This window comes from Myxococcus xanthus (assembly GCF_006402735.1).
Classification (GTDB): Bacteria; Myxococcota; Myxococcia; order Myxococcales; family Myxococcaceae; genus Myxococcus; species Myxococcus xanthus_A.
Map to the genome: position 1 here is coordinate 2,481,481 of NZ_CP017174.1, position 230,686 is coordinate 2,712,166.

182 protein-coding genes and 6 pseudogenes (2 of these 188 running past the window's edge) are annotated in these 230,686 nt (G+C 68.8%); 92 read left to right on the forward strand and 96 right to left on the reverse strand.

What is annotated here, in order from left to right; translation table 11 throughout:
• Nucleotides 1–266 carry the 5' end (the start) of a lipoprotein TP_1001-related protein gene (locus BHS09_RS10605; RefSeq protein WP_140789377.1) on the reverse strand. 655 nt of this gene lie to the left of the window's left edge, so only the first 266 of its 921 coding nucleotides appear in the window; it begins with the start codon at nt 264–266; its stop codon lies off the left edge, out of view.
• A gap of 110 nt (nt 267–376) precedes the next feature.
• Nucleotides 377–1,363, reverse strand: a complete 987-nt coding sequence (locus BHS09_RS10610; protein WP_140797801.1) for an alpha/beta hydrolase — start codon at nt 1,361–1,363, stop codon at nt 377–379.
• 651 nt (nt 1,364–2,014) lie between these two features.
• On the opposite strand from BHS09_RS10610, the gene BHS09_RS10620 reads away from it, so the two are divergent.
• The 6 genes from BHS09_RS10620 (at nt 2,015) to BHS09_RS10650 (ending at nt 11,342) form a co-directional block, all read left to right on the forward strand.
• Nucleotides 2,015–3,475 carry a hypothetical protein gene (locus BHS09_RS10620; protein WP_237078201.1) on the forward strand — a complete coding sequence of 487 codons (1,461 nt, stop codon included), beginning with the start codon at nt 2,015–2,017 and terminating at the stop codon, nt 3,473–3,475.
• A gap of 366 nt (nt 3,476–3,841) precedes the next feature.
• Nucleotides 3,842–6,091, forward strand: coding sequence for a WD40/YVTN/BNR-like repeat-containing protein (locus tag BHS09_RS10625; RefSeq protein WP_140789385.1), 2,250 nt, complete (start codon nt 3,842–3,844; stop codon nt 6,089–6,091).
• A gap of 471 nt (nt 6,092–6,562) precedes the next feature.
• On the forward strand, nt 6,563–7,084 hold the full coding sequence (locus tag BHS09_RS10635) for an RNA polymerase sigma factor (RefSeq protein ID WP_140789387.1): 522 nt from the start codon (nt 6,563–6,565) through the stop codon (nt 7,082–7,084).
• Complete coding sequence (locus tag BHS09_RS10640) at nt 7,081–7,815, forward strand: hypothetical protein (RefSeq protein WP_237078202.1); 735 nt, start codon at nt 7,081–7,083, stop codon at nt 7,813–7,815. The genes BHS09_RS10635 and BHS09_RS10640 overlap by 4 nt, the downstream gene beginning before the upstream one ends.
• Before the next feature lie 31 nt (nt 7,816–7,846).
• Nucleotides 7,847–8,386, forward strand: coding sequence for a hypothetical protein (locus BHS09_RS10645; protein WP_237078203.1), 540 nt, complete (start codon nt 7,847–7,849; stop codon nt 8,384–8,386).
• Between the two features lie 58 nt (nt 8,387–8,444).
• Complete coding sequence (locus tag BHS09_RS10650; protein ID WP_237078204.1) at nt 8,445–11,342, forward strand: CHAT domain-containing protein; 2,898 nt, start codon at nt 8,445–8,447, stop codon at nt 11,340–11,342.
• Nucleotides 11,343–11,404: 62 nt separating this feature from the next.
• Here BHS09_RS10650 and BHS09_RS10655 read toward each other — a convergent pair whose 3' ends face one another.
• Nucleotides 11,405–11,926 (reverse strand): biotin transporter BioY, encoded by a 522-nt coding sequence (locus tag BHS09_RS10655; protein WP_237078205.1) that lies wholly within the window; start codon nt 11,924–11,926, stop codon nt 11,405–11,407.
• A 375-nt stretch (nt 11,927–12,301) separates the two neighbouring features.
• Here BHS09_RS10655 and BHS09_RS10660 point away from each other — a divergent pair, with 375 nt between their 5' ends.
• Complete coding sequence (locus BHS09_RS10660) at nt 12,302–12,769, forward strand: DUF2147 domain-containing protein (RefSeq protein WP_140789395.1); 468 nt, start codon at nt 12,302–12,304, stop codon at nt 12,767–12,769.
• Between the two features lie 51 nt (nt 12,770–12,820).
• On the opposite strand, the gene BHS09_RS10665 is transcribed toward BHS09_RS10660, so the two are convergent.
• The 3 genes from BHS09_RS10665 to BHS09_RS10675 all read right to left on the reverse strand — a co-directional run bounded on the left by BHS09_RS10665 (nt 12,821) and on the right by BHS09_RS10675 (nt 15,241).
• The gene (locus tag BHS09_RS10665) at nt 12,821–14,299 is read right to left on the reverse strand and encodes an ammonia-forming cytochrome c nitrite reductase subunit c552 (RefSeq protein WP_140789397.1); all 1,479 of its coding nucleotides are present in this window, start codon (nt 14,297–14,299) and stop codon (nt 12,821–12,823) included.
• Nucleotides 14,296–14,799 carry a cytochrome c nitrite reductase small subunit gene (nrfH, locus tag BHS09_RS10670; protein WP_140796408.1) on the reverse strand — a complete coding sequence of 168 codons (504 nt, stop codon included), beginning with the start codon at nt 14,797–14,799 and terminating at the stop codon, nt 14,296–14,298. The genes BHS09_RS10665 and nrfH overlap by 4 nt, the downstream gene beginning before the upstream one ends.
• Nucleotides 14,800–15,004: 205 nt before the next feature.
• Nucleotides 15,005–15,241: a hypothetical protein gene (locus BHS09_RS10675; protein WP_140797803.1), complete on the reverse strand. Its 237-nt coding sequence runs from the start codon at nt 15,239–15,241 to the stop codon at nt 15,005–15,007.
• Nucleotides 15,242–15,932: 691 nt separating this feature from the next.
• On the opposite strand from BHS09_RS10675, the gene BHS09_RS10680 reads away from it, so the two are divergent.
• Nucleotides 15,933–17,390 carry a hypothetical protein gene (locus BHS09_RS10680; RefSeq protein WP_140789399.1) on the forward strand — a complete coding sequence of 486 codons (1,458 nt, stop codon included), beginning with the start codon at nt 15,933–15,935 and terminating at the stop codon, nt 17,388–17,390.
• A gap of 94 nt (nt 17,391–17,484) precedes the next feature.
• Here BHS09_RS10680 and BHS09_RS10685 read toward each other — a convergent pair whose 3' ends face one another.
• Entirely contained in the window at nt 17,485–18,270 is a 786-nt protein-coding gene (locus BHS09_RS10685) for an AraC family transcriptional regulator (protein ID WP_140789401.1), read from the reverse strand.
• A gap of 70 nt (nt 18,271–18,340) precedes the next feature.
• On the opposite strand from BHS09_RS10685, the gene BHS09_RS10690 reads away from it, so the two are divergent.
• Complete coding sequence (locus BHS09_RS10690) at nt 18,341–19,276, forward strand: DMT family transporter (protein ID WP_140797804.1); 936 nt, start codon at nt 18,341–18,343, stop codon at nt 19,274–19,276.
• Between the two features lie 427 nt (nt 19,277–19,703).
• Nucleotides 19,704–19,859 carry a hypothetical protein gene (locus BHS09_RS38575; protein WP_161604878.1) on the forward strand — a complete coding sequence of 52 codons (156 nt, stop codon included), beginning with the start codon at nt 19,704–19,706 and terminating at the stop codon, nt 19,857–19,859.
• Between the two features lie 314 nt (nt 19,860–20,173).
• Here the strand turns inward: BHS09_RS38575 and BHS09_RS10695 are convergent, their stop codons facing one another.
• Nucleotides 20,174–20,764: a 2OG-Fe(II) oxygenase gene (locus BHS09_RS10695; protein WP_237078206.1), complete on the reverse strand. Its 591-nt coding sequence runs from the start codon at nt 20,762–20,764 to the stop codon at nt 20,174–20,176.
• A 170-nt stretch (nt 20,765–20,934) separates the two neighbouring features.
• On the opposite strand from BHS09_RS10695, the gene BHS09_RS10700 reads away from it, so the two are divergent.
• Nucleotides 20,935–21,834 carry an alpha/beta fold hydrolase gene (locus tag BHS09_RS10700; protein WP_140797805.1) on the forward strand — a complete coding sequence of 300 codons (900 nt, stop codon included), beginning with the start codon at nt 20,935–20,937 and terminating at the stop codon, nt 21,832–21,834.
• A 49-nt stretch (nt 21,835–21,883) separates the two neighbouring features.
• The gene (locus BHS09_RS10705; protein WP_140789409.1) at nt 21,884–22,438 is read left to right on the forward strand and encodes an AAA family ATPase; all 555 of its coding nucleotides are present in this window, start codon (nt 21,884–21,886) and stop codon (nt 22,436–22,438) included.
• Between the two features lie 13 nt (nt 22,439–22,451).
• Here BHS09_RS10705 and BHS09_RS10710 read toward each other — a convergent pair whose 3' ends face one another.
• Nucleotides 22,452–22,859: an SRPBCC family protein gene (locus tag BHS09_RS10710; RefSeq protein WP_140789411.1), complete on the reverse strand. Its 408-nt coding sequence runs from the start codon at nt 22,857–22,859 to the stop codon at nt 22,452–22,454.
• 102 nt (nt 22,860–22,961) lie between these two features.
• Entirely contained in the window at nt 22,962–23,738 is a 777-nt protein-coding gene (locus tag BHS09_RS10715; RefSeq protein ID WP_140797806.1) for a M57 family metalloprotease, read from the reverse strand.
• Between the two features lie 207 nt (nt 23,739–23,945).
• Between BHS09_RS10715 and BHS09_RS10720 the strand changes: the two genes are divergently transcribed.
• Both BHS09_RS10720 and BHS09_RS10725 read left to right on the forward strand, forming a co-directional pair.
• On the forward strand, nt 23,946–24,323 hold the full coding sequence (locus tag BHS09_RS10720) for a hypothetical protein (RefSeq protein WP_201800555.1): 378 nt from the start codon (nt 23,946–23,948) through the stop codon (nt 24,321–24,323).
• 27 nt (nt 24,324–24,350) lie between these two features.
• The gene (locus BHS09_RS10725; RefSeq protein WP_237080289.1) at nt 24,351–25,118 is read left to right on the forward strand and encodes an endonuclease/exonuclease/phosphatase family protein; all 768 of its coding nucleotides are present in this window, start codon (nt 24,351–24,353) and stop codon (nt 25,116–25,118) included.
• A gap of 84 nt (nt 25,119–25,202) precedes the next feature.
• Here the strand turns inward: BHS09_RS10725 and BHS09_RS10730 are convergent, their stop codons facing one another.
• Nucleotides 25,203–26,945, reverse strand: coding sequence for an N-acyl-D-amino-acid deacylase family protein (locus tag BHS09_RS10730; protein ID WP_140789416.1), 1,743 nt, complete (start codon nt 26,943–26,945; stop codon nt 25,203–25,205).
• 198 nt (nt 26,946–27,143) lie between these two features.
• On the opposite strand from BHS09_RS10730, the gene BHS09_RS10735 reads away from it, so the two are divergent.
• The gene (locus BHS09_RS10735; RefSeq protein ID WP_140797807.1) at nt 27,144–27,404 is read left to right on the forward strand and encodes a hypothetical protein; all 261 of its coding nucleotides are present in this window, start codon (nt 27,144–27,146) and stop codon (nt 27,402–27,404) included.
• 36 nt (nt 27,405–27,440) lie between these two features.
• Here BHS09_RS10735 and BHS09_RS10740 read toward each other — a convergent pair whose 3' ends face one another.
• From BHS09_RS10740 to folD, 7 genes are all read right to left on the reverse strand, one after another.
• Nucleotides 27,441–28,247 (reverse strand): VOC family protein, encoded by an 807-nt coding sequence (locus BHS09_RS10740; protein WP_140797808.1) that lies wholly within the window; start codon nt 28,245–28,247, stop codon nt 27,441–27,443.
• Nucleotides 28,248–28,360: 113 nt separating this feature from the next.
• Nucleotides 28,361–28,984: a TetR/AcrR family transcriptional regulator gene (locus tag BHS09_RS10745; RefSeq protein WP_140789422.1), complete on the reverse strand. Its 624-nt coding sequence runs from the start codon at nt 28,982–28,984 to the stop codon at nt 28,361–28,363.
• Nucleotides 28,984–30,399 carry an amidase family protein gene (locus tag BHS09_RS10750; RefSeq protein WP_140797809.1) on the reverse strand — a complete coding sequence of 472 codons (1,416 nt, stop codon included), beginning with the start codon at nt 30,397–30,399 and terminating at the stop codon, nt 28,984–28,986. Before BHS09_RS10750 ends, BHS09_RS10745 begins: the two co-directional genes overlap by 1 nt.
• A 102-nt stretch (nt 30,400–30,501) precedes the next feature.
• Nucleotides 30,502–30,906, reverse strand: coding sequence for an SGNH/GDSL hydrolase family protein (locus BHS09_RS39295; protein ID WP_335929565.1), 405 nt, complete (start codon nt 30,904–30,906; stop codon nt 30,502–30,504).
• Nucleotides 30,903–31,454: an SGNH/GDSL hydrolase family protein gene (locus tag BHS09_RS40110; protein WP_335929015.1), complete on the reverse strand. Its 552-nt coding sequence runs from the start codon at nt 31,452–31,454 to the stop codon at nt 30,903–30,905. The genes BHS09_RS39295 and BHS09_RS40110 overlap by 4 nt, the downstream gene beginning before the upstream one ends.
• Before the next feature lie 440 nt (nt 31,455–31,894).
• Nucleotides 31,895–34,039, reverse strand: a complete 2,145-nt coding sequence (locus BHS09_RS10760; protein ID WP_140797810.1) for a S8 family peptidase — start codon at nt 34,037–34,039, stop codon at nt 31,895–31,897.
• 348 nt (nt 34,040–34,387) lie between these two features.
• Nucleotides 34,388–35,260, reverse strand: coding sequence for a bifunctional methylenetetrahydrofolate dehydrogenase/methenyltetrahydrofolate cyclohydrolase FolD (gene folD / locus BHS09_RS10765; RefSeq protein WP_140797811.1), 873 nt, complete (start codon nt 35,258–35,260; stop codon nt 34,388–34,390).
• 218 nt (nt 35,261–35,478) lie between these two features.
• Between folD and BHS09_RS10770 the strand changes: the two genes are divergently transcribed.
• From BHS09_RS10770 to BHS09_RS10780, 3 genes are all read left to right on the forward strand, one after another.
• Nucleotides 35,479–36,288 carry a GNAT family N-acyltransferase gene (locus BHS09_RS10770; RefSeq protein ID WP_140797812.1) on the forward strand — a complete coding sequence of 270 codons (810 nt, stop codon included), beginning with the start codon at nt 35,479–35,481 and terminating at the stop codon, nt 36,286–36,288.
• Nucleotides 36,289–36,369: 81 nt separating this feature from the next.
• Nucleotides 36,370–37,053 carry an iron-containing redox enzyme family protein gene (locus BHS09_RS10775; protein ID WP_140789429.1) on the forward strand — a complete coding sequence of 228 codons (684 nt, stop codon included), beginning with the start codon at nt 36,370–36,372 and terminating at the stop codon, nt 37,051–37,053.
• Between the two features lie 92 nt (nt 37,054–37,145).
• Entirely contained in the window at nt 37,146–37,406 is a 261-nt protein-coding gene (locus BHS09_RS10780) for a DUF3892 domain-containing protein (RefSeq protein ID WP_174258717.1), read from the forward strand.
• A 7-nt stretch (nt 37,407–37,413) separates the two neighbouring features.
• Here BHS09_RS10780 and BHS09_RS10785 read toward each other — a convergent pair whose 3' ends face one another.
• Nucleotides 37,414–38,496, reverse strand: coding sequence for a helix-turn-helix transcriptional regulator (locus tag BHS09_RS10785; protein ID WP_237080290.1), 1,083 nt, complete (start codon nt 38,494–38,496; stop codon nt 37,414–37,416).
• Nucleotides 38,497–38,906: 410 nt separating this feature from the next.
• On the opposite strand from BHS09_RS10785, the gene BHS09_RS10790 reads away from it, so the two are divergent.
• Together BHS09_RS10790 and BHS09_RS10795 are read left to right on the forward strand one after the other, a co-directional pair.
• Nucleotides 38,907–40,286 (forward strand): ferritin-like domain-containing protein, encoded by a 1,380-nt coding sequence (locus BHS09_RS10790; protein ID WP_140797814.1) that lies wholly within the window; start codon nt 38,907–38,909, stop codon nt 40,284–40,286.
• 189 nt (nt 40,287–40,475) lie between these two features.
• Complete coding sequence (locus BHS09_RS10795; RefSeq protein WP_140789436.1) at nt 40,476–41,501, forward strand: pirin family protein; 1,026 nt, start codon at nt 40,476–40,478, stop codon at nt 41,499–41,501.
• A 23-nt stretch (nt 41,502–41,524) separates the two neighbouring features.
• On the opposite strand, the gene BHS09_RS10800 is transcribed toward BHS09_RS10795, so the two are convergent.
• On the reverse strand, nt 41,525–42,790 hold the full coding sequence (locus tag BHS09_RS10800; protein WP_140797815.1) for an MFS transporter: 1,266 nt from the start codon (nt 42,788–42,790) through the stop codon (nt 41,525–41,527).
• A 6-nt stretch (nt 42,791–42,796) separates the two neighbouring features.
• A complete protein-coding gene (locus BHS09_RS10805; protein ID WP_140789440.1) occupies nt 42,797–43,345 on the reverse strand; it encodes a TetR/AcrR family transcriptional regulator in 549 nt (182 codons plus the stop codon).
• 291 nt (nt 43,346–43,636) lie between these two features.
• Between BHS09_RS10805 and BHS09_RS10810 the strand changes: the two genes are divergently transcribed.
• Complete coding sequence (locus BHS09_RS10810) at nt 43,637–44,386, forward strand: sulfite exporter TauE/SafE family protein (RefSeq protein ID WP_140789442.1); 750 nt, start codon at nt 43,637–43,639, stop codon at nt 44,384–44,386.
• A 126-nt stretch (nt 44,387–44,512) separates the two neighbouring features.
• The gene (locus BHS09_RS10815; RefSeq protein WP_237080297.1) at nt 44,513–46,444 is read left to right on the forward strand and encodes a bifunctional metallophosphatase/5'-nucleotidase; all 1,932 of its coding nucleotides are present in this window, start codon (nt 44,513–44,515) and stop codon (nt 46,442–46,444) included.
• Nucleotides 46,445–46,529: 85 nt separating this feature from the next.
• Here BHS09_RS10815 and BHS09_RS39010 read toward each other — a convergent pair whose 3' ends face one another.
• Nucleotides 46,530–46,724, reverse strand: coding sequence for a rhodanese-like domain-containing protein (locus BHS09_RS39010; RefSeq protein ID WP_201800556.1), 195 nt, complete (start codon nt 46,722–46,724; stop codon nt 46,530–46,532).
• 486 nt (nt 46,725–47,210) lie between these two features.
• On the opposite strand from BHS09_RS39010, the gene BHS09_RS10825 reads away from it, so the two are divergent.
• Nucleotides 47,211–48,188, forward strand: coding sequence for an NADP-dependent oxidoreductase (locus tag BHS09_RS10825; protein WP_174260516.1), 978 nt, complete (start codon nt 47,211–47,213; stop codon nt 48,186–48,188).
• A gap of 122 nt (nt 48,189–48,310) precedes the next feature.
• On the opposite strand, the gene BHS09_RS10830 is transcribed toward BHS09_RS10825, so the two are convergent.
• Nucleotides 48,311–49,351 carry a linear amide C-N hydrolase gene (locus tag BHS09_RS10830; protein WP_140797816.1) on the reverse strand — a complete coding sequence of 347 codons (1,041 nt, stop codon included), beginning with the start codon at nt 49,349–49,351 and terminating at the stop codon, nt 48,311–48,313.
• A gap of 172 nt (nt 49,352–49,523) precedes the next feature.
• Here BHS09_RS10830 and BHS09_RS10835 point away from each other — a divergent pair, with 172 nt between their 5' ends.
• Both BHS09_RS10835 and BHS09_RS10840 read left to right on the forward strand, forming a co-directional pair.
• Nucleotides 49,524–49,772, forward strand: coding sequence for a hypothetical protein (locus BHS09_RS10835; RefSeq protein WP_140797817.1), 249 nt, complete (start codon nt 49,524–49,526; stop codon nt 49,770–49,772).
• A gap of 76 nt (nt 49,773–49,848) precedes the next feature.
• Nucleotides 49,849–52,317 (forward strand): helicase-related protein, encoded by a 2,469-nt coding sequence (locus BHS09_RS10840; protein ID WP_140797818.1) that lies wholly within the window; start codon nt 49,849–49,851, stop codon nt 52,315–52,317.
• Between the two features lie 138 nt (nt 52,318–52,455).
• Here BHS09_RS10840 and BHS09_RS10845 read toward each other — a convergent pair whose 3' ends face one another.
• The 5 genes from BHS09_RS10845 to BHS09_RS10865 all read right to left on the reverse strand — a co-directional run bounded on the left by BHS09_RS10845 (nt 52,456) and on the right by BHS09_RS10865 (nt 60,370).
• Complete coding sequence (locus BHS09_RS10845; protein ID WP_237080298.1) at nt 52,456–53,976, reverse strand: Vgb family protein; 1,521 nt, start codon at nt 53,974–53,976, stop codon at nt 52,456–52,458.
• Between the two features lie 498 nt (nt 53,977–54,474).
• A complete protein-coding gene (locus BHS09_RS10850) occupies nt 54,475–55,203 on the reverse strand; it encodes a class I SAM-dependent methyltransferase (protein ID WP_140797820.1) in 729 nt (242 codons plus the stop codon).
• Between the two features lie 81 nt (nt 55,204–55,284).
• On the reverse strand, nt 55,285–57,459 hold the full coding sequence (locus BHS09_RS10855; RefSeq protein WP_140789453.1) for a methyl-accepting chemotaxis protein: 2,175 nt from the start codon (nt 57,457–57,459) through the stop codon (nt 55,285–55,287).
• Nucleotides 57,460–57,688: 229 nt separating this feature from the next.
• Nucleotides 57,689–58,915: a methyltransferase gene (locus tag BHS09_RS10860; RefSeq protein ID WP_140797821.1), complete on the reverse strand. Its 1,227-nt coding sequence runs from the start codon at nt 58,913–58,915 to the stop codon at nt 57,689–57,691.
• A gap of 99 nt (nt 58,916–59,014) precedes the next feature.
• Nucleotides 59,015–60,370, reverse strand: coding sequence for an FAD-binding oxidoreductase (locus BHS09_RS10865; RefSeq protein WP_237080300.1), 1,356 nt, complete (start codon nt 60,368–60,370; stop codon nt 59,015–59,017).
• A 501-nt stretch (nt 60,371–60,871) separates the two neighbouring features.
• Between BHS09_RS10865 and BHS09_RS40255 the strand changes: the two are divergent.
• From BHS09_RS40255 to BHS09_RS10880, 4 genes and pseudogenes are all read left to right on the forward strand, one after another.
• Nucleotides 60,872–61,144: pseudogene (locus BHS09_RS40255) on the forward strand (carboxypeptidase-like regulatory domain-containing protein); the annotation flags it as partial.
• A 105-nt stretch (nt 61,145–61,249) separates the two neighbouring features.
• On the forward strand, nt 61,250–61,525 hold the full coding sequence (locus tag BHS09_RS39305) for a hypothetical protein (protein ID WP_237080301.1): 276 nt from the start codon (nt 61,250–61,252) through the stop codon (nt 61,523–61,525).
• Between the two features lie 393 nt (nt 61,526–61,918).
• Nucleotides 61,919–63,151, forward strand: coding sequence for a TonB-dependent receptor domain-containing protein (locus BHS09_RS38580; RefSeq protein WP_237080302.1), 1,233 nt, complete (start codon nt 61,919–61,921; stop codon nt 63,149–63,151).
• Between the two features lie 287 nt (nt 63,152–63,438).
• Nucleotides 63,439–65,520 (forward strand): WD40 repeat domain-containing protein, encoded by a 2,082-nt coding sequence (locus BHS09_RS10880; protein WP_237080303.1) that lies wholly within the window; start codon nt 63,439–63,441, stop codon nt 65,518–65,520.
• Nucleotides 65,521–65,621: 101 nt separating this feature from the next.
• Here the strand turns inward: BHS09_RS10880 and BHS09_RS10885 are convergent, their stop codons facing one another.
• Entirely contained in the window at nt 65,622–66,098 is a 477-nt protein-coding gene (locus tag BHS09_RS10885) for a hypothetical protein (RefSeq protein ID WP_140789461.1), read from the reverse strand.
• A 1,092-nt stretch (nt 66,099–67,190) separates the two neighbouring features.
• On the opposite strand from BHS09_RS10885, the gene BHS09_RS10890 reads away from it, so the two are divergent.
• The 4 genes from BHS09_RS10890 to BHS09_RS10905 are packed head-to-tail and all read left to right on the forward strand — an operon-like array spanning nt 67,191 to nt 71,239.
• The gene (locus BHS09_RS10890) at nt 67,191–68,285 is read left to right on the forward strand and encodes a hypothetical protein (RefSeq protein WP_174260149.1); all 1,095 of its coding nucleotides are present in this window, start codon (nt 67,191–67,193) and stop codon (nt 68,283–68,285) included.
• An 8-nt stretch (nt 68,286–68,293) separates the two neighbouring features.
• Complete coding sequence (locus BHS09_RS10895; RefSeq protein WP_140797825.1) at nt 68,294–69,478, forward strand: quaternary amine ABC transporter ATP-binding protein; 1,185 nt, start codon at nt 68,294–68,296, stop codon at nt 69,476–69,478.
• Nucleotide 69,479: 1 nt separating this feature from the next.
• Nucleotides 69,480–70,313 (forward strand): ABC transporter permease, encoded by an 834-nt coding sequence (locus BHS09_RS10900; RefSeq protein WP_140789467.1) that lies wholly within the window; start codon nt 69,480–69,482, stop codon nt 70,311–70,313.
• 14 nt (nt 70,314–70,327) lie between these two features.
• Nucleotides 70,328–71,239 (forward strand): glycine betaine ABC transporter substrate-binding protein, encoded by a 912-nt coding sequence (locus BHS09_RS10905; RefSeq protein WP_237078218.1) that lies wholly within the window; start codon nt 70,328–70,330, stop codon nt 71,237–71,239.
• Between the two features lie 27 nt (nt 71,240–71,266).
• On the opposite strand, the gene BHS09_RS10910 is transcribed toward BHS09_RS10905, so the two are convergent.
• Complete coding sequence (locus BHS09_RS10910) at nt 71,267–72,292, reverse strand: phosphagen kinase (protein ID WP_140797826.1); 1,026 nt, start codon at nt 72,290–72,292, stop codon at nt 71,267–71,269.
• Between the two features lie 235 nt (nt 72,293–72,527).
• On the reverse strand, nt 72,528–74,417 hold the full coding sequence (locus BHS09_RS10915) for a S28 family serine protease (RefSeq protein WP_237080304.1): 1,890 nt from the start codon (nt 74,415–74,417) through the stop codon (nt 72,528–72,530).
• A 218-nt stretch (nt 74,418–74,635) separates the two neighbouring features.
• Here BHS09_RS10915 and BHS09_RS10920 point away from each other — a divergent pair, with 218 nt between their 5' ends.
• Nucleotides 74,636–76,210: a DUF4419 domain-containing protein gene (locus BHS09_RS10920; protein WP_140797828.1), complete on the forward strand. Its 1,575-nt coding sequence runs from the start codon at nt 74,636–74,638 to the stop codon at nt 76,208–76,210.
• 15 nt (nt 76,211–76,225) lie between these two features.
• Here BHS09_RS10920 and BHS09_RS10925 read toward each other — a convergent pair whose 3' ends face one another.
• Entirely contained in the window at nt 76,226–77,713 is a 1,488-nt protein-coding gene (locus BHS09_RS10925) for a serine/threonine-protein kinase (RefSeq protein ID WP_140797829.1), read from the reverse strand.
• Between the two features lie 512 nt (nt 77,714–78,225).
• On the opposite strand from BHS09_RS10925, the gene trxA reads away from it, so the two are divergent.
• Together trxA and BHS09_RS10935 are read left to right on the forward strand one after the other, a co-directional pair.
• Nucleotides 78,226–80,523, forward strand: a complete 2,298-nt coding sequence (gene trxA, locus BHS09_RS10930; protein ID WP_140797830.1) for a thioredoxin — start codon at nt 78,226–78,228, stop codon at nt 80,521–80,523.
• 2 nt (nt 80,524–80,525) lie between these two features.
• Nucleotides 80,526–81,884 carry an FHA domain-containing protein gene (locus tag BHS09_RS10935; RefSeq protein ID WP_140797831.1) on the forward strand — a complete coding sequence of 453 codons (1,359 nt, stop codon included), beginning with the start codon at nt 80,526–80,528 and terminating at the stop codon, nt 81,882–81,884.
• A gap of 178 nt (nt 81,885–82,062) precedes the next feature.
• On the opposite strand, the gene BHS09_RS10940 is transcribed toward BHS09_RS10935, so the two are convergent.
• Together BHS09_RS10940 and BHS09_RS10945 are read right to left on the reverse strand one after the other, a co-directional pair.
• Nucleotides 82,063–85,083, reverse strand: coding sequence for a DEAD/DEAH box helicase (locus BHS09_RS10940; protein WP_140797832.1), 3,021 nt, complete (start codon nt 85,081–85,083; stop codon nt 82,063–82,065).
• A 91-nt stretch (nt 85,084–85,174) separates the two neighbouring features.
• Entirely contained in the window at nt 85,175–86,836 is a 1,662-nt protein-coding gene (locus tag BHS09_RS10945; protein WP_237080305.1) for a tetratricopeptide repeat protein, read from the reverse strand.
• Nucleotides 86,837–87,151: 315 nt separating this feature from the next.
• On the opposite strand from BHS09_RS10945, the gene ybaL reads away from it, so the two are divergent.
• Both ybaL and BHS09_RS10955 read left to right on the forward strand, forming a co-directional pair.
• Nucleotides 87,152–88,903, forward strand: coding sequence for a YbaL family putative K(+) efflux transporter (gene ybaL / locus BHS09_RS10950; protein ID WP_140789484.1), 1,752 nt, complete (start codon nt 87,152–87,154; stop codon nt 88,901–88,903).
• Between the two features lie 169 nt (nt 88,904–89,072).
• On the forward strand, nt 89,073–90,926 hold the full coding sequence (locus tag BHS09_RS10955) for a DUF4215 domain-containing protein (protein WP_237080306.1): 1,854 nt from the start codon (nt 89,073–89,075) through the stop codon (nt 90,924–90,926).
• 94 nt (nt 90,927–91,020) lie between these two features.
• Here the strand turns inward: BHS09_RS10955 and BHS09_RS10960 are convergent, their stop codons facing one another.
• The 7 genes from BHS09_RS10960 to BHS09_RS10990 all read right to left on the reverse strand — a co-directional run bounded on the left by BHS09_RS10960 (nt 91,021) and on the right by BHS09_RS10990 (nt 102,496).
• Entirely contained in the window at nt 91,021–94,488 is a 3,468-nt protein-coding gene (locus tag BHS09_RS10960) for a methylmalonyl-CoA mutase family protein (protein WP_140797834.1), read from the reverse strand.
• 76 nt (nt 94,489–94,564) lie between these two features.
• Entirely contained in the window at nt 94,565–95,548 is a 984-nt protein-coding gene (gene meaB, locus BHS09_RS10965) for a methylmalonyl Co-A mutase-associated GTPase MeaB (RefSeq protein ID WP_140797835.1), read from the reverse strand.
• Nucleotides 95,545–97,737, reverse strand: a complete 2,193-nt coding sequence (scpA, locus tag BHS09_RS10970; RefSeq protein ID WP_140789492.1) for a methylmalonyl-CoA mutase — start codon at nt 97,735–97,737, stop codon at nt 95,545–95,547. The genes meaB and scpA overlap by 4 nt, the downstream gene beginning before the upstream one ends.
• Nucleotides 97,737–99,626, reverse strand: coding sequence for a methylmalonyl-CoA mutase subunit beta (locus tag BHS09_RS10975; protein ID WP_140797836.1), 1,890 nt, complete (start codon nt 99,624–99,626; stop codon nt 97,737–97,739). Before BHS09_RS10975 ends, scpA begins: the two co-directional genes overlap by 1 nt.
• 80 nt (nt 99,627–99,706) lie before the next feature.
• Nucleotides 99,707–100,474, reverse strand: coding sequence for an RNase H family protein (locus BHS09_RS10980; RefSeq protein ID WP_140789496.1), 768 nt, complete (start codon nt 100,472–100,474; stop codon nt 99,707–99,709).
• Between the two features lie 55 nt (nt 100,475–100,529).
• Complete coding sequence (locus tag BHS09_RS10985; protein WP_140789498.1) at nt 100,530–101,171, reverse strand: DsbA family oxidoreductase; 642 nt, start codon at nt 101,169–101,171, stop codon at nt 100,530–100,532.
• Between the two features lie 251 nt (nt 101,172–101,422).
• The gene (locus BHS09_RS10990; RefSeq protein ID WP_140789500.1) at nt 101,423–102,496 is read right to left on the reverse strand and encodes an NAD(P)H-dependent flavin oxidoreductase; all 1,074 of its coding nucleotides are present in this window, start codon (nt 102,494–102,496) and stop codon (nt 101,423–101,425) included.
• 194 nt (nt 102,497–102,690) lie between these two features.
• Here BHS09_RS10990 and BHS09_RS10995 point away from each other — a divergent pair, with 194 nt between their 5' ends.
• From BHS09_RS10995 to BHS09_RS11005, 3 genes are all read left to right on the forward strand, one after another.
• Nucleotides 102,691–105,126: an ABC transporter permease gene (locus BHS09_RS10995; RefSeq protein WP_237080307.1), complete on the forward strand. Its 2,436-nt coding sequence runs from the start codon at nt 102,691–102,693 to the stop codon at nt 105,124–105,126.
• A gap of 188 nt (nt 105,127–105,314) precedes the next feature.
• On the forward strand, nt 105,315–105,767 hold the full coding sequence (locus tag BHS09_RS11000) for a hypothetical protein (RefSeq protein WP_140797837.1): 453 nt from the start codon (nt 105,315–105,317) through the stop codon (nt 105,765–105,767).
• A gap of 114 nt (nt 105,768–105,881) precedes the next feature.
• Nucleotides 105,882–106,547, forward strand: coding sequence for a Gfo/Idh/MocA family protein (locus tag BHS09_RS11005; RefSeq protein WP_140797838.1), 666 nt, complete (start codon nt 105,882–105,884; stop codon nt 106,545–106,547).
• On the opposite strand, the gene BHS09_RS11010 is transcribed toward BHS09_RS11005, so the two are convergent.
• From BHS09_RS11010 to BHS09_RS11020, 3 genes are all read right to left on the reverse strand, one after another.
• Nucleotides 106,544–106,924, reverse strand: coding sequence for a DUF488 domain-containing protein (locus BHS09_RS11010; RefSeq protein ID WP_140797839.1), 381 nt, complete (start codon nt 106,922–106,924; stop codon nt 106,544–106,546). The genes BHS09_RS11005 and BHS09_RS11010 overlap by 4 nt on opposite strands.
• A gap of 812 nt (nt 106,925–107,736) precedes the next feature.
• Nucleotides 107,737–110,043, reverse strand: coding sequence for a hypothetical protein (locus tag BHS09_RS11015; protein WP_140789508.1), 2,307 nt, complete (start codon nt 110,041–110,043; stop codon nt 107,737–107,739).
• 56 nt (nt 110,044–110,099) lie between these two features.
• The gene (locus tag BHS09_RS11020; protein WP_140789510.1) at nt 110,100–110,570 is read right to left on the reverse strand and encodes an FBP domain-containing protein; all 471 of its coding nucleotides are present in this window, start codon (nt 110,568–110,570) and stop codon (nt 110,100–110,102) included.
• Between the two features lie 405 nt (nt 110,571–110,975).
• On the opposite strand from BHS09_RS11020, the gene rsgA reads away from it, so the two are divergent.
• Both rsgA and BHS09_RS11035 read left to right on the forward strand, forming a co-directional pair.
• Complete coding sequence (rsgA, locus tag BHS09_RS11030) at nt 110,976–112,061, forward strand: ribosome small subunit-dependent GTPase A (protein WP_140789514.1); 1,086 nt, start codon at nt 110,976–110,978, stop codon at nt 112,059–112,061.
• A gap of 113 nt (nt 112,062–112,174) precedes the next feature.
• Entirely contained in the window at nt 112,175–113,542 is a 1,368-nt protein-coding gene (locus BHS09_RS11035) for a TAXI family TRAP transporter solute-binding subunit (RefSeq protein ID WP_140797840.1), read from the forward strand.
• Nucleotides 113,543–113,599: 57 nt separating this feature from the next.
• Here BHS09_RS11035 and BHS09_RS11040 read toward each other — a convergent pair whose 3' ends face one another.
• From BHS09_RS11040 to BHS09_RS11070, 8 genes are all read right to left on the reverse strand, one after another.
• Nucleotides 113,600–115,699 carry a spermidine synthase gene (locus BHS09_RS11040; protein WP_140797841.1) on the reverse strand — a complete coding sequence of 700 codons (2,100 nt, stop codon included), beginning with the start codon at nt 115,697–115,699 and terminating at the stop codon, nt 113,600–113,602.
• A 381-nt stretch (nt 115,700–116,080) separates the two neighbouring features.
• Nucleotides 116,081–116,581, reverse strand: coding sequence for a hypothetical protein (locus tag BHS09_RS11045; protein ID WP_140797842.1), 501 nt, complete (start codon nt 116,579–116,581; stop codon nt 116,081–116,083).
• Nucleotides 116,582–116,594: 13 nt separating this feature from the next.
• Entirely contained in the window at nt 116,595–118,205 is a 1,611-nt protein-coding gene (locus tag BHS09_RS11050; protein ID WP_237080309.1) for a hypothetical protein, read from the reverse strand.
• Nucleotides 118,206–118,320: 115 nt separating this feature from the next.
• The gene (thrA, locus tag BHS09_RS11055) at nt 118,321–120,780 is read right to left on the reverse strand and encodes a bifunctional aspartate kinase/homoserine dehydrogenase I (protein ID WP_140797844.1); all 2,460 of its coding nucleotides are present in this window, start codon (nt 120,778–120,780) and stop codon (nt 118,321–118,323) included.
• 159 nt (nt 120,781–120,939) lie between these two features.
• Nucleotides 120,940–121,074, reverse strand: a complete 135-nt coding sequence (locus BHS09_RS39900; protein ID WP_257792139.1) for a hypothetical protein — start codon at nt 121,072–121,074, stop codon at nt 120,940–120,942.
• 108 nt (nt 121,075–121,182) lie between these two features.
• On the reverse strand, nt 121,183–122,208 hold the full coding sequence (locus BHS09_RS11060; protein WP_140789526.1) for an inorganic phosphate transporter: 1,026 nt from the start codon (nt 122,206–122,208) through the stop codon (nt 121,183–121,185).
• Nucleotides 122,209–122,835, reverse strand: a complete 627-nt coding sequence (locus BHS09_RS11065; protein WP_140789528.1) for a DUF47 domain-containing protein — start codon at nt 122,833–122,835, stop codon at nt 122,209–122,211. It lies immediately after the preceding gene.
• 214 nt (nt 122,836–123,049) lie between these two features.
• Nucleotides 123,050–124,060, reverse strand: a complete 1,011-nt coding sequence (locus BHS09_RS11070) for a zinc-dependent alcohol dehydrogenase family protein (RefSeq protein WP_140797845.1) — start codon at nt 124,058–124,060, stop codon at nt 123,050–123,052.
• A gap of 230 nt (nt 124,061–124,290) precedes the next feature.
• Here BHS09_RS11070 and dusA point away from each other — a divergent pair, with 230 nt between their 5' ends.
• Complete coding sequence (gene dusA, locus BHS09_RS11075; RefSeq protein ID WP_140797846.1) at nt 124,291–125,289, forward strand: tRNA dihydrouridine(20/20a) synthase DusA; 999 nt, start codon at nt 124,291–124,293, stop codon at nt 125,287–125,289.
• Nucleotides 125,290–125,605: 316 nt separating this feature from the next.
• On the opposite strand, the gene BHS09_RS11080 is transcribed toward dusA, so the two are convergent.
• Both BHS09_RS11080 and BHS09_RS11085 read right to left on the reverse strand, forming a co-directional pair.
• Nucleotides 125,606–126,322 (reverse strand): tetratricopeptide repeat protein, encoded by a 717-nt coding sequence (locus tag BHS09_RS11080; RefSeq protein ID WP_140800653.1) that lies wholly within the window; start codon nt 126,320–126,322, stop codon nt 125,606–125,608.
• A gap of 10 nt (nt 126,323–126,332) precedes the next feature.
• Complete coding sequence (locus BHS09_RS11085) at nt 126,333–127,862, reverse strand: acetyl-CoA hydrolase/transferase C-terminal domain-containing protein (RefSeq protein ID WP_140789532.1); 1,530 nt, start codon at nt 127,860–127,862, stop codon at nt 126,333–126,335.
• A 211-nt stretch (nt 127,863–128,073) separates the two neighbouring features.
• On the opposite strand from BHS09_RS11085, the gene BHS09_RS11090 reads away from it, so the two are divergent.
• Entirely contained in the window at nt 128,074–130,287 is a 2,214-nt protein-coding gene (locus tag BHS09_RS11090) for a M3 family metallopeptidase (protein ID WP_140797847.1), read from the forward strand.
• Nucleotides 130,288–130,308: 21 nt separating this feature from the next.
• Here the strand turns inward: BHS09_RS11090 and thiD are convergent, their stop codons facing one another.
• Nucleotides 130,309–131,127 (reverse strand): bifunctional hydroxymethylpyrimidine kinase/phosphomethylpyrimidine kinase, encoded by an 819-nt coding sequence (thiD, locus tag BHS09_RS11095; protein WP_140789535.1) that lies wholly within the window; start codon nt 131,125–131,127, stop codon nt 130,309–130,311.
• A gap of 40 nt (nt 131,128–131,167) precedes the next feature.
• Nucleotides 131,168–132,958, reverse strand: coding sequence for a glycosyl hydrolase family 18 protein (locus BHS09_RS11100; RefSeq protein WP_140797848.1), 1,791 nt, complete (start codon nt 132,956–132,958; stop codon nt 131,168–131,170).
• A 190-nt stretch (nt 132,959–133,148) separates the two neighbouring features.
• Between BHS09_RS11100 and BHS09_RS11105 the strand changes: the two genes are divergently transcribed.
• The 3 genes from BHS09_RS11105 (at nt 133,149) to BHS09_RS11115 (ending at nt 138,209) form a co-directional block, all read left to right on the forward strand.
• Nucleotides 133,149–134,609 carry a M20 family peptidase gene (locus tag BHS09_RS11105; protein WP_174258720.1) on the forward strand — a complete coding sequence of 487 codons (1,461 nt, stop codon included), beginning with the start codon at nt 133,149–133,151 and terminating at the stop codon, nt 134,607–134,609.
• 244 nt (nt 134,610–134,853) lie between these two features.
• On the forward strand, nt 134,854–136,608 hold the full coding sequence (locus BHS09_RS11110) for a DUF4215 domain-containing protein (protein WP_140789541.1): 1,755 nt from the start codon (nt 134,854–134,856) through the stop codon (nt 136,606–136,608).
• Nucleotides 136,609–136,754: 146 nt separating this feature from the next.
• Nucleotides 136,755–138,209 (forward strand): tetratricopeptide repeat protein, encoded by a 1,455-nt coding sequence (locus tag BHS09_RS11115; protein WP_237080311.1) that lies wholly within the window; start codon nt 136,755–136,757, stop codon nt 138,207–138,209.
• A gap of 55 nt (nt 138,210–138,264) precedes the next feature.
• Here BHS09_RS11115 and BHS09_RS11120 read toward each other — a convergent pair whose 3' ends face one another.
• The 3 genes from BHS09_RS11120 to BHS09_RS11130 form a co-directional block, all read right to left on the reverse strand.
• Nucleotides 138,265–138,915, reverse strand: coding sequence for a hypothetical protein (locus BHS09_RS11120; RefSeq protein ID WP_237078226.1), 651 nt, complete (start codon nt 138,913–138,915; stop codon nt 138,265–138,267).
• A 214-nt stretch (nt 138,916–139,129) separates the two neighbouring features.
• Nucleotides 139,130–139,939: an SAM-dependent methyltransferase gene (locus tag BHS09_RS11125; protein ID WP_140797850.1), complete on the reverse strand. Its 810-nt coding sequence runs from the start codon at nt 139,937–139,939 to the stop codon at nt 139,130–139,132.
• A 4-nt stretch (nt 139,940–139,943) separates the two neighbouring features.
• Complete coding sequence (locus BHS09_RS11130) at nt 139,944–141,041, reverse strand: Kelch repeat-containing protein (protein ID WP_140789548.1); 1,098 nt, start codon at nt 141,039–141,041, stop codon at nt 139,944–139,946.
• A gap of 101 nt (nt 141,042–141,142) precedes the next feature.
• On the opposite strand from BHS09_RS11130, the gene BHS09_RS11135 reads away from it, so the two are divergent.
• Entirely contained in the window at nt 141,143–143,368 is a 2,226-nt protein-coding gene (locus tag BHS09_RS11135) for a fused MFS/spermidine synthase (protein WP_174260518.1), read from the forward strand.
• 1 nt (nt 143,369) lies between these two features.
• Here BHS09_RS11135 and BHS09_RS11140 read toward each other — a convergent pair whose 3' ends face one another.
• On the reverse strand, nt 143,370–144,395 hold the full coding sequence (locus BHS09_RS11140; protein WP_140797851.1) for a methyltransferase: 1,026 nt from the start codon (nt 144,393–144,395) through the stop codon (nt 143,370–143,372).
• A 121-nt stretch (nt 144,396–144,516) separates the two neighbouring features.
• Entirely contained in the window at nt 144,517–145,545 is a 1,029-nt protein-coding gene (locus BHS09_RS11145; protein ID WP_140797852.1) for a coiled-coil domain-containing protein, read from the reverse strand.
• 274 nt (nt 145,546–145,819) lie between these two features.
• Here BHS09_RS11145 and asnS point away from each other — a divergent pair, with 274 nt between their 5' ends.
• On the forward strand, nt 145,820–147,220 hold the full coding sequence (asnS, locus tag BHS09_RS11150; RefSeq protein WP_140797853.1) for an asparagine--tRNA ligase: 1,401 nt from the start codon (nt 145,820–145,822) through the stop codon (nt 147,218–147,220).
• Nucleotides 147,221–147,267: 47 nt separating this feature from the next.
• Here the strand turns inward: asnS and BHS09_RS11155 are convergent, their stop codons facing one another.
• The 5 genes and pseudogenes from BHS09_RS11155 to BHS09_RS39310 all read right to left on the reverse strand — a co-directional run.
• Nucleotides 147,268–148,983 (reverse strand): CotH kinase family protein, encoded by a 1,716-nt coding sequence (locus BHS09_RS11155; RefSeq protein ID WP_237080312.1) that lies wholly within the window; start codon nt 148,981–148,983, stop codon nt 147,268–147,270.
• A 68-nt stretch (nt 148,984–149,051) separates the two neighbouring features.
• Nucleotides 149,052–149,552, reverse strand: a complete 501-nt coding sequence (locus tag BHS09_RS11160) for a MerR family transcriptional regulator (protein WP_237080313.1) — start codon at nt 149,550–149,552, stop codon at nt 149,052–149,054.
• On the reverse strand, nt 149,521–149,961 hold the full coding sequence (locus BHS09_RS11165; RefSeq protein ID WP_140789557.1) for a hypothetical protein: 441 nt from the start codon (nt 149,959–149,961) through the stop codon (nt 149,521–149,523). The genes BHS09_RS11160 and BHS09_RS11165 overlap by 32 nt, the downstream gene beginning before the upstream one ends.
• Before the next feature lie 60 nt (nt 149,962–150,021).
• Nucleotides 150,022–150,693, reverse strand: coding sequence for an abortive infection system antitoxin AbiGi family protein (locus BHS09_RS11170; protein ID WP_237080314.1), 672 nt, complete (start codon nt 150,691–150,693; stop codon nt 150,022–150,024).
• 382 nt (nt 150,694–151,075) lie between these two features.
• A pseudogene (locus BHS09_RS39310) lies at nt 151,076–151,228 on the reverse strand (tyrosine-type recombinase/integrase); the annotation flags it as partial.
• A gap of 56 nt (nt 151,229–151,284) precedes the next feature.
• Here BHS09_RS39310 and BHS09_RS11180 point away from each other — a divergent pair.
• From BHS09_RS11180 to BHS09_RS11190, 3 genes are all read left to right on the forward strand, one after another.
• Nucleotides 151,285–151,545 (forward strand): hypothetical protein, encoded by a 261-nt coding sequence (locus BHS09_RS11180; protein ID WP_140789562.1) that lies wholly within the window; start codon nt 151,285–151,287, stop codon nt 151,543–151,545.
• A gap of 181 nt (nt 151,546–151,726) precedes the next feature.
• Complete coding sequence (locus BHS09_RS11185) at nt 151,727–152,350, forward strand: hypothetical protein (RefSeq protein WP_237080315.1); 624 nt, start codon at nt 151,727–151,729, stop codon at nt 152,348–152,350.
• Between the two features lie 300 nt (nt 152,351–152,650).
• Nucleotides 152,651–152,947, forward strand: a complete 297-nt coding sequence (locus tag BHS09_RS11190) for a hypothetical protein (RefSeq protein ID WP_140789566.1) — start codon at nt 152,651–152,653, stop codon at nt 152,945–152,947.
• Between the two features lie 3 nt (nt 152,948–152,950).
• Here BHS09_RS11190 and BHS09_RS11195 read toward each other — a convergent pair whose 3' ends face one another.
• Nucleotides 152,951–154,327 (reverse strand): cytochrome P450, encoded by a 1,377-nt coding sequence (locus tag BHS09_RS11195; protein ID WP_140789568.1) that lies wholly within the window; start codon nt 154,325–154,327, stop codon nt 152,951–152,953.
• 149 nt (nt 154,328–154,476) lie between these two features.
• On the opposite strand from BHS09_RS11195, the gene BHS09_RS11200 reads away from it, so the two are divergent.
• The 4 genes from BHS09_RS11200 to BHS09_RS11215 all read left to right on the forward strand — a co-directional run bounded on the left by BHS09_RS11200 (nt 154,477) and on the right by BHS09_RS11215 (nt 158,513).
• Nucleotides 154,477–154,890: an energy transducer TonB gene (locus BHS09_RS11200; protein WP_237080316.1), complete on the forward strand. Its 414-nt coding sequence runs from the start codon at nt 154,477–154,479 to the stop codon at nt 154,888–154,890.
• Nucleotides 154,891–154,959: 69 nt separating this feature from the next.
• Entirely contained in the window at nt 154,960–155,679 is a 720-nt protein-coding gene (deoD, locus tag BHS09_RS11205) for a purine-nucleoside phosphorylase (RefSeq protein ID WP_140789570.1), read from the forward strand.
• Between the two features lie 260 nt (nt 155,680–155,939).
• A complete protein-coding gene (locus BHS09_RS11210; protein ID WP_237080317.1) occupies nt 155,940–157,535 on the forward strand; it encodes a penicillin-insensitive murein endopeptidase in 1,596 nt (531 codons plus the stop codon).
• A gap of 96 nt (nt 157,536–157,631) precedes the next feature.
• Nucleotides 157,632–158,513 carry an alpha-ketoglutarate-dependent dioxygenase AlkB gene (locus BHS09_RS11215; protein WP_140789574.1) on the forward strand — a complete coding sequence of 294 codons (882 nt, stop codon included), beginning with the start codon at nt 157,632–157,634 and terminating at the stop codon, nt 158,511–158,513.
• Nucleotides 158,514–158,531: 18 nt separating this feature from the next.
• On the opposite strand, the gene BHS09_RS11220 is transcribed toward BHS09_RS11215, so the two are convergent.
• Nucleotides 158,532–159,788, reverse strand: a complete 1,257-nt coding sequence (locus BHS09_RS11220) for a DEAD/DEAH box helicase (RefSeq protein WP_140797858.1) — start codon at nt 159,786–159,788, stop codon at nt 158,532–158,534.
• 82 nt (nt 159,789–159,870) lie between these two features.
• Between BHS09_RS11220 and BHS09_RS11225 the strand changes: the two genes are divergently transcribed.
• Both BHS09_RS11225 and BHS09_RS11230 read left to right on the forward strand, forming a co-directional pair.
• A complete protein-coding gene (locus tag BHS09_RS11225; protein WP_237080318.1) occupies nt 159,871–160,347 on the forward strand; it encodes a putative toxin-antitoxin system toxin component, PIN family in 477 nt (158 codons plus the stop codon).
• A gap of 71 nt (nt 160,348–160,418) precedes the next feature.
• On the forward strand, nt 160,419–161,045 hold the full coding sequence (locus BHS09_RS11230) for a hypothetical protein (RefSeq protein ID WP_140797860.1): 627 nt from the start codon (nt 160,419–160,421) through the stop codon (nt 161,043–161,045).
• A gap of 78 nt (nt 161,046–161,123) precedes the next feature.
• Here BHS09_RS11230 and BHS09_RS11235 read toward each other — a convergent pair whose 3' ends face one another.
• Together BHS09_RS11235 and BHS09_RS11240 are read right to left on the reverse strand one after the other, a co-directional pair.
• Nucleotides 161,124–162,650: an NADase-type glycan-binding domain-containing protein gene (locus BHS09_RS11235; RefSeq protein ID WP_140797861.1), complete on the reverse strand. Its 1,527-nt coding sequence runs from the start codon at nt 162,648–162,650 to the stop codon at nt 161,124–161,126.
• A complete protein-coding gene (locus tag BHS09_RS11240; protein ID WP_140797862.1) occupies nt 162,647–163,651 on the reverse strand; it encodes a multiheme c-type cytochrome in 1,005 nt (334 codons plus the stop codon). The genes BHS09_RS11235 and BHS09_RS11240 overlap by 4 nt, the downstream gene beginning before the upstream one ends.
• Nucleotides 163,652–163,705: 54 nt before the next feature.
• Between BHS09_RS11240 and BHS09_RS11245 the strand changes: the two genes are divergently transcribed.
• Nucleotides 163,706–164,719, forward strand: coding sequence for a zinc-dependent alcohol dehydrogenase family protein (locus tag BHS09_RS11245; protein WP_140797863.1), 1,014 nt, complete (start codon nt 163,706–163,708; stop codon nt 164,717–164,719).
• Nucleotides 164,720–164,829: 110 nt separating this feature from the next.
• Nucleotides 164,830–165,054 (forward strand): hypothetical protein, encoded by a 225-nt coding sequence (locus BHS09_RS11250; RefSeq protein WP_140797864.1) that lies wholly within the window; start codon nt 164,830–164,832, stop codon nt 165,052–165,054.
• 100 nt (nt 165,055–165,154) lie between these two features.
• Here the strand turns inward: BHS09_RS11250 and BHS09_RS11255 are convergent, their stop codons facing one another.
• Nucleotides 165,155–167,245, reverse strand: coding sequence for an RIO1 family regulatory kinase/ATPase domain-containing protein (locus BHS09_RS11255; protein ID WP_140797865.1), 2,091 nt, complete (start codon nt 167,243–167,245; stop codon nt 165,155–165,157).
• Nucleotides 167,246–167,629: 384 nt separating this feature from the next.
• On the opposite strand from BHS09_RS11255, the gene BHS09_RS11260 reads away from it, so the two are divergent.
• The 5 genes from BHS09_RS11260 to BHS09_RS11280 all read left to right on the forward strand — a co-directional run bounded on the left by BHS09_RS11260 (nt 167,630) and on the right by BHS09_RS11280 (nt 174,801).
• Nucleotides 167,630–168,223, forward strand: a complete 594-nt coding sequence (locus tag BHS09_RS11260; RefSeq protein ID WP_140797866.1) for an EF-hand domain-containing protein — start codon at nt 167,630–167,632, stop codon at nt 168,221–168,223.
• Between the two features lie 42 nt (nt 168,224–168,265).
• Nucleotides 168,266–171,100, forward strand: coding sequence for a response regulator (locus BHS09_RS11265; RefSeq protein WP_140797867.1), 2,835 nt, complete (start codon nt 168,266–168,268; stop codon nt 171,098–171,100).
• Between the two features lie 123 nt (nt 171,101–171,223).
• Nucleotides 171,224–172,642, forward strand: a complete 1,419-nt coding sequence (gor, locus tag BHS09_RS11270) for a glutathione-disulfide reductase (RefSeq protein WP_140797868.1) — start codon at nt 171,224–171,226, stop codon at nt 172,640–172,642.
• Between the two features lie 78 nt (nt 172,643–172,720).
• Nucleotides 172,721–174,016, forward strand: coding sequence for a DNA polymerase beta superfamily protein (locus tag BHS09_RS11275; RefSeq protein ID WP_140797869.1), 1,296 nt, complete (start codon nt 172,721–172,723; stop codon nt 174,014–174,016).
• Nucleotides 174,013–174,801, forward strand: a complete 789-nt coding sequence (locus BHS09_RS11280) for a nucleotidyltransferase domain-containing protein (RefSeq protein ID WP_174260519.1) — start codon at nt 174,013–174,015, stop codon at nt 174,799–174,801. Before BHS09_RS11275 ends, BHS09_RS11280 begins: the two co-directional genes overlap by 4 nt.
• Nucleotides 174,802–174,809: 8 nt before the next feature.
• On the opposite strand, the gene BHS09_RS39315 is transcribed toward BHS09_RS11280, so the two are convergent.
• From BHS09_RS39315 to BHS09_RS11295, 3 genes are all read right to left on the reverse strand, one after another.
• Entirely contained in the window at nt 174,810–175,316 is a 507-nt protein-coding gene (locus tag BHS09_RS39315) for a hypothetical protein (RefSeq protein WP_237080320.1), read from the reverse strand.
• Between the two features lie 35 nt (nt 175,317–175,351).
• The gene (locus tag BHS09_RS11290) at nt 175,352–175,609 is read right to left on the reverse strand and encodes a DUF504 domain-containing protein (RefSeq protein WP_171440814.1); all 258 of its coding nucleotides are present in this window, start codon (nt 175,607–175,609) and stop codon (nt 175,352–175,354) included.
• A gap of 107 nt (nt 175,610–175,716) precedes the next feature.
• Complete coding sequence (locus BHS09_RS11295) at nt 175,717–177,087, reverse strand: BamA/TamA family outer membrane protein (protein ID WP_140797870.1); 1,371 nt, start codon at nt 177,085–177,087, stop codon at nt 175,717–175,719.
• Between the two features lie 117 nt (nt 177,088–177,204).
• On the opposite strand from BHS09_RS11295, the gene BHS09_RS11300 reads away from it, so the two are divergent.
• Both BHS09_RS11300 and coaA read left to right on the forward strand, forming a co-directional pair.
• A complete protein-coding gene (locus BHS09_RS11300) occupies nt 177,205–177,936 on the forward strand; it encodes a M90 family metallopeptidase (RefSeq protein ID WP_174258724.1) in 732 nt (243 codons plus the stop codon).
• A gap of 69 nt (nt 177,937–178,005) precedes the next feature.
• A complete protein-coding gene (gene coaA / locus BHS09_RS11305; protein ID WP_140789600.1) occupies nt 178,006–178,959 on the forward strand; it encodes a type I pantothenate kinase in 954 nt (317 codons plus the stop codon).
• A gap of 7 nt (nt 178,960–178,966) precedes the next feature.
• On the opposite strand, the gene BHS09_RS11310 is transcribed toward coaA, so the two are convergent.
• Together BHS09_RS11310 and BHS09_RS11315 are read right to left on the reverse strand one after the other, a co-directional pair.
• Nucleotides 178,967–180,358 (reverse strand): aldehyde dehydrogenase family protein, encoded by a 1,392-nt coding sequence (locus BHS09_RS11310; protein ID WP_140797871.1) that lies wholly within the window; start codon nt 180,356–180,358, stop codon nt 178,967–178,969.
• Nucleotides 180,359–180,589: 231 nt separating this feature from the next.
• Nucleotides 180,590–181,063, reverse strand: a complete 474-nt coding sequence (locus BHS09_RS11315) for a GNAT family N-acetyltransferase (RefSeq protein ID WP_174258725.1) — start codon at nt 181,061–181,063, stop codon at nt 180,590–180,592.
• 89 nt (nt 181,064–181,152) lie between these two features.
• On the opposite strand from BHS09_RS11315, the gene BHS09_RS11320 reads away from it, so the two are divergent.
• Entirely contained in the window at nt 181,153–182,226 is a 1,074-nt protein-coding gene (locus tag BHS09_RS11320) for an AbrB family transcriptional regulator (protein WP_140797873.1), read from the forward strand.
• A gap of 128 nt (nt 182,227–182,354) precedes the next feature.
• Nucleotides 182,355–183,218, forward strand: a complete 864-nt coding sequence (locus BHS09_RS11325; RefSeq protein ID WP_140789608.1) for an NAD-dependent protein deacetylase — start codon at nt 182,355–182,357, stop codon at nt 183,216–183,218.
• 15 nt (nt 183,219–183,233) lie between these two features.
• Here the strand turns inward: BHS09_RS11325 and gspC are convergent, their stop codons facing one another.
• Nucleotides 183,234–184,103: a type II secretion system protein GspC gene (gspC, locus tag BHS09_RS11330; RefSeq protein ID WP_140797874.1), complete on the reverse strand. Its 870-nt coding sequence runs from the start codon at nt 184,101–184,103 to the stop codon at nt 183,234–183,236.
• A gap of 377 nt (nt 184,104–184,480) precedes the next feature.
• On the opposite strand from gspC, the gene BHS09_RS11335 reads away from it, so the two are divergent.
• A complete protein-coding gene (locus BHS09_RS11335; RefSeq protein ID WP_237078236.1) occupies nt 184,481–186,127 on the forward strand; it encodes a transglycosylase SLT domain-containing protein in 1,647 nt (548 codons plus the stop codon).
• Nucleotides 186,128–186,196: 69 nt separating this feature from the next.
• Here the strand turns inward: BHS09_RS11335 and BHS09_RS11340 are convergent, their stop codons facing one another.
• On the reverse strand, nt 186,197–187,300 hold the full coding sequence (locus BHS09_RS11340; protein ID WP_140797875.1) for a hypothetical protein: 1,104 nt from the start codon (nt 187,298–187,300) through the stop codon (nt 186,197–186,199).
• A 97-nt stretch (nt 187,301–187,397) separates the two neighbouring features.
• Between BHS09_RS11340 and BHS09_RS11345 the strand changes: the two genes are divergently transcribed.
• Nucleotides 187,398–188,360 carry a class I SAM-dependent methyltransferase gene (locus BHS09_RS11345; RefSeq protein WP_174260520.1) on the forward strand — a complete coding sequence of 321 codons (963 nt, stop codon included), beginning with the start codon at nt 187,398–187,400 and terminating at the stop codon, nt 188,358–188,360.
• Between the two features lie 42 nt (nt 188,361–188,402).
• On the opposite strand, the gene cysI is transcribed toward BHS09_RS11345, so the two are convergent.
• Genes cysI through BHS09_RS11380 form a run of 7 tightly spaced genes read right to left on the reverse strand, consistent with a single transcriptional unit; the run spans nt 188,403 to nt 196,739 of the window.
• Nucleotides 188,403–190,091 carry an assimilatory sulfite reductase (NADPH) hemoprotein subunit gene (gene cysI / locus BHS09_RS11350; protein WP_140797876.1) on the reverse strand — a complete coding sequence of 563 codons (1,689 nt, stop codon included), beginning with the start codon at nt 190,089–190,091 and terminating at the stop codon, nt 188,403–188,405.
• Between the two features lie 24 nt (nt 190,092–190,115).
• Nucleotides 190,116–191,942: an assimilatory sulfite reductase (NADPH) flavoprotein subunit gene (locus tag BHS09_RS11355; protein WP_140797877.1), complete on the reverse strand. Its 1,827-nt coding sequence runs from the start codon at nt 191,940–191,942 to the stop codon at nt 190,116–190,118.
• Nucleotides 191,939–193,648: a sulfate adenylyltransferase subunit 1 gene (locus BHS09_RS11360; protein ID WP_140797878.1), complete on the reverse strand. Its 1,710-nt coding sequence runs from the start codon at nt 193,646–193,648 to the stop codon at nt 191,939–191,941. Before BHS09_RS11360 ends, BHS09_RS11355 begins: the two co-directional genes overlap by 4 nt.
• A complete protein-coding gene (gene cysD, locus BHS09_RS11365) occupies nt 193,648–194,565 on the reverse strand; it encodes a sulfate adenylyltransferase subunit CysD (protein ID WP_140797879.1) in 918 nt (305 codons plus the stop codon). The genes BHS09_RS11360 and cysD overlap by 1 nt, the downstream gene beginning before the upstream one ends.
• Nucleotides 194,558–195,358: a uroporphyrinogen-III C-methyltransferase gene (gene cobA / locus BHS09_RS11370; RefSeq protein WP_140797880.1), complete on the reverse strand. Its 801-nt coding sequence runs from the start codon at nt 195,356–195,358 to the stop codon at nt 194,558–194,560. Before cobA ends, cysD begins: the two co-directional genes overlap by 8 nt.
• Nucleotides 195,355–196,020: a precorrin-2 dehydrogenase/sirohydrochlorin ferrochelatase family protein gene (locus tag BHS09_RS11375; RefSeq protein WP_140800659.1), complete on the reverse strand. Its 666-nt coding sequence runs from the start codon at nt 196,018–196,020 to the stop codon at nt 195,355–195,357. Before BHS09_RS11375 ends, cobA begins: the two co-directional genes overlap by 4 nt.
• Nucleotides 196,017–196,739 (reverse strand): phosphoadenylyl-sulfate reductase, encoded by a 723-nt coding sequence (locus BHS09_RS11380; RefSeq protein WP_140797881.1) that lies wholly within the window; start codon nt 196,737–196,739, stop codon nt 196,017–196,019. Before BHS09_RS11380 ends, BHS09_RS11375 begins: the two co-directional genes overlap by 4 nt.
• A 687-nt stretch (nt 196,740–197,426) precedes the next feature.
• On the opposite strand from BHS09_RS11380, the gene BHS09_RS11385 reads away from it, so the two are divergent.
• Both BHS09_RS11385 and BHS09_RS11390 read left to right on the forward strand, forming a co-directional pair.
• Nucleotides 197,427–197,864, forward strand: a complete 438-nt coding sequence (locus tag BHS09_RS11385) for a DUF2383 domain-containing protein (protein ID WP_140789628.1) — start codon at nt 197,427–197,429, stop codon at nt 197,862–197,864.
• Between the two features lie 290 nt (nt 197,865–198,154).
• Nucleotides 198,155–198,856: a hypothetical protein gene (locus BHS09_RS11390; protein WP_237078237.1), complete on the forward strand. Its 702-nt coding sequence runs from the start codon at nt 198,155–198,157 to the stop codon at nt 198,854–198,856.
• 13 nt (nt 198,857–198,869) lie between these two features.
• Here the strand turns inward: BHS09_RS11390 and BHS09_RS11395 are convergent, their stop codons facing one another.
• Nucleotides 198,870–199,964 (reverse strand): hypothetical protein, encoded by a 1,095-nt coding sequence (locus BHS09_RS11395; protein WP_140797882.1) that lies wholly within the window; start codon nt 199,962–199,964, stop codon nt 198,870–198,872.
• A gap of 93 nt (nt 199,965–200,057) precedes the next feature.
• Nucleotides 200,058–200,426: a hypothetical protein gene (locus BHS09_RS11400; protein WP_237080322.1), complete on the reverse strand. Its 369-nt coding sequence runs from the start codon at nt 200,424–200,426 to the stop codon at nt 200,058–200,060.
• Between the two features lie 378 nt (nt 200,427–200,804).
• Here BHS09_RS11400 and BHS09_RS11405 point away from each other — a divergent pair, with 378 nt between their 5' ends.
• The 4 genes from BHS09_RS11405 (at nt 200,805) to purL (ending at nt 207,514) form a co-directional block, all read left to right on the forward strand.
• Entirely contained in the window at nt 200,805–202,322 is a 1,518-nt protein-coding gene (locus BHS09_RS11405; RefSeq protein ID WP_237080323.1) for a hypothetical protein, read from the forward strand.
• Between the two features lie 32 nt (nt 202,323–202,354).
• Complete coding sequence (locus BHS09_RS11410) at nt 202,355–203,209, forward strand: metal-dependent hydrolase (protein ID WP_140797885.1); 855 nt, start codon at nt 202,355–202,357, stop codon at nt 203,207–203,209.
• An 82-nt stretch (nt 203,210–203,291) separates the two neighbouring features.
• Nucleotides 203,292–203,423: a hypothetical protein gene (locus tag BHS09_RS39905; protein ID WP_257792140.1), complete on the forward strand. Its 132-nt coding sequence runs from the start codon at nt 203,292–203,294 to the stop codon at nt 203,421–203,423.
• A 182-nt stretch (nt 203,424–203,605) separates the two neighbouring features.
• The gene (gene purL, locus BHS09_RS11415; RefSeq protein WP_140797886.1) at nt 203,606–207,514 is read left to right on the forward strand and encodes a phosphoribosylformylglycinamidine synthase; all 3,909 of its coding nucleotides are present in this window, start codon (nt 203,606–203,608) and stop codon (nt 207,512–207,514) included.
• A 51-nt stretch (nt 207,515–207,565) separates the two neighbouring features.
• Here the strand turns inward: purL and BHS09_RS11420 are convergent, their stop codons facing one another.
• The 4 genes and pseudogenes from BHS09_RS11420 to BHS09_RS11435 form a co-directional block, all read right to left on the reverse strand.
• A complete protein-coding gene (locus BHS09_RS11420) occupies nt 207,566–208,072 on the reverse strand; it encodes a hypothetical protein (RefSeq protein ID WP_140797887.1) in 507 nt (168 codons plus the stop codon).
• On the reverse strand, nt 208,069–208,650 hold the full coding sequence (locus BHS09_RS11425; RefSeq protein ID WP_140797888.1) for an IS630 family transposase: 582 nt from the start codon (nt 208,648–208,650) through the stop codon (nt 208,069–208,071). Before BHS09_RS11425 ends, BHS09_RS11420 begins: the two co-directional genes overlap by 4 nt.
• Before the next feature lie 32 nt (nt 208,651–208,682).
• A protein-coding gene (locus BHS09_RS11430) for a transposase (protein WP_237080324.1) occupies nt 208,683–210,163 on the reverse strand; the annotation gives its coding sequence in 2 pieces (ribosomal slippage) (nt 208,683–209,314 and nt 209,314–210,163; 1,482 coding nt in all).
• A gap of 175 nt (nt 210,164–210,338) precedes the next feature.
• Nucleotides 210,339–210,629 (reverse strand): annotated as a pseudogene (locus BHS09_RS11435) (transposase); the annotation flags it as partial.
• Nucleotides 210,630–210,698: 69 nt separating this feature from the next.
• Between BHS09_RS11435 and BHS09_RS39835 the strand changes: the two are divergent.
• The 7 genes from BHS09_RS39835 to drmB all read left to right on the forward strand — a co-directional run bounded on the left by BHS09_RS39835 (nt 210,699) and on the right by drmB (nt 219,733).
• A complete protein-coding gene (locus BHS09_RS39835; RefSeq protein WP_250645651.1) occupies nt 210,699–211,022 on the forward strand; it encodes a transposase in 324 nt (107 codons plus the stop codon).
• Nucleotides 210,964–211,182 (forward strand): transposase, encoded by a 219-nt coding sequence (locus tag BHS09_RS39840; protein WP_250645652.1) that lies wholly within the window; start codon nt 210,964–210,966, stop codon nt 211,180–211,182. The genes BHS09_RS39835 and BHS09_RS39840 overlap by 59 nt, the downstream gene beginning before the upstream one ends.
• 525 nt (nt 211,183–211,707) lie before the next feature.
• On the forward strand, nt 211,708–212,271 hold the full coding sequence (locus BHS09_RS11445; protein ID WP_140797889.1) for a sigma factor: 564 nt from the start codon (nt 211,708–211,710) through the stop codon (nt 212,269–212,271).
• The gene (locus BHS09_RS11450; protein ID WP_140797890.1) at nt 212,261–212,785 is read left to right on the forward strand and encodes a hypothetical protein; all 525 of its coding nucleotides are present in this window, start codon (nt 212,261–212,263) and stop codon (nt 212,783–212,785) included. The genes BHS09_RS11445 and BHS09_RS11450 overlap by 11 nt, the downstream gene beginning before the upstream one ends.
• 43 nt (nt 212,786–212,828) lie before the next feature.
• Nucleotides 212,829–214,676: a UvrD-helicase domain-containing protein gene (locus tag BHS09_RS11455; RefSeq protein WP_140797891.1), complete on the forward strand. Its 1,848-nt coding sequence runs from the start codon at nt 212,829–212,831 to the stop codon at nt 214,674–214,676.
• 4 nt (nt 214,677–214,680) lie between these two features.
• Nucleotides 214,681–217,842 (forward strand): helicase-related protein, encoded by a 3,162-nt coding sequence (locus tag BHS09_RS11460; RefSeq protein ID WP_140797892.1) that lies wholly within the window; start codon nt 214,681–214,683, stop codon nt 217,840–217,842.
• 28 nt (nt 217,843–217,870) lie between these two features.
• Nucleotides 217,871–219,733, forward strand: coding sequence for a DUF1998 domain-containing protein (gene drmB / locus BHS09_RS39320; RefSeq protein WP_237080325.1), 1,863 nt, complete (start codon nt 217,871–217,873; stop codon nt 219,731–219,733).
• Nucleotides 219,734–219,822: 89 nt separating this feature from the next.
• Here the strand turns inward: drmB and BHS09_RS11470 are convergent.
• A pseudogene (locus tag BHS09_RS11470) lies at nt 219,823–219,987 on the reverse strand (ISKra4-like element ISMfu2 family transposase); the annotation flags it as partial.
• A gap of 149 nt (nt 219,988–220,136) precedes the next feature.
• Between BHS09_RS11470 and BHS09_RS39325 the strand changes: the two are divergent.
• The 5 genes and pseudogenes from BHS09_RS39325 to BHS09_RS11500 form a co-directional block, all read left to right on the forward strand.
• Nucleotides 220,137–220,816: pseudogene (locus tag BHS09_RS39325) on the forward strand (IS3 family transposase); the annotation flags it as partial.
• A gap of 422 nt (nt 220,817–221,238) precedes the next feature.
• Nucleotides 221,239–221,682: a hypothetical protein gene (locus BHS09_RS11485; protein WP_316564164.1), complete on the forward strand. Its 444-nt coding sequence runs from the start codon at nt 221,239–221,241 to the stop codon at nt 221,680–221,682.
• 157 nt (nt 221,683–221,839) lie between these two features.
• Nucleotides 221,840–223,201 (forward strand): DDE-type integrase/transposase/recombinase, encoded by a 1,362-nt coding sequence (locus BHS09_RS11490; protein WP_237080326.1) that lies wholly within the window; start codon nt 221,840–221,842, stop codon nt 223,199–223,201.
• Nucleotides 223,198–224,010 carry an ExeA family protein gene (locus BHS09_RS11495; protein ID WP_140797898.1) on the forward strand — a complete coding sequence of 271 codons (813 nt, stop codon included), beginning with the start codon at nt 223,198–223,200 and terminating at the stop codon, nt 224,008–224,010. Before BHS09_RS11490 ends, BHS09_RS11495 begins: the two co-directional genes overlap by 4 nt.
• A 100-nt stretch (nt 224,011–224,110) precedes the next feature.
• Nucleotides 224,111–224,611 (forward strand): annotated as a pseudogene (locus BHS09_RS11500) (IS3 family transposase); the annotation flags it as partial.
• 185 nt (nt 224,612–224,796) lie between these two features.
• Here BHS09_RS11500 and BHS09_RS11505 read toward each other — a convergent pair.
• Together BHS09_RS11505 and msrB are read right to left on the reverse strand one after the other, a co-directional pair.
• Nucleotides 224,797–225,063 (reverse strand): hypothetical protein, encoded by a 267-nt coding sequence (locus BHS09_RS11505; RefSeq protein ID WP_140797899.1) that lies wholly within the window; start codon nt 225,061–225,063, stop codon nt 224,797–224,799.
• 242 nt (nt 225,064–225,305) lie between these two features.
• Nucleotides 225,306–225,728 carry a peptide-methionine (R)-S-oxide reductase MsrB gene (msrB, locus tag BHS09_RS11510; protein WP_140789643.1) on the reverse strand — a complete coding sequence of 141 codons (423 nt, stop codon included), beginning with the start codon at nt 225,726–225,728 and terminating at the stop codon, nt 225,306–225,308.
• Nucleotides 225,729–225,916: 188 nt separating this feature from the next.
• On the opposite strand from msrB, the gene BHS09_RS11515 reads away from it, so the two are divergent.
• Nucleotides 225,917–226,354: a CBS domain-containing protein gene (locus BHS09_RS11515; protein WP_237080327.1), complete on the forward strand. Its 438-nt coding sequence runs from the start codon at nt 225,917–225,919 to the stop codon at nt 226,352–226,354.
• 51 nt (nt 226,355–226,405) lie between these two features.
• On the opposite strand, the gene thrS is transcribed toward BHS09_RS11515, so the two are convergent.
• Together thrS and BHS09_RS11525 are read right to left on the reverse strand one after the other, a co-directional pair.
• Nucleotides 226,406–227,608 carry a threonine--tRNA ligase gene (thrS, locus tag BHS09_RS11520; protein WP_140797900.1) on the reverse strand — a complete coding sequence of 401 codons (1,203 nt, stop codon included), beginning with the start codon at nt 227,606–227,608 and terminating at the stop codon, nt 226,406–226,408.
• Nucleotides 227,609–227,856: 248 nt separating this feature from the next.
• Nucleotides 227,857–229,617, reverse strand: coding sequence for an OPT/YSL family transporter (locus BHS09_RS11525; protein ID WP_174258727.1), 1,761 nt, complete (start codon nt 229,615–229,617; stop codon nt 227,857–227,859).
• Between the two features lie 236 nt (nt 229,618–229,853).
• On the opposite strand from BHS09_RS11525, the gene BHS09_RS11530 reads away from it, so the two are divergent.
• Nucleotides 229,854–230,686 carry the 5' portion of an MBL fold metallo-hydrolase gene (locus tag BHS09_RS11530; RefSeq protein ID WP_174260521.1) on the forward strand. 703 nt of this gene lie beyond the right edge of the window, so only the first 833 of its 1,536 coding nucleotides appear in the window; the start codon lies at nt 229,854–229,856; its stop codon lies off the right edge, out of view.

Here is a 230,686-nt window from a genome sequence, read left to right on the forward strand (position 1 = left end):
CCGGCATCGCCCGAGCCTGCGTCCACGCCACCGTCATCCGAGCCCGGCTCCGTCGAACCCGCGTCCACCCCGGCGTCTTCCATGCCTGCGTCGACGGTTCCCGAGTCGGGCAAGGAGGCCTGAACGCAGGTCTCCTCCACACAGACGATGTCCGGTCCACGGGACGCGCAGTCGCGGCTCTCCGTGCATTCGGAAGAGGAACAGGCGGAGAGGAGTGGGAGCAGGGCGAAGGCCAGGACTCGTGGGACGCGGTGTGTAAGGAGCATGGGGGGAATTCCTGGAAGCAAGAGGGGGAGACGGAGGGCGGTGATGACGGAGTGGCAGGGGCCGCAGATACACGGCCCGCCAGCAGCCCGTTGAGCCCACTTCATTTTTACTACGGAGGACACGGGCTCATGGCGCCGCGGGCGAACATCCGTGCGAGCCACGCGTCGCGTGTCGCGATGCATGCGCGCGCCAGGTCGGACTGCGGGGCGATGTCATAGAAGCCATGGAAGGCTCCGCCCCAGACGTGCAGCTCGCACTCACCACCCGCTGCCAGGATTCCGCGGGCATAGGCGACCGCTTCATCTCGAAACGTCTCCGCTCCTCCGACGTCGATGAAGGTGGGCGGCAGCCCGCTCAAGTCCGATGCTCGCGCGGGCGCGGAGTACGGAGACACCTCGGGGCCTCCACAGCGGTCTCCCAGCACGGCTCTCCAGGCGGTCAGATTGCTGGTGCGGTCCCAGACGCCGACGCCATCGTATCGGTGTGCAGATTCCGTCTCGTTCCGGTCGTCCAGCATCGGGCATTGCAGAAGTTGGCCCAGCAGCCGAGGGCCCTGCCGGTCCCGAGCCAGAAGCGTGGTGCCCGCCGCGAGCCCTCCGCCGCCGCTCCCGCCGAAGATGACCAACTGATTCGGATCAAACCGGAGCATGTCCGCATGCGCCGCCATCCACGCCAGCCCGGCGTAGCAGTCCTCCACCAGGGTGGGAGCTGGATGCTCGGGTGCCAGCCGGTACTCGACGGTGACACAGACCGCATCATGGCGGAGCACCCACTCCACGAGCGGCTTCGCCCCCGCGAAGCGGGTGCCCATCACCATGCCGCCGCCATGGATGTGATAGATGGCGGGACCGGGAACCGAGTGGCCTTGCCGGGATATGACCGAGACCACGATTTCGGCGCCCTGGTATCCGGGGATGCTGTAGTCAACGCAGCTGACCTGCGCGTCGCCAATCAGCGTTTCCCGGGTCACGTGGCTCAACCGGCGGAAGTGATCGAGCTGCTCCAACGTCATCTGTAAGGGCACATACCCCTTCAGCGGCGGGAGGAGGGGGGCCAGTTGTGGATCGAAGTCCGTCGATGAGGTCGGGCGAGTCATGCGCGTTCCATACCGGATGGGTGTGACACCCGCAAAGCGGCTGTCAGGCAACTGGCGGATGGGCACGCCCGCGTGGTTCTCCCTATTGTCCACACATGCGTGCGTTGCGAGTGCTACTGGCGTTCACGGTGGGGTGTAACGCACCAATGCCTCACCCCATTACGGCACAGGGCGCTCCGCCCGATGTCGGCGATACGTATGAAGCCTGTGGCTGCGGCTGTTGCCCGATGGCGGGGCCGGTGTACGAGTGCCTCTACTGGACCCAGGGAGACAGCCTGCAGGCTGTCATCGCCAAGGACAAGGCAATGAAGGACGGGCCGTTCTGCAAGGGGACCGGCAAGCGCCTGGGATGCTCATTGGGGACGATGTACAGGTACTGTGACTGAAGGCACCTGTCCGTCGGCTCGATGCGCTCAACCCGCTGAGCGCTTCCGAACCAGGTCCTGGCGCCTGAACGTCTTCACCAGGAAGTCCACGAGGGAGGGGCCCGCGCCGGCAGATGCCATTTCTTGAGAGGGGGCCTATCGTCCCCCGGCTAGGCCACTTAATCCACCCGAGGCAATGAGAGCGCATTCGCCTGGGGGATTCATGACGAGGATTGGTGAGCGTCTACCTTCTGTCTCCGCGCCCAAGGTCCGGACCTTGGCGGACATGAGCTCCGCCCGCGCGTTCGTGGACCTGCTCGGCTCGGTGATTCCGGCCCAGCATGCCGCGCCGGTCGCGGCTGCCCGCCACTACAACATCGAGTCCCTGGGCCCTTCCAACGCCATGCAGCAGGCGGCCCATGCGAGGGAGGTTCTCCCCTCCCTGCTGGGCCTGTTGACCGATGAGCGCATGGCGCGCTGCGTCGACGAGGCCTACCGGGAAATCTTTCAGGGCGACCGGTGGCCGCGCGGACCGGAGCGGTCCAAGTGGCTGGGCTTCGCGCGTGAGCTTCGCGCCAGCAACCCCCAAATCACCGCCGAGCAGGTCCGCGCCGCCATCGCGAACGAACTGCGGCTCGAGCGGGACGGGCTGGATGTCGCGACGGTCGAGAACATCGACCTGTACATCTCCGGAGCCATCGGCTGGGTGACCTGGTGCTACGAGGGGGAGTCGCGTAACGCCACCGAAGAAGACATGCACCATTGGCGCGCCTTCGCCGCCGAGAAGAAGCGGGAGAACCCCGATATCCAGCCGGACGAACTCAAGTACGCCATCATCGACGCGGTGCGGGCGAAGGTGATGAAGATGGACTCGACGTCACCGGAGAACGTCGACAAGTTCATCGAAGACGCCGTGAAGTGGGTCACGCTCTGCTACCAGGGCAAGGAGCGTCATGCCTCCCCAGCGGAGATGACGTACTGGCGCGCCTTCGCGGCGGAGAAGCTGCGGGAGGACCCGGAGATGTCTCCAGTGGCGCTCAAGTACGCCATCACCGATACCCTCCGCGCGAAGATGACAGGCACGGACTCCGCGTCGCCCGCGAACATCGATCGGTTCATCGAAGACGCCATCGGGTGGGTCTCGATGTGCTACGAGAGCAAGACGCGCCACGCCTCCCCGGCGGAGATGGCGCACTGGCGTGCCTTCGCCACCGCGAAGCTCGCGGAGAATCCGAAGATGACGCCGGAGGAACTCAGACACGCCATCACCGACGCCATTCGGGCGCAGGCACTGGGGATGGACACCCTGTCCCCCGCGAACATCGATGGCTTCATCATGGAGGCCATCGGCTGGGTGTCGCTGTGCTACCTGGGAGCGTCCCGCGCCCCCACGCCCGAGGAGATGCAGTCCTGGCGCGCCTTCGCGGTGGAGAAGCGGCGGGAGAACCCGGACATCACCCCGGAGGAGCTCAAATTTACCATCCGCGATGCGGTACGTAACGAACTGACGGGCATGAGCAAGCCTGCGGAGCTCAACATCGAGCGCTTCATCCGGGAGGCCTACGAATTCATGTTCCACGCCTACCGGGGCATGCCCGCGAACATGAAGCGCGAGCCGACGCCGCGAGAGCTGCACGAGTGGCAGCAGTTCGCCCGGGCCCGACTCCGGGAGGAGCCGAAGCTGTCGAGCGAGGAACTCAACTCCTACCTGCTCGACAGCCTGCGAACGGCGCTGGCCAACCAGTGACGGAGGCTGCTGCCTCGCGACCAGCGGTAGTCCAACGGCCATCGCCCCTCGCGTCTGTAAACGCGCTCTGTCCCGAGTCCTCGCCGAGTGTTCAGCGGCTCGCAGGGGGGCGCGTTGCTGGTGATGGGCGGTAGTGAGGATGCCCTCCAAACACAGGGGAGAATTCGTCAACCGGTACTTCGTCCTGCTCTCCGGGCTGTCCGCGTCAGAAGTCCCTGTTGGTGCTGGTGCGCATGGATGGCGAGTGCCTCCGCGGGCAGGGGGCCGTTCACTCCTTCCGGTGGAATCGTCTCAGATGCGTGGGCCTCCTTCCTTTCGTGCGCTCCCGCGCTCAGTTTCCCGGCGAGACGTTCGAGGAGGGGACATATGACGGGGTTGGCTGGTTCCATGCTCGCCGTGGTGATGGCGGCGGCGAGTGGCTCGGCGTTGGTGCCAGTGAGCGGGGGCAATGCCCTGACGCTCCCGGCGCAGCGCCACATTGTTCGCATCGAAACCGGAAGCAATCGTCCGCCGACGTGGCTGGTGGCCATCCAGCACGGGGGCGTGGACGGCAAGGGGCTGGTGCTCTACCGCTCCGAGGACGCACTGCGAACACTGCGGCGGGTGGGGGACATCCAGCCCAACGCAGCGCACACGGACCGGGCAGAACTCCTGGCCGTGGGCATGGATGTGGCACTTGTCTACTCCTACGAGGGGCCACAACTGGCGGCATCCAGTCAGCACGACGTCTACTTCCAGTGGTGGCGCTATCAGCCCGGGGCGAATACCTGGGCGCCGGAGCCCGCGGTGCGGGTGTTCGACGCGGACGCCAGCACGGCCTACTCACGGGCCTTGCTGGCGCGAGACTCGCAGGGACGGCTGTGGGTGCAGGCCTTCCGTCTGGAGCTCGACGGCGGCGCCACGGCGATGGTGTCCGTGTCCTCGAATGGGGGGCAGGGCTTCGGTTCGGCTCAGGCGCTAGACAAGGTCCGCCGGCGGGGTGGGGGACGGCTGCTCAGCCTGGGGACGAAGCTCGTCTTCTTGTACGGAATGCATGACGGCTGGGAGCCCGCGCGCATGCGCATCCGCTCCGACTCGGACCCGGAGGGCACGTGGGCGCCGGTGCGCCAGGCTTTCTTTGACGGCATCTACCATGGCGCGGCGTTGAGCGCGGTGGCGGATGGGAAGGAGGGCATGCACCTCGTCTACAAGGACGAGCTGGAGAAGCTCTACTACCGGCACTTCGACGGGAGCAGCTTTGGTCCCCGCGTGTTGGTGGAGGGCAGCTCGGACTGGGCGACCCAGCCTGCAATCACCCGCATCGGCGACACGTTGTATGTCTTCTACAACCAGGTGCGGGCGCTCAATATGAGCTACGAGCTGCGCGTGCGTACGGTGGACGAGGATGGAACGCTTGGGCGCGTGGTGGCGCTCGACGGGGATGCGACGTTCAAGGGCTACCTCAACGCGGTGGATGTCCTGCCGGAGGGCAGCGGCGAGGTGCCCTGCCTCTATGGTGAGGCGGTGGACGCGGGCTCGCGGGGCTCGGTGTCGCGGGTGTCGCTGGTGCTCGATGAAGCGCCTCCGCCGGAACCGGAACCGGAGCCGGGGCCGGGACAGGGACCTTTCGTCCTGGAGCTCGTGCGCTCCCTTTCCACGCACGAGCTGCTCGCGGTGGACGGGGCCGGCACGCTGTACGGCATTCCCGCTGAGGGCCCGCGTTCGCGGTTGATGGCGAGCACGGACGGTGGGCGCACCTTTTCGGCTCGGGGGCAGCGGGGTGGCAACCTGTGGACGGTGGCGGCGATGGAGGGAGGGGCGCTCCTGGCAGTGGCCAGTCACAGCGGGGAGTACTTCCTCCAGCGCTCCACGGACGGGGGGATGACGTGGGGGAACCAGCTGCGCCTGGGCACGTATCGTGCGCGGGGGCCCCAGAGCTTCGCGCGCTTGGGGAGCACGTGGTTCTTCCTCGAGTACCAGTCTTTTACCTCGGCCGCCGTGCCGATTCGGCTATGGGCCACCACGGACGGCGGGGCCACGTGGTCCGTGCGCTCCATGTTCACGGCGCACCGGCACGGCTCTGCCCTGGTGGCGGACCCGGCGACGGGCACGCTGTGGGCGACCATGGGGAGCAGCGAGGCACAGGCCGCAGTGCTTCGTTCCACGGATGGCGGGTGGACCTGGACGCCGCTGTTGCGTGGCTACAAGGCCAATGCCCAGGCGGGGGTGGTGCACACGGGCGGGGCACTGCTCTTCGGCCAGTCAACGTTGTTCGAGCCCGAGCACCCGAAGCTCCTGAGCCTGTCTCCGGAGGGGACCGTGAGTTCGCTGATGGAGCTGCCGGGGCCGGCGTACTCGCTCGCCGCGGTGCCCGGGGGCGGGTGGGTGATGGGCACGGCCTGGTCCCGCGATGGGGACGTGCATGCGTCCGGTGACGTGTCCGCGCGACTCTTCATCAGCGAAGACGGCGTGACGTGGCAGGAGTCACACCGGTACGAGCGGATGAGCGGTGCGGACCTGACGCGCGCGGACGCCTGGGGCACGTTGCCATCCGGAGAGCTGGTGGTGCGCGTGGAGGATGCAAGCGGCTTCGGGAGCGCGGGCGTGGGCTTCCAGGTGCTTCGCGTCAAGCGCTGAGGCTGGCCGCGCCGAAATGGGGCGGGCTGCGTCCCTGTGGTGACAGCCCGCATGGCGGGGCCGCGGCCCGGTGGGTTTGCCACTCCAGGCGATACCACCGGGCCTTGTCGTAGCGCCCGACCCAGAAGCCCTCGCCGGAAATCGTACGGGTGAAGTGAGGGGAAAAAATCCCGCCCTCCGTTCGGGTGGCAAGCCGCCCACGACGGCCCGTTCCAATGCCACGCTCACTTGGGGAATCGACTCCGCCAGGCGCCGGATGCGCCTCTCCGTCGCCGACACGCGGCTGCGCATCGTCGTCTGGGATGCAGCCCTGCCGTAGTCGTCCGGCCTCCCGGAATCGCGGAGCGCATCGCCTTCCAGGGGGCGCCTCACGTCCGCCATCACACTTGCCGCGGGAGGGACCTTTCGATGACCATGAATGCACCTCGGAGGAACTTCCACGTGGAGCCACGACACAGGCCGGCACAGGCCATGGTCTCTCTCCCCTCGGACGTGCTGGAGCAACTGCGAGAGGACCTGGCCCGTGCGGTGGCCCGGGTGTGTCCGCCCCGGATGGCCGATCGCCGCGATGACCTGGTGCAGACGGCCATGATGCGCGTCATGGAGTTGCAGCGGCGAGAGCCGGACTGCAGCCGGTTGACCTCCGCCTACCTGTACCGCGTCGCCTACACGGCGCTGGTGGATGAGTTGCGCAATGTGTCACGCCGCCGTGAGGTCCAACTGGAAGAGGTGGAGTCGCTGCCCGAGCCGCCGGTGGCATCGGGCGACCCGGAGAAGGCAGCGGGCGGCTCCCAGATTGCCCAGGCCGTGCGCGACTGTCTGCGCAAGCTGGTCCAGGACCGCCGGCTGGCGGTGACGCTGTACCTGCAGGGCCACAGCGTGCCGGAGTCCGCGCGGTTGTTGGGCTGGGACGACAAGCGCACCGAGAACCTCATCTACCGGGGCCTGGCCGCGCTGCGCCTGTGCCTCTCCACGAAGGGATTCGAGCCATGAGCGAGCGAGAACGCGGCGAGACGAAGCCCGATGATGCGGCCGTCGAGCGTCTGCGCGCCGCCGTGCGTTCCGAGGACCCGGTGGAGCGCGCGGATGCGCCGGTGGATGCGGACCTTGTATGGCGCGCGGTGAGCGGCGAGCTGCCCGCCGAGGAGCGCCGCGCGGTCGTCGAGCGTGTGGCGGCGGACCCGGCCTGGGCGGCGGCCTGGCGGCTCGCGAACGAACTGACGCGCTCCGCCGCGGAGGCCGCGCCTCCCGTGGAGCCCCCGGCGGACAGTTCGCGCACCCGGCGCCGAGACGGTGGCGCGCGAACGAAGCGCCGCTTCCGCTTCGCGTGGAGCCAGCCCCTGTGGGGTGTGGCGGCGACCGCGGCCCTGGCCCTCATCGTCGTGGGCGTGGTGATGCGGGAAGAGCCCGAGCAACCGCGGCTGCGTGGCGGCGATACGGCGGCGGTCGCCTCCCAGGTGCCAGAGGCCGTGCCTCTCAATCGCGACGCCTGTGTGCTGCGCTGGAGCGGCGGTCCCGAGGGGACCCGTTGGTCCGTGCGGTTGTCCACGGAGGACCTGAGTTGGGTCCACCGCGTGGACTCGCTGGAGACGCGTGAGTACCGGGTGCCCGCCGAGGTGCTGGCGCCGTTGCATCCGGGAACGACGTTGCTGTGGCAGGTGGAAGCGCGTTTGCCGGACGGGCAGGTGCTTCGCGGCGCCACGTTCGTCAACCGGTTGGAGTGAAGCGCGCGGTCCGAAGTCCAAGGGGGACCTCATGAGAACGGAGCTGGGCATGAAGACACGGCGGTGGATGCGAGCAGGACTGGTGGCGCTCCTGATGGGAGTGGCCGGTGGGGCAGGGCAGGCCTGGAGCCAGCCGGTCCCCGTCACCCGCGCGGTGAAGACGGCCTTCAGCTATGGCGAAGCGCGCGACATGGTGGTGGCCTCGGTGGTGGAGACGGGCGTCCGCACGGGCCAAAGCCAGTCCGTGACGCTCCAACTCCTCGACCACTCCGGTGCCGTCGTCGCGCAGACCACGGGGGTGGTGGACCAGGAGACTCCCCTGCGCCTGACCTACCGGACCCCCACCGCGGCCCCGGTGTTCGCGCGCGCCATCGCCACGGTGAGCGCGGAAACCCTCTCCGCGGCGGCGGTGACGGTGGAGCGTTGGTCCGTTGCGGAGCCGGCCTCCTGGACCGGAGCCCTCGTTTGCTATTTCGAGCTGGTTCCGATGCCCAGGCCTCCGCCTCCTCCCCCCGGGCCGGTGACGCTCAAGTGCGAGCCCGTCGACCCGCCACCTCCGCCGACCCGCTGACGTGTCGCTCCGGACGCACCGGTCCGAAGGAAGCAACAGAAGGCTCCTCTCCTTCCTGATGGGGGTCATTCTCTCGGTGTGTCCGGCACTGGCTTTCTCCGCCGCGCCGAGCCATCCCCAGCCTCCCTCGCTGGAGTCATGCCGGGAGCGCTTCGCCTCGCAGCCAGAGGGCCGGGATGCGGCGATGTGCTTCTACCAGTGTGCCCAGGTCACTTCCGCTCGGGACGCTGTCGTGCGCGAGCTGACGGCCTTGATGGAGCGTCACCCCGACCATGGCTGGCTGCCCCTGGTGCTCGGGCATGTCGGGATGCTGTCCAGCGGCAAGGAGGCGGAAGGTCCCTATCGTCGCGCGGCGCAGACGTTCCGCCGGCTCCAGGATGCGGAGGGCGAGGTGCTGGCGGCCATCAACCTGCGCGCCATCCTCCTGGCTCAAGGACGAACCGAGGAGGCCTGGGATTGGACGCGGCGCGTGGTGGAGGTGGCGAGCGCCTCCGGTCGGCCGGAGCTCCACGCACGCGCGCTCATCGTCGAGGCCAGCCAGCTTTATGAGGTGGCGCTCGACCTGGGCCGGGCCTTCCGTGTGCTCAAGCGCGCCGAGCCGCTCGTCTTCCCGGACGGCGCGGAAGGGCTGAAGAAGCAGTACCTGTCCGTCATGAGCACGGTGAGCGAGCGGCTGGGCCGGTTGGAGGAGGCCTCGGACGTCAATGCCCGGCTGGTGGAGTTGACCCGGAGCACTGGCGACCTCTTCCTGGAAGCGCATGCGCGCTTCACGCTCGCCAACGTCGCGCTGCGGCGGCTCGAGCGTGACCATGTGCCGGCGGACCGGGCGCGAGCGTTGGAGCTGGCGCGGCAGGCCATGGCCGCCGCGGAGAGGGCGGGGAACCCAACATTGGTGGCCCGAGCGGTGCGTCTCACGGCGGACCTGTTGGGAGACACCCCCGAGGAGCACCGTGAGGCGGACGCGCTCCTGGAGCGCTGCATGGCGCTCGCGGAGTCGCTGGATTCGGACGAGCGGCGGCTGGCGTGTCTCTGGACGCGCGCGGAGCGGCGGGCAGGCGTGGACCCGGCCGGCGCCATTCAGGACTCGGAGGCGTCACTGCGACTGGCCTCCGAAGGAAACGACCCGCTGTTCCTGGCGCTGGCCCTTCGAGGCCGCGGCACGGTGGCGTACCGGACACAGCCTTTGCCCCAGGCACTGGCGCATGCCGAGCGCGCCCTGGACGCGCTGGAGTCCCTGCGCCAGACGCAGAGTGATGCGTTCAGCCAGGCGGAGCTCTTCGCGACGTGGGCCCGCGACTACCACCGGCTCGCGGGCTGGACATTGGAGGCTGGCGGGGCGACGGGCAAACCCGCCACGCTTCCCTTCAGGGAGGCTGTGTCGCGGGCCTTCGCCGTGAGCGAACGGCTCCGGGCGAGGACGCTGCTCGATGCCCTGGTCGCCTTCCGAGCACGCGCGGACTCCGGGGACACGCCCGAGCGCCGGGCGCAGCGAAGCGAGGTGCAATCGCGGCTGGTGGCGGTCCAACGCCAGCTCTTGGACCCGTCGCTTGCGAGCGCTGGACGCGAGGCGGCCCTGAATGAACTCCAGGAGCTGGAGCGCCGCGAGCGGGACCTGCGCCCAGCGCCTCGCCACGGTGTGCGGGAGTTCGCCTCCCTGGCGTCCGTGGAGAATGGGCTGAGGGAGGACGAAGCGCTGCTGGTCTTCCTCGTGGGGGACGACGAGGACCTCTCCGGAACGTCGGCGGGTGGTGCGTGGTTGTTCGTGGTGACACGGGGGCGAACCCACGTCCATCGCATCCCCGAGCGCACGCGGCTCGCTGCGGCGGCCACGCTGTTCTCCGGGCTCGTCGAGCGCAGGGATGACTCCGAGCGCGGCGCGGCGGTGGCGCTTCATGCGCAGCTGCTCGGCCCGGCGCTCGCGGGGCTGCCACCCACGGTTCGGCGGCTGCTGTTGGTTCCGGACGGACCGCTGCATGACCTGCCCTTCGCCGCGCTGCGGGAGCGTCGGGATGGGCCACCACTGGTCGCACGCTACGAACTGGCCCTGGTGCCCTCGGCGAGCTTGTGGCGGCACTGGCACGGGGAGGCCCCATTCACGCCTGTCGGTGAGGCGCTGGTGCTGGCGGACCCTGAGTGGGGCCTGGGACATGGTGTGTCGCGGCCGGCGGCGCGCTCTCGGGCTGGGATCTTCGACGAGGCCGCGCAGCTCGGCGCGCTGCCCGAGGCTCGTCGCGAAGGGCTCGGGGTGGAGCGGGAGCTGCGAGACACCCGCGTCGTCCCCCGGCTGCTGGTGGGCACGGAAGCCTCTGAGCGCGCGCTCAAGAGCGCGGACCTGTCGCTGGTCCGGGTGCTGCACATGGCGGCGCACGCCGTGGTGGACGCCGAATCGCCGGAGCGCTCCGCGCTCGTGCTCGCCCCCGGCGCGGAGGACGAGGACGGCATTCTTCAGCCGCGCGAAATCATCCGGCTGCGTCTCGATGGCGCGCTGGTGGTGCTGTCCGCGTGCCGCAGCGCCTCGGGAGCGGTGCTGCCGGGAGAGGGCGTGCTGAGCCTCGCGCGGGCCTTCTTCGAGGCGGGCTCGAGCGCGGTGGTGGCCAGCTTGTGGCCGTTGCGCGACGCGGAAGCGGCGGACCTGGTGGAGCATTTCTACCGGCACCTGGCTACGGGCTTGAGTGTCTCCGCGGCGCTGCGGGCCGCACAGCTCGAGGCCATCGACGCGGGTCTTCCACCTGCGGCCTGGGCAGGGCTGGTCGTGCTCGGCGACGCCGCGCTGGTGGCCGCCGCGCCTCGCGAGGATGGTGCGCCCATGTTGTCTGGACTGGCGGGGGCGCTTGTCATTGCCGCGGCGCTTCTCGGGCTCCTGGCGTTGCGGCGCTGGGGCCGTTCAAGCTCCGAACGTTCCAAGCCAGTGAGGCGCGCGGGAGATGCCCGAGGTCTCCGATTCAGAGGTCGATGAGTTCGCTGGCCGCCTTCTTCACATGCGCGCCGACGACGAAGCACGGGACCGACGTCGAGGCGTCACTCCTTGCGCGGCCCCATCAGCCGCCACGCGAGAGGCAGCAGCACGGCCGCGATGGCGGCCTTCAGGAGCCCTCCAGGAAGGAAGGGCGTGAAGCCGACGCCAAGGGCCTTGGCCACGCCGAGCCGGGCGGACAGGACAAGCCAGGGCAGGCCGACGGCGAAGACGGCCAACTGCCCCACGGCAAAGAGCGGCAGCGCGGTCCACGGCCGCCGGTCGAATCCACGCTGCGCCGCCAGCCCCACCAGGAAGGCGGCTGGAACGAAGCCGATCAGGTAGCCACCGGTTGCCCCCAGGATGCGTTCCAGGCCGCTGGCGCCCTCCGCGAAGAACGGCAGGCCCACCGCGCCCATCAGGAGGTACAGGAACTGCGCGGCCATGCCTCGCACGGGGCCGAGCGCGGCGGCAGCGACGATGACGCCCAGTGACTGTCCCGTGATGGGGACGGGCGAGCCCGGGACCGAAATGGAGACTTGCGCGAGCCCCGCCGTGAGCAGCGCGCCGCCGAGCACGAGCGCCACGTCGTGGGCTCGGGAACGCGCGACCCCATCGGCGAGCACGCGGAGGCGGGGACGGGCAGTGGTGGGGAGCGTCAGGCGGAGCCTCCAGAATCGGACCGCGAGGACACGGCGCGCCGACGGGGTACATGCTCATGTCTCGAGGTGCAACGCCGGAGAAACCCGCATTCCTCCGTCGAGTCTGCTCCTGGGGCCGCCTGGGCGTCTTCGATAACACCGCGATGAGACAGCCATGACGCGAGGCGGCACGTCTGAGCGGCGCACAGCGTGCCAGGAAGGGCTGCGTGCCGACACGGCGGTGGGGTACAAACGAAGTGATGCGGGGCTTGTACGCATGGTGCCTCCTGCGTGAGCCCCCGCGCGGAAGGACACCAAGACATGAACGCAACCCGCTGGTTTGGACTCGCTTCCCTGACCGTGCTGCTGGCCTCGAACGCCTTCGCCGAGGACAAGGCCCCCGCCGCGACCAACGCCGCCGTCGGCCGGTGGACGACCATCGATGACGAGACGAAGAAGCCCAAGTCCGTCATCGCCATCTATGAAGAGAACGGCAAGCTGTACGGGAAGATCGAGAAGCTCTTCCGCGAGCCCAAGGAAGAGCAGAACCCGCTCTGCGACAAGTGCGAGGGTTCGCTTAAGGACCAGCCCATCATCGGGATGACCATCCTTCGCGACCTGAAGAAGGATGATGACGAGTGGTCCGGCGGGAGCATCCTCGACCCGGCGAATGGCAAGACCTACAAGTGCAAGGTCGCCGTCGAGGATGGCGGCAAGAAGCTGAAGGTCCGCGGCTACGTCGGGATGTCGCTGCTGGGCCGCACCCAGTACTGGGTCCGCGCCGAGTAGCACCTTCGGCGGACGGCGGAAGCGGGCACCTCCCGCTTCCGCTCGCCGTGCCTACTTCGAGCCCTGCTGCGTCTCACCCGCGCCATCCGTGGACACGGGCGTCAGCGGCGCCGGAGCGCCTTGCGGCCGCGTGGTGGGGCTGGTGGAGGCGCCACCACCGGGCCGCAGCGCGTTCTGGCCCAGGCGCGAGAAGTTGATGGAGTTGCTCAGGATGCGCACTGCCTCCTGGTCCGCGTGGAAGCCCATGGAGTTCTCCGCCTCCACGAAGTCCAGGTAGAACTGGGCACGCTTCTGAAGGTCTCGCGCCTTGGCGAGCGCTTCCTCGGGCAGGCCCGCTTTCTGGGCGGACTCGATGTCGTGGATGAGGTCCACCAGCGCGTCCATGGCGAGGTTCCGCGTCTCGAAGGTGCGCGTCTGGATGGTCTCCGCGCGCTGGAGCAGCTCCGCCTCGCTCCACTTGTGGCACGTCTGGCACGCGCGGTTGATGTTCAGCAGCGGGCTGCGCACGTGGTGGTCGCTGACCTTCATCGCCCCCTCACGCATGAACGGCATGTGGCAGTCCGCGCAGGCCACGCCGCTCTTCGCGTGGATGCCCTGGTTGTACAGCTCGAACTCGGGGTGCTGTGCCTTCAACACCTTGGCGCCCGTGAGCTTGTGCGTCCAGTCGGAGTGCCCGTCCTCGTCGTAGTAGGCCATGATCTGATCGATGTTGATGCCCTTGGCCCAGGGGTACGTGAGGCGCTTCTCCTTGCCCTTGAAGTAGTACTCGACGTGGCACTGCCCGCACACGTACGTGCGCATCTCCTGGCGCGTCGCGTCCTGATTCACCTGGAAGTTGGGAACGCCCTGGCTGGCCTTGAGCGCGGCGATGCCCTCGATGAAGCCTGGTCGCGTCACGCGCAGCTGCATCGTGGTGGGGTCGTGGCAGTCGATGCATGAGACGGGGTGCTCCACCAGCTTGCGCGCCTCCATGAAGGGCATCTGGTTCATCTTCTCGAAGCCCTTGATGAGGTCGCCGTCACCGAGCTTCTTGTAGGGCACGTACACGCTGGCGTGGCAGTGGATGCAGGTGCCCGGCTGCTGCGTCACGTGCTGGCGCTCGGTGTAGACCTGGTCGTCCAACATGTGCGCGTGGCCGCGCTCCTCGCGGAAGTCCGTGGCGAAGGCGTAGCCGCTCCACATCGTCACCAGCCGAGGGTCCTCCTCGAGCCGGCTCTGCGCGACGACGGTGCGTGGGTCCGCCTGGGACGGCGTGCGCGCCACGGCTTCACTGCCGCCGTAGCGGGTGCGCTGCTGGTCCACCGTGCGCTTGTAGCTGTCGTACTGCAGCGGGAAGTTGCGCCCCCACACCTCCGGGTCGGTGATGGTGTCGTCCAGCTCCACCACCCGGTAGAAGGGATTCTTCGCCTCCTGCTTGCGCTCCATGATGTTGACCAGGAGCGCGGTGACGCCAGCGGCGGCCAGGGCGGCAGCCACCGCCACGGCAATCACCAGTTTGACGCCGCTGAAGCGCCGTTGCTTCTCGGTCATCGTTCAACCTCCTGACGGATGAGTTCGGGGTTCCCGGAGCCTTCGGGGTGCCCCACGGAGTTGTGGCAGGTGAGGCACTGCAGCGAGTCTTCGTGGGGCGTTTCGATGCTTTCCACGAGGCTGGCGTGGCAGTTCCGGCAAGCGTTCTCCGTCACCTGCCGGTTGGCGGGACGGATGCGGATGGGGTCCGGGAAGGTGCCGGTGGTGAAGTAGAAGGAGTGCCAGAAGCCGTTGCTCGCCTTGTTGAGGTACTTGGGCACCAGCCCTGCCGGCGTGTGGCAGTCGTTACAGGTGGCCACCGCGTGGTGGCTGCTCTTGCGCCAGCCATCGTACTGCTCGGTCATGATGTGGCAGTTGGCGCAGGCCGCTGGGTCGTCCTGCAGGTAGGCCGCGCCCTTCGCGTACGCGAAGGTGTAGCCACCGATGCCAATGGCCGCGCCCAGGGCGAGCCCCAGGGCCACTGCCAGGAGTGTGCGGGAGGCCGAGGACACGCGGAACACCGTAGCAACGGTTGTACAGACGGCCAGTCCCATCTCGCAATCGCGGATGAATTTCCACGCCGTTTGGGAGGCCGGAGCCGGGTCGCGAAATTTTTGCGTCCATGCGGGAGGGTGCGCAGCATTTGCGTCGCGAAACACGCGTGGTGAAACCTCTGGACCCCTGCCTCGAAAATGCAATGCACGCGCCCAGAGGTTCACGCTCCACTCAGCGGTAGTCCGGAGACAGCGCGGCCGAGATGCGTGTCGCCAGGTCCTCGGTCAGCACCTGCTCTTCAGGAGGCAGTGACGGCAGGCTCGCGTTGAGCGTGCCGCGCAGCTCACGCAGCAGCAGGTACGCGCCGAGCGACCGCGGAGCCTTGAGGACGTCCAGCAAGGTGCGGCGCGCCGCGTGGCTGCGCACGCCGTCCGTGTTGAGGATGATGGCCTCGATGTCCGCCAGCATGGGTGTGAGCAGCTCGGGGGACGGCGGAGGGGCGCTGGTGAAGCTGCCCCGGCTCGACGCCGGGTTCAGGTAGAGCCGCTGGAAGTTGCGCCGCGTGAGCTCGTCCGCCGACCACCGCCTCGAACACGGGGAGGCCGAACACGGCGTTCCAGCCTTTGATACCGCGCTTCAGCGCGCTCACGACGTCATCCGGCTGCAAGCGAGGGTCCTGCTGCGGCGCGAGCACGGTGTCCATGATGTGCCAGCGGATGGGTTTCATGCCGGGGTGGATGTTCCACTTTAGGGCCACCTGCTCGAACTGCTCCGCCGTCGTGTTGGGCACGAGCCGCCGATCGCTGCGGAAGTAGAGCTCCCGGGGTGGCAGCGGGGCGGGGGGGAACCCAGGCCCTCCTTCAAGTCGTGCTCCAGACCGCCGGACGGAGGAATGCCCATCCGGTGCTGGAGCAACGGGACGCCTTCATCGCGTCACTCAGGGGAGACGGCGACTGGGAGGAGTGACCCTCACCGCGCACGCATCACCCCCTGGGCTGATAGGGGGCGCCGAACGGGTTGTCATGACAGGAATGTCACGGCAATCCCGACTTTGAGGCCAGCGGTGTGTCGGAAACCCCTGAAAACACCCGGAGTCTGGGTTGGCGCGGTCGTTGCTGATGCGGGGGCACTGTTTACCCACCCCAAGGAGCAACGCCCCATGCAGAACTCCAGGTCCTGGCTCGCGGCCGTCGCGGCTGTCGCATTCGTCACGACGGGCTGTGATTCCGATGAAGCTCCCGACGCGAAGAAGGTCGCCGACATCGCCGCCTCCCGGTCGGCGGAGACGCTGCGAGGTGTCAGCAGCAGCATGAAGACCGTGAGCGGCCTGTCGACGCTCAATGGCTTGGACGACGCGATGGCGCTGTTCGGTGCGGGCTTCGAGGGCGTGCCGCTCCCGGCGCTGCCGACGGGGGACGAAGGCGAGGTGCTGTCCGCCTTGTTCGACGCGGATGAAGTGGACGCGCAGGCGGACGAGCTGGAGCGGTTCCTGCGCGAGCGCGTCTTCACCGAGGCCAACGTGGAGTCCACGGAGGACAACGCCACCGTCTTCCGCTTGAAGGGCGAGCAGATCTGCACGGACGGCAGGGAGCGTGCGGACGCGGACTGTGTCCGCTTCGTGGATGATGCGCAGCTGCGCGTTCGCGCAACGAACCTGGGGGACAACTCCCTGGAGCTGGAACTGCTCATCGGCGCGAACCGCGCGGAGCCGCTGGCGCTTCGCTTCCTTCCGAAGGCCGTCTCGCTGGTGGTGGACCTGGGAGGTTTGAAGGGCGCGGTGGAGCAGCTCGACGCCGAGGCGGCCGGGTTCCTGCCGAAGGTGATGGTGGGGCAGGTCGAGCTCAAGGCGACGAAGGAGGGCGAGTCGCACTGGATTGTCAGCGCCTCCATCCTGGACGCGCTGCGGCTGGAGCTGGCGCTGGAGGGGAGCACCTTCGCGTTCTCCTCCGCGCGGGCCGCGCCGCTCGTGGCGTTCGAGGCGGACGGCCAGGCGAAGCGCGCGCGCTTCTCGTTGGACCTCAACACCACGGAGGTTCGCCTTCCCTACACGGGGTTGGCGCCGTCGCTGCGTGGCAAGGATTGGACGGTGTCCCTGGCCGGCATCTCGTACTCCGTCGAGGCGACGGAGAACCAGACGGACTTCGTGGTGAAGAACCTGGGCCTTGGCGACGCGCAGACCCACGTGAGCCTGGGGAACGACAAGCTCTTCGCGCTGGACCTCAATGAGCAGTCGGGTCGGCACTTCGACGTGACGCTGACGCGCGGGGCGGACGGCGCGCCGCTGCTGAAGGTGCAGCCGGAGTTCGACCTGGTGACGCGCTTCTACCTGGCGCCGCTGAAGGCGGACCCCGCGTCGGAGATCCCCGCGGCGTATGAGGACGCGACCTATCGGCTGCGTCTCAGCGGGGGCGCAGGGGGACCGAGCCTGCGCGCAGCGCCCGCCAACAGCGCCACGGGCTTCAAGGGCGGCCTGCAGGTGGTGACGGGCGAGCTGCTGCTCTCCGCGAATGACTCGCAGGTCGTCGTCGCCCAGGGGCAGTGCCTGGTGGGCGCGGCGCCGGCTTCCGAGAACGATGCTTCGCTGTTGTCGTACCTGCGGCAGGGTAGCTGCGAGTAGTCCTTCGACCCTTCGATGCCGCACCTGAGGGTCGCGCCCATTCCAAGGGGGGCGCGGCCCTCGTTTTTCAGCGAGCGGCTCCAGGAGTTGTCCTTCACGAAGCCACGAAGCCGTGGCTCCGGACCTTGTCCGGCGTGGTGCCCGTCATCCGCCGGAACATCGCGATGAATGCGGAGGCGCTGCTGTAGCCCAGGTCGAGCGCGATGGCCTCGACGGTGTGTCCCTGCTCCAGCCTCGCGAGCGCCTTGACCACGCGCAGCCGCTGGCGCCACTCGCTGAACGACAGCCCCAGGTGCTGCTGGCACCGTCGCTCCAGCGTGCGCTCCGTGGTGTGCAGCACCCGCGCCCACTCGGCCAGGGAGCGCTCATCCTCCGGGTGTTGCTCGAGCGCCGTGAGGACCGGCTCCAGGAGCGAGTCATCGGACATGGGCAGGTAGCTCCCATGGGTGGGGGCCAGCGTCAGCTGGTCGATGAGCACCCGGAACAGCCGGCGCTCGGCGCTCGTGCGAGGCTGCGCCAGCTCATGCGCCCGCAGGTGCTCCAGCAATGACTTCATCAGCGGACTCACCGCCAGCGCGCACGTCGTCTTGGGCAAGCCCCGGCACCACTCCTGCGCGAGGTAGAGCGAGCAGTGGCTCGCCTCGAAGCGGTTCATGCCCCGGTGCTCCACATCGGGTGGAAGCCAGATGCCGTACTGCGGGGGCGCCAGGTAGTGGCTGCCGGCCAGCTTGAGCTCCATCACCCCGCTGAACGCGTAGACGAACTCACCCCAGGGGTGCCGATGCCGGGGATACGTCGCCGCGGCAGGCAGGCTCGCCGTCCGGAAATACACGGGGTGTGGAAGCTTTGTGGTGAAAGGAACCTGGAGCTGCTTCGCCATGGCGCCTTCTCGGGATGGGTTGTCGGAATCTCGCTATATCAATCAGCCCCGCCATGCGAAGGATGTTCGCATGAGTTCTCACCGGAAACCCGCGGACGGCTTCGCGCTCGCGACCATGCTCGCGTTGTGCGCCATCTGGGGCATGCAGCAGGTGGCCGTCAAGCTGGCCGCTCCCCACATCCCCTCCATGATGCAGATGGCGGTGCGCTCGGGTGTGGGCGCGCTGCTCGTGGGGCTGTTGTGCTGGGTGCGCGGCGAGCGAGGGCTCTTGCTCCGTGGCCCCTGGCGTCCAGGGCTCGTGGTGGGCGCGCTCTTCGCCCTGGAGTTCCTCTTCGTCGGCGAGGGGCTGCGCCACACCCACGCGTCGCACATGGGCGTCTTCCTCTACACCGCGCCCGTCTTCGCCGCCCTGGGCCTGCACTGGCTCGTGCCTGCCGAGCGGCTGCGGCGCACGCAGTGGTTGGGCATCGCCGTGGCATTCGTGGGCATCGCGCTGGCCTTTGGCGGTGGCTGGCTCCAAGGTGGCATCAACCCGGGCGTGCTCTGGGGCGACGCGCTGGGGCTGCTGGCAGGACTGGCCTGGGGGGCCACCACCGTGGCCATTCGCGTGTCGGCGCTGTCCGATGCGCCCCCCACCCAGACACTCCTCTACCAGCTGGTAGGCGGCGTCGCGCTCCTGCTGCCGGTGGCCCTGCTCACCGGACAGGCCGGCCCGATTTCAATGGCGCCCATTGCCTGGGCAAGTCTGTTGTTTCAGGGCGTCATCGTCTGCTTCGTCAGCTACCTCACCTGGTTCTGGCTCCTGCGCCGCTATCTTGCCTCCAACCTGTCGGTCTTCTCCTTCATGACGCCGCTGTTTGGCGTCAGCGCGGGCATCCTGGTGCTGAATGAGCATGCGGATGGCTTCTTCGCCGTGGGGGCCGTGTTGGTGCTCACCGGGATTCTCATCGTCAGTGGTTCGAGCCTGCTTCGGCAGCAGCCCGCGCTGAAGACGGGGACGACCTGAGACTTCCGCGCCGGGGGTACCCGGCGCGTGCGAGTCTTCGCACTTTTCGCGAAGAGGCGTGTCGTGCATTCAATTGCCGGATGACCTCTCGACGCGTCTTCGGCGCAGCTCCGTTCAACGTCCCGGGCGAGTTCATCGGAGTCGATTTCTCTCCGGACTCCCGGCGCCTGTGGGCCACCCTCGAGGCGGATAACACCTCCCGGGTGGTGGCCTTCGATGTGGAGAGTGGTCGCGTCGCCGAACAGCGCGAGGTTGGCACGAACGTGTGGGCCGTCCATACGCTCCAGGGGAAGGATGTCCTCGTGGGCCGATGGGGGTTCGTCCGTCGCATCCCCGCCAAGGGGAAGGCGGTGTGGACGCTGAAGGGCGAACGGTCGCTGCACCTGCCGTGCCCGAGAGTCGGCCGGGCGCGAAGGGGAAGAACACCGTGACACGCAAGCCTGAGGGCCTGTTCGAACATCGCCTCACGGACGCACACTTCCACTTCAGTGGCCGCTTCAAGGAAGCGACGCCCCTGTTTCGCGCGGCGTCGTTGAAGGAACTGGGGGCGGCATCGAGCGTGCTCCGGGCGCGCTCCAGGTAGGGACGGGCCTCGGCCTCCGCTCGCTCCACGTTCGTGTCGAGCCGCGTCAGGAGGTAGCTGGTGTTCAATCCGGGCCACTGAAGTGTCCACGAGCGCCGTGGCGCCTTCGAGCAGTGGCTGGGCATCGTCGATGGCCCGCCTTCGCAGCGCGACGCTCGCGAGGCCCAGGAGAATCCAGGCGCACGCCCGGGACTCCGACAGGGGCGGCCGTTCCCGCAGGCAATGCCTTGTCAGCAGGCCTACGACTCTGTTCAGCCGGGGTATGGGCCCGTGCAGGGGCTCCAGCGACGCCTACGAGAATTCCTGGGCCGTCGTCAGGATGAGGCCGGGCGCCGATACATGAGGTCGGTGCGCAGCGCGTACTTGCGGCCCTGGGTGACGGTGGCGCCCTCGTGGAGCAGGTGGTGATTGAAGAGCAGCGCGCTGCCCGTGCGCGGCGTCACGGAGTGCCCGAGTGACAGGAAGTTCGTCTCGCCTCCGCCCGGGCATTCATTGAGGTAGACCATGAAGGTGAGAAGGCTTCGCTCGTCGCGAGTCCTCACGAAGGCACCATCGAAATGCGGGGCGAAGTATTCACCCACGTCATACCGGTAGCAGCGCAGACGTTCATTGGCGCCACAGAGGGTCCAATCGCGTTCGAGCCGGTGGGGCACATGCGGCGCGATACGCTCGAACAACGTCTGCGCCAAGGGGACGTCGTCGAACATCACCCGCGAGTTGTTCCGGATATCGGGGCGCATCACGAAGCCCGCGGAGGTGGTGATGGGGGCCGCCGTGGGCCCCTCTGCTTCAATCCGTTCGATGAGCGCGGCGCATTCCTCCACGCTGAGCACGTCGTCCAGGACAATGATGAGCGGGTTGTGCGTTCCGAGTACATCATCCGGATTGGGCAGGACGGGCGTCATGGTCATCGCGAGGCGAATAGGTGGGAGGCCACGACCGGGCCGTGGGGCGGACTCTATCCCGGTTGACCCACGAGCAACCATGCGACGGCGGTCGGCATTTCGTCCACGGGGCGACTCCCGGGTGACTAGGTTTTCGCCGAAAGGCAGGCGTCCGTCAGGGAGGTTCATGCATGCCGGCGGTCCATCACAGGACGGTGGAAGTGGAGGGCCTCGAGATTTTCTACCGCGAGGCCGGGCCCGAAGACGCTCCGGTGGTGCTCCTGCCGCTCGGCTATCCGTGCTCGTCCTTCCAGTTCCGCAATCTGCTGCCCGCACTCTCGGACGCATGGCGGCTCATCGCGCCGGACGCGCCGGGCTTCGGGTACAGCGCGACGCCGGACTCGAGCCGCTTCAGCTACACGTTTGACGGGTACGCACGCTTCCTGGCGCGGTTCGTGGAGACGTTGGGGCTCAGGCGCTACACGCTGTACCTGCATGACTACGGCTCGCAGTTCGGCTTCCGGCTGGCGTTGCGCGCGCCCGAACGGGTCGCGGCGCTCATCATCCAGAACGGCGACATCTACGTGGACCAGTTCGGGCCGAAGTACCGGATGCTGAAGGAGTCCTGGGCGAATCCGACGCCAGAGCGCCGCGCGAAGTTGATGGCCGCGGTGAGCGAGGAGGGCTTCCGGGACGAGTTCATCGGCGAGATTCCCGAGGACCTCGTCGACCGCGTCAGCCCGGACCTGTGGACGTTGTCTTGGTCCCTGGTGGAGCGCTTCGGCCGGAAGGAGAACCTGGTCCACCTGCTGGAGGACCAGCGCACGACGCTGGCGTGGATGCCCCGCTATCAGGCATATCTGCGCGAGTACCAACCAGCGACCTTGATTCTATGGGGGCCCCACGACGGCTACATGCCCGAGGGCGCCGGACGTGCGTACCTTCGAGACGTTCCGGACGCCGAGCTGCACGTCCTGGACACGGGACACTGGGCGCTGGAGACGCACCTGGACGAAATCGCGTCCCGCATGCGGGGCTTCCTCCTGCGCGTGCATGCGGTGCACACGGAGAGCAGCGCCTATCTCTTGTGAAAGCCGCGAGCGGTTCCGTCGGTGAAATCGAGACGCTACGCTGAGGCCCATGAAGGCGAACCGAATCGTCCTCGTATCGGGCCCGTCAGGTGCTGGTAAGTCCACCGTGGCACGAGGGCTCGCGGAGCAGTCACCCCTGGAGCGTGCGGTCCATCTGCATACCGACGACTTCTATGCCTACATCCGCAAGGGGGCGCTGGCGCCCTGGCTGCCGGAGTCCCACGCTCAGAACACCACGGTGATGACGGCCCTGGCGGCGAGCGCGGCGAGTTATGCCGTGGGCGGGTATGAGGTCATGGTCGATGGCGTCATCGGCCCTTGGTTCTTCGAGCCCTGGCTTGCCGCCGCCCGAACCCATCGGCTCGACTTGCGCCTCATCGTCCTGCTTCCGGGTGAAGCGGAGACGGTGGCGCGTGCCGTGAGACGTGTCCACGCGGACGCACTCACCGATGCCGACGTGGTGCGCAACATCTGGCGAGGCTTCCGCGAGGTGGCCCTCCCCGAGGGACATGTGCTCGATACCAGCAGTCAGGACGCCGCGGAGACCGTGGGCGCCGTCCGCCGTGGGTTGACGGACGGGCGCTTCCGGCTGGAGACGCCGTAGGACCTCGGCGCGTTCAGCGCGTGCCTCGGCCCTCCAGCAGGGCCTTCAGTCGTTCCAGGTCCGCTGCGACGGCTTCCGCGTCCCGACGGAACTCCTCAGTGGACATGCCGCCGCGGCGGCGGAGGGTGAAGATGATTTCGCTGTGGTCTCCAGCCGGAATGACGCGGACGGGGTTGTAGACGGTCTCCCCATTCGGAAGCGTGACGTCATGGTCCAGGATGCCAAAGGCGTTGGCGGGCGCGAACGCGACGGTGACCCGGCCCATGGGGGAGTCGGCCACCCAGTGGCCGTCCGCCTCGTGGATGGCGCTGCTGAGGCCGGCCGCCCAGGCTGGGAGGTTTCGCGGTTGGCTTGCATAGGCGTAAACGTCCGCGCTCGAGCGCGCGATAAAGACGCTGATGTGCGTGGATTCCGTTGTCATGGCGCCAGCATCGCGCGAACGATGACTTCGGCGCTTGGAGAAATCGGACATCGCCGGCGGGGATGATGCGCCTCATGTGCAGGCGCATCGACCCGCCGCATCTCAGTACATATAGTTCAACGCGACGATGTCGGAGGGGGTGAACTCACCGTCGGTGTCAGGCGGGTAGCAGGCGTTCATGATGGACCCGCCTGGCGTTGCCCCCGTTGGCGTTCCGGGGATGTGCAAGGCGCCCGTGCCCGTCGGCTCTATCACGCCACCGCCACCCCCGCTGCCACAGCTGATGCTCGGGTTGAAGAGATCCGTGTGGCGGAGGCCGATGGTGTGGCCCAGCGCGTGGGTGATGACATGTTCACTCACGTCCACGCCGTAGCTGTTCAGACCGGTGCCAATCGAAATCGTCCCATAGGGAAGTCCGCCTGAGGGAAAGCCCGCGGCGTGACCGTCACCCGCCATGGTTTTCGCGGTGATGTGCGCGCTGCAGCCGGTGGCCGGGCTTCGAACAAAGGTAATCCTGAGTCCCAAGGCATTGTAGTTGGCGAGGGCCATGTCGAGACCTTGGCTGAGCCGGACATGGCTCCGGAACTCCGCCGTGGGATTGACGCAAATCCTCGTCACGCTGGAGCCGACGATGTTGGTCGTCCTGAAGTGCTCCTTGCTTCCCTCTCCACGCTGGAGCATCTCCCGGGAGGCCGCGAGCGGCACATGCGCGTCGCCCCCGACGTAGACGGCGTCATCGACGACGGTGATGTCGTCGGGGCGAAACCCTGCCTCGGTCAGATTGGAGAGGAGTTCAGCGTTCCCGGGATGTGAGTCGGGCCCGCAGCCGGACAGCAATACGCCACAGTTCAACATCAGGACTGCCGCTCTCTTGAACATGGTTCGATGGGCTCCTGTCGTGAATCGGGTTTCTGCGCTGCTCGCGTGAGCAAAGCATGGCGGAAGTAGAGGCGCACGGTTCCTGACCACTCTCCTGGTGACTCCCTTTCCTCGCCGTCGGTCGCGGAGACGAACAGCCCCAAGTCGAACAAGGGCGGAATCATCGACAAGACCCAGCCGGAGACGAAGTGGAGCCAGGACATCTTCATGGACCCGCGCAAGGTCTACGGCGGCGTGCACTCCGAGGTGCTGGTCGGCGCCAACGCGGACGCGAAGGCCAAGGGCAGCTTCGACCTGAAGAATGGCGATGTCGGCGCGGAGGTGGGCGCGGGCGCGCTGGTGGGAGCCGAGGCGAGCGCCATGGCTCGCGGCGAGTTCGGCCCCATGCAGGGCTTCGTGACGGGCAGCGCCATCGCGGGAGTGGGCGCCTTGGTGGATGCGAAGGTGGCGCTGGAACGGCCTTCAAAATGGAGGAAGCGGCGCACGGGCCGGTCGCCCGCCCATCCATGCTGGGAGCTGACCATGACGGGGCCTCGGCACAAGGCCGGTGCGGCTTTCCTGCCACGGGCACGGGACTTGCCATAGGTTGTGGAGATGTGTCTCTCCGGCCTCGTGCTCACGTGGGTCCTTTCCCTCCAGGAAAGTGCCGCGCCTTCACCGCCCAAGCCCGTCACGGTGATGACCTACAACGTCCTCTACTCCGCTCCCGAGGAGGACGTGCAGAAGTCGCTCGATGTCATCGAGAAGGAGGCGCCCGATATCCTGTGCCTGCGTGAGCTGACGCCGAGATTCGCCAGGGCCTTTCGGAAACGACTGGGGAAGCAGTTTCCCCACGTGCGACTGGTGCCGCGAAAGGGAACCTGGGGTGTGGGTATCGCCAGCCGGTATCGGCTGCTGCGAACGGAGCACTTCCCCCAGACGCCACACCGGATGCCCGCGCTGGAGGCGGACGTCCGGCTCGGTGAGCACTTGGTGAAGGTGGCCTGTGTGCACCTGATGGCGCCAGGTGCCAAGCATGAGCGGGCAGATGACCTGCTCACTTCCATGGAGAAGAACGCGGTGCTTCGGAAGCGCCAAGCGGAGGCGCTGGTGCGGCGCTATGCGCGATGGCGAGGGCCGGTCCTGGTGCTGGGGGACATGAATGAAGGCCGCTCAGGGAAGGCCATGGAGGCCTTCGCCTCCGCGGGTTTCCAGCACGCCTGTGACGGACCGGACGCCGCCTGCGGTGCCACCTGGCCCGGCGCTGCCTCCCCCCTCCCGAGCGTCGTCGAAATCGACCATGTCCTTGGCCGCGAACTTCGCCTGACCGGTGCGAAGGTGCTGCGTGCGGGAGGCTCGGACCACGACGCGGTCCGGGCGACGCTGGACTTTCCACCGTGAAGTCCTCCAGTCGTTCTGGGATTGGGTGCTGGCGCAGCAGCGGGCCACCACGCCTTGATTCCATGTCCGGCGTGCTCCCGGGCCTCATGCCTGGGCGCGGAGCACGCCGCCGAAGCCGCGCTCACGGCCCAGGGCCGGAGACACGCCGGCTTCATTCACCGCTTCGCGCCCGGAGATGAGCACCGCCTTCACCGCGGCGTCGTTGCGGTTGACCAGGCGGACGAAGCCCCCGAAGTTCTCCATGGGCGCCTCGGCCACCTTGTCGAGCTTCGCGTCCAGGCCTTCGGGCTGGATGACCACCAGGTCCGCGCGGCGGCCCTCTGCGAGCACGCCCGCATCCAGGCCGAACCACCCGGCCAGCTCCCCGGTCAGCCGGTGGACGGCGCGCTCCACGCTCATGAAGGGCTCGCCGCGCTTCTCCGCCTCGCGCACCAGTCGCAGCAGCCGCAGGGGGAAGTTGTAGTGCGCCATGTTGCGCAGGTGCGCCCCGGCGTCCGAGAAGCCCATGAGGATGTCCGGATGCCGGCAGATGCGCTCCAGTTCCTCGCGCCGGTCGTTGGCCATCACCGTGTACCAGCGCAGGGCGTCTCCGTGGGTGGAGATGAGGTCCAGGAAGACGTCCACCGCGTCACGCCCCTGCTCCTTCGCCACCTGGGCGAAGGACTTGCCCACCACGCTGGCGTCGGGGCACTGGAGGATGCGCGACTCGTTGAAGTCCCGGTGGAAGGCCTTCGGCAGGAAGCGGTTCGTCCACTCGCGGCGGAAGCGGCTGCGGTACTCCGGCGTTCGCAGCAGCCCCGCACGTGAGGCGGCGTCCTGGAGGTGGAGGGCTGCGGCGCCCGCGCCGAACTCCTCGAAGACGACCAGGTCGATGCCGTCCGCCCAGAGGTCGAAGATTTCGGGCAGGGCCTGCCACCGGAAGTCCGCCCCCAGCAGCCGGTTGGCCACCTGGGAGAGCACGCCGATGAGGCGGTGGATGCCCCGGTTGGCGCGCGTGTCCATCATCGAGATGACGGTCGTCTTGAGGCTCGGGCGGAACAACCCGATGCTCTCCAGGAAGAACAGCACCACGTTCACCTTGGTGCTGATGTTGGGCACGCCCTGGAAGACACGGCCTCGTTCACGGAGCAGCCGCGTCAGGCGGCGGTACTCGCTCCAGCGGGCGTAGGTGGACGGCAGGGGGCGGCTGCGGATGTCGCGCGAGCCGCCCATCTTGTCCCACTTGAGCGTCATGATGGACAGGCCCACGTAGCCGAGCTCGAGCCCCTCGCGCACCAGGGACTCCATGGCGCGCAGCTCGTCCTCCCGTGGGCGCAGGCCGGGCTCCAGGCTGCGGTGCAGGCCCATGGTGTGGGCTCGCAGCGCGGAGTGCCCGAGGAAGGACGCGACATGGGGGCCCAGCGGCAATTGCTCCAGGTGCGTCAGGTAGTCGCCGAGCGTGTTCCACGTCTTGCGCTCCTCCAGCAGCGACCGGACGGTGTCGTAGGGAATGGCCTCCACGCGGCAGAACATGTCCGCCAGGTCCTCGGGCGTGCCCAGCGCGAGGCTGAGCGAGCAGCTCCCCATCATCACCGTGGTGACGCCGTGTCGCACGGACTCCGACAGCGAGGGCGCCAGCTCCACCTCCGCGTCGTAGTGCGTGTGGCAGTCGATGAAGCCCGGTGTCACCCAGTGGCCGGTGGCGTCGATGACGCGCGTATGTGGGGCGCGCGGAATCGCTGCTTCCGAAAGCGTGGTGACGGTGTTTCCCCGAATGCCCACATGGAGCTTGCGCGGGGGATTGCCCAGACCATCGAATACGAGGCCGTTCTCGACGATGAGGTCCATGGACAGAGCCTAGGTCCCGTCGATTGTCAGCTTCCAGCCAGAAGACGCGGCGACAGTTCTCTCCTGCACATGCCGGCGTGGATGCCATTGCCTGGGCGCGCCAGGGGAGCGCTCGCCCCCCGGGCAGCCGCACCGCGGGGGCGTGACTACCTTGGCCTGCGGAAGGTGCGAACGCACCAAGAGCCAAGGAGGCGTGCAATGCAAGGCAAGGGTCGGAAGTGGCTCACGCTGGTGGGCCTGGGGGCGTCGCTCGCGGCGTTCACCGGCTGCAATGAGCAGTCCGCACGGGAGAACTCGCGGCAGGTGGGCCGTGAAGTGGGGGAGGCGACGAAGGAGGTCCAGGAAGGCGCCCGGGAGGCCGCGAAGGAAGCCCATGGCGCGGCCCGGGAGGCGGCCCAGGGGTTCAGGGAAGGCCGGGGCGGCTCGGGGAATCCCGACGCTGGCGCCGACGCCAATTGAGGACACGCGCGAGGGACTTGTGCGCGGCTTCCAATGCTAGCGCCGCCGCCGCGGGGGACCCGTGCGTTGGGACGGCGCTGGCTCGGGTTTGGTTCGGGCGAGCCAGTCCTCCAGGCGCTCCGCGGCCTTCAGCTCGTCGGACAACTGGCTCCGTGCCTCCTCGGGAAGGGGCAAGGCCTGCAGTTGCTGCTTCAAGGCATTTCCCGTCGTGGCATCCCCCAGGGCAATCGCCAGCTCCATGCGGGCGGCCAGGGCGCGAACCCGGTCCACCACGGGCGCCTCTGCCTCGTACCTGGCGAGTCCGATGTCGAGCGCCCGCGCGGCGGCTTTGTCGTCATTCTTGAACTCACGCAGGATGCGCGCGTTGTCGATGGCCTTCGCCAGTCCCGCTAGCTTCTCGGAGCCGCCGTACTCCAGGTCCTCCGGCTCATCGCGCTGGATGAAGATGATGTTGTTGCCAGTGGGGTCAATCAGTGAGAAGCGGCTCTGGCCGGGCCTGAACCGGGTGATGCGAGGCCTGCCCGTGGCCAGCACCTTGCCGTACTTCGCGCGCAGCGCGTCCGTGAAGGCCCGGTGGTAGGGCTCCACCGAATCCACCATGACCAGGCAGCCACCCGAGTTCTCTTCGCTCGGGTCCAGGCTCTTGGCGCCCTTGCCGAAGTGCAGCTCGATGTCACTCCAGCGCAACGCCAGGTACAGGTACGGCTTGGTCATCTGGTACGTCACGGCAAAGCCGAGCGCCTGGTAGAACGCCAATGTTTCGTCAGCCGAGACGCAGGGAAGCAACGGAACAGTCGTTTCCTTCCCGCTGATGACGGCGGCCTTCGTCGCATGGGTGGGCATGGCCCGATGATAAACGAGCGACGTCGCCGGAGGCACCTCTTCGTGTCATGCGCCAAGGTGCCTTTTTCTGCGTATGGCGGCGCTATGAGACGCACATTCGCGCGTGCCCGGCGTCAGGATTGAGTGGTCATCCAGGCGGCGAAGCCTCGAAGCCCGGGAATCTGATAGCTCCAGAACGCCTCGATGGCCTCGCGCAACGCTCGCTCGCGCGCATGCTCCGTCAGGATGGCGGCCAACATGCGCCGGGTGTTTTCGAAGATCCGCGTGAGCACGAATCGCGCTGTCGGGCTGACGCGCAGTCCAGGGGTGGAGGTGCGAAGCTGCGCGAGCGTGGTGGAGACCAGCAGTTCGACGAAGCGCTCTCCGTAGTGGGCGTAGGGCGTGCCAGCGGCGCGGTCGAGCAGCACCACGACCGCGAGTCGGTTCTCCACCCAGAATCGGAGCATCTCCTCGCCGCGTTCGTGGACCTGGCCGGGAGGCTCGCTGAGTGCCATGTGCGCGAGCGCGCGCACGCGCTCCTCGAGCAGCGCTTCGAAACGCTCGGCCAGGGCGGGCGTCACGACAGCGGCGAACAGCGCTTCCTTGCTCCCGTAGTAGCGATACATGCTCGCGGTGCCGAGCCCAGCGCGTGAGGCGATGTCACTCATGGTCGCAACGGCGTAGCCATGCGTCGCGAAGACCTCCAGCGCGGCGGTGAGGATGCGCTCGCGGATTTCCTCTTTGAGGACCTGGGGCATCAGGCGTCGAACAGCCGGGGATACGAGTAGGGGGCCCACCGATCGTGCCACGGGCGCGCCGCTTCGAGCTGGTACGCCAGCTCGAGCAGCAGTGCTTCTGCTCCAGGCGCGGCGGCGAAGTGCGTGCCGATGGGAAGCCCGTCGTCCGACACGTGCAGTGGGACGGACATCGCCGGGCACCCCACGATGTTCTGGATGGGGGTGTATCCCACGGCGGTGGCCATGCGGCGCATCAATGCCTCACGCGGGAGGACAGGGGAGAGGTGGCCGATGCGCCAGGGGACGACCGCGAGCGTGGGCGTGAGGACGGCGTCATACTCGCGGACGGCGGACAGGTAGCGCTCCACGCTGTCCGCGAACACGCGGCGGGCTTCTGTGAGCGCATCGGACCCTCCTCGCCGGAACACCTCAGTCAGGGCCTGACTGAAGGGCTCAAGCTCGTTTGGAGCCACGGGCCTCCCCCGCAGGTGCTCCACCATCTGGACCGCCCCCGCGACGGCAGCGCCTCCGAACAGGAAGAACGCCTCCCCGAGCGTCGCGCCGTCGACGACGGGAGGCGAAATCGGCTCCACGTCGTGTCCGAGCGCCAAGCATAGCGCCACGGCTTCGTCATACGCACGTCGCACGGCGGGCTCTGGTTCCTCGCCCGTCATCGTTCGGGTCCATGTTCCGATGCGCAGGCGGCGTGAGAGGGGCTCGCGGACGTAGCCCACGGGTGGAAGTCCGGCGTCCCGGTCTTCGGTGAGGGACAAGAGCAGCGCGCTGTCTCTGACCGAGCGGCTGACGCAATGCTCGCTGACCAGCGCTCCGAAGTCCGACTCCCCCAGGCTGGCGGACACGCAGCGGCCGCGGCTCGGCTTGAACCCGAAGAGTCCACAGACGGAGGCGGGAATGCGCACGGAGCCGCCGCCATCACTGGCATGCGCCAGGGGGACGAGCCCGGCTGCCACCGCGGCGGCCGCGCCTCCGGATGAACCCGCCGCCGAGGTCGATAGCTCCCAGGGGTTGTGGGTGATTCCATCCAGGAGCGTCTCGGTGCTGCCCAGCATGCCGAACTCGGACGTGGCGCTCTTGCCCACGGTGACAAGTCCCGCTTCGTCCAGCCTCTCGCTGTAAGGCGTGGCCTGGTCGGTGATGTTGCCCGCGAACAGCCGTGAGCCCAGCGACCAGCGCAGGCCTGGGTAGGGGGTGACGTCCTTGATGAGGAAAGGCACTCCCGAGAAGGGACCGGGCGCGGCGGGCCTCGTCCGGGCGCGCTCGAAGTCGAGCACGGGCGCCGCATTCAGCAGCGGGTTCAATGCCGCCATGCGCTCGACACATGCATCGAGCAGCTCCTCGGCGCTCACCTCGCCCTTCGCAACGAGCTCCGCCTGCGCCACGCCGTCGAGGCGGGCAAGTGCAGCCAGCTTCGCCATGGAAGCCTCCTCTTGATTTCGACAAGTCGAATCGCGAATTTAATATTCCCGATTCGGGCGTGCGTCAAGCAGCGGCCGGCGGAACGGGCGAGCGGCGTGCGCTCAGGGCCGCACGACGTCCCGGATGAACCAGGTCAGCGCCTCCGCCATCTTCTGGTGTGTGGCCGCCGACGGGTGCCAGTCCTCGCCAACGCCGTCCACGTTGGGATTCTGCACGGCCATCACGTGCCGGTAGACGCGGGCGTCTCCCTGTTGCTGCCGCTCCGCAACGAGCTCGGTGAGCCAGTCGCCGACATGGACCGAGGTCGTCGTGCCGTTCTGCTCGAACTGCTTGTGGCCGTCCGTCATGCTCCCCAACGTGCAGACGATGTGGGCGCGCGGGTGGAGCGTCCGCAGGCGGGTGAGGAACGCGCGGTAGGCGGATTTGAAGGCCGCTTCGTCCGGAAGGTAGGCGTCGGTGCCGCTGCCGGCGAACGTGTCGTTGGTCCCCGCGTTGACGACAATCACATCGGGCGACGCGCCAGAGAAGTCCCAGGCGACGCCGTGTCCGGGGACCGCGAGCTCGTAGAGCGCGGCACCAGGCCGGACGTGGACATGTCCAGGTTGCGGTACACCCCGTGGCCCGAATAGCAGATGAGCACCGCCTCCGCGCCCAGGTTCCCCGCCGTGAGCCAGGCATAGGTGCGCCGGGGATTCTGGTTCTTCGACGTGAAGGTGGGCGCGGTCCAGGAGGGCGAGTCCGGGATGAGGGAGACGTCGCTTCCGTAGCCACAGGTGATGGAGTCCCCGACGAACTCCATCCGGAGTCCCGCGCGCACGGGCGGCTCCCGGAGCTCGCCATGGACCTCCAGCGCCACGAGTTCGCTGTGGCCGACCAGGGACTCGGTGCGCTTGATGAGCTCCACCGTGTGCAGCCCGGCCTCCAGACCGGTGGCGAGCACGTAGCTGGACTGATGGCGGCTCACCGCGAGCTGTCGCGCGGGCGCCCCGTCAATCACGACATCGAAGTAGGTGGTCCCCACCTCGCCACCCTGGCCCGCGTCGTGGAGCTCCAATCCGAACGGCGTCTCCCCAGAAGCGGGCTCGGATCGTCACTCCGGGGTGGGAGAAGACGACGCCGGTGTCCGAACGGTACGTCCGGCCGAGGTACTGCACGCGTGCGTCGGAGGCGGGAATGCGCACCCACGCCAGTGCACCCGCGTCGGGCGCGAGCGGCGGGGTGCCACTGTCGCCCGTGGTGTCCGGCGGGCTGTGCGAGGCTGACTTGCACCCACTCACCAGCAGTCCGACGCCCACGCTGGCGACCAGCAGTCCCCGCGCCAGGGCCGCGCCGATGCCACGCACCGCATGACGAGTGTTCCTCATGCGCTCAGTGGATATCGCAAGACGGACACGCATGCGCTGGGGATGGAGGGCACCCGGGCGTCCAGGGGACGTCAGCGCGGGCATCAGGCACCGTGCCGACACTCGGCTCGGCACGGTGCCACGCGGCGCGCTACGGGCCGGTCAGCCGGTGGAGCGGGAAGGAGGGATGGCTCCACGTCCCGCCGGGGAAGCTCATGTTCAGGGAGGACGGCATGGCGCTTGGAATGCCCGCCGCGCCGCTGGTGGTGAACGTCCCCGCGGGCGTCGAGTTCACGGACGGCGTGCCGGAGCACCCCGGGCACAGGTTGTTCCCGGTGATGTAGCTCATGGGGAAGGAGAGTGACGTGCCACTGCTGTTCACCACGCCCTGCAGCCACACCGGGCTGCTCCCCTGGTAGACGGTGATGTTGGCGACGTGCAGCGTGCCCTGGCTGGCGAAGGTGACGCCCCAGCCGGGCTGCAACGGGTTGAACCACGTGCCAGTCAGGTTCATGGCTGGGGCGCCGCTGGCGAACACGAACGGCTGGATGGGCTCGTTGCCGGAGAGGCCTGCCATCGTCCAGTAGAAGCGCCACTGTCCGCCGCTGAGGATGAGCCGCGCGGTGCCGACGACGGAGGTCGTCGCGCTGGCGCCATTCCACGAGGTCCGCAGCAAGTCACCCCGCCACTCCCCGGGCTCCGCGTGCAGGTAGCTGAGGTACCAGATGGGGGTACCCGCCGCCGTGTACGTGAACCAGGTGACATAGAGCTGGTCGGAGGCGACTTGCTGGATGTCGATGGCATTGCCGGAGCGCGCCGGGTTCCACCAGAGCCCCTGGGTGGGGAGTGACGGCAGGTTGGTGTAGATGGCCGCCGCCGCGTTGACGCGGCCGGTCCCGCAGTGGCCGGCGCAGCCAGAGATGGGCGTCGCGGTCTTCTTGATGCGCGCGGCGACCAGGTCGGGCGTCAGGGAGGGTTTCTGCGACAGTATCAGCGCGGCGATACCCGCGACATGCGGCGCGGACATGGACGTCCCCGCCAGGTAGCGGTAGCAGTAGTCACCCGCGGTCAGCACCGAGACAGGCTTGCCAGTGGCCCAGGTCGACAGGACCTGGTCGGTGCCGCTGACATGGGGATCCAGGTCGGGGTCGGAAGGGCAGCCGATGCCCTGGCCATACAGGCTTCCGCTGGCGAAGCCGCCGGGCGCAATCACGTCAACGCGGCTTCCCCTGTTGCTCCAGGTCGCCACGCCGCCGGATTGGGTGCTGGCGCCCACGGCGATGACGCCCTGGCAGGAGGCGGGCGTCACGTGCTCCGTCTGGTAGTTCGCCGCTCCATGGTTGCCAGCCGCGGCGACGAGCACCACGCCCTTCCCCAAGGCGTAGCTCACCGCGCTCTGCGTGTCCGGGTAGTTCGAACACGGGTGAATCGCGGAGGGGGCATTGGGGTTGTATCCCAACCCGAAGCTCATGTTGATGACACGCGCGCCGTTGTCCGCCGCATAGCGGATGGCCGAGTTCACTCCAGTCATCGGGATGTAGCCGCTCGACGATGAAATCTTGAGCGGCATGAGCTGGCAGCCCCAGCAGACACCGGCCACGCCTACGCCGTTGTTCGTCCGGGCTCCGAGGATGCCGGCCACGTGCAGCCCGTGGTGCCAGGTGCCATCGTCATAGGGGTTCGGGTCTCCATCTCCGAAGTCGTAGCCCGTCGTCCAGCGGCCCAGCAGGTCCGGGTGATCCAGGCGTCCGGAGTCGAGCACGGCGATGGTGACGTTGCCAGTGACGGTGTCCCACGCCTGGGGCAGGTTGATGGCCGGGTAGTTCCACTGCTGCGAGTACAGCGGGTCGGTCGGCGTGGCGAAGAACTCGAAATAGAGGTTCTCGTGCGCGTACTCGACGTCGGGGTCCTGGCGCAGCGCTTCGATGGCCGCCAGGGTGCTGGCTTCCTCCTCGGCCACCGAGGCCTGGGCGAGCGGTTGCTCCCGCACCAGTGATACCAGGGACGCGCCACTGGGCAGCGGCTCGAGGAGCGCTGTCTGGTAGCCGCGCACGGACGGCACGGCGGCGGCATGGGGCCGCGCCTTGGCCGTGTCCTTCAGCTTCACGATGGCCTGGCCCGGGGCGAACCGCCGCCTGGCGTCTGCCCGCTTCAGCGGCTCCGGCGTGGCGGGGGCCTGGGTGAGGGCATCGCCTGTCACCGGGAGCGATGGCTCGGGGGATTCACTTCCGCAAGCGTTCAACAGCAGCGACGTCAGCAGCGTCGAGAGCAGGGGGACTCGGACAGCCAGGCGCATGCAACCTCCAGGGAGTGTTGAGTGGAGGTCACAATCAAGACGGACTTCGCGTGTGTCAATGGATGTGGAGCTTGCTGGCTGGGTGCTGAGAGGGATTGTGGGGCGGGGTGATTTTTACGATGAGGGGAGAGGGCAATCCTTGCTGAGTGAGGCTGCGTGTCTTGTATTCTCTGAATGGGAGAGCCAGGGCGCGGCGCAGCCTGTGATTGTTTCGCGACCGCGCGAGAGCGGCCCTGGCGGCAGGAAAGGGGTTCTCTCCATTTCCGGGGGCTGTTCGTCGCGATGCGCGTTGCCCTGGGCGTGCTGGTCTGTGGTCCGACCGCCGAAGAAGTGGAAGCGCCGGCGGTCCTACCGGGCCTGCCTCGCGGCCTGGAGCGTGTTCGCCAGGAGCATGGTGATGGTCATCGGCCCCACGCCGCCGGGCACCGGAGTGATGGCGCTGGCAATGGGCAGGATGGCATCGAAATCCACGTCCCCCACCATGCGGTAGCCGCGCGGCGAGCTCGCGTCGGAGACGCGGTTCTGCCCCACGTCGATGACGACGACGCCCGGCTTCACCATGTCCGCGGTGATGAGGTTCTGCTTGCCCACCGCGACGATGAGGATGTCCGCCTGCCGCGTGAATGACGCGAGGTCCGGCGTGTGGCGGTGGGTGATGGTGACAGTGGCGTCGGGGCCCGGCGCCATCAGCAGCGACGCCAGCGGCTTGCTGACGATGAGGCTGCGGCCCACGATGACCACGTGCTTGCCCCGGGTGGGGATGTCCTCGCGCCGGAGCATCTCCATGATGCCGGCGGGGGTGCAGGGCACGAAGGCCCGGGGGTCTCCGACGAAGGCGAGCCCGGCGTTCACCGGGTGGAAGCCATCCACGTCCTTCGCCGGGTGGATGTGCTCCAGGACGGCCTTGTAGGGCAGGTGGGCCGGAAGCGGCAGCTGCACCAGGATGCCATGCACGGCCGGGTCGGCGTTCAGCCGGTCGATGACGGCGAACAGCTCCTCCTTCGACACGTCCTCGGGCAGCGTCAGCGTCTGGCCGCGCATCCCCAGGGCCTCGCACGCCCGCGTCTTGCTCGCGACGTAGGCCTGGCTCGCCGGATTGTTGCCCACCAGCACCACGGAGAGCCCGGGCGTCACGCCAGCGGCCTGGAGCGCCGCGACTTCCTGGGCCATCTCCGCCCGCATCACCCGGCTGATTTCGGTTCCATCGAGGGTCCGCGCCATGCGCGGCTTCTTACGCCAGATTCTCCAGGTTGGCGCAGCGCTTCTTCGCGGTGTCCACCCCGGACGGTGTCCTGGGACACGCTCCCCGTCGTACCCCGCGGGCCCTGGATTCGCGGGGAGCAAAAAGAGCAGGGCCCGCGCGCACTCGGGACTTGGGCGGCGAATGAGAGGGCGAGGACGGCGCGACGCCGGACCCGCTTCGCTTCTCGGAGAAACCCATGACGTCCATGCATTGTCGTGTTGCCACCACCCAGCGCGAGCTCGACGACGCGGTCCGCGTCCGCTGGGCCGTCTTCGGCGGAGAGCTGGGGTTGATGACGGGGTGGGTGCCGCCGTCGCGTCGCGAGGTGAGCTGTTTCGACACGCTGGACACCACCGTGCACCTGGTCGTCTACGCGGACGCGGCCCCGGTGGCCACGTTGCGGCTGCTGCTGCCCAACCCGGAGGTGGCGGATGCCATCGGCGGACGGCTGGGGCTGGAGCTGGAGCAGAAGCTGGACCTGTCCGACGTGGTCCGCCCGGGCATGGTCATCGCGGAGACGTCGCGTTTCTGTGTGCTAGACGGCTGGCGCCACTCCGAGGCCGTCACCCGGCTGCACGCGGGCATCTACGAGGAGAGCCGGCGGCGCGGCGTGACGCACTGGATTGCGTCCGCGAACCTGGACACGGATTCGCGCGAGGACGCGATGCTGTCCTGCCAGGTGGCCGCCTACCGGGGCTGGATGAGCCGGCGCTGGCGCGTGGACGTGCCGGAGCCGGTGGAGGCGCCCGCCATCCCCAGCAATCCCTACTACACGCCCATGGAGCGGCTGCGCGCGGAGCAGGGCCTTCTGGACGGCCTGCGCGTGCCGAGGGCGCCCACGCTCTTCGCCCGGAAGATGGGGGCGCGCTTCATCTCCGAGCCCCTCTACGACGCCAACTTCCGCCGCTTCACCCTGCCGCTCATCGCCGCGCTGGATGAGATTCCCGCCAGCACCCTGGCGCGCTTCAACGCGCTGGCGCAGCACCCCCTTCGCCGCGCCGCCTAGGCCGCTGGCGCTTCTTCCTTTCCTTCACCTTCAACGCGCAGCAGCCGGGGACCGGAAACGGCCCGGAAACAGGAGACGTCCGTGAACACGCAAGTGCAGAACCCGACGCAGGTGGACTGGGTGGCGGTGCTGGAGCAGGAGGCACGCGGGCTGGTGGCCGCGCTGGACGCGCAGCCCGACGCCCGTCGCCTCTTCGACGGCACCATCGACACCGAGGGCTACATCCACTACCTGATTCAGACCTACCACTATGCGCGCTGGAGCACGCCGATGCTGGCGGAGGCGGGCCACCGGCTCAAGCGCCAGGGCCGGCACCCGCATCTGGCGGAGCTGCTGGTGCAGAAGGCCGGAGAGGAACGCGGCCACGAGAAGTGGCTGCTGTCGGACCTGAAGAACCTGGGGTACCCGGAGGTGCGCGTGGAGACCGCGGCGCGGACCCCCGCGGTGGACGCCTACACCGGCTGGAACTTCTTCACCTCCCGGTCCGGCGTGCCGACGGCGGTGCTGGGGACGGCGTACGTGCTGGAGTACCTGTCCCAGACGCGAGCGACCGGTGTCGTGGAGCGTCTGATTGCGGCCGACGCGATTCCGGACATCCGCAAGTCCGTCACCTTCCTGCGCAGCCACGGCGCGCTGGACGGGGACCATGTGGCGGAGATGGAAGCGGTGCTGCGGACGCTGACGGACCCCGAGGACCAGGCGGCGGTGATTTTCTCCGCCCGCGCCACGCGGTGCATCTACCCGGGCATCTTCCGCGAGCGCTGAAGGCCGCATACCTCCCCGGTGGTAGAGACAGCCCCGCGGCTGAAGGCGATCCTCCCCTTCGAATCGTCGTCCGCGAAGTGGGAGGCGTCTTCATGCGCTACATCACCCAGATCCGTCTCGAGGGAGGCGCGCTTCACGAGCATATTGCCCGCCTTCGCTGGAAGGAGGGCAACGAGGTGGGGGAAGGCAGCCGCCTGGAGCTGGTCCAGTGGCTCAAGGCGGGGGGAGACGCCCGCGTGCAGACGTGGCCCCGGGACGTGAAGGTCGAGGTCGTCGACGCCAGGCCTCCGTACCTGCGCACGAAGGCCAATGGCATCCTCACGGACAACCTGCTGGAGCTGCCGCGCTTCTGACGTTGCTTCAGACGGGCTTGTTGAGGTGGGCCGCCTGGTAGAGGAAGTCCATCCGGTTGTCGATCTTCAGCCGGCGGAAGATGTCGCGCACGTGCGTCTTCACGGTGTCCTCGGAGAGCCCCAGCTCGCTGGCGATCTGCTCGTTGGACCAGTTCCGGAGCATGCCCCGCGCGATGTCGACCTGCCGGGCCGTGAGCTGCACGCGCATGGTTTCGGGGAGCGGAATCGACAAGGGAATTTCGTTCAGAATCAGGGCCCACTGACGCGGGCCCTCGGATTCAGGGAGCTCGACGAACCGCACCACCTGGTACGCATCCCCGTGGAGGGACACCCAGAGGTCGCACTGGAGCCGTGCGTCCGGCGTCATCCGCGTCAAGGCCTCCAGCCGCTCCATGAGGACGAGCGGAATCCCCGAGGAATGAAGGTCCGAGGGCTTGAACCACCGCTCCAGCAGTGTGGCGGCCCGGCGTGAGCGCAGCACCTCGTGCGAGGGCGGCGCCACCACGACGTAGGCGGCGTCGGGCCGGCTGTAGAGCTCCTCCAGGAGGCGGGAGCCCGTCGAGGCCGTCTGCATGTCGCGGCAGTTGCGCACCGCGTTCAGCAGGTGGGGTGTGAGGCTCGTCAGGAAGGCGGCGTCCTTCTCCGAGAAAGCCAGCCGGCGGTCCCGGTAGAGCGTGAAGGCGCCCAGGAGCTGGGGATAGACAGGCAGGAGCACCGCCATGACGTGCTCCAGGCTCAGGTCCAGTTCCTTGCTTCGCTGGTAGAGCGCGCTGCGCTCCAACTCCTTGCGGGTAATCATCTCCGAGTCCCGGAGGACCACACTCGGCTGGGCGAAGATGGGTGCCCGCACGAAGTCGGAGTCGACCCACTTGGAATACTCATCCAGGAGGGCCAGCCGGTAGCCGGGGACCAGCCATTGGAATTCGACGATGGGGCCCAGGTTGATGAGACACAGGCCCACGTAGTCGGCGGGCGTCAGCTCCAGCAGGGGCGCCCGGGCGGATTCGAGCGCTTTGGAGAGGGACAAGGTGCTGTTGAGTGCCGCGATGACTTTGTCCCGGAGCAAGAATTCATGGGAGGAGAGGTTCATCGACGCGAGCTTCCTTCCTGCCTGGTCAGGCAACCCTGCGGGTCCGTTTCTGTGTCAGGCCATTCAATAGGCTCCGACTGAAAGGCTGTCCCTCACCCCCCAGTGGTAGGCCCCGAGCTTGACAGGAGGTTCCCTCGCCTGCCGGTGGTCATGCAAGGGGCTGTCGATGGCTTGACAAGACGCGGCCAGCCTCAGCAGCCGTTCCTTGAAAGGCGTCCTGCGCTTGAATGGCGTCCAGGGATTCGCGGCGGGCGTTCAGCTCACGCACCGCTTGGTTTTTGTTTCGCTCCTCTGGCCGGGAATGGCGCTCTTGAGGTCACCCAAGCCGAGAGGAACCACCCCCTCAGGTTTCTGAGCAGGGCAGGCAGAAAACGTCGGCATTTCGCGACACCTGTCAGGCGCTCCCTGACGTGCAGGTGTTGGCATCTTCATTGCTGAAGTGCGGGTTCCCAATCGCAGGAGGCTTTGCACCCATGGATTCGAATCGCTTGCGTCTGCTCTTCTCCCGGGCCCTTCGCGCCTCACTCTTGTCGCCCCTGACGCTGGCCGGATGTGACGGTGAGGTGGACCTGACGGGTTATTCGCCACCCGCATGCGACAATGGCGAGCTGGCCATGACAGGATTGTCGCCTGCGGCCGCGCCGGACTTCGTGCAACTGCGGAGCTTCCATGCGGCGGGCGAGCCCGTGGCAACGAGCCCTGTCACCTCCGCGGGAACACCTTGCGCGACGGCGACCCAGACCCAGGCATGTCTGTCAGAGCTCGAGGCATTGGCGCCTGCCCGTGGGTTCCGCGACGCCTGCGGTTTCATCTGCACCGACTATTTCCTCGCGACGACCCGGGGCGACGTGGTGTCTGCCATCTCCTCGCTGGAGGCCCTGAAGTCGTTCCTGGGGCCGATTGATACGGCGCAGGAGGCCGCGCTGACTGCCTTTGCCGCGGGCTACGAAGTGCGCTGTGGCGGGCTCAAGTATGGGGCGGTGAAGGAGTTGGGCGACGGTGCGTTCGGCGTCGTCGGCACCAAGGGCATGGCGTGTGGTAAGGGGACGGCGTTGACGCAGTATGCCCTGCGCGTGTCGTCAACGGGCGAGGTGGTGGAGGAGGAGCGCAAGGTGTTGGAGCGGGGCACGGACAACTGTTCCGTGGGGCGCAGGCCCGAAGGACTGCGCTCACAAGGCTCGGTGGCGTGTGGCGATGTGCTGGGAAAGCACTTCGCCGCCGTTGCCCACCTGGAGGCCGCGTCCATCCAGGCCTTCCTGCTGCTCCGGGAGGAACTGGCCGCGCATGGCGCGGACCTCGCGCTGCAGGACGCGGCGCTGATGAGCGCCCTGGAGGAGGTCATGCACACGGAGGTCAGCGCCCGCCTGGCGGGGCGGCACGGCGCGACGCCCCAGGCTCCCCGGGTGGACGCGGCGGCGCCCCGTTCCCTGTTCGCGGTGGCGCTGGACAACGCGGTGGAGGGCTGTGTGCGGGAGACGTTCGGCGCGCTGGTGGCTCGGCACCAGTCGCTTCATGCCCAGGACGCCGAGGTGCGCACCTCCATGGCCCGCATCGCGGAGGACGAGACGCGGCACGCGGAGCTCTCGTGGAAGATTGATGCCTGGGCGCAGGCGCGGCTGTCGGAGGGGGAGCGCGAGGTGCTCCGGCTGGCGAAGCAGCGGGCCGCGGCGGCCCTGCGCGAGGAGGCCTCCGTGCCGGTGAATCCCGTGCTCGTGTCCGAGGCCGGGCTGCCCCCGCCCGAGGTCGCCGTGGCGATGGTGGACACGCTCGCTCAGGAGCTGTGGGCCTGAGGCTGGTGGGACGGTGGGGCAGGTGACGTGCCCCACTCGCCGCGCCCGCTGTGCGCCCAGCGGGCGGCCCGGCATTCGGACGGAGGCCCTATGGGGCAAGCGGCGAGGAGGGCTCGTTGTTACGCTCAGCGGAGGGAGTCCCGGCGCAGGGAATCTTCATGGGGCTCGGGAAGGGATGAGGCGTAGGAGATGAGTCAGCAGCCAGAAGCCGTCCTTCGTGTGGAGCCGCTCGGGATGCCGTGGCGGACCCCGGATCCATTTCTTTTTTGCGTCCACCACGACGACAAGTACCCCGTGGGGAACGAGCGCCTCGGGCCGTCCGCCTTGCTGGCGGGCCGCAACCTGGGCCAGGACTTCGATGGGCGGGATGGCTGGAACATGTATCACGGCACCGTGGTGCCCGGTTTTCCCCAGCACCCGCACCGAGGGTTCGAGACAGTCACGGTGGTGCGTAGCGGGCTGCTCGACCACGCGGATTCCCTGGGGGCGGCGGCGCGCTTCGGCGGTGGGGATGTGCAGTGGCTCACCGCGGGCGCGGGCATCAACCATTCCGAGATGTTCCCGCTGCTCCATCGCGACCAACCCAACCCGGTGGAGCTTTTTCAAATCTGGCTCAACCTGCCGCGGGCGAACAAGCTCGTGGAGCCGCACTTCTCCATGATGTGGAACCACGTCATCCCGCGGCACGTCGCCCGGGACGCGGAAGGGCGCGCCACGGAAGTCACGGTGGTGGCCGGAAGCCTGGGAGACGTGAAGGCGCCACCGCCGCCGCCCAAGTCGTGGGCCGCGCAGGCAGCGGCGGACGTGGCCATCTGGACGCTCAAGCTGGCCCCGGGCGCGCGGTGGACGCTGCCGGCGGCGGCCCGCGGCAGCAACCGGATGCTCTACTTCTTCCTCGGTTCCAGCCTGCGCGTGGCGGGGCGTGCCATTCCTCCGTCGCATGGCATCGAGCTGCGGGCGGACGTCGCGGTGGAGCTGGAGAACGGCGCGGACGAGGCGGAGTTGTTGATGTTGCAGGGCCGTCCGATTGGAGAGCCCGTCGTGCAATACGGCCCGTTCGTGATGAACTCGCGGCAGGAGATTCAGGATGCCTTCGCGGACTACCAGCGCACGGGCTTCGGGGGCTGGCCCTGGCCGGCCAATGGACCGGTCCATCCGCGAGAGGAAGGGCGCTTCGCCCGGCACGCGGATGGACGCATCGAACGTCCGGCCTGAGGAGGAACGGCTGGCCTATCGCATCAATGGGTCTGCGGGAGTGAGGGGCCTTGGCCACACTGCGCGGTGGCGGGGGCGCGGACGGTGGCCAGGACTCCAGAGAGCAGCACGACGATGGTCCCCGCGAGCGGCACCACGAGCAGTCCCACACGCAAGCCCACGGCGTCGGCGACGAGCCCGACGAGCGGGGGCGACGCGAGGAACCCCAGGCGCATCAGCCAGCTGACGACGGTGAGCCCTGTTCCCGGTCTCAGGCCGGGCAGCTCATCGGCGCCGTGCATGGCGGCGGGGACCAGCGTGGCGACGCCGAATCCCGCGAGCGCGAAGCCCGCGATGGTGCCCGGTATCGAGGGATACAGGAGCGCCGCGCTCATGCCCACCGCCGTGGTGGCCCCGCCCGCCCGAGCGACGGCGCGCTGACCGAACCGGTCCACCAGTCCATCGCCCAGCATCCGGCCCACGAACTGCGCGCCCACCAGGGCGACGAACCCGAACGAAGCGACGGCGGCCGTGGCGCCGAGTGTTCCGGAGAGGTAGACGGCTGCCCACGTCATGCCCGCGTCCTCGACGAGCGTGCCGCCGACGGCAATCAAGACCAGCGCGGCAATCATCAGCCAGATGCGCCCGCGCCCCGTCGGCTGGCGCCGCGCGGGAACGCTGTCCAGGTGCGCCGCCGCAGGCTCGGGCTCGACGGTGACGATGGGCTCGGGGCCGGGGAGCGTGTAGCGCAGCGCCATCAAGGACACCCCGGCGAAGAGCAGGGCGGAGAATCCCAGATGCAGGCCCCGGTGCACGTTCAGTCCCGCAGCGAGCCCACCCATGAGTCCGCCGACCACCGCGCCGACGCTCCAGACCGCGTGGAAGGAGTTGAGGATGGACCGGCCATAGAGCCGTTGCACCCGCAGCGCGTGGGAGTTCTGCGCCACGTCGGTGATGGCGTCCATGCCGCCCGCGAAGAAGAGCGAAACGGCGAGCACCCACCATGACGACGCGAGGCCCGCGACCAGCACGCCCAGGCTCGTCAGCAGCGTGCCGGCGACGGCGACCCGTGAGGAGCGGAAGCGGCGGATGAGCGCTCCGGCGGCGAGCCCCGCCACCATCGCGCCACTGGGGAACGCGGCGACCGCCAGCCCGTATTGAGCGTTGCTGAGGCCCAGGTCGGCTTTGATCTGCGGATAGCGCGGCAGGAGGTTGGCGAGGATGGCGCCGTTGGTGAGGAACAGCGCCGCGACGGCCGCGCGGGCCGCCCGGTACTCGCGGGGGGCCAGTCGAGGGGAGGTGGAGGGCATGGCAGGTCAGGGGGAGCGCGAGAGAAGGCGGCGCAGGGCGTCCCGGGTCAGGTCGCGGCTGCGTGGGGCGGGGTCGAGGCTGATGTGGATGAACAGCCCCTCAATCAAGGCGTCGAGCTCGTGCGCCATCCTGGCGTCGACGAACCGTTCCAGCACTGCGCGGCTGCGGCGCATCCAATCGTGGGTGATTTGCCGGAAAGCCCGTTGGCGCGCCGCGAGCGTGTAGAGCTCGAGCGTGAGCACGAGCTCGTCCTGGCCCGCCGCGAGGTCGTCGTGCACGATGTGGACGATGGCGGAGACCAGCGAGTCAAGGTCGGTGGCCGCGGCGATTCGCTCGGCGAACCGCTCGCTGATGCGCTGGGCGAAGCGGCTGAACGCCTCGTGCAGCAGTTCGTCCATGCTCGTGAAGTGGTAGGTCATCGAGCCCAGGGGCACGCCCGCGCGCTCGGCGACCCGGCGGTGCGACGTGCCGGCAACGCCCCCTTCGGCGATGACCGCCAGCGCGGCATCGATGATGCGATCCCTTCGCTCGGGGTCGTGTCTACGCGTGGCCACGTGGGTCTCCGGGGATGCGGCAGGAGGCATGAGGCCTCAAGGTGCCGCTGGCGATATGTACGATCGTACATATCTCATTATTCCACCGGGCCGTGGCGCTTCCCTGGTGGGTCACCGCGCTAGCGGTTCGGGGGCCGCGGCGCGGTCTTCCCGCAGGGCGCCTTGGTGGCAGGTCGCACGCTGCCTCAGGTTGGGCCTGAGGCGGCAGCGGGCAATTCCGAATTTTCAGTCCAGAGGGCGGCACCCAGAATCAATGCGTCGCGTGCCCCTCACCCGCTCGGAGCTTCCCTCATGCCATCGTCCGACAGCCTTCTGGTGACTGTTGCCGTCTTCGTGCTCGCGGGCCTGGTCAAAGGCGTGGTGGGGCTGGGCCTGCCCACCATCGCCATGGCGCTGCTGGCCCTGGTGATGCCTCCCGCCCGAGCGGCGGTCCTGCTTATCGTGCCCTCCCTGGTCACCAATGTCTGGCAACTCCGGCCCTGGTCGACCTTGGGGCCTCTGCTGCGGCGACTGGCGCCGATGCAGGTGGGCGTCTGCGCCGGCACGCTCGTCGGAGCGTGGCTGCTGGGCGCGCCCATGGGCGCGTGGGCCACGGTGTCCCTGGGCGTGGCGTTGGTGGCCTATGCGGCCTGGGGGCTCAGTGGGGCCCGACTCATGGTGGGCCCGGTGGCGGAGGCGCGCCTGGGGCCTTGGGTGGGCGCGCTCACCGGCTTCGTGACGGCGGCGACGGGCGTCTTCGTCATCCCCGCGGTGCCGTATCTGCAAGCGTTGGGCTTCGAGCGAGAGGAGCTGATTCAGGCCATGGGTATCTCGTTCACGGTGTCCACGCTGGCCCTGGCGGCGGGGCTCTATGTCAACGCCGCTGGCGTGGGGACGCAGTTGAGCCAGTCCCTCCTGATGTTGCTGCCGGCGCTCGTCGGGATGCAGGTGGGGCAGTGGCTGCGCCAGAAGCTCTCACCCGTGCTGTTCCGGGCGTGTTTCCTGGTCAGCTTGATGCTCCTCGGAATGCACATGGTTGCCCGCGAAATGCTGGCAGGGTGAAGGTGCTGGGTCCTGGGGCTCGGACAATCGCCATGAAAGTGTCACCGGCCGCGTAGGAAGGCGTAACCGGGCTGTCATTCACGCCCGACACCATGCTGCCTTCCGAAAGGCACCTGGGAGCGGTTCATGCGATTGAAGACGGAGAAGGAAGTGCGCAGGGGTGCGCGTTCGTCGAGCCGGACGCGCTGGTTGACGGTGACGTGGATGGCGGCCAGCGTGCTGTCCGCGTGTGGTGATGACGATGACGTCGGCCCTGGCGAGCTGCCCGCGCCGCTGGACCTGACCATCCTCCACATCAACGACCACCACTCGCACCTGGCGGGCTCCAGCCTGGAGCTGAACGTGACGAACGCCGCGGGTGACACCGTGGCCGCGGAGGTTGAATCCTCGGGTTTCGCGCGTGTCTCGTCCGCGATGAAGGAGCTGGCGGCTGGCAAGGAGAACGTGATCAAGCTCCACGCGGGTGACGCCCTCACCGGCACGCTGTACTTCAACCGCGCGGGCCAGATTGGCGAGGCCGACGCCGCGATGATGAACACGGTGTGCTTCGACGCCTTCACCCTGGGCAACCACGAGTTCGACAAGGGCGACACCGAGCTGAAGAACTTCATCGACCGCCTGCATGCCGGCCAGTGCCAGACGCCCGTCATCAGCGCAAACGTCCAGTTCGGCGCGGGCTCCGCCCTGCACACCTCCAGGGCAGCCGGCTACGTGGAGCCCTTCACCGTCGTCGAACGGGGTGGCCAGAATATTGGCCTCGTCGGCCTGACGATTGCGGGCAAGACGAAGGAGTCCTCCAGCCCGGACGTGGACACCACGTTCGAGGCCGAGGTGCCCGCCGCCCAGCGCGCCATCGATGCGCTGCGGGCCCAGGGCATCAACAAAATCATCGTGATGAGCCACATCGGGTACCAGCTCGACCGGACCATCATCCCGCAGCTGAGCGGGGTGGACGCGGTCATCGGCGGTGACTCCCACACGCTGCTGGGGCCTGCCGCCATGGAGACCTTCAACGTCGGAACGCCCGCGGGGCCCTACGCGGAGCCGCTGCGCAACCGCGACGGCGAAACGGTGTGCCTGGGGCAGGCCTGGCAGTACTCGCAGGTCGTCGGTGAGATGACCCTCCGCTTCGACGCCGATGGCGTGGTCACCTCCTGTGGTGGCACGCCCCACGTACTCATCGGCAACCAGTTCTCCATTGATGGGACGCCCGTCTCCGAGGCCGACAACGCCGCGATGCTGGCCAGCGTGGCCACCAGCGGCTTCCTTCGGGTGACGCAGCCGGATGGCGCCGCCGCGCAGGTGCTGGCGCCGTTCCAGGGCCGGATCGACGAGTACAGCCGGACGGTGGTGGCCACGGCGGGCGACGAGCTTTGCACTCGCCGCGTGCCAGGAAACACGGAGCCGGGCCGCTCCAGCGTGAGCTGCAACGCCCTGGGCGAGGTCCACAGCCGGGGCGGCGACATCCAGCAGCTGGTGGCCCAGGCCTATCTGGAGGTGGCGAACGCGGATTACGGCGGCGCGGACATCACGCTGCAGAGCGCGGGCGGCGTGCGCCGGCCGCTGCAGGGACCGGTGACGGCGGCGGACGTCATCGAGGTGCTGCCCTTCGGCAACATGCTGTTCCGGCTGGACGTCACTGGCATCGAGGTGAAGTCGATGATTGAGGACGGGCTGCACGCCACGTTCCGGGAGGGCGGCACCACGGGGCCCTATCCGTACACCGGCGGCCTGCGCTTCGACGTCAACGCCGCCCAGGCTCGCGGCCAGCGCGCCAGCAACCTGGAGGTGCTGGACCAGACGACGGGCCAGTGGAACGAGCTCCAGCCGACCGCCACCTATCGCCTGTTCGTGCTGAGCTTCAACGCCACGGGTGGTGACGGCTACGCGACGCTGGCCAACGTGCCCGCCGAGCGCCGCTCCGACATCGGCGTGCTCGATGCCGACGTCCTCCAGACGTACATCGACCGTCAGGCCGAGCGCGAGCCCGGCACGAACCTGCCCGTCCTGCGCAAGGTGGATGCGTCGCTCTACAGCACGAAGTCGTTCGTCGAGTAGCGCGTCGAAGGGACACGCCCGCCTGGCATCAGCCGGAGAAACAGTTGTCCCGTGGCGGACATCGCATCCGCCACGGGATGTGCCCTCAAGGCGTCACTTCGAACGGTCGCTGCGGGTCCTGCGACCACTCCGTCATCGAGCCGTCGTACACCGCGACGTCGTCGCGGCCGAGCCGGGCGAGTTGAAGCGCCGCCACCGTGGCGGCGATGCCTCCGCGGCAGTGCATGACGGTTTTCTTCGCCGCGTCGAGCGCTCCGACCTTCTCGAAGAGGGGCTTCACGTCCGCGGGCTTCCGGTAGGCCCCCCGTCGCTGGGTCGATGAGGAGTCCGAAGAACACGTGCTCACTCGACGGGATGCGCCCGGCTCGCGCGTAGGTCTTTCGGCGCCCGTGGAACGTGTCGTCGTCGAGCACGTTGATGCGCGCGGCCTTGGGGGCGAGCTCCGCCACGAGTGGCGGTGTGTCACGCCGAGGCCACCACCGCCGAGCGCCGTCCCGCCCACCGTCCGCTACCCGGCAGTCCCTTCAGGCAGGCACCAACCGGTGAACGGTCACGAAAGGTGTTCTGGCCGTGCTTTTCGTGCTCGCACGGTTTCTTGCTGGCCTGCGACGTGGCCTTGCGAAGTGGAAGGGCCGCCGCGGTAGCGGGCATGCGGGCGGCCCCTGGCTCGCGGCGCCGTGGGTGTCCTCTGCATTCCGCGGGAGGCGTGCCCACGCTCCGGAAGAACCCTGTCGGGGCGTGAGCTCCCCGCCCCCGAGGAATCTCCATGAAGACATCCATTCCGTCGCAGATGAAGGCCGCCGCCATCGACCGCTTCGGTGGGCCGGAGGTGCTTGGCATGAAGACGGTGGCCGTTCCGGCCGTGGGCGCGGGAGAGGTGCTCATCCAGGTGGAGACCGCGGGCGTCGGCAGCTGGGACGCGGCGGAGCGCGAGGGGGAAATGGAGGCGCTCAAGCCCGGCAAATCATCCTTCCCGTATGTGCTGGGGACGGACGGGGCCGGCACCATCGTGGCGGTGGGCGAAGGCGTCACGTCCCGCAAGGTGGGCGACCGGGTGTACGGCTCCGGCTTCCTCAACGAGAAGGGCGGGTTCTTCGCCGAGTACGCGGTGGTGAAGGCCGATAATACGGCGCTCGTGCCTAAGGGCTTGAGCGCCGAACAGGCGGGCGTCCTGGCCACGGATGGAATCACGGCGCTTCAAGGCGTGCAGGACGCGCTGAACGTTCGTCAGGGCATGACGCTGCTGGTGTACGGCGCGAGCGGCGGCGTGGGCCATCTGGCGGTGCAGCTCGCCAGGCGACTGGGAGCGCGGGTCCTGGCGGTGGCCTCGGGGCCGGACGGCGTGGAGTTGGTGAAGCGCCTGGGGGCGGAGAAGGCGGTGGACGGGCGGGGTGGTGATGACGTGGCGAAGGCGATTCGGGACTTCGCGCCGGACGGGCTCGACGCGGCGCTGGTGCTCAGGGGCGGCGAGGGCAACGGCCCGGCGCTGCAGGCCGTGAAGAAGGGAGGTCACATCGCCTACCCGAATGGCGTCGAGCCGGAGCCACGGGCTCCCGAGGGTGTGAAGCTCACGGCCTACAATGGCGAGTCGAACGCTGACGTCCTCGCGCGCCTCAACCGGCTCATTGAAGCAGGGCCTTTCCATGTCGAAGTCTTCCAGGTGTATCGGCTGGACGACGCGGGCCGTGCGCTCGAAGCCGCGGGCAAGCACCATCTGGGCAAGCTGGCCCTGCGCATCCACTGAGCCACCGCGCGCTACACCTAGTGCGCTCGGGTGGGACTCGCGGCGACGCACGAGGACTGCCGGGCACCCACCTTTGGATGCCCGGCGTCACGCCTCGGGGTGTCCGCGGCTGTGCGGTGGGCTCAGCCCGCCAGCGCCGCGGTGATGTCGATGCCCTTGGTGATGGACTCGACCTTGATGTTCTTCCGCTTCGCGGCAGTGGCGAAGTCGAGCGTCCTCAGGTCCACCGACTGCACGGCGAGGCTGTCGTAGAAGCGGATGTTCAGGACCTTGTTCGTCAGGTCCTTGGCGACGGCCCATAGGGTGTAGTCGCAAAGCTCGTCCTTGTCCGGCTTCGCGTGCTTGCGGCTGGTTCCGTTCGGGATGTCCACCGTGTTGAGCAGGTGGAACGCGAGGGTGCAGGCCGCGGCCGCGTCTTCGGGCTGCTTGGCGGCTTGCCGGAGGTAGGCGATGCGGACGAAGCGCGAGGGCGGCGTCGAGTCGCCCGGCAGTCCGAGCATGCCGCTGCCGCAGCCATGGGGTTCGAACGTGGCGGAGCCGAGCGTCACCTGGTCGATGTCATACGCCGTCAGCTTCGCGTAGTTCTTGAGGTTCTCCAACTGGTCGGGGAAGGTCGGGTGGTTGGTCAGGACACCCACCGGATTGTCCTTACCTGTGTAGAGATTCACCTCTCCGTCGATGAACTCCACGACGAGGCTGTTGCCCTTCGCATCGTGGATGGGGAAGTGCAGCGGCGCGAGCTTCGACAGCCAATCGCTGTGCCAGATCTGGACCTCCTTGCGCACGAGGACGTCATACAACTCGTCCACGGTGGCGAAGTTGCCGAGCGCCCATGTCACGAAGAACTCCGGCGCCAGGGCCTTGGACGGATCGGTTGCAGTGGGGAAGTGGGAACCGGGCATCCACAGCGCGCCAGCGGACAGTCCCTCCGAGTTCATGCCATCCGCGATGACGGTGAGATCGAAGAGCGTGGAGGTGATGCCGACGAAGCCATACTTCGACTTCCACGAGAGGCCCTTCAGATTCACCATGGACGCGGGCGACTGGAACTCCTCTCCAGGTGCGTGGACCCTCAGCATGGGGTTGAGCGGCTTACCGAATTCCATGCTGCGGCCAACGACGACGGACGAGTCCTTGGCGACGACGATGAAGTCAGTGCACATGCGGCGGGCTCCTTGGGGAGGTGTCGGTGTTTGCCCGAGCCAAAGCACTCCGCGTGCCATGTGCTGTGCGCGCGGTGCCACCGTGTTTCCCGCTGGTTGGCGCGCGCAGCCACTCAGCGGCGCGTCCGCTGACGCGTTCCGCGGGGGGCGTGACGTGTCAGGAATCCTCGTCATGGTGGGTTCGTACGACGGCAGCGGGAATCCGCTGCCCGGCTCCATTCAGGCCCGGGGGACGGCGGAGGCGCCCATCCGCTTCGGCCCCGACGATGCAACGGCGACCAAGGGCCATTGGGCGGGCTTCCAGTTCAGCAGGGATGCCGACTCCACGCTGGAGCACATCACCATCACCGCCTTCACCGAGGCCTCCCGCCAGAACGTCTTCGCCAGCAACGACGTTGGCACGCAGTGCAACAACCCGTAGGCCCCGCTGGACTGGGAAGGGGCCCCGCCGCCGCTGGAGCCGGGCGGAGGGGCCCGCCCGAGGTTAGAATCCGCGGATGAACTCCAGCCCATCCAGCCGGTCGTCCGTCGTCGTGGCGGAGCTGGGGCCCACGAACACGGGGAAGACCCACCGAGCCATCGAGCGCATGCTCGAGCACGGTTCGGGCATCATGGGGTTGCCGCTCCGCCTGCTCGCCCGTGAAGTCTATGACCGGGTGACCGCTCGGGTGGGTGAGGGCCGCGTGGCGCTGATGACGGGGGAGGAGAAGCGCGTGCCCCCGCGCCCCGACTACTGGATTTGCACCGTCGAGGCGATGCCGACCGACAAGTCCGTCGACTTCCTCGCGGTGGATGAAATCCAGCTGGCTGCTCACCGTGAACGCGGACATGTCTTCACGGATCGGCTTCTCCATGCCCGGGGACGCAAGGAGACCTGGTTCCTGGGCGCGGACACGATGCGGCCCATGGTCCAGACGCTCATCCCCCATGCGTCGGTGAAGCGCGCCACCCGTCTGTCGCAGCTTCGGTATGCGGGGCATCGCTCCCTGAAGAGCCTCCCGCCTCGGTCGGCGGTGGTCGCGTTCTCCGCGGACCGCGTCTACGAGCTGGCCGAGTCGCTGCGGCGCCTCCGAGGCGGCGTGGCCGTGGTCCTGGGCGCGCTGTCTCCCCGGACGCGCAACGCCCAGGTGGCGATGTACCAGTCTGGAGAGGTGCAGTACCTGGTGGCCACGGATGCCATTGGCATGGGGCTGAACCTGGACCTCAACCATGTGGCCTTCGCCGCGCTGTCCAAGTTCGACGGCGCTGACCAGCGGGAGCTCTACCCGGACGAATTGGCACAGATCGCGGGCCGTGCCGGCCGCCACTTGAACGACGGGAGTTTCGGCACGCTGAACACGTTGCCGGAGCTGCCGCCGCGGGTGGTCTCCGCCATCGAGACGCACCGCTTCCCGGCGGTCCGGAGCCTCATCTGGCGCAATGCCTCGCTCGACTTCGCGAGCCCGGAGGCCCTGCTGGATTCACTGGCGCGCGCGCCGGGCCACAGTGCCTTCATCCGGGTGGAGCGCGCGGATGACTTCGATGCGCTGAAGGACCTCTCGCGTGTTCCAGCCATCCAGGACCTGGCCACCGGGCCGGCCATGGTGGAGCTGCTGTGGCAGGTCTGCCAGATACCCGACTTCCGCAAGGGGCTCTTCGGCCAGCATGTCGCGTTGCTGCGTGAGACGTTCCTGCAACTCACCGCCGGGGACGGAAAGCTGGACGCCGTCTGGCTGAACAAGCAGGTGGCGCCGCTCGACGACGTGTCCGGAGACATCCACACGCTGATGGACCGGCTGGCGGCCATCCGCATCTGGACGTACATCAGTCATCGGCCGGGCTGGCTGCATGAGGCGGAGCACTGGCAGGAGCGGACCCGCGGCATCGAGGATGCGCTGGGGGACGCGCTCCATGAACGGCTCGTCGAGCGCTTCGTGCAGCGTGCCGCGAGGCGCAGCACGCGTCGCTTTGTGAAGGCCACCGCGCGGCCGTCATCCGGTTCGGCCAGTCCCTTCGCCAAGCTGGGGCAGATGCTGGAGGTGATGCCGGGCGCCGAGGGCTTCGCGATAACGGAGGAGCAGTTCGTCCAGCGGGTGGTGGACGCGAGCCATGACGCCTTCCAGGTGGATGCGACTGGCGCCATCTCCTTCGAAGGCGAGCCCCTGGCACGCCTCGTTCGCGGGACGGACCGCCGCTCCCCTTTGCTGGCACTGGCGGAGCCGGAGGTCTGGACGGGCGGCGCGCGGCAGCGGCTGGAGCGGCGTCTGCTGGCGCTGGCTCGGGACCTCGTCACCGAGGCCATGGGCGGCTTTCCCGCTGAGTCCTTCTCCGGAGCGGGGCGGAACGCGGCGGCGCGTGGGCTCGCGTATCGCCTGTCCGAAGGGCTGGGCGTGATTACGCAGGGCGAGGCGCATGAGCAGTGGCGGCTGTTGGATGAGGAGGCTCGTGCGCGCATGAAGGAGCAAGGCGTCTGCGAAGGACACCGCTTCGTCTACGCCGCCGAGGCCCTCAGCCCGCATGCGCTGGAGCGGCGCTGCATGCTGACGTCGCTGTTCCTCCAGCGGCCATGCCCCACCGGGGTGCCACGAGAACCCGTGCTTCAACTCTCCGAGTTGGACCGCCGGGACGCACGTGCCTATGGGTACGAGGTGCTCGGGAGCGTGGTTCTGCGCATCGACATCGTCGAGCGGCTGTGCGAGGCCCTGCGCCACCCGCACGGGGGCCGGCAGGTGCAGGCGCTCATGCAGGAGCTCCGCTTGGAGGGTGGTATCCGGGCTCGGGTGCTGCGCGAGCTGGGAGGCGCCACTGGAAGCCCTCCGCCGCGTCGGCGCCGTCGCCGACGTGGCGGCTCCGCGCAAGTGTCCGGCACGAGCGCCGCTCACCCAGGTTCGCCTCGGAGCGGGGCCTCGGAGCGGGAGCGACGGCGGCCCCGGGAGGGTGCGGTCCGGAATGCCACGGAGATTCGAGACGAACCCTCGGAGTCATGAGGCGCTGGCGCACCCGTCTGCGTCGGAGCTCCTCGCCTGAAGGGACGGCTCGCGCAGGTGCTCGGCGACTGGACGTCCGCCGAGCCGGGAGTGAGTCTCTACTACCCGCCCCCGCCAGCCTTCGAGCGCTGGTGGCGCTCAGTTCGCTTCGTGCCCGTGCGGCTTGTTTCGCTTCGAGGGCATGAACGTCAGGGTGGCCGCGTTGGCGCCAGTTCCAGCGGGCACGAAGACGTCAATGAAGTTCCCCGTCTTCCCGCTGAAGCGCAACACCGTGGCCGGGAGGAAGTCCGGGATGTACAGGTTGCCGTCGGGACCGAACTCCATGTCCACGAAATCAGTCAGGCCACCGCTCCCCGATTCGACGAAGACGTCGATGAAGGCGCCCGTCTTGGCGTTGAAGCGCAGGACGTCATCTCCGGCCGTGGTGCCAACGTAGAGCTTGTGGTTCTTGCCAATGGCAATCGTCACCGCGTCGATGTCCGGGATGAAGATGGCACCGGGCTGTCCGGCCGCGGGGAAGGGCGCGCCATTCTCGTCGTAGCGCACCACGTTGTTGCCGATGATGCTGACGACGAACAGGTTCCCCTTCTTGTCGAACGCCATCTTCTGGGGAACGAGCAGTCCGCCGCCCGAAGCGAACACGTCGATGAAGGCGCCTGTCGTCCCGTCGTAGCGCAGCACGCTGTTGGTGCCGCCAAAGCTGTCGGCGACATACAGGTTGCCATCAGGACCGAAGATGAGGCCGCCGGGGAAGCCCAGCCCGCCACTGCCCACGGGCACGAAGATGTCGATGAAGGCGCCCGTCTTCCCGTTGAAGCGCAGCACCTCCCTGCTGGCGAAGCTGGCGATGTAGAGGTTGCCGTCAGGGCCGTAGACGAGCTCCTGCGGGTTGTTGAGTCCGGCGGCGCCAGGCGGGATGAAGACGCCCACGAAGGCTCCCGTCTTCCCGTCGTAGCGCAGCACGCTGCTGTTCACGTTGTTGCTGACCAGCAGGTCGCCTACCTTCTTCTTCCGGACCTTCACCTTCACCGAATCCAGGCCCCACTGTTCGTTGGCCTCGCCTCGAGGCGGGTCCGCGAAGCGGAGTGTCAGCCGGTCTCCGGTGTGCCTGAAAGTGAAGGACAGGGGATAGATGGCATCCCCGCGGCTGCCGTAGCCGGACTCGTCGCGGTACCCGAGCTTGCCCTTCATCGATGCGCCGGTGAGGCCCGGGTAGCTGCCTTGGAGGTAGGGCTTCGGGTACGACTGTCTGTAGCGTGCGTCGAACGGCGCGTCGTCATTGGAGAAGGTGGCATCCAGCAGGACGGGACCGCCGTCCACGCTCGCGACCCAACGGTCGGGCCCCTTCGTCGTGTCGTTACCGTCCCACGACTTGAGGACGAACAGCTCCAGTTGGACCTCGACCTCGTCATGGTCCGGCAGGTCGGCCAGGCTGAGCGTGACTTCCTGCTCGTTGAAGGGCCCCAGGAACTTTCGCTCTCCCTTCGGCGTCCGGGACACGGTGCGGTGGCTCCACTCGGGGCCCGCCCCTTCTCCGAAGTTCTCTGAATAGACTTTCTTCTCCGGGGCCTTCCACTGCGCTTCGACGCTTTCCTGTTCGACGGACTCCGACTCCGCCTGCTCCCCGAAGCTGTCTGCCTGCTCGTCGGGTCCTCCCATGCACCCAACCAACCACCACGCCGCGAGTGCTGCACAACCCAGCCGCCAACCCTTCATGAGCTGCCTCCCCTTTGACGCGAGCCCAGGGTGAGGACACGGAGGGAGGGCTGCCATTGACTGGGAGGGTTCCACGCGTCCGTGCACAGGACGCTTCAATGCCCGGCAATCCGGAGCCGGAGCTCCGGGATGGGCCGCTTCATGCGCGGGGAGGGCCAGACAGGGGCTCGGGCGCCGGGCCTGGCGACAAGCTTCAATGCGCTGGCATGGATGCCAATGCTCAGTCTCTCGCCGAGGCGGTCTTGGTGCTCCGGCCCCGGCTCATGCGGCTCTTGGCGAGCTTCTGGAAGGAGCGGGCATCGGAGTCGTTGGGGCCGGACATGGCGCGATAGAGGGCTTGCGCCGCATCGGCAGGCCGAACGCCTCCGCCAGACGTGCGCGGGCATAGCGAATGCCTGGAGTCAGCTCTGCGGGGGGCTGGGTGGACGTCGCCGCGTTTGTCTAACGCCGCGCGGACACGAGCAACATCATGGGGCGCTCCCGCTCCTCGGCCAATTCCGGCTGGGCGGAGAGCTGCGCCTCGGTCGGACCCCATTCGTTGACCTGGCGCAGACTGAAACCGGTGTGAATCAGGGCGTTCAACAAGGTGCCCAGCGTGCGGTGGTACTTGATGACGCCCTTGGCGAGCCAGTCCGTGGTGCGGGGCCCCTCGGCCTGGTAGCCATTGAGGGGCCATGTCTTCTGGCCTTGTTCATCCACCCGCCAGCCCGGGTGGGTGGGAGCCATGTAGATGGGATGTTCGATGGAGAAGACCAGCGCGCCACCCGGAACCAGGGTGGCGTGCACCTTCGCGAGCAGGCACGGCAGGTCTTCGATGTAGTGAAAGGCCAGGGAGCTGTAGACGAGGTCGAAGCTGGCTCGAGGAAGTTCCACCGTCTCCAGGTCTGCCTGGGTGTAGACGATGTCGCGGGTGGACGTCAGCTGCCGGGCCCGTTCCAGCATTCGCGCCGAGACGTCGAGCCCGTGAACCTGCAGTGCCCCTTGTTCCCGGGCCCACCGGCTGAACCAGCCGTAGCCGCAGCCGAGGTCCATCACCCGGAGGCCCCGCAGCACGGGCAGCATCGCCCGCAGCGCGGGCCATTCCGGTGCACCTGCGAGCCCTTCCATCGAGCGCCGCAGCTGGCTGTAGCCTTCGAAGAAGCCGGGGTCGTCGTAGATGTTCTGCGCCATGCTGGCTTTTGAGCACCCTTGGCGCGGGCCTGCAACCGGTGCGCTCCCATCCGTCACGGCGCGGACGTCACGGGACGCGGCTCAGTCATCGAGCGTTCCCGCCTGGAGCGCGATGCGGGCCGTGCCCGCCATGTTCTCCGCCAGCGCCTGCACCGAGCCCGACACCTTCTGAGTCTCCTCGACGGTGCGCAGCGTGTGCCGCATCTGGGCGGACAGGTCTTGAATGGCCTGGGCAATCTGGGAGGTGCCCGTGTCCTGCTGCGCCACCGCCGCGGAAATCTGCCGCACGCTGGTGCCGGTGTCGTCGATGATGCCCGTGAGTCGCTGGAGCTGGGTGCCGGAGACGCGCACCGCGTCCAGGCTCGCCTTCACTCGCTGCTCTCCTTGTTCACTCATCTTCGCGGCCTCACGCATGCTCAGGCTCACGCCGTCGAGCACCTCGCGGATGCGATGGGTCGCCAGAATGGACTGGTCGGCGAGGCTGCGGACCTCTCGCGACACGACGCCAAAGCCCCGGCCGTGTTCCCCGCTGCGCGCGGCCTCGATGGCGGCGTTGATGGCCAGCATGTTGGACTGGTCCGCAAGCCCCTTCACGGTGTTCACGATGCTGGAGATTTCGCGGGTGCGTGCGTCCAGCGCGAGGATGCGGCTCGACATCTCGGAGACCTCCTGGCGGATGGCTTCCAGGTTGGTGAGCGTGCGGGTGATGGCCGCGCCGCCATCGCGCCCCGCCTCCTCGGCGGTTTCGATGGAGCCCGCGAGCCGCCGCGCCTTGTCCGCCGTCACCAGGGAGCCCTGCCGGATTTCCTGGACCGTCTGCTCCGCCTCGCGGAGCGCCGCGGCCTGCCGGCTGACACCCGCCGTCTGCACCTCACTGGACGTGCGCAGTTGTTGCGCCACCGCGGCCAGCTCGCCAGCGCCGCTCCCCATGTCCTGGGCGAGCCGCTTCACTTCATGACGACGCTCCTCGAGCTGGCGCGTGTGCGACGCGAGCGCGCGCACCACCAACACCGAGCGGCGCACGACGATGCCCACCAACGAGAGCGTGAGCGCCAGGAAGCCCCAGTGCATGAGCGAGTCCGTGGCCTCCACCAGTCCGAACACCGGCAGCGTGGTGTGGATGACGACACCGAAGAACACGCCCAGGCCAATGGAGAAGATTCGCGCGTCGGGGTTGCCCCGCCACGCCGAGATGCCCGCGACGATGACGCACCCGAGCAGGCAAGGCACCGAGTAGAGGACGAAGATGCCAAGGTTCCGCTGCGCCATGCCCAGGTCGGCCATCACGATGATGACTTGAAGGGAGGCCGGCACGCACGCGGCCCAGGCACTCAAGCGGAACCAGCGCATCCGGTTCTCCAGGACGCTATCGGAGATGAACCAGGCGAGCGCGGGCAGGATGCAGTGCGAGCCCACCAGCGTGAGCTGGCTCCCCAGCAGATAGCCGCCCCAGAGCGCGGGAATCAGGCCGCTCGTGCCCAGAAGCAGGGCCGCCGAGCCGCTCGTGAAGATGACGAGCGGTAGGAGCATCTGCGTCTGGCGCCGTACCAGGGCACCCAAGGCGGCGGCACTGGCGATGGTGAGCAGCAGCATGCCCATGACGAAGGGTGCCAGCCCCGTGCGCGTCACCGTCGCGAGCAGTTGATGGTGTGCCCCCACCCGGGCCGCGCCTCCCACGCCGATGATTGGACCGCTGCCCTGGATTCGCAGCAGCAGGCGCGCGCCTTCCACCGCGGGGGGCAGGGGAACGAGCCGCCACGCGAGGTTGTCCGTCACCTCCGTACCCGAGGGATTGAGCCGCCCGCTCGAATGGACGCGGTGGCCGTTGACGTAGACCTCGAAGGCATTGGCTACCGTGCCCAGGTAGAGCGCGGGCTCCAGCCACTGCCCCTGCGGGACGGGGATGCTCAGCCAGAGGAAGGTGTTCGCTCCCCGGCCCGGCGGCTCGCGGAGGGCCGCCACGGGCTGCCACGCCTGCTCATCCCCTGACTCCAGTGCCCAGGCTGGTACATCGGCGGGGCCCGGCGGTGAGTCTCCCCAGCGGTATCGCCAGCCCTGATTCAAGTCGATGCTGGGCCGTCCTGTGTCCGCCCACGCGGAGGTGGAGAGTATCAGGAGGAACGGCAGCACCCAGCACCACGACGTGCGTCGTGAAGACATGCATGCGCCGGCAGGTGAAACAGGTGAAACACCGGGGACTGCGTGAATCGCCGGCGCGTGAGTCGGAATGCGGATGTGACGCATGGATGCGTCCATCCTCAGGTGCGGGAGACGCCCCTGTAAAATGGGTCTGCTTCACCCCGCCTGGCCGCTCGAACTCTGCCCGTATGTGTTTCATCGACAGGCGGTGAGACTTGGGTCCGGGATTGCCTGTTTTTTGTGTTTCACGGGCTTCGTCAGCAAGGCAAAGTTCCGTGGGGATGCCGGACGGCGCGGCGCGTGTATCACTGCGCCGCCCGGCTGGGAGCCCTGGGGCCGCGAAGACTCAGCGCGAGCCGCGCTTGACGCGGCCCACCGACCATTCAATGAGCTTCCGGGCCTGACGGTGAAGGGCCGTCTGTTTGAGGGCGCCGTTGAGCTGATCGGCGAGCTGGTGTCGCAGGGGCGGGGTGGCGATGTGCTCTTCCAGTTCCCGGATGCGCTGGGCCTGCTCCTGGAGTTTCCGCTCGTCCGCGGAGACGCGCTGTTCCAGTTCGTGGAGGCGTTGGGCCTGGGCCGGGTTCGACGTCTCGTTGATGAGGTGTCGAACCGGAGGCGGCGAAGGCCGGCGGGCGATGAGGTCGGCATTGTCACCCTTGCGGAGAACGAAGTTCAGCGTGTTCCGGGTGAGGGCCTTGGGTACGCGAGCGCCGCTCTTCTCCACGTATAGACGCAGCACCTCTTCGTCGAGTGTGACGGGGAACATGTCGAGCACTTCTGGCTCGAAGCCCGTCCCCACCAGCAAGGGGTCGATGTTCCCCAGCGCCAGCTCGAGCTCATGGTGGCTGACGCCCAGGCCCCATCGGGTCAGCAGCATGGGGGCGTCTTCGGCGGACGCCTGGGCCATCGAATCTCGGAAGTTCTCGCGGGGGGAACGTGAGGCATACGGCCACCCGAGTTCAGGCGGCAGGAAGTGGAAGAACGGCATCAGGGACGTGTGCGCGTCGAAGTACACGAGCCGGTTGGGCGTATCCACGACGACGAGCAGTCCTCCGGGACGCAGCAGGTCCCATCCGGTGCGGAGCGTCTCCAGTCGCTCGGCGGGCGTCTGATGTTCGAGCACCGCGTACAGTACGAAGATGTCGGCGCCCCCGGGGTTCTCCTGCCTCAGCTGTTCCAGCAACTTCGCGGGCTCCACGACGCGCGTGTCGACGTTGCGCAATCCCAGGGCCTTCATGCGGCTTTGGGCCGCGCGCACGGAGGGCGCGTGGATGTCGTATCCCGTGACGTGGCGGGCAACCTGGGCAAAGGCCGCCGTGCTGGAGCCCGTGCCACAGCCCAGCTCGACGACGTTCGCCTTGCCCAGCTTCGTGTATCGCGCGAGCCAGGGCAGTACGTGGTCGACGCACCGGTTGTAGCGGCCATCCACATGGTCCGCGATGTCCGACTGGCCCGCCGGCGTCTTCAGGAAGCCCACATCGAAGTCCGCGAAGTAGGATTGCAGCAGGGCCTCGCGCACGTTCGCCAGGAGCGTGGGGTCCTCCATCCTGTAAGCCTCGAAGCCCGTCGCCATGCCTCAGTCTCCTCGCGGTTGGTGGTGGAGCGAACTGCGGGCACGGAAGGTACCAACCGAGGCCGCTCCGAGCGAGCAAGGGCGCGTGCGAATGGTGGCTTAATGGCGAAGCGGCGTGCCGGTGCTGGGGCGGATGTTCTGATTCACGCGGAAAAGGTTGGTCGGGTCATAGCGGTCCTTTACTTCCACCAGCCTTGCGTAGTTGTCTTGGTACGTCGCCTGTACGCGTTCCTGGCCCTCGTCCATGAGGAAGTTCACGTAGGCGCCGCCCGCGGAGTAGGGATGCAGGGCTTCCCAATACTCCTTCGTCCAGGTGGTGATGTCCCCGGCCTTGTCAGGAGATGGGTCCACTCCGACGATGACCTCCGCCCACCGCGCGTCCCGGAAGCTGAAGGCGGTGTCGCCTGGTGCCGCCCGGTGTGCCGCTCCGTCGATGGGATAGAGGTGCATGGTGGAGTGCATCGTGGGCAGGCGGTGGGCGAACGCCACGTGCCGGGAGATGGCTTCGTCCCCCAGCTCCCGCACGAAGTCCGCGCGCCAGTACCATTGGAGGCCCGGCGGATAGAGCGCATCGAACATGCTCTGCAGCGCGGGGTAGGGCATGGTCTGCACGCCGTCGAGCGCGGGGGCCATGGCGCGCACGGGCGCGAAGAGCGTGTCGGCTTGAGCCGGGTCTCCGGTGTAGCACCACACCACCGCGCACATCTTCTGCAAGTGCAGGTGGGGCGGGAAGGGCGCCGCGGGCGGGACGACCATGAAGGCGAAGAAGCCGGTGAGTGTCTCGGGCGCGGTGGGGATGAACTCGCGGTACCACCGCATCACCTCCTCGGCGCGTTCCAGGGGCCAGAGCGTCGGACCTCCCAGGATGGTGTCCACCGGGTGGGCCTGGAAGAGGAAGGACGTGACGACGCCGAAGTTGCCGCCGCCGCCGCGCACGGCCCAGAACAGGTCCGGGTGCTGCTCGGCGTTCGCGGTGACGAAGCGCCCGTCCGCCAGCACCATGTCCACGGCGAGCAGGCTGTCGATGGTGAGGCCGTAGCGGCGTGAGAGGTGGCCCAGGCCGCCACCCAGGGTGAGGCCACCCACGCCCGTGGTGGAGATGATTCCCGAGGGAACGGCGAGCCCGAACGCGTGCGTGGCATGGTCCACTTCGCCCCAGACGCTTCCTCCCGCGACACGCACGGTGCCCGATTCGGGGGCGACCCGGACGCCGCGCATGAGCGACAGGTCGACGACGAGCCCCCCGTCGCAGGTGCCCAGGCCAGCACCGTTGTGCCCACCCCCACGGACCGCGAGCATGAGGCCCTGCTCTCGTGCGAACTCCACCGCCGCGAGGACGTCCGCCACGTCGGCGCATCGGGCAATCAACGACGGCCGCTTGTGAATCATGGCGTTGTAGACGCGGCAGTGCTCCTCGTAGTCCGCGTCCCCGGGGCGCACGAGCCGACCGCGCAAGCGGGCCCGTAGCTGCTCGACCCGGCCTGGAGGCAGCCCGGGCGGCCGTCCTTCGCCTGTTCGCGCAGGCTCACTTCGAGGGTCCAGGGGCATGGCTTTCTCCTCCGTGGGGCCGTGATGGGAGAGGCCCCCTACAGCCAAGCTAGGGACGGTCGGCGAGCGCGAAGGCGCGTTCACGGCAGGTGGGCGGGAGGGGGCGCCCAGGCACGTGTTGGCGGAGGGACGAGGACGTGGCGCTTGGCAGGCCCGATAGGGGAGAGGGGGCAGACCAGGAGCTTCGTCTTCCTTCGTAGCCACAGGGTTTGAGTTCGAGGTCTGGGGGGCCCGGCTCCCGGATGGTTGTCTGGTGATGGCTATGTCCAGAGCGGCAGCGCGGGATGGAGATTGTCAATCCAAGGGCAAGTCGCCGTGCCATGCTGGCTTGAACGGGAGGGTGCTGCCATCATGGGCATGAGGGGGATTCAGCGGCTTGCGGGTGTCATCCTGGCCGCGGTGTTGTCCATGGGGGCTGCGGAGAGACCTCGGGCTGCCATTGTCGGAACAGTCTTTGATTCCGAATGGGAACACCCTCTTCCAGGCGTCAGCGTGACGGCAAGTTCATCTACGGCGCCGGGAGAGATACGGACGGAGACGGATGCCGCTGGCGCCTATCGCTTGGATGGAGTTCCGCCTGGGACCTATTCGATTCGGTTCGAGCAGGAGAAGTATACGGCCCATTCTCAGGAGCGCTTGGAGGTCGCTGAGGGCTCGACCCTGCGTGTCGATGTCGGGCTGAGTGAAAAAGCGCCCACCTTCCACGTGCGCTGCGGGGGAATCTCCAGCGATCTGGCTCACACCCCCAGGTCATATACCGCACCGCGTGTGGTTGTAGGCCTGCCGGTGGGCAGGCCGCGAGGCGGGAGCGGAGGACTGCGCGCCGCGGAGAGTCTTGCTGAACTCAGTCCTGTCACGCTGCTTGACGCATCTGGCTTCGCCATCCGGGGAGCCTCTGCATCCGAGAACGGCTATCTGCTGGAGGGCTTCTCCACCCGAGATGCCGTCACGGGATTGAACCTGGTGCCCCTCAGCATGGAGTTCGTTTCCCTCGTGACGGTGCATGCGGGAGGCTCCATGCCGGACCAGGGACGTGCGAACGGTGGTGTCATCGAGGCTTGATTGCCGACAGGGTGCACCCGCATCTCCGGCTCCGCCTTTGCTTCCTGGACCCCAGGCGGGCTGGAGGGGCCGCGTGAATCCATTCCGAACGCGGGTTCGGTGGGCACCAGCCGGAATGGGCTCAAGAACCTGGGAGACTTCGGCATAACCCTGGGCGGTCCGCTCGTGCGGAATCGTCTCTCGTTCTTCGCGGGCGTTGTGCCGACGCTCAGTCGCAACGGGCGGCGCGATGACCTGACGGACCACCGTGGAATCCAGGCGGTGGGCCGGCTGACGTACCATGTCGCTCCTGGTCATGATGCGTCACTGCTCGTCCTCGCCACGCCTTCGTTGGTACGAGGGACGGATACTGCCGACCGACCTTGGGAGTTCGACAGTGAGACGGTCCTGGGGATGTTCGATTACAACGGCATGTTCCTGGACAATCATCTGCTCCTTTCCTTCAAGGCGGGATGGCTGAATCACAAAGCCGTCAGCCGCGTATCGACTGGCGATGCGCGGCGAGCGCAGCGCCGCTTTCACGCGAAGACCGAGGGATATTACTTGCTGCACGCCGTGGGGACTCACGTGTTCAAGGCGAGTATTGACGCGGAGCACTCCATGCACGACTCGGTACATCCGGTCGCATCCCGTGCGGCAAGCACAGTCTTGGGGGGATTCGTGCAGGACACATGGACCGTGAGTCACTTGCTCACGCTTCAAGGCGGCGCTCGCTATGATGTGCAGTCCCTGAGGGAGGGGTTGGATGGGCGCCGGGCGCTCACGGCCTACCTGCTCTCACCGCGGGCTGGCGTGGTCATCAATCCACGGACGATGTATCACTCGCAGCTCTTCGCATCCTTCGCGAAGTACCACGACCTGGTGCCGCTCGGGCTCATGGATGCAGAATCGGGCCAAGGTGTCACCTTCGATCCCAACCTCGTCCCGACGTCCTCCCGTGAGGTCATCGTGGGGGCTTCGCATGAGTTTCGTCCAACGCAAAACGGAAATCTCTGGTTCCAGTTGGCTGCGCACTATGCCCGGCGTCGGCTTGATACCACACTGGCGTCCGTCGACGGCCCAGACGATGAGGGTGTGCTGATTGGCAATCCGGGTATCGGGCTCGCAGCGGCGCTTCCGAAAGCTGTTCGTACTTATGATGCCGTGACGGTGTCGGTACAGCCGAAATTCTATTGGGTGCGCACCCAATTCAGCTACACATGGTCGAGATTGTACGGAAACCAGACCGAGCCACTCGGCGCCGATGCAGGGCGCCCCTTGGTTCGACAGCAATTGCTTCCGGCGGACCGCGCTCATTCCATCAAGGCCACCGGTACCCGTGGTTTCGAGTTGGCTCGTAAGCTTCACCTGCTCACAGGGGTTTCCTACCAGGGCGCATCTGGAACGCCACGGGATGACTTGGGGACCCGGAATCGTTGGGTCCACGTCCTCGATGCCCACGTGGACTTGAAGTATCAAGTGTCGAGATTCGAGTCGGTGTCGTTCGAGCTTGATGCACTCAACCTGTTGAATACGCAGCCGGGGGCGTGGTTGGGAGAGGGGCGCTCGGTGGAGTCTGACGGGGTGCCCCCCTTGTATGTCCTGCCGCCGCTACAGGTGCGGTTCGGAGTGCGCTACTCGTTCTGACGTCGCTGCCCTGTCCGCCCATGCGCGTAGGCTGAATGTCGATAGAGGTGTCCTCGATGAGCGCGCCCGCCGTGCCGTTCGTCAGTCCGGTGACGTCGTACGTCGTGGTGGCTCCCGTTCCGATTGAGGTCCACAGGCCAGTGGGAGCGCCAGGGCGCCCACGACCAACCACCCTAGAGAAGGCGAAAGCAGTAAAACGAGTAATGCCCAGTGTCGGTTCCGCCACGGGCTCATGTGCTGGGCGAAGGGGATTGTGCCGGGGCCGTGCCCCGGGTGATGAATCCGGAATGCGCCTGCGTTCGTGGTGGTGGGTCCTGGTCCTGCTCACGGTGTCCTGCGTGGGGCGGCGCTCCTCGTCCGAGGTCCCTGGGGTGCGAGACGCTCGGTCCGAACTCTTCCGGGCCCGCGGTGACGCGGCCATCGAGACGAAGCAATGGGCCCTGGCGGCTGGCTACTTCGCGTCCGCGAGACACACGGAAGACTCACCCACGGCGCGCTGGGGACAGGTGTGGGCGGAGAAGCGTGCCTCGTCGCTCGAGTGGGCAAAGCAGTTCGAGGGTTCCGTGCTGGCGCTGGCCTTCTCACCAGACGGCAGGCTGCTGGCATCGGGAGGATATGACGCGGTCGTGCGCGTCTGGGACGTGGAGGCCGGAACGCAGGTGGCGGAGCTGAAGGGCCACGAAGCCGAGCTCCATGCCGTCGCGTTCTCTCCCGATGGCCGGTGGCTGGCCGCCGCGGGCAGGCCCGGCGCGCTCTGGCTCTGGGACTGGAAGCAGGGGCGCAGGGTGGCCTTGCTGTCCGGGCACGCGGATGTCGTGCGGGGCGTGGCCTTCTCCCCGGATGGTGAGTGGCTGGCGAGTGGTGGACTGGACCGGACGATTCGTGTCTGGCGTATCCGTGATGGCGCGGAGGTGCTGCGGTTCACGCATGACGACATCGTCATCGCGGTGGCCTTCTCCCCCGACGGAGGACGGCTCGTGTCGTCGAGCATGGACCGGACCGCGCGGGTGTGGGACCTGATGGCGCGTCGCGAGCTGCACCGGCTGACGGGACACGGGGACAATGTGGAGTCCTGTGCGTTCTCCGCGGATGGCGAGCGGGTGATGACCGCGTCCGCGGACCGAGCCATCCGTCTCTGGGATGCCCGGACCGGTGCCCTGCTGGACGTGCAGCGCAACACAGGGGCGCTTTCGGCCGTGGCCATCGATGCTGGTTTCCAGCAACTCGTGCAGGCGGGGTGGGAGGGGCGCGTGCAGCGCGTGGATGTGCGCGGCGGTGGCGAGGTCCTGGAGCGGCTGGATGCACACCGGACCTTCGTGATGGCCGTGGCCCTGTCACCGGACGGACGCACGTTCGCGTCCGGTGGCATGGACGGCGTCCTCAAGGTCTGGTCACGGTCCGAGGTACCTCCGGACGTCCTGCTGCGGGAGTTGCCCGCCTGGCCTGAGGTGCTGGCCTCCGTGGGGCCAGACGCCTTTGTGTCGGGTGGGGAGGACGGTCTGCGGAGTTGGTCGGTCTCGTCCAGCGGCGAACTCCACTCCCGCCTGGAGGCACCGGACGCCGTGGGGGCCGTGGCCGTGAGCGCGGACCGGCGGTTGCTCGCGGTGGGAACGTTGAAGGGGGAGGTGCGCGTGCGAGACGTCCGGTCCGGAAATCAGCTGATGGTGATTCCGGCCGCGCGCGAATCCATCCGGGCGTTGGCCTTCAGCCCAGACGGCGCATTGCTCGCCGCGGGGGTGGCGCAGGACGTCGTGCTGTGGGCTGTCCCCTCCGCGACCCAGGTGGCCCGGCTGACAGGGCACACCGGGAAGGTGTGGGCATTGGCATTCGATGCCACGGGGCAAAGGCTGGCTTCGGGCGCAGCGGACCACACGGTGCGGATCTGGGACGTGGCGCGAGGCGCGGTGATTCGCGTCCTGGAGGCGGGTGACCGGGTCCGCGCCGTCACGTTCCTGGCGTCCGGGGAGTTGCTGACCGCGGGAATGCGCCAGCCCATCCGGCTCTGGAGCCCAGATGACGGCCGCGTGCTGACGTCGATGGATGCGCGCACGGTAGGCGTCTTGTCGCTCGCGGTGGCGCCTCAGGGGGCGTTCGTGGCGTCCGGCGGAATGGGAGGAGAGATGAAGGTCTGGCGGCTTCCCGACGGGGCGCTCATGGGGGAGGTGCCCGGGCTGCAGGGGTTCGTCTCCGCCGTGGCCTTCTCTTCCGATGGCGCGTGGCTGGCGGCAGCGGCTTCCGACCGGACGTTCCACCTGCTGAGCTTCGATGCCTTCGCACACCCGCCGCCCGTGGAGCCGGACCTGACGCGGATTCTGCGGCGCCATGGGCTGGCCTGGGATGACTTGCGGGGCGTGTTCACCCTCCACTGACACTGATTGAAGTAATCGCCCGTGGGCTTGAAAGGCATCGCCGACAACAGCGGCGGGGCGTCTGGATTTGACGCCCAGGCCGCTGAAGCGTCACGGAGTGGCTACCACTTCTCGATGGAGGTGACAGACAGCGGGTAGTAGGGCCCCACGAAGTTGCCGTCGGACGTGCAGGGACGCTCCGTGATGTCCAGCAGGCTGGCGGCGTAGTAGCCCCAGGTGGAGCCGTTGCCCTTCTCGTAGAACTCGTGGCCGTTGGGGAGCACGACCTTCCAGACGAAGTCGAAGTGCTCGTACCACTTGGGCGAGGTGCGATTGGAGATGATGCTCGTCACCGTGGTGCTCCACGTGTACGGCGCGGACGCGGAGACTTCGATGGTTTGCGTGTTCTCCCAGTCGAACGGCACGAAGCTGTTGAGGCCGCCCCAGCCGTGGATGAGATAGACAGAGGTGCCCCACGGCAGGGAGTAATTCCGGTAGTTCAGCTCGAGTTGGGCCTCGTAGGCGCTAGCGTAGACACAGGCGTGGAGCACCGCGCGGCCCTGGACCCACGTCTCAGAGGCGAGCGCGGTCGAGGACATGAAGAACACAAGGAGGGTGAGCACTTTTCGCGAGAAAAAGGTCATGGTGGATAATCTGGGTTGATAGTGAATTCGACGACTCCTGTCTTTACCATGATGACAGGCCTAGGTACACGGTATGGCCATAGCGCATGTTTCGCCGTGCTTCCGATTGTCAGGTGCCACATCTGAGACATCCTCCCCGTGAAGGTGGTTCATTCCAGAGGGCGTTCGCACATGTCTCGATTCGCACCATCCTCCCTGGTGCGTTGTGGCTCGCTGACCGCACTCCTGAAAGCCCGAGGACGCTCCCGCGCAGGCGGTTCCCGGGGTGGTGGTGGACGACACGGAGGCGAACACCGTCAGCGCCTCCGTGCCACGGCTCGGCCGCTACATCGTCGCCCCCCGCTGAACGTCGCGGGAAGGCGCGGGCCTCAGTCGCACACGTCCGCGTCGGGCAGGAGGCGGCTCATGCGGACGTGGTGAGGTCACCCGGGACGAACGGCTCGTACTGCGTTCGAGGCGCGGATGGCGTCACGTCGCTCGAGCAGTGCCTGGTGCCGCGCTGACGGTCCACACGCGGTGGCCAGGAGGCAGAAGGGGATGCGTCGGGCCAGACGGCGATACATGAGCCCGCGAGCGCGAGCTGGGCGCGCCAGAGAGCCCCGCAACGCTCCTTATCCGCAGGGCGTCTCGGACCTAGCCCGTGACGGTGACACGGGCGCCTTGAACCGCCCGTGTGGGTTGGCGGGCGCGCCGCTCATGCCTCGCGAGCAGGCGGGCGGCGCCCGGTACGCACATCGTTTGAGCTCAAAAGTATAGACGTGATCCATCTGACCTGTTAACGACTGACCGCACTGTTCCCTGGGTGGACTGTCTCGCGCGCCAGCGTCCTCGCTGTGTGTGGCCGGGAGAGGACCGCCCCTTGTGCCAAGTCTGGCGCTCAGGACGAGTGTGGCCCGTTCTGGTCCGCTCGCGCCTGTCGTCCATTGCCAGGAGTTGCGGTTGTCCACCCGTCTTACCCGTTTCTCGCATGCGCTTTTCCTGTCTGGATTGACCTGCCTGCTCGCGCCCGACGCACGCGCCGAGGAGGAGGTGGTGGAAGACCCGGACATGCTCAAGGTCGGCGGTGCGCTGCGCCTCAATGCCTTCTTCAAGACGTGGCCTGGAGAAGAAGACAACCGCAACCGCGGTGGCGACGTGGCTTTCGATACATTCCGGCTCAACGTCGACGCCAGACTTTCCAAGATGTTGCTGTCCGCCGAGTACCGCCTCTATTCGGGCTACTCCATGCTCCACCACGGCTGGGTGGGCTATGAGTTCACGAAGGCGACCCAGCTCCAGTTCGGCGTGCACCGCGTGCCCTTCGGCGTGCTGCCCTATGCCTCACATAACTGGTTCTTCTCCCTGCCCTACTACATGGGCATGGAGGACGACTACGACCTGGGACTGAAGCTGGTCCACACGCAGGGTCCGTGGGACCTGCAGGTCGCCTTCTACAAGAACGACGAGGGCAGCTTCACCGGCCGGAGTACGGACAGCGCGCGCTACTCGTATGACGTGGTGCAGGTGAACAGCGCCAACCCGGGCGAGGCGTACCTGGGCGTGGACAGCGCGAACCACGAGAGCAACAAGCTCAATGCACGCGCGGCGTACACCTTCCAGCACGGGGACCTGGGCCGCACGGAAGTGGGCGTCTCCGCGCAGACCGGGCAGATCTACAACAGCGTCACCAAGCGCAATGGCCTGAACTGGGCCGGCGCGGTGCACCTGGACGGCTACTACGGCCCGTTCAACCTGCGCATGGAGGTCCTCAGCTACGGCTACGACCTGAAGAACCCCGAGGGTCACGACGACTCCATCGTGACGATGGGTGCCTATGACGCGCCCTACAAGATGGCCACCCGGGGCACCGTCTACGCGGCGGGCCTTTCGTACGACGTGCCCGTGTCGTGGGGCCCCATTACGAAGCTGACCTTCTACGACGACTTCAGCCTCTTCGACAAAGCCAACGCCGCGTTCGAGACGTCGATGCAGAACGTGCTCGGCATGCTCGTCACCGCGGGGCCCGTCTACACCTACGTGGACGTGGCCAGCGGGAAGAACCAGCCCTGGCTGGGGCCTGCTTATGGCCACGCGCTCGCGGAGGGCGACCCGAACGCCCCGTGGGACACGCGCTTCAACATCAACGTCGGCTACTACTTCTGAGATGCCCCATGGAGAAGATTGAAGTCCGTGGTTTGCGGAAGATCTACGGCGGCAACCCGGAGCGGGCCATTGCCCTGCTGGAGAAGGGGCAGAGCAAGCAGCAGATCCTGGAGGAGACGGGTTGCACCGTCGCCATCCAGGAGGCTTCGTTCGATGTGAAGGCCGGCGAAATCTTCGTCATCATGGGCCTGTCCGGCAGCGGCAAGTCCACGGTGCTCCGCTGCCTCAACCGCCTCATCGAGCCCTCCGCCGGCAGCGTGCACGTGGACGGTGTGGACGTCACCCGGGCGGACAGGGCGGCCCTGCTGGACGTCCGGCGCCGGAAGATGGCCATGGTGTTCCAGAACTTTGGCTTGCTGCCCCACCGCAGCGTCATCCGGAACGTGGAGTACGGGTTGGAGATGCAGGGCCTGGAGCGGCGGGAGTCGCGGCCCAAGGCGATGCAGGCGCTCGAACTGGTGGGCCTGAAGGGTTACGAGGAGAAGCTGCCTCGCGAGCTCAGCGGCGGCATGCAGCAGCGCGTGGGCCTGGCGCGGGCCATTGCCACCGACGCGGAAATCCTGCTCATGGACGAGGCCTTCAGCGCGTTGGATCCGCTCATCCGCCGGCAGATGCAGGACGAACTGCTCGAGCTCCAGTCCCGGATGAACAAGACCATCGTGTTCATCACCCATGACCTGGATGAGGCGCTGAAGCTGGGGGGACGCATCGTCATCATGAAGGACGGTCGCATCGCGCAGCTCGGCACGCCGGAGGAAATCCTCAGGAGCCCCGCGGACGACTACGTGCGCGCCTTCGTGGAGCACGTGGACCGCACCAAGGTCCTCACCGCGCGGGCCATCATGCGGCGGCCGGAGTCGGTGGTGCACCCGAAGGACGGGCCCGCCCTGGCCGTCAAGCGCATGCGCGAGTCGGGCACCTCCACGCTCTTCGTGACCAACCAGGCCCGCAAGCTGGTGGGCGTGGTGCGCATCGAGGACGCGCTGCGGCTCCTGGCGGAGAACAAGCACAGCCTGGAAGGGGCGCTCGTCACCGACTTGCCCACCACGTCACCGGACACGCCGCTGGCGAAGCTGGTGGCGGTGGCGGCCACGACTCAGATTCCCATCGCCGTCGTCGCCGAGGACCAGTCGTTCCTGGGCATCGTGAGCCGCGCCACGCTGCTGGCCAGCATCGCGGGGGAGCAGCGCTGACATGAGCACACTGAAAATCGGCGAAGGCTTCGAGGAGCTGATTGACTGGCTGGGCACGCGTGGCGCGCCGGTGTTCGACGCCATCCGTTCGGTGCTCACGGCCTGCATCAACGGCCTGGAGAGCGCGCTGCTCCTGCCGCCCAGCTACGCCATCATCGCGGTGTTGATGGTGCTCGCCTGGCGTCTGTCCGGCCTGGGCACGGCCGTCTTCACGGCGCTGGGCATGCTGCTCATCCAGGACATGGGCCTGTGGAAGGCCACCATGGAGACGCTGGCGCTGGTCCTCAGCTCGGCGATGGTGGCGCTGGTGCTGGGCATCCCCCTGGGCATCTGGGCCGCGTACAGCCGCGTCGTGGAGCGGGTGCTGCGGCCCGCCCTGGACCTGATGCAGACGATGCCCGCCTTCGTCTACCTCATCCCCGCGGTGCTCTTCTTCCGGCTGGGGAAGGTGCCCGGCGTGGTGGCCACCGTCATCTTCGCCATGCCACCCGCGGTGCGCCTCACCAACCTGGGCATCCGGCAGGTGCCCGCCGAAGTCGTGGAGGCCGCCATCGCGTTTGGCGCGACGCCGCGCCAGACGCTGCTCAACGTCCAGCTCCCCATCGCCGTCCCCACGCTGCTGGCCGGAGTGAACCAGACCATCATGCTGTCGCTGTCCATGGTGGTCATCTCCGCCATGATTGGCGCGGGCGGACTGGGCGAGCAGGTCCTGAAGGGCATCACCCAGCTCCGCATCGGGCTGGGCTTCGAGAGCGGCATCGCGGTGGTCATCCTGGCCATCGTGTTGGACCGCCTGACTCACGCGCTGGGCAAGCCCCGGACGCGCTCATCATGAAGGAGACCCGTCCCGTGAAGACTTCCTCTCTCAATCGCCTGCCCCTGCTGCTCACGGCCGTGGCGGGGCTGCTCGTCGCCCCCGGATGCAAGCAGGAGAACAAGGCGCCCGCCGCGGGTGACACCGAGTCGCCCGCCCCCGCGAAGAAGCCCGTGGTCCGGCTGGTGTACGTGAACTGGGCCGAAGGCGTGGCCATGACGCATCTGGTTCAGGCCATCCTGGAGGACCGCATGGGCTACGAGGTGAAGACCACCATGGCGGACGTCGCCCCGGTGTTCGCCTCGCTCGCCAATGGCGACGCGGATGCGTTCCTGGATGGCTGGCTGCCCGTCACCCACCAGAGCTACATGGAGCGCTTCCAGGGCAAGGTGGTGGACCTGGGCACCAACTACGAGGACGCCCGGATTGGCCTGGTCGTCCCCGCGGACCTGGACATCACCAGCATCGAGCAGCTCAACGGCAAGGCGAAGGACCTGAGCCAGTCCATCGTAGGCATCGATTCCGGCGCGGGCATCATGACGACGACGGAGAAGGCCATCGCGGAGTACAAGCTGGACCTGAAGCTGGTGCCCTCCAGCGGCCCGGCGATGACCGCGGAGCTCAAGGACGCCATCGCCAAGAAGCGCCCCGTGGTGGTCACCGGTTGGAAGCCGCACTGGAAGTTCGCGCGCTGGGACCTGAAGTTCCTGGATGACCCGAAGGGCGTCTATGGCGCCAAGGAGTCCATCCACACGCTCACCCGCGTGGGCCTGGAGAAGGACCTGCCCGACGTCGCGACGCTGCTGCGCAACTTCAAGCTGGATGACCAGCAGCTCGGCAGTCTGATGGGCGCCATCGAGGAGGCCGCGGCCTCGCCGGAGAAGGCCACCCGTGAGTGGGTGAAGAAGAACCAGGCGCTCGTGGACGGTTGGATTCCCAAGTCCTGAGCGCGATGCGAGGCGCTCCGGGGGCTTTCAGTTCCCGGGCGCCGCGCCCGGGTGTCCGCGCTTGCGCGCCGCGGATTCCATCGCCATGAGCGCGTGGATGCCTGTCCGAAGCTGTTGGTAGATGTCCCGCTCGGTGACGCCCAGCCGGACGGCATTGGAGATGTCATGGATGCCGTCCCGGGCTTCGGAGTGTTCGCCGTGCAGTCCCCGCACCGCGAGCCCCAGGCGGGCGCACCGCGCACGGAAGTCCGGCCGCCGTGACAGGTGGGGCAGGCGGATGAGGACGGATGCGCGCATGGCGGTGCCCAGGTTGGTGGGGCACGCCGTGAGGAAGCCCAGCCGTGAGTCCTGGGCGAAGTCGAGCTGCTCGTGGAGTTGCTCGAGCGCCGTCTGGAGCCTCAGGAACGCCTGCGCCAGCCCCGAGCCGGGCTGCATGCTGATGATGCGCAGGGCGTCTTCCTCCCCGACCCAGACGATGAAGCGCATGTCCGCGGAGTGGAAGATGCCGCGGTTGCGCGGCCAGTCGCGGTTGACGCCCGCGCTGTCCAGGAAGCGGTCCGATTGCTGGAACAGGACGTGGTGGTGCACCAGCTCCCGCCGCTCCGCCTCGGAGAGGCTGGCCAGGGGATGGTATTCGCCCGCGAGGTGGCCCCCCAGGCCGGAGAGGACCTGGACGACCTCGGCTTCCAGCGCGGCCCTGTCCCTGGCGCCAATGGCCGGAGGAAAGGCATACCGGGCCAGGTTCCGTCCGACGCGGACCCGCGTGGAGAGGATGAACTCGCCCGTGGGGTCCAGGTCGTCCTGGGGCAGCCCGTCGAGTGAGAAGTCACTCGTGTGTCCACTCAGGTCATGGCCCGAATGGTCCCGGATGATGGGATGCAGCAGCGGGGAGAAGAGCGCGTAGGACTCGCTGTCACCCGCGTAGACACCCATCTGGGAGTCCCCGTGGTCCAGGCCACTCTGGATGGCCTTCCGGAGCGTCCAGCCGTTGCGTGTCGTGAGCCGTTCGAGCCGGGACTTCAGCTCGGAGGTGAGGTGCTTGTGTAGCAGCATCGCTCCGCGGCCTGAGCACGACACATGCCACGGTGGTTGCTGCTCAAATGTATGTGATTTTCGATGTTTGGCGAGCGGGCCGCCGTGTATCACGCGGCGCTGACGCGTCAGCTGGAGGGATGACACGTCAGCGCCAGCGCGCCGGACACCAGGGCGGTGCCGGCCCCTGGGGCGGCTTGGATGGACTCAGCCGCTCACCGGAATGGCTTCTCCGGTGAGCGGTGTTCGCCGCGGGCTACCGGGCCGTGGGCGGTTGCAGCCGGGGCGGCAGGTGCGGGCCGAACTCGATGGTGTCGGCCTCCGGGAGTGGCACCGGGGCGTGCTTCAGTGACGGGACGCCTGCCCAGCGCCGCACGATGTCCTGGGCCTGGGCCCGAAGGGTGGTGGGGAGCTGGTTGATGGTGCTTCCGTGGTTGCCGCCCGGAACGGTGAACACGAAGGAGTCCTGCGCGTTGCCGAGCGGGAACGCCGCCGCCGTCCACGGGTCCAGGTCGCCATAGATGAACATCACGCGCTGGCCATGCGTCACGAGCCAGTCCTCGATGTCCTGCATGGCCTGGGGCCGGAACACGACGGGCACGCCGGGCGTCGAGTACACCGGCGCGATGTTCGTTCCGGGGTGCTGGATGAGGCTGCCCAGGTGCGCCTCGTAGGGCTTGGGCCAGCCCAACTCCAGACTCGCCTGGTAGTAGTAGGGGTAGTACGGGGCGATGCCGGAGTTGCTGTTGTCGGAGAACGTGGCAAGGCCCACCGCCCAGTCAATGATGTCCAGCATGTATTCACTCGACGCCGTGTCATCCGGGAACGCGTCGCAATACTGGGGGATGGAGTACTGCCAGAAGGCGAAATACGTCTCGATGACGGCGTGCTCCAGGGCCCGCTCGAAGCCGAGCTGGCTGTAGGTGAGGCCCTGGTTCACGGCATAGTTCCGGAGCAGCGCCACCATCTCCTGGCGGCGGTTCAGCACGGCGCGCTGGAAGGTATGGATTTGCTCGCGGCACCACGCCAGCTCCGGGCCTCCCACGGTGGCTTGGAAGTCGGGGAAGCGCTCATCTTCGCCGAGCACGAGCGGCGCCACATAGGCCACCGTCGCGTCCACGTCCTCCGGGTGGAACCGGCGGTAGAACACCATGGTCTCTCCGCCCTTGCTGACGCCCGTGGACACCCAGGACGCGGAATAGATTTGCTTGATCGCCTGAGCGACCCGGTGGAAGTCGTCCGCCGATTGCTTGATGGTGAGCTGGCTCCAGTCCGCGGGCTCCGGACGGCTGGGCAGGAAGAAGCGGTGCTCGATGGAGAGCTGGTTGGCGGCAAGCAACGTCGTCAGCTCTCGGCGGCCCGCGGTCAGGGACACGTAGTAGCCGCTCGTGTAGAAGACCACGGGCGCCGTGACCGAACGGTGCAGCAGGACCAATCGCTGCTTGAAGCGCTGGCACTCGGGACGTGCGTGGTCGGCGGGCTGGTCGTACTCCATGACAAAGAAGCGATGACCTGCGGGGACCGTGACGCCGTTGGGGTTCTCCGCGACGGTGAGGCCGGGAATGGCCCGCAGCCGGTCCAGGATGTCCGCGGTCGGGTCCTGGACGACGGTCGGGTCGCCCGGGGTCGAGACACCGCCATCCGGCGGCCCGAACGGGCACTCTGGTGGTTCCGTGCCCCCGTCTTCGCTGCCCCCGTCCGTCGGGCCCGAGCCTCCGTCCTCCTCACCCGTGCCCGCGTCGTCCGTCCCCGCGTCATCGGTGCCCGCGTCGTTGGTCCCCGCGTCGTCCGTGCCCGCGTCGTCCGGCTCCGTGCCCGCGTCTCCGCTGCCCCCGTCTGTCGGGCCCGAGCCTCCGTCCTCCGCTCCTGTCCCCGCGTCTTCCGGCTCCGTCCCCGCGTCGTCCGTACCCGCGTCTTCCGGCACAGTGCCCGCGTCGTCGGTGCCCGCGTCTTCCGGCTCAGTGCCCGCGTCGTCGGTGCCCGCGTCGTCCGTCCCCGCGTCGTCCGGGGAGGGCCCCGCGTCGTCCCTGCCTGCATCGGGCGTCTGGATGCCTGCGTCCTGGCTGGGCTCGGGCGTGTCGCCGCCGCAGGCCGTCTGGGTCAGGGCCAGCAGCAGCGGAAGTAGAAGCAGGATGGAGTGGGACAACCTTCTTGAACGGAGCATGAACCCCTCAGTTGATGGTCGCAGTGCCGCAGATGCCATGGCTGCGAGACATTAGCGCATCGGTCTGCCATCGCCGTGCCCCGTTGTGGTGCGGGTGCCAGTCCCCGCGCGCAGTTGGAGATTTCCAGCCGGAGCCCTGTCTGCCTTCACGCTCGCGAGGGCGCTTGCCGCCATCCGAGCACGCGCGATGTAATGCGTGCATGCCCCATCGCGTGACGTTCGCCGTCGATGCCGTGAAGCCCGCCGTCCTGCCCCTGGAAGAGGTCGGACTCACCGAGGCCCTGAGTGGGCGACTCGACGCCAAGGTGCTCGGGGCCTCCCATCGCGAGGCGCAGTTTGTGCGTCCCGAGGCGACCCATCCACTGCTCTCCGCGGTGCATCTGGCCTTCAGCGGGCACCGCCCGTTGGTGCTGTCTCCGGACATCCTCTGGATCACCATCGCCCAGGGGCTGGCCCTGCACATCACCCGCAACGCGGAGGCGCTGCGATTTGACCTGGTGCGTCACCAGGGGCGAAAGCAGTTGATGGTGACACGCGACGCGTCCCAGACGGACCTCGCATCGGATGATTTCTGGCCCGGCGTCGTGGACGACTTCTCCGGGATGATTCAAGGACACTCGCCCGCGCTGCACGACCTGATGGTGTGCGACTTCTCCACGACGGGGCCGGTGGAGCGCGTGGTCAGTCAAATCGTGCTGATGGATGCGATGCGGGAGTACTTCGACTACGTGGTGATGTGCATCTGCGGCATTCCCACCATCACGCTCGAGGGCTCACCGGAGGACTGGCGCAAGCTGCGGGACAAGGTCGGGCAGCTTCCTCGGTACGGCATGGACACCTGGGCCCGGCACCTGCTGCCGCTGTGCGACCAGTTCATCCGAGCTTCCGAGGGACGGGAGGACCGCAAGTTCTGGCAAGCCATCTACAAGCTGCACCACGCCTATGGCAGCGATACCTTCAATGGCTGGATTGGCAAGCTGTTCCCCTTCCTTCGCAATCAATTGACGGGCGAATATGACTTTCCCAATCCGATGCTGGAGGCCCAGGCGCTGGGCAAGCCCGACGCCACGGAGAAGGGCGAAACCCTTTCCAGTGACAGATTGCCCACCGGGCTGTCCCGGGTGTCGCTCCTGCTCGCGGTGGCCACCGATTCAGGGATGGTGAAGGCGCGGATGGCCCTGACGGCGGGCTTCATGGGGACGCTCCAGTCCGCGGAGACGCTGGCGCTGCGGCCGGTGCCGGGTTGGGTGGTCCACGAGGACCTGGGGCTGGATGCGATGCTCCGGCGCATCAAGGATGAGCACCGCATGGCCGAGGCCCTCTCGGAGGCTCGTCACAGCAATTGGCGCGACCTGTGGGGGGAATGTGGAATCCCGGCGGACATCAGCCAGTTCTACGCCGCATGCGACGGCGCGTCGCTCTTCGGCCAGGGGGACGCGGCCGTGTACCGCATCCGGGCGTCGGGGGCGCTGGAGTTCCACGACGGGACGCGCTGGAACAAGACCCGTCTGGCAGATCCGCAATCCAGCGGCTACCCGCACGGCTGGACGCGCTTCTGTGACGTGGGCGAACACGGCTTCCTGGCCTACCGTTTCAACCCACAGCAGCCTGGGAAGCTCCCGCTCTACTGGGTGGAAAGCGCGCAGTCGCGGACTGGCGTGTGCGTCGCCGACTCGCTGGCGGAGTTCCTCTACAAGGCGCTCAATTCGCAGGGGCGCGTCTACTTCCAGGAGCCGGGCTTCACGCCGGGAGCGGTCGAGGAGTTGTGGTTCTGATTCCTTTGGGAGGAATTACTCCCGCCTGAGCAGGACCGTGGCGGTGCCGGCGATGGCTTCGCGTGGCTTGCCCAGCGCGAGCCCCCGGAGCACCTTGTTGATGCACTGCGCGAGCGGGATGGGCTGGGGCGGGTGCATGCGTGCTCCGAGGACGATGCCTTGGGGAGAGTAGACCAGGGCGTAGGTGTCCTGACGGCACGCGGCGTCCTCGCCGATTCGCGCGTAGCAGTTGTCGAGCGCGGGCAGGCGCCCTTCAATGGACTCGGCGATTGAGCCGTCACTGTACCCGTGTGGCGCGGGTGCGGCGGCGCCGTTCTCCGTCAGGCGGGGCAGCTCGACGACCCGGAGGCGGGCGAGCTCCTCCGAGGGCGTCATCCCGGAGGCCGTCAAGACGAGTCCTCCCGTGGCGGCGAGGCCCACCGCCAGCGCGCTGGCGACCATGAGGACGGTCTGCAGGCGGGAGCGTGTGTGCGGTGTGACGACGTGTTCCGCCGCGGCGAGGACGGGCTGCGGGCCGGGCGTGTGGGGTGTGGCGACGTGTTCCGCCGCGACAGGCGTTGAGGGCGCCAGTGCTGTGCTCGCGGGCTCCGTGGGGACGGCGCTCGTGACTTCAGGCGGAGGGGCCGAAGGGGTCGCCACGGAGGCGGTGTGAATCCAGGGCTCGAGCGCCTGGGCCAGTTCGTGGGAGTCCGCGTAGCGCGCGGCCGGGTCCTTCTTCAGCGTGCGCTCCACCACCTGGGAGAAGCCATCCGGCACGTCCGTGCGCACGCCGCTGAGCGGGGCGGGCACATTGTGCAGAACGGCGGAGAGCAGGGCCACGTTGTCCGCCACGTCGATGGGCCGCTGTCCCGTCACCATCTGATACAGGCAGGCGCCCAGCGAGTAGATGTCCGCGCGTCCGTCGACAGGGCGGCAGCGGATCTGCTCCGGGGCCATGTACGACGGCGTGCCGACCCAGGCGCCGGACTCCGTGCCCAGCGCGGTGGCGTCGTCTTCATGCATGAGCCGCGCGACGCCGAAGTCCAGCAGCTTTACCTGCAGGGCTTCGGTCCCCGTGTCGACCAGGAAGATGTTGTCGGGCTTGATGTCGCGGTGGATGACGCCAGCCTGATGCGCCGCCACCAGCGCGGTCGCCAGCTGATGGGCAATGGCCGCCGCGCGTCCCACAGGCAGGGGGCCTTCCTTCTTCATCAGCGACTTCAGCGTCTGCCCTCGGAGCAGCTCCATCACCAGGAAGGGCGGCTCATCCGGTGCGTCGTGAAAGCCCATTACCTCGACGATGTTCGGATGCTTCACGCCCGCGGTGGCCTGGGCCTCGCGGCGGAAGCGCGCGTGCACTGCCGGCTCGCCGAGGAGGTGCTGCCGGAGCACCTTGACGGCCACGGTGCGGCCTACGTCGAGTTGCTCCGCCTCGTAGACGGTGCCCATCCCCCCCACGCCAATCCGCTGGCGCAGTCGATACTTCTGCCCCAGCACTGTTTCGACCAAGGATGAGCGACTCATGACGCAACGTGTATACCCGAGCCTGATGAAGAACGTTGGCGCCGATCCACCCGATGACGGATGCAGCCGCCGTTGAATTCGCGGAAGGCCCTTCGCTCAGCGACCTGTCGGGATTGTAATTGTTTCAGGAGTTTCTCGGAGCTGTTTCACCCGGGGTCGTGGTGACCTCTCCCAGGTGGGACGGACCCCATCGAGCGAGGGGCGCAGCATCTTGCCGACGGCCTCCGTCGTGTGGCCCTGTGGCGTGCGCCGGAAGAGGGCGTAGGGCTCGTCGTCGGCTTGCATCCACGGAGTCTACTGGCGGTGTCCCTCGCTCCGGGAGGCTCACGCCGTATTTCGTGGGCACGTTCTTCTCAAGGCTTGGGCTTTTTCGCTTTCTGAGACGGGAGTCGCGAGTGGATTCCCGGGCTTGGCGGTGTTCGAGCGTCGCTTGTGCCGTTCGCGAACTGCACCGTTGACGTGAGGGCCCCCGCTCATTTCTATCGTCCCACGCACCTCGCAAGGGAGTCGCCGTGGCAGGACAGACCGTCGAATTGACCCAGGAGAACTTCGAGCGCATCACCCAGGAGGCGGGGGTGTGCGTGGTGGACTTCTGGGCGGAGTGGTGTGGTCCCTGCCGAGGCTTCGCGCCGACCTTCGAGGCCGCCGCGAAAGAGTTCCCGAGCATCACCTTCGGCAAGCTCGATACGGAGGCTCAGGAAGAGGTCTCCGGCCGGCTGGAGATTCGCTCCATTCCCACGCTGGTGGCCTTCAAGGATGGCGTCGAGGTCCGGCGCGCCTCGGGCGCCATGTCGGCCTCGGCGTTCGCGACCTGGCTGAGCAAGCTGGACTCCGTGGACCTGGCCGTCGAGCAGCAGCGGGCCGCGAACCGCAAGTTGACGGAGGAGGGGACGCCGCCTCCTGGCATTCCGCCCCACGCGGAATGGGATGATGGAGACGAGGAGTGGTGCTTCGGCGACACCGACGAGGAGGGGGAGAAGCACGGCCCCTGGAAGTACTGGCGCGCCGACGGCACCCTCTGCAACGAATGCATCTTCGTCCACGGCAAGCCCCACGGTCCCTTCAAGCGCTTCCATGAGAGCGGGGAGGTGTCCCAGGACGGCGCTTTCGAGCAGGGCAACCTGCACGGCCCGCGCACCTGGTACGCCTCCGACCAGTTCACCACCGAGCGGATGCATGAGAATGGCGTCTGCGAGAAGGTCCGCCGCACGGTGATGGTCTATGCGCATGGCCGCGTGACGCAGGTGCTGCACTACAACGGCGACGGTGAGCGGGTGGTGCCCAGCACTGGCGTGCCGTACCCCACGCGTCCCGCGAACCTGCCGGAGAAGGCAGAGTACCGGGAGGACCAGGACCAGTGGGCGTCCGTGTCGCTCAACGCGAAGGCCCAGCGCCACGGGCTGTGCCGGTTCTGGGACCGGGAGGGACAGCTCCTCTGGGAGAGCGAATTCCACGAGGGCAGCCGGCACGGGCGCTACCACTCCCGCGCCGTGAACGAGTACGCGGACGCTCGGGTGCGGTTCGACGAAGGGGAGATGGAGGACGACTTCGCGTGCGGCACGTGGAAGTTGCTGGATGCGGAGGGCAACGCCGTCGTCACCCGGGACCTGGGCATTGTCCAGGACCACGAGGCGCTGGATGCCTCAGAGGTGTGCTCGAACCTGCCGAAGAGCGCCGCTGAATGGCGTGAGTTCGCCGACCAGGCTCGCGCGGACCGGCGGTACCGGGAGGCGCTGCTGGCCATGGCGCGGGCGAGCGCCGTGTCGCTGGATGCGGGCCCGCTGAAGGCGTGGCTGGAGTCGCTCACCCTGCCTCGCACGGAGGCGAGTGCTCGCGAGCATGCCGAAGGCGTGATGAACAGCGCGGGGGATGAGCGGGCGGCGTTGGCGGATGCGTTGATGCGTGGCGCGGAGGCCGCGACGTTGCTTCGGGGCTTCGCGGTGCTTCACGACCAGCAGGACCGGCCCCGGGCGGCGTTGGACTTCATCCTGGCCGCGATGCTGCTCGCGCCGGAGCGCTCGGCGTACCTGTTCACCCGGAGCCTCATCATGGCGAACCTGGGGCTGGGCGAGCAGATGCAGAAGGATGCGGAGGCGCTGGCGCCGTCGGAGCCAGACTCGTGGAAGTTCCTCTCGGCCTATGGGCGGGTGCTGTTCCCTCGCTTCGAGTTCTGGCCGGGGCGTGAGCCCGCGCACTGCACGTTCGATGAGGTCCCCGACGGGCCCACGAAGGAACTGGACTCGGTGCAGGCCGTGGTCCGCAAGTACGCCACGCGGCTCCAGTTGCTGCGCGCGGAGATTCTCTCCCGCTTCAAGCCCGGCGCGAACGTGCCCTGGCTGCCGCCCGATGTGTCGTCCCTGCTGCCGGACGGGCCCGCCGAGCTGGAGCAGACGGAGGTCGAGGACGCGGATGGCGACTCGGTGGCCGTCGACGAGACGCTGTCCTTGAAGGGGATGGGCATTCCGGCCCTGTCCCGTGCGGTCCGTGGGGACTGGAGCGCGCTGACCTGGCTCTTGTGGGCGTGCGGGGAGGAGGCGATTCGGATGCCGGATGCGCTGACGCCTCCGGCGGACTTCGGTCATGCGGCGGGTCAGGCCACGCAGCGGCTCTGGCAGTGCCGCAACCGGCGGACCCGTGGTCGCATCGACCCGGACCTGCCAACGTTCGATTTCGAAGGAGTTGCCCTCCAGGAGCTGCATCCCAATCTGGCGGGGATTGCCGAAGAGCAGTACGCGGAGACGCAGGCGATGTTCTTCTGGCTGACCGACGCGAACCACGTGTCTCCGTGGCAGGCCAATCTGAGGGGGTAGTCATGAAGCGGATTCGTCAGACGATTGAAGTCGCCGAGCCCCTGTGGCGGGCGCTGGAGTTGATGAGCCGCGACATGGGCGTGGACCGGGATGCGCTGGTGGCGCAGGCCTTGTTCCAGCTCGCGCGCCAGAATGGCTACGTGGCCCCCACGGTGATGTCGCTGGGTGGGGAGGCGCAGGGGGTTGGTGGGGCCATGACGGGTTCGGAGCCCGTGCTCCAAGCCGCTGCACCCGTGGCGGCGCGTTCCGCTGTGGAGGCACCGAGCGTGGTCGCGCCTCCGGTCGCCGAGCCGGTGGCAACGGCTGTACCGCTCGTTAGTCCTGGGGCCGGTGCGCAGGAGTTGGTGTCTGCCGCGGCTGCGGTTGCTGGCCTGGCAGCGGCTCCTGCTGCCCCGGCCGTGGACACGTTCTCGGCGGACGACGCGACGGAGGAGCCCCCGACGGAGCCTCCTGGCGTCACCTCGGTGCCTCTGTCCGCGGCGCAGGTGCCCCCTACCGAGCTGCTGCTCGCGCGGATGCAGGAGATTCTCGCGGAGGTCGACGCATCCGTGCAGCCGTCGGAGGGGCTGGCCGCGCAATCGGATGACGCCGACGATGATGAGTCCGACGACTCGGATGATGAGGAGTCCGACGACGCCGACGACGATGAGCCCGACGACTCGGATGATGAGGACTCTGACGACGCCGACGATGAGGAGTCCGACGAGGATTCGGATGAGGACTCGGAAGACGATGCGTCTGCTGCGGACGACTCGGACGAGGAGTCCGCATCAGACGATTTGGAATCCGAAGAATCCGCGGACGGCTCGGACGATGAGGCCGAGGCCTCCGCGGGCAGCGGCGTGAAGGGGGACCTGTCCAGTGACGATATTGCCGCGGAGCTTGCGGCACTGGGCGTCGTGGAGGACCCGAAGGAGGATGCCCGGGCGGAGGCCCCCGTCGCGACACCGATTGCGGCGCGTCCGCTGGTGGCGCGTCCTGTGCCGAAGATCCGGCCGCCTGACGAAGCCGCGACGATACTGGAGGACCAGTCGGCGGAGACCACCAACATCGTGAAGGCTCCCGCGCCGCTGGAGGTCTTCGTCCAGTGGGCGCAAGGCGCGCCGGTGGCTGTCTCCACGGAGCGCTTCACGATTGGCCGAGGGCCCCGCTGCAGCCTCGTCGTGAAGTCGGAGCGCGTCTCACGCGAGCACGCCGTCGTCACCCGCGTGGGGGATGAGGTCTTCATCGAGGACCTCAACTCCTCGAACGGGACCTGGTTCAACAACGAGCGCATCACGCGGCAGCAGGTCTCGGACGGTGACGAGTACATGCTCGGCACGGAGGCCGTGTCCTTCACGATGCGTCCCGTGGGCAGCTGATCAAGAGGGGGCGATAAGGGCGTTGGGACTTCCGGCACGGGGGGAGCGGCCCCAGGCGGCCCTGGTGCTGTTGGTGGCAGTCCCTCCGATTTGGGCTGCTTTGTGGTACCGGCAGCACGGAGCATCCGAAAGGCATCGGCGGACTTGCGGCCTGCGCTGAGTGAACCGAAGGCGACGGCTACGCAAGGAGTTGCATCAGGTCCGCACGCGTAATCGCGGTGGCCCCAGAGCCGCCGCCGAGCGCGGCCTCGAACAACTCCCTCTTCTTCGCCTGAAGCGTGAGGATCTTCTCCTCGACCGTTCCCTGAGACACCAGCCGGTACACCATGACGGGCCGCTGCTGCCCGATGCGGTGCGCGCGGTCCGCGGCCTGGGCTTCCACGGACGGGTTCCACCATGGGTCCACGAGGAAGACGTGGTCCGCCGCCGTGAGGTTGAGTCCCGTGGCGCCCGCCTTGAGGGAAATCAACATCACCGGTGGGCCCTTCGGGTCCTGGAAGGACGCCGCCACCGCGCCTCGGTTCGCCGTGCTGCCATCCAGCCGGATGAAGCCGATGCCCGCCTCCTGGAGCGCGGGCTCGATGAGGTCCAGCATCGACGTCCACTGAGAGAAGACGAGCGCCTTGTGCCCGTCCTCCACCGCCGTGCCCAGTGCCTCCACCAGGGCCTGCACCTTGGAAGAGGTCTTCGCCTGCTGTCCCGGCACGAGGGCAGGGTGGCACGCCGCCTGCCGCAGCCGCAGCAGGGCCTCCAAGGCCTTCAATACGCTGCCGCCCGCTTCGAGCTGTGACACCACTTCCTCGCGCGTCGCCGCGTAGACGGCGTCGTAGACGGCGCGCTCCCGCTCCGTGAGCGTCACATGGCGCACGGCGTCCGTCCGCGGCGGCAGCTCCGGCGCCACGTCCCGCTTGAGCCTGCGCAGGATGAAGGGCCGGATGCGCGCCCGCAGCCGCTCCGCCGCGCCCTTGTGGTTGTCCGCCACTGGCCGCGCCCAGCGCTCCTCGAAGTCCTTCCGTCCGCCGAGCAGGCCCTGGTTGGTGAAGTGCATCAGGCTCCAGAGCTCCTCCAGCCGGTTTTCGATGGGCGTGCCACTCAGCGCCAGCTTGAAGTCCGCCTGCAATCCATACGCGGCCCGCGCCACCTGGCTGTCTGGATTCTTGATGGCCTGGGCCTCGTCCAGCACGACGGTGCTCCACTGCTTCGCGCCCAGGACCTCCGCGTCCAGGCGCATCAGGGCATACGTCGTCAGCGTCACGTCGGCCGCCTCATCCAGCGCGCGTCCGGGGCCATGGTACACGGAGACCCTCAGCGAGGGACGGAAGCGCTTCACCTCCGCCTCCCAGTTGGGCAGCACGCTCGTGGGCGCCACGACCAGGGTGCCCGGGCCCAGCGTGCAGATGGTCTGCAGCGTCTTGCCCAGACCCATGTCGTCCGCGAGCACGCCGCCCAGCCCCGCCTGACGCAGGAAGGTGAGCCAGCTCACGCCCTGGAGCTGATACGCGCGCAGCGTCGCCGTGAGGTCTTCCGGCAGTTGCGGCTCGGGCAGCTTCTCGAAGCCCTTCACCAGGGGCGCCAGCCGCTCCAGGCCCGGCGGGGAGGGGTGCTCCAGCGCTTCACACAGGCCGGTGAGCTGCGGAATGGCGTGGTTGGCGAGCCGGCCATCCCGGCCTCGCGCGGACAGCAGGTCCGCCACTCGCTGGCCATGGGACTTCAGCCACTCCGCGGGCAGGGGCGCCCAGCCACCGCCCTCCAGCGGCACCAGCCCAATCCCTTCTTCCCAGGCGCGCATGACCGCCGCCGCATCCACGGAGCGGGGCGACTCCCGGTCCTCGCCCTCCACCTGGAAGTCGAAGGAGAAGCCCACGTGCGGCACGCCCTCGGTGCCAGCGCCCGTGTCCATCTTGAGCACCGGGCGCAGTTGCACGTTCGGGTTCGTCACCACCGCCGCGCCATCTCCCGTGAGGCCCCCACGCCAGCGCCGCAGCTTGTCGGCGAGCTGGACGGCTTCCTTCCCCTGCACCGTGACGCGCCGCCCGGGGGCCATGTTCAGCTCGTCGCGGAGCTGGTGGACGAGCATCTGCTCGGCGGCCTCGTCGCGCACGGGCGCGGCGCCCTTCAAGTACACCATGCGTCCGCTGTCGATGCGCACGGTAGGCGGCGAGCCATACACCAACGTCGGTAGCACGGAGAGGCCCGCGTCGAGCTGGTTCAGCTCCAGTGAGATGCGAGGCTTCAGCGTGCGGTCGATGGGCGGCAGCCGCTGACTCCGCACGTCCACCGGCATGCGCCGCGCGATGTCCGGCAGCACCTTCCCCGTCAGGTCCCCCATCTGGTGTGGCGCGAAGGCGCGCTCATGTGGCAGCTTCTCCAACCAGGGCCCCGTGAGGCCCTGTTCCCCCAGGGGACAGAGCGTCCCGCTGCACAGCGCGAGGCCGGGGCTCACCACCTCCGTGACGCGCGGGTCCTTCTCCACCTTGAGCACCGTGTTCTCACCGCGGTCCTCCACGGTGACGCGGGGCATGAGGGGCTCGCTCGTCACCGACACCAATGCGCCGTCGAAGAGCACGGTGCGCGCGGGCTCCAGGACGCGCAGCAGCGCGTTGAGCCGCTCGGGTGGCAGCGCGCCCCGGGTGGGCTTCAGCAGCAGCTTGTCCGCGAGCAAATCGCACGGCTGCGTCTGGATGCGAGCGGCCTCCACCGGATTGGTGAGCAGCGAGGCCAGGCTGCGCGCCAGCAGTCGCGCGGTGTTGTCCGGGCGCACCACCAGCCGCTCCAACTGGAGCCCGCCGTCCACGCGCTTGAACCGGTACACCATGCGCTCCGGCTTGGGCGCGCCAGCCGCGGGGGCGCCGGGCCTGGCGACGGTGTTCGCGCCCGGGCGCGCGGCGGGGGCGGCCGGGCGCTGCGCGGGGGCTCGCCGCGCCGTGGAATGCTGATGGAGGACCAGCGCCGCGGCGACCACGTGCTCGCAGGGGTCCACCCGGCCGCGGCAGTCGCACTCCCAGATGGCTTCATCCAGGTAGAGCACCGTCTTCACGGGGGCGGGCCGGCTGGGCACGCGCACCCGAAGCACGGCCTCTTCCTCATCCACGGACTGCACCGAAACGGCGCCCGCGCGAGCGAGCCCCGTGCCGGCAGACCAGGTGTCCGGGCGCGCTTCCTCCCGGACGGCATCGAGCAGCTCCGCGGTCGCAGACATACGAGGCCTGCTTCCCTATCCCCATGCGGAGCCTCGTGCAACCCGGGCATCGTTCCGGGTGCGGCGGGGTGTCAGGGTGTGTCCCTTGCCATCAGGGCGCGGTGGTCGTGAGCGGAAAGTCCGCGCGCGCCCAGGCCGTCTCGAAAGCGGCGCGGGTGCGAGCCGCTTCCTCCTGACGTCCCTGCGCTTCGAGCGACTGCGTCAAGCCGAACAGGCCCCAGCCATTCTTCGGGTTGCGCCGCAGGTCCTCGCGGTAGACGGCCTCCGCTTCCTGGCTGCGCCCGGCCTCCAGCAGCGCGGCGCCCTGGTAGTGGCGCACCGGATAGAACCAGTCCGCGGGCTCGGCGTAGGAGAGCCGGTCCGCGGCGTCGACGGCTTGACGCCACAGCGTCAGGGCCTGGGGCCGGCCCTCGGCCTGGGTCACGCGGGCCTCCAACACGCGCACCGCGACGCCCAGCACGTCCTTCGCGGTGTTGAGGTTCGCGGCCATCGTCGGAGGCACGGTGCGGGCCAGTTGTCTCAGCTCGGCCAGCTCCGCGCGGGCTTGTGGCAGCTGCCCCGTGGCCGCCAGCGCCATGCCGTGCGCGTGGAGCCAGAGGCCCGTCTGGACGGGGTACTTCGGGTTCGGGCGGGGCTCGGCCAGGAGGCGCTCCCAGTCCCCGAAGCGCACCATGGCGAACAGCGGCTGGGCCACGAAGAAGTCCATGCCCGGCATCATCGTGAGCAGCTCCGGCGGGAAGTGTTGCGCCGAGGCCCGGGCCGCCTCCAACGTCTCCTGCTTCCGCCCCTCCATGGACGCGGAGTACGCCAGGAAGCCGAAGTTGTGGGACGTGTACATGGGGTAGACGTGACCGAGCGGCTTCGCCTCCTTCTGGTAGGCCAGGTCCGCCGCCGCCGCCTTCCGATTGCTTTCCGAGGCATCCGCGTAGCGGCCCACGCGCTGGTAGATGTGGGCCGGCATGTGGACGATGTGCCCCGCCCTGGGCGCCAGCGTGCCCAGCCGGTCCGCGGAAGGCTCCGCCTTCTCCGGGTGTGGCGAGGCCTCCACCGCATGGATGTAATAGTGGTTCGCGCCCAGGTGGTTGGGGTCCCTGGCGAGCACGGACTCCAACGTGGCGACAATCTGCTCCGTGCCCGGGGCCGGCGCCCCATCCAGCGACCACAGCTTCCAGGGATTCCGGTCCATGAGGGCTTCGGCATGGAGCGTCTGCACGTCCAGGTCCTCTGGGTGGCGCGCGGCCACGCCCGCCATGGCGCTGGCATAGGCCTCATTGAAGGGGGCCATCTTCTCCGGTGGCAGGGCCTCCGGGCCGGGATAGCGCTGGACGAGCGCGGCGATGAGGGACTGCTCCACCGGCGTCGTGCGGGGGGCGAGCCGCCGGGCGCGCTGGAGAGCGTCCCAGGCGGCGGGCGCATTCTCCGCCAGCATGGGCATGTTGTAGTTGGGGCCCAGCACCAGCGCGACGCCCCAGAAACACATGGCACAGGTGGGGTCCAGCTGCGTGGCTCGGGCGAACGAGCGTGCGGCCTCGTCGTGGTTGAAGCCATACGCCAGCCGCAGGCCCTGATTGAAGAAGGCCTGGGCCTGGGGTGAGGCCGTGGTGACCTGGCGTTCGTGCGTCCCCAGCCCGTCGAGCAGCAACGCGCCGTCTGCCAGGGAATCCAGGGTCGGGGCCGAGTGCTCCGCGGCAGCGGCGGACGTGCCGGCGAGCGCCAGGGCCAACATCAAGACACAGGGCAGGGGAGCACGCATGGGGGACCTCCGCGGGGATGTGCTCTTTCCTCAAGCTGGGGACGCGCCGACGCACCGCCTATGGGGTGACATGGCGCGTTGCCTACTCGAAGTGATGCTTGGCGAGCACATCACTCACCGCCTGCGGATGAGGGTTGGGAACGAGCCCGCGCCGTAGTAGATTCCCGCCCGGCGGAATCTCACTGCATCAGCGCGAGCGTCCGCTCAAGACCACCCATGCTCGAAAGGTGTTCGAGGGTTCCGCCCCAGGGCCGGATTCCTCGCTGCGCCGCTTTTTCATACCCCCTTCCGCGTAACGCCCAGGGAGATTCCGCCGTGCCTCACGACACCACGCTTATCGCCACCATCGCAGTTGGACTCGGACTGGCCTTCGTTGGTGGGTTCGTCGCACGCTGGCTGAAGCTGCCACCTTTGGTGGGCTATCTCCTGGCGGGCGTGGCCGTGGGGCCGTTCACGCCGGGCTTCGTCGCGGATGGGGGCCTTGCCGGTCAGTTGGCGGAGATTGGCGTCATCCTGCTGATGTTCGGCGTGGGGATTCACTTCTCCATCAAGGACCTGCTCGCCGTGCGCAATATCGCGGTGCCGGGCGCCGTCGTGCAGATCGCGGCGGCCACCGTGATGGGGACCGTGGTCTCGTACTGGTGGGGTTGGGGCCTGGGCGCGGGCCTGGTGTTCGGCCTCGCGCTGTCCACCGCCAGCACCGTGGTGCTGCTGCGCGCCTTGGAGGAGCGGGGCATCCTCGATTCGGTGAATGGCCGCATCGCGGTGGGTTGGCTGATTGTGGAGGACCTGGCGATGGTGCTCGCCCTGGTCCTCCTCCCCGCGCTGGGCAACGTCCTTGGCTCCGCCGACACGCAGACGTCCGCGACGGCGGCCGCTGGAGACAGCCTCATCTGGACCCTGGCCCTCACGCTGGGGAAGGTCTGCCTCTTCGTGGCGCTGATGGTGGTCGCCGGCACGCGGCTGGTGCCCTGGATGCTGACCCAGGTGGCCAAGACGGGCTCCCGCGAGCTGTTCACGTTGTCGGTGCTGGCGGTGTCGCTGGGGATTGCGTTCGGGGCCGCCGCGCTCTTCGGCGTCTCCTTCGCGCTGGGCGCCTTCTTCGCGGGCGTGGTGGTCAGTGAGTCGGAGCTCAGCCACCGGGTGGCGGAGGATTCGCTGCCGCTCCAGGACGCGTTCGCGGTGCTGTTCTTCGTGTCGGTGGGAATGCTCTTCGACCCGATGGTGATGGTGAAGCAGCCGCTCCAGGTCCTCGCCGTGCTGGGCATCATCGTCCTGGGGAAGTCGCTGGCCGCCTTCTTCATCGTGTTGGCGTTCCGCTACCCGGTGAACACCGCCCTCACGGTGTCCGCGAGCCTGGCGCAGATTGGGGAGTTCTCGTTCATCCTGGTGGGACTGGGCGTCACGCTCGGGCTGCTGCCGAAAGAGGGGCAGAGCCTGGTGTTGTCGGGGGCCCTGCTGTCCATCACCCTCAACCCGCTCGTCTTCAAGACCATTGATCCACTGCTGGCGTGGCTGCGCCGGCACCCAAGGTTCGCCGCGCGCATGGACCCCGAGGAAGACGAACTGTCTGACCTGCCCATTGGGATGGGGGACGTGCAGCTGCGCGATCACGCGGTGTTGATTGGCTACGGGCGCGTGGGCGGCGTGATTGGCCAGAGCCTGACGGAGCGGAAGATTCCCTTCGTGGTCGTGGAGCAGAACCGCGAGTACGTGGAGCGCCTTCGTGAGGAGGGCGTGCCCGCCATCTATGGGGACGCCGCGGTGCCCGGCATCCTGGAGCACGCGCACCTGGATACGGCGTCCATCCTCATCGTCGCCACGCCGGACGCGTTACAGGCCCGCGCCATCGTGGAGCAGGTGAAGGGCGTGAATCCGTCCCTTCCCGCCGTGGTGCGTACGCATGGCGACGAGGAGCGGGACTACCTGGAGTCGCTTGGCGTGGACCGGGTGGTGATGGGCGAGCACGCGCTGGCACGGGGCATGTTGGACTATGTGCTGGAGCGGCTGGCCGCACTGAAGGCCCGGCCTCTGCTGCCGGCACCCGCGGACGCCGTGGTGCCTTGAGGCCCGCGGGAACTGGGGTGCTGTTCACTCTCGAGACGTCGGGCGTGCAACCGCCTCGCCCGGCGTGTGGTCGCTGACCGCCAGCGGCTGTCATTGACAGTCCGTACGGGCTACTTTCACCATCGGTTTCATGGTGAACAGCGAGAGCCGATTGTCGGCCGCAAAGCGAATGCTTGCGGTCTTGGCGCTGGTCCTTTCGGCGTGTGGTGGAGACACGTCCCCGGAGCCAGATGGCGGTGTGACGCTGGATGCATCCATCCCCTCCGATGCTGGCGAACAGCCGGAGGATGGAGGCGCTGACGTCGATGCTGGCTCCGAGCCCGACGCGGGTGCCGAGCCCGATTCCGGGACGGAGGGGGATGCAGGGACGGAGCCCGATGCGGGCACCGAGCCCGATGCGGGCACCGAGCCCGATGCAGGGACGGAGCCCGATTCCGGGACGGAGTCCGATGCAGGGACGGAGCCCGACGCGGGTGCCGAGCCCGATTCCGGGACGGAGTCCGATGCAGGGACGGAGTCCGATGCAGGGACGGAGTCCGATGCAGGAACGGAGCCCGATGCAGGAACGGAGCCCGATGCGGGCTCGCACGTCTGTGGTGACGGCGTGGTGCAGGCGTCGGAGCTGTGTGACGACGGCAATGCCGCGGCCGGCGATGGCTGCTCGGCCACGTGCCGCGACATTGAACCCGGGTGGGTCTGTCCGGTCGCGGGTGGGCGCTGTTCCGCGGCCATGTGTGGTGACGGCATCCTCGCTGGCGCCGAGGAGTGCGAGGACGGAAACGTCATCACTGGCGATGGCTGCGACTCCATGTGCCGGCTGGAAGATGGCTGGCACTGCCCCTCGGTGGGCGCGCCTTGCTCACGTACCGTCTGTGGTGACGGTCAGGTCCAGGGCACCGAGCAGTGCGACGACGGCAACCACGACTTTGGTGACCGCTGTCTCCCCGACTGCCGTCGCGAGCCGCGTTGCAGCGACGGTGTCTGCGAGGACGTTTGTGGCGATGGCGTGATCCTGTCGGGCAACACGGAGGAGTGCGATGACGGCAACCTCCGCGCGAATGATGGCTGTTCGCCGGAGTGCAAGCTCGAGCCGGGCTTCGCCTGCGTGAGCATCGAGGAGGAGCCGCCCCAGGAGGTTTCCCTCCCCATCGTCTACCGGGATTTCCGAGGGTACGACCTGCCGGCCGGGCAGGGGCTGCCGCGTGGGCACGTCGACTTCCAGAACAAGAATGGCGTGGAGCGGGGCATCGTCCAGAGCACGCTCGGCGTGGATGGAAAGCCCGTCTACGCGAAGGAGGGGCAGCCCTCCACGACGACCCACGGCCGGACTGCGTTCGACCAGTGGTACCGCGACGTCCCTGGTGTGAACCGCGCCGTGGTCTCTTCGATGACCCTGGCGCATACGGGTAATGGCGCCTACCAGTTCGACGACCAGACCTTCTTCCCGCTGGATGGGCTGGGCTGGGTGGCGGCGGGATTCGAGCCGACGCGCCCCGATTTCGATTCGGCACCGCGCAACTTCCACTTCACCAGCGAGACGCGCGCCTGGTTCGAATACAAGGGCACGGAAGTGCTGTCGTTCCGCGGCGACGATGACGTGTGGGTGTTCATCAACGGCCGCCTGGCATTGGACCTGGGCGGTGTCCATGGCGCCGAGGCGGGGGCCGTCACGCTCTCCGCTCGGGCCGCGGAGCTGGGACTGGCGCTTGGCCGAATCTATGAGGTCGCCCTCTTCCAGGCCGAGCGCCACACGAGCGGGTCGTCCTATCGGCTCACGCTCAACAGCTTCAGCACGCGCCGCACGGAGTGCGTCCCGCTCTGCGGTAACGCGGTCATCGACGAGGGCGAGGCGTGTGATGACGGGCTGAACACCGGGGCCTACGGCGGGTGCACCGCCGCATGCCAGTTGGCGCCCCGCTGCGGCGACTCCGTCGTCCAGCAGTCTGAGGGTGAGGAGTGCGACGACGGCAACACCACCAGCCGCGATGGGTGCAGCGCGACCTGCAAAGTGGAAGTGGGCTGAGTCGTCGTGACACGAAAAAGGCCGAGGCGCGGCAAGCGCCTCGGCCCGTGAGTCTCATCGCCGCCTCCGCCCGGACGGGGACGCGGCATCAGGGCTACATGTTGCGCCGGTACTGCCCGCCCACCTCGTACAGCGCGCGAGAGAGCTGGCCGAGCGTGCAGACCTTACAGGCGTCCATCAGCGCGGCGAAGATGTTGCCGTTGTCCAGCGCCGCGCGGCGCACGGCCTCCAGGGCCTTGGGCGCCGTCGCCTCGTTCCGCTTCCAGAAGGCATCGCGCGAGGTGATGGCGTAGTTCTTCTCCTCCGTCGTCGCGCGGATGACCTCGGGCGGCGTCACCGTCGGAGAGCCCTTGGGGTCCAGGAACGTATTCACCCCGATGATGGGCAGCGTCCCGTCGTGCTTCAGCGTCTCGTAGTAGAGGGACTCTTCCTGAATCTTGGAGCGCTGGTACATGCGCTCCATGGCGCCCAGCACGCCACCGCGCTCGGAGATGGCGCGGAACTCCGCCAGCACCGCCGCCTCCACCAGGTCGGTCAGCTCCTCGATGATGAACGCACCCTGGCTGGGGTTTTCGTTCTTGGAGAGGCCGAACTCCTTGTTGATGACCAGCTGGATGGCGAGCGCGCGGCGCACGCTCTCCTCGGTGGGCGTGGTGATGGCCTCGTCGTAGGCGTTGGTGTGCAACGAATTGCAGTTGTCGTTGAGCGCGAGCAACGCCTGCAGCGTGGTCCGGATGTCGTTGAAGGCAATCTCCTGCGCGTGCAGGCTCCGGCCAGACGTCTGGATGTGGTACTTCAGCTTCTGCGAGCGGTCATTGCCGCCGTACTTGTCCCGGATGGCCTTGGCCCAGATGCGGCGCGCCACGCGGCCCAGCACGGCGTACTCCGGGTCCATTCCGTTCGAGAAGAAGAACGAGAGGTTGGGCGCGAAGTCGTCGATGTCCATGCCCCGCGACAGGTAGTACTCGACGAAGGTGAAGCCGTTGGCCAGCGTGAAGGCCAGCTGGGAGATGGGGTTCGCCCCGGCTTCCGCGATGTGGTAGCCGGAAATCGACACCGAGTAGAAGTTCCGGACCTTCTGGTCGATGAAGTACTGCTGGATGTCGCCCATCACCCGCAGGGCGAACTCGGTGGAGAAGATGCAGGTGTTCTGCGCCTGGTCCTCCTTCAGGATGTCCGCCTGCACGGTGCCGCGCACCGACTGGAGCGTCTTCGCGCGGATGCGCTCGTAGACGTCGCGCGGGAGCACCTCGTCGCCGGACACGCCGAGCAGCAGCAGGCCCAGCCCGTCGTTGCCCTGCGGCAAGTCACCCTGGTAGCGGGGCCGCGGCAGGCCGCGCTCGCGGTAGAGGGCATCAATCTTCTTCTCGACCTCGTCGACCTTGCCGTTCTCGCGAATCCACTTCTCGCACTGCTGGTCCACCGCGGCGTTGAGGAAGAACCCGAGCAGCATCGGCGCGGGGCCGTTGATGGTCATGGACACGGATGTGGACGGGTCCGCCAGGTCGAAGCCGGAGTAGAGCTTCTTCGCGTCGTCCACGTTGGCGATGGACACGCCCGAGTTGCCCACCTTGCCGTAGATGTCCGGCCGGTGGTCCGGGTCCTCGCCGTACAGCGTCACCGAGTCGAAGGCCGTGGACAGGCGCTTGGCGGGCAGGCCCCGCGACACGTAGTGGAAGCGCTTGTTGGTGCGCTCCGGGCCGCCCTCGCCGGCGAACATGCGCGCGGGGTCCTCGCCCTCGCGCTTGAGCGGGAAGACGCCCGCGGTGAAGGGGAACGCTCCCGGGGCGTTCTCCCGCAGGAGCCAGATGAGGATGTCACCCCAGTCTTCATAACGGGGGAGGGCAATCTTGGGGATGCGCAGGTGGGAGAGCGTCTCCGCGTACAGGTCCAGCTCGATGACCTTGTCGCGGACCTGGAACTGGTACTTGGACGCGGCGTACCGGCGCTTCGTCGCGGGCCACTCGGCCAGCAGCCGCCGGCAGTCGGCGTGGAGCCGCGACTCCAAATCCTTGTACAGTTCCACCAGCTCGCTCAGGTAGGCGGGCTCGCCCTCGACGCGCTCGGTGACCTGCACCGTGTCCGAGGGGTCCTTGGGCTCGACGATTTCCAGGCGCTTCCGGCCCACGTTGGTGCGCAGCGCCTCGATGGTGCCGTGGAGCTGGTACATGCGCCGGGCAATGGCGGCCTGGGCCTTCACGAAGCCGTCATAGGACTCACAGGCCTCGACGATTTCCGCCAGGTAGCGCGTGCGCTCGGGCGGGATGATCCACTTCTTCTCGCTCATCCCCGGCGTGAGCTCGAAGCCGGACTTGAGCGGCGCGCCCGTCTTCGCGGAGATGGTGTCCATGAGCGCCCGGTAGAGCTGGTTCATCCCCGGGTCGTTGAACTGCGAGGCGATGGTGCCGTACACGGGCACCGCGTCATCGGCGGTGGTGAAGGCGTTGTGGTTGCGCTTCCACTGCTTGCGCACGTCGCGCAGCGCGTCCAGCGAGCCGCGCTTGTCGAACTTGTTGATGGCGATGACGTCCGCGAAGTCGAGCATGTCGATCTTCTCGAGCTGCGTCGCCGCGCCGTACTCCGCCGTCATCACGTAGAGCGCCACGTCGGAGTGCTCGGTGATTTCGGTGTCGGACTGGCCGATGCCGGAGGTCTCCACCACGATGAGGTCGAAGCCGGCGGCCTTGCAGATTTCGATGGAGTCGCCCACGTGCTTGGACAGGGCGAGGTTGCTCTGGCGGGTGGCCATCGAGCGCATGTACACGCGCGGGTTGTCGATGGAGTTCATCCGGATGCGGTCGCCCAGGAGCGCGCCGCCGGACTTGCGCTTGGACGGGTCCACGGAGAGCACGGCGAGCGTCTTGTCCGGGAAGTCCGCCAGGAAGCGGCGCACCAGCTCATCCACGAGGCTGGACTTGCCCGCGCCGCCGGTGCCGGTGATGCCCAGGATGGGCACGCGCGGCCCCTTGGCCTGGATATGCGACATGGCCTCGCGCAGGGGCTCTCCCTGGGACGCGAAGTTCTCCGCGATGGTGATGAGCGGGGCAATCCGGGACGGCTCACGCATCGAGGGCGCATCGAGCAGGGGCGCGAAGTCCGCCGGCCGCTTCTCGAAGTCACACTGGGAGATGAGGTCGTCAATCATCCCCTGCAGGCCCATGGCCCGGCCGTCGTCCGGCGAGTAGATGCGCGTGACGCCGTAGCGGTGGAGCTCTTCAATCTCCGACGGGAGGATGGTGCCGCCGCCGCCGCCAAAGACCTTGATGTTGGCCTTCCGCTCGCGCAGCAGGTCAATCATGTACTTGAAGAACTCGACGTGACCGCCCTGGTAGGAGGTGATTGCGATGCCCTGCACGTCCTCCTGGATGGCGCAGTCGACAATCTCAGCCACCGAGCGGTTGTGCCCCAGGTGGATGATTTCCGCGCCCGAGGCCTGCATGAGGCGGCGCATCACGTTGATGGCGGCGTCATGCCCGTCGAACAGGGAGGCGGCCGTCACGATGCGGACGTGGAAACGAGGCTTGTAGGGCTGGGGAACGGGTGTCTGCTGGACGTTTCGCACGGCGCGTACAGTAAGAGCGCCGTTTGCGTCGAGGCAAGGGATTGGAGCGTGACTGACCGCTCCTCGACGCGGGCTGTCAGGCCCTCGTTTCAGGGAGGAACGCGCCCAGCACCCGCAGTGCGGCCGACGTCGGTGTCGTACGCCCTTCGCGCACGTCCGCCTCCAGCGTGGGCACCAGTGCGGACACCTCGGGGTGCGCACGCAGGGCCGCCCGGAGGCCGTCCTGCACCATGGTCCACATCCACTGCACCTGCTGCGCCTTGCGGCGGCGCTCCATCGCGCCCGAGGCCGCGCTCTGCCCGAGCTGCGTGTCGACGGACGTCCACAGCTTCTCGATGCCGCTGCCCTCCAGGGCACTGCAGGTGGTGATTTCCGGCTCGGCGCCCGGCCGCATCAGGTGCAACGCGGCGCGTAGCTCGGAGCGGGCCCTTTCGGCGCGCGGCTTGTTGTCGCCGTCCGCCTTGTTGATGGCGAGCATGTCCGCCACCTCGAGGATGCCGCGCTTGATGCCCTGCAGTTCGTCCCCGGCGCCCGCCAGCATGAGCACCAGGTAGAAGTCCACCAGGTCGGCCACCACCGTCTCCGACTGGCCCACGCCCACCGTCTCCACCAGCACCACGTCGAAGCCCGCCGCTTCGCACAAGAGCAGCGTCTCGCGCGTCTTGCGCGCCACGCCGCCCAGGGTGCCGCTGGACGGGCTGGGGCGGATGTACGCGGCTTCCTCGCGCGACAGCCGCGCCATGCGCGTCTTGTCACCCAGGATGCTGCCGCCGGACACGGTGCTGGACGGGTCGATGGCCAGCACCGCCACGCGCTTGCCGGCGTTCACCAGGTGCATGCCCAGCGCGTCGATGAAGGTGCTCTTGCCCACGCCCGGCACGCCGCTGATGCCCACGCGCCGGCTGCCACCCGTGGCGGGGAGCAGCCGCGTGAGGACTTCCTGGGCGAGCACCGCGTGGCGCGGCAGCTCGCTCTCCACCAGGGTGATGGTGCGCGCGAGCATGGCGCGGTCGCCCGCGCGCACGCCGTCCACATACGCGTCCGCGGACAGCAGCTTCACGCCTCTTCCTCCAATGAAGCAGCCAGCTTGTCGAGCAGCTCGATGGCCGCCTTGGAGATGACCGTGCCGGGGCCGAAGATGGCCGCGGCGCCCGCGGCGCGAAGCGCGTCGTAGTCCTGCGCGGGGATGACGCCGCCCACGACGACCATGATGTCCTCGCGGCCCAGCGCCTTGAGGGCCTGCTTGAGCTGCGGCACCAGCGTCAGGTGGCCGGCGGCGAGCGAGCTGGCACCCACGACGTGCACGTCGTTCTCCACGGCCTGCCGCGCGGACTCCTCGGGCGTCTGGAACAGGGGGCCGATGTCCACGTCGAAGCCCAGGTCGGCGAACGCGGTGGCGATGACCTTCTGGCCGCGGTCATGCCCGTCCTGCCCCATCTTCGCGATGAGGATGCGCGGCCGGCGGCCGAAGCGCGCGAGGAACGCGTCCGCCTTCGCGCGCGCATCGATGATGCCCGTGGCGTCCTTGCCCGCTTCGCTGGAATACACACCCGTCACGCTGCGCACCGTGGCCTCGTAGCGCCCGAACACCTTCTCGAGCGCGTCGCTGATTTCGCCCACCGTCGCCTTGGCGCGTGCCGCGTCGATGGCCAGCGCCAGCAGGTTGCCCTCGCCGCGCCGGCCCGCCTCGGTGAGTGCGTCCAGCTTGCGGCGGACGTCCTCCGCGTTGCGCTCCGCGCGCAGCTCGCGCAGGCGTGCAATCTGCGCCTCGCGCACCGCCGAGTTGTCCACCTTGAGAATCTCGATGGAGTCCTCGCGCTCGGGCGGGTACTTGTTCACGCCGATGATGGCCTGGCGGCCGGAGTCGATGCGCGCCTGGGTGCGTGCCGCCGCCTCCTCGATGCGCAGCTTGGGCAGGCCGGCCTCGATGGCCTTCGTCATGCCGCCCAGCGCTTCGACCTCCTGGATGTGAGCCCACGCCTTGCGCGCCAGCTCGTGCGTGAGGCGCTCCACGTAGTAGCTGCCACCCCACGGGTCGATGACGCGCGTGGTGCCGCTCTCCAACTGGAGGTAGAGCTGGGTGTTGCGGGCGATGCGCGCGCTGAAGTCCGTGGGCAGCGCGATGGCTTCGTCCAGCGAGTTGGTGTGCAGGCTCTGCGTGTGACCCTGGGTGGCGGCCATGGCCTCCACGCAGGTGCGCACGACGTTGTTGAAGACGTCCTGTGCGGTGAGGCTCCAGCCGGACGTCTGGCTGTGGGTGCGCAGCGCCAGGCTCTTGTCCGTCTTCGGGGAGAAGCCCTTGATGAGCTTCGCCCAGAGCAGGCGGGCGGCGCGCATCTTGGCCACTTCCATGAAGAAGTTCATGCCAATGGCCCAGAAGAAGGACAGGCGCGGCGCGAAGGCGTCCACACCCAGTCCCGCCGCGAGCCCGGCGCGCACGTACTCCACGCCATCCGCCAGCGTGTAGCCCAGCTCCAGGTCCTGCGTCGCCCCGGCTTCCTGCATGTGGTAGCCGCTGATGCTGATGCTGTTGAAGCGCGGCATCTTCTCCGCCGTGAAGCGGAAGATGTCGCCGATGATGCGCATCGACGGACCGGGCGGGTAGATGTACGTGTTGCGGACCATGAACTCCTTGAGGATGTCGTTCTGGATGGTCCCGCTGAGCTGCTCGGGGCGCACGCCCTGCTCCTCGGCGGCGACCACGTAGAGCGCCAGCACCGGGAGCACGGCCCCGTTCATCGTCATGGACACGCTCATCTGGTCGAGCGGAATCCGGTCGAACAGGATGCGCATGTCCTTGATGGAGTCGATGGCCACGCCCGCCATGCCAACGTCACCCGCCACGCGGGGATGGTCGCTGTCGTAGCCCCGGTGCGTCGCGAGGTCGAAGGCGATGGACAGGCCCTTCTGCCCCGCCGCGAGGTTGCGGCGGTAGAAGGCGTTGGAGGCCTCGGCCGTGGAGAAGCCGGCGTACTGCCGCACCGTCCACGGCTGCTGCACGTACATGGTGGAGTAGGGGCCTCGCACGAAGGGCGGCAGGCCCGGCAGCGAGCCCAAATGCTCCACGCCCTCCATGTCCTCGCGCGTGTACACCGGCTTGACGGGGATGCCCTCGGGCGTGTCCCAGCGCTCGGCGTTGCGCGTGGCCTCGCCGGCCTGACGCAGTTGCTGGTCGCGCGCGGGCGCGGCGGAGTGCGTTTCGGGGGCGTCGAAGTCGATGCCCGAGAAGTCCGGTACGTGGGGGCGCATCAGGCCACTCCGAGCTGCTGGTGCAGTGAGGACAGGAGCGAGAACAAATCCGCTCCCGCGTAGAAGAAGACGTCCACGCCGGCCGCGCGGAAGGCGGCCTCGTGGTCACCGGGACGGCCCGCAACCGCCACCGCGCGCGCGCCCTTCGCCTTCAGCGCCGCCGTCAGCGCGGGCACCCATTCCGGATACAGCGCGTCCGGCCCGGAGATGACGGCCAGCGTCGCGCCCGACGCCGCGAAGCGGGCCGCCGCGTCGGCGACGTCCGCGAAGCCGTGCGCGTCCGCCGGCTCGAGACCGCCCGCGGCCAGGACGTTGGCCGTCCACGTGGAGCGGGTGGTGTGCTCGGCGACCGTGCCCAGGCTGGCCAGGAAGGCCTTCGGGCGCGCACCGTGCGCGGCGAGGTAGCGGTCGCTCGCGTCGCGCAGCGTCTCGAAGGACTCGGCCACGCGCACCGGGCGCAGGGGAAGGGGCCCCGACGTATCGGGCGCCGCGGACGCCGTGGCTCGGGACTGCCGCTGGACGGGCGTTTCACCCAGGTGGGGGAACTCACTCACGCCGACAATGGGCAGGCGGCGGGTGCGCACGGCCTTGTCGCGCGCCGTGCGCGTCTCCGCGAGCACGCGGGCCACGTCGCCGCTCGTGAGCGCCTGCTCCATGCCGCCCAGCGCCTCGATGCGCCGCAGCTCGGTCCATGCCGCGCGAGCGATGTCCTGCGTGAGCTGCTCCAGGTAGTAGCTGCCGCCCGCGGGGTCGGCGACGCGGTTGAGGCTCGACTCGTCGCGCAGGATGAGCTGCGTGTTGCGCGCCAGCCGGCGAGCGGACGCGTCGGGCGTGCCCAGGGCTTCGTCGAAGGGCGAGGTGCTGACGCTGTCCGCGCCGCCGACGACGGCCGCGAAGGACTCCGCGGTGGCGCGGAGGATGTTGACCCACGGGTCCCGCTGCGTCTTCGTGGTGCTCGCGGTGCGCGCGTGCAGCACCATGGCCTGGGCCTCCGGCGAGCCGCCACACGCCGCCACGGCCTTGGACCACAAGAGCCTCGCCGCGCGCAGCCGGGCAATCTCCGGGAAGAACTGTCCACCCACGGACACCGCGAACTGGATGGAGCGCGCCGCGACGTCGGGGGAGACGCCCGCGCGCTCCAAGCCGCGCAGGTACGCCACGCCCGTGGCGATGGCCCAGGCCAGCTCGTGCGCCGACGTGGCGCCCGCGTCCGCGTAGGCGCGCGTGGACACGAGCAACACCCGGAGGCCGGGCGCGGCTTCACGCAGCGAGGTGACCAGGGGCGCGGCCTGGGCCAGCGTCGCGTCCAGTCCCGCGGGCAGCGAGCCGGTGCGAGCCAGGATGCCGAGCGGATCCACGCCGAGGCTGCCCTTCAGCGCGGCGCGGGACACCCCCGTCTGCTCCGCGACGTGGAGCAGGTGGTGGGCGGAGGCGAGCGGGTCGGACTCGGGCTCCAGGTGGACGGGCGTCGTGTCCAGCGGCGCATGGGCGAGCAGCCGCCGCAGCGCCTCGGCATCCGGTACGCGAACGCCGTGCGTGTCGCCCAGGTGGAGCCACACACCCCAGCCGCCCCGGTCCAGGTCCGTGCGGATGGCCTCGGCGGCCTGCGTCACGTCCGGCTCGCTGTACTCCTGGCACACCACCCATCCACCCTCGGTGAGGCCCAGGGCCTGGGTGCCGCGCACGTAGGGGGCCACGCCGGGCGGCTCGGGCGGCGCGACGGCGGCGTCCTGCTGCGTGTACAGCGGCTGGAGCGACAGGCCGCCTTCCAGCTGCGATTGGAGCGCGGTGAAGGGCTTGCCCTTCAAATCTTTGTCCACGAGCCGGCGCCAGTCTTCCACCGACGGGGCCGGGAACTCCGAGGCGATATGGAGAGGCTCTTGAGCCATGCTGCGTCCTCGCGGGATGGGAGTGGCACCGACCCATAGGCGCAATGGACCGGCGGGGCAATGGGCTTGGAGGGGCTGCCTCAGTCTTCCGACGGGACGTCCTGCCCCTTGAAGCCCCAGTCCTCCAGCACTTGGGCTTCATCCACTGCGTTCTTTGTCTTCTTGAAGCGGGCGCCGGACACTCCTTTCACCCGGCGCTCGCACGCGGCCCAGGTGGCGTGGCGCTTCACGGAGCCGCCCACCTGGCTCAGGTAGGAGTACGCCTTGGCGGAGGCCTCGCGCTGCTCCTTGGGCTTCTCTGGTGGCAGGGACATGTCCTCCGGCAGGTCATGCACCGCCACGCCGTAGTCCTGGAGCGGGCCGGTGTAGAGCCGCGCGTCGCGCCCCTTCGAATAGGCGACGGCGATGGCGTCCACGCGCTCGTTGCCGGGAACGCCCACGTGGCCTCGGATGTAGAACCACGCCACGGCGGCGGCCTCGGCGGCGTGGTTCTCCTTGCGCTGCGCCAGCAACGCCATCAGCCGCTTCCAATAGAGGGTGTTGGCGACCTCGCCGCCCTCGGCCGTCTTCCACCCGCGCCGGCTCCAGCCGAACGCCCACTTGGTGGCGCCCTGAATCACATACGTGGAGTCCGTGTGGATGTGGATGGGGCCCGGCGCGCGCTCCAGGTGGCGCAGGGCCTTGCCCACGGCCGTCAGCTCCATCCGGTTGTTGGTGGTCTCCGGCTCATGGCCGCCCAACTCCGTCACCAGCCCGTCGGGCGTGACGATGATGCTCCCCCAGCCACCCGGGCCAGGGTTTCCTGAACAGGCGCCATCAGCGAAGACAAGGGTCGGGCGGTGCTCCATGCCGGCACCCTATTCGGCGCGAAGTGCTCCCGCCAGGACGGCGGTGGCCGCGCGCTCAATGCACGGCACTCAGGGAGGGGCCCGGCCGGACGCGCGCGAAGGCGGCGCGAACGGCTTCTTCTGGCTGGGCGCCGTTCAGCAGCAGCACGGGCCCCTTGCCCGCGAGCCGCATGGCCGGGACGCCGCGGATGCCCAGGCGTTGGGCCTCTTCCTCGTCGGCGAGCACGCGCGCGGTGTACCGGCTCGCCTCCAGCGCGCGTGTCATGGACTCGCGATCCAGGCCCACGTCCTCCGCCAGGTCCGCCAGCACGCGCAGGTCTCCAATGTCCCGGCCGTCCTCGAAGAAGGCGCGGAAGAGGGCCTCATGGAACGGAGAGAAAGCCCCGGCGTCCTTCGCGAACTCGGCGGCTTCGAGCGCCAGCCGGCTCCTCGGTTGCACCGGCGGGGGCTTCATCGTCAAGCCCCGCTGCTCGGCCATCGGGTAGACGGCGCGGGCCCAGGCCGACCGCGGTAGCTCGCTCACCGGGGCAAGCGGCCGCGCGGGCGTCGGACGCAGCTCGAACGCGCGCCAGTGGATGTCGAGCTCCGCGCCCAGCCTGGCATGCAACTGCTTGAGGATGGGGAGCTCGAGGTAGCAGAAGGGGCAGACGTAATCGCTCCAGACGTCGAGGCGGACCGGCATGTCCGTTTGGGCCATGGGCGAGGCTCCTTGAAGTCCCCGGCAAGGGACATCCCCTCACGTTGGCCATCCCCGTGCGGGCATGGGCCGCGGTGGCGCCGGTCAACCTGGGGGCCGGCCGGCCGGGCGTGCCCGCCGTGCGGGGCCCTCGACGCGATGCGGCAGGGCCGGCCCTTGAGGCTCACGAAGCGACGGGGGCTCAGGGTGTGACGGAGATGGGCGCGCTTATGCAACTGGATGGTCTCTGTCCGGCTGGCGGGCACTCCGCTTCACGAGGCCACCAGTTCCTTGACAAGGGATTCCATCAGCGTCGGCACGGTCCGGTGCCGCAGGTTGGGCGTGGCCTGGCCTGCCCACAGCGACACGAGGTCCGTGCGGCCCGCCTTGACCGCCGCGGGCTTGAGCTTCGACAGAAACCAGCTCTGGATAGGAAAGGGCGCAATCGCTGCCTGCTGAGAGGTCATCTCCTCTGTCCACCGATTGCGCATGCCTCGCGCCAGCCGGCCCGTGAAGGCCCGCGTCAAGGTGGTGTGCTTCGCGCGGTCGCTGAAGAGCAGCTCGCGGTGGGCATCCGTCGCCCCTGATTCCTCGCAGGCGAGGAACGCCGTTCCCAGTTGCGCGGCCTGGGCCCCCAGGGTGAGCGCGGCGCGGATGCCCCGGCCATCCGCGATGCCACCTGCCGCGATGACGGGCACCTTCACCCGGTCGGCGACGAGCGGCGTGAGGGCCAGCGTTCCCATCAGCGAGTCCTCGGCGCGCGCGAGGAAGGAAGGACGGTGTCCGCCCGCCTCGAAGCCCGCGGCCACGATGAGGTCGACACCGGCCGCGTCCAGGGCCTCGGCTTCGGCCAGCGTGGTGGCCGCGCCGGAGGTGAGGATGCCCCTGCGCCGGCACTCCGCCAGGATTGAAGCGGAGGGTACGCCGAACACGAAGCTGAAGACCGGCGGCCGAGCTTCGAGCAGCGCCTCCACCTGGTCCTCGAAGCGATAGTGGAAGCGCTCGGGCATGGCCGGCTTCTCCACGCCGAGTTCGCGGTAGTACGGCTCGAAGAGGCGGTACACGCGGTCGAACGCCTCCGGGCTGAGCGCATCCCCGCCCGCGTCATGGTCGGAGACCCAGAGGTTGAGCGCGAAGGGCTTGTCCGTCAGCGCCCGAATCCGGTCCGCCACGCGGCCAAGCTCCTCCGGGGGAAGCTGATAGGCCCCATAGGAGCCCAGTCCTCCCAGGTTGGACACCGCCGCGGCGAGGCGTTCGGTGGAGAGCCCGCCTCCGAAGGGGCCCTGGATGATGGGGTGGTGGATGCCCAGCTTCTGGAGGGCTTCGTTCGGTCGCTGCGGGCTCATCGCGGCTCCTTCGGTCGGGAATGGCGGAGGGATAACCGCAGGCGCTGGACGAGGTGGGAGAAATGACACGCGGAAGCGGCCAGGATGTCCGGATGCGGGACTCCGATTCCCACTCCCGCGCAACCGGGCTTCTCGCTTCGTCCAGATGGCCTGTACGCCGGGGATGGCACGCGGCATGCTCGGGCGTCCTGGACATGACGATGACCCTTGGCCAGGACCTCCGCTTCGCGCTGCGCCGGCTTCGTGGCAGTCCCACCTTCACGCTGGTCGCGGTGGCCACGCTCGCGCTTGGGATTGGCGCCAACGTCTCCATCTTCAGCGTGGTGAATGCCGTGCTGCTGCGGCCGCTGCCCATGCACGACGACGCGAGTCTGGTGCGCGTGTACAGCCAGCGGATGCAGGGGCCGGGGCCCACCTCCGTGCTGGACTTCATGGACCTGCGGGAGCAGAGCCGCACGCTGAAGGGCCTGTCCGCGGTGGCGCCCGTGGCGATGACGCTGGCGGCGGACAGCGCGGACACCTCGCCGGAGAAGGTGCAGGCGGGGATGGTGACGGGCGACTTCTTCTCGATGCTGGGCGCTCGCGTGCATTTGGGGCGCGCGCTTCATCCCGATGACGTCCGGCCCGGCGCTCCGAAGGTGGCGGTGATTTCCCATGCGCTGTGGCAGCGGCGCTTTGGCGGGAGCGCCGCCGTGCTGGGGCGCTCGGTGGACCTGGGCGCTCCGGAGCCGTGGACGGTGGTGGGGGTGATGGCGCCGGGCTTCGACTTCCCCGCACGCTCTGAGCTGTGGAGCCCGCTGCTCTGGGAAGAGGGCATGACGAAACCCGAGGGGCGCGGGGCGCACTGGCTGGAGGTGTACGGCCGGCTGGGCCCGGACGTGGCGCTGGCGTACGCGCGCACCGAGTTCTCCGCCATCGCCCACCGTCTGGCGGAGCAGTACCCCCAGACGAACGAAGGCAAGGACGCGCGCGTGGAGCCGCTGCGCGACGTGCTGGTGGGCAACGTCCGTCCGTCGCTCCTGTTGATGCTGGGCGCGGTGGGGGTGGTGCTGCTCATCGCGTGCGCGAACCTCACGCACCTGCTCCTGGCGCGCGCGGCCTCGCGTGAGGGGGAAGTCTCCGTGCGCATCGCCCTGGGCGCGAGCCGTGGCCGCATCGCCCGCGAGCTGTTGGTGGAGTGCGGCGTGCTCGCGGGTCTGGGCGCTGCCGTGGGGCTGCTGGTGGCGATGTGGGCGCTGGATGCGCTGGCCACGTGGGGGCCTCGGGACATTCCCCGCATCGAAGAGGTGTCGCTGGATGGTCCGGTGCTGGCCTTCACCGCGGGACTGGCCGTGCTGACCACACTGCTGTTCGGGCTGGTGCCCGCGCTCCAGGCGGGGCGGCTGGATTTGGTGCGTGGATTGAAGCGGGTGGTGGGCGGCGGAGGTGGGAGCGCCCAGGGACACCGCACGCGCTCCGTGCTCGTCGTGGCGGAGACGGCGCTGGCGGTGTTGCTGCTGGTGTGCGCGGGGTTGTTGCTGCGCAGCTTCGTGCACCTGCAACGGGCCGAACCCGGCTTCGACCCCGAGGGTGTGCTGACGGTGAAGGTGGACCTGCCGCCGCTGCACTATGGCTTTGGCACCGCCGCGCCCGCCGCCTTCTACGACACGTTGCTCGAGCGGCTGCGGGCGCTGCCCGGCGTGGAGCAGGTCGGCGCCGTGAATGGGCTTCCATTGGATGGGGCCCGGTGGACTGTTCCCGTGAAGGACCCGCTGCGGCCTGCTCCGGAGGGGACGGAACCCTGGCAGGCCAGCGTGCGCATCGTGACGCCCGGGGCGCTGGAGGCCTTGCGCGTGAAGGTGCTGCAGGGGCGCGGAATCTCGGCGGCGGACCAGGGCGCGGGTGGGCGCGCCGTGCTGGTCAACGCAGCGGCGGCGCGCCGCTTCTGGCCTGGCGAAGAGCCTATGGGGCGCACGCTGGACACCGACATGGACTGGGGCAGCAGTGCCATGGGCGGACGCGTGGTGGGCGTGGTGGACGACATGGCGCTGGAAGGGCTTGGCGCGCCGTCCCTGCCGGAGGTGTACGTGCCTTACGTGCAGGCGCGGACCACGAGCATGGTGCTGCTGCTGCGGACAAAGGGGGCGCCGCTCGACCTGGCCCCCGCGGCTCGCGCTGAGATTCGTGCGTTGGATGCGAACCTGGCGCCAGGCAGTGTCCGCACGCTGGCCTCGGTGGTTGACCGCACGGTAGCGCCGCTGCGCTTCTACTTGCTCCTGGCGGGGGCCTTCGCGGCGGTGGCGATGGTGCTGTCGGCGGTGGGGCTCTATGGCGTCGTGGCCTATGCGGTGCTGCAGCGCACCCGCGAGCTGGGCATCCGCATGGCGCTGGGCGCGCGTCAGGCGCAGGTACTGGGCCTGGTGCTCGGTCGCTACCTGGGGTTGACGGCCTGTGGGCTCGTCATCGGACTGGGGCTGGCGGTGGCCACCAGCCGCGGCATCACGCACCTGCTGAGCGGCGTTCAGCCCACGGACTCACTGACGTACGTGGCCGTGGCGGCGGTGCTGTTGGCGGTGGCCGCCCTGGCGGTGCTGCTGCCCGCGCGCCGGGCCGCGCGAGTCTCCCCCGCGGTGGCGCTCCGGGCGGACTGAGCAGGCGTCCGGGGCCGCTGCGTTTCAACGGGGCACGGCGGTCATCGTCCCGCGAGGAGGGACGGACGAGCTTGGGGGCGCGTTCCAGGGGGTGGGTCGCACCGTGGCACCGGCTGGCAACGCCGCGGGGCGTGGTCACGGTTGGCTTCGGAGGCGAGGCGCGCCTTCCTGGACGAAAGGGGTCGGTCATGAAGCTCAAGGTGATTGGGATGATCGCGGGTCTGGCGTGGGGGGGCGCGGCTCTGGCGCAGGGCTCGCAGGATCCGGCGATGCCGCCGGAACCCTCGACGCCACGGGAGCCATCAATGCCGCAGGACCCATCGATGCAGCATCCACCCAGCAGCGGCTCGGAGATGTCCGGCGGCATGGGCGGCAGCCAGATGCAGGGCCAGCAGGAGCTGAGCGGCTCCGTGGTGGCCATGCGGAAGGACAAGCTCTACATCAAGGACGAGAACGGAGCGGTTGTGCCAGTCGGCGTGAACCACTCCACGCAAATCGATGGGAAGACCATCGAGAAGCACCGGGACATCCACAGCCACCTCCGGCGTGAAATCAAGGAGGGGGACCAGGTCCGGACCAAGTTCAACGTGGAGAAGACGACCGAGAACATGGCGTCCTCCATCGAGAAAATGAGCAAGTAGTCCACGCCGCACGCGGGCGGCCGCGGTCTGGAGCGTGACGGTGCAGGTTCACCGCCGCCCCGGCCGCGGCTTCCGCCGTTCCCGGATGCCTGTTGGAGGCGAGGTCCCGCGCCTATGCTGCCGCCGGTCGCGGAGCACGGGCTGGGAGCGCGCAAGCAGAAGATACGGGTGGGCATCATCGGGGCGAGCTCGACTGGCGGTTGGGCGCTGTTCGGACACCTGCCCGCGCTCAAGATGTTGCCGCAGTACGTGGTGACGGCGGTCTGCGCGACGAATCAGGAGCACGCGGACGAGGTGGCCCGCCGCCACGGTGTTCCCCATGCGTTCAACCGGCCCAAGGCCCTGGTGACCCATCCGGAGGTGGACCTGGTGGTCGTCTCCGTGAAGGCGCCCGAGCACGACGCGCTGGTGCGCGCGGCCATCGCCGCGCAGAAGGACGTGTTCTGCGAGTGGCCGCTGGGGACGTCGACGGCCCAGGCCGCCGCGCTCACGAAGCTGGCGGAAGCGGCGAAGGTCCGCACCGTCATTGGACTCCAGCGCCGGCTCTCGCCGGGCGTGCGCTACCTCAGGGATCTGTTGGATGAAGGCTATGTGGAAACCCTGCGCTCGGTGCCGCTGCATGCAGCCAGTCCGATGTATGCGGCGTTCGCGCGTGACGTGGTGGAAGGGACTCGGCTGGCGCCCGACTTCAGCGAGGCGCTGAAGCTGCATCGCCTGCTCGACGCGATTGAGAAGGCGACGGCGACGGGTCGGCGCCAGACGTGGACAGAGCCGCTCTAGTGCGTCCGGGCTGCTTCCACTTCGATGAGCCCGGCCAGAATCGTTCGGTGGCAGACCTGTTCGAGGATGCAGTCCTTTGAACAGAGGAGGGTCACCGTTTCGCCCTGCCGCACTCGATTGGCGAGCGCGGTGATGGCTTCTTGCTGCGACGCCATCTCCTGGAGGTACCGCTCGCGGTAGGCATCCAGGGTGATGGGCGTGCGGCCCTTTCCATAGAAGGCGTCGAAGAGCTCCGGGCTGGGCGCCAGGTTGCTTAGCCACGCGTCCCACGTCTCCTTGGCCTTGGGCAGACCTCGCGGCCGGTAATGGCAGACGAGGACGCGGAAGCCGTCATCTGGCTCGGAAGGCACACACCAACGTTTGGTTTTGAGCGGCATCGCTGGGCAACCCTGAACCGGAGGGACGGTATTCCATCCGCGGTGGACCGGATTTCTTACCGGGACGGAGAGGGCTCTGGCCCCGTTGGCCCGGGGTGATGTCTCCAAGTGCTTGGAAATGCTGGCCTTGGGCCTTGGATCGGCGGCGGCACGCGCCCTGCTATGGGGTGATGCAGCAGCGTGACGGGGCAGTCAGGGCGGCGGGTAGGACGGGGCAGCACGGCAGGACGGGGCGGTACGGGCAGCACGCAGCACGGGCGGCGGGTAGGACGGGGCGGTACGGGTAGCGGGTAGGACGGGGTAGCACGGCAGGACAGGGCGGTATGGGCGGCGGGTAGGACGGGGCGGTACGGGCAGTACGCAGCACGGGCGGCGGGTAGGACGGGGCAGCACGGCAGGACGGGGCGGTACGGGCAGTACGCAGCACAGGCGGCGGGTAGGACGGGGCGGTACGGGCAGTACGCAGCACAGGCAGCAGGTAGGACGCGTCGGTAAGGGCAGCACACAGGACGAAGCAGCACGCAACACCAGTCAACGCATGATCGGGCTGACCCAGGCATCACCACTCAGCAGCCGGTCGCGCTGACACAGGCAGCACAGCATCACCGGTCACCGGTCAGTCGCACTGACACCGTCAGCACGCGATGACGCTGAAGAAGCATCGCAGGTCGGCGGGATGGTCGGGCGTGGCGTAGCAGAACGGGGCATTGCAGCCCGTTCAGTCGGACGGCTCGGGTGTGTGGGATGGGCGAGTGGGAGCCGGTCCTCAGCGGAAGAGTTCATTCGCGAGGACCGGTTCGACTCAACAGCGCTCAGAGATTGAAGCCGACGTTACCGACAGAGATGCTCGGCCCGAAGATGAAGGACCATTTACTCGACGGAACGACCGGGTCCAGCGAGGGGTCTCCTCCCGTACGGCGCCGGATGTCTCCGCGGAACTCGTAGGCCAGCCACGCCTGCGCACCCACGGCAGCGCCCGGTCCAATCGGAACGCGCAGACCCAGGCCCAAGACGACCGCGAGCGTCGGCGGGAATTGGATGTCACCCGACTGCGGCACGAGCCCCAGTCCCATCAAGCCCGCTTCGATTCCCAGCAGCCGTTCCTGGCCTTCGTTGTTCAGCAAAGCCAGTCGCGACACGACACCGAAGTTGATGGCGAGCTGCCCGGTGGGCTCGGTGGCGCGGTAGAGGCCCGCGGGAATGGCGGCCGTCGTGTAGAGCCGGAAGAGGCCACCGGTGACGATGGCCGTCCACTGCGCGGAAGGCAGGCCCGTGCGGTCCGTCGTGCTCAATGCATAGCGGGACTCGTCCGCCACGTGGGAGACCTGGACGGTGATGCGGTCGTACTGCCCCAGGTTGCCCGGGACGGGGATGTCGCGCTGCTCTCCCTGCGGACGCAGGAACATCCGCTGCTCGACGCCGCTCTCCCCGCGCACCGAGCCATCCGGCTTCGTGACGCTGATGCGGAGCAGGACCTCCTGGTTCCCATCCTCCGGCTTCAATCGCTGACGGTGCACGATGACGCGACAGGTGTTGCGCATCTCGTAGGGAATCCGGTGGGGGCGGCTGGGCTCCAGTTGCTGGTCCTTGCCGTCCTTGTCCGCGCAGACGAACTCCACCAGGTTCTCGATGCGAGCGGGCACGCTGGCTTCGCGCACCACGCGTTGGAAGCGCTCATCCACCATCACCAGGTCGGTGGTGGCCAGCTCCGCGGGCAGCGTGGGAAGCCGGTAGCCGAAGCGCAGCGCCACGAAGGCGCCCGGCGCCGCCTCGCCCTGGATAAGGGTGACGGACTCCCGCGTCGTGACGCTGTAGGCGCCAGGCAAGGGCTCCAGCACGAAGCGCCCCAGGCCCGCGTTGGACGCCATGCTCACCACGGCGGGCCGGTTGGTCGGGATGAAATCGATGGAGCCATGCCCGGGCAGCGCCAGGCTGGCCCGGGGCACGGGCAGGGGCAGCGTCTTCGCCGTCTCCGAGGCCACCACCGTTCCATCCTGCCGCGACGTCAGCGCGGTGATGGTCACCTGCTGGTCGGACGTGCCGCCCGTGCGCAGCAGGACATAGGTGCCCTCCGCCAGCTTCACCACGCGCTCCACGCGGACGCGCAGGCCGTTGACGGTCCACACCAGGGTGCGCGGGTCATGGGCGCAGACTGGATCCAACCGGACCACGAGCGCGGAGTTCTCCGCGCCGCGCAGCACCGAGCCCTCCACTGCCGTGAGGGGACACGCCAGCACGGACAGCGTGGTGGTGATGACCTGGTCGAGCACATCGCCGCGCGAGAAGTAGACACGCGGCACCAGCCGCGCGCGCAGCGTCACCGTGGCATCCACGCCCGGGACGTTGCGCACGGAGATGAAGCCTTCGTCTGGCTCGCAGCGGGCGATGCCGCAGTCGGCGGTGGCAATCGCCTCGGAGTGGCTGACGGGGACGCTGCCCGGCCCCTTCGACACGTCGATGCCGTTGGAGAGCACCAGGGGCTCGGTGAGGATGGTGCGGCCGGGGCGGATGCGGAGCGATTCGGGGTCCACCAGGTTCCCGAGGGCGTCGTAGGTCTTCACGTCTGGCCCGATGCGGCCGTACGGCGGAATCCAGTACAGCGATGTGTCCGTGGGCAGGCCCTGCGGCACGGGCACCGCGCAGTCCGCGAGTCCCCGGGGCTTGGAGGGGGACAGACAGATGTCCTGCCCCTCCATGGCGGGGCGCTCCGGCTCGCCGCGCGGCTTGCCCGACCACGCGACGCCCACGTTCAACAGCCCCACGCCGCGCAGCTCCAGGCGGCCTTCGTCCGGATAGAAGGAGGTCCCTGAGAAGTCGATGCGCGGCAACGGCCCGGTGGCAATCACCGTGACAATTCGCTCACTGGTCGCGCACTGCGCCGGGGTGTCGGCGACCTTCAGGTCCTGCGTGCGCGTGTTGTCGTCCGGCCTGGCGGGCGGATGCACGGAGCGACCATCCGGGCCCAGGCTCCAGCCGTTGCGGACCGGCCCGCAGACGACACCCTGGGCCAGCACTTCCACGGGGCGGCCACCCTCCGGCACTTGCACGACGGGAGCGGCGGCGGCGAGCCCCGCGGCCAGCAGCGAGGCGAGAACGAGGAGGCGGACAGGGGGGGGCATCACTTCGCTAAAGAGCGAAGGATGCCGCCACGGTCAAGCTCGATTGCCCGGCGATATCAGGCGGCGGGCTGCGCCTCGATGCCCAACGCCTCATGCGCGAAACGAAACATTCGTTCATTGAGCTTTCCGAGAAATTCAAGCGGGTGCCGACCGGAGCGGTCCGCCGCGTCCTCCATTTTCTCCCTGCACCGCAGGTCGGCGCAGAGGTTCACCCCCACGCGCCGCTTGTTGTCCACCGCTGTGGTGAGCAGGCACACCTCGTGAGCCGAGCCGTAGCTGTGGCACCACTCGCACATGCGGGTGACGGGCTCGCCGCCCAGGGAGTCCCGGCGGAAGATGATGCCAATGGGCTTGCGGCTGCCCGGCGCGGAGAAGATGAGGTACACGCGCGCGCCGGACGTCTCCGTCCAGGCGAGGTAGTCACGCACGAAGAGCGGGAAGGTGATGCCCGGGGGCATCTCGATGACGCGGCGGTCTCTGGGGCGGAAGGATTCGATGAGCGCCCGGTCGTTTTCGAATCGGAACACGGCTGCTCCTTGGAGAACATCTGCCCCTAACAGTGGGGTATGTCCGTTTCCACCGGAACCCACCAGCAAGGCGGGCGCTCGCCCGGTGCGGCATGTGCTCGGCGCGCTGCGCTCCCTGGACGGCCGGGCGCTGGCGGCGGTTCTGAATACGTGGCCATTCCCCGTCGCCGCTCGCCGGGATAGAAATGTCGTGCCGGGCGGTGATGGGTACCGCCCCTTGAAACCCTCTGGAGGCATCGTGAACTCGCCCCTTGTGCTCGACGCGGTGGAAGTCCTGTTCGCCTCGAGGGCGCAGGCCGCCTAGCCGGCCGCGAAGCTCTGTCACAGCGCGGCCGTGCGCTCCTCGGGGAGCCCTGAAGAACCAGGTGCGCCATTGGCACCGCTCTGTCCGGAGTCCTTCCAATCATGTCGCTTGAAACCCTCGGCTGGGGTCCAGCCTTCGAACACGCATTCTCCACGCTCGTCTCGCAGTCTCCGCTGTCCCTCGTCCCTGGCCGCGTCGTGCGCCAGCATCGAGGGTTGCTCACGGTCCAGACGGACACGCGCACCCTGTTGGCGCGCACCGCGGGCCGGCTTCTCCATCAAGCCCCCGGCGTCGAGTCCCTGCCCACCATCGGCGATTGGGTGGCGCTCCAGCTCCCCGATGGGGACGGCGAGGCGCTGCTCCACGCGGTGCTGCCTCGCGCCAGTGTGCTCGCCCGGCGCGAGGCGGGCAGTGAGCGCGACGGGCAGCTCATCGCCGCCAACCTGGATGTCGTGTTCCTCGTCGCGGGACTGGACGGCAACTTCAATCCCCGCCGCATCGAACGGGCATTGGCGCTGGCGTGGACCAGCGGCGCCGCGCCCGTGGTGGTGCTCACCAAGGCGGACCTGCGCCCGGACGCGGACTCACTCGTGGCCGAGGTGGAGGAGCTGGCTCCAGGCGTACCCGTGTTCGCGCTGAGCTCCTGGACGGGGGAGGGCATCGAGGCCCTTCGCGCGCAGCTTCAGGCCGGGAAGACGGGGGCGTTGCTCGGCTCCTCCGGTGTCGGCAAGTCCACGCTGGTCAACCGGCTCCTGGGCGAGGCGCGGCTGGTCACCCAGGCGGTCCGCGCCGAGGACGACAAGGGCCGTCACACCACCACGCACCGCGAGCTGTTCGTGCTCCCGGGCGGCGGACTGCTCATCGACGGACCCGGCATGCGCGAGCTGGGGCTGTGGGGCGAGGATGACGGCATCGGCCAGACGTTCACCGACATCCTCGAGCTGGCCGCCGGCTGCCGCTTCACGGACTGCCAGCACCAGCGAGAACCCGGGTGCGCGGTGCGCGCGGCCGTGTCGTCGGGGGCCCTGCCCGAGGCGCGGCTCGCCAGCTACGAGCGGCTGCGGCGCGAGCAGGCCTTCCAGGCCCGTCAGCGCACCGCGACCGCGGAGCACGACAACCGGCGCCACGAGCGCGGACGGGCCTTGATCGTCAGGGATGCCTTGCGCTCCAAGCGCCGGCGGGACTGAGGCGCCCGTCCCTGGGGGGGCGGGTGGAGTGACCGCCTTCTGACTGCCCGGCCGCTTCACCGGCGGCCGGGCCCCGTGGCACGCGCGCGCCGTGTCTATACTCCGCGCCCATCATGAAGAAGGACTCGCTCAAGGCTCGCCTGCGTCGCACGTTGCGGTGGGACCTCTGGATGACGCTGGGCCCCGCGCTCGTCATCGTCAGCATCGCGTTCGCCGTCACGTTCTACTTCGTCAAACCCGCGCCGCCGAAGAAGCTCGTCATCGCCGCGGCCGGGGACGAGGGCGGCTTCCGGTACTTCGCGCGCAAGTATCAGGAGATTCTCGCGAAGCACGGCGTCACGGTGGAGATTCGTCCCACGGACGGCTCGCTCACCAGCATCAAACTGCTGGAGGACGAGCACTCGGGCGTGGACGTGGCTTTCGTCCAGAGCGGGACGTCCGACGCCACCAAGGCGCCGCGCGTCGTGTCCCTGGGAAGCCTGTCCTACGTGCCGTTGTGGGTCTTCTACCGGGGGCCCAGCATCGACGACCTGAACGCCCTGCAGGGCAAGCGCATCGTCGTGGGCCCCGAGGAGAGTGGCACGCGCGCCCTGTCCATGAAGTTGCTGGAGGCCAACGGCGTGGGCGCCGCGCCCACGGAGCTCTTGAGCCTGGGGCGCGACGAGGCCATCGAGCAGCTCAAGCAGGGCAAGGTCGATGCTGTCTTCATCGTGTCCCCAGCGGAGTCACCGCCCGTCCAACGGCTCGCGCGGGTGCCGGACATCAATCTCCTCAGCTTCTCGCGGGGCGAGGCCTACGTGCGCCGCTACCCCTATCTGTCCCGGCACGTGCTGCCGCGAGGCGTGCTCGACCTGGCCGCGGACGTGCCGGACCATGACGTGGTGATGTTGGCGCCCACCGCGAACCTGGTCGCCACCGATGCGCTCCACCCGGCGCTGGCCTACCTCTTGATGCGCGCGGCCAGCGAGGTCCACGGCAAGGCCGGCATCCTGGACCGCACAGGCGAATTCCCGGCGGCGCTCGAGGCGGGCTTTCCGTTCAGCAGCGAGGCGCGCCGCTACTACGAGTCCGGCGTTCCGCTCCTGCACCGCTATCTGCCGTTCTGGGCCGCCAGCCTGGTGGACCGGCTCTGGGTGATGTTGGTGCCCTTCATCGCCGTCCTGGTGCCCCTGGGCCGGGTGGCGCCGGCGCTGTACCAGTGGCGCGTGCGCTCGCGCATCTTCCGCTGGTACGCGCGGCTGAAGGAAATCGAGCTCCAGCTCGAGGAGGGTCCTGGCCGGGAGATGCTGGAGGAGATGCTGCGGCGGCTCGACGAGGCCGAGCGCGAGGTGAACCGCATCCCCATGCCCCTGGCCTACGCGGAAAACCTCTACTTCTTCCGGGAGCACGTCGACGTCGTCCGCCGCCGCCTCACCCGGCGCATCGCCGAGTCCGGCGAGCCCTCGTCCGAGGTGCTCACGGCCCAGGAGAAGACCGCGTAGCCGCCGCGGCCACAGGGCGCTTCCGGGGCCCGCTCGGAAGCGCCACGAGGCCGTGTGTCAGTGCGCGAGCGCGTGCAGCAGGTTGACGTAGCTGTCGGACCAGACGCGCCGGTCCTTCAGCTCGGGTGGCGTGTCCACCGGCTGGAAGGGCAGCTCCTGGGTGAGGCGGGCCACGACGTCGCTGTTGGCGCTCATGGCGAACCAGACGCTGGGTGAGCGGCCCGACGCCAGCTCCTCGGCGGTGAGGCGCTCCGTCTGATTCACGAGCCCTTGGATCCGCAGCTCCGTGCTCAAGCGGGTCAGCACGGGGACCAGGTCGAAGAGCCGGCTGGAGACGTGGAACAGCAGGAGCCCCTCCGGCGCGAGCTTCCGGAGATAGAGGCTCAGCGCCTCCCGGGTCAGCAGGTGCGTGGGGACGAAGTCGCTGGAGAACGCATCGAGGACGATGACGTCGTACCCGTCGTCCTCGGCTTCCTCCATGCGAAGGCGCGCGTCCCCCGCGAGGACACGGAGCTCCGCCTGGCTGGAGCCGAGCATGCTGAAGTGCTGGCGCGCGAGCCGCTCCACCTCCGGGTCCAGTTCGTAGAAGTCCCAACGCTCGCCGGGGCGGCCATACGCGGCGAGGCTGCCGATGCCGAGCCCCACGACGGCCACGCGCTCACGCACAATCCGTTCCGAGGCCAGCACCCGGCCCACCGCGGAGCCGCGGTGGTAGTAGGAGAGGGGCTCTCCTCGCTCGTCCGGGTGGAGGTTCTCCACGCCGTGGACGGTGCTTCCGTGCTGGAACAGCCTCAGGCCCTCCGCGTCCTTGACCGTGTAGAGGCCGTAGAAGGTGCGCGAGCCTTCGATGCGCCCGCGCGCGAGCATCCACCCGGAGAGCACCAGGACCGCGACGACGAACAGGGCGGCTCCGCTCGATACGTAAGGCGCCAGCTTCGGGACGGGCAGCCCCTGGCCCCGGCGCATCATGTCCCGCGCCGCCAGTCCTCCCAGCAGGAGCAGGCCGGTGATGCCGTGGTCCAGGTACGGGAGCGCCAGCGAGCCCAGCGTCAGGGGAACGACCAGGGCCAGCAGCAACGTGCCCACCAGACCGCCCAGCGAGACGTGCAGATAGAACGAACCCAGCAGGCGCGGGTCCGACGGGCGGCACCACACGAGGTTGCCATGCATCAGCAGGCAGCCCACCCAAAGCACCGCGCTGTGCAGCACCAGGGACGGGAGCGACGTCTGCGCGCGTGCCAGCGCGAAGAGCGCCGCGCCCGCCGCGACGGCGAGGCTTCCCAGCGCGAGCCGGTTCAATCCGGTGGGCGTGGGGGGCCGCTTCGAGAAGCAGACGATGAGCGTGAGCAGGTACAGCGAGAGGGGGAGGATCCACAGCAGCGGGATGGAGGCATCCAGCGTGAGGACGTTGGTGACCGCGAGCAGCAGCGCATTGGCGCTCGCGGACAGCAGCAGCCAGGTGATGCGTGAGGCGCGCGGCGCGCGGGGCACCGGCTCGGTCCGGGCCGCTGGCTCGGACGTCGTGCTCCCACCGGCAAGCGCCGGCCGCACGCGTTGGATGCAGAGCAGCGCGAAGACGACGAACGCGCCGTAGCCCGCGTACCAGACAGCCAACTGCTCCTGGAGGTCGAGCGACGGCTCCACCAGGAAGGGGAAGGTGAGCAGCGCCGTGAGTGCGCCCGCGTTGGACGTCCCGTAGAGGAAGAACGGGTCACCCCGGGAGGGATGCTCCGTGCGGGTGAACCAGCCCTGGGCGACGACGCTCGTCGTCGAAAGGGCGAGGAACGGCAGCCCCAGCGACAGCGTCAGCGTGAGCAGGATGGCCGCCACGGGATGCAATTCGAAGAGGTGCAGCCGGAACGGGAAGACGACGACCGCCAGCAGCACGAAGCCCAGGTGGGCCCAGCGGTAGCGGCCCTGGTGCGCGGCCACCGCGACGCGGCTCGAGTAGAAGTAACCGAGCATCAGCACCGCCTGGTAGAACACCAGGCACGTCGTCCAGATGGCCGCGCTGCTTCCGTACGAGGGCAGCAGCAGCCGCGCGAGGATGAGCTCCACCTGGAAGAGCAGGAAGGAGCCGAGGAAGACCCAGAGGTGGAACAGCGTCCCTGTGAAGGCGTGGGTCGAGGGCTTCGGGGCGGGAAGGTCGGTCGTCATCCTGGGAGCAACTCGCGAAGGCCCATACGCAGCGTGTGTGTGTGGCCGTGTGGGCGGAGCATCGCTCCAGGCGGCCCGAAAAAAAACGCAGGGGTGGCCTCAAGGTTTTCGGCGCCGTGCGTTTTGAATTTCGAAGTGGGGATGGGGAGGAAGCAAGCCCGGGGGGGCTGTTGCTTCCAGAGGGGGAGGGCGCGCCGGAGTCGGGCCGCGCAGTCATTGGGAGCACGTCGAGGGGGCGTGCTCCCAATGTTTTTTCTGGAGCTCTCGTCTGAGTGGCTCACGCGGCGGGGAGTGCGTCGGGGGGCGCGCTCCCCGCTGTGTTTTTTCAGGGGACTGCTTCGGCCGGGCCCGGTTTCCCGGGCCTCGGCTGTGCCCACCGGACTACTCGGCGTTGGACGAGGGCATGACCTTGATGGGCTGCCCGTCGTCGCCCGTCACCGTCGTACCTTCGGTCTTCTGCTGCGCCGCCGTGGGCGTACCCACCGCGAAGCTGAACACCCTGGACAGGTGCGTGCCCCGGAAATCACCCGTGACGGTGACGACGAGGTGAGACTGCCCTTCACCTGGAGTGAAGCTCACGTCGAACTCGGACACGGCATCCTGGGTGAAGTTGCCACCCGACACGGGGGTGGTGGCGCTCTTCACTTCCAGGCCGTCCACGCCGGAGAGGCTGACCTTGACGTCGGTCGCCGGCGCATCGAAGCGCAGGGAGACGCGGGCCTGGTTCTCACCCAGCTTCGCGTCCACCTTCACCGGCGCGCCGACCTTCGTGGTGTCCGAGCTGTCGCTGGGCGTGGGGTTCGACTTCGACGGGGAGGTGCAGGCCATCTGCGCCGTGAGCGCGAGGAGGCTGGACAGGGCTGCGATTGCCTTGAGGTTCATGTGCGCTCCGGACTCACTGGCTGGTGATGGAGAGGGTGGGGAAGGGACGGTAGTTGCCGGCCGTCTCATTGAAGCCGTACACGACGACGACGTACCGCGCGTCCGCCTGGGTCGGGATGCTGACCGTCTCCGTACCGGTGTAGCCGATGTCGGACTCCGCCAGGCTCCGGCCCTGCCCGTAGACTTCGATGCCGACGTCCTCCGTCGCGTGGTTCGCGCTGATGGTCATGTTCCGGCCCGTGCCGGTGAAGACGTAGTACTGGTTCTGCTCGCGCTTGTTGTAGTCGCGCCCGCCCACCAGCGGCACTTCGGTGGTGTACGGGATGCCCGGCACGTTGGTGTAGATGGCGCGCAACTGCGTGTCCCCATCACCGAAGTCCGAGCTGATGGACCCGATGTTGTAGTGGGCCAGCAGCAGGTACACGTCCGCGGTGCTGACGCCGGGCTGGGCGATGAATCCGTTGATGAACGAGCCGACGGTGGTCAGCGCGGGCGTCGACTTCTGCGGGCCCACGAGCACGTCGTAGAAGATGCCCAGGTTGTACGACACCATGTCGTACGATTCGTTGGTGCCGGAGTCGAACAAGTCATAGAGCAGCCGGAAGACGCTCATCTCGGAGAAGGCGCCCTTCTTCGGGTCGTCGGGGCGGGCCGTGGGCTCGCTCTCCGCGTCGAAGCCGAAGGCGACCAGCGTCGAGGCGTCCCAGTATGTGTCGGCGTAGATGGGCTCCGGCAGCAAGATGCTGGCGAGCGCGTTGCCGTAGCCCTCGCCGAAGGCGAGGCGCGGGTCCAGGATGTCACCGCTGGAGTGCGGACCGCCCGGGCTGTCCGCTCGCGACAGGTTGGCCTCGAAGTAGTGCCCCCACTCGTGGACGATGACGTGGGCGTCGAACTCGTCGGTGTCCACGCCGTCCCGGCCGAGCACGTAGATTTCGTTCTCCGTGAAGGAGAAGTGCGACGTGCCGATGCGGCCCTGCGGCTTGCTGCCCGGCTGGGGCATGTTGTTCGGGCTCCAGTTCACCTTCAGCAGCGGGAAGTTGACCGGTCGCACGTCCATGAAAGCCCGCGACGCGGTGTACATGCTGTCGAGGATGGCGAAGGGCGCCGCGGTGCGCCGGCTGGCCGTGTAGTTGGTGCCCGCCCAGCCGTGGCTCGCGTGCAAGTCCTTGGTCGTCACCGTCGCGGTGATGTTGTCACCCACCGCCCAGATGGCGTTGTTGTCGGTGTTGTCCTCAATCTGGATTTCCGGCTCGGTCGACTTGGCGAGCGCGACCACCGACAGCGCCCCGCTGCCGGAAGGGGTGTACGTGAGCGTGTAGCGCCCCTGCTGGTCCGTCGTTCCATCGACGAGCACCCGCGTGCCCTGCCGCACCTGGACCACGGCGTTGCGCACGGGCCGCTTGGAGGACTGGGCGAAGTCCAGGGTCCCCCGCCGCGTGGAGGGCGAGTAGACGGCCGGGACGAAGTCGTACGTCACCGTGCCGCTCAGGGTGACGGGCTCTCCGGTGCCGCCGCCTCCATCACCGTCGTCATCACCGGGACACGCAGTTGTCAGCACCAGGGTGAATGCGAGCGCCAGCACCTTGCGGGTGAGGTCTCGGGTCGGCTTGCGAGTCACGTCCATTCCGTTCTCTCCCCCTTGCCTCTCGCGCATTCGAGGGCAGGCGGGGCATTGTCGACAAGTCCGCAGCCAACTTCAAACGTACATCGGCCGCGGACCTGTCGTACCGGGCGTCAACTCAGGGGAGCGGCCCGTCGACCAGGCGGAGCACGTCCGCCAGCACGCCAGCCGCTGTCACCGCCGCGCCCGCGCCGTAGCCGCGAATCACCAGCGGAGTGGGGCTGTAGCGCTCCGAAGTGAAGCTGAGCGCGTTCTCTCCGCCCTTCACCGCCGCCAGCGGGTGCGTCAGGGGCACCGGCACCAGCCCGACGAAGCAACCGTCCTCCGTGACGCTGCCCACGTAGCGTAGCACCTTGCCCTCCGCGCGGAGTGCCTCCACGCGGCGCTGGAAGGCGGCGTCCACCTGGGGGAGTCGGGCGAGGAAATCATCCAGCGGCCCGGTGGCGTCGAAGTCCGACGGCAGCAGGGAGTCCAGCGTCACCTGCTCCAACTCCACGTGGCGGCCCAGCTCGCGGGCGAGGATGAGCACCTTGCGCGCCACGTCGGTGCCGTGGAGGTCGTCGCGCGGGTCGGGTTCGGTGAAGCGCTTCTCCATGGCGGTGCCCACCGCCTGCGACAAGGGGACGCCTTCCTCCGTCAGGCCCAGGATGAATGACAGCGAGCCGGAGAGGATGCCTTCCACGCGCAGCACCCGGTCTCCCGTGCGCAGCATGTTCTTCAGCGTGTCGATGACGGGCAGCGCCGCGCCCACGTTCGTCTCGTAGAGGAAGCGGCGTTGGTGACGGGAGGCCGTCTCGCGCAGCTTGCGGTAGTGGCTCCACTGGCCTGCGTTGGCCTTCTTGTTGGCGGTGACGACGTGGAGCCCCGCCTCCATCAGCGACGGGTAGGCGAGCGCGATGTCCTCGCTGCTGGTGCAGTCCACGAAGACGGGCCGGCCCGGCCGCTTCGCGCGGGCCCAGTCGCGGAAGGCGTCCAGGGGCGCGCCGTCGCTGCTGGCCGACAGCCGCTGCTTCCAGTCCTCCAGGGGAAGTCCCTCGCTCGCCGTCACGACGCGCTTGCTGTTGGCGATGACGCAGACGCGCAGGTCCACGCCGTGGGCGCGCAGCTTGGGCGCCTGCTGGTGGACCTGCTTGAGCAGCTCGCCGCCCACGCTGCCCACGCCGGCCAGCAGCAGCTCCACGACTTCCGTGGTGCCGAAGCACCGACCGTGGACATGGGCCAGGGCGCGGGGGCCGTCCGTCTCCGCGATGACCGCGGAGATGCTGCGCTCGCTGGAACCCTGCGCGATGGCGGCGATGCTGCAACCCACGTCCGCCAGCGCGCTGAAGAAGGTGCCTGCCACGCCCACGCGGTGGCGCATGCCATCACCGACGATGCTGAGCACGGCGAGCCCGCGCTGCTGCTCGATGGTGTCCACCTTGCCCGCCGCGCGCTCCATCTCGAACGCGACTTCCAGGGACTGCACGGCGCGCTCCGCGTCCGCCTGCTGGACGCAGAAGCTGATGGAGCATTCGCTGGAGCCTTGGGTGATGAGCACCACGGAGATGTTGGCGTGGGCCATGGACTCGAAGACGCGGGCGGCGGTGCCCGGAACGCCCTTGAGTCCCGCGCCCGCCAGGTTCACCAGGGCGATGCCGGGAAGGAAGGAGAGGCCGCGCACCGGGTGCTCGGGCGGCGCGGCGTCGTCGGTGACGCGGGTGCCCGGGTGGTCGGGGCGGAAGCTGTTGCAGACACGCACGGGGATGCCACGCTCGCGCGCGGGCGCAATCGTCTTGGGGTGGAGCACCTTGGCGCCGAAGTAGGCCAGCTCCATGGCCTCCTCGAAGCTCACCTCGGGCAGCGGGAAGGCTTCTGGCACCAGCCGCGGGTCGGCGCTGAAGATGCCGTCCACGTCCGTCCAGATCTCCAGCAGCTCCGCGTCCAGCGCCGCCGCCGCCAGCGCCGCCGAATAATCCGAGCCACCCCGGCCCAGGCACATCGTCTTGCCCCGGGCGTCACCGCCGAAGAAGCCCGGCATCAGCATCAACCCGGGACCGCTGGCCTCGCGCAGCGGCGTGAAGCGCGCCCGGCTCTCCTCCTGGAGCGGTGTGGCCTGGAGCGGGTCCCCCGCGCAGAGGATGACGTCCCGTGGCTCCACGGCGTGCGGCTCCAGTCCGCGTGCGTGCATCAGCGCGCCCAGGATCAGGCACGAGGCGCGCTCGCCCAGGCCGGACAGGTGCGCGAGCACGGAGGGCGAACATTCCCGCAGCAGCCCCACGCCCTGCAGCAGCCCGCGCAGCTCCGAGGTCAGCGTGGAAAGTCCCTCTTCCAGCGAGCGCAGCCGTGTCTCCCCCAGCTCCGCCGCCAACTCGCGGATGATGCCGCGGTGGACGTCCTCGAAGCGGCCGTGGAGCGACTCCACCGGCTGACCTTCCTGGGCCGCGCGGGCCGCGTCCACCAGGAGGTTGGTGATGCCGGAGACGGCCGAGGCGACCATCATCACCCGCGTCTCCTTGCGCGCCGCCGCGGCCAGGTCCGCCACGCCGCGCATCCGCTCGGCGTTGCCCACGCTCGTCCCCCCGAATTTCATCACCCTCATGAGCGCACCTCCGCGTGGAAGGCAGCGAGGCGGGACGGCGGGTTCGGCGGCGTCGACTGCGGGGAGGGCTGCATGTCGGGGCTCCTGCGGCATGTGAAAACAAAAAAGCCCCGCGCCGGAGAGCGCGGGGCCGAGCTGGAAACCAAGGTGGTTCCGTCGCTAGACCACCCGCGCCCGGCGGGGAGTCGTCGTGGTCGTCGTCGTGGTGGTGGTCAGCACGGTCGTCAGGACACCCGCGCGGGCGAGGAACGTCGTTCCCTCGCGCTGCACATGCTGGCCGTTGACGCCGTTCATGAAGGGAAGGCTGGCCGAACTTGCCGCGGTAAGTCAAGCAAGGGACCCGGCAGGTCCATGCATGACGGGGACGGGCTCGCGGAGGTCAACGCGAGCCCTCCCCAGCGTTCAGCTTGCCAGGCGCATGACCACCTGGGTGAGGCCGTAGACCACCACCGCGGTCAGCGCCGCGGCGGGGATGGTGAACACCCAGGCCCAGATGATGCGGCCGGCGACGCCCCACTTCACCGCGCGCCAGCCCCGGGTGGCGCCCACGCCGACGATGGCGCCGGTGATGGTGTGCGTGGTGGACACGGGGATGCCCAGGTGGGCCAGCGCGATGATGGTGACGCCGCCGCCCGTCTCCGCGGCGAAGCCGCCGATGGGCGCCAACTTGGTGAGGCTGTGGCCCATGGTGCGGACGATGCGCCAGCCGCCGAAGAAGGTCCCCAGGGCGATGGCCGCGTGGCAGGAGATGATCATCCACCAGTCGATGTGGAACGGCCGGTCCTTCCAGATGGTGCCGAAGAGCACCACGGCGATGATGCCCATCACCTTCTGCGCGTCATTGGTGCCGTGGCTGTAGGAGAAGATGGCGGACGACACGAGCTGCAGCCGGCGGAACCACGAGTCCACCTTCAGCGGCGTCTGGCGGTGCACCGTCCACGTGCTCAACACCATCAGCCCGATGCCCAGCGTCATGCCGATGAGCGGCGACAGCACGATGAAGGCGGCGATCTTCGCGATGCCCGAGCCCACCAGGCCCGCGAAGCCGAGCACCGGCAGCGTGGCGCCAATCATGCCTCCGGCCAGCGCGTGCGACGACGAGGAGGGCAGGCCCCACCACCACGTCAGCAGGTTCCAGACGATGGCGCCCATGAGGGCGGAGAAGATGACGGCGAGCACCGCGCTGGGGCCCTGAGCCCGGAGCATCTCGAAGTTGATGATGCCCTTGCCCATGGTGTTGGCCACGTGGACGCCCCCGCCAAAGGCCGCCACGAAGTTGAAGAAGGCGGCCCAGGCCACGGCCAGGTTGGGGGAGAGCACTCGGGTGGAGACCACGGTGGCGATGGAGTTCGCCGCGTCGTGGAATCCATTGATGAAATCGAAGATGAGTGCGACCGCGACAATGAGGATGACGGCGGCGAGTAGCATTTAGCTGTGCTCCAGCACCACGCCTTCGATGACGTTCGCCACCGACTGGCACTTGTCGGTGGCGGTCTCAATGAAGTCGTAAATCTCCTTCCACTTGATGATGAGCAGCGTGTCCGCGCCGCTCTTGAAGAGCCGGCCGACACCCGCGCGCAGGGCCTCATCCGCCTGCGACTCCAGGCGCTTGATTTCCTTGCACCCGGCCAGGATCTGCTCCGGCTTCTTGATGAGCCGCAGCGCGGCCACCACTTCCTGCACCTTCTGCGTGGACAGCACCAGCAGGCGCGCCAGCTCCGTGGCGTCCGGCAGGCTGGCCGGGATTTCGTAGTAGTGCAGGCGGGCGGCGGCGGCGTTGGTCAAATCCAACACGTCGTCGATGCGGGAGAGCAGGGTGTGAATCTGCCCCCGGTCGAACGGGGTGATGAACTGCTGGTGCAGACGGTTGAAGGCGGTGTGGGTGACTTCGTCCCCACGGTGCTCCGCGTCCTTGAGTGCCTGGACCCGCGGTGCGACGTCGCGGTAGTCACTGAGCAACTCGTAGAGCATCTTCGCGCCTTCGACGGTGACGGCACATTGCGCATCGAAGTCGTCGAAGAACTCGTCCGACTTCGGCATCAGCTTCTCGAGCATCCGTCCCTCCAAGTCGCCTGGGGGCAGGCGACGCCGTTCTTGAGGGCGGTTGACATGTCTGTCACGCACCCTTGGCGCGCCCGTGACTACCCTATGTGGAGAGAATCTCCAGCCTTCCTTTCTGCTTGCCTGTGGCTCCCACCCTCGCTAGGGCGCGCCCGCTGGGGGCAGAGGGGGGAGCCAGGGCTTGCCGGCTTGCTCGTGACCCGGCCGCTCAGACGGCGATGACAATCTTCCCGAAGTGGGCGCCGGACTTCATGTAGCGCAGGGCCTCGCGCGCCTGCTCAAAGGGGAAGCTCCGGTCGATGACGGGCTTGAGGCGGTGCTGGGTGAGGAGCCGGTTCATGTCCTCGAACATGGCGCGGCTGCCCACGTAAGTCCGCTGGACGTCGAGCTTCTTTGGCTCCACCAGGGCGGGGTCCGGCCTGGCGAAGCCGCCGCTGAGCATGCCGATGAGGGAGATGTGGCCCCCGGGCTTCGTGGCCCGGACGGAGCGGGGGAAGGTCTCCTCGCCGGCCACCTCCAGGACGTGGTCCACGCCCTGGCCGTCCGTGAGCGCCAGCGCCTGCTCCTCCCAGTCCGGGTGCTTCTTGTAGTTGATGGTGCCATCCGCACCCAGCCTCCGGGCGTGCTCCAGCTTCGCGTCCTGGCTGGAGGTGATGAGGACGCGCGCCCCCAGCGCCTTGGCCAACTGGAGCGCGAAGACGGACACGCCGCCGGTGCCCTGCGCCAGCACCGTCTGGCCCGGCTGGAGCCGCCCTTCGGCGACCAGCGCGTTCCAGGCGGTGACGGCGGCGCACGGGAGGGTGGCGCCTTCCTCGAAGGACAGGTGGTCCGGGAGGAGGACGAGCCCCTCCGCGTCCACGACGACGTACTCCGCGAGCACGCCATCCACGCTGCCACCCAGGGCGTTCCGCGTCTTCTCCGGGGAGGGCGGGCCGTCCGTCCATGTCTGAAAGAAGGTGGGGGCCACGCGGTCACCCGGCGTCACACGTGAGACGCCGGGGCCCACGGCCACGACTTCTCCCGCGCCGTCCGACACGGGGATGAGGGAGGCAGGGCGCGGTCCGGGATAGCGGCCCAGGGCGATGTAGAGGTCCCGGTAGTTGAGGGACACCGCGCGGATCCGGACCAGCGCCTGGCCGTGGCCCGGCGTGGGCTCCGGCCGCTCCACCTGCACCCAGGCGTCGGCGCTCCCTGTCTGCTGCAGTTCGTAGGCTTTCATGCGGGCATGACTATCCACGGATCGTCAGGGCGGCCAGACAACCATGCGGGAAGGGCTCGCTGGCTGGGTGGATTTGCCCGGAGTGAAATGGTTCGCTGTGGGCGCCTGCCCGGTGGCCAGGGAAGAGGGGCGGCAAAGGGGTGGGCAGGGGCGGAAAACCCGGCTACATGCTGGTGGCAGGGGAGCGGCCCGCCGAACGGGACGCTCCGGCTGCTGCCCCGGGTTCTCGCATGATGCCGACTCATCCCATGCCGCTGTCTGTCGCGCCGATGATGGACTGGACGGACCGCAACTGCCGGTACTTCCATCGCCAACTCAGCCGCCACACGCTGCTGTACACGGAGATGGTCACCACGGGCGCCATCCTGCATGGCGACCGGGAGCGGCTGCTGGGCTACGACGCCGCGGAGCACCCGGTGGCGCTTCAGCTTGGCGGTTCGGAGCCGGCGGCGCTCGCCGAGTCGGCCCGCATTGGCGAGCAGTGGGGGTACGACGAAATCAACCTCAACGTGGGGTGCCCGAGCGACCGCGTCCAGTCGGGCCGCTTCGGCGCGTGCCTGATGGCGGAGCCGGACCTGGTGGCTCGGCTGGTGGGGGCGATGCGAGAGGCGGTGAGCATCCCGGTGACGGTGAAGTCGCGCATCGCCATTGACGAACTGGAGGAGTGGCCGACGCTGGAGGGCTTCATCCGGACCGTGTCGGCGGCGGGGTGCACCCGCTTCATCGTGCACGCGCGCAAGGCGTGGCTCCAGGGGCTGAGCCCCAAGGAGAACCGCGACGTGCCGCCGCTGCGCTACGACCTGGTCCACCGGCTCAAGGCGGAGTTCCCGCACCTGGACATCAGCATCAACGGCGGCATCAAGACGCTGGACGCCGCCGAGGAGCAGCTGCGCCATGTGGACGGGGTGATGATGGGCCGCGCTCCGTACGAGAACCCGTACCTGCTGGCCGAGGCCGACCGCCGTTTCTTCGGCGCCACCACGCCGGTGCCGCAGCGGCATGACGTCGTCGAGGCCATGCTGCCGTACATCGAGAAGGCCATGCTGCGCGGCGCTCCGCTGGGCGCCATCACCCGGCACATGCTGGGGCTCTTCCAGGGACTCCCGGGGGCGCGCGCGTGGCGCAGGCACCTGAGTGAGAATGCCCACAAGCAGGGCTCGGGGCCGGAGGTCGTCGTGGCGGCGCTGGCGAAGGTGCGGCGCGAACCCGAAGCCGACGTCGCGGCCTGACGGGGGAGCCTCACCCCGACACCAGAGGGAACCGCAGGCTCGAGCCGCTTCCTTTCGGCCCGGCATGCGATTCCCTCTGGCCCACCGCCGCGCTCGGCGTGGTCCGCTCCCTCGTGAAGCATCCCGCCACCACCGTGGTCCCCAAGCACCGCTCCAAGTCGGCGCTCTCACGGGGTGTCAGGCATTGCTTCGGCGCACGGCCCCACTTGCGAGCACCCCGCCCCTCCGGGTGCATCAGGCCCGGAATCAGCACCCGCGGCCGGAGCCGCGGTGTGCATGGCGATTCTTGTCGCATGCCGTGGCCGCGAAGGGCCCGTCATGGTTTGCGCATGGTTCCTTCACGAAGCGCGTCCAGCAGCGCGGGCGGGTCGCCCTCGCGGAAGGCGGAGAGTCCCGCCTCGAAGTCCGCGCGCGCACCGTCCACGTCACCTTGCCGCTCACGCAACACGCCGCGCGCGTGCAGCAGCTCCGGGTCCACCTCGTCGCCCGTCTGGGACGCGAGCGCCTCGGTGAGGTCTTTCGCCGCGTCGTCCAGCCGCCCCAAGCGGGCCCGAGCGGCGGCGCGTTGCTGGAGCAGCCACGGGTTGCCCGGGGCCTCCTCAATCGCGAGCGTCCAGTCCCGCTCCGCCGCTTCAACCCGGCCCAGCGCCTCCAATGCTTCGGCGCGCTTCATGTGCAGCACCAGGGCCTTGCGGTAGCCCGCCGCGACGAGCGCGTCGAAGTCCGCCACCGCGTCTTCATGGCGGCCCAGGCGCGACAGGCACAATGCACGGTGCAGCCGGCTGGTGAGGTGGCCGGGGGCCAGCGCCAGCACGCGCTCGTACCACTCCAGCGCCTCGGCGGGGACGCCGCCCCAGATGGCCAGCGTCTGCGCCAATTCCAGCAGCACGCGCGCCTGGCGGGGATGGGCCTCCGCCAACGCCCGTGCGAGCGCGAGGGCGGACGTGTACCGCCCGCTTCGTCGCAGGCGGTCCACCTCCCGCAGCTGGGCGGCCAGCTCCGGGGGACAGGCTTCGCGGCCGTTGCGCTCCACCGCCGGTGTCTCAGCCGTTCTGGGGGAAGGCACGCGTCGCCGCGTCGTAGTCCGCCCACCAGCCCTGGAGCACCTTCATGTCGGTGGCGCGCGGCTCGTCGCCGGGGCCCGCCATGTCCAGGTACGCGTGCAGCAGCGGCCGGAAGTAGGGGTGCGCGCAGCGGTCGATGATGTCCTGGGCGCGGCGCTTCGGCGAGCGGATGTCCATGTTGAGCGCGTAGCCCTGCTCGGTGACGACGCACTTGATGTCGTGCTCGGTGTGGTCGATGTGCCGCACGTACGGCATGACACAGCTCACCGTGCGGCCATCCCGCAGCTTTCGCGTGGACGGCGTGTGGACGATGCTCAGGTACGCATTGCGGAAGAAGTCACCCGAGCCGCCCAGTCCATTGACGATGCGCGAGCCGTCGATGTGCGTGGAGTTGACGTGCCCGTAGATGTCCACCTCGATGGGGGTGTTCATCGCGATGACGAAGAGGCGGGAGATGATTTCGGGGCTGTTGGACAGCCACATGGGGCGCAGCACCAGCCGGTCCTTGCTCCGCTCGAACATGTCGAGGAAGCGCTGGCGGCCCTCGGAGGAGAAGGACACCGCGGTGGCGGACGCGTATTCGAACTTCGCGTCGTCCTCCACGTAGCGCAGCATTCCGTCCTGGAAGACCTCGGTCCAGAAGCGGATTTTCTGGAAGGGCGAGTCGTAGAGCTGGCCGATGATGGCGTTGGCCACGTTGCCCACGCCGGACTGGATGGGCGGCAGGCGCTTGCCCCATTGGTACTGCTCGCGGCAGCGCATCAGGAAGTCGATGACGTGCTCCGCGATGCGCTTGGCGGTGTCATCCGCCGCCTTGAAGGGCACCGGGTGGTCGGGCGTGCGGGACTCCACTACCGCCACCACCTTGCTCACGTCGAACTCCACGTAGGGGTTGCCGATGCGGTCCCTCACGTTCACCAGCGGCAGCGGCCAGCCCACGTGCGGATGGACGGCGGGCAGCACGATGTCGTGGAAACCCGTGTAGTCCGGCCCGGAGGTGTTGACCTCGAGCACGATCTTCTTCGCGCGGGCGAGCGCCTCCGCGCTGATTCCCACCGACGACGTGAGGACGACGCTGCCATTCTTCCGGATGCGCGACACCTCGACGATGGCCACGTCGATGTCGCCATAGAAGCCGTACATCAGGTTGCGCGCGAAGGCGGACAGGTGGACGTCCGTGAAGTCCATCTCCCCGGCGTGGATGCGGCGCCGCGAGGCAGGCGAGGACATGTACGGACCGCGCTTGGCGATGAAGGGCGCCATGGGGCCCTCCACGTCCTCGGACAGGGACGCGCCCGACAGCAGGGTGATGCGGGCGTCCGGTGCCGTCTGGGAGAAGTGCCAGGCAAGCGCCGGCAGGAACGTCTTCGGCTCACCCGACTTGGTGAAGCCGCTGATGGCCACGGTGTTGCCGTGGACGACGTGCTTCACCGCCTCTTCGACGGGGACGACCTTCGCCAGCAACTCGGCGTTCTCGATGCGGTCCTTCAGCGTGCTCGTCACGGTCATTCCTGGAGGGTGAATGCTGTGGTGGGAGGGGCGCTCGCGCGCGCCACATGGGTGTAACACACCGCGTTTTTTCCCGTGGCCACGGTGTTGGCCGGGAACAGATGAGCAGGCATGCATGTTGGTGCGCCCGCGATTCCGTCCCCCGGTTCGCGGCGGGATGCCGTTAGGCTCCGCCCCTCTTCAGCCCCTTTCGTCGGGAGACATCCTCTACATGCGTAAGCTCTTCTTCGCTGGCGCGGGCATGGCCGTACTCGTGTCCGCCGGCTGTGCGACGACCTCGCAGGAGTCCCAGAACATGGCCACCGCGCCTCAGACGACCGCCCCCGCCGCGCCGGCTGCTCCGGAGCAGGCCAACCCGCTGCTCGCGAAGTGGACGGGCGCCCATGGCGGCGTGCCGCCGTTCGACCAGGTGAAGGTGGAGCTCTTCAAGCCAGCGCTCGAGGCCGCGATGGGGCGGACGCGCGGCGAGCTGGCGGCCATCGCCAACGACACCTCGGCGCCCACGTTCGAGAACACCATCGTCGCGCTGGAGTCCGCCGGCAAGACGCAGGGTGACGTGGAGACGCTCTACGGCATCTGGAGCTCGTCCATGAGCGGGCCGGAGTTCCAGGCGCTGGAGCGGGAGATGGCGCCGAAGCTGGCCGCCTTCGACGACGAAATCTTCCAGAACGAGGCGCTCTTCCGCCGCATCGAGGCGGTGTACCAGTCGCCCGACAAGTCGAAGCTGACGCCCGAGCAGCAGCGGCTCACCTGGCTGCACTACACGCGCTTCGTCCGCTCCGGCGCGAAGCTGGACGCGGCGGCCAAGCAGAAGCTGGCGGCCATCAACCAGCGGCTGGCGTCGCTCTACACGTCCTTCAGTCAGAACGTGCTCGCGGACGAGGAGGGCTACACCGTCGTCCTGGAGTCCGAGGCGGACCTGGCGGGCCTGCCGGACTCCGTGCGCGCGGGCGCCGCCGCCGCGGCCGAGTCGCGCGGTGAGAAGGGCAAGTGGATCATCACCAACACGCGCTCCTCCATGGAGCCGTTCCTGACGTACTCGTCGCGGCGCGACCTGCGCGAGAAGGTCTGGCGCAACTACGTCAACCGCGGTGACAACGGCGACGCGCGCGACAATAACGTCATCATCGCCGAAGTCCTGAAGCTGCGCGCCGAGCGCGCCACGCTGCTGGGCTACAAGACGCACGCGCACTGGCGGCTGGAGAACGCCATGGCCCGCACGCCCGAGCGCGCCATGGAGCTGATGGAGGCCGTCTGGAAGCCCGCGGTGGCCCGCGTCCACGAAGAGGTCGCGGACATGCAGCGCGTGGCCAACAAGGAGGGCGCGAAGCTCAAGATCGAGCCCTGGGACTACCGCTACTACGCGGAGAAGGTCCGCAAGGCGAAGTACGACCTGGACCAGAACGAGGTGAAGCCCTACCTCCAGATGGAGAAGCTGCGCGAGGGCATGTTCTGGGTGGCCGGCGAGCTGTTCGGCTTCTCCTTCACGCAGGTGAACGACGTGCCTGTGTTCCACCCCGACGTGCGCGTCTGGGAGGTGAAGGACCAGGCCAGCGGGCGTCACGTGGGCCTGTGGTACTTCGACCCATACGCGCGCAAGGGCAAGCGCTCCGGCGCGTGGATGAACGCGTACCGCAGCCAGGAGCGGTTCCGGGGTGAAGTCACCACCATCGTCTCCAACAACTCCAACTTCGTGAAGGGCCAACCCGGCGAGCCCGTCCTCATCAGCTGGGAGGATGCCTCCACGCTGTTCCACGAGTTCGGCCACGCGCTGCACGGCCTCAGCTCCAACGTGACGTATCCGTCGCTGGCCGGTACGGCGGTGGCGCGCGACTACGTGGAGTTCCCCTCGCAGCTGCTGGAGCACTGGCTGTCCACGCCCGAGGTGCTGAACACCTACGCGCTGCACTACCAGACGGGGAAGCCCATTCCCCAGGCGCTGGTGGACCGCATCGAGAAGGCCGCTACCTTCAACCAGGGGTTCGGGACGGTGGAGTACCTGTCCAGCGCACTGGTGGACATGAAGCTGCACCTGGCGGGGTCAACGCCCATCGACGCGGACGCCTTCGAGCGCGACACGCTCAACGCGCTGGGCATGCCGAAGGAAATCGTCATGCGGCACCGCACGCCGCAGTTCGGCCACGTCTTCGCGGGTGACGGGTACTCGGCGGGCTACTACAGCTACCTGTGGTCGGACACGCTGACGGCGGACGCCTACGAGCGCTTCACCGAAGGCAAGGGCGCCTACGACAAGGACGTGGCCGCGCTCCTGCGCAAGCACGTCTTCTCCGTGGGCAACACGCTGGACCCGGCCGACGCGTACCGCGCCTTCCGGGGCCGTGAGGCGGGCATCCAGGCGCTGATGCGCAAGCGCGGCTTCCCCGTGCCCGCCGCGCAGGTCGCGCCGAAGAAGGCCGCGAAGTAGTCGCCCGGTGACGGGCCCGGGCTACCCCTCCAGCGGGAAGAAGTGGCTGAAGGGGCCCGGGCCCTTGCCCAGGGGCAGGGGGTGCTCCAGCGCGGCGGTGACGTAGTCCTTCGCGCGCCGGGTGGCCTCCAGCGGCGTCTGTCCCAGCGCCAGGTGCGCGGCGATGGCCGCCGACAGCGTGCAGCCGGTGCCGTGGGTGTTGCGCGTGTCCACCGCGCGCAGGTGCAGCGTCTCCATGCGCTCGCCGTCGAACCAGACGTCGGTGCCGCGCAGCGCGCCCGTCATGCCGCCGCCCTTCACCAGCACCGCCTGGGGGCCGAGCCGGTGGATGCGGCGCGCGGCCTCCTGCATGTCCTCCAACGTCTCCAGCTTCATGCCGGCGAGCAGCTCCGCCTCGTGCCGGTTGGGCGTGGCCACCGTGGCCAGGGGCAGCAGCAGCTCCTTGAGCGCGCCCACGGCCGCGTCGTCGATGAGGCGCGCGCCGGCGCGGGACACCATGACGGGGTCCACCACCAGCGGGCCCAGGCCCAGCGCGCGCAGGCGCCGCGCCACCGTGGTGATGATGGCCGGATTGACGAGCATGCCCGTCTTCACCGCGCCCGCGCCGATGTCGGAGGCCACGGCGTCGATTTGCGCGGCGACGGCCTCGGGGGGCATCACGTCCACGCGGGTGACGCCCTGCGTGTTCTGCGCGGTGATGGCCGTCAGGGCGCTGGTGCCGTGAACGCGGTGGAAGGCGAAGGTGCTCAGGTCGGCCTGGATGCCGGCGCCGCCGCCGCTGTCGGAGCCGGCGATGGTGAGCGCGGTGGCCACGGGCTTCGAAGTCTCCATGGCCGCCATGGTGCGGGAGCGGGCGCTCCGCCGCCAGTGCTTCCCGCGCTCACGGGTCCAGGAAGGCGTGTTTCACCGCGTCCAGCAGCGGGTCCCTGTGGCCGTTCGTCGGCTGAAGGAAGTGCCCCTGGCTGATGGTCCAGATGATGGCGCCGCCCAGGTTCTTCTCGCGCGCGTACTGGCCCTTGACGGCGATGGAGCGCGGGTCCTCGTAGGAGACGTAGTTGCAGAGCCCCGGGCCGTGGCCGGTGGGGAACGACAGGTAGGGAACCTTGGCCACGTCGTCCCAGCGGCTGCCGTCCGCACGGTAATAGTGCGTCATGATGTTGGTGTAGCTCATGAAGTTGTCACTCTGGCCCTCGAAGACACCCTCACGGCCATCCAGGGGCGTGTTCGGCTCCGTCACGCCGCCCCAGCACGTCCCGAAGAAGCCGATGCCCACGCCCAGCCGTCCCGCGGGCACGCCCGCGTCCAGGTAGCCCTCCACGGAGTGCGAGACGGAGGTGGGGTGGAGCTGCGAGTGGCCGTAGAGCGGACTGGAGTGCCAGCTCTCCCAGCCGCCCCAGTGGCCGCTCATCTTGTAGGACATGATGTTGAGCTGGTCCACGCGCGACGCCAGCTGCTTCATGAAGTCAGCGCGATGACGGCTCATGTTGAAGTTGGAGTTCAGCCAGTCCACCGGCACCGTGAGGATGATGTTCGGCCGCGCGGCGCGCAGGCCCTCTAGCAGTGCGAGCAGGGGCTCTCCGTCATCGGGCGCCATGGGCGCGCCTTCCGGGATGTCCGCGGCCAGGATGATGGGCTCCCAGTCCACGTCGATGCCGTCGTAGCCCAGCTCGTCCATGAGCTGGATGATGTTGCGGATGAAGTGCGCACGCTGGGCCGGGGACGCCGCGCGCACGAAGTTCTCATGCTCGCCGAAGCCGCCGAGCATCAGCAGCGCCTTGCGCCCTTGCTGGTGCGCGCGCGTCGCCAGGGCCTTGGCCATGGCGCGGCCGTGGCTGTCGTCGATGTTGGCGTCGAAGTTCGCGTTGAGGGTGCCGTTGGGGTTCGGCTTGACGCGGCCCACGACGAGGTGGGTGATGCCCGCCAGGTCCACCGCGTCCACCGGCTGCATCCACAGCTGGTAGCCCACGAAGTAGCCCGTCACCCATTCGGTGGGCTCGCCCCCGGCGCGGGGCTGGATGGTGTTGGCGACCGCGAAGGGGCCTTCCCCCTTCTCGTTGGTGGCCGCCACGGTGATGCGGTACGGCACGCCGTTGACCAGCCCGGGGATGACGGCGCTCGCGGCCGGCGCGTCCACCGTCACGGAGACGCCCCCAGGCTCCGCCGTCAGCCGGTATTGGTGCAGCGGCCGGCCACCGTAGCTGGCCGGAGCCAGCCAGCTCACGAAGGCGTGGCCGTTGCCCGGCGTGGCCCGGGCGCCACGGGGCTGGCCCGGGACGGTGGGGTTGGAGATGGAGAGGCCGGGCTGCGGCGTGACCAGCTCCGACTGCACGGAGGCGGGACCTTCCCCGTTGATGTTCACCGCCGCGACCTTGAAGGTGTACGCGAAGCCGTTGTGGAGGCCGCGCACGGTGGCCTGGAACTCGTCCGACGTGACGATGGCGCCGCCACAGGCGGGCTCACATCGCACGATGTAGTACATGACCGGGTGGCCGCCGTCGCTCGTGGGCGGCAGCCACGTCACCAAGGCCTCGGCATCGGCCGCCTGGGCCGTGGCCGCACCTGGGGCCCCTGGAAGACCCGGGTCCTCCGCACCTCCACCGGTGCAGCCAGCCAGTGTCCCCAGCACCAGGCCAAGCCAGAGCTGTCTCCACACCGTGGACGGCTTCTTCACTGCACACCCCCTGCGACGATCCGCGTCATCTACACGACTTGTGTTTCGCGGTGAAGGTGGAAAATGGTTGCAATGCTGTAAATCTGTAATTCGTGGAGACGGGGCCTGCCGTGGGGCTCTGCCCTGGAGAAGCAGTGGGGTGGCGGGCCGCCTTTGCTAGCGTGAGGCGCCCCCACCGCGAGTCTTGCCGATGAAACGCATTCTCTTGTCGTTGTTGGTTGTCGTCGTTGCCCTCGCGGGGGTTCTCCTCACGAAGGCTTTTCGCTTCACCTCGCGGCAGGTCCAGCCGGAGGCGCCCGCGGAGTTCACCGTGGACGCCGATGCCGCCGCGGCCCGGCTGGGTGGTGCGCTGCGGCTCAAGACGCTGGCGGCGGCGGAGGGGCAGCCCGCGGAGGATGCAGCCTTCGCCGCGCTCCACGACTACATGCGGGAGCAATACCCCCGGCTCCACCAGGTGCTGAAGCGCGAGCCCGTGGGGGCGCACTCGGTGCTGTACACCTGGACGGGGACGGACGCGTCGCTGCGCCCGGCGCTGCTGCTGGGGCACCTGGACGTGGTGCCCGTTGCGCCCGGCACGGAGGCGTCCTGGACTCACCCGCCCTACAGCGGGCTGGTGGCGGACGGCTATGTCTGGGGCCGGGGCGCGCTGGACGACAAGGGGAGCGTGTTCGGCATCCTGGAGTCGGTGGAGGCCCTGCTCGCGGCGGGCTTCCAGCCCAAGCGCACGGTGCTGCTCGCATTCGGTGGGGATGAAGAGGTGGGTGGGCGCGAGGGCGCGGAGGCGATGGCGAAGCTGCTCCGCGAGCGGGGCGTGACGCTGGAATCCGTACTGGACGAGGGCGGGATGATTGTGTCCGGCACCGTGCCCGGCGTGGCCTCACCGGTGGCCCTGGTCGGCGTGTCGGAGAAGGGCTTCGCCAGCGCGGAGTTGGTGGCGGATGGCGAAGGCGGCCATTCGTCCATGCCGCCGCCCCAGACGGCCGTGGGCGTGCTGAGCCGCGCCATCTCCCGGTTGGAGGATGCGCCCATGCCCGCGAAGCTGCGCGGTGGCAGCCGGGCCCTGTTCGAGTTCGCGGGGCCGGAGATGGGCTTCGGGATGCGCACGCTCTTCGCCAACCTGTGGCTGTTCGAGCCGCTGGTGCTGCGCCAGCTCACCGCGAAGGCCACCACCAACGCGGCGGTGCGCACCACCACCGCGGCCACCATGTTCGAGGGCAGCGAGCGCGACAACGTGCTGCCAGCCCGCGCCCGCGCGGTGGTGAACTTCCGCATCCTCCCGGGAGACTCCGTGGCGGGCGTGCTGGAGCACGTGCGGCGCGTGGTGGATGACCCGCGGGTGAAGGTGAGCACCCTGGGCTTCATCAGTGAACCGTCGCCCGTGTCGCGCATGGACTCCGAGGCGTGGGCGCAGCTCCAGCGCAGCGTGCGCCAGGTGTTCCCCGACGTCGTCGTGGCCCCGTACCTCATGCTGGGCGCGACGGATTCGCGGTACTTCACCGGGCTGAGTGAGAATGTCTACCGCTTCATGCCGCTGCGCCTGGACGGCGCCGACCTGTCACGCCTCCACGGCAAGGACGAGCGCGTGTCGGTGAAGGGCTACGCGGACGCGGTGCGCTTCTATGCGCAGTACGTCCGCAACGTGGCCCAGTGACGCCGGTGGGAACGGGTTGAATGGCCCGCACGAGACGTGTGAGCCCTGTGACTCACGCCGCTTCCGGCTTTCTACGAAAGTGATGTTTCGGGCGTTGTTATCGTGAATGTAAATGTGCGCAGGAGACGGGGAGCACATGGAAAGTCCGTTCTGCCTGCACATCTGTGCGCCGTCTGCACCTCGCATCCGTCGACTTGCCGTGACGCGTTGACAGCGGTGCGAAGCACTTTCAGCATTTGTTCCCATGGTGAACCCCCATCGCAGATCTCGGCTGGCGAGCGCGTTGCTCGCATCTCTTCTCTTCACATTGGTGGCCTGTAACGGCGGGGGAGGTTCGGCGAAGCCCGATGCCGGCACCGGCCCGAACATCCCGGACGGGTCGACGCCGGATGCTGGCGACGACTGTGGTGACGGCCAGCGCCAGTCCGGCGAGGCCTGTGACGACGGCAACAGGGTGGACGGCGACGGCTGTAACGCGACGTGCACCACGGTGGAGGGCGGGTTCATCTGCGAGGTGCCGGGAGCGCCGTGCGTTCGCTTGATGAACTGCGGAGACGGCCGCGTCGAGGACGGCGAGGAGTGCGACGACCGGAACCTGGTCAGCGGTGATGGTTGCAACGGGAGCTGTCGGATCGAGAGTGGCTGGGCGTGCCCTGCCCAGGGTGGCCGCTGCCGCGCCAAGGAGTGCGGTGACAACATCATCGCCGGTGATGAGGAGTGCGAGGACGGCAACACTACTCCGGGCGACGGCTGCAGCGACGTCTGCCGGCTCGAGGACGGCTGGAAGTGCCCGCCGGGTCAGCCGTGCAGCCGCACCACCTGTGGTGACGGCATCACCGAGGGCACCGAGCAGTGCGACGACGGCAACACCGTGATGGGTGACGGCTGCTCGCCGCTGTGCACCAAGGAGCCCCGCTGCTCGGATGGCAACTGCGAGGAGACGTGCGGCGACGGGCTCATCCTCCCCAACAGCGCCGTGGAGGAGTGCGACGACGGCAACACGCGCGCCAATGACGGCTGCTCGCCGGACTGCAAGCTGGAGGATGGCTTCGCGTGTGTGCTCGTCACGCAGGAGCCGCCGGCGCAGGTGTCCATCCCCGTCGTCTACCGTGACTTCCGCGGGTATGACCTGCCGGCCACCGGCGACCTGCCGCGTGGACACATCGACTTCCAGAACAAGAATGCGGGCCGTGAGGACGGCATCCTGGAGAACCGCCTCGACGCGAACGGCCGCCCCGTCTACGCGAAGGAAGGCCAGCCGTCGAACAACACCAACGGCCGGGCCGCGTTCGACCAGTGGTACAAGGCCGTGGACAAGGTCAACAAGACCATCGTCGGCAGCTTCGTGCTCGACCGCCAGCAGAACGGCTCCTACGTGTTCGACAACGAGTACTTCTTCCCGCTCGATGACGAGCCCCTCTACAGCGGCGGCTGGGTGGCCGCGGGCTTCGAGTCGACGCGCGAGGACACCATCGGCCAGCAGCGCAACTTCCACTTCACCAGCGAGGCCCGGTACTGGTTCGCGTACAAGGGCACCGAGGTGCTGACCTTCCGCGGTGACGACGACGTGTGGGTCTTCGTCAATGGCCGGCTGGCGCTGGACCTGGGTGGCGTGCACGGCCCGGCGTCGGGCACCATCAACATGTCGAGCCAGGCGAGCTCGCTGGGCCTGCGGCTGGGTGGCATCTACGAGGTCGTCGTGCTCCAGGCTGAGCGTCACACCCACGGTTCTTCGTACCGCCTCACGCTCAACAACTTCCTCACCGCCCGCACCGAGTGCACCGCCACCTGCGGCGACGCCGTGGTGGACGAGGAGGCCGGCGAGGAGTGCGACGACGGCGTCAACGCAGGTGGCTACGGTGAGTGCGGCCGTGGCTGCCTCTGGGGCCCTCGATGCGGCGACGGCGAAACCCAGGAGGACGAGGGCGAGGAGTGCGACGACGGCAACACCGTCAGCCGCGACGGTTGCAGCTCGACGTGCCGGCTGGAGATTGGCTGAGCCCGTCGTCCTGAGGTGAAGGTCGAGGCGCCGCTCCGGAAGGTTCGTCCTTCCGGAGCGGGGCTTCCCTGAAATCGCTGAGTTCGTGCTGCCAAGGGAGCAGGCAGCCTCCGCTGGACGGGCGTCTGCTATCGTCCGCGCGCCCCATGGCCTCCCGTTCGTTCGCGCTTCCGCTGTGCCTCGCGTTGCTCGTGCTCGCCGCTCCGGCACGGGGGGCGGTCGTGCGCCCGGGGTTGCCTCCGCCCGAAGAGGTCATGGCGACGCTGCGCCAACTGGAGACGGCCCGGGCGCGCGGCCGCGCCAGTGCGATGGACAGCGAGTTGGAGGCGCAGTCACGGGCGCGGCCCGGGGATTTGATGCCGCGGATGTACCGGGCGTGGCTCACCTTTCCCTCGGACGCGTGCTGGAACGAGCTGAAGGCGCTCTCCACCCTGGACCCGGAGAATCCGTGGCCCTTCGTGGGCATGGGGCTCATCTACGTGCGCTGGGGGCTGCTGGCGGAGGCGCGGCCGCCCATCGCCGCCGCCCTGAAGCAGGCCCCTGGCTTCGCGCCGGCGCTGTGGGCGCAGGGCGTGTTGCTCCAGGCGGAGGGCAAGCCCGCGGAGGCGGAAGTCCGGCTGCGTGAGGCGCTCGCCCAGTTGGATGCGCCGCAGATTCGGACGTCCCTGGCGATGTTGCTGGCGGGGATTCCCGAGCGGGAAGCGGACGCGCGCGCGGAGCTGACTCGGACGGTGGAGGCCTGGCCCGAGCAGCCCGAGGCGCTGCGGAAGCTGGCGCAGCTGGCCCGGGCTGCCAACGACGTGCGCGCCGCGGCGACCGCGGGCGAGAAGTTGGTGGCCCTCAAGCCCCGGGACAAAGAAGCGCACCGGCTCCAGGCCGACCTGTGGCTGGCCGCCTCGGAGAAGGAGAAGGCGGCCGGGTCGCTGGAGCGCTACGCGGAGCTGGGCGGTGTGGAGCCTGCGTCCCTGGGGTTGCTGGCGCGGTTGTACCGGGAGCTGGGCCGCGCGGAAGCGGAGGACAAGGCCCTGGTCCGGCTCGTCGCCGCCGCGCCAGAAGACCCGGAGCCGCTGCTTCGCCTGGCCGAGCTGGCCGAAGCTCGCGGAGATTCCAAGGCGGCCGAAATCCACCTGGTGAAGGCTTCCGAGCGAGCGCCCGCCCGCGCCGACATCCACGTGCTGCGGGCCCGGTTGGTGTTGAAGCAGGAGCGTCACCAGGATGCCCTGGCCGCCTACCGCGCGGCGCTGGTGGCCCCCGAGCGCCAGGTCGCCGAGGCCGAGAGCGAGGCCGCCGCGCTGGTGCGTCACTTCCGGTTGCCGTCGCAGCCCGCCCGGGGGACCCAGGACCAGATCTACAACCGGGTGTCACTGGGCCTGGTCGCGCTCTACATGAACCGGCTTCAGCAGACGCCGGGCATCAAGGGCAACCTCAAGGTTCAAGTCCAGGTGGACGCGTCTGGCCGGGCCACCGGCGTGACGGTGCTCTACGACAGCCTCAACGAGGCGGTCATCACCGGCCACGCCCACTTCGCCTTCATGGACGCGCAGTACCCGCCGGGGCCCGACACGCCCGTGTTCCAGTACGTCTTCCGTCCGCCGAAGTGAGCCACGGACCCGGCCGTGCCTGTTCTGGCTCGGCCGGGCCGGTGGTCGCGGTGACTTACGGGTTGCGCTGCTCGGTGCCGCTGCCGCCGTAGCCCTGCACCTGATTGCGCATCCGCTCCCAGGTGGCGCGAGCCTGCCGCTCCTGCTGCTGCTGCGACTGGAGCTTGCGCTGGGACTCCTCCACCTTGCGCTGGGCGTCCGCCGTAGCGGAGGAGAAGTCGGCCTCGGACAGGTTCTGGGCGCGCACGTCCTGGTTCGCCTTCAGGGCCTTGTATTCGGCCTGGCTAAGCTTCGCGTCAGCCACCGCCAGCTCGTTCTCACGCAGCTCCTTCTGGGCCTCCAGCGTCTTGATGGCGTGCTCGCGGTACCTCACCTGGGCCTGGGCCGCGCTCATGCTGGAGTCCGCGCTTTTCAGCTCGGCCTGTGCCTGGGTGATGTTGCTGCTCTGTCCGGTGGCTTTGGCGGCCTTCAGCGCTTCGTTATGCGCTTCCCGGCGGGCTTTGGCCGCGTCCTCGTTGCGCTTGGCCACCTCCAGCTCCCGGCGCGCATCATTGAGGGCCACGTCGGAGCGGGTCACCTCCTCCTGGGCCATGCGCAGCTGTGTCTGGGCCTCGCGGACGTCGCCCAGCTGGTCCTCCGGTACCCGGGCCAGCCACGACTCGTCCACCTTCGCTGAGCGCGTCGAGCTGCAGCCAACGCTTGCCACCGACAGGGCCGCTCCCATCATCACGCCCGCAAAGACCCGACGCCTTCTCGATTGAAACATGCTCCGTCTCCTCTCCGTGTGCGCGTGTTGCCTGCAAAGACGGTAGTCACGCGCCGCTGGGGAGGCAGACGGCAGGGAGGCGTGTCGTGGCGCTGCCCCGGCGGGGATGGGCGCGAGCGCCTGCCAGCACGCTCGCTCCACCCGGCGGGGACGGTCAGCGCTTCTCCAGGACGACGGCGTAGAACTCGATGCCCACGCCCTCACGGTCCTCGTCGGTGATGTGCTCGGGGGGCAGCCCGAGGAACTCGCGCACGGGCAGCACGCCGGTGACATCCCGGGCCCAGGGGCCACACAGGTCCAGGTACTCGGGCAGGGAGTAGAGCTGGAAGGACTCGCCCATCTGCCGGAACATGCCGACGAATTGCTCCCACTTCGGGGTGCTGAGGTCCGGTGACTTCGTCTCGAAGGTGGTGAACAGCTTCGAGCCCGGGGCTGCCCAGTCGTACAGGTCGCGGAAGAACTGGCGGTTCTCCTCGGCGGACAGGAACACGGTGATGCCATTGGCGCCGAAAGCGACGCGGCGCTCTTCCCCCAGGAAGGCATGCACGTCCGGCCGCCGCAGGAAGGCGCCCGCCTGGCGGATGTCGCATTCCATGTAGCGGACGCGAGGCGTGTCCCCCAGCAGATGGTGGGCGGTGGTGATGGTGAGCGGATTGACGTCGCTGTAGAGCACGCGGGCGTCTGGCAGCACGGCGTGGACGTGGTCGCCGGTGGGCAGCCCCGACGCGAAGTCCACCCAGTGCTGGAAGCCGTCGGCCGCCAGGCGCTGCGCGGCGGTGCGCAGGCAGGCGCGCAGCATGCGCACCCACTTCCGGGTGGAGGGCACCAGCGAGAACATGTACTCCGCCGCCTGCCGGTCGGCTTCGAAGTGATGCGTGCCCCCCAGCGTGTAGTCGTAGATGCGGGCGGCGTTGGGGACGTTCGGATTGACGCCCGGGATTCGGGCGAGCGCTTCGGTATCCATGCGGTCAGGGCCTCCAGTGTATCGACGTGGTCTGCGGCATTCCTTCGGGGCCGGTGCGGATGAGGCCCACCAGCAGGAAGGCGCCGTCCTCCAGGGCGGCGACGTGGTGGTCCGAGAGGGGCGCCGCCAGGCGCGGCCCGGGAGTCCATGCACCCGTCTGGGGCGCCCAGAGGTCGACGGCGGCGGACGCCGCGGCATCGGTCTGCCCGAGCCCGCCGAAGGCCGCCGCCCGCCCATCCGGCAGCGCGGCCAGCTTGAAGCTGGAGCGGGGGTGGGCCAGCGCGCCGGTGGGCGTCCACTGTTCGCTCGCCGGGTCCCACACCTCCGCGGAGCCGAGCAGCTCGCCCTTCCTCCATCCGCCCATGACGAGGATGCGCCCGTCCGACAGCGTCACGCCCTGGTGGTCGTCTCGGGATTCGGTGAGGGGGTGGCTCGTCTTCCATTCGCGCGTGTCGCGCTGCCAGACCTCCGTGCACTGGTCGAGCGGCGGGGCGAAGTGGACGCCGTCGACCACGGCGAAGCCGATGCCGTTGTCCCTTCCGCCCGCGATGATGACGCGCTCGCCGCTCACGCACACCGGACCGGGGTGGAACAGGCGCACCGTCTGGCCCGCGAGCTCCCACGCGTCCGCGCCGGGACGGAGCAGCTCCGCCCGCGTTCCCCGTTCCATGTCCTCATCGAAGTCGGAGCCCAGGACGAGCACCGCGCCATCCGGCAGGGCCACCGCGACGGGCCTGGCTCTCGCCGCGAGCAGGGGCGGGCCGTCCCGGAAGCGGCGCGTGTCGGGCTCCCATACCAGCGTGCTCGCCAGCTCCAACTCGGTGGTGTTCCTCCCGCCGATGATGAGCACCCGCCCGTCGGGCAGCGCCACCGCGGCATGGCCCTGGCGCGGTTGGGGCATGGGGGCAAGCACCTCCCAGGCATCGGTCGCCGCGTCCCACCGCATCGCGCTCGTCACCGTCCTGGGGGTGCTGCCGCCCCCTTGGGCATGCCATTCCTGCCCGCCGACAACGAGCGCGCCGCCGGCGACGCCCGTGAGGGTGAAGCTGTCGAGCCAGAGGCCCTGGTAGGGGAGGCGCTGGAGGTCGGGGCGTGCGGACATGGCGCCATCGTATGCGCCGGGCGCGATTTCCCGCACCTCGGGTGATTCCCGCCAGCACGGATGGGCGCACCGGACGGGGATGGTACAGTCGCCGCCACCGCATGGCTCTTCTCCCCGCGTCTCGTCTGGATGTGCTTCGCGCTGCCCTCCTCGTGTTGGTGACGAGCTGCGCCACCCTGGTGCTGGAGCTGGCCGCCGCCAGGTTGCTGGCGCCCTTCATCGGGGCCTCGCTCCACACGTGGACGAGCATCATCGGCGTGGTGCTCGCGGGCATCAGCCTGGGCAGCTACGCCGGAGGCCGGCTGTCGGAGCGGGGCGCGTCGTTCCGGTGGCTGGCTGGCCTCACCGCGCTGGGGGCGGTGCTCGCGCTCCTGCCGCTGGGGTGGGTGGCCGTGCTGGGGGATGGCGCCGCGCTGCGCCCCATCCCCGTGCTGCCGCGCACCTTCCTGCTCACCTTCCTGGGCTTCTTCCCCGTCAGCTTCGTGCTGGCCATGGTGACGCCGCTGGCGCTCCGGCTGCTGCTGCCGGACCTGGGGCGCGCGGGGCGCATCGTGGGCCTGCTGTACGCGCTGGGCACGCTAGGGAGCCTCGCCGGCAACTTCCTCACGGGCTTCGTGCTGGTGGCGTGGTTCCCCGTGCCCACCATCGTCCTCACCGTGTCGGGCGCGCTGCTGCTGTGCGCGCTGCTGGCGCTGCCCAAGGCCTCCGTGTCCGCGCCCCCCGTCGAACCGGTGGCCCCCGCGCCCGCCGGCGCCGTGGCGGCAGCGGACGCCGCGCCGTCCTCGACCGGCGTGGACCTTCGCGCCCGGCCCGTGCTGGCGTGCTTCCTGGTGGCCAGCGCGAGCTTCTGCACGCTCGCCATCGAACTGGCGGCCAGCCGCATCCTGGCGCCCACCGTGGGCGTCTCCCTGCTGAGCTGGACCGGCATCATCGGCGTGGTGCTGACGGGCATGGCGCTGGGCAACTTCGTGGGCGGCCACCTGGCGGACCGGTGGCCCCGGCAGGAGGTGCTCGCCGGCTCCATGCTGCTGGCGGCGGCCAGCTGCCTGCTGATTCCTCCCATCCACCAGTGGCTGGTGCTGAAGGGCCACTTCGACGGCCTGGGCCTGCAGGCGCGCATCGTCGCGTACACGGCGGCGGTGTTCCTGCTGCCGGTGACGGCCCTGGGCACGCTCTCCCCCCAGGTGCTCCGGCTGGCGCTGGCTGACGTGGAGCGGGCGGGGCGCACCGTGGGCCGGCTGTACGCGTGGAGCACCGCGGGCGCGCTGCTGGGCTCGTTCCTCACCGGCTGGTGGCTCATCGCGAAGGTGGGCGTCTACCCGCTGGTGATGGGGGCCAGTCTGGGCCTGGTGGCGCTGGCGGCCTTCGTGGGGCAGGTGTGGCGGCGGCCCCGCTTCGTCGGCGCCACCGCGGGCACGCTCGCGCTGGCGGGGACGTTCGGCGCGCTGGGCCTGTTCGCGTCTCCGTGCACGGAGGAGACGGACTACTTCTGCATCAAGGTCAACCAGGTGGAGCATGACGGCCGGCGGCTGCTGGCCATGCAGCTGGACCACCTGACGCACACCATGGTGGACCTGGAGGACCCGTCGTACCTGGGCTACCCGCACGGGTACATCCACTCGGAGGTGGTGCGCCACGTGGCCGCGCGCACCGCGGAGCCCCGGGTGCTGGTGATTGGCGGCGGCGGCTACGTGGTGCCGCGCTGGGTGGAGACCTACGTCCCGCAGGTCCGGATGGAGGTGGTGGAGATAGACCCGGCCGTGACGCGCATCGCGCTGGAGCGCTTCGGCGTGAAGCCGGACACGCGCATCACCTCGTTCAGCCTGGACGGGCGGCAGTTCCTCCAGGAGATGGCGGAGCGCGGCGCGTACGACTTGATTGTCCAGGACGCGGTGAACGACTTGTCGGTGCCCTACCACCTGATGACGCGCGAGTACGACATGCTGGTGCGCTCGCTGCTCAAGCCGGACGGACTCTACCTGCTGACCGTCATCGACGAGATTCCCCGGGGCTCCTTCCTGCGCTCGGCCCTTCGGACGATGCAGGACGTCTTCCCCCACGTGGAGCTGCTCCACGATGCACGCAGTGGCTCCAAGGGGCAGGGCGTCTACATCGTCGCGGGCTCGGCACAGCCCATGGAGCTGGAGCGCCTGCCGGAGCTGCTTCGCGGCCTGGGCATCGAACAGCCGCGCACGGGCCGGGTGCCTCGCGCGGAGATTGACGCCTATCTGGCCGCGGGCCCCGCGTTGCTGCTCACGGATGACTTCGCTCCCGTGGACAACCTGCTCGCGGAGCTCTTCCTCCTCCGCGAGCAGGTGGCGCCGTAGCTCAGCGCTTCACGGCTTCGATGATGCACGTGCCGGCCTGGGTGGGGCGGATGCCCACCAGCTCCCAGGAGGTCCGGGCCAGCAGCGCCTGGAATTCGTTGGCCGTGCGCTCCCGTCCGTCCACCAGCACCATCATGTTGAGGTCCAGCAGGGGCACGGGGGAGGGTGTCTGGTTGTCGGGCATCACCAGCTCCAGCACGAAGAGCCGGGCTCCCGCGGGCGCCGCGGCATGGAGGTTCCGCAGGATGGCGGTGGCGGACTCCTCGTCCCAGTCGTGGAGGATGTGCTTGAGCAGGTAGGCCTCGGCGGAGGGGAGGCCCGGCTCGAAGAAGCTGCCGCCCACCAGCTCCACCCGTCCCTGGAGGCCCTGGGCCTCCAGCGGGGCCTTCGCGCCTTCGAGCACGTGCGGCAGGTCGAAAAGAATGCCCCGGCAGGAGGGGTTGGCGCGCAGCACCTGCGCCAGCAGCGCTCCCTGGCTGCCGCCAATGTCCGCCACATGGGCGAAGGGGGAGAAGTCGACCTGTTGCGTCAGCTCGTGGGCCACCAGGGCCGACAGGTTGCCCATGGCCCGGGCGAAATGCTCCGCTTCTTCCGGGTGACGCGCGAAGTGCTCCCAGATGTCGGTCCCCAGGGCGGCGCGCACGGTGGACTTCCCGGTGCGAACGGCCTCGATGAGCTGCCCCCACGGCAGCCAGTGGGCGCGGTCACTCTGCGCGATGGCCACGTCCCGCAGCGAGCCGGGGATGTCCGAGCGGAGCCCTTCGCCCATGGGCGTCAGGGCAAAGGTCCGCTCACCGACCTCCTGGAAGATGCCCGCGGGGATGCCGCCTCGCAGCAGCCGGTACAGGCCGTCCGCGCTGATGCCGAGCTCGTCCGCCAGCGCGTCACTGCTCCGCGGGCCCTTGGAGAGCAGGTCCGCGATTCCCAGACGGGCCGCCGCGCCGATGACCTGGGTGAGCCAATAGCCGCCGATGCGCTCATAGAGTAGCTGCGTGGGAAACGGAGTCCCGCCGGGCGTCTTGTCCATGCTTGGAGTCTAACAGCGCTCAAAGCCTGTCATCATCATGGACATAGGTAATAAGCAGTAATTCGAGACTCCCCGGCGGCGCCACGACAGGGCGCGGCGCCAGGGAGCCCACCGCGCCGGCCTACTTGCCCTTGCTGTAGTCGCGGCTGGCGATGACGCCCTGGACCTCGGCCAGCGCGCGGGCGCCGGACGCGGACTCGAGCGCCTTCTCGGCGATGGCCTGGACCTGGCGCTTGGCCTCGGCCAACTCGGTCTGGAGCATCTGGAGCGACTGGGCCTGCTTGGTGGCGGTCTCCTTGAGCGAGGAAATCTCCATGGCGGCGACGCGCTGCGCCGTCTCCGCGTCCTTGGTGGCGAGCGTGAGCTTCAGCTCCCACTCGGACTTCACCCGGTTGCCAGTGATGGCCGCGGCGGTGTCCGTCTCCTTCTTGAGCACCAGCGGGAAGTCCGCCACCTGCTTGCGCAGGTCCTCCAGCTCCTTCTCACGCAGCTTCAGGGCGTCCTCGCGGGTGGCCCAGTCCTTCTCCAGCTTCTCCTTGCGGTCGCGCTCGGTGGCGGCCTGCTGGCGCAGCGATTCGGCGAAGGCGTCCTGCTCCTTCTTGCGCTGGAGCTGGGTGTCATAGGTGTACTCCTCCTCGGTGCGCTTGCGAGCCACCTCGGTGGCCTGCCGCTCGGCGGACTGGTCCGCGGCGGCCTTCGCGCGGGTGTCCTCGATGTCCTTCTGGAGCCGCTCCATCTCCGCCTCGAGCTCGGCCTTCTTCTTGTCGTACTCGGCCACGAGCACGTCGATGGCGCTGGCGGCCACGTCCTTGCCGTGCAGCCCGTTCAGCTCCTCCGTCTTGAGCTGGATGGCCTCGTCGAGCTGCTTCAGCTCCTCCACCAGCGAGATGACCTGCTCGTTGATGCCGGCCAGCGTCTTGTTGATGGTGAGGCCCGCCTCGGTGACTTTCTTCACGGCGGATTCGGCGGTGAGGTTGGACACGTCCGCGAGGACGTTCTTCGCGTGGGCTTCCTGCGCGTCCTGCTCCTTGGTGGAGACGATGGGCTTGTTGCGCGCCTTGCGAGCGAGCTCCTCGAAGGCGGCCTTGGTGGCCTCGGTGGAGCGGTTGCGGGCGACGACGTTGCGCTTGGACGTCTTGCGAGTAGCCATGTGACTCTCCAGGTAGGGCACGGCCAGGGCAGGCCGTGAGGGACGTGAGGGTTTCGTGGAATCGCTGGCCCCCTTTTCGGGCGACCATGGGAGAAAGATACCTGGGGGGTCTGACACGGTTGGCCGGGTTTCAGGCGGCCTGGCGGGGTGTTTGGAGCCCCCAGAAGCGCCTCTGGGCGGCCTGGGTGGCGACGCTTGGGGAACAGCGCCCTTGTCCTCGGGGCCGGGGCCCGGCTAACTCGCAGTCCCCGAAACGGCTCAAGGGAGAGCGTCAATGCAGGTCGTCAGTGTGAAGAAGGCCCTCGCGGGAGGGGTGGAGGAGGGGACGAAGGTGGAGGTCCGCGGCTGGGTGCGCACGCGCCGCGACTCCAAGGCGGGCATCAGCTTCGTCAACGTCAGCGACGGGTCGACGTTCGACCCCATCCAGGTCGTCGCTCCGAATTCGCTGCCCAACTACGAGAAGGAAATCCTGCACCTCACTGCGGGCTGCTCGGTCATCAGCCGAGGCACGCTGGTGAAGTCCCAGGGCAAGGGGCAGTCCTACGAAGTCCAGGCGGATGACGTCCAGGTGCTGGGCTTCGTGGATGACCCGGACACGTACCCCATCCAGCCCAAGCAGCACACGCTGGAGTTCCTCCGCGACGTGGCCCACCTGCGCGTGCGCACCAACACGTTCAGCGCGATTACGCGCGTGCGTCACCGCGCGGCCATGGCCGTCCACCGCTTCTTCGACGAGGAGGGCTTCTTCTGGGTGAACACGCCCATCATCACCGCGAGCGACGCGGAGGGCGCCGGGCAGATGTTCCGCGTCTCCACGCTGGACGCGGTGAATCCGCCGCGCACGCCGGACGGGAAGATTGACTGGCACAAGGACTTCTTCGGCAAGGAGGCGTACTTGACGGTCTCCGGCCAGCTCAACGTGGAGGCCTACGCCCTGGCCATGTCCAAGGTGTACACGTTCGGCCCCACGTTCCGGGCGGAGAACTCCAACACCACGCGGCACCTGGCCGAGTTCTGGATGATCGAGCCGGAGATTGCCTTCGCGGACCTCAACGACGACGCGAACCTGGCCGAGCGCTTCCTCAAGTATGTCTTCAAGGCCGTGCTCGCCGACTGTGCGCCGGACCTGAAGTTCTTCGAGGAGCGGGTTCAGAAGGGCGTCACCGAGCGCATGGAGAAGTTCATCAACTCCAGCTTCGAGCGCATCGACTACACCGAGGCCGTCGAAATCCTGAAGAAGGCCAAGAAGAAGTTCGAGTACGCGCCCGAGTGGGGCAAGGACCTCCAGACGGAGCACGAGCGCTACCTCACCGAGGAGCACGTGGGGCGGCCGGTGGTGGTGATGAACTACCCGGAGGCCATCAAGTCCTTCTACATGCGCGCCAACGACGACGGGAAGACGGTCGCCGCCATGGATGTGCTCGCCCCCGGCATTGGCGAAATCATCGGAGGCAGCCAGCGCGAGGAGCGCCTGGACGTGCTGGACCAGCGCATCCAGAAGTTCGGCCTGAAGCCGGAGGGATACCAGTGGTACCGCGACCTGCGGCGCTACGGCACCGTGCCGCACGCGGGCTTCGGGCTCGGCTTCGAGCGGCTCATCGTCTACATGTGCGGTTTGCAGAACATCCGGGACGCGATTCCCTACCCGCGCGTGCCGGGCTCCGCGGCGTTCTAAATCGCCGTCCGAGTGTCCCCTCCTTGATGGAGGGGACACCCACCCGTTCAGGGCAGCTGGCTCTCCAGCGCGCCCCAGCGGGTCCGAATCCACTGGCGCACGTACTCGACTTCCTCCTCGTAGGAGTTGAAGTCCTGGCGCGTGTGCCAGTGGGGGAAGTTGCCGTGGCCGCCCCACGGGTCATTCGGGTCGCCGAAGTTGCGGTGCTTCTCACCCCACTTCGCCCAGTCTCGCCGCGCGGAAGGCGCCGTCTCCTGGACGTAGCCGTCGATGAGGGCCCGCATGACCTCCACGTTCAGCGTGTCGCGCAGCAGCGCCCGGTAGCGCTCGCGCATGGGCCCGGCGATGGTGGGGTCGGCCAGCATGCGCTGGAAGAGCAGGTTGTCCTCGCGGAACGTGGGGCGCGCCGTGGGGGAGGTCCGGGTGGTGTCGTAGGACTGCCCGAAGCTCGCGTCCAAGTCCCAGGGGATGAAGCGCCAGGGGCCGCCGGTGGCCGGGTCGTAGGCGTGGTAGGCATTCTTCGCCTGCGAGTCCACGCCCAGGATGAGCGTGTTGAAGATCCACCAGTCCTCGTAGTCCCGCGCATTCATCCGCTGCGGGAAGCCGGCGCGGAAGGCGTCCGCGTCCGAGTCCGCGATGAAGGCGGTGAGCGCTTCCAGGGGCGCGAAGGCGCCAGGCTCGCCTTCCTCGGGAGCGCCCTCCGACTTCTCGAAGCCTTCGTGGAGGCTGCTCTTGGGCGTGCCGTCCTTGCGCAGGCGCGAGAAGTTGGCGCGGTTGTCCACGGCCTTGAAGGCGTCCGCGTCCTTGTCGATGCCGTGCGCGGCCATCAGGCGCTTGTTGACGTGGTCCGCCACCGTGTAGAGGCCGACGTATTTGTTGTTGGCGTAGAGCACCGCGCTGTAGGTGCGCAGGTGGATGTGGCCCGGGCTCATCCGGCTCCACACGTCGAAGGCGAGCCGCGAGCGCATGTAGGAGTTGTCATTGAACGTGGTGATGAGCACCACGCGCTTGCGGTCCTCGAAGCCGTTTCCGAAGACAGGCTCGGTGAAGAGGTCCTCGTCCGGGAACTTCAGCGTGAGGCTGCGCTTGGGGAACACGCTGGAGGTGGCGCCCCGGTACTTCGCCTCCAGGTCGAAGCGCTGGCTCCGGTAGACGAGTTGCACCGGCCGGTAGCCGCCCGCCGTCAAGCCGCCCTCGTAGGAGAGGTGGAACACCGGCAGGCCGAACTCCTCCGTGTAGGCCGCCGGGTCGACGATGGGGACGTTGCCGGGCGCGGACTCGTTCTCCGCCACGCCGACCTTGAGCGTGCCCGTCTCGCCGGTGCGCTCTTCCCGGAGCGTGAGGTGCCACACGGCGGCCTGGTCCTTGCCGGGCGTCCAGCTCAAGGTGCCCGTGGCCACATCGAAGCGGGCGCCGGGTGGCAGGTTGTCCACGACGAAGCGCGTGTCCGGCGCTGCGTGGCCGGTGGTGCACGTCACGGTGGCGGAGACGGGCTCGCCCTCGAGCACCCAGCGTGGCTCGCCCGCGGTGGGGGCGCAGAGGTTGGACTGCGGCGGTGGGCCGCCATCGGGCTCGCCGCCGTCCGGAGTGCCTGGGCCGGTTCCCGAGTCGGGTGTCGTCCCTCCGTCCGTGCCATCGGGAGGCAGGCCCGCGTCGGGACGCGTCCCGTTGTCAGGGGCCTCGCTGGAGGGGGCCGGAACGCCACGGCTTCCGGTGTTGCCACCGCATGCCACCAGCAGCCCCGCGACTCCGGCCAGAAACATCCTTGGAAAGCGTTCCCCTCCCACCTGGTCCCTCCCCCTCGAACAACGCCACGTCACGGTTCGCAGGATTAACCATTCCGTGACGTGCCTGGCACCCCCCGTGGTGTCGGCTGTTGTCGGCTCGTGGACGCCGCCGGAGGGAGGGCGCCCAGTGAGGCAATGACGGGGCATGCGGTGTCGGGTGGGCAACCTCCCTGCGCCAGCAGCTTCTGGATGGCGCGCTTCATCCGCTGGAGGTCCTTCACGCGCGCGTCGATGGCCTGGAGCTTCGCCGCTGCGAAGGTCTCCACCTCGGAGGGCGAGGGGATGCGCCCGTCCGACATCGCGAGGAAGGCGGCGACCTCCCGCAGCGTGAAGCCCAGCTCCTGCGAGCGCCGGATGAAGCGCACGCGCGTCACGTCCCCGGGGGTGTACTCGCGGTAGCCGCTCTGCGTCCGGCGGGGTGGGGGCAGCAGCTTGCGCCGCTCGTAGAACCGGAGCGTGGGAATGCCCACGCCCGCGGCCCGTGCCAGCTCGCTGATGCGGAGGGGGGCGGCGTCAGGCCGTCTGGGAGCGGGGCGCGTGGGCATGGTGGTTCCTCCACCACTGGAGGATGGCACCCCCCTGGACGAAGAACCACGTCAGTTCCAGCGCGAGCATGACCGCGAGGATGCCCGTCTGACCCGATGCGAACGCCACGCCCATCCACAGCGAGAAGCCGGCGCGGCCCAGGGTGTCCGCGGCGCCCAGGGCGGGCTCCGGCTTCCACAGGCGCAGCAGGGACCACACGGTGACGATGGTGCCCATCAGGCTGACGAAGAAGAGGTGCATGGGGCCGAACTCCGGCGGAGAGGCGCCGGGCAGGCCAAGGGCGACATGGAGGTGGTGCAGCTTCTCCAGGAGCCAGCCCGCTGTCCACGGCGTGGCGAACGGGGCGGTGACGACGAGGTCGTAGAGGGCGCTGGCCTGGATGATGCGAGTGGGTTCGTTCCGGTTCATGCGCGGAACGTTACGGTCTGCACCAAGGTGCAGGGTCAAGCGCCCTTGTCTAGCAGGGCGCTATCCAGCCTTGAGGCGCACGGAATCAGAGGCGTGCTTCGCAAGCGCCTCGGCGATCTGGTCCGACTTCCACAGCGGGTCCAGGCAGGGGCAGAAGTAGCCGGGGCCCGCCTTCTCGCGCACGGCCCAGGCGAAGAATTCGCGGGCGGTGTCGTGGAGCTCCTCGGGGAGGAAGAGGGCGGCGACGTCGTACTCGGTGAAGCGGAGCAGGCCCGGCACGCGCCACTCGCGCTCCCAGTCGAAGCGGTAGCTGTAGGGCGCGTTGTGGTGGTCGCCCTGGATGTCCACGAAGGGCGTCATGGACCAGATGGGCTCTTGCTGGGGCGAAGTCGCCGCGAGCGCGCGCTCCACCTGATGCTTCAGGGCGAGGTGCGCGGGGGAGGCGTACTGGACGTACCAGACGGGGCCGCCGCCCTGGGAGAGGATGTAGCTCTTGCTGAAGCCAATGCCATACAGGCTGCGGCGCTGGACGAGCCGGGCGAGCTGGTCCAGGGGAATCTCGCTGAAGCACACGGAGCGGTGGCGCTCGGCGACGGCGGGCTCCCGGCGGGCGATGCCGAAGCCCTCGGCGCCGGGGATGAGCGTCCGGGCGCCGAGGATGCTCATCATGTTCTGGTAGGCGTCAAGATAGGGCGGTCCCGGCTTCGTGAAGTGAACCACGAAGTCAGACATGTCTCGCCACTGTGGATTCGTCTGGTAGCCGAGCATCATCCCTACTCCGCAGGCAATGTCCCGGACAGCGCGGGTGGATGCAACTCGAACGACGCGTGGCTCGCCGTGCCTGCCTGTCTGGCATTCGGGGGGACGGCGCCGTGTCCTCGCCTACCTCGCCCTGCGGTCAGGCAGGTGCTGGAGCGCTTGAAACTGCCCGTGGACGTGACGCCTCTTGCACCGGCACGAGGGCCGCCGCAGCCAGGCTTCTGGCCGTAAGGGCCTCACCCCTCAGCCTTCGGCGCCGCGCTCTCCCGCCCCACGCTCGGCAGCGGTGTGTCCATTCACGTGCCGCAGGGGCCCCGCCCTCTCTGGACGGACCACGCGAAGGGGCGCTCTTGTCCGTCCGCTCGCGTCCGCCCTTCGGTGAGCCCGTTCTCCCGCGCCAGATGGTGCGCCGCACGTGCAGCTTGCCGCGCTGAAAGTCCACGTCGCGCCACTGGAGCCCGAACAGCTCGCCCTGCTGCAGCCCCGTCTTGAGGGGCACCAGCAGCAGCCGGGCGCTCAGGACTCGCCTGAACATCTGGCGGCTGCCGCGCCTTGGCATGCTCCATGCCGGCCACGCTGACCCGTTGCGGGGAACGGACCGGCCTGATGGACCTGCCCGCCGGCGCGGCCGCTCGCAACCGTGTCGGCCTTGTCTGTTCATTCGCGGCCGGGCGGCGCGCCGGCGTCGTCGCCGTGGCCGAACGACGCATCTGGGCTGCGCCGAACATCCCCCGGCCGTTGTGCCGCTCGGCGGGAAGGCGCTGGCGGCGGGCCGGCATGGCGCGGGAAGTGCGCGACCTGGGCCGGGCGCGCATTTCCCGCTGATTTTTTTCACAGTGCCTGCGAGAGTGAAAAGTGCGCCATTTCAGGTTGTCGAATTTTTGGATTTTGCGGCCATGGCCCACCTGCGGGCGGCGTCAAAGGCGCGGCTCGCGACGCGCCCGGCGAACCCATGGCCTTACCTTGCCACAATGCTTGACGCGCGATGGAATGGATGAGGTCGAACATGTCTGGAAAGTCGGTGCTGGCAGCGTCGCTTGTCGCCTTGGCCTGCGCGCCGGCGACCGCGCAGACGGGGCAGTGGTCGCAGCCGACGAAGACCGAGCAATGGTCGCAACCGCCGCAACAGCAGCCGCAGGCCCAGCAGCGCCCGCAGGCGCAATCGCCCGCCCCGGCGCCGTCCGCGCCGGGCGAGGGTGGGCCCGGCCAGTCCCAGCCGGGCCTCTGGTCCAGCCCCACCACCACCCAGCAGGTCGATCCCCGGGCGATGGACAATCCGGAGGTCGTCCAGTCGCAGGGCAAGGTCCCGGCCGGCATGGTGGGGCGCTGGAATCTGTGGGTGCCGGGCGGCATCTGGTACAGCGCCGACGGCAGCCGCATCTATCGCAACTATACGCAAGGCGCCGCCATGAACAGCCTGACCATCCGCGCCAACGGCACCTACAGCTGGGGCGGGACGACGGGCCGGCTGACGGAGATCCGCCCCTGGTTTGCGCAACCCGGCGAGCGCTATTTCGCCGTCCAGCTCGATGCCAACCTCAAATACATGGCGCGCCACGATGCGGGGAAGGGCAAGATCGACCTGTTATTCTGGGGGGTGGGCGGCCACGCGGCGACCGGCACGCGCTGAGGCGTGCGGCGGCGCCTCAGCGGCCTCCGCGCCCGACCTGCGATGCCGCGGCCGCTGCGGGGGCGCGCCATCGCCTGCGTTCGCGGCTCGGCTGCGGCGCCCATGCCGGCCCCGTCGCATCATCCCCCGAGCACGGCGTCAGCAGCGCCGCAGGACTCTCGTAACGCGTGGCCCGAAGAACGGGGGCAGATCACTCCCTCAATCTGGGCGTGCACCCGTCTCCTGAAGCGCGGGGATGGCAGTGATTTCTGAGTATGCTCTCGTGCTTTCCACCGCAGTGAGCACAGGGAGGTCTGGCGCATGAAGCTGCACAACGTGTTGCTTGGAGTCGTGGCCGCGGGGCTGATGATGGGGTGCGGCGGCGCCGCTCCCGAGGACATGCCCGAGACGGAGGCGCAGGAGTCGGCGCTGTCGACGTGCGGCTACGTCCAGGGGCCGGAGTCCTATGTCTCGTCGGAGGAGGCCTGTGAGATGGCGCTCCACTTCGCGCCGCAGTTCTGTTCGGGGCTCGGCGGGGTGCGGTCCATCACCAACCGCTGCCTCATCACGGACGGGCCGCCGTATCTGGGCTCCTACCGCGTCTGCTGCAACCAGTAATCCTCAGGGCCGCGAGGCCGTGACCCAGACGCCGGGCCTGGGGCGCAGGGTGATGGCGGGCGTGGGGTGGATGACCTGACCCGGCGTCAGGTTGAGCCGGACGCGTTGGAACAGGGTGGCCAGCACCAACACCAGCTCCATCAGCGCGAATTGGTTGCCAATGCACTGGCGCGGCCCTCCGCCGAACGGGAACCAGGCGAAGCGTGGACGCGCCTGCTCCTGTTCGGGGAGGAAGCGGTCCGGGTCGAAGCCTTCTGGATTGTCCCAGATGCGCGGGTGCCGGTGCGTCACCCAGGGCGCGAGCATCAGATGGGCGCCTTCGGGAATCCGGAATCCGCACACGAGGTCCTCCTCGGTGGCGATCCGGGAGAGGGTCCATGCCGGCGGATAGAGCCGCATGGATTCGTCCACCACTCGGCGGGTGAGTTCCAGCCGGGGCAGGTCCTCGTGCGTGGGGTTGCGGCCTCCCAGTTCACGTGCCAGCTCTGACTCCATGTCCCTGCGCACGCCCGGGTGCTGGGACAACAGCATGATGGTCCATGCCAGCGCGCTCGCCGTCGTTTCATGGCCGGCGATCAGCACGGTCAGGACCTCGTCGCGGAGCTGCGTGTCGCTCATCCGCTCGCCCGTGTCGTCGTCGTGTGCCTCCATCATCATCTGCAGCAGGTCGTGGTGCTCACTCCCCTCGCGCCGTCGCTTCGCGATGATGCCGTGCACCACGCGGTCCAGGCTGCCGACGTCGCGCTCGAATTGCCGATGGGCGGGAAGCGGTAGGCGCAAGGGAATCGGCACGGGTTGCGTGAGCCGCTTGTAGACAAACACTTGCATCCGGCTCAGCACCTTCGCGATGTCACGCGCGGCGCTGCTGACGTCGGCGCCGAACAACGTCGTGCTGGCGATACGAAGCGTCAGGCGGGTGAAGTCCTCGGCCACATTGAACGCGGCGCCCGTGTCGGCGCGGGTCTCCAGCGTGGCGGCGAGGTCCTCAGCCGCGTCCACCATGGTGCTCGCGAAGCCCGCGACGCGTTGGCGATGGAAAGCGGGTTGCGCGAGCCGGCGCTGCCGCAGCCAATGGTCACCCTCGCTGGTGAGCAGGCCGTGGCCCAGCAGTTCTCGAAGCACCATGAATCCGCGTGACTGTTTGCTGTAGTTGCGCGCATGGTCTTGAAGGACGTGGCGCACGCCATCCGGGTGCGCCACCAGGATGAGGCAGGCGGGCCCCATGGGGAGGCGCACCACGTCGCCGTATTCCCGCACCTGGGCTTGCAGGAAGTGGAGCGGGTCCTTTCTCAGGGCACGGAGATGTCCGAGCAGCGGGGCTCCTGGTGACATGGGCGGAAGGGGCGCGGCGGTCGACGCACCCGCTGGATGGATGGACATGGCCGCGAGCTTCCTTCCTGGCAACGAAGCCTCATGCTGGGCATGGGGTGTTCATCCCCGGCGGGAAGCGCATCCGGGCCCGGCTCCGGCCCGTTGGAGGGCGCACGCTGGCGGACTAACATTGGCCTCTTCTTGACGAGGGAACGCTCTTGGAAACCCTGTTCCGAAATGGTCGCCTGGCGCTCGCCGCCGTGCTCGTCCTGGCCCTGTCGCCCATGGCCCTGGCCGCCGCGGGCAGTCCGCAGCTCCAGGCCTTCTTCCAGCAGGATCTGACCAGCGCCGACTACCAGCAGAAGGTCTACTCGCGCGTCGCGGGGAAGTGGCGGCAACCCGGCGCCAAGGGCACGCCCGGGTTGGGAAAGAAGACGGTGGTCCGGGCCGTGATTGGCCGGGACGGCAAGCTCCTCTCCGCCGACGTGTCCACGGAGTCCGGTTCGAAGACGTGGGATGCCGCCGCGCTGTCGGCCGTGAAGAAGGCCGCGCCCTTCCCGCCGCTGCCGGCGAGCTTCCCCGGCGCCACGCTGGATGCCCACTTCCACGTGGCCTGGGTGGCCGGGCCCTGAACTCGGGCGACGCACGGCGGTTGATTGGGGAGGGCGCTCCCGGGCGGACACGCGGTATATGGTGCGCCCATGGCGACTCCTCATATCTCCGCTGCCCCTGGTGACTTCGCTGACGTGGTCCTCATGCCCGGCGACCCGCTCCGGGCTCGTTACATCTCCGACCGCTTCCTGGAAGGTGCCCGCGAGGTCACCTCCGTGCGCAACATGCTCGGCTTCACCGGGACCTTCCGGGGCCGGCGCGTGTCGGTGATGGGGCATGGCATGGGCGTTCCCTCCATCTCCATCTACGCCACCGAGCTCATCAAGACGTATGGGGTGCGCGTGCTCATCCGCGTGGGCAGCTGCGGCGCGCTGAGCACCGACGTGAAGGTCCGGGAGGTCATCGTCGCGACGGGGGCCGGCACGGACTCCAACGTGAATCGGATGCGGCTGATGGGGCATGACTTCGCCGCGGTGGCGGACTTCACGCTCGCGCGCCGGGCCATGGAGGCGGCGGAGCGGCGCAACAAGCCTGTGCGCGCCGGCCCCGTCTTCACCTCCGACCTCTTCTACCACCCGCAGGAGCAGCTCAACGCCACCCTGGCGCGGATGGGTGTCCTGGCCGTCGAGATGGAGGTCGCCGGCCTCTACGGCGTGGCCGCGGAGTCGGGCGCCCGTGCGCTGGGGCTGCTCACGGTGTCGGACCACATCATCACCGGGGAGAGCCTCACGCCGCAGGAGCGGCAGACGACGTTCGACGAGATGATTGAGCTCGCCCTGGACGTCGCACACGCCGAACCCACGCCGTAGCGCCTTGTCGGAGGGCAGGCGGGCAGGGTGCCTGTCCGCTCTGAAGGTACGAGAGGGCCGCTCTCGGAGCGCTTTCCAGCGCCGGGGGCGGTCAGATTTCCCGGACGGTGCTTTGTGCCCAGCGGGATTCCGGGCCATCCTCCGGCCCGGTGCGTTACCCAATCTGGCTCCTCCTCGTTTGCGCCGGCTGTGCCGCGCGTATCTCCCCCCATGCTGGCACTGCGCCGGCCGCCGCCGTGCGTGCCCAGGACTCCGTCCCCGTGGCCGCCGCCAAGCCGCCACCAGAGGCTCCGCCGCTGGCGTCCGCTCCCGCCGCCGAGCCGGTGGCAGAGGCTGCTTCCGAGCCCACGTCCACCGCGGATGGCTGCGCGCTGAGCGCGGAGGACCTGGAGTCCGAGGAGGAGGAGCTGGCCGAGGGCGAGGGCGACGACGGCGAGAAGGAGACGCCGGACGCCGTGGCCGCGGGCGCCGCTTCGACAGGGCCGCTCTACACGGCTGACATCTCCGATGCGGAGCTGGCGCGGCGGTGGAAGGACGAGATTGCCTCGCTGGGCTCCATGGCCGTGGGCTTCGCGCACAGCGGCCGGCTGGTGAACGCCAGGCAGTTCCCCCAGGGGGACGATTGGATCGTTGTTACTCCCGCGGGCGCCTGGGCCACCGAGGAGACCGTCAACTACCTGGCCGAGGCCATCCGCGACGTGCGCGCCCGCTTCCCGAATGCGCCTCCGCTGCGGGTCAATGGGATGAGCCACAAGGAGGGCGGCTACATGCGCCCTCACAAGAGCCACCAGAACGGCCGTGACGTGGACGTGGGCTTCTACTACCCGACGGTGGACCCCATCCGGACCCGCGCGCGCGAGCACGTCATCGACGTGGGCATGAACTGGGAGTTCATCCGCTCGGTGCTCGTGAAGACGGACGTGCAGATGATTCTCGTCGACCGTCGCGTGCGGAAGGTCATCTACGACCACGCCGTGCGCGCGGGCGAGGACAAGGCGTGGTTGGACTCGATTTTCAATGACGGCCCCACGGGCGTCGTCCGGCACGCCCGCGGCCACCGCGACCACTTCCACATCCGCTTCCACAATCCGCGTGCCCAGGAGCTGGGCCGTCGGGTGCAGCCGTTCCTGGCGCTCCAGCCGGAGCACAATGTGACGACGCACCGCATCCGGAACGGTGACACGCTGGGCGGCATCGCGCTCAAGTACGGGTCGTCGGTGGCGATGATCAAGAAGGCCAACCGGATGAAGAACAACTTCCTGCGCGCCGGGAATCGGCTGTCCGTGCCCCTTCGCGGGCCCTGCACGAACTGTCCCGTGCCGCCGCCGTTCGTGCTGCCCACCCGGCGCCTGCCGCCGGACGCGGTGGCTCCGGCGATGGTCGCCGCCGCTCCCTCGGCGAAGGCGGAGAACGGTTGTGCGCGGCCGGAGGGGGCTGTTGCGCAGGAGGCGGCCACGGTCGTTCCCGTGGTGGGCGCGGCCTCCGTCGAGGCGGCTTCGACCGTGTTGTCCTCCGCTCCCGCTGGGGAGTCGGCTCCGGTGGTGAGGTCGGCTGTGGGGACCTCCGTGGACGTGGCTGCGGTGAAGCCTGCTGCAGGGACGTCCGTCAATGTGGCTTCGACGGTGAAGCCCGCGAACGCCGTCAACGTGGCGTCGACGGTGGTTCCCGCCGCGGCGGAAGGGGCCTCGGCGACGACGCCCGCCGCCACGGATACCGCGGTGGCGCATCCCGCTTCCGCCAAGCCGGCTCCGGCGGAGCAGGCCGCTGCGTCCAGCCCGGCTCCGGCGGCGAAGCCCACCGTCGTACCGACGCGCGAGAAGGGCGAGGGCGCCGCGGGCATCACTCACGGCCGCTGACCTGTCCTCCACCGGCCATGCAGGCTTGGGCCCCGTGTCTCCCATGTGGTGACACGGGGCTCGTTCGTTCCGGAGTGTGGTAGGCACGGGCCGTCCATGGCGTTTTCACCGCACAAGGGCCGCTCGCTGGCCCACAAGGCCCGTCAGCGCTCCCCCGGCCACCACTACAACGCGAGCTTCATGTCCGCCGCCGACCGCGCGGAGGCCCTGAGCTGGCTCGCGACGCTCCACCCGCTGTGGGAAGAGCGCTACTCCAAGCACTTCCCCCCGCCACCGGGGCAGTCCCAGCGGCGGCTGCTGCGGCCGGTGTACTGGCTCGGCAACTGGCAGTTCGCGTGCCTCGACTACTACCACCCGCCCAAGGGCATCCTGAACCGGTGCGTCCAGGCCGAGCCCTTTCCGGCGGTGCTCCAGCGCCAGGTGACGAAAATCGAGGAGCTGGCGCGGCGGATGTACCGCGGGCCGGACATGCCTCCCCGCTGGCACCTCAACACCTGCCTGGTGAACTTCTACGGGAGCCGGTTGGAGGACGGGCGCTGGGTGGACACCGCCCGCGTGGGCGAGCACAAGGACTTCGAGCCGGGCCCCGTGGCCTCGCTGTCCTTCGGTGAGCGTGCCCTCATCCAGTTCGTCACCTCCACCCGCCCGGGCGAGCGCGACGCGGTGGTGCTGGAGCAGTGGCTGGATGACGGCTCGCTCCAGCTCTTCGGTGGTGCGCGCTGGAAGGACCAGACGTTCCACCGCGTGCAGCGGGTGGACACGCGCACGGGCAAGACGCTGGCCCCGGAGCTGCCGGACTTCCGCACCCGCCGCATCAACCTGACGTTCCGCTACGTGCCGGACGAACACGTCATTCCGTTCGCCGCGCTCTCCCCCGAGGCGCGCGAGGACGTGCGGCCCTACATGGCGCAGCTCGCCCAGGGCAGCGCCTTCTTCCGCGATGCCCTGGCGCGCGAGGCGCCGGGCACGCCGGCCTGACGCAAGGCAGCCCCGCGCCTACGAGCGGCGCTTGCCATGCGAGCGCGCGTGCCGTCCCGGTGCCTGGTCCGGCGTGCGCTTCGACTGTCCGTGGTCCTTCTGCGGAGGGCCCGGGTCCTTCTGCGCGGCGAGGAAGCTCTCCCACGCCTCCTTGAAGACGGGGTCCTCGCGCGGCACCTGGACGCGGGGAATCTCCGAGCGCATCAGCTGCTCGATGCGCGTGATGACCTGCCCTTCGCGCGTGGTGGCGAAGGTCGAGGCGACGCCGCTGGCGGCGGCCCGGGCTGTGCGGCCGATGCGGTGCACGTAGTCCTCGGGCGCATGGGGCAGGTCGTAGTTGATGACGTGGCCCACGTCCTCCACGTCCAGCCCGCGCGCCGCGATGTCGGTGGCCACGAGGCAGCGGTAGGTGCCGTTCCGGAATCCCTCCATGGCCTGCTTGCGCTGGTTCTGCGTGCGGTCCGCGTGCAGCACCGCGGTCCGGTGTCCCGCGCGCTGGAGCGCCCGCTGGACCTTGTCCACGCGCTCCTTCGCCCGGGTGAACACCAGCGCCGTCGCAGAGTCCTGGGCCAGCAGGGTGAGCAGCAGCGGCGTCTTCTCCTCGGGCCGGAGGAAGTACAGCCGTTGCTCGGCGCGCTCGGCGGGCGTGCCGCTGCGGGTGACCTCCAGGCGCACGGGCTTGTACAGCCGGCTCTTGGCGAAGCGGGTGACGTCGGGCCCGAGCGTCGCGGAGAACAGCAGCGTCTGCCGGCGGCGAGGCAGGTGGGCGACGATGCGTTCGAGCTGCGGCAGGAAGCCCATGTCGAGCATCCGGTCCGCTTCGTCGAGGACGAGCGCTTCCAGGTGCGGGAAGCGGATGTCGGTGTTCTCCATCAGGTCCACCAGCCGCCCGGGCGTGGCGATGACGAAGGAGGGCAGCGTCTTCAGGGCATTGACCTGCGCGCCCATGTCCTCGCCGCCAATGACGGTGGCGTGCGTGAGGCGGCGGGGCTCCGCGAAGAAGCGCACCGGCTCAGCGATCTGCTGGACCAGCTCACGCGTGGGGGCCAGCACCAGCGCGAGCGTGCCCTTCTTGCCCGCGAGCCGTTCCACCAGCGGGAGGACATACGCGGCCGTCTTGCCCGTTCCGGTGGCCGCGCAGCCGATGACATCCCTACCGTCGAGTGCTGGAGGAATGGCCTGCTGCTGGATGGGGGTGGGCTGCGTGAAACGCGCGCGGCGCAGGGCGCCCAGCGTCTCCCGCGAGAGGCCCAGTTGTTCGAAGGAGTCGCTCACGGCTTGGGGGTACCACGTCGCGAGGCCTCGTGGGAAAGGGCCTCGCGGGTCAGGCGCCGTGATTCCCGCCCGCCAGGAGGGCATGATGGCCGGATTGGAACATCTGATGCCCTTCACTCCGCTGCCGGTGGTCCTGGATACCAACGTGGTTCTAGACCTCTTCGTGTTCGATGACCCCTACACACGCCCGCTGGCCGAGGCCCTTGCTGCGGGGACGCTGACCGCCTGGACGGACGCGGACACGCTGGCGGAGCTGGGCTACGTGCTGGCGTCGCGCAACTTTCAACCCGGCTTGGGAGCGCCCCAGCGGACCGCTGCGTTCGAGCGCTACCGGGCCCAGGTCCATCTGGCTCCGTCCGCCGAGTCCGTGCCCACGCCGTCATTGCCCCGCTGCCGGGACCGGGACGACCAGAAGTTCCTGAGCCTGGCCGCGCGAGCCGGAGCGGCGTGGCTGGTGAGCAAGGACAAGCGGGTGCTGTCCATGGCGGACCGTGCGGGCTTGTCTTTCGCCATCCTCACGCCCCGGCAGGCCGTGGCCCGCCTACCACCCAGGGGGTAGATACACGCCGCCCGCTCCGGAACATCGTTCGCGTCGAGCTGCACCTGCACTCGATTCCCAAGCGAGAGAACATGTTTCGGATTGCGATGGTCGTGGCGCTGGCCCTGTCCACCCTCGTTGGCTGTGGTGGCGATGACGACAACCCTGGCGGCACGCCGCAGAAGGTGCAGTGTGATGCCTCGAACTGCGCGGGCTGCTGCTTCAACAATGTCTGCCAGACGGGGACGTCGACCTCCGCGTGTGGCAAGGCAGGGGCTACGTGTCGGGCGTGTGGCACCGCGCAGGTGTGCAAGGCGGACCAGACCTGCGGCGTGGACCCGGAGGGGGTCTGGCGCGTGCAGCCCGTCTCCGCCCAGATTGCCACCAGCAACAATGGCTCGGCGTGGGACGCTGACAGCTCTCCGCCGGACGTGTTCGTCGAGATGGCCTGCCCGGGGGGCACGTCCGTGTTCATCTTGGACGTGGTGCAGAGCTACACGCCCGCGTGGACCACGGGCGGCTGTACGGCGCGAGCGAGCCAGTTGATGGCGGAGCCGTGGACCTTCCGCCTTTGGGACGAGGACTTGGCGTCCGATGACACCATCACCGATGTCCTGGTCACGCGCTTCACCGAGCAGCACTTCGCCGCGGGAACCGTCACGGTTGGTGCTTCCGGCGGCATGACGTCGCTGACGGTGCAACTCCAGAAGCAGCCCTGAGCACGGGGGCTGAAGCGCACACGGCGGACCCGGACAGGGTTTCCGGGTCCGCCGAGGGCGTCGATACGCTGAGGCGGCTCAGACCCGAGGCGCCGGGCGGTAGCGCAGCACCTGGACCCGGGTCTCGGAGACGAGGAAGCTGGTGATGGCCGTCGGGCTCGCCTTGCCGTTCGTCTCACCCCAGTCGATGACATGGATGCGAAGGGAGACGGTGCCCTCCATCATGATGTCCGTGTGGTCGTTCGTGAGAACGACATCCGCCTTCTCGCCCGCGTAGGTGACGAGCGTCTGGCGGAAGGCGTACCAGGACTCACGGCTCCCGGAGAGCTCGGACTTGCCCCGCAGGAATGCCGTGGGGCGGGCGAGTGAGCCCAGGAGGAAGTCGCCGCCGGTGAGCTGGTGTTTGAGCTTCTCTGCCGCGGGGAGGTTGGGGTCGCCGCAGCCGGTGCACTCGCCCGCGCAGGAGCAGTCGTAGCTGTCCTCGCTGGCCGCCGCGCGGCGCTTCTCGCACTTGCTGATGCAGGCCTTGGTCTGCTGGGCCTCCTTCTTGTCCAACTTCTCGATGCTCGCCAGCATCTGCGCCTGGCTGGCATCCGCCTCGAAGAAGGACGCGTCTCCCAGGTGGAGCAGCCCCGCGATGCGCACGATGCCGTCGCTCTCCATGGCGGACAGGGCCGTGCGCGCCGAGGCCGTCTGGGCCTTGAGCTGCGCCGGCTTGACGCGTGTCCACTTCGCGCGCGCCTCGGAGTCCTGACCTTCGTAGTCGAGGCTCGCGCGGTCGAAGAGCTCGGCCACCTTCTTCGCGCGCTCCAGCGCCGACTTGTAGCTGTCCTTCACCGGAACCGTGGAGAACAGTCCGACGGCGTAGGTATTGCCCCGCGGAGGTTCACCTTCCTCGTAGGAGCGCTCCAGCGTGAGCAGTGTCTCCAGTTCGTAGCGGGGCGCCCACTCCATCTTGGATGCGCTACCGCTGCGGGTGGCGGCCTGCTTCCGCTCGAGCGCGAAGGCGCGGACCTGCTCGAAGGCCGCGGCCTCGGCCTCCGGCTTGTAGGGGTCTTCCCCCTCCACGTACACGCGGAAGTCACTGAGGCAGGTGTCGTCGTAGGACGTCCCGGGATAGGTGGAGACGAGCGTGAGCCGCACGCCGTGGACCTTGTTCGGGACGGGCAGGCGGACTTCCTGCCAGCCGAGGATGTCCTTCAGCTCCGTCTCCAGCACGGTGCCCGTCACCTGGGGACCCGTCTCTCCCTGGACCAGCGGCTCCAGCTTCACCTTGCGAGGCCGGGCGTTGGCGCGGAAGAGCTTGTCGGACTTCTGGAAGCCATTGCGAAGGAACAGGCGGTACGTCTTCGCGCGCGACAGCGCTGGTCCCCACCACTCGATGGCCTCGCCCTCGCCGCGGCCCTTGGCGCCTTCCACCCAGGCGGTGGCCGGGTCGTCATCCGCGATGTAGAGCGGCAGGTAGTTCTGCGCGTGCTTGTTCCAACCGTTCTCCAGGAAGGAGGAAGCCGTCACACGGCGGGGATGCAGCCGGTTCGCCGACCCCGCATCGGGCTCGAGCATGACGGGCGGTGTCGCGGCAAGGAGGAGCGACAGGAGAATCATGGCGTGCGTTCCTTCGGGGTGTGGAGCGGCGGAAAGGGTTGGAGGGGCGAGGCCCAGAGCACGAGCTGGGACAGGCCCGGCGGATAGAGCCCCGAGTCTTCCTGCTCGCGGGACACGAGGTGGTAGACGACGCGCGCGTACCGAGCCCCCGCGGGGACCGGCACTTTGCGTGTCTCTCCTGGCAGAAGGCGTGTGTCCTCCACCGCGCCCAGGTGGGGCAGGGGCTCGTGGGGCCACTCCCGGACCTCCAGGCTGCGGCCGAACGTGGCCACGGTGCGGGAGGATTCGAAGAGTGGGTCTTCGGACACGTCCACGCTCACCCAGCGCATGACGTCACCCGAGGGGAACGCATGGCCCACCTCGAGTGTGGAGACGCGGAGTGATGCGCCCGCCTGTTCCACCCGAAGCGCGGCCTTGAGGGACTCGGTGCGCCGCGTGCCGCCGAAGCCGTGATTCCCCTGGGGCATGTGGCAGGACGTGCAATGGCGCGTGTCGCCGCTCTGGGTCTGCCAGCGGCGCCACTCTCCCACCGTGTCCTGTTGAAGCTGCGTGGAGGACAGCCGCACCCGCTGCCCCGCGCTCGTCACCACGGGGAAGCCGAACTGGTGACAGCCCGCGCAGGGCATTCCGGGCGCCTGGCCTTCGTTGCTCGTGGGCGCATGGCAGCCGGCGCAGGTGACACCGTGTTCCTCGGGAGGACTGTCCTTGGGAAGCGGGCCCCGCTCCAGGTTCCGGGCGAGCGGCGCGTGACATTGCACACACCAGCCGGGCCGGTCCTCGGTCAACGCGACCTGAAAGACGTCATCCGTGCGGGCCGTTGCGTGCCCGCTGTGTCGCCAGGAGTCCACCTGGACGGTGTGGCATTCCGCGCAGCGCTGGACATTCCAGTCCGGCAGGCCATGCGGCGCGGGTCCCACTTCCATTCGCGCGGTGCCCTTGGGAAAACGTGGCGTGGGCGCTGTGGCCAGCAGCGAACAGGTGAAGAGGACGAGCACGGACACGGTGGCCCCGCACTGTAGGCGTGATTGGGAGGTGCGCGGTACAACTCCTCACCCATGAAAGCCTATGAAATCCAAGCGGGGTTCGGGTTGGACAAGCTGGTTCAGGTCGAGCGGCCGGACCCGACGCCCGGCCCCATGCAGGTACGGGTGCGTGTGAAGGCCACGAGCCTCAACTCGCGCGACTTGATGATGGTGGAGGGGCGTTACAACCCCCGGCAGAAGCTGCCACTCATTCCCAACTCGGACGCGGCGGGCGTGGTGGATGCGGTGGGCCCGGGTGTGACGCGGGTGAAGCCCGGTGACCGGGTGATGAGCCTCTTTTCCCAGGCCTGGAGCGCCGGAGAGCCCACGCGGGCGGCGCAGGTGAGCACGCTGGGCGGACCGTTGGACGGTGCCCTCGCGGACACGGTGCTGCTGCACGAGGACGGCGCGGTGCCCACGCCCGCCTATCTCTCCGATGCAGAGGCTGCGACGCTGCCGTGCGCGGCCGTGACGGCGTGGAGCGCGCTGGTCACCCATGGGGCGCTCAAGTCGGGAGACTCCGTCTTGCTTCAGGGCACCGGGGGCGTGTCCATCTTCGCGTTGCAGATTGCCAAGCTGCTGGGCGCGCGAATCATCATCACCTCCAGCAGTGACGCCAAGCTGGCGCGAGCCCGGACGCTCGGCGCGCATGAAGGCATCAACTACGGGACGACGCCGGACTGGGACAAGGCGGCGCGCGCGCTGACGGGCGGCGTGGGCGTGGACCACGTGGTGGAAGTGGGTGGGGCGGGGACCTTCGAGAAGTCGCTGCGCGCGGTTCGGCCCGGCGGCACGGTGTCTGTGATTGGCGTGCTCAGCGGCGGCGCCGGTGCGATGCCGCTGACGCCCATTCTCATGCAGAACCTGCGGGTGCAGGGCATCTTCGTGGGCCACCGGCAGAGCTTCGACGCGCTCAACCGGGCCTTCGCGCTGCACACCGTGCGCCCGGTGGTGGACCGCGTCTTCGAGTTCTCCGAGGCACGCGCTGCCTTCGAGCACCTCAAGAGTGGGGCGCACTTCGGGAAGGTGGTCGTCCGGGTGGGGTGAAACAGCTCTCGCGGCCAGACCTGCTCATCCCCTCCGTGTGCGTAGGTTCACTTCTTGTGGATGTCCCTGTATTGTTACAATGTCGCTTCAGCGACAGAGGGGGAGTCCACATGGTCGCAGGGAAGGTCATCAAAGAGGTCGCCAAGGTCATTGGCAGCGGTGTGGCTTACGACGTCATCAAGGAAGGGGCGAAGGCGGTCGCCGACAAGGTCTGGGAGGGGCACGACCCGAACAAGCGCCCCTCGCCGCAGCCCGCGCCGACCCGGCCGAAGCCTCCCGAGGCCAAGCAGCCACCAAGCAAGATGCCCACGGCGGGGCCTCGTACCAAGCCGTGACGCCGCGCCTCGTCCGGCACCGGCATTTTCCCGCCGGTGCCAGGCACGAGGTCATCGAAGGAGGGCCCCGGAGTTCGCTCCGGGAGCCCTCGATGACGGCTCAGGAACCCGCTTCGTGCGAGCCGGGGTCGGACGAGGAGGCCGGGCGGGCCACGTAGGAGACCTGGGGCCCGCCAGGCCGCGGTGAACGCGGACCTCCGCGGCCCTGGGACTGGCGCGGCTGTCGAGGGCTACCCTCGTTGCCGCTGTTGCCCGGACGGGATTCCCGGACCGTGTTCTGCGCGGGAGCGCCTGGCATGGACCGAGTCTCGACGACAGGCTCCGGCCTGCCATTGCCGCGCCGCTCGTTCCGGTCGGAGCGAGCCCCGCCGCCGCGAGGACCCCTCTGGTTCATCGGTGAGGCGAAGGTGTCGCCGCGAGGCTCGTTCCGTGACGGACGGCCGTTGTCGAACGCACGTTGCTCAGTCGTGGGCGCGCCCGGATTGCCACCGCGCGGGTTGGAGCGGGGCGGCCGGCCATTGCGTTGTTCGTTCTGGCGGGGGCCTCCTGAGGGCGCGCTGTCCGCGAACTGCTCATTCGGCTGGGAGGCGCCCATGCCTCTGCCGTTCGCACGCGACTCATTCTGGCGCCAGCCTCCTGGCTGGCCTCCATTTTCACGCCGTCCGGACGGACGCGAGCCTTCTGCATTGGCTCCGTCCGCGCGCTGCTCATTCTGGCGCGGGCCGTTCTGGAACCTGCCGTTCGCGCGAGGCTCATTTGAGCGCGGGCTGCCCTGGTAACCGCCGGTTGCTGTACGCGGTTCGTTCGCGCGCGCGCTGCCTTGTGAGTTACCAGTCGCACGAGGCTCGTTCGAGTGAGCGCCACCTTGGTGACCACCGTTCGCGGCACGCGACTCGTTTGAGCGCGCACTGCCCTGGGGGCCACCATTTGCACGAGGCTCGTTCGAGCGTGGACCGCCCTGGAGCCCGCCGTATCCGGCACGCGGTTCACTCGAGCGCGGACCGCCCTGCGCACCACCACTCGCACGCGGTTCATTCGAGCGCGGGCCGCCCTGCGCACCGCCACTCGCACGCGGCTCGTTCGAGCCCGAGCGCCCAGGCGCACCGCCGCCCGTCCGCTGCCCAGTCTGCGGCGGCCGTGCGCCGTTGCCTCCACCCCTCGGCGGGGGGCGGCCTCCGCCAAAACCCCGGTTGCGCCCGCCCCGAGGCGGAGGTGCCGCCACCGCGGGCTTGCCACGCTCACCACCACCCTGCCTGAGCACCAGCGCCTCCAGCTCCCGAAGCTCTGCCTCGGCGGCCTCTTCGGGCGTCATGTCGCGCTGGGGGGCGGCGGCTTGCTCGACCGGCGCGGGCGGCGGCGGACGGAACCCGCCTCTGCGCTCGTCACCCTGGGGCTGGAACCCCTGGTTCCGAGGCCCTCCGCGACCGTTCTGGCGAGGCCCCTCCCGGAAGTTGCCCGACGGCACGAAGTCCTGGGTGAGCTCCCGGCGCACGTAGGCATTCCAGATTTCGCTCGTGTCGCCCGCGGCGCCATGCAGCCAGGGCGCGGTGCTCGCGAGGAAGTTGCGGACGTTGTCCAGGTCGCGCCGGAAATAGAACTCCGCGCGGTTGTTGCGAGCAGCCGCCACTGTCTGCGGGAAGTCGATGATGACCGGCCCCGCATAGCTCATGAGGATGTTGTACGGGGACAGGTCGCCGTGGATGAGGTCGGCGCACAGCATGTTGACGACCTGCGCCCGCAGGTCCACGTAGAGGGCGTGCGCGTCCTCGGGGGTGGCGGGAGGGGCTTCCACCATGCGCGGGGCGGGGTGGCCCTCTGGATCCAGCACCACCTCCATGAGGAGGATGCCCTCGTAGAACAGCACCGGCGTGGGCACGCGCACACCTTGGGCGTGCAGCTTGTAGAGCGAGTCAGACTCCGCGCTCTTCCAGGCGTCCTCGGCGGCGTTCTGGCCGAAGCGGCTGCCCTTCTCCATGGCGCGGCGCGTGCGCGAGTTGCGCACCTCGCGGCCTTCCCGGTAGCCCACGTTGTTGCGGAAGTTGCGCTCGTGGCGCTCCTTATACAGCTTGGCCGCGACCACCTGGCCTGCGTGCTGGACCAGCCATACCTCGGCCTCCTTGCCCGTCTTCAACTGGCCGATGATGGCTTCGATGATGCCATCGGCCAGGAGGGTCTCTAGCGAGTCATTCATTCCGACGCGGGGTTCCAGTGGGGGCCGGGCAGGATTGGCGGTGCAGTAGCAAGCGTGCGGGCGGCCCTGTTCGCGGCGCACGGCGGCATGTGAACATCTCGCGGGCCCTTCTTGCTACCAACACGGTGCGGCAAGCAGCCAGGAAGGCTGGCGGACGGCCTGCTAGCAGTTTGTCTCCCGGGGTTCCAGGGTAGCCAGGGCTTTGAAGGCGCTGGGTGGGTCATCTTGGACCATGTTTTGGGCTTGATTCCAGGCCGTCCCCACCGTCCGCGTTCGCCAGGGGACGGAGGCCGCACACCGTAACGGGTGGGTTGGGGCGCGTGCTGATGCTTGGACCCGAGCGAGGGAGCGCTACGATGCGCGCCGTCCAGGGAGGGGTTCATCATGGCGACGAAGTCACGCAAGACGGCTGTTGCGAAGAAGTCATCCCGGCGTAGCGCGACAGCGAAGAAGACCACGGCGAAGAAGGCAGCGGCGAAGAAGACCACGGCCAAGAAGGCGGCGGCGAAGAAGACCACGGCCAAGAAGGCGGCGGCGAAGAAGACCACGGCCAAGAAGGCGGCGGCGAAGAAGACCACGGCGAAGAAGGCGGCGGCGAAGAAGGCCCCCGCGAAGAAGGCCCCCGCGCGAAAGGCAGCGACGCGGCGGACCTCCGAGTCTCGGCGTGAGCGGCCCACGACAGGGTCACCCTTCGTCGAGCAGGTGGAGACGACGTCCGCGGGGCTCCAGCCCCTGGCTCCCGTCCACGCCGCGGTGGACGAGTTCACCAGCTCCGGCAACGAGGTGCTCGACATCTTCCAGCGGTATGACCGCGACCGGACCGGCACCATCGACCGTGCTGAGTTCGCGCGCTTGCTGGAGGCGCTGGGGCAGAACATCTCCGACGAGGAATTGGAAATCGCCGTCGACATCGTCGACACGGACCGCACCGGGAAGATTTCCTGGAACGAGTTCAAGGCCTGGTGGAACAGCCGCTGACGGTTCGTTGCAACACCGTCCTGGTCCGCGCGCGCGTCTGGCATGATGCGGTCCGAGCGGGCCTTCATTCTCGTGGCAGGGGGAAGGGTGGCTGACCTGGCGTCAAGCGCACATGCAGCGGTTTTCGAGCACTCGCGGGATGGGGTGCTCGTGCTGGATGCTGGGCAGCGCATCGTGGAGGTCAACCGCGCCGCGGAACGCATCTTCGGGCCGCGTGCTGGACTCGTGGGGCAGCCGGTGGGGCTGCTCCTGCCCGGCTGGCGTCCGCCCGAGCCCCGCGCTCCCGCAGATGCCGCCCTGCGCGAGACGGAGCTGGCCGGACAGCGCCCAGGCGGCTCCGGCCCCGCGCACTACCTGCGGGTGGTGACGCTGCCCCTGTCCGGAGAAGGGGACGGGGGCTGGGTCTTGCAGCTCCATGACATGACGGCCCGCCTGGAGGTGGAAGCCTCGCTCCGGCAGCAGAAGGAGTTCTTCGAGGCGGTGGTCATCAACAGCCCGGTGGCCATCATCACCATCACCCGCCAGTTCCGCGTGCTGTCGTGGAACCCCGAGGCCACGCGCCTGTTCGGGTATTCGCCGGCGGAAGCGCTCGGCAAGCACATCTTCGAACTGGTCGCCACCGAGCCCACCGTCCTCCCGGAAGCGGAGCAGGCGTCGCGCGAGGTCGTGCAGCGTGGGCGGCTGCGCTCCGTCACCCGGCGGGTCCGCAAGGATGGCAGTGTGGTGGACGTGGAGCTGCGGGCGCTGCCGGTGTCGGTGGGCGGGCGGCAGCTCGGCTTCATCGCCATCTACCACGACATCTCCGACCTCGAACGGGCACGGAAGGCAGCGGAGGCGGCCAACCAGGCCAAGAGCCTGTTCCTGGCCACCATGAGCCACGAAATCCGCACGCCGATGAACGCCATCATCGGCATGACGGGTCTACTCCTGGACCGAGCGCTGACGGAAGAGCAGCGCGACTTCGTCGCCACCATCCGGCAGAGCAGCGAGGCGCTGCTGACGTTGCTCAACGACGTGCTGGACTTCTCCAAGATAGAGGCCGGTCGCTTCGAGGCGGAGCTGCGGCCTTTCGACCTGCGCCAGTGCGTGGAGTCCGTCCTGGACCTGATGGCCGTGCGTGCCAGCGAGAAGGGGCTGGACCTGGGGTGTGACCTCGCGCCGCAGCTGCCGCAGATGCTGGTGGGCGATGCGTCGCGCCTCCGTCAGGTGCTGCTCAACCTGGTGGGCAACGCGCTCAAGTTCACCGAGCACGGCGGCGCGGTGGTGTGCGTGGAGGGCTCGGCCCTGGGCAGCGCGGAGGGCGCGGCGGACTGGGAGCTGACCTTCAGCGTGCAGGACACCGGCCCCGGCATTCCCGAGGACCGGCGCACGGGGCTGTTCCAGCCGTTCAACCAGTTGGATGCCTCCGTGTCGCGGCGCTTCGGTGGTACGGGGCTGGGGTTGGCCATCTCCAAGCGGCTGGTGGAGGCCATGGGCGGCACCATCTGGGTGGAGAGTGAGGGCGTGCCCGGACAAGGCACCACCTTCCGCTTCACCCTGCGCGCCCAGGCTGCGCCACAGGCCTACGCGGTGCAGCCGCGCCAGGAGCAGGGGCTGTTGCAGGGCCGGCGCGTGCTCATCGTGGACGACAACGCCCTGTTCCGAAGGTTGCTGGGACGGCAGCTCCAGGCGTGGGGCCTGGTGCCCGTGGAGTCCGCGTCGGGGATGGAGGCGCTCGCCCAACTCGAGGCGGGGGCTTCGTTCGACGCGGTGCTCATCGACCACCACATGCCGGGGCTGGATGGCACCACGCTGGCCGAGCGCATCCGGCGGCGCGAGGAGACGCGGGCCCTTCCCCTGGTGCTGGTGTCGACGCCGGGCCGGCGGGGCAATCCCCCCGAGGGCCTGTTCGCGGGCGTGTTGTCGCGTCCGGTGAAGGGCTCGCAGCTCTACGACGCGCTGGTGTCGTGCTTCTCGCAGCACCTCCCCCAGCTCCCGGAGCCCCGGCAGACGCGGCCCTCGCGAGCAGGGCCCTTTCCGGGGGAGCGGCCGGGGGACACCGTACCGCTGGACATCCTCCTGGTGGAGGACAACGCCACCAATCAGAAGCTGGCGCTGCTGGTGCTGGAGCGGCTCGGCTACCGCGCTGACGTGGCGCTGAACGGACGCCAGGCGCTGCAGGCGTTGTTCCAGAAGCGCTACGACGCGGTCCTCATGGACCTGCAGATGCCGGAGATGGACGGCCTGGAGGCCACGCGCCGCATCCGCCAGGAGCTGCCGCCCAAGGCGCAGCCCTGGGTCATCGCGATGACGGCCAACGCCATGGACTCCGACCGGGAGCAGTGCTTTTCGGCGGGCATGGACGACTTCCTGGGCAAGCCCATCCGCGTGGAGGCGCTGACGGCGGCGCTGCTGCGCTGCCAGCCCCGGCGTTCGGAGGTGGCACCGGAGCGGCGGGTCGCGAGCGGCGCGGTCGCGCTGACGCCGCTGCAAACCGTCATGGAAGGCCTGCCGGACGCGGCGCGCATCCCGGGCCTGGAGTCAGCCGCGCTCGCCCGGCTGTGGGCAGAGCTGGGGGCACAGGCGGCGCAGATTCTCCCCGAGCTCATCGACACCGCGCTGCACAGCATGCCGGCGCTCCTGGAGGACGCGTACTCGGCCTTGGTGCGTGGGCACGCGGACGACCTGGGCCGGGCGGCGCATACGCTCAAGTCGAACGCGGCCTGGTTCGGCGCCAGCGCGCTGGAGTCGCAGGCCCGCGACATCGAAGTGCAGGCGGACTCCGGGCTGCTGGAGGACATGCCCGAGCGGCTCGAGCGGTGCCGGACGGAGCTGGAAGTGACGCGGCTGCTGCTGGGCCGCCTGCGTGACAGCGTCCTGGCCCTGTCCGGCGGCTGACACGCGGCGCGTGGGGCGGCCCGGATTACGCGACGGAGGCGCACGTCGACGGTGCGCGACGCCCCATCCGAGCGCTATCTCTTCAGGTTCATTCGCGAATGCCACCGAGGAGATTCAAAGCGCATGGCCCGATACGACTTCGACCTGTTCACCATTGGCGGCGGCTCTGGCGGTGTGGCGGCAAGCCGCCGGGCCGGGGCACACGGGGCCCGGGTGGCGGTGTGTGAGGACCGCGACGTGGGCGGCACGTGTGTCCACCGCGGCTGCGTGCCCAAGAAGCTCCTGGTGTACGGCGCGCACTTCCGGGAGGAGTTCCAGGACGCGGAGGGCTACGGCTGGTCGGTCCAGGAGCCGCTGTTCACCTGGAGCAAGCTGCTGGCCGCCAAGGACAAGGAGTTGGACCGGCTGCGTGGCGTGTATGCGCGCCTGCTGCGCGACTCGGGTGTGACGCTGATGGAGGGGCGCGGGCGCGTGGTGGACCCGCACACGGTGGAGGTGGCCGGAAAGCTGTACACGGCCGAGCGCATCCTGATTGCCACGGGCTCGCGGCCCTACCTTCCGCCCGACATCACCGGTATCGAGCACTCCGTCACCTCCGATGAGGCGCTGTCCTTCCCAGAGCTGCCTCGGCGGCTGGCCGTCGTCGGGGCCGGGTACATCGGCGTGGAGCTGGCGGGCGTCTTCCACGGGCTGGGCTCCCAGGTGACGATGCTGATTCGCGGCGCCAGCGTGCTGGGCGGGTTCGATGACGACGTGCGCTCCTTCCTCACGGAGGAGATGCGCAAGAAGGGCATCGAGCTGATGACGGACACCTTCATCCGGGACATCGAGAAGCGCGCCGAGGGCGGGGTCAGCCTGCTGACGGGCGGGGGCGAGACGGTGGAGGCGGACGCGGTGCTGTTCGCCACCGGGCGCGTTCCCAACTCGGGGGGGCTGGGGCTGGAGGAAGTGGGGGTGGTGCTGGACACACGGGGCGCGGTGGTGGTGGACGAGTGGTCCCGCACCTCGGTGGAGAGCATCTACGCGGTGGGCGACATCACCGACCGCATCAACCTCACGCCGGTGGCCATCTCGGAAGGGCGCGCCCTGGCGGAGACGCTCTTCAACAACAACCCGATGCAGATGGACCACACCAACGTGCCGTCGGCTGTGTTCAGTCAGCCGCCCGTGGCCTCGGTGGGACTGACGGAGCAGGAGGCGCGGGAGCGTCATGGGAAGCTGGACATCTATGTCACCAGCTTCCGCCCCATGAAGCACACCCTGAGCGGGCGCAACGAGCGCACCATGATGAAGGTGGTCGTGGAGCGCGAGTCCAACCGTGTGCTCGGCTGTCACATGGTGGGGACGGACGCGCCGGAAATCATCCAGGGACTGGCGGTGGCGGTGAAGTGTGGCGTCACCAAGAAGCAGCTCGATGCCACCGTGGGCATCCACCCCACCGCGGCCGAGGAGTTCGTCACCCTGCGCGACAAGCGGCCGGACCCCGACGAGCGCATGGCGGCGGAGTTGGGCCATGATGCGGCGGCGTCCACCCGGCGTTGAGGCCCGCCTCGGGTCAGGGCGGCGCTCGTCCCGCCGTCCCTGGGCGGCTTTCGCACCGATTCGAGAGGTGACGACCCCATGAGTGATTCATCGACGGAGGCTCCCTCCCCAGGCGGCGCGCGCATCCGGGGCCTGGAGCAGGTGGACCGGTTGTCGGTGCCGCTGCCCCACGGCACCGAGGTGACGACGCGCGTGGAGCGCCTGGCCTCCGGAGGCCGTCGCATCCCGCAGGGCGTGGTGGGCCGCGTGGTCCGCGCGCATGACGGCGGCTTCGACGTGCAGATTGTCGGCGTGGGGGAGGTGTGGTTCGCGCGGGACGAGCTGGTGCCCCGGCGTCCGGGGCAGGTGCAGTTCGCCCAGCGCCGCGAGGCGGCCTGGAGCGCGCTGACGCCGTGTGTGGTGCTGGAGACGCGCGTGGGCAGCCATGCATGGGGGCTGGCCGACGAGCGCTCGGACGTGGATGTGCGCGGCGTGTTCGCCTTGCCGCTCCCCTGGCGGTTTGGACTGGTCGACGCGCCCAGGGATCTGGTGAGCGCGGATGGCAGCACCACGTACTGGGAAGTCCACAAGGCGGTGGAGCAGGCGCTCCGCGCGGACCCGAACACGCTGGAGACGCTCTTCGTTCCGGGCGTGAAGGCGTTGGACCCGGTGGGCGAGTGGCTCCTGGCGGAGCGCGACGCCTTCGTGTCCAAGGCCCTGTTCGGCAGCTTCGGGCGGTATGCCATGAGCCAGCTCGACAAGCTCACGCGCAGCCAGCGGCTGGCGGAGCATCGGGACTTGCTGCTCGAGTGGCTGTGCGAGGAGCCCGCGCCGGACCTGGACGAGGTGGCGCGCCGGCTGTCGGCCGTGTCGCCCCGCGAGGCGCCGTCGGCGCAGGATGCGCTGCTGGCGGCGAAGACGTACGTGAAGCAGCTCTACCGCTCGCTCTGGGACCAGGGGCTGTTGGCGGCCAATGATTTCAAGGCGCTCACCGCCTATGCGCGAAGCGGCGGTCAGCGGCCTCCCTCCGCGCGCGAGCTGCACCCGAAGAACGCCTACAACCTGCTGCGGCTGGTGGCCACGGCGACGGGGTGGCTGCGCGAGGGCGCGCCCGCCTTCGAGGCCTCTGGCGCACTGAAGGCGCGGCTGCTGGACATCAAGGCGGGCCGCGTGCCGCTGGAGGACGTGCTGCGGGACGCGGAGGCGCTGGCGCCGGACCTGGAGGCCGCACACCGGGAGAGCCGTCTGCCGGAGCATCCGGACTACGAACGCGCGGACCGGTTGCTGCGGCGCGTGGGCGAGGAGTTGGCGCGGCGCTGGGTGCTGAAGGAACCCGGGCCACTGGGACGTGACGCGCCGGAGGCCCCGGCCATGGCGTGGAGGGATTCGGAATGAAGGGCACCTTGACGGAACATCAACGCGCGATGGCGGACCGGGTGCTGGACGAGGAGTCCCGGCACCGCTCGCATCTGGTCGTCTCCCTGTCCGGAGCGCACGCCTATGGCTTCCCCTCGCCGGACAGCGACCTGGACCTGAAGTCCATCCACGTCGCGCATACCGCGGCGTTGTTGACGCTGCAGCCCGTGCACGTCCCCACGGAGCGACTGGAGGTGCTGGAGGGCGTGGAGGTGGACTACTCGTCCAACGAACTGCTGCCGGTGCTCCAGGGCATCCTGCAAGGCAATGGGAACTACCTGGAGCGGGTGCTGGGGGCCATCCCCCTGCGCGTGTCTCCGGAGCTGGAGTCGCTGCGTCCGCTGGTGCGCGCGGTGCTGTCGCGCAAGATGTACCGGCACTACAACGGCTTTGCCCAGGGACAGCTGCGCGAGTGGGAGAAGAGCGGCTTCCGGTCGGCGAAGCGGCTGCTCTACGTGCTGCGCACCACGCTGACGGGGTCCCATGCGCTGCGGACCGGCGTGGTGGAGACGGACGTCACGGAGCTGCTGTCTCAGTACGGCTTCGCGGATGCCCATGCCCTGGTGGAGCAGAAGCTGCGCGGGGAGAAGAGCGAGCTTCCGGAGGCCCTGAGCGAGCGGTGGCGCGGCGAGGTGTCGCGTGCGTTCGAGGTGCTCGAAGCCGCGCGGGCGGACTCGGTGCTGCCCGAGTCGCCGCCCGACGAGGCCGTGGCCGCGCTGGAGGCGTGGATGCTGGACCTGCGGCGGAGGCGCTTCGACGGATAGCCGCTGGTTCAGGGCGCCAGCGCCGCCCGGATGAGGGGCCTCACCTCCGTGGAGAGGCGCATCGCGAAGCTGACGACGCCCGCGCCCGGGTCATCCCGCTGCAGGTGCATCCCGAGGACGGCGTAGTCGCCCGCGTCCCGGTCCGCCCAGGGCGTCCATCCGAACTCGAAGCGCGTCCCGGGAGCCGCCACGGCCACCCGCCGGTCCGGCGCGAAGTCCCCGATGATGTGCTCGTACACCTTCCGGTCCTGCGCGTCGTACACCGCGAGGCCCAGTCCCGGGACGGAGGCACCCGCCTCTGCGACGCGTGCCTCCTGCACGGAGGTCACCGTGGCCCACGGTGAGCCGGCGTCCGGCTCCGGGGTTCCGGCATCGTCAGGCGGGCTCCCCGCGTCGGGCTGGGGAACTCCCGCGTCCGGGGCGGGTGGGGACGCTCCACCATCCGGGGTGGGCGCGTCCGATTCACCACAGGCAGCCAGGACGACTCCAAGTACGACCAGCAGGGGTCGCGACATGCTCGTGATTCTCGCCTCCGTTCCCCTTCAACCCGCTACCCGGGCGGAGGTTGCGGCGAATCCAGCAGGTCCAAGCGCTGCTCGCGGTCCCAGACCACCTGGTGGCCCCGCTTGAAGTACCAGACGCGGTGCCAGGGAATCTCGCCGTCCGGAACGAAGGCCGCGAACGGCATCTCCTCGCGCGTCTCTCCATGGGCGTCGTAGCCGATGGTGAACTCGCGGGGGTCGAACCGCGGGTCCCACTGGATGCGGTGGTAGACCTCGCGGCTGGTCGTGAAGCGTTCGTCGGACATGGCGGGCTCGCGTGAAGCGGGGAGGGGAGACGCGCCTGCCCTCATGACATGGAGGCATGGCGCGCCGCACCCGACGCCCCACCACGGGGCCGCCTGACGTGTCGTCCCTAGGACGGATTCACCCCCGCCACCAGATAGAAGCGGAACTCGCCCGAGTTGACGCTGTAGGCCGCGTCCACGCCCACCAGGGGCAGCACGATGTTGCGCAGGTACAGCCGCAGGCCGGCGCCCACGCCCTGGGCCACCGTGGCGTTGCCCAGCCCGTCTTCCGCGTCGGGCAGGTAGCTGCGCACCACGCGCCCATTGACGTCCCTCAGCTCCCGGTCACCGGGCAGCTTGCGCCACATCATCATCCCCGTGTCGGAGAAGGCGACGCCGCGGAAGGACAGCGGGTTCACCGTGAAGAGGGGGAAGTGGTACTCGGCGGTGAAGGACAGTCGCGTGTCGCCCCGGAACTGGCGGTAGACGAAGCCGCGCAATGAATTGCCGCCCATCACGAACTCCTGATGGAACGGCAGGTCCACCCCCGCCACGGCCTCGCCGCGCAGCACCAGGTTGTGTTCACCCACCAGCCGCAGGCCATGGCGGTACAGCAGTCCGAAGCGCTCGTAGCGGAAGTCACTGCCGACGCCAGGATTGGAGAGCTCGTAGGAAGCCTCCAGGTTGAGGCCCTCCATCACCGCGTGCAGGTTCTGCCGCGTGTCGATGCCCACCATCAGCCGCAGCGACGCATCCTGCTGCGACGGGCCCAGGGAGAACGCGGGCGTCGTCACCTCCTCGGAGGTGTCGGGGGACTTCGCGTCGATGGACATCAGCCGGTACTTGGCCGCCGCACGTACGCGCTCGAACAGCAGGAAGCCCAGCTCTCCGGCGATGGACGCGGAGTTCATCCGCGTCCGTCGCACCACCTCTGGGCGCCGCTGGCCGGAGCCGGCCTGGTACTCGTCTACCCGGTCGCTGCGAAGCTGGCCTTCCAGGCTGAAGCGGAGCTGGGGCAGCCCGAAGAGGTTCGGGTCCAGGAAGCCCGCGAAGACGCCGCTCTCCGCCGTGCTCACCTGGGCCGCTGTCGCGAACTTCTTGCTGCGGCCCCAGAGGTTGTTCTCCGCGTACAGCACGCCGCCGCCGACGTTGTCGGATTGCAGCACGAAGGTGGGCGCCACCACCCAGGATGCCTTGTCCTCCACCTCCAGAATCAGCCGCACCCGGCCCGGCCCGGAAGGCTCGTAGCTGACCTTCACCTCCTGGAAGAGGCCCGTGGCGACCAGCCGCCGCTCGACCTTGGCCAGGTCCTCGAGCGCGAGCGGGTCTCCTTCCCCCACACGCGCATAGGCGCGCACCGTGTCCGGTTGGGTTTTCTCCGGGCCGCGGACCACCACTTCCTCGACGACCGGGTCTGACTCCGTGATTTGCGCCGGTGCCTGGGACGCCAGGAGGCTCAGCCCCAGCGCCGCGCATCGAACCCACACGCGTCTGCTCATCGCTCGTTGCACGTCCGTGAAAGGGGCTGCCGGCCAGCGCCCGCGAGGCGCAATCTACCTCCAGTTTCGTCCCGGGAGGTGCTCCTCGCGCCGTGCCCCTCTGCTATGCCAGGGCGCATGCTCTCCTTCATTCGCCAGTTCCGGCGTCGGCGACTGCTTCGCCGCCCCTTTCCGGAGGCCTGGCTGGGCTACCTCGACGCGCGCGTGCCCTTCTTCCGCAGCCTCTCCCCGGAGCTGCGGCAGCCCTTCCTGGACAAGCTCAAGGTGTTCGCGTGGGAGAAGGAGTTCATCGGCGCCGGCGGCCTGGAGGTCACCGACGAGATTCGCGTGGTGATCTCCGCCACCGCGGTGCAGCTCGTGGTGCACCTGGGCCTGTCGTATTACGACCGGCTGCGGGAGGTCATCGTCTATCCCGGCGCCTTCCGAATCCCGGACCGCACGGGCGGGGTGCTGGGCGAGGCGAAGAACTGGGGCTCCGTCATCCTCTCGTGGGAGTCGGTGCTCGCGGGGCTGCGCAACCCGGACGATGGTCACGACACCGCCACGCATGAGTTCGCCCACGTGTTGGACAGGGCCGACGGCGCCTTCGATGGCACGCCCAACCTGCGCGCGTATTCGCATTACCGGGTCTGGAGCGCGGTGATGAGCGAGCACTTCCACAAACTTCAGCAGGGCCAGCGGCGGGAACGACAGGTCCTGGATGACTATGGCGGCCTCAACGAGGCCGAGTTCTTCGCGGTGGCCACCGAATCATTTTTCGAGAAACCCCGGCAAATGCAGGAGAAGACGCCGGATCTCTATGAGGAGCTGAAGCGCTTCTACGGGTGGGATCCCGCGGCTGGCGCCTGAACGTCCGAGCGCGAACGTCCCGGCTGTGCTACGCGGCGGCCTGGATGTTCATCTCCTGGAGTGGAATCCATGGCCTCAGCCACCAGTCCGTCCGCCTCCATGTTCATCGACCTGGAACGGGAGGCCTGGCGGGCGCTGCGTGCCGCCACGCCTCTGCCGCTGGGGTCCGAGGAGATTGATGGACTGCGGGGCCTGGGAGAGCACCTCGACCTGGACGAGGTGGTGGACGTCTACCTGCCCTTGTCCCGGTTGCTGAACCTGCAGGTGGCCGCGGCGCAGCGGCTCTGGGCGGAGCAGCAAGCCTTCCTGGGAGGTTCGGCACAGAAGGTGCCGTACATCATCGCCATTGCCGGGAGCGTGGCGGTGGGCAAGAGCACGACGGCGCGCATCCTCCAGGCGCTGCTGAAGCGGTGGCCGGACCACCCGCGCGTGGAGTTGGTGACGACGGACGGGTTCCTCTTCCCCAACGGTGTCCTCACCGAGCGCGACTTGATGAAGCGCAAGGGCTTCCCGGAGAGCTACGACCGGCGCGCCCTGGTGCGCTTCCTGGCGGAGCTGAAGGCCGGGCGCGCGGAGGTGGCGGCGCCGGTGTATTCGCACCTCGTCTACGACGTGGTGCCCGGTGAGTCGCAGGTCGTCCGGCAGCCCGACATCCTCATCCTGGAAGGACTCAACGTCCTCCAGGCAGGGGCCCAGGAGGGGAAGCAGATGCCGGCGACGTTCCTCTCCGACTTCTTCGACTTCTCCATCTACGTGGACGCCCACGAGCACGACATCCGCCGCTGGTATGTGGACCGTTTCCTCAAGCTCCAGCAGACGGCGTTCCGCGACGACCGCAGCTACTTCCGCCGCTTCTCCGAGCTGAACCACGAGCAGGCGATTCAGCTCGCCGAGTCGGTGTGGGGCGAAATCAACGGGCCCAACCTGGCGCAGAACATCGCGCCCACCCGTTCGCGCGCGCGCCTCATCCTCCTCAAGGGCCCCGACCACAAGGTGAAGCGGGTGAGGCTGCGCAAGCTGTAGCCGCGCTTCAGAAGCGCAGGCGGTAGTGGAGCGCCTTGGGCCGCGTCAGGGCGTCGAAGCCCAGCGCGCTCAGCGTCACGCCGCGTCCGGAGTTCTTCACGCCGCTCCAGGGCAGCGCGGGGTCCAGCGCGTCGCAGCGGTTCATGTAGACGGTGCCCGCTTCCAGTTGCCGCGCCAGCCGGTCCGCGCGCTCCCGGTCGGACGTCCACACGCTCGCGGTGAGGCCCAGCCGCGAGGCATTCATCAGCGCCAGGGCCTCCTCATCCGAGTCCACCGGCGCGATGGGCAGCAGCGGCCCGAAGGACTCTTCACGCATCAGTCGCGCCTGGGGGCTCACGTCGCGGAGCAGGGTGGGCTCGAAGAACCGGCCCCGTCCCTCCACTTGTGTCGCGCGGCCACCGGTGACGAGCCGTGCGCCCAGGCTCGTGGCGTCCTGGACGAAGGACTGCAGCTCGGCGGGGTGCCAGGGCTGGGCGATGGGGCCCATCGTTGTCTGCTCGGACTCCGGGTCGCCCAGCACGTAGGCGCGCACGAGTGGCTCCGCGGCGGCGACGAAGCGCTCGTACAGCGAGCGGTGCACGTACACCCGCTCCACGGCGCAGCAGCTCTGCCCCGCGTTGTACATGGCACCATCGACGATGTTCTCCACCGTCTTGTCGAAGTCACAGTCCGGCGCGACGTAGGCCGGGTCGTTGCCTCCCAGCTCCAGGCCAATGTGCAGGAAGCGCTCGCGCGCGGCCGTCTGCATCTTGTGGCCGCCGAGCACCGAGCCCGTGAAGAGGACGTGGTCCACACGCGCGTCACCGACGAGCTGCTCCGTCCCTGGGTAGTCCAGGAAGATGGCCTGCACCGAGCCGTCGGGCGCGCCTGCTTCGGCGAAGGCGCGCGCGAAGTGGCCACCGCACAGGGGCGTGCGCGGCGAGTGCTTCACGATGACCGCGTTGCCCGCGAGCACGGCGGGCGCGATGGCATTCACCGCGGTGAGGAGTGGGTAGTTCCAGGCGGGCAGGTCCAGCACCACGCCCAGCGGTTCCTTCGCGATTCTCCGCTCGAAGCCGTCCTTGGGCGGCAGGACGATGTCCGCGAGGGATTCCTCGGCGATGGCGGCCATGTGGCGCAGGCGTCCCGCCATGCCGCCCACCTCACCCCGGGACTGGGACAGCGGCTTGCCCATCTGCCGGGTGATGTCCCGTGCGATGGCGTCGGCGTTCTTCTCCATCGCCTCGCACGCGCGCAGCACCAGCTTCACGCGCTCCGCCACGCTCAGGGCACGCAGCGCGCGCGACGCGGCGCGGGCTCGCTCCAGCACGGTGTCCAGCTTCGCGGGCGAGGTGGGCTCGACCGAAGCGGCGACGTCGCCGGTGAAGGGATTGTCGACGATGTGAGTGCTCTGGCTCATGGCCTCGCAGGAAAGCCATGGACGTGCATCGCGTCATGGGCCCGCGAAGCTGCCGGCCGCCCCAGCCACTGCGGCGCGTGAGGTACGCGACAGATGGCGTTTGGGAAGTGTTGTCGGCCCATCGCCAGCCTTCGTGCCTCAGGCGTCAGGGGGCGGGGGCGTGCCGCAGCGCCATGCGCAGCAGCAGCCAGGCCTCGGTCTCGTCCCCCATCGCGAGGCCGTGGCCCGGCGTCAGCGCGTCCCGCCCGCTGGCCGCACCATGTCGATGTGGGGAATGCCGTCCTCGTCGTAGACGTCGCCCTGCGTCTGGAAGCCGAAGCCTTCGTAGAAGCGCTGGAGGTAGTGCTGGGCCCCGATGTGGATGGCGGCCTGTGGGTACAGGCTGTCCAGCCGGGCAATGCCACGTGCCACCAGCTCGCGCCCCAGCCCCAGGGCCCGTGCGCGGGGCGACGTCACCACGCGGCCCAGGCTGCTCTCCTGGGGATACTTCACACCGGGAGGCAGCACCCTCAAGTACGCGGCGAGCAGCCGGGTACCCTGCGACTCCGTGTGGAGCAGCAGGTGTTCCGCGCTCCGGTCGAAACCGTCTACGTCCTGGTAGATGGAGCGCTGCTCCACCACGAAGACTTCCTGTCGCAGGGCGAGCACGTCGTACAACTCGTCGAGGGACAGCGCCTGGAAGGACTTCCATTGCCAGCGTCGCATGAGGAGGGCGTCTAGCACGGGTAAGCGTGCGGGGCCCTCTTCGGCGGATACCCGGCGCGTGTCCCATCCTTCATTGTACGCTCGGCACCGTGATGACGAATGACTCCGCGCCTGGACGCCGCTCACGCCGCGTGGTGGCCGTCACCGTGGCGACGCTGCTCGCCGCTGGACTCGCGGAGCTCGCCCACCTGCCTGCCGGGGCGTTGCTGGGGGCGATGGTGGTGTCGATCGCCGCGTCGCTGACGCTGTCCGTGCACGTCCCGGTGCCGCGCCGGGGGCTGCTGGTGGCGCATTCGGTGCTGGGGGGCGCGCTGTGTTCGTCCTTCTCTCCGGAGGCCTGGAGCGCGCTCGCGGACAGCTGGGCCGTGTCACTGGGCGCCGTGGTGGGCGTCGTGGCCGTGGCGCAGGGCGTGGCGTTGGTGTGCGCGAAGCTGGGCTACCTGGACCCGCGCACCGCCACCTTGGGGCTGATGCCGGGGGGCGCGTCCGCGATGGTGGCGCTGAGCGACGAGCTGGGCGCGGACGCGCGGCTGGTGACGCTCTTCCAGTTCATGCGCCTGTGCATCGTGATTCTCGTGGCCGTGGTGGTGGGGCGGTGGGCGGGGGACACGCCGGACGTGGCGGTGGCCCGCGCGGCGGACCTGCCGGGCTCGCCGCCACCGCTGTGGGCATGGCTGACGACGGCGGCGGTGTCCGCCGTGGGCAGTGTCCTGGGGCTGCGCTTGAAGTTGCCGGCCGGTGCCTTCCTGGGGCCCGTGTTGCTGGGCATCCCCCTCACGGCGCTGGGCCTGCCGGTGGGCGCGTGGCCTCCGGGCCTCCTCCCGTTGGGCTTGTGGGTGCTGGGCGTGCGCGTGGGCAGCCAGTTCGATTCCTCGGCGGTGCAGGAGCTGAAGCGCGTCGCCCACGTCGCACTGGCGGCCTCGGTGGCGATGGTGGTGGGGTGTCTGCTGCTGGCGTGGGGCTGGTCCGCCGCCACGGGCGTGGACCTGCTCACCACCTACTTCGCGACGTCTCCAGGCGGCGCCGACTCCGTGCTGGCCATCGCGCTGGGCACGCGTGCCACTTTGTCCGTCGTGCTGGCGGTCCAGGTGGGACGGCTGCTCTTGATCTTCCTCGTCGCGCCGACGTTCCTGCGCAGGCTGTCTCCCGCCCGGCACGCGTGAGCACCCCGCTGGCCAGGCTGGCAGGCGTGCGTGCCTGAGCGAGCGGGGGCAGGTGTGCGTCCGGCGGGGCCCAGGCGAGGGCGGACGTCCGGCGCGGCCAGGGACGCGCGGTTAGTATGTAGGCCGCGATGACTGCCCCGCACGATGCCCTGTATGTCCCCAGCCTCGCTCCGAGCGTGGAGGCGCTGGCCTCATTGCTCACGCGCCGCAGTACGGTGGTGCTCACCGGGGCGGGATGCAGCACCGAGTCAGGCATCCCCGACTACCGGGGGCCAGGGACGCGGGCACGGGCGCGCAACCCCATCCAACATCGCGAGTTCCTCACGCGTCCCGAGGTCCGGGCGCGCTACTGGGCGCGAAGCCTGATGGGCTGGCCGCGCTTCTCCTCGGCCCGGCCGAACGCGGCGCACGCTGCGCTGGCGGAGCTGGAGCAGGCGGGCCATGTCCGAGGCCTCATCACCCAGAACGTGGACGGGCTGCACCATGCCGCTGGCAGCTCACGGGTGATTGAGCTGCATGGCGCGCTGGCCCAGGTCCGCTGCCTGGCGTGCGGCGCGCAGGAGGCGCGCGAGGCGTTGCAGGCGCGGCTGCTGTCGCTCAACCCTGGCTTCTCCCACGAGGTGCTGGAGCTGCGTCCGGACGGTGACGCGGACCTGACCTCCGAGCAGCTGTCGTCCTTCCAGGTGCCGGCGTGCCTGGTGTGTGGCGGCACGCTCAAGCCGGACGTCGTCTTCTTCGGCGACAACGTGCCGGTTCCCACCGTGGCGTCGGCGTTCGCCCTGTTGGAGGAGGGCGACGCGCTGCTGGTGGTGGGCTCTTCGCTGGCCATCTTCTCCGGCTACCGCTTCCTGGTGCGCGCGTCCGAGCGCCGGATGCCCATCGCCATCCTCAACCTGGGGGAGTGCCGGGGCGTGGAACTCGCGGACGTGCACCTGGAGGCCCGGGCGGGAGATGCGCTCCCCCGGCTCGCGGCGGCACTGGTCCGGGGCTGACGGGCCACGCGGCGCTCACTTCACGTCGTAGACCTTGCGGACCGGACTCCCTCCTCGCTCGATGTCGAGCTCGAGGTGCGGAGCGCCCCGCAGCAGCATGAAGGCCTCCAGGGCTCTGTCGGGCGCGTCGAGCGAGACGCCATTGATGCGTCGGAGCACGTCACCAGACTGAATGCCGAGCTGCTCGTAGAGGGAGCCCTTCTTGATGGAGAAGACCTTGAAGCCCTGGGGCTTGCCGTCGCGGAAGGCCGGCACCACACGGGCCTGGGTGAGAAGGCCGTCCATATTGGCAAGCGCGTCTTCGACAGCGCGGCGGGACACCTCATAGGTGTGCTCACCCACCGCGCGGACGCCCGTCTGCGCGGGCCCGACGTTCGCCAGGGCCGGGGAGGGAGAGACGCCGCCATGGCGGTCGGCGCGGATGAACTCCTCCCGGCCGTCCACCAGGAAGGTGATGCGCTCGCGCTCGATGGAGACGACGCGAGCGCCCTGCAGGTCGTCACCGGTCATCACGCTGCGGATGCGCTTCGCGTCGAGGTCCTCGATTGAGGCGAGCGACCACTGCGAATCATGCGCCACCAGGGTGCCGAGCAGCTTCAGCCGCAGGGACGTGTTCATGGCCGTGCCGCCACCAGAGGGCGGCGCCTGCTCCGGCGATTTGTCGAGTGTCAGTCCTGTGTGCTTTGCCAGAAGACTGCCTTCCAATGCCGCGCGGGGGCGTGAGGCAGCCTCTGCCGGTAATGATTGCTCATCCCACATGTTTGAGATGCGTGGAGTGAGTGCGAACTCCAGGAGCAGGTTGGTCGTGCTCGCCAGGAGCAGCATGGCGAGTGCGATGAATGTCGTGGTGACGAGCCAGAAGTACTTCCGGAGTGGGTTGGCCATGGCCGAGTGCCTTTGCGTTCGGGAGTGACACGCGGCCCTTGAGCAAGCACGAGGCCAGGGTCTGGGCGGGGCCGCGCGCACTCTGATGGCGTTGCCCGCACGGGACTCACCCAGCCCTCCCTGTCACGGAGGTGCGATGTGTGGGTGACAGGCTGTCACGGCGCTCTTTGACAGAAGTGTCACGCGTTGCGCGGTGCGTCGCGCGTTGTTGGGTGTTTATGGAAATGAACAGAAATGACGGACAGGCGTGTCCTGTCAGATTTGACAATTTCGATACCAGTGTTTGTCTGGGGATGAGGCAACTTCGTTTCGTCACGGGCGAGAATCGTGAATATCCCCCGCCCCAACGCCGCATCGGGTGACGAAAGGTATTGGCCTTGAAGACCCATTCCGTTCGCAGTGGCGACACCCTGAACGCGCTGGCCCGCAAGTACAACACGTCCGTCTCCGCGTTGGCCCAGGCCAACAACATCACTGACCCGAACAAGATTCGTGCGGGCCAGAAGCTGACCATTCCGGACACGTTCGAGAGCGCGCCCACGCGGGGTGGTGACACGACGGGTTCCGGCACGGCCAACCGTCCGGCGGGCGGCGACAACTTCACCCCAGCGGCGACGACGACGCGCGCCGCCAACGGTCAGGTCCGCGACGACGACGGCCGGCAGTTCCCCACGTCCCGTGACGGCACGCCGCTCTACAAGCAGGGCGATGCGCAGTGGGGCTCGCGGCGGCTGGGCACCGGTTCGAGCCTGTCCGCGGCGGGTTGTGCCATGACGGCCACCGCCATGGCGGTGAGCAAGATCACCGGGAAGACCATCAACCCAGGGGAGATGGACACGTACCTGGACCGCAACAACGGCTACTCGGGCAACGCGCTCAAGTGGGGCTCGGCGGCGGCCATGGGCGGCCTGGGCGCCGCGAAGCAGGCGTGGAACCTGGACACCATCAACCGGCAGGTCGACGCGGGCCGGCCGGTGGTCGTGGGCGTGGACTACAAGGCGGGCAGCGGTGGTGGCGCGAACGGCACCGACCACTGGATCACCATCACCGGCCGTGGCACGCAGAACGGCAAGCCCGTCTACTACGCGAACGACCCGGCCACGGGGAAGGAGATCACCCTCAACGTCCAGGGCAACCGTCTGTCGGGCGGCCCCCAGGGCTACAAGACGACGGGTGAGCTGGTGACCTTCTCGGGCGGCAACCCGCGTCCGGGCAACACGAAGGGTGGTGGTGGCACGGGCGGCGTGGGCTCCCAGCCGCCGCCGACCTCGGGCGGCTCGGTGAAGGGGATGAAGCTGCCCGCGGGTGACCTGGAGAAGGGCGCGCGCGGTCCCGCCGTGGAGCAGCTCCAGCAGGCGCTGGTGAAGGGCGGCTACATGACCCAGGCCGAGATGAACACGGGCCCGGGCGTCTTCGGTCCTCGCACGGAGTCGGCGCTCAAGGAGTTCCAGGCCGCCAACAACGTGAAGAACACGGGCTACTACGGTCCGCTGACGCGCGCGGCGTTCTCGAAGCTGGGCGCCACCGTGGCCAGCGGTGCCGGCGCCACCAACGGCACGGGTGGAACGGGCGGTACGCAGGGCACGGGCAACGCGGGCCCCGCGAAGGGCAACAACGACCTGAGCGGTTTCTCGTCGAACAAGTACGACAACCTCATCAACGAGATGTCGCAGAAGTACAACGTGCCCGCGCGCCTCATCAAGGCGGTCATCCAGCAGGAGTCCACCTTCAACCCGAACGCGAAGTCGGGCGCGGGCGCGGTGGGTCTGATGCAGCTCATGCCGGCCACCGCGCGCGAGCTGGGCGTCACCAACCGCACGGACCCGCGCCAGAGCATCGAGGGTGGCACGAAGTACCTCTCGCAGCAGCTCAAGCGCTTCAACGGTGACGTGCGGCTGGCGCTCGCCGCCTACAACGCGGGCGCGGGCAACGTGAACAAGTACGGCGGCGTGCCTCCGTTCAAGGAGACGCAGGACTACGTGCGGAAGATCACCGGCTGGTACAACGGCGCCGGCCCCGCGTAGCGCACCGCGACGTGCCGCGACTTCGGCCCGGCTCCCTACGTGGGCGCCGGGCCGTCGTCTTTCCGGCGCTCAGGGCGTGGGCCAGAAGGCGGGCGCGTAGACGTCCGGCACGGACACCACGCGCTGCTGCGTCTTCGGGTCCCAGACGGTGGCCGCCGCATAACCTCCGTAGGAGGTGACCAGCAGGAGTCCCCGGTCGAACTGGAAGCCCAGGTACGCGTCCGGCTCCGTGAGGTCCTTCAAGGACAGGCGCTGGTCTCCACGGGCCCAGAGCAGGGGCTGTCCAAGCACGAGCATGGGGCCCTCCTGGCGTGCCCGGTAGTAGAGCGTGCCGTCCGGGCCGGGCAGCTCCATCCACCAGCCCGCTCCCTCGCTCCCCGACTCCTGCGCATTCAGTTCCTTCGCCATCGTCGGCGCGGCCTTGCTGCCAGGAATCCGGGTGGGCAGTGAGGCCGTCCATGTCGGCGTGAGGGTCGCCTCCGCTTCGAGCACGCCGTACTCGGAAGGCGAGTCCTCCTGGAAGCGGGCCGCCTTGATCTCGATGCGCTTCCAGCCGCCGTCCTCCAGGCGATAGGCCATGGCCAGTCCCGGCACGCCCTTGCCCTTCGGAACGGGGAAGCTCTCGCCATCGAAGGTGATGGGCCCCTTCGATTCAGAGGCCAGGACGACGATCGCCACCGGTCGGCCCTGCGCGTCGAAGCCGACGCGCAACACAGAGGGCTCGTTGGGGTTTCCGGCGCTGTTTCCTCCGGGCAGGGACTTCAGGTCCAGTGGCTGCCCGGACTTCGCGGCGACGTCCACGCGCCAGGCACGCGGGACCTCCCCTTCGCCCGAGGGCCACGTGAAGAGGAGTCCCTGCTTGCCATCCGGACTCCATGACACCGAGGACCTGTCGCAATAGGCGTCGAAGCGGAAGACGCGGGTGGCCGTGCCCTTCAAGGGCTGGCGCATCCATTCGCAGTGTTCGGCGTCCTCGGTGGGTTTGAGGTAGCCGAGCTCCGTCTGTGCCTCGGCGGGGGGCGGAGCGGGCTTGGGCGGAGGTGCGGGCACGGCCTCCGCGCTGGGCGCTGCGGCGGGGGCAGGGGGCGCGGCCGGCTTGTCCTCCTTGTTGGACTGACAGCCCAGGAGGGCGACGGCGGCGAGCAGGGCGGAAGGGGTGCGGAACCGATGCATGGAATACCTCGGCGGTGCGGGCCTTCGAATGGGGGAGATTGTGCACGGCGCGGAAGCCACGGAACAGGACAGATGCCGCGATAGGCTCCGCGGCATCATGCCGAGCCCCACCGAGTCCGCCTCGCCCCCTCGCCGCTTCCATGCCGAGTCCCTGATCCACATCCAGCGGCACTTGCTGGCGTCCCTCGGTGCGGGGCCCGTCACCATCGAGGTGCCAGACCCGGACCTGGGCAGGGGTTGCTACCCTGGCGAGCGTGTGGGCCCGTCCGGCGCGCTGCTCCATCGGCCCCTGCGCAGTTGGTGCGACCTGGCGGAGGGGCTCGCGTGCCGGCTGCTCACGCCCCGAGCGGTGGATGCGACGCACATCGCGCTGACCTTCGAGCGGCTGGGGCCCGAGGCGCCCTGGCACGCGGGGGGCCAGGCGGACGGAGCGGTGTCACCGCAAGAACGCTACGGCGCGGCCTCCGCGTTCGCGCGCCTGCGCAAGCTGGAGGACGCGGGCTTCCTATTGCCCTGGCTCGAAGCGCTTGGGCGCATCCGGTTGCCAGCGTCCGCTCGCGTGCTCGACCTGGGCGTCAATCGCGGGGATGAACTGGCGGCGTTCTCGTGGCTCGAGGAAAGCCCGGACGTGCGCTTCGTGGGGGTGGACCACAGCGCCAGCGCCATTGAAGAGGCGCGCGCTCGCTTCCCCGATGCTCGGCATCGCTTCGTCGTCACCGACCTCAATGCGTTGCCGGAGGACCTGGGACGCTTCCACCTGGTGGTGTCCGTGGGCACGCTGCAGAGCCCCGGTGTGGATGACCATGCGCTGCTGCGCAAGCTCGTGCAGGAGCACCTGGAGCCGAGCTCGGCGCTGCTGCTGGGCTTTCCCAACTCTCGCTTCCGGGATGGCGAGGTCGTCTACGGCGCGCGGGTGCGGAACCTGCGCGAGCCTGACCTGTCGCTGCTGGTGAAGGACCTGTCCTTCTACCGCCGCTATCTGCACCAGCACGGCTTCCGCACGTTCCTGGGCGGCAAGTACGACCTGCTCCTCACGGCGGTGCGGGGCGCGGGCGGCTGACCACGGCTTGCGCCGCCCGCGTTCCGATTGAGGCGCGTCGACTCAGGACGGTCGAGGCTGAACGGCTGGGCTGGGGACGTGCCCAGCGCGCACCACGAAGTCGCCAAAGCCTTCACCGGGCTGTCGCTCGCGTGCGTAGCCTTCGAACAATGGCTCCAGCGCGGCGAGGATGGCGTCCTCGTCGATGTTCTCCCGGTAGAGGCGGTTGAGGCGCTGGCCTCGCGCATCTCCGCCCAGGTGCAGGTTGTAGCGGCCCGGCGCCTTGCCCACGAGTCCCACCTCCGCCAGGTACGGCCTCGCGCAGCCGTTGGGGCACCCGGTGATGCGGAGCAGCAGGTTGGCGTCCTGCAGGCCATGCGCCCGCAGCCGGTCCTCCAGCCGTCCCACGAAAGCGGGCAGGTAGCGCTCCGCCTCCGCCATGGCGAGCCCGCACGTCGGCAGCGCCACGCAGGCCAGCGCGTTGCGGCGCACGGGGCTGGCGCTGCGGAAGCTGTCCAGTGCGTGCGCCGTCACCAGTGCGTCGATGGCGTCGCGGGCCTCGGGCGTAACACCCGCGATGACGAGGTTCTGGTTCGCCGTGAGACGGAAGTCCCCGGTGTGGATGCGCGCGATCTCCCGCAGGCCCGTCAAGTGCGCGGCGCCGGGCCGGTCCGCCACGCGGCCGCTGTCCAGGTGCAGCGTCAGATGCCACCGGCCGTCATGGCCTTCCGTCCACCCGAAGCGGTCTCCGTTGTGCTCGAAGGCGAAGGGGCGCGCCAGCTGGAGCGCGAAGCCGAGCCGCTTCTCCAACTCCGCCGTGAACCAGGGGACGCCGCGCTCCTCCAGGACGTACTTCAGGCGCGCGTGCTTGCGGTTGGTGCGGTCCCCGAAGTCGCGGTGAATCTTCACCACCTCCTCGGCGACGGCGAGCGTCTGCTCCGGCGGGATGAAGCCGACGACGTCCGCCAGCCGGGGATAGGTGGCCGCGTCACCGTGCGTGGCGCCCATGCCGCCGCCCACGGCGACGTTGAAGCCCACGAGCGCGTCGCCCTCGATGATGGCGATGAAGCCCAGGTCCTGCGCGAAGACATCCACGTCGTTGAGGGGCGGCACCGCCACGGCGGCCTTGAACTTCCGGGGCAGGTACGTGGAGCCGTAGATGGGCTCGTCCTCACCGCCGGCCACCTTCTCCTTCCCCAGCCAGATTTCGAAGTAGGCGCGCGTCTTCGGTAGCAGGTGCTCGGAGATGCGCACCGCCCACTGGTACACCGTCTCGTGGACGCGCGAGTCCACCGGATTGGGGTTGCACAGCACGTTGCGGTTCACGTCGCCGCAGGCGGCCAGCGTGTCCATCATCGCTTCGTTGATGCGGGCGATGGTGGGCCGGAGGTCGTCCTTGATGATGCCGTGAAGTTGGAAAGCCTGCCGCGTGGTGATGCGCAGCGTGTGGTTGGCGTGCTCGCGTGCCAGGGCGTCCATCGCCAGCCACTGGGCCGGTGTGCAGACGCCGCCGGGCAGGCGGGTGCGGAGCATGAAGCTGTAGTCGGGCTCCAGCTTTTGCTGGCGTCGCTCCTCTCGCAGGTCGCGGTCGTCCTGCTGATAGCTGCCGTGGAACTTGATGAGGCTGGTGTCCGGCGTGGCGAGGCTGCCCGTCACCGGGTCCTTCAGGCTCTCCGCCAGACTTCCCCGGAGCAGGCGGCTCTGGGTCTTGATGTGCTCCACTTCGGAGAGCGGCTTGGGCTGGTGGCTCATGTCGTTGCTCGCAATCGGAATGGGTCAGTAGACGTCGCGCAGGTAGCGCCGCTGCTCGCGCAGGGACTCGAGCCAGGCGTGCGCGTCCTCGCGGCTCTTGCCGCCGTGGGTGGAGACGACGTCCACCAGTGCCTCATGGACATCGGGGGCCATGCGCTGGGCGTCGCCGCACACGTAGAGGTGGGCGCCGCCTTCGAGCCATTCGTAGACGTCACGTCCGGACTCGCGCAGCCGGTGCTGCACGTAGACCTTCTGCGCGCGGTCCCGCGAGAAGGCGAGCGACAGCCGGTGCAGCGTCTGCTTCTTCAGGGCCTCCTGCCACTCCGTCTGGTAGAGGAACTGGGTGCGGAAGTGCTGCTCTCCAAAGAAGAGCCAGTTGCGGCCCTTCGCTCCGGTCTCCGCGCGCTCCTGGACGAAGGCCCGGAAGGGCGCCACGCCGGTGCCAGGGCCAATCATCAGCACGTCCTTGTCGCCGTCCTCCGGCAGCCGGAAGCGTTCGTTCGGCTCGATGAAGACGCGGACCGTGTCGGTGCCGGCCGTGCGCGTGGCCAGGTGGTACGACGCCGCGCCGAAGTGCCGCAAGTCGAAGGCCGTGTAGTCCACCACCGCCACCGTGAGGTGCGCCTCTTCACCCACGCGCTTGGAGCTGGAGGCAATCGAGTACAACCGGGGCGTCAGCCGGCGCAGGGCCTGGACCAGCTCCGTGGCGTCCCAGGTGGCCTTGTGGGCGCGGAGCACGTCGATGACCTGATGCCCCGCCAGCAGCGCGCGGAAGGACTCGGCGCGGCTCGGTTCGAGCACTTCGCGCAGCGCCGCGCTGCCGGACAGCCTGGCGTGCCGCTCCAGGAAGGGGCGGTTGAGCTTGGTGATTTCCAACTCGTCGCTGAGCCAGCGCGCCAGCGGGAGCGTGCGGCCCTCACGGGTGACGGCCGCTTCGCCGTCGAGGCGCAGCTCGGACAGGAAGGACGCCACCAGCTCCGGCGGATTGTGGGGCCACACCCCCAGCGCGTCGCCAGGGGCGTATTCCAGCCCGGAGCCCGCGAGCGACAGCTCCAGGTGCCGCACGTCCTTGAGCGCGCCGCGCGCGGTGATGCGCTGGTTGAGCAGCACCTCCGCGGTGTAGGGCGCTTCCTTGGTGAACGCGGGCGCGGCGTGCGGCTCCCGCAGCGGCACGACGGTGGCCGTCACCGTCGCCTGCGGAGTCAGTGCTTCGCGCGCCAGGGTGAAGGCCTGGTCGAGCCAGCCCTTGGCCACGGGCTCGAAGTCCACGTCGCAATCGGCGCGCTCCAAGAGCCGGCTGGCGCCCAGCTCCGCGAAGCGGACGTCGAGCAGCCGGCCCACTTCGCAGAAGCGCGGGTAGCTGGAGTCTCCCAGCCCCAGCACGGCGTAGCGCAGCCCCTCCACCCGAGGCGCGCGCTTGCCGAGGATGAACTCACAGAAACCGCGTGCGTCGTCCGGCGGGTCGCCATCTCCCTGGGTGCTGATGACCACGCAGAGCAGCTTCTCCTTGGCCAGCTCTCGCACCGGATAGTCACTGGCCCGGAACAGCCGCGTGGCGAGTCCGGCGGACTCCACCTGGTGCTTGAGGCGCTCGGCCAGGAGGCGGCTGTTACCTGTCTGCGTCCCGTAGATGATGGTGAAGGGAACAGCGGGCGAGGCCACGGGTGCGGGCGTCACCGGGACGACGGTGGCCTGGGGCGCACGGACGGCCAGTCCCGCCGTGTAGCCGCTCAGCCAGTTCAAGGCGGAGGTGTCCAGCCCCTCCACGAGCTTGAGCAGCAGGGTGCTCTTGTCCTCACCCAGCAGCGCGTTGATGAACGGGGACGCATGGGTGGCAGGGGATGCGCTCATCGTGCGGCCTCCCGGAGGGTGAGGATTTGGTCGAGGTGTTGCTCCAGGTCTTCGCTAGCTTCCAGCTCCAGCCACGCGGCGCCGGCATCGCGGGCGTCCGCGCGCAGGGCCCGGCGTGTCTGGGGCGTGTCGGAGTGGACCAGGGCCACCAGTCCCGCCGCCGCGAGCGCCAGTGCCACCTCCACGTCACCGGGGGCGGTGGCGACATGCCAGCCCAGGTCGAACAGCCGGCGCTCCAGCTGGAATGCGCGTGAGCTGGCGTCCGGCGTGGCGGGCAGCAGGACGATGGCGCCGGGCTGGCCCAGCCGCCCCCGCCGCTCGGGCTGCGTGACGAGCGAAGAGGCCACCTCGCCCTTCGCCGAGTCCTCCACCGGCCCCAGAACCATGCCCGCGCCCACCGTGTCGTGGGTGAGCGCGTCGATGATGATGAAGGCGCCCGTGCGGCGGTTGTCGCGGTACGGGTCGGTCAGCAGCGGCCGACGGCACACCACCCGCACCCGGCCGATGTCGTTGAGTGACAGGGACTCGGCGGGTTGCTCGGACAGGTCCGCCAGTTCCTTGCGCCACAGCACCCGCTCGATGTGCGCGGGCGCGGTCCGTGAGGCCTGCTTCACCAGGTAGCGGCGGGAGCAGTCCAGCGGCTGTTCTCCGAACCACACGAGCATCGCGTCGAGCTGGTGAAGCGACAGAGGCGCCTGGTCCACGTGGGCCAGCACGTCGCCTCGGCTGGCGTCCACTTCGTCCGCGAGTCGCAGCGTGACGGACGCGGGGGACGCGGCCTCCTCCAGCGGTCCGTCGAAGGTGTCGATGCCCGCCACGCGCGTGCGCCGCCCGGAGGGATGGACCTGGATTTCATCCCCGACGCGGACGGTGCCGGAGGCAATCTGTCCCGCCAGCCCTCGGTAGTCCTGGTGGGGCCGGAGCACGTACTGGACGGGGAAGCGGAAGGGCGCGTCGTCCTGCCGGCGCTGGTGGGGCAGGGACTCCAGCCACGCGAGCAGGGTGCCGCCTTCATGCCAGGGCGTGCGGGCGCTGGGCCGGGTGATGTTGTCCCCCCGGCTGGCGCTGACGGGGAAGAGCCGCACGCCCTCGAAGCCGAGCGCGTGGGCGAAGTCCACCAGCTCGGTGCCGATGCGCTCGAAGGTGTCCCGGTCGAAGCCCGTGAGGTCCATCTTGTTCACGGCCACGGCGAGGTAGGGAATGCCCAGCAGCGAGGCGATGTACGCGTGGCGGCGCGTCTGCGGCAGCACGCCCAGTCGCGCGTCCACCAGGATGACCGCCGCGTCCGCCGTGGAGGCGCCGGTGGCCATGTTGCGCGTGTACTGGATGTGGCCCGGCGTGTCCGCGACGATGACCTTGCGCCGCGCGGTGCTGAGGTAGCGGTAGGCAACGTCGATGGTGATGCCCTGCTCACGCTCGGCGCGCAGGCCGTCGGTGAAGAGGGAGAAGTCCAGCTCCTCTTCGTCCGCGCCGGCCGCGGCCTTCAGGCCCTGGACCAGCACCTCGGAGGGCACGGACACGGCGGCGGCCCGCTTCGCGCTGGCCTTCCGCACGGCGGAAATCTGGTCCTCGAAGAGCCCGTCGCACTCGTAGAGGAGCCTGCCGATGAGGGTGGACTTCCCGTCATCCACGGAGCCCACCACGACGAGCCGGAGCAGCTCCCGGGCGGCATGCTGGTCGAGCAGTTGCTGCAAGCCGGTGTCCATTAGAAGTAGCCCTCGCGCTTCTTGAGCTCCATGGAGCCCTCTTCGTCGTGGTCGATGAGCCGGCCCTGCCGCTCGGACTGGCGGGCGTTCACCATCTCGTGGATGACGGTCTCCACCGTGGTGGCGGAGGACTCGATGGCGCCGCTGAGCGGGTAGCAGCCCAGGGTACGGAAGCGCACGCGCCGGAGTTCGGGCTTCTCCCCGGGTCGCAGCCGCATGCGCTCGTCATCCACCATGAGCAGCGTGCCGCCCCGGTCAATGACAGGACGCTCCGCCGCGAAGTAGAGCGGCACCACGGGGATGCGCTCGCGCAACACGTAGTGCCACACGTCCAGCTCCGTCCAGTTGGACAGCGGGAAGACGCGCATGCTCTCGCCCGCGTCGACGCGGCCGTTGAAGAGGTTCCACAGCTCCGGTCGCTGGCGGCGCGGGTCCCACTGTCCGTGCCGGTCCCGGAAGGAGAACACCCGCTCCTTGGCGCGGGACTTCTCCTCGTCGCGCCGCGCGCCACCGAAGGCCGCGTCGAAGCCATGCGCCGCCAGCGCCTCCAGCAGCGCCTGCGTCTTCATCGCATGGGTGTACTTCTGGCTGCCGTGGTCGAAGGGGTTGATGCCCTCGGCCAGCGCGCGCTGGTTCCGGTGGATGATCAGGCGCAGTCCGTGGCGCGCCACGAAGGCGTCCCGGAACGCATACATGTCCCGGAACTTCCAGGTGGTGTCCACGTGGAGCAGCGGGAAGGGCAGGGGCGCGGGGTGGAAGGCCTTGCGCGCCAGGTGCAGCAGGACCTGGGAGTCCTTGCCGATGCTGTAGAGCATCACCGGGTTGGCGAACTCGGCCACCGTCTCCCGGAGGATGTGGATGCTCTCCGCTTCCATCTCCGACAGGTGGGACGCCCGCGCGAACGTGTGCTCACTCATGACCGCCCTCCGCCACGCGCGCTGGCGCGTGTCCATGCTCCGAGGTTCCTTGCGCCACCAGCGAAGGCAGGCGCCCGCGCAGCGAGACGACCTCGCCCACGATGAGCAGCGACGGCGAGCCGAGCGCGTCACGCGTCGCCGCTTGGGCGATGTGGCTCAGCGGAGCCTCCACCACCCGTTGATGCTCCCACGTGCCCGCCTCCACCACGGCGGCCGGGGTGGACGCGGAACGCCCCGCGCCGACCAGCGCGCGCACCGTCTCCTCCAACCGGCTGCCCGCCATGTAGAGGACCAGCGTCTGGGCCTTCGCCAGGAAGTCCCAGTCCGGCGCGCTGCCGCCTCGGTATGCGGTGGCGAACGTCACCGCGCCGGAGACACCCCGGTGCGTGACGGGAATGGCCGCCGCCGCGGGCACGGCTGTCCCTGCGGTGAGGCCAGGCACGACTTCATAGGGGATGCCCGCCTCCTCCAGCGCGAGCGCTTCCTCGCCGCCGCGGCCGAAGACGAAAGGGTCACCGCCCTTGAGCCGCACCACGCGACGCCCCAGCAGCGCCTGGGCGATGAGGGTGACGTGAATCTCCTCCTGGCTCACGGAGTCGCCGCCGCCCTCCTTGCCCACGTAAATGAGCCGGGCGTGGGGCCGCGCATGCTCGAGCACACCAGGGTGGACCAACCGGTCATGAACGACGGTGTCCGCCTCCTGGAGCACGCGCGCGGCGCGCAAGGTCAACAGCTCCGGGTCTCCCGGACCCGCGCCGACCAGGAACACTCGGCCTCTCGTCTGCTCTCTCATCGTGTCTCTCCAGGAAGCTTCGAGTGCTCCAACTCCGCGCGGAGCCGAGCCCAGGCGGCCTTGCGCTCGCCTCGCTCCAGCAGCGCGCCGATGTCTCCCACCGCCACCTGCTTCAGCAGTCGCTGGCGCGCTTCGCCTCGGGGCAGGTGCTCGCGGAGCCAGCTGCTGAGTCGCGCCAGCCAGATGTGGTGTCGCGTCACCTGGGCGGTGAGCGTCTTGCGCAGGTGGCTGGCGAGCGCGGGGGCCCGCCCCGCCGAGGACACGGCGACGGTGATGGGGCCGCGCCTGCCGACGGAGGGCAGGGTGAAGTCACACAGCGCCGGTTCGTCCGCGGTGTTGACCCACAGGCCCAGGTCTCGGGCTTCGGTGGCCACCTGCCGGCCCACGGCCACGTCATCCGTCGCCGCGAGCACCAGGTGATGGCCGCGCACGTCGCCGGCCTCGTAGGAACGGGGCTGCCATTCCAGTCGCCCAGCGGCTGCGAGCCGCCGCAGCGTGGCGGTGGCCTCCGGCGCGATGACACGCAGTCGCGCGCCGGCGTCGAGCACCGCGAGGGCACGGCCCTCCGCGACGGCGCCGCCGCCCACCAGCAGGACGGAGCGTCCCTCGAGTCGAAGGCACACGGGATAATCCAGGGCGTGTGAAGGCATGGCGCGCTTCATCGGACCGGGTGGAGGCCGCACTCGCGGTTCTCCGCGGACTCCCACCACCAGCGGCCCGCGCGCTCGTCCTCGTAGGGCTTCACCGCGCGCGTGCAGGGCGCACAGCCGATGGATGGGTAGCCACGGTCATGGAGCGCGTTGTAGGGCACGCTCTTCGCACGGACGTAGGCCCAGATGTCCCGGCTGCTCCACCTGGCCAGCGGGTTGAGCTTGAGCAGCCCATGCGCGCTGTCCACCTCCAGCGTCGCCACGTCGGTGCGGGTGACGGACTGCTCACGGCGCAGTCCCGTCACCCACGCCTGTTGGCCCGCGAGCGCGCGCGACAGGGGCTCCACCTTGCGGATGGCGCAGCATTCCTTGCGCGCCTCCAGGCTCTGGCGAAAGGAGAAGTAGCCCTTCGTGGACTCCAGCGCCTCCACGCGCGCGCGCTCCGGGAAGTACGTCTCCACGGTGACGCCGTAGCGCTTGCGCACCACCTCCATGAGCTCGTACGTCTCCGGGGGCAGGCGTCCGGTGTCGAGCGTGAAGAGGCGCAAGCTGGGCGCATGCTGGCGCGCCAGGTCGATGAGGACCATGTCCTCCACGCCGAAGCTGGAGGCGATGGCCGCGCGCGCGCCGAAGCGGCGCTCGGCCCAGGCGAGGAGGTCCTGCGCGGGGGCGTCCTTCACTTCGGCGGCTTCGGCGAGCAGGGCCGAGGCATGGGACTGCGGGGGCGACATGGTGACTCCAGGAAAAGAAAAGGCCCGCCTCTTTCGAGGGCGGGCCGCACGAGCAAGAAGGTTCGAGAAGGACGCGCTACACGCTTCTCGATGCTCGGCACCCGCCTGCGGGGGGACACTCGGGACACGCACGGCACAGACAGCACGCACCACCCGTGGCACAGGCGTCATCACCCCCGGCGGGGAGCACGGGAGAACGGGGGACACGGGCGTCGGCGGTGAAGGTCATGGGCGAGCGGTGCAGGGCTGGGTAAGGAAACGAAAACGGCCCGGTTCCTGGGACAGGAGACCGGGCCGGGAAGAGCGCGAGGAGGGAGGCTTGGAAGGGCTTCCCCTATGCGCGTCAACAACCCAGGTCCGGCTGACGACAACACGTACACGACGGACAGCAGCGGCTGGCAAACGGCGCGGCGGTCGGTGTGTGGGAGTGCGTCATCGCGAAGACCTACGCTAGCGGCTGTTTCAGGCGCGCGTCAACCGGTCGGCCTCGATGTGGCATGCGGGGCTGGGACGGCCCGAGGGGACGTCCGCTCGTCCGCCCGTCTGGGGGGCGGGACACGGCGCCAGCGGGTGAACGTCCGCGCAGACCTTGGAAGGAGGCGGGGAGGCGAGCCCTCGTTGCCCATGCGGCAGCGGGCATCACCTTTGCGGCGAGCCGGATTCACCCGTCACCCATGGAGGCCATCGATGGCGAGCACCAACAAGGACGTCGAGACGCTCAATTCGTTCCTGCGCGGCGAAATCTCCGCCGTGGAGACCTATCGTCAGGCGATCGGGCACGTCTCTGACGGACTGGCCCGTGACGCGCTGGAGTATTGCCAGCACGACCACGAGCACCGGGTCGAGGAGATTCGCGAGCGCATCCTGAGGATGGGCGGTGAGCCCGTGGAGAGCTCTGGCATGTGGGGCACCTTCGCCAAGCTGGTCCAAGGCGGCGCGGACGTCCTGGGCGAGAAGGCGGCCATCCAGGCGCTGGAGGAGGGCGAGGACCATGGCCTCTCCGACTACCAGCGCGACGCGGACCAGGTGCATGGCGAGAATCGACGCTTCGTGCGGATGGAATTGATTCCCGCGCAGAAGCGGACGCATGAGCGGCTCAGCCGTCTCAAGCGCACCCTTCACTAAGCGCGTGCCGCGCGGATGCGCGCCGGCCGGGTGTCTCGTTCCGGGCGCCCGGCCGGATTTTTCTCAACCCGTGCGACACGACACCGGCTTGAATCTCCGGGCATCCCGCCCGTCTCAGGCCACGCGCGGCGCCCTGAACCCTCCCCAGACGGGGTGTTGGAGCTTGTGCGCATGGCATGCGATACCTGGGGGGCTCGTCGCGTTTAGGGAGGCGGAGCATGTCGCCGGACCGCGGTTCATCGGAACGGGAGCCACGCCCGCAGCAGGTCTCAGGCGAGGAAGCCCGGACCGTGCCCGCGACCTCCACCTCGCTGATGGACGCCAGCCATGCGGGGACGCTGAGCGCGGGTTGTGAAGCCCTCTTCCGCTCCACCGAGACGACGCTCCAGTGGGCCTGGCGGGTGCTGAAGTGCGCGAAGGCGGGCCCGGGCGCGGGCCCCCTGGCCATGTCCGCCCGTCAGTGCGCGCTCGAGTTCCTGGACCGCGTCCCGCCCCATGTGCGCCGCGGCGTAGCGGAGCTCCTGGGGTACAGCAGCCTGTGGCAGGCGGTGTGTACGCGGCTGGGACGCCCGGTGGCGCGCTCCAACGAGGAGCTGCTGCATGAGCTGGGCGAGGACCTCCAGGTCCTGCTCCACGGCGCCCAGGCGCGTTTGGGGACCGCCGCCGCGCTGGAGCAGGGGCTCCTGGTCCACCTGGGCCGGCTGCGCGATTCCCGCCGGGGGGAGCCGGGCGCGCCGCTGGAGCTGCGCGCGGCCCTGGACGCCTTCACCCACTCCCTGTCCGAGCTGATGACCGCGGCCAGCGCCTACCGCCGCGCGTGGGAAGCCGCCGAGACGGAGCTGTCCGAGTCCGCCGCGTGGCTGGGCGCCGGAGACCCGGGTTTCTGCTCGTGGATGGCGGACCACCTGTCAGAGACGGTCTTCGCGTGGCGCAACGCCCAGGCCTCCGTCCGCATGCTGCGCGAGCTGGGCGAGCTGTCCCAGCAGCCGTAGCCGGACGCCTGCCTCACGCGTCCACGAGGATGCGGTGCCGGTAAAGCTCCAGCAGGACGTCCTCGGACAGGTCCGCCTGCTTGTTCTCGCGCAGGTGCTGGCGCACGGCGTCCACGGGCTCGCGTCCGGTGAAGTCGACGAGCAGGCCATAGGCTTCACCGGGCAGGGCCACGGCGTCGTATTCGCTGTAGGCGCCCAGGGCCACGCTGCCGTCCTGCATCCACTGCACGGTGGCATCGGGGTTGAGCTTGAGCGTGCGCGGCAGCTGGGGCGCCACGGCGGTGTGGTGGAGCTTCTCCAGCGTCTTCAGCTCGATGGTGCCATCCAGGCCCAGCAGCTTCTCCACGCCGTCCGGGGGCAGCGCCTTCACCAGGCGGTAGCACTCCCGGAAGTAGTCGAGCTCGAGTCCTTCGTAACCCTTCCACAGCGCCGCGTAGGCCTTGGCGGGCGGCGCGGTGTCATCCAGGTCCTCCACGGTGAGCGGCCCGGGCTGCGTCTCCGCGCGGTCCCTGCCGGACAGCACGTAGTCGGGGAGGAGCTGGAGCGCCGTCCAGCGTGACAGCTGGATTTCGGCCAGCGTCAGGTACGTCTTGAGGGACATCCAGAACTTGCGGCCGTCCGCGCCCGCCACGTACTTGCAGAAGAAGGTGGAGCAGACGGCTTCGCGGTAGGGCCAGATGGTGCAGCCGCCGCTGTCCGCGGAGAAGTAGCCGCAGCGCAGGGACGCGGCCCGGCCGAAGAACTGGTGGCCGTTCTTGTAGAGGAGCTGGAACTTGGCGGGCGGCTTCACCCACTGCGGCGTGACGCCCACGCGGCTGGCGACCTTCGCCTCCATGCGGCGCCGGCCCTCCGCCAGTTCGGGGCGGTCATCGGACAGCAGCGCGCCCACCAGGTAGTTGGGCAGGCGCGGTGAGTACGTGCAGCACTTGGTGTCCGGCCGGAACATGCGGCTCACGCCGTCCACGGAGTCGACGGCGCCCTGCGCGGAGTCCTGGCTCATGGCGCAGTTCGAACAGGTGGCCTTGCTCTCCTCGGGAACGTCCTGCCGGAAGAAGTCAGGAAGGAGGTCGCGGTAGAGAAGGGGAAGGCTGTCGAGCAGGCGTGGCATGGCGACTCCGGGAAGGTGTCCACCGACGCGCCGGACTCACCGGCGCGGGCTTTCTTCCCGGAGCCTGACGAGCGGAACGACGCGTCGAGCGGCCTAGAAGTAGCAGATGGAGTCGAAGCTGCAGTAGCCCTGACGGTCTCCGCACTGACAGTGGTAGTCATCCGCACAGAGCATCGTCGGGCAGAAGGGGCCACCCGGGCCGCCGGTGCCGCCGCCCGTTCGATAGGTGTACTCGCACACGGAGTTCACGCAGGTGGCCGTCTGCGCGCTGGGACACGCGTTCGCGCACTGCCAGTCCTCGTCACAGAAGGATTGGAAGCAGATGGCCAGCGAGGACTCCGTGCTCGCGCTGTTTTCACAGAGTTCCTCGGGCTCGGAGCTGATGGGGTCGGCCGCCGCGACGGTCGCGAACGTCAGCAGCAGGGCGGCACTCCAGGCGAAGGGACGGCGGATGAGAGACATGGATGCTCCTGCGCCGACACCCCGGGCGGGAGTGCATGGGAATGTCGGGCTGTCAAAGAATACCAGGAGGCATCTGGGGTGAATGCAGGCGTGCTTGCTCGCTTGCATTCAATGGCAGACATTCTTGCCGGCCGACGTGGCACGTCGCGCGAAGATTCCGTCCCGGCTGATGCGCTGTGTGTCACGCCCACTGCGTGAGCTTCCCATGCGCTCCGTGAGGGGTCGCCTTCGTGAGTCGTGTTTCACCCGCGCAGGCAGGTCAAAAAGCGTGGCTGTAAGTGAAATGGCGCAATGACCTGATGGTACAGGTGGCGTGTCCGGTAGGCTACGCAGCCAATGCCGTGGGTCATCCCCCCGTTGACCACTCGGAGGTGTGCCATGGACGGATCCGGTCCCCTCCCGTTTCCGGATGAAGCCCAGGACGTTGACGTCATCGGACGCGTGCATGCGGCGTTGACGCATCAGTTTCCACACCTGCATCCCGTGGCGCGTCATGCCATCAGCGGGCTCGTGCGTTTCTGCGACGGGTGGCGGCGGCTGTTTCCGGCGCGGCGGCCGACCCAGGTGGTGCCCGCGCTGACGACGTGGGAGCAGTTCCTGACGACCGAGCCCCGCTCGCGCCGCATCATGGTGACGGTGCAACCGTTGGGCGTGGAAACGGACGGCGGGACGTGGGCACCGGTGCTGTTGGCGCGTGTGGCTCGCTGGTACCGCGACAGCCGCGGCGTGCGCCGGCAGAACCAGCCCCTGGACGTCTGGGTGGCGCGCCTGGGCCGTGAAGGCTCCGATGCACGCCAATGCGCCCAGGACGCGGACGTCCTCACCGCCGCCATCACGTGCGAGGACGGTGGGCTCCAGGTGGTGCGTTTGTCCCTGGACGACGCGGCGCTGACGCCTGATGCGGTGGCGGCGTTGCTGGCACGCACGCCCAGCCGCTCGCTGGCCGAGGCACGCCGGGATGGCTTGTTCCCGCAGGTGCTGGTGGACCGCGCCTCGCGAGGCGACAGCGCCTGGACGTCCCACCTGCTGACGTCGAGTGCTTGGTTCGGTGCGAGAGTGGACGCGGCGACGGGCGCCCTGGAGCTGAGCTTCGACCACCTGGTGATGGATGGCACCGCGATGGCCGAGCTCTCGCTGGCGGCCTCGGAGGGGTTGCCGCGCAGGGCGGGGCGCGCGGCGCCGGGCGAATGGCTCACCGGTCCCGAGGAGCCGTCGCCGCTGCTGCGAGTGGAGCTGCCGGAGGGGCTCGACTTCCGGAACCTCACCTGCGCGATGCTCCAGGCGGTGCAGCGGGCCGGCGAGGGCGTGTTCCCCGTCGACAATCCCACGCTGCTGGTGCCGGTGCTGCCCGCGTCGCCGCACACCGTGGCGCGGAAGTGGCGGCGCATTGGTATCGCGGTGGTGCCCTCGCGGACGCGCACAGGGCCGATGACGCCCTCTCACGTCGCGCACCTGCTGGAGCAGACGCGGCGGGGCGGCGGCGTGCTGGAGGACATCTTCACCACGTTGTACTCACCGACGCTGCCGTGGTGGATGCCCTCCCTCACCACGCACGGCTTCGCCTTCACACCCTTGCTGCGGCAGGTGCCCGCCGCCCTGGGAGGCAATGCCCTGCTGTCCAAAATCACCTTGGAGGTCGACGATGATGAAGCGCTGGCGCGGCATTCCCCGCTCTTCTTCAACACGATGCGGCCGCTGTGTGCCGTGGGGGGCGGCGTGGCCCTCTGCGTGACGGAGGTCCTCCACGCGACGCCCTCGGGCGTGCGCAAGCGCTTCTTCGCGGCGCTCGCGGGCAGTGGTGCCCTGGGCATGCGCGAGAAGCTGCTGGCCTTCCGGGATGTGCTCGTCGCGGAGGCCGTCAGCAGGGCCCGGCCGCGACGTCCGGCACTCCCTTGAATCTTCCTGGTCTTCCGTCACGAGAGCTCTCCATGGTCTCCCCCCACGACCCCGGACGCATCCGGCCGCGACCGCACCTCCAGTTCCCCTTCGACGCGAACTTCCCGCGCATCTGGCACCGCAATGGCCCTGGCACCACGCACCTGTGGAACGGGCTCAACATGCTCTTCCCCCAGGGCGAGCGGTTCTTCGTGCGCAGCGTCAACCATTACATGCCGCAGCTGGCGGACACGCCCGCGCTGCGCGCGCAGGTGAAGGCCTTCTTCGCGCAGGAAGGCAAGCACGCGCGCGAGCACCAGGACTACATCGAGCTGCTGGAGTCCCAGGGCTACGACATCCACCGCTTCATGCGGCGGTACGAGTCATTCCTCTGGGGCGTCATCGACGCGAAGCTTCCGCCGTCGCTGCGGCTGTCCATCACCGCCGCGCTGGAGCACTACACGGCGCTGATGGGCGAGAACACGCTGACGCTGGGCGTGTTCGCGGACGGCCACCCGGCGATGCGCAACCTCATCGAATGGCACGCCGCCGAGGAGATTGAGCACAAGGCGGTGGCCTTCGACGTGCTGCGGAAGGTGGCACCGGGCTATGGGCTGCGCGTGTTGGGCATGGTGCTGGCCGTGTTGTCGCTCTTCGCCCTGTGGTTCGCCGCCACGGTGACGCTGCTGCGCCAGGAGCGTGGGCTGGGGTGGACGGGGCTGCTGCGCGAGCTGTGGCGCGCTCACCGGAAGGACCCGGTGCTGTTCCAGGTGCTGGGACGGGGCTTGCGGCAGTACCTGCGCCCCTCCTTCCACCCGCTGGACAATGACAACCTGGAGTTGGCCAGGGCCCACCTGGCGACACTGGAGGCGCCGCCTCCGGAGGTCCCGGAGCGAGAAGCGGCATAGCGGCGCGAAAGCACGCCTGGTGAGGGGCATCCCGCACGGTGTTTGCTCACTGGTGGAACGTGAAGGAGGCCGCGAAGGTTGCTTGCTCCCGCGGGGCGCGAACTTCGTCGCCAGCACGGAGGTGCTCTACCAAGGCCTGCGTCACCCCGGCGTGACGTGGGCGCATGGGTTCTCCTGGAGCCTGGGGCTCGGGGTGGCCCTGGGGGACCGGTAAGTCTGTTGGCGGTGCTTCCCGCTTTGTCACGAGCGCTGCGCAGGCTCTGACGTGCGGCTGACACCTACCGTGGCTCCTGCCCGCATGTCCGGCAGGCGTCCCGGCGTGAACTCTTCACGCGCCGGGCCGACGCACGGTGATAAGGACGGCCCCGCTGTTACCCAGAGCCACGATCTCGACCCATGTCCAGCATGCACACCCTGCGTGGGGCTCCGGCCCTTTCTGACTTCAGGCTCGCCAAGCTCCTGGCCCAGTGCCGCGAGCGGGTGCCCTCCGTTTCATCCGTCTATGCGGAGTTCGTGCACCTCATCGACACTCCGGCGCCCCTCTCCGAGGCGGACCTGGCCACCCTGGGCCGCCTGCTCGACTACGGGCCCCGCGTGGCCACGGGCGCACGCACCGGCAGCCTGCTGCTCGTGCTGCCTCGGCCGGGCACCATCTCCCCCTGGTCCTCCAAGGCCACGGACATTGCCCACAACTGCGGCCTGGGCGAACGGGTGCGGCGCATGGAGCGCGGCACCGCCTTCTTCATCGCGGGCCCCAACGGGCAGGCGTTGCAGGACGCGGAGCTGGAGCGCCTGAGGCCGGTGCTGCATGACCGGATGACGCAGGCGGTGGTGGGGCGTCTCGAAGACGCGGCCATCCTGTTCGCCGGGCACACGCCCCGGCCCTTCACGACGGTGGACGTGCTGGGCGGAGGCCGCGCGGCATTGGTGACCGCCAACCGCGAGCTGGGCCTGGCCCTGGCCGACGACGAGATGGACTACCTGGTGGCGCGCTTCACCGAGCTGAAGCGCAACCCCACCGACGTCGAGCTGATGATGTTCGCGCAGGCCAACAGCGAGCACTGCCGGCACAAGATCTTCAACGCGAGCTGGACCATCGATGGCAAGCCGCAGGAGCGCTCGCTCTTCCAGGCCATCAAGAACACCTACGTCCAGCACAAGGAAGGCGTGCTCGGCGCGTACAAGGACAACGCGGCCGTCATCGAAGGCTTCGAGGTGGACCGCTTCTTCCCGTCCCCCGAATCCGGTGAGTGGGGCTCCGTGCGCGAGCCGGCCCACATCATGATCAAGGTGGAGACGCACAACCACCCGACGGCCATCTCCCCGTACCCGGGCGCCGCCACCGGCGCGGGCGGCGAGATTCGCGATGAGGGGGCCACCGGCCGTGGCGCCCGGCCCAAGGCGGGCCTCACCGGCTTCAGCGTGAGCCACCTGCGCATCCCCGGCTTCGAGCAGCCCTGGGAGCAGCCTTACGGCAAGCCGGACCGCATCGTCTCCGCGCTGGACATCATGGTGGACGGCCCCCTGGGCGGCGCGGCCTTCAACAACGAGTTCGGCCGGCCGAACCTCACGGGCTACTTCCGCAGCTACGAGGTGCAGGTCCCCACGCCCGGTGGCGTGGAGGTGCGCGGCTACCACAAGCCCATCATGATTGCCGGTGGCCTGGGCAACATCCGCGCGCCGCACGTGCAGAAGGGGCGCCTGCAGCCGGGCGACAAGCTCATCGTCCTGGGCGGGCCCGCGATGCTCATCGGCCTGGGCGGTGGCGCGGCGTCCTCCATGGCGCAGGGCGCGAGCGCGGCGGACCTCGACTTCGCCTCGGTGCAGCGGGACAACGCGGAGATGGAGCGTCGCTGCCAGGAGGTCATCGACAGCTGCTGGGCGCTGGGCGACAAGAACCCCATCCGCTCCATTCACGACGTGGGCGCCGGTGGTCTGTCCAACGCGGTGCCGGAGCTGGCCCACGACAACGACCTGGGCGGACGCCTGGAGCTGCGCGCGGTGCCCAACGCCGAGCCGGGCATGTCGCCGGTGGAGATCTGGTGCAACGAGGCGCAGGAGCGCTACGTGCTGGGCGTGGCGCCGGAGGACCTGGCCCGCTTCGCCGCCCTGTGCGAGCGGGAGCGCGCGCCCTTCTCCGTGCTGGGTGACGCCACCGCCGAGCAGACCCTGAAGCTGGGGGACACGCAGTTCGGCAACGCGCCCATCGACCTGCCCATGGACGTGCTGTTCGGCAAGGCGCCGCGCATGCACCGCGACGTGACGTCGCGCCCGGTGTCGTTCGCGCCGCTGACGCTGGATGGCTCACTGGCGGTGCTGGCGGAGCGCGTGTTGAGCCACCCCACGGTGGCGGACAAGAGCTTCCTCATCACCATTGGCGACCGCACTGTGTCCGGGCTCAGCAACCGGGACCAGATGGTGGGCCCCTGGCAGGTGCCGGTGGCGGACTGCGCGGTGACGCTGTCCACCGTGACGAGCACCACCGGTGAGGCCATGGCCATGGGCGAGCGCACGCCGCTGGCCCTCATCGACGCGGCGGCCTCGGCGCGCATGGCGGTGGGCGAGGCGCTCACCAACATCGCCGCGGCCCGCATCGGCAAGCTGTCCGACGTGAAGCTGTCCGCCAACTGGATGGCCGCGGCGGGCAGCCCGGGCGAGGACGCCAGCCTCTACGCCGCTGTCCACGCGGTGGGCATGGAGCTGTGCCCCGCGCTGGGCCTCACCATCCCCGTGGGCAAGGACTCCATGTCCATGCGGACCGTCTGGGAGGAGGGCGGTGCCCGCAAGGCCGTGACGGCGCCGGTGTCGCTCATCATCTCCGCGTTCGCGCCGGTGTTGGACGTGCGCAAGTCCCTGACGCCGCAACTGGTGGACGTGGCGGACGACACGCGGCTGCTCTTCATCGACCTGGCGCGCGGGAAGCAGCGGCTGGGCGGCTCCGTGGTGGCGCACGTCAACGGGCAGGTGGGGCCGGAGAGCCCGGACGTGGAAGACCCGGCGCTGCTGCGTGGCTTCTTCGCCGCGGTGCAGGCGCTCAGCGAGTGCGGCTCGCTGTTGGCGTACCACGACCGCTCCGACGGCGGCCTGTGGGCCACGCTGTGCGAGATGGCCTTCGCGGGCCGTTGCGGCCTGGACGTGGACCTGGCGCCGCTGGGTGGCGACGTGACGGCGGCCCTCTTCAATGAGGAACTGGGCGCGGTGGTGCAGGTGCGCGCATCGGACGTGGCGCGCGTGCGCGAGGTGCTGGCGCAGCACGGCCTGTCACGGGAGGTCCACGAACTGGGCCGCCCGGTGACGGCGTTGCAGGTGCGCGTGCGCCACGGCGGCGACACGTTGCTGTCTGCGGACACGTTGGCCCTGCGCCGCACGTGGTCCCGCGTCAGCCATGAGATGCAGAAGCTGCGCGACAACCCGACCTGTGCGGACCAGGAGTCCGCCGCGAGGAGTGACGCGTCGGACCCGGGCCTGTCGCCGAAGCTGACCTTTGACCCGGCCCAGGACGTGGCCGCGCCCTTCATCGCGAAGGGGGCCCGTCCTCGCGTGGCCGTGCTGCGGGAGCAGGGCGTCAACAGCCAGCAGGAGATGGCCGCGGCCTTCACGCGGGCGGGCTTCGCCGCGGTGGATGTCCACATGAGCGACATCCTGTCGGGGCGGGTGTCGCTCGAAGGCTTCAAGGGCGTGCTGGCGTGCGGCGGCTTCTCCTACGGCGACGTGCTGGGCGCGGGCGGCGGGTGGGCGAAGTCCATCCTCTTCAACCCGCGAGCGCGGGACGCCTTCGCCGCCTTCTTCGCGCGGCCGGACAGCTTTGGCCTGGGCGTGTGCAACGGCTGCCAGATGATGTCGCAGCTCAAGGACATCATCCCGGGCGCGGAGCACTTCCCCCGCTTCGTGCGCAACGCCTCCGAGCAGTACGAGGCGCGCCTGTCCCTGGTGGAGGTGTCGAAGACGCCGTCGCTCTTCTACCAGGGCATGGAAGGCAGCCGAATGCTCATCGTCACCTCGCACGGCGAGGGCCGCGCGGAGTTCCCCAGCGCGGAGGACGCCGCCCACGTCAACGGGCAGGGGCTGGTGACGACGCGCTGGGTGGACAACCACGGGCGCGTGGCGGAGACGTATCCCGCCAACCCCAATGGTTCGCCCCACGGCATCGCCGGTCTGACGACGCGGGATGGGCGCTTCACCATCACCATGCCGCATCCGGAGCGCGTGCACCGCTCCGTGCAGCACTCGTGGCGGCCTCGCGAGTGGGGCGACGACGGCCCCTGGATGCGCATGTTCCGCAACGCCCGCGTCTGGTTGGGCTGAGCGCCGGGCATACGGTTGAAATGAGACCTCCTGGCTTTCAGGGGCACCCCTTTAAACATCGTGCTTGACGTAATCGACGGTGCCGGCAGCGAGGACGCGTGATGTCGCGACCTGCCGGCGCACCTCGTTCCCGGGCGCGTAGCCTTTCTTCTTCTTTGGCTTCGGTCCGCGAGGATGCTTGAGGAGCATTGCCGGGTCGACGTGCTCCTCGTAGATGGCGCGCCCGTTGCGGCCCACCTCCATCCGCTGCCGCACCAGCTCGACGTAGGGCGCGACGATGCTCGCCGATACGTGCCGGACTCCGGCTCGGCTGCGCGGCATGGAGTCGGTGGTCCCCTCTTGGGCCGGTTTTGCTCCGGCGGCCTTGGCCTCCGGCTCGCTCGTGGCGCTCGCCTCGGTAGTTTCGTCATTGGCCGGTTTTGACTTGCCCCACCGGTGCGGTGGGCGGATGCCCACGCCCGCGGCCTTCAGGTAGCCACTGGCCGTCTCTCGGCGAACCCTCGTCGCGTCCTCGATGCGTCGCAGACTCCAACCCAACCGCCCTAGCACGGTGATCACGGCGGTTGAGGAGAGTAGCCGCAGTAGGCGAACCAAGCGGCTGCATCCTGCGGCCGCACGGTCGAGAGCGCCTTGCGCATGGCCTGCAGGAGGGCCGCGTGGGTTCGCGCGCCGATGGCCCGCAGGCGCGTCTTCACCTTCAGCCAGCACGACTCAATGGGGTTGAGGTCAGGGCTGTAGGGCGGCAGGAAGAGGAGATGGGCCTTGCGGCTGCGAACGAGCGTTTCGACTGCGGGATGGTGATGGGCGCTGAGGTTGTCCAAGACAACGACGTCGCCGGGCTTGAGGACGGGAAGTAGCCCCTCTCGGACGTAGGTCTCGAAGCGTTCGCGATTGGTGGCCCCCTCGAAGGTTAGCACGGGCCCCACCCCCTGGAGCGTCAGGTCCCCAATCATCGTGAGGACCTGTCGACGCCCCATGGGCACGTAGCCACGTGCTCGACTCCCTCGGTGAGCACGTGCATAGCGGCGAGTCATCGTGAGGGTGGCGGCGGTCTCATCGATGAAGTGGAGATGCGAAGGCTTCAGCTCGGAGGTCTTATCCAGGTACCGCCTTCGCGCCTGGCGACTCTTCGCCAGCCGCCGCTCGGAGGCGAGGAGTGACTTTTTTTCTACGCCGGCAAAGCTCTCCTGAGCTCCCGCTCAATCGCTGCGAGGTAGGCGTTCGGATTGGCCCGGAATCGACGGCCCAAGACTCGCGCGTGTTGCCGTCTTCGAAGGGAGGCACGCAGATTCCTCCACGCAATGATGTCTTTGGGGGCCAGTTCCGCGCCGACAGTGGGGGCAAGTCGGGTCGCCACTGCGGCGACGACTCGCACCTGTCCGCGCACCACCAGGCCCTCACTTCCGCGGCGCCGGCCCGAGGCCCGGCGCTCGTGGTAGCGGCAACTGCCAAACAGGTGCTCCAAGTCATTGTCCGTGCGAGGCAGGCCGGGTACATCGTAGCAATGGAAGAGGCCGGGCCAATAGCGACGCGTTTCCAGGAGGAAATGCGCCAGCGCCGCGCGGTGGGGGGAGTGGGTGCGTCGCATGGCATGCGCCAGTGCGCCGACAAGGCCGGCCATGCGCCTTTTGACGTGACAGCCTTTCTGGCCGGAGGCATTGGTGAGGATTTCGGCGACACGCTCTACCCACCGGTAGGCCACCTTCAGTGGTGGCCATATCCTCGCCGTCTGCATCAGGCCGCGCCTCAATAGCAGGCGCAGTCGCTTCAGTTCTCTGGTGCGCGCCCCCCTTTTTCTGCCCGGCGGAGACTCGCTTCAATCGCTCGCAGTCGCCGGTGCAACTCCAAACCGGAGGGCTTCAGGGGCGGGCGCCTGTCGTCCGTCAAGGCGCTGCGCACCGCGGCGCAGTAGCCGCGGACGGCCTGTGCTTGGGCGTCCTGGCGCCCTTCGACGGCGCGCTCGATAACCCGCACTCCTCGCACATGACTCTTCAGCAACTTCTTGGCGTGCCGGTCCGCGTCGTAGAGGGGGCGGGCCGCCTCACGCAGGTAGTGGAAGTGGCAGAGTTGGTGAGGCACCCCAGGCAGCGCCGAGGCCACCGCGTTGCGGATGGAGCGCTGGCCATCCGAGACGACTCCGGCAATGGGCACCGCCAGCGCCGCTTTCACCTCCAGAAGCAGCGGGGCCAACTCCGCCTCACCACTGCCCAGCAAGCTACGGGCTGCCAGCACCTCGCCGGAGAGGCAGTCGCGCACCACCCACAACACCTCATGGCCCACCTCGGGCTGCAAGCCGTCCATGGCCAGCACCACCCGGCCCTGTTGACGTGTCACCTGCTGCAGTCGCCGGCTGTCTGTCATTCGCAGTGCCAGCAGCTCATCGTACCGGTCGAGTTGGTTGGTGACACTGCGCTCGGAAATGGAGACGCCCCGTGCGCGAAGGACTGCATGGATTTCCGGGACGCTGCGATGCTCGTGGTAGCGCAGTGCCCCAATCAGGGCGATGACGTCCAGGCCGAACTCATGGTCCGGCAGCGCCCACCGGCCCTCTTCTTCGGCACGCACGGGCTTCAAGTACAACGGGCAACCCTTCCGGTGGCACACTCGCACCTGCACCTTGAGGGCGACCACTGCCTCCAGCGTCACCACGTTCCGCCGTGCCCGGTAGTCCGCTGGGGCGGGCCCTCCGCACGCGGAGCACCGCCGTCGATGGTTCTCCAACCCCGCCTGCCTGCTCGCCGGTGGGTGGGCAGTCGTGCGTCCCATGGTGCCACCTCCCTATGGAAGCAACACCGAGGAGGGCAGGAGGTATTTGCCGGCGTAGTTTTTTTAGGATGTCGCGCTCCTCGCGCAGCACCCGCACCTCGCGCCGCAGCCGCTCGAGTTCGGCTCGCTCCTCCGAGGCGGCACTGCTCGCCCTGGGTGCTGGCCTGCTCTCGCCGTTGCTGCTGGGGGCGCCACTGCAGCTCTCCTCCAACTGCTTCTTCCAGTTGCGGATGCTCTGCTCGGTGCAACCGAATTCTCTTGCGAGACTCTTGCCGGACCGGCCGGCCTTCAGCAGCTCGACGACCCGCTCACGGAACTCCGGCGGGTATGGGGGGCGTGACTTCGGCATCGTGGAACCCTTTTCGCACAGCGGGGGGGACTCCACGAAACCGGGGCAACTTCACATCTCAATCCGAAGGTGGGACGCGACGGGTGCCTGCCCGGCCAGCGCCGGGTGGTGCTCACGCCAGACAACAACAAGAAGCGATACCTAGCCGGCGCCCTGGACTCGAAGACGGGCCGCCTCACCTGGGTGGACGGCAAGTCGAAGGCCAGCTCACTCTTCATCCAACTGCTTTGGCGCATCGCCGGTGAGTACCGCGGCGCCCCACGAATCCACCTCATCCTGGACAACGCCTCCATCCACAGCAGCCAGAAGACGAGAAAGGCGCTCGAGCAACTCGGTGGCCGGGGTTGTCCTCCACTTCCTGCCGCCTTACTGCCCGGACGCCAATCGCATTGAGCGCGCTTGGCTGGACCTCCACGCCAACGTCACTCGCAACCATCGCTGCCGCACCCTCCTGAAGCTCATGCGGCGCGTTCATGCCTACCTGCACGCTCGTAACGCCCAGCGGCGTGCCAGTCCTATCCTCCGCAAGGTCCATCTGCGGCGTGCCGCCTGAGCGCGTGCGAGATTCATGATCGGGCGTTTAGGGCGATGACCCGCTGCTTCTTCTCGTCGCTCAAGACGTTGCCCATCCCCCGGTGGGTGACCACTGAGGGGCAGCAGCCGTCTCCTACCTCGCTGCACCAGTCCGCACGTACTCTCACCCTCAACGGGCCACCATCTGGCTCGTTCGCTGGGCGAATTGGTTAATCATAAAGACGCCGGGAAATCGATAACATTACAGGTCTATTTCCCGGAAGGAAAAGCCGGGGACCGCACTCCGGCAGTCCTCCTGTTGAAGTGTCATTTAGGGAACAGGAACCGGGTTGTAGGTATACATAGAGACGCTGAGGCGGGTTCGATCATTACATAGGGATTTCCATGTCAGGTTGAAGTTCAGGAATGGCATTCGGCGGGCCTTCAGGGGTTGTTATTGCCATGGGAAATGGGTATTTCACGGATTGGGACGGGGTAGTGCGACGGGGTAGCGATTCAAGCTGATGTGCGTACGAACGGCCTCCCGGGCCGTGTGGGTCTGGCCATGAGCGTCGAGGAGCATCCAGGGCGTTATTCCGGCGCTCCCCGGTCTGAGAAGGCCGAGGAGCTTGCGCGCTTTTATGCGGAGCATCGGACATGGAGCTACCAGTTGGCCCGCCAATTCGGCGGTGGTGTGTTCGACGAGGAGGATCTCGTCTCCGAACTCTGGACGCGTGTCGCCCAACACCTCTCGTGGTGGGCCTATGAGCCGACAGTCGCGCGCGCCTGGATGAGCGCCACCTTAAAAAATCTGGTCGTAGATCTGAGTCGGCTGCGTCGCCGGGAGGAGGAGATCAAGAAGGCAGAGCTCTTCTACGCCGTTGGCACTGACGAGCTGGCGCAGGATGAGTACCGGGAGGCGGCCGCCCGTGTGCTCGACCAGCTCTCGCCAGAAGAGCTGGAGCTACTCCTAGATGACGGCCGGACGTCGTCAAGCTCGCCACCCCTAGAGCCGCGAAAGGCGAACGCCCGACGGGTAAGGCGCCACCGGCTCCGTCGGAAGCTACGTGAGGCTTTGGATGGGGTCGGGTTGCCGCGTTCCGAGGATGAGGGGCGCAATGGACATTGAGGCCACTGAACTGCTCATCCTCATGAAGCAACTGGCCAAGCTAGGGGTGCACGAGGGGCTGCTACCGGTCAGTTTGTTGTTGATCTATCGCCGGCTGCCCGCTGTCGTGCAGGCGGCCATCATCAAACGCTGTGGGTTGACCTCCCTTGCATTTGGCGTGATAGGGTTCGTGGCAACGAGTCTGTTTCCGGAATTACAAGCCCTTGGCTCGACTTGTGGGATCGGGGGGGGGATGGTCCTCGGTGCCGTCGTCGAGCGGCTTTGGGAGCCGCTTCACTTCCGTTTGGGCTTGACGGAGACGGATCGGCTTGAGAGGCGGGGCGTGATTACGGCCAAGCGAGCAAAGGAGATCCGGTCTCGTCTAGTGGAAAAGCACTTTGAGGAAGAGGAGCCTGTCCGCGTAGATGCGGGTCCTCTGGTCCTGCGGCAACAACTCCCTCCTTCGCTCCAGAACAACGGCAGCCAGATCATGCCTGACGGGCACAAGTTGCCCAGAAGTTCGGGAATCAACTGATTTTCAGATGCTATTTTCCACCTCCATGTAACAGGAGCGGATTGTGCAGCACGCCCAGTTGGACGGACATCAGCAATCCATCGTCGGCGCTCCCCTGAGCGCCAGACTCATCGTGGAGGCCGGCCCTGGCTGCGGGAAGACCCGGGTGGCCTGCGCGCGTGTTGCCGGGTTGTTGAGCAAGGGGGAGGTGCCAGACCGCATCCTCCTGCTGAGCTTCACCCGGACCGCCGTGCACGAGATGCGCAACCGCATCGCCCAGATCGTGGGGGCCGGTGTCAACGCACTGCGCGGCGTGGAGATCCGGACGATCGACTCCTTCGCCTGGCGTATTACCGCAGGTGTCCAGGAGGTCACGATCAACTCCTATGAGGACAGCATCCAGGCCGCGTGCTCTGCCCTCGCGCATCCGGATGACGAACTCCGCAGCTACCTCAACCGATTCAACCACGTCCTGGTGGATGAGGCCCAGGACTTGGTGGGCCCTCGCGCGGCACTCATCCTCACGTTCCTCAACGCCCTGCGGCAGGAGGCGGGCTGGACGGTGTTCCTGGATCCTGCGCAGTCCATCTACGGCTGGTCCAACGATTCCGGTGAAAGCGGCCCAGGCGAGGGATTTTTCTCCAAACTCGACCAGCTTAAGGGCGTCGTCCAGCGCATACCGCTGACCCGCATCTATCGGACTGATCGTCCTCAGCTCATCGAGCTGCTCTCGAAGACCCGGTCCATCGCTCTCGATGTTCCTTCGGGCAGTCGCCTCGAGCAGATGCAGGCCGAGCTCGAGAGCCGCGCGGCACCCGAGCAGCACAACCCCAGCGACATGGTCGACCTGGTCAAATCGCTTGGTCGGGAAGCAGATGATTCGTTGCTGCTCTTCCGCTGGCGGGTGGACGCCCTCATGGCGGCGTCCTACCTCACCGGCGCAGGCATCGCGTACCGGCTGCGCCTGGGCGGAATGCCTCGGGTCGCAGCGCCGTGGATCGCGCTGGTCGCCAATGCGCTCGCCCGCGCACGGGCCCGGATGTCGGGCGTGAGCCACGAGGAGTTCGACCGGGCCTGGGCTTCCGAGTGCATGCCGCGATGGTTGGCTTCAGGCTGGACGGCGGACTCGGCCTGGGAGTTGCTGAGGCGGATCGGGCCCTCGGGAAAGCTCTACGTGGACTTCAACATGGTGGCGGACCGGCTCGCGGTGGCCGTCCTCCCGGATGAGGCGTTCGTCAAGGACATCGGACCTGGTGGCCCCATCATCGGCACCGTCCATGGCTCCAAGGGGCGTGAGGCACGCCATGTGTTCTTCTGTCTCCCCCCCAGGCCCCGCGATTGCGAGAGCGACAGCGAGGCCGATGAGGAGGCGCGTGTCCTCTATGTCGCGGTGAGCCGGGCGACCCAACAGGTCCGCGTCCTGCGTGGTGCCGAGCTGGGGCGCGCCTACCATGAGCACCGCCCCTGGAGAAACGTCCACAGTGGGCTTCAGGTCGAGCTCGGGCGCGAGGGGGATGTTGATCCGGTGTGGCCCCTCTGCATGGAGGATGGCGAGGAGGCAGAGGCGCAACAGGGAGCGTTGGCCAACTTTGATGGACAGGTCCGCACCGCCCATATCCAAACGGAGGGCCGCGGCAGTTGGACTCGTCGCATCATCCTGGACGGGGAGGAGCGCAAATTGCTCGGTACCCTTAGCAAGAGATGTCTTGAGGAACTCGGGGGGATCATGAAACTGCAGCGTGCTCGAGGAGCCCCGCTCCGGGTCGGTTTCCTCTCGTGGATCGATGTCACGACGGTCGCGATGCACGCGGACGACTCTCGCCTCTCCAGACTCGGATTCCCCTGGAACGAGACCCGCCTGTGGCTCGCGCCCGTGATCGCGGGAATGGGCTACATCAAGAAGTATTGGTGACGACATGAACCGCCTGGAACAGTATCTGGCCGCCGTCGAAGCCGATCTGGTGGGCCCGGCGTGTGAACCCGATGAGCGCCTTGAGAAGGCGCGACCCTCCGACCGTTATCTGACGGGCATCCTCTTCCCGGAGCAGACGGAGGATCTCAGCGCCGAGACCTCTGCCGAGGAGGACGACGACCGGGACGAGACCACGGATGATGATCTTGGGCTCGACATCCCCGTGGCAATGAATGCCATGCGGCGGCCGGCATCCCTAGGGATCTCGTTCTGCATTCGCGGCAATCGCATCCGCCTGGAGGCCACCGCCGCACGCTACGTGAGGCGTTGGCTCTTGGCGGGGCAGGTTGTCCGCGAGGATCAGGGGCGGAGCAAGGAGTGCTGGATACGAGAGCCGCTGTCCTTCTCCCGGGACCTTGAGCTTCAAGAGGGGCTGTCTCAGGTGGAGGCAATCACGGGGCTGTGCTGGTGGGTACGGGTGCTCGGGCTCGGGTCCAACGTCCACCAAGTCACGGTGGTGCTGCAAAACACCCATGAATCGGTCGGGGGCCGGGTCGAGATGGAGGAGATGTCCTTCTTCCAGACCCGGTTCGAGGCGCGGGCCGGTTCGGGGGCGGAATTGTTGCCCCGTCATCCGTCGCGCCGCTGGCTCGATGACGACGGGCGCGCCAGCGCCCTCATCTACCGGAAGATGGAGGAATGGGCGGTGGGCCATACCTGCGCTGCCACCTGGGGAGAGGACGAGAGGGGCCGGTTCGTCGCCGCCACCTGGCTCCCCAGACAGCACGTGCCCTCCACGAGCGCAGATGGACACGAGCGCTTCGCCCGGGTCTCGACTGCGGTCACCGGAAGCTCTAGCGGAGCCTTTCAAGCCGAGGCACTTGCCTCTGCGGACCCGGAGCGGCTCCAGGCTCTGCTCTCGGTCGTGCCGCGCGCCTACCGCGAGTGGATCCAGGAGCAAAGAGAGCGCCTGGGGGAACTCTCTCTGGAGGAGGAGACGCAGGCCCAGGTGCACCTGACACGCGCGGATGAGATCGCGGGCCGGATCAAAGCGGGCATCGCCTGCCTCGATGAGGATGACAATGCGCGGCGCGCCTTCCAACTCGCCCACCGAGCCATGCTCATTCAACGGCGCTGGGGGAGTTCCAATCCGAAGCTGGCGCTTGAGTGGCGTCCCTTCCAGCTGGCCTTCCAACTGCTGGGAATCCCCGGGCTGGTGCATCCCGCCGCGGAGGATGGAGCACCTTCCCGCGAGCGACAGATCATGGACCTGCTGTGGTTCCCGACGGGCGGCGGAAAGACGGAGGCCTACCTGGGGCTCATCGCATTCCTGCTCCTCTTCCGGAGGCTGCGGGAGGGAGGCGAGCCGGATCGTGGCGCGGGGGTGGCGGCCATCATGCGCTATACCCTCCGGCTTCTGACGGTGCAGCAGTTCGAGCGCGCCTCGCGGATGGTTCTCGCATGCGAGCACCTGCGGCGCGAGGCTCATCGCGGGGGAGACGCCTCCCTGGGGGAGACGCCTTTCTCGATCGGGCTGTGGGTGGGAGGGGATGCCACGCCCAACCTGATCCAGACCGCACGAGAAAGTGAGTACGAGGCCAGGAAGGCCCGGCAGCTGACTCGCTGCCCCGCATGCCAGAATCCCGGGCTCGTCTGGGATTCACGCAGACAAGGGGACTACATCGTCGAATGCCGTGCAACTGGGTGCCCCCTCTCGGGCGCTCCGCTTCCCGTCCACACGATCGACGAGGTGATTTATCAACAGAGCCCCTCGCTGCTGATCGGAACTGTGGACAAGTTCGCGCAGATCGTCCGGAAGCAGCAGACGAGGCAGCTGTTCAGCGCGGCGAGTATTCCGCCCGAGCTGATCCTCCAGGACGAACTCCACCTCATTTCGGGCCCGCTCGGGACGGTGGTCGGGCTCTACGAAGCGGCCATCGATCAAATCTGCAGCCGGGACGGTATTCCTCCTAAAGTCGTGGGCAGCACTGCGACAATTCGCCGAGCGGAGGAGCAGGTGCGCGGACTCTTTAACCGGGAGGTCTCCCAATTCCCGCCTCCCGCCATTGACTGGGATGACTCCTGCTTCGCCGTACGGGACACGAAGGCCGCTGGACGCCTTTATGTCGGGGTGTCCACGGCGGGGCGCAGCCCTAAGTTCAGCCTGCAGGCTGTCTGCGCGGCACTGCTGCAACGGGCCGCGCCAGAAGAAGGCATCTTCCCGACCGACGCGGAGCGGGACCCCTACTGGACGCTGCTCGCGTATTTCAACTCGATGCGCGAACTGGGCGGCGCCCATGTGATGATGCTCGACGACGTCAATGACAGCATGACGGTCTACGCGCGCTCTCACGGTTGCAATACCCGTGAACGCATCGAGGAGCCGCTGGAGTTGACGAGCCGCGTCCCCTCGTCGGAGATTCCCGACACTCTCGCACGCCTTGAGAAGAGCCTGCCCCGGCAGGATGTCAGCGTGGTGCTCGCCACGAACATGATCTCAGTCGGTGTCGACATCCCACGATTGGGGCTGATGGTTATCAACGGCCAACCCAAGAGCATGGCCGAGTACATCCAGGCGAGTTCGCGTGTGGGCCGTGGCAATATTCCCGGGCTGATCGTCACCGTGTACAACGCGGGGCGGGCCCGGGATCGCTCTCACTACGAGGCGTTCCGTACGTGGCACCAGTCGCTGTATCGGGAGGTGGAGGCGACCTCGGTCACTCCCTTCGCGCCTCGCGCCCGGGACAAGGCGCTTCATGCAGCGCTGGTGGCCCTCGCACGGCACTTGGTGCCTGGCATGGGGAATGACGCCGAGCTGACCGCTGAGCGCCGCGAGGAACTGGAGCCGTACGCCCAGGCGCTCTACGAGCGGGCAGATGCCTGCGATCCGTACGAGGCGGAGGAGACTTGGGAGCATCTCGTGACGTTGCTGGACATGTGGGAAGGCCGCGGGCCCTTGGGTGACTACTGGAATGATTACAAGCCGGCACAGAGCCTGCTCGTGTCCGCGGAGAAGGTCGCGGAGGTCCGCGCGACGAGCGGGAATTGGAACCACGCCGCTCTCGCGACTCCCAATTCGATGCGTGAGGTGGAGCCGAGCGTTCGGTTCCGACTGGTCTCCGGTCTCGCGCGCACACCCACGGGGAATGAAGATGCCAACACCTAGGAAAAGTAACCGTGGCCCGCGCCGGCCCATGAGGCGCGCTTCGGGGCAGGGCCCTACAGGTCCCCAGGTCCCGCAGGGCCCCCGGATCATCGGCAGCGTCCGACGCAGTCACGTGGCGAGTACCTTCGGGCCCGGAGCCGTGGTGGACTTCCGGGCGCCGGCTTCTGGCGCGCCACTCTCGGGCCTCGTCACGGGCCTAGAGGAATGGGATAGGGCCGCTCCGAACGGTCGCACAGGTTTGCTGCACTTCCAGAGAACGTACGAGCCCCGGCTGCAGCGCCTCCTCCGTGTGGGCGGGTTCCGGCTTCCTCCCGTCAAGGAGGCCGCAGACGAGTCGTGGACGGACGTGCTCCCGGTGGTGCGGTTTCCCCACTGGCTGATGTGTCCGATCTGCGAGCGCTTGGCCCCCGCCTACGAGTTTTCCTTCGACCCGAACATGCCCGAGCGTCGCTGCGCCAGTTGCTCCCGGGACGCATCTACCACCTATGCTGTCCCGGTCCGCTTCATCGTCGCCTGTGAGAATGGGCACCTGGACGAGTTCCCCTGGACGAGGTGGATAGACTGTAAGTGCGCTTCGCCGCGGCTGGTCCTGAAGACGACGGGGGCGGGTCTCGCTGGCAAGCTCGTGCAATGCATGAATACCGACTGCTCAGGCTCGCCGCGCTCCCTTGAGGGGGCCTTCGGGAAGAGGGCCCTGTCTACACGGGGAATGTGGTGCGCAGGCAAGAGGCCCTGGCTCCCGACTGCGCCGGAGCGGGGTTGCACAATGGCCCCGCAGGTCGTCCAGCGCGGCGCGTCCAGCGTGTACTACTCTGCCATCGAGTCCTCGCTCGACATTCCCCCGTTCTCCCCGAACCTCTCCCAGGTCATCGGCCCCTATGCCGAAGATGTGATGAAGTGCTCCCCGGAGGAATGGCCCGCTTTCATTCGCATCAATCGACTGGAGGAGAAGTCGGGGACGAGCAAGGAGGAACTCCTGCGCACCTTCGAGGAATGGCGCCAGTGGCACGAGGGCAAAGAGGCCGATGCTCCGCTGGAGTGGGCGGAGTACCGGCAGCTCAATCTGTCTGCGCAGGAGCCGGTCGACAAGGGTGAGTTCCAGACGAGACCGGAGCCCGTCCCACAGGAACTCGAGCCTTATATAGACTCCGTTGTCCTGGCACGGCGCCTGCGCGAGGTCCGTGCGCTCGTGGGCTTCAACCGGATCAAGCCGTCCTCGGGACCATTCCGGTCTGATAACAACAGCCGATTGGGATGCATCTCCGTGCAGCCCCCGAAGTGGCTTCCGGCAGTCGAGCTGCGAGGGGAGGGCATCTTCATCCGCTTCTCGGAGAATGCGCTAGAAGCCTGGGAGGGCGAGAAGGTGCGCGCGCGCGCGGGCTGGTTGGCGTCTCGCCGGACAAACCCACACGCGGAGCCCGCCGATGAGGCATTGAGGACGGGGCCGAGGTTCCTCCTGCTGCACTCGTTTGCGCACGCGCTGATGCGTCAGCTCTCCCTCACCTGTGGCTACAGCAGCGCGGCGCTACGCGAGCGCCTCTACGTCGGTAATGATCCGTATGACATGTGCGGCGTATTGATTCACACCGGAAGCGCCGACTCGGAGGGTACCCTTGGAGGACTGGTGCGACAGGGAAAGCAGGCGTTCCTTGAGAACACCATCCGGGAGATGTTGGTCTCCATGGCTTGGTGCTCCTCGGACCCGCTCTGCATCACGTGCGCAGTGACCTTGTCCTCGCCCGACAATCTCTCCGCTTGCCACGCGTGCCTCCTGGTACCGGAGACGTCGTGCCAGCATTTTAACTTGTTACTCGATCGCGCGATGCTTGTCGGCACGCCTGAGGACCCTACGGTTGGTTATTTCAATCCTCTTCTCGCAAAGAGTTCATGATGTGTTCGTGACGTCGCCGAGCCATGCGCTTCCCGAGGGCCACATCAGATATCGCTTCATTGAGGTGCTGGTGGGCGACGCACCTGCGCCGCCCGGGCCTCGGCGTAGTGCATCCGCTCGTCATGGCTTTCAATGTAGGTGACGGCCTCGTGAACAGGTCGTGCATCGCCCACCACCACGTCGCGCTTGTCCGATGCGTGCAACTGATTGGCAATGCGCCAGACGGTTCCCGTCTGGGTGAGCAGCGCAAGCTCCCCCACCGCATGCGAGACGTCCTCGAAGCTGCTGCGGCCGTAGGGCCGCCGGTGCAGGACCCGCGCGCCGGCCTACGCCTCGCGCGAGGTACCCCCTTTGAGCCTCGCCCGCTTCCGTGGACACCCCCGATGTGATGGAAGGGTGTTCGATGTCGGAGCGCGAGAAGAAGAGACGGCAGCGACGTAGCTTCACCCCGGAGTTCAAGTCCGGAGCGGTGAAGTTGGTGCTTGAGGAGGGCAAGTCCGTCGCGGAGGTGGCGCGGGACTTGGACCTGACGGAGACGGCCTTCCGTAAATGGGTAGAGCAGGCCCGGACGGACCGGGGCCAGGGCAAGCCGGGTGCTCTCACCAGCGAGGAGCGGGCGGAACTCTCCCAGCTGCGCAAACGCGTGCGGCAGCTGGAAATGGAGAAGGAGCTACTAAAAAACGCGGCGGCCTTCTTCGCGAAGGAGATGAAGTGAAGTTCCGCTTCATCCACGTGGAGAAGGCCTCCCTGTCAGTCGCATTCCTGTGCCGCCAGTTGGGCGTCTCCCGCTCCGGCTACTACGCCTGGGCGAAGCGGCCCGAGTCCCAGCGCCGACAGCGCGACCGCGAGCTGTCCGTGGAAGTGGCGGCCATTCACCAGCAAAGCCGAGGTACCTACGGCAGCCCCCGTGTCCATGCCGAACTGCGCGCTCGGGGCGCCCGAGTCTCCGCGAAGCGTGTGGCGCGTCTCATGAGGCAGGAGGGCCTGGCGGCCCGCCGGAGGCGCCCCTTCGTGCGGACCACCGACAGCAGCCACGCCCATCCGGTTGCCCCCAACGTGGTGGCCCGGGACTTCCTTCCCCGCTGTTGCTGAGCGAAGTGGTTGATGGAGATCGCGGTCGCGACGAGCGCGCTGGTTGCCGGGAAGGGATGTTGCAGGCCGCGCGGAGTCCAGCAGCGAGCCGGATTCTGGCGCGCCACGCTGCGTGAGGTAGTCCGCGGGGCTCTGAGAGGACGGGGCGCGGCGGTGTTCGCCAGCTCGCGTGCGAGAAAGGTGACCTGGAGCGTGCGCCAACACGCTCACAGGTCGAGCGCCCCGCTCGACGTGTGAGAGAGAAGCGAGGCACCCAAGGAGTCGTACGGACGCGCGTCGGCGTCAAGTCCTGGGCGGCACAGATGCCGTCCGTGTCGGCGGTACGCCCGGCGAGCTGCGCCGCTTGCGGCGCGGCGAGCCGCCCTGTGGGAGCGCCTCTGGGGCTTCATGGGCATGGCAGCCGGAGCCGCCAGGTGCGCGGGCCGCTGGACGCTGGCGCGTCGCCCGTGCTCGTAGAGCTGCGCGTGCGACGCTACCGCTGCCGTGCGTGCGGCGTGTCGCAGACGGTAGTGCCCGCGGAGGTGCTGGGCAGGAAGCTGTATTCGCTCGCGGCCATCGCCTGGGCGCTCGCCCTGTGGGGCCTCGAGTCGCTGCCGGCGGCGGCGGTGCGCAGGCGCGTGAGTCCGTGGGACGTGGTGGGGCCAGGGAGCGCTGGGCGCTGGGATGCCCTCTGCCGCTGGGCCGGGGAGGCCAGGCGCGGGACGCTCCTGTGCTGCGTGCGGCCGGCGCCCGCGGACTGGACGGCGCGAGCGGTGGCCGCACGAGCGGCGACGACAGTCGCCGCCTTTGCGCTCCCGGCGACGGGACCGCCATCGCTGTCCGCCTGTTCGTTCCGGGGAGCCGAGCGCGCTCGCTGAGGGACTTGCTCCGCAGCCATCGGCTCGCCCCGCGCAGAAGTCCGTCCCACCCGACACGCCCTGTCCTCGAAGAGCTGCCTCCGGCGGGACGGTAGGCGTCTGCTCTCCCAAGAGGCCCATGCCGGGATGAGGGGGCGGTACGGGAAGTCCGCGCAAAATGAAGAGCCTCACCCCGAAGTCCCACGCCGAGGCGGTGGCGGTGTTTCGCCACGGAGTCATCGGCGCCCTCACCCAGGCGCAGATGGACCGAGGCCAGCTCGCCTCGGCGCTCGAATCCCTCGCCCAGCAGCGCTTCGTGCCGCCGGGCGCCAAGGCGAGCCACTGCTACTCGGCGGCCACGCTCGAGCGCTGGTACTACGCGTACAAGAAGCGCGGCCTCTCAGGCCTCGCCCCGCGCGGCCGCAGCGACAAGGGCCGCGCCCAGCAGCTCTCGGCGGCCCAGCGCGAGCTGCTGCTCGACATCCGGCGGGAGTACCCGTCCGCGTCCGTGACGCTCATCCTGCGCACGCTCGTCACCGATGGCCGGCTCGAGAAGGACGCCGTCTCGGCGACGACGGTGCGCCGCCTCTTTGCGGAAGCAGGACTCGACCGCGTCGGGATGCGCGACGGCAGCGGCACGAAGACGCGCCTGCGTTGGCAGGCCGAGCGCCCAATGGCCCTGTGGCACGCGGACGTGTGTCACGGGCCTGGACTCACCGTCGGGGGCAAGTCGCTGCCCTTGCGCATCCACGCGCTGCTGGACGACGCGAGTCGGTACGTCGTGGCGTTGGAGGCCCACCACACTGAGCGCGAGGTGGACATGCTTGGCCTCATGGTGCGCGCCCTGCGCAAGCACGGTCTGCCGGACGCTCTCTACCTGGACAATGGCGCCACGTACCGGGGCGAGACGCTCGCCACCGCGTGCGCTCGCATCGGCACGTCGCTCTTGCACGCGCGGCCCTACGACGCCCCCGCCCGCGGGAAGATGGAGCGCTTCTGGCGCACGCTGCGCGAGGGCTGCCTCGACTTCCTCGGGCCCGTCGCCTCGCTGCACGACGTCAATGTCCGCCTCTGCGCCTTCCTCGACGCGCACTACCACGTCACGTCGCACGCTGCCCTCATGGGCGCGACACCGAAAACCGTCTTCGAGGCCACGCCCCGGGCGCCCGATGGCTTCGACGAGGCGAAGCTGCGCGAGGCCCTCACCACCCGCATCCGCCGACGCGTGCGGCGCGACACCACCGTCGCTGTCGATGGTGCCGACTACGAGCTCGACGCAGGCCACCTCGCCGGGCGCCTCGTGCACCTGTGCCGCTGCCTTGTCGACCAGGGTGAGGCTCCCTGGGCCGAATTCGAGGGCAAGCGCTACACCCTCCACCCAGTCGACGCGGTGAAGAACGCGCGCCGCAAGAGGCCGCTGCGTCGGCCTCCCGTCCACGACGAGACGTACCGGCCACACCCCGCGTTTGACCCGCCCCGCGCGCTCCTCGACCGCGCCGTCGGGCGTCCTCCTCGGCATCGCGATGCAGGTGAGTCATGACGCCCGCCTACGTCACCCACTTCGGCTTCTCCGAGGCGCCCTTCTCCAAGGAGATTGCCGACGCGGACCTCTGGCTGCCGGCCTCCAAGACGGACCTCGTCGAGGAACTCTGCGAAGCCGTGCGCGAGCGGCAGAGCGTCATGCTGGTGGGCGAGCCCGGCGTCGGCAAGACGTGCGTCCTGCGCGCGCTCCGCCACCGGCTACCCCAGGCGGGCTTCCGCCTCACCTACTGTCACAACGCCACGCTGGGCCGCCGCGACTTCTACCGCCAGCTGTGTCTTGCCCTCGGGCTCACGCCGTCCGCCACCGCGGCCTCTGTCTTCTACGCCGTGTCCAGCCACGTGAAGGACCTCGGTCGCGAGCGCGTCCACCCCGTCTTCCTCCTCGATGAGGCGCACCTGCTCCACCAGGACGTGCTCGACCACCTCCACATCCTCCTGAACTACCAGTGGGACTCGAAGGCGCTCCTCTCCCTCATCCTCGTCGGCCTGCCCGAGCTCGACTCGCGGCTCGCGATGCGCCGTAACCGCAGCCTCGCCTCCCGCCTCGCACGCCGGCTCACCATCGACGCGCTTCAGCCCGATGACACCGCGGAGTACCTCCGCCTGCGCCTGAAGAACGCGGGCTGCGAGCGAGAACTCTTCGCCTCCGACGCGATGGCGATGCTCCACGAGGCCGCCTCCGGCGCTCACCGCGACATTGACCGGCTCGCGACCACTGCGCTTCGCGAGGCCGCGCGTCGCAAGAAAAAGCTCGTCGAGCGCGACGTACTCGCACGCGTGCTCGACACCGACGCCGCCGCTCTGTAGGCCGGTCCCATCACCGAGCGCGCTCGCTGACGCTCGCGCTCGGTGATGCCCATCAACCAGGCGGATCGCTCGTCCATCAACCAGCTCGCCTCGCAACACCCGCGGCCCCAATCGCACCTGGGCGAGCGACATCACCTATATCTGGACGGCGGAGGGCCGGCTCTACCTGGCCGTCGTGCTCGACCTCTTCAGCCGCCGTGTCGTGGGATGGAGCATGGGCGAGGGAATCGACCGACACCTCGCGTTGGGCGCCCTCAACATGGCCCTCTCCGGGCGTGGAGCCCCTGCGATTCATCACTCCGACAGGGGCTGCCAATACGCCAGCGAGGACTACCGGGAGCGGCTGGCAGCGCACGGAGTCACCTGCTCGATGAGCCGCAAGGGCAACTGCTGGGACAATGCCGTCGTCGAAAGCTTCTTCAGCAGCTTGAAGATGGAGGTCGTCCACACGCGCAGCTTCCGGACGCGAGAAGATGCTCGACGAGCGCTGTTCGATTACCTTGAGGTGTTCTACAATCGAAAGCGTCGTCACTCCTCTCTCGGCTACATCAGCCCTGTGGAATACGAGCGAACGGCTGAGGTGCGAAGGCAGGCAGCGTAGTCAACCTGTCCACCGAAGCGGGTGATGCTCACTTCCATCAGGTATGCCATAGCCCAGGCCGTCTCTGGCAGCCAGCCCTTGCGCACGCAGCCCGCACGCAGGGACACAGCGTCCACCGTGCTGCCATTGCGCACGCCCACCTTCCGGTAGACGCTGCGCTCTACTTTGACGGGCCCCGCTTGTGTCTAGTAACTGGCTGGGTAGCGTCCGATTTGGGCAAAGAGGCGTCCGTCGACTTTGACGTGAGGCGCATCGATGTAGAGCCCTCGAAGCAACCTCCGCACCATATCGCGCTCCACCTCCGAGGCGTTGCTCGCCGCTCGCCGCTCCCATTCGGCGAAGTTCAGCGGCTTGCCGGAGCGAATCGCCGCCAAGCCCGCCTCCGACGCCCGTACCATCTTGCGCACTGCCTCTGCCGACTTCTCGGGTACTTCCACCGTCACCTTGACCATGAAGGCACCTCCCATGGCTCAATCCTCAGACACCCATCTCACTCCGCCGAGGCGCGAATAATCGTCCCCTCGGCCCGCCGTCAGCTCTACCGACACTCAGTTCCAGAACCACACCCGTTCGAGCGCACTGGGGCATGACATCATGTGCTGATTAGGTCGGGTCTGCGTGCTGCCCAGCCACCTCAGTCAGTATGACTTGAGGCGGCTGAGGTGCCCGTCGCATGCTGGATTCTCTACCCGCACTACGCCTTGACCAGCTCCAGCGGCTGGCCTTCGGGGACGTGCTTCATGGACACCGAGTTCATGCAGTAGCGCAGGCCGGTGGGCGGAGGGCCGTCGGGGAAGACGTGGCCCAGGTGCCCGTCGCAGCGCGCACAGCGGACCTCGGTGCGAATCATGCCGTGCGAGACGTCCTGGATTTCCGTCACCGCGTCGGACGCCACCGGCTGCGTGAAGGACGGCCATCCCGTGCCGGACTCGAACTTCGTGCCCGCCTTGAACAGGGGATTGCCGCAGCCCGCGCACACGTAGGTGCCGGGCGTCTTCGTGCCCAGGAAGCACCCGGAGCCAGGCCGCTCGGTGCCGTGGCGGCGGAGGACTTCATACTCCTGGGGGCTCAAGCGCTTGCGCCATTCGTCGTCGCTGAGGGTGAGCTTGTCGACCATGCCTTCCTGCTCCTTGTCCGGGCCCGGACCGGGGCCCACGCGCACATCAGATGCGCATCCTGCCCCAGCGTCGCGCCTGGTGGGCAGCAAGGTGTGAGGGAGCTTGTCCGGCTCTTCGCTTCAGGGCCAGGCGCAATCCGGGAGGCGGCGGCGGGGCGCCGGGGTTCAACGGGAGTGGGAGGGGCGTCATGCCAAGTGAGGAGCGTGCAATGCGGATTGGCGAGCTGATGACCAAGAACCTGGAGACCATCGAAGCGGGCGAGCCCATCCGGGCCGCGGCGCTGAGGATGCGCACGTGCAACATCGGCTCCCTGCCGGTGCTGGAGGGTGGGCAACTGGTGGGCATGCTGACGGACCGGGACATCGCGGTGCGGTCCGCGGCGCTGGGGCAGGACCCGAACACCACGCGCGTGCGCGAGGTGATGACGGCCACGGTCATCACCTGCGACGTGGACGCGACGCTCGAGGTGGCGGAAAAGGTGATGGAGGAGAAGATGGTGCGTCGCCTCGTGGTGGTGGACGGTGAGCGGCGGCCAGTGGGGCTCTTGAGCCTGGACGACCTGGCCACGGTGCCAGAGGAAGTCCTGCATGCGGGCGAGGTGCTGGAGCGGCTCCAGCAGGTCTGAAGCGACGGGGCGCGAGCGGTGCGGTTCACCGCTCGCGCCCTGGTGTCACCCTCAGGCGTCCGGGGCCGGACGGCACGACGCGACGAGCTCCGCCGCGGCGTCCTCCCACGGGACGTCCCGCTGCGCGCCGTCCCGCTGCCGCAGGCGGACGTTGCCCGCGGCCACCTCCCGTGCGCCCGCCACCACCAGCCACGGGACGCCCGCCGCGTGGGCATCCAGGACCTTGCGGGACAGGGATTCACCCCGCCGGTCCACGCTGGCGCGGCAGCCTGCCTCCTGGAGCTTCGCGGCGAAGCGCTCGGCGTAGTCGCCCGCGCCTTCACCCACGGCGGCCACCACCACCTGCTGTGGCGCCAGCCAGGGCGGCAGCGCGCCGCCGTGGTGCTCCAGCAGGACGCCGATGAAGCGCTCCAGGCTGCCGAGCAGGGCGCGGTGAAGCATCACCGGACGGACGCGGGCCCCGGAGGCGTCGACGTAGTGGAGGTCGAAGCGCTCCGGCAGCACGAGGTCCAGCTGGATGGTGCCGCACTGCCACGCGCGTCCCAGCCGGTCCTTCAGGACGAACTCCAGCTTGGGCCCGTAGAAGGCGCCCTCGCCCGGCTGCATGTGGCAGTGGAGCCCCGCTTCCTTCGCGGCCAGGAGGAGCCAGGACTCGGCCTTGTCCCAGAGCTCATCGCGGCCCGCGCGCGACGCGGGCCGGCCGGAGAAGGCCACCTGGACGTCGTCGAAGCCGAAGCCCGCGTAGAAGTCCTTCAGCGAGCGGGCGAAGCGGACGACCTCCGGCACCACCTGCGGCTCGGCGCAGAAGATGTGGCCGTCATCCTGGGTGAACTGCCGCAGGCGGAACAGGCCGTGGAGCGCGCCGCCGGGCTCCGCGCGGTGCACCAGGCCGAACTCGCCCAGGCGCAGCGGCAGGTCGCGGTAGCTGGGCGCCATGCGCTGCACCAGCTCGATGTGGCCGGGGCAGCTCACCGGCTTCACGCCCAGGTGCCGCGCGCCGTCCTCCACCAGGAACATGTTCTCCCGGAAGTTGTCCCAGTGGCCGCTGCGCTCCCACAAGGGCTGTGCGTAGAGCTGTGGGGTGCGGACTTCCTGGTAGCCCTCGCGCCGCATGCGCTGGCGGACGTGCTCCTCCAGCAGCCGGTACAGCAGCAGCCCGCGCGGGTGCCAGAACACCATGCCGGGTGCCTCTTCCTGCAGGTGGAAGAGGTCCAGGCGCTGGCCCAGCGCGCGGTGGTCGTGTTCGTCGAGCATTGCTTCGTCTCCGATTCGGAAGGGTGAAACGCCATCCGGACGGAGCGCTGAGCGAGCGCACGGTTGCCCCGGCCGGAGAAGGCGGGGCAGGGAACCGTGCGTTCGTCAGCTCACCACGTGACGCGCACGGCTCCACGCCCGCCGAAGCGAGTCGTGGTGCCGGTGGTCGTGGTGGTGATGACGAAGCTCACGGCGAAGAAGATGCGAGGGGCGCGGAGAATTGTCAACTCGGCCCCGTGCTGGTGTTGCTACGCCAACAGCGACGCGAGCCCGATGAGGCCGGCGATGAGGAAGAACAGCGACTCACCGGCGATGAGGCCACCGCCCATGAGGGACATGGTGCTCATGTCCTCCGGAAGGGCCTCGCCTTCACCCGGGCTGCCACTCACCGCCGGCTCTCCACGCTTGGAGAACGTGTTCCAGACGGACGTCACGATGCCGCCCGCGCCGAACCACAGCGACACCGGGAACGCCACGAAGCCGCCGAACGACGACGCGTAGGGACTGGGAAGCAGGATGGCGTCCACCGTCCAGCCGACGGCGAAGCCCTGGCGCGAACCCTTCACGTACTGCTGGTAGCGCGCGTTGCCTCGCACCACCTTGCGCAGCAGCTCGTAGACGAAGCCGATGGCCAGTCCGAGGAGCAGGGCATTCACGACGGCCTGCGACAGCGAGCCGAGGTCGCGGATGGCGCCCACCAGCTTGTACGTCATCGCGGAGCCCCACTGGCCTACCTCGGCGTTGGGGTTGTCGAGCTGGTTGATGGTGAGCGCCGGGTAGGCGGTCATGAACACGCGCGCCAGGCCCACGCACAGCAGCGCGCCCATGATGACGCCCAGCACCTGGTAGCGGAACTGGGTGACGCGGTTGGTGCCCAGGCGCCAGCCGGTGGAGCGGTCCTGCTGCATATCGCAGCCCACCGAAGTGGAGATGAGCAGGATGGTGGCGGCCATCATGCCCACCAGTGGGACGCGCAGGCCCATCATGGACATCATCAGCACGGAGATGACGAAGGCGCTGGAGATGGGGTTCTGGTCGGTGATGCCGAACGAGATGCCGTTGATGAGCACGAACAGCAGGGCGAGCAGCATGCCGAAGAGAAGCCAGCCGACGGGCTGATTCAGCACCTGCGTGCCCACCAGCAGCGTCGCGCCGCCCCAGACACCCACCCAGGCCAGCAGCCGGGGGATGTTGACCTTCTTCCAGGACTCCTCCTCTTCGTCCTTCGCCGAGGCCCGTTCGCGGATGCGCTTCGCCGCCTGGACCGCCAGCAGCGACAGGTCCACCGCGGCCGCGCCGCAAATCATCCCGAGGCCGATGACGAAGCCGATTTTGCGGAACGGGTCCTGAGGGCCCAGCCACCCCATCTCACGCAGGGTGGGCACCAGCACCAAGCCGATGACGGCCATCACGATGGCGGGCACGGTGATGCGGCTGCCGACAATCATGCCCGCGCCCAGCGTGGCCGCGCTGGTGCCGATGGAGGCGACGAAGGCCACCTTCTCCGTCATCCACGCCGCCAGGGCGCCCAGCAGGGTGCCGCCGCCCAGCTTGGAGATGGACGCCTTGAGCAGGCGCTTGTCCGTGAGGGCGCGCAGGATGTTGGCCACCGCCAGCCCGGACGGATAGTCGAGCTGGAGCTTGTCCACGAGCAGGGGCGTGTAGAGCATGCCCACGCCCACGGCGAACATGCCCACGCAGCCGACGAAGAGCATCAGTTGCCAGGCCGGAGGCATCTCCATGCCCAGCCACACCATGGACTGGATGAGCACGGACATGGCGCACAGCGAGGCCACTGACGCGGCCATCGTCTGCATGTAGTTGGCGCCGTGCTTGCCCTCCGCGCCGTACCCGTAGGTGACGGCGCTGCCGAGGATGCCGGCCAGCACCTGGCCGCCGACGAAGAAGCCCACGCTGAAGTTCATGTACGAGGCGGCGATGCCGCCCAGGGGCCCCAGGACGAACAGGGCCACCGCGCTCAGCAGCAGGTGGTACTTCCACGTCCCCACGGGGGGCAGCCAGTGGAAGCGACGTTGGGAGGGCTCCGCGAGGGCGCCACCCGAGGACGGGGGAGGGGGCTCCGGGGGGAGCGAGGGGGCTGACAATGACATTCGGAGGCAGAGGGTACCGGCCTTCCACGCTCCTGTCACAACCTGGGCCGTCGGGTGAGGGGGACGGTCCGCCCGCTCGCCAGGACGTTGGAGAAACGCCGCACCGCGCGTGACGCGTGGCAACATCCGCCGCCATGCGATTCACCCTGCACCGGGGCGTCAGCCTGGCCGTGCTCGCCTCGGCCCGGACGGAGGCCGACCACCACGAGGACCTGGGCTGTAGCATCCAGGGCCCCACCGCGCGTCCTGTCCGCCGGGCCTTCCTCCCGCTGAAGCGGCACGTCGCCGCGCTGGGGCGCGAGGGCTCGCTGCACGATGCGGAGGCGCTGGTCCGCTGGCTGGAGGACACCCCCCGCTACGCCGCGCTGTGCGTGGGTAAGCAGCGGCGCATGGGCCGACGCGTGTTGCGTCCCGACGTGCTGTTCCCGGAGGCCACGCGACACCGGCCGCGCGTGCTGCACCTTCGCCAGGAGGAGCTGGGCCTGGATGTGCCCGTGCGTGCGTCCGAGTGGCCCGCCGTGGCGGACTTCTTCGCGGCGCTCGCGCGCGGCGCCACGCGCGCGGAGCTTCGGGCCTTCGCGGCGCTGCCCGTGCTGGCGGAGTTGGTGGCGGACCTGGGGCAGGCGGGCTGGCTCGTGCGCCATGAGGCGCCCGTGGAGGTGCCCGCGCCCGGCGCGCTCTTCGTGGGGCACAACACGGTGCTGGTCGCGGGCCGTGAGGGACGCGTGCTGGTGGACCCGTACTTCCGGCCCGAGGGCGCGGTGGACGCGCCGGGCTATCCGCCGATGCAGCCCCGTGACGTGGGGCGGGTGGACGCGGTGGTCATCACCCATTCACATGGGGACCACTTCCACCTGGGCTCGTTGCTGCAGTTGCCTCGCGACACGCGCATCTTCGTGCCGGCGGTGGCGCGTGAGAGCCTGTTCTCCACGGACTGTGCCCTGCGGCTGGCGCAGCTGGGCTTCAC

Bases quoted from the DNA above. Each gene is read 5' to 3' on its own strand.
- BHS09_RS11000 (WP_140797837.1), top strand. From the start codon at position 105,315: ATGAAGCTCAAGGTGATTGGGATGATCGCGGGTCTGGCGTGGGGGGGC.
- BHS09_RS10810 (WP_140789442.1), top strand. From the start codon at position 43,637: ATGCCATCGTCCGACAGCCTTCTGGTGACTGTTGCCGTCTTCGTGCTC.
- BHS09_RS11125 (WP_140797850.1), bottom strand. From the start codon at position 139,939: ATGGATACCGAAGCGCTCGCCCGAATCCCGGGCGTCAATCCGAACGTC.
- BHS09_RS11265 (WP_140797867.1), top strand. From the start codon at position 168,266: ATGATGCGGTCCGAGCGGGCCTTCATTCTCGTGGCAGGGGGAAGGGTG.
- BHS09_RS11065 (WP_140789528.1), bottom strand. From the start codon at position 122,835: ATGCTCGAGAAGCTGATGCCGAAGTCGGACGAGTTCTTCGACGACTTC.
- BHS09_RS11325 (WP_140789608.1), top strand. From the start codon at position 182,355: ATGACTGCCCCGCACGATGCCCTGTATGTCCCCAGCCTCGCTCCGAGC.
- BHS09_RS11260 (WP_140797866.1), top strand. From the start codon at position 167,630: ATGGCGACGAAGTCACGCAAGACGGCTGTTGCGAAGAAGTCATCCCGG.
- rsgA (WP_140789514.1), top strand. From the start codon at position 110,976: ATGTCGCTTGAAACCCTCGGCTGGGGTCCAGCCTTCGAACACGCATTC.
- BHS09_RS10750 (WP_140797809.1), bottom strand. From the start codon at position 30,399: ATGGCGAAGCTGGCTGCACTTGCCCGCCTCGACGGCGTGGCGCAGGCG.
- BHS09_RS38580 (WP_237080302.1), top strand. From the start codon at position 61,919: ATGTTCGATTACAACGGCATGTTCCTGGACAATCATCTGCTCCTTTCC.
- BHS09_RS11010 (WP_140797839.1), bottom strand. From the start codon at position 106,924: ATGCCGCTCAAAACCAAACGTTGGTGTGTGCCTTCCGAGCCAGATGAC.
- BHS09_RS11140 (WP_140797851.1), bottom strand. From the start codon at position 144,395: ATGGACAAGACGCCCGGCGGGACTCCGTTTCCCACGCAGCTACTCTAT.
- BHS09_RS10740 (WP_140797808.1), bottom strand. From the start codon at position 28,247: ATGCCCACCCATGCGACGAAGGCCGCCGTCATCAGCGGGAAGGAAACG.
- BHS09_RS11190 (WP_140789566.1), top strand. From the start codon at position 152,651: ATGAAGCTGCACAACGTGTTGCTTGGAGTCGTGGCCGCGGGGCTGATG.
- BHS09_RS10690 (WP_140797804.1), top strand. From the start codon at position 18,341: ATGAGTTCTCACCGGAAACCCGCGGACGGCTTCGCGCTCGCGACCATG.
- BHS09_RS10685 (WP_140789401.1), bottom strand. From the start codon at position 18,270: ATGGCGAAGCAGCTCCAGGTTCCTTTCACCACAAAGCTTCCACACCCC.
- BHS09_RS10990 (WP_140789500.1), bottom strand. From the start codon at position 102,496: ATGAGCCCGCAGCGACCGAACGAAGCCCTCCAGAAGCTGGGCATCCAC.
- BHS09_RS11105 (WP_174258720.1), top strand. From the start codon at position 133,149: ATGAAACGCATTCTCTTGTCGTTGTTGGTTGTCGTCGTTGCCCTCGCG.
- BHS09_RS11155 (WP_237080312.1), bottom strand. From the start codon at position 148,983: ATGTTTCTGGCCGGAGTCGCGGGGCTGCTGGTGGCATGCGGTGGCAAC.
- cysI (WP_140797876.1), bottom strand. From the start codon at position 190,091: ATGAGCCACCAGCCCAAGCCGCTCTCCGAAGTGGAGCACATCAAGACC.
- BHS09_RS11045 (WP_140797842.1), bottom strand. From the start codon at position 116,581: ATGAACCTCAAGGCAATCGCAGCCCTGTCCAGCCTCCTCGCGCTCACG.
- BHS09_RS11225 (WP_237080318.1), top strand. From the start codon at position 159,871: ATGATGGCCGGATTGGAACATCTGATGCCCTTCACTCCGCTGCCGGTG.
- BHS09_RS11400 (WP_237080322.1), bottom strand. From the start codon at position 200,426: ATGTCTCTCATCCGCCGTCCCTTCGCCTGGAGTGCCGCCCTGCTGCTG.
- BHS09_RS11345 (WP_174260520.1), top strand. From the start codon at position 187,398: ATGCCGAGCCCCACCGAGTCCGCCTCGCCCCCTCGCCGCTTCCATGCC.
- BHS09_RS10665 (WP_140789397.1), bottom strand. From the start codon at position 14,299: ATGACCGAGAAGCAACGGCGCTTCAGCGGCGTCAAACTGGTGATTGCC.
- BHS09_RS10910 (WP_140797826.1), bottom strand. From the start codon at position 72,292: ATGCTGCTACACAAGCACCTCACCTCCGAGCTGAAGTCCCGGCTCGAA.
- BHS09_RS10845 (WP_237080298.1), bottom strand. From the start codon at position 53,976: ATGGGAGGACCCGACGAGCAGGCAGACAGCTTCGGGGAGCAGGCGGAG.
- BHS09_RS10830 (WP_140797816.1), bottom strand. From the start codon at position 49,351: ATGTGCACTGACTTCATCGTCGTCGCCAAGGACTCGTCCGTCGTCGTT.
- BHS09_RS11005 (WP_140797838.1), top strand. From the start codon at position 105,882: ATGCTGCCGCCGGTCGCGGAGCACGGGCTGGGAGCGCGCAAGCAGAAG.
- BHS09_RS11290 (WP_171440814.1), bottom strand. From the start codon at position 175,609: ATGTCCGACGAACGCTTCACGACCAGCCGCGAGGTCTACCACCGCATC.
- BHS09_RS10900 (WP_140789467.1), top strand. From the start codon at position 69,480: ATGAGCACACTGAAAATCGGCGAAGGCTTCGAGGAGCTGATTGACTGG.
- BHS09_RS10710 (WP_140789411.1), bottom strand. From the start codon at position 22,859: ATGACAACGGAATCCACGCACATCAGCGTCTTTATCGCGCGCTCGAGC.
- BHS09_RS11315 (WP_174258725.1), bottom strand. From the start codon at position 181,063: ATGCGACGCTGGCAATGGAAGTCCTTCCAGGCGCTGTCCCTCGACGAG.
- BHS09_RS11230 (WP_140797860.1), top strand. From the start codon at position 160,419: ATGTTTCGGATTGCGATGGTCGTGGCGCTGGCCCTGTCCACCCTCGTT.
- BHS09_RS10650 (WP_237078204.1), top strand. From the start codon at position 8,445: ATGGGGGTCATTCTCTCGGTGTGTCCGGCACTGGCTTTCTCCGCCGCG.
- BHS09_RS11460 (WP_140797892.1), top strand. From the start codon at position 214,681: ATGAACCGCCTGGAACAGTATCTGGCCGCCGTCGAAGCCGATCTGGTG.
- BHS09_RS10885 (WP_140789461.1), bottom strand. From the start codon at position 66,098: ATGTCCTCGACCGCGCTCGCCTCTGAGACGTGGGTCCAGGGCCGCGCG.
- BHS09_RS10720 (WP_201800555.1), top strand. From the start codon at position 23,946: ATGGACCCGCGCAAGGTCTACGGCGGCGTGCACTCCGAGGTGCTGGTC.
- BHS09_RS10645 (WP_237078203.1), top strand. From the start codon at position 7,847: ATGAGAACGGAGCTGGGCATGAAGACACGGCGGTGGATGCGAGCAGGA.
- BHS09_RS11375 (WP_140800659.1), bottom strand. From the start codon at position 196,020: ATGAAGCGCGCCATGCCTTCACACGCCCTGGATTATCCCGTGTGCCTT.
- BHS09_RS11515 (WP_237080327.1), top strand. From the start codon at position 225,917: ATGCCAAGTGAGGAGCGTGCAATGCGGATTGGCGAGCTGATGACCAAG.
- gor (WP_140797868.1), top strand. From the start codon at position 171,224: ATGGCCCGATACGACTTCGACCTGTTCACCATTGGCGGCGGCTCTGGC.
- BHS09_RS10730 (WP_140789416.1), bottom strand. From the start codon at position 26,945: ATGGACCTCATCGTCGAGAACGGCCTCGTATTCGATGGTCTGGGCAAT.
- BHS09_RS11015 (WP_140789508.1), bottom strand. From the start codon at position 110,043: ATGCCCCCCCCTGTCCGCCTCCTCGTTCTCGCCTCGCTGCTGGCCGCG.
- BHS09_RS10610 (WP_140797801.1), bottom strand. From the start codon at position 1,363: ATGACTCGCCCGACCTCATCGACGGACTTCGATCCACAACTGGCCCCC.
- BHS09_RS10795 (WP_140789436.1), top strand. From the start codon at position 40,476: ATGAGTCAGCAGCCAGAAGCCGTCCTTCGTGTGGAGCCGCTCGGGATG.
- BHS09_RS10770 (WP_140797812.1), top strand. From the start codon at position 35,479: ATGACGTCCATGCATTGTCGTGTTGCCACCACCCAGCGCGAGCTCGAC.
- BHS09_RS11170 (WP_237080314.1), bottom strand. From the start codon at position 150,693: ATGTCTGACTTCGTGGTTCACTTCACGAAGCCGGGACCGCCCTATCTT.
- deoD (WP_140789570.1), top strand. From the start codon at position 154,960: ATGGCGACTCCTCATATCTCCGCTGCCCCTGGTGACTTCGCTGACGTG.
- BHS09_RS11180 (WP_140789562.1), top strand. From the start codon at position 151,285: ATGCCGGCCACGCTGACCCGTTGCGGGGAACGGACCGGCCTGATGGAC.
- BHS09_RS11035 (WP_140797840.1), top strand. From the start codon at position 112,175: ATGAAGAAGGACTCGCTCAAGGCTCGCCTGCGTCGCACGTTGCGGTGG.
- BHS09_RS10945 (WP_237080305.1), bottom strand. From the start codon at position 86,836: ATGCGTGCTCCCCTGCCCTGTGTCTTGATGTTGGCCCTGGCGCTCGCC.
- gspC (WP_140797874.1), bottom strand. From the start codon at position 184,103: ATGGCCAACCCACTCCGGAAGTACTTCTGGCTCGTCACCACGACATTC.
- BHS09_RS10785 (WP_237080290.1), bottom strand. From the start codon at position 38,496: ATGAACCTCTCCTCCCATGAATTCTTGCTCCGGGACAAAGTCATCGCG.
- BHS09_RS10955 (WP_237080306.1), top strand. From the start codon at position 89,073: ATGCTTGCGGTCTTGGCGCTGGTCCTTTCGGCGTGTGGTGGAGACACG.
- BHS09_RS11060 (WP_140789526.1), bottom strand. From the start codon at position 122,208: ATGCTACTCGCCGCCGTCATCCTCATTGTCGCGGTCGCACTCATCTTC.
- BHS09_RS11445 (WP_140797889.1), top strand. From the start codon at position 211,708: ATGAGCGTCGAGGAGCATCCAGGGCGTTATTCCGGCGCTCCCCGGTCT.
- BHS09_RS11145 (WP_140797852.1), bottom strand. From the start codon at position 145,545: ATGGCTACTCGCAAGACGTCCAAGCGCAACGTCGTCGCCCGCAACCGC.
- BHS09_RS10880 (WP_237080303.1), top strand. From the start codon at position 63,439: ATGCGCCTGCGTTCGTGGTGGTGGGTCCTGGTCCTGCTCACGGTGTCC.
- BHS09_RS11040 (WP_140797841.1), bottom strand. From the start codon at position 115,699: ATGACGACCGACCTTCCCGCCCCGAAGCCCTCGACCCACGCCTTCACA.
- BHS09_RS10975 (WP_140797836.1), bottom strand. From the start codon at position 99,626: ATGGCTCAAGAGCCTCTCCATATCGCCTCGGAGTTCCCGGCCCCGTCG.
- BHS09_RS11275 (WP_140797869.1), top strand. From the start codon at position 172,721: ATGAGTGATTCATCGACGGAGGCTCCCTCCCCAGGCGGCGCGCGCATC.
- thrA (WP_140797844.1), bottom strand. From the start codon at position 120,780: ATGAGGGTGATGAAATTCGGGGGGACGAGCGTGGGCAACGCCGAGCGG.
- BHS09_RS11355 (WP_140797877.1), bottom strand. From the start codon at position 191,942: ATGAGCGCATCCCCTGCCACCCATGCGTCCCCGTTCATCAACGCGCTG.
- BHS09_RS11110 (WP_140789541.1), top strand. From the start codon at position 134,854: ATGGTGAACCCCCATCGCAGATCTCGGCTGGCGAGCGCGTTGCTCGCA.
- scpA (WP_140789492.1), bottom strand. From the start codon at position 97,737: ATGCGCCCCCACGTACCGGACTTCTCGGGCATCGACTTCGACGCCCCC.
- cysD (WP_140797879.1), bottom strand. From the start codon at position 194,565: ATGAGTGAGCACACGTTCGCGCGGGCGTCCCACCTGTCGGAGATGGAA.
- msrB (WP_140789643.1), bottom strand. From the start codon at position 225,728: ATGGTCGACAAGCTCACCCTCAGCGACGACGAATGGCGCAAGCGCTTG.
- BHS09_RS10675 (WP_140797803.1), bottom strand. From the start codon at position 15,241: ATGCTGGCGGACATCGAGGCCATCATCCTCAACACGGACGGCGTGCGC.
- thiD (WP_140789535.1), bottom strand. From the start codon at position 131,127: ATGGCGGCCATGGAGACTTCGAAGCCCGTGGCCACCGCGCTCACCATC.
- BHS09_RS10995 (WP_237080307.1), top strand. From the start codon at position 102,691: ATGACGATGACCCTTGGCCAGGACCTCCGCTTCGCGCTGCGCCGGCTT.
- BHS09_RS10760 (WP_140797810.1), bottom strand. From the start codon at position 34,039: ATGCGCCTGGCTGTCCGAGTCCCCCTGCTCTCGACGCTGCTGACGTCG.
- BHS09_RS11085 (WP_140789532.1), bottom strand. From the start codon at position 127,862: ATGACCGTGACGAGCACGCTGAAGGACCGCATCGAGAACGCCGAGTTG.
- BHS09_RS11410 (WP_140797885.1), top strand. From the start codon at position 202,355: ATGGTCTCCCCCCACGACCCCGGACGCATCCGGCCGCGACCGCACCTC.
- BHS09_RS10660 (WP_140789395.1), top strand. From the start codon at position 12,302: ATGAACGCAACCCGCTGGTTTGGACTCGCTTCCCTGACCGTGCTGCTG.
- BHS09_RS10920 (WP_140797828.1), top strand. From the start codon at position 74,636: ATGCCCCATCGCGTGACGTTCGCCGTCGATGCCGTGAAGCCCGCCGTC.
- BHS09_RS39900 (WP_257792139.1), bottom strand. From the start codon at position 121,074: ATGAACGGCGTCAACGGCCAGCATGTGCAGCGCGAGGGAACGACGTTC.
- BHS09_RS11310 (WP_140797871.1), bottom strand. From the start codon at position 180,358: ATGAGCCAGAGCACTCACATCGTCGACAATCCCTTCACCGGCGACGTC.
- BHS09_RS11195 (WP_140789568.1), bottom strand. From the start codon at position 154,327: ATGTCCATCCATCCAGCGGGTGCGTCGACCGCCGCGCCCCTTCCGCCC.
- BHS09_RS10985 (WP_140789498.1), bottom strand. From the start codon at position 101,171: ATGGCCCAAACGGACATGCCGGTCCGCCTCGACGTCTGGAGCGATTAC.
- BHS09_RS11215 (WP_140789574.1), top strand. From the start codon at position 157,632: ATGGCGTTTTCACCGCACAAGGGCCGCTCGCTGGCCCACAAGGCCCGT.
- BHS09_RS10780 (WP_174258717.1), top strand. From the start codon at position 37,146: ATGCGCTACATCACCCAGATCCGTCTCGAGGGAGGCGCGCTTCACGAG.
- BHS09_RS10745 (WP_140789422.1), bottom strand. From the start codon at position 28,984: ATGCCCCAGGTCCTCAAAGAGGAAATCCGCGAGCGCATCCTCACCGCC.
- BHS09_RS11300 (WP_174258724.1), top strand. From the start codon at position 177,205: ATGCTCTCCTTCATTCGCCAGTTCCGGCGTCGGCGACTGCTTCGCCGC.
- thrS (WP_140797900.1), bottom strand. From the start codon at position 227,608: ATGCTCGACGAACACGACCACCGCGCGCTGGGCCAGCGCCTGGACCTC.
- BHS09_RS11160 (WP_237080313.1), bottom strand. From the start codon at position 149,552: ATGCCCACGCGCCCCGCTCCCAGACGGCCTGACGCCGCCCCCCTCCGC.
- BHS09_RS10825 (WP_174260516.1), top strand. From the start codon at position 47,211: ATGAAGACATCCATTCCGTCGCAGATGAAGGCCGCCGCCATCGACCGC.
- BHS09_RS11450 (WP_140797890.1), top strand. From the start codon at position 212,261: ATGGACATTGAGGCCACTGAACTGCTCATCCTCATGAAGCAACTGGCC.
- BHS09_RS11405 (WP_237080323.1), top strand. From the start codon at position 200,805: ATGGACGGATCCGGTCCCCTCCCGTTTCCGGATGAAGCCCAGGACGTT.
- BHS09_RS10635 (WP_140789387.1), top strand. From the start codon at position 6,563: ATGGTCTCTCTCCCCTCGGACGTGCTGGAGCAACTGCGAGAGGACCTG.
- BHS09_RS11255 (WP_140797865.1), bottom strand. From the start codon at position 167,245: ATGAATGACTCGCTAGAGACCCTCCTGGCCGATGGCATCATCGAAGCC.
- BHS09_RS11250 (WP_140797864.1), top strand. From the start codon at position 164,830: ATGGTCGCAGGGAAGGTCATCAAAGAGGTCGCCAAGGTCATTGGCAGC.
- BHS09_RS10860 (WP_140797821.1), bottom strand. From the start codon at position 58,915: ATGGCGACGGGCTTCGAGGCTTACAGGATGGAGGACCCCACGCTCCTG.
- BHS09_RS11295 (WP_140797870.1), bottom strand. From the start codon at position 177,087: ATGAGCAGACGCGTGTGGGTTCGATGCGCGGCGCTGGGGCTGAGCCTC.
- BHS09_RS10705 (WP_140789409.1), top strand. From the start codon at position 21,884: ATGAAGGCGAACCGAATCGTCCTCGTATCGGGCCCGTCAGGTGCTGGT.
- BHS09_RS10855 (WP_140789453.1), bottom strand. From the start codon at position 57,459: ATGGACGCATCCATGCGTCACATCCGCATTCCGACTCACGCGCCGGCG.
- BHS09_RS39315 (WP_237080320.1), bottom strand. From the start codon at position 175,316: ATGTCGCGACCCCTGCTGGTCGTACTTGGAGTCGTCCTGGCTGCCTGT.
- BHS09_RS11185 (WP_237080315.1), top strand. From the start codon at position 151,727: ATGTCTGGAAAGTCGGTGCTGGCAGCGTCGCTTGTCGCCTTGGCCTGC.
- asnS (WP_140797853.1), top strand. From the start codon at position 145,820: ATGCAGGTCGTCAGTGTGAAGAAGGCCCTCGCGGGAGGGGTGGAGGAG.
- BHS09_RS11130 (WP_140789548.1), bottom strand. From the start codon at position 141,041: ATGTCCGCACGCCCCGACCTCCAGCGCCTCCCCTACCAGGGCCTCTGG.
- BHS09_RS10735 (WP_140797807.1), top strand. From the start codon at position 27,144: ATGCAAGGCAAGGGTCGGAAGTGGCTCACGCTGGTGGGCCTGGGGGCG.
- BHS09_RS10815 (WP_237080297.1), top strand. From the start codon at position 44,513: ATGCGATTGAAGACGGAGAAGGAAGTGCGCAGGGGTGCGCGTTCGTCG.
- BHS09_RS11165 (WP_140789557.1), bottom strand. From the start codon at position 149,961: ATGAACCGGAACGAACCCACTCGCATCATCCAGGCCAGCGCCCTCTAC.
- BHS09_RS11235 (WP_140797861.1), bottom strand. From the start codon at position 162,650: ATGATTCTCCTGTCGCTCCTCCTTGCCGCGACACCGCCCGTCATGCTC.
- BHS09_RS10700 (WP_140797805.1), top strand. From the start codon at position 20,935: ATGCCGGCGGTCCATCACAGGACGGTGGAAGTGGAGGGCCTCGAGATT.
- BHS09_RS11070 (WP_140797845.1), bottom strand. From the start codon at position 124,060: ATGAAAGCCTACGAACTGCAGCAGACAGGGAGCGCCGACGCCTGGGTG.
- BHS09_RS10800 (WP_140797815.1), bottom strand. From the start codon at position 42,790: ATGCCCTCCACCTCCCCTCGACTGGCCCCCCGCGAGTACCGGGCGGCC.
- drmB (WP_237080325.1), top strand. From the start codon at position 217,871: ATGAGGCGCGCTTCGGGGCAGGGCCCTACAGGTCCCCAGGTCCCGCAG.
- BHS09_RS10980 (WP_140789496.1), bottom strand. From the start codon at position 100,474: ATGGAGCACCGCCCGACCCTTGTCTTCGCTGATGGCGCCTGTTCAGGA.
- BHS09_RS10895 (WP_140797825.1), top strand. From the start codon at position 68,294: ATGGAGAAGATTGAAGTCCGTGGTTTGCGGAAGATCTACGGCGGCAAC.
- BHS09_RS10835 (WP_140797817.1), top strand. From the start codon at position 49,524: ATGGTGGGTTCGTACGACGGCAGCGGGAATCCGCTGCCCGGCTCCATT.
- BHS09_RS11380 (WP_140797881.1), bottom strand. From the start codon at position 196,739: ATGTCGCCCCCGCAGTCCCATGCCTCGGCCCTGCTCGCCGAAGCCGCC.
- BHS09_RS11245 (WP_140797863.1), top strand. From the start codon at position 163,706: ATGAAAGCCTATGAAATCCAAGCGGGGTTCGGGTTGGACAAGCTGGTT.
- BHS09_RS11495 (WP_140797898.1), top strand. From the start codon at position 223,198: ATGACGCCCGCCTACGTCACCCACTTCGGCTTCTCCGAGGCGCCCTTC.
- BHS09_RS11490 (WP_237080326.1), top strand. From the start codon at position 221,840: ATGAAGAGCCTCACCCCGAAGTCCCACGCCGAGGCGGTGGCGGTGTTT.
- BHS09_RS10940 (WP_140797832.1), bottom strand. From the start codon at position 85,083: ATGTCTGCGACCGCGGAGCTGCTCGATGCCGTCCGGGAGGAAGCGCGC.
- BHS09_RS11135 (WP_174260518.1), top strand. From the start codon at position 141,143: ATGGCTCTTCTCCCCGCGTCTCGTCTGGATGTGCTTCGCGCTGCCCTC.
- BHS09_RS10935 (WP_140797831.1), top strand. From the start codon at position 80,526: ATGAAGCGGATTCGTCAGACGATTGAAGTCGCCGAGCCCCTGTGGCGG.
- BHS09_RS10850 (WP_140797820.1), bottom strand. From the start codon at position 55,203: ATGGCGCAGAACATCTACGACGACCCCGGCTTCTTCGAAGGCTACAGC.
- BHS09_RS10640 (WP_237078202.1), top strand. From the start codon at position 7,081: ATGAGCGAGCGAGAACGCGGCGAGACGAAGCCCGATGATGCGGCCGTC.
- BHS09_RS10680 (WP_140789399.1), top strand. From the start codon at position 15,933: ATGCAGAACTCCAGGTCCTGGCTCGCGGCCGTCGCGGCTGTCGCATTC.
- coaA (WP_140789600.1), top strand. From the start codon at position 178,006: ATGGCCTCAGCCACCAGTCCGTCCGCCTCCATGTTCATCGACCTGGAA.
- BHS09_RS11340 (WP_140797875.1), bottom strand. From the start codon at position 187,300: ATGCATCGGTTCCGCACCCCTTCCGCCCTGCTCGCCGCCGTCGCCCTC.
- BHS09_RS10925 (WP_140797829.1), bottom strand. From the start codon at position 77,713: ATGAGTCGCTCATCCTTGGTCGAAACAGTGCTGGGGCAGAAGTATCGA.
- folD (WP_140797811.1), bottom strand. From the start codon at position 35,260: ATGGCGCGGACCCTCGATGGAACCGAAATCAGCCGGGTGATGCGGGCG.
- BHS09_RS10695 (WP_237078206.1), bottom strand. From the start codon at position 20,764: ATGACGCCCGTCCTGCCCAATCCGGATGATGTACTCGGAACGCACAAC.
- dusA (WP_140797846.1), top strand. From the start codon at position 124,291: ATGATGCCGACTCATCCCATGCCGCTGTCTGTCGCGCCGATGATGGAC.
- BHS09_RS11050 (WP_237080309.1), bottom strand. From the start codon at position 118,205: ATGGACGTGACTCGCAAGCCGACCCGAGACCTCACCCGCAAGGTGCTG.
- purL (WP_140797886.1), top strand. From the start codon at position 203,606: ATGTCCAGCATGCACACCCTGCGTGGGGCTCCGGCCCTTTCTGACTTC.
- BHS09_RS10715 (WP_140797806.1), bottom strand. From the start codon at position 23,738: ATGTTCAAGAGAGCGGCAGTCCTGATGTTGAACTGTGGCGTATTGCTG.
- BHS09_RS10890 (WP_174260149.1), top strand. From the start codon at position 67,191: ATGCTCAAGGTCGGCGGTGCGCTGCGCCTCAATGCCTTCTTCAAGACG.
- BHS09_RS11115 (WP_237080311.1), top strand. From the start codon at position 136,755: ATGGCCTCCCGTTCGTTCGCGCTTCCGCTGTGCCTCGCGTTGCTCGTG.
- cobA (WP_140797880.1), bottom strand. From the start codon at position 195,358: ATGAGAGAGCAGACGAGAGGCCGAGTGTTCCTGGTCGGCGCGGGTCCG.
- BHS09_RS10840 (WP_140797818.1), top strand. From the start codon at position 49,849: ATGAACTCCAGCCCATCCAGCCGGTCGTCCGTCGTCGTGGCGGAGCTG.
- BHS09_RS11360 (WP_140797878.1), bottom strand. From the start codon at position 193,648: ATGGACACCGGCTTGCAGCAACTGCTCGACCAGCATGCCGCCCGGGAG.
- BHS09_RS10625 (WP_140789385.1), top strand. From the start codon at position 3,842: ATGACGGGGTTGGCTGGTTCCATGCTCGCCGTGGTGATGGCGGCGGCG.
- BHS09_RS11385 (WP_140789628.1), top strand. From the start codon at position 197,427: ATGGCGAGCACCAACAAGGACGTCGAGACGCTCAATTCGTTCCTGCGC.
- BHS09_RS11090 (WP_140797847.1), top strand. From the start codon at position 128,074: ATGCGTAAGCTCTTCTTCGCTGGCGCGGGCATGGCCGTACTCGTGTCC.
- BHS09_RS11505 (WP_140797899.1), bottom strand. From the start codon at position 225,063: ATGGTCAAGGTGACGGTGGAAGTACCCGAGAAGTCGGCAGAGGCAGTG.
- BHS09_RS11280 (WP_174260519.1), top strand. From the start codon at position 174,013: ATGAAGGGCACCTTGACGGAACATCAACGCGCGATGGCGGACCGGGTG.
- BHS09_RS10620 (WP_237078201.1), top strand. From the start codon at position 2,015: ATGAGCTCCGCCCGCGCGTTCGTGGACCTGCTCGGCTCGGTGATTCCG.
- BHS09_RS11395 (WP_140797882.1), bottom strand. From the start codon at position 199,964: ATGCCACGCCTGCTCGACAGCCTTCCCCTTCTCTACCGCGACCTCCTT.